The organism is Corynebacterium sp. NPDC060344 (genome assembly GCF_042725215.1).
GTDB lineage: Bacteria > Actinomycetota > Actinomycetes > Mycobacteriales > Mycobacteriaceae > Corynebacterium.
This window is the reverse complement of the sequence record NZ_JBHXCS010000002.1, coordinates 230687-461372: the sequence shown is the minus strand read 5'-3', so window position 1 is coordinate 461372 and position 230686 is coordinate 230687. Positions and strand designations below refer to the sequence as shown.

The window sequence follows — 230686 nt, the reverse complement described above, 5'->3', positions numbered from 1 at the left end:
GGCGGCCGACTTCGGCGACATCGTAGTTGAGGGCGTAGATGACGCAGTACGAATCGAGCGACGGGTCCTCGCGGGTGACGTCGAGGGTGAAGATGAAGACGTCGTCCTCGCGGCCCTCCTCGCGGGCCCAGCCGGCCTGGGAGGCGGTGACGTCGGGCGTGGACACGCGGTTCATCTGCACGAAGATGTAGGCTCCGGCGACGATGATCACGCCGATGATGCCCAGGACGATCAGCTTGCCCGGCAGGCGGCGGTTGGTGTCGCCGTAGCGGGCGCTGCGCTTGGCGGCGCTGGCTCGGTTGTCGCGATCGCGGCGGCGATCGGCGTTGGAGGCCTTCGTGTCCGACATGCCCCCAACTGTATCGGAACGGGGCCCGGCGACCGGCGTCGGGGGCCGGGGCCGCGCCCCGTAGGATGTGGGGAGCCGGATCGTAGGATATGGGGAACCGGATCGGATACCCGGTTGGAAGGAAGCCGCATGAGTTTGCGTTTGATGGCCGTCCACGCCCACCCCGACGACGAGTCGAGCAAGGGCGCGGCGACGATGGCGCGGTACGCGTCGGAGGGCCATGAGGTCATGGTCGTCACCCTCACGGGCGGCGAGCGCGGCAGCATCCTCAATCCCGCGATGGATCGGCCGGAGGTCGTGGCGGACATCGCCGCGGTGCGCGTCGCCGAGATGGCCGAGGCCGCCCGGATCCTCGGCGTGCAGCACCGGTGGTTGGGCTTCGTCGATTCGGGCCTGCCGGCGGGGTCGCCGACGCCGGTGCTTCCCGACGGCTGCTTCGCCCGCGAGAAGGTCGAGGATGCGGTCAAGCCGTTGATCCGCGAGATCCGGGAGTTCCGGCCGCACGTGCTGATCACGTACGACGAGAACGGCGGGTATCCGCATCCGGACCACATCATGACGCACATCATTTCCGTGCGGGCCTGGACCGAGGCGGCCGAGAACGTCTACCCGGAGCTCGGGGAGCCGTGGGAGATCAAGAAGATGTACTACACCCACGGTTTCGTGCGCCGCCGCCTGCTGGCGCTGGACGACTACTACGTGCAGCGTGATCTGGTCAGCCCGCTGGGCGAGCCGCTGAAGCGGTGGGTGTCCACGCGCGGCGACATCATGGAGCGGGTGACCACGCAGATCCCGTGCGCGGATTTCTTCGACGCCCGCGACGACGCCCTGCGCGCCCACGCCACCCAGATCGACCCGAACGGGCCGTTCTTCGCGGTGCCCACGGACGTGCAGCGTAGAGTGTGGCCGACGGAGGAGTTCGAGTTGGCGCGCACGCGGGTGCGCACGTCCCTTCCGGAGGATGACCTGTTCGCGGGCATCGACCCGGCAGAGCAATAAGGAATGAAGGCTGACATGCCCCAGGCAATGGAAATCTGGAATGCCGCCGCGGCCGAGGCCGCGAATGTGACGCTGCTGGCGCAGAACCCGGTCGGCCCGATGGGCGCGGACTTCGGCAAGGCGTCGCCGATCGGCCTGCTGGTCATCGTGCTGCTGCTGGTGACCATCCTCATCATCGGCTTCGATCTGACGCGCCGGATGAAGCGGATGCGCCGCCGCCGCGCCTTCGCGGAGGCCCACGGCATGGATCCGTTCGACATCGAGGCGATCGACCGCGCGATGGCGGATCACTCCCATTCGGGCGGCGTCGACGGCGAGGCGACGGTGGAGGACCGCTTCTCGGGGGAGCCCGAATTGCGGGATCGCCGTTCCAAGGATTAGGATTTGTGACGTGCGCAACTGGCGATTTTATTTTATGAGGGGCTCCGGCAGCTGACCCCGTCAGCCATGCATCCCTGAAATCGCCACGCGCACGCCGGAGCCCCGAAGGCAGCACCCGTTCACCGGGTAGCTGCCTTTCGTCGTATCCGGCCCCTCGCCGGAGGGCGGCGACCGGCGCAGACATCACCCGACACTTTGAAAGGCCCTGGCCATGACGCCCCCGACCTCCCTGGAAAACCCGGCTTCGACTTCGAACCAGCGCGTCGTCGCGTTCCACGATCTGCCGTCCCCCAAGCAGTTGCTTTCCGACGTCCCGCTCGGCGACGAATTGGCCAATGACGTGGAGGTCGCCCGCCGGGCCATCGCCGACGTCATCGCCAACGAGGATGATCGCCTGCTCGTCGTCGTCGGCCCGTGCTCGGTGCACGATCCGGAGGCCGCGGTGGATTACGCCCGCCGCCTCAAGGCCGTCGCCGATGAGCTCAAGGACGACCTGCTCGTGGTCATGCGGGTGTACTTCGAGAAGCCGCGCACCACGGTGGGCTGGAAGGGCCTGATCAACGATCCGCACATGGACGGCTCCTTCGCCATCCTCGACGGCCTGCGCATGGCCCGCGAGCTGCTCATCGAGGTCCTGCAGGTCGGCCTGCCGGTCGGCGCGGAGTTCCTGGAGCCCAACAGCCCGCAGTACATCGCCGATGCGGTGGCGTGGGGCGCGATCGGCGCGCGGACCACGGAGTCGCAGGTCCACCGCCAGCTGGCGTCGGGCCTGTCCATGCCGATCGGGTTCAAGAACGGCACCGACGGCAACGTCCAGGTCGCGGTGGATTCGCTGGTGTCGGCGGCCAACCCGCACTTCTTCTTCGGCATGAACGACGACGGCGGCGCCGCGGTCGTGGAGACCGCCGGCAACGCCAACTGCCACATCATCCTGCGCGGCGGCACGAAGGGCCCGAATTTCGATCCGGAGTCGATCGCCGACGCGAAGGCGCGCCTGGAGAAGTCCGGCCTGCCGCGCAGCCTCATGGTCGACGCCAGCCACGCGAACTCGGGCAAGTCGGAGGTCCGCCAGGCGGAGGTCGTCCGCGAGATCGCCCAACAGATCGCGGACGGCGACGACGGCATCGACGGCATCATGGTCGAGTCCTTCATCGAGGCCGGCAACCAGAAGGTGGTCAACGGCCGCGAGGGCCTGACCTACGGCCAGTCGGTCACCGACGCCTGCATCGACTGGGGCACCACCGACGAGCTGCTGCGCGAGCTGGCCGGCGCCGTGCGCGCCCGCCGCGAGGCCCGCGGCGACGGTCCCCAGCAGGCCTGATCCGGTTTTCCGCGCGGCCCGGTAGACTCAGCCGCGTGAAACCGTTCCACATGCCGCGGGTGCTCGGCCGCCTCGCCTACCCGCTCTACGAGCGCCGGCTCGCCCGGTCGCTGGCGGGTCTGCCGCGCCCGAATCACGTTGCGGTGATGGCGGACGGCAATCGCCGGTGGGCCCGCGAGGCGGGTTTCACCGACGTCAGCCACGGCCACCGGGTCGGCGCCCGCAAGATCGCGGAGTTCGTGTCCTGGTGTTCTGAGCAGGATGTCGGCCTGGTGACCATTTACCTGCTGTCCACCGAGAATCTGCGGCGGTCGGCCGACGAGCTGGAGCTGTTGTTCGACATCATCGGCGACGTCGCCGACGAGCTCGCGGGTGCGGGCGAGGACATCCGGTTGCGGATGGTGGGGCATCTGGAGTTGCTTCCCGACGCCATGGCGCAGCGCCTGCGCCGCGACGAGGAGCTCACCGCCGGCAACACCGGCATCCAGGTCAACATCGCCGTCGGTTACGGCGGCCGGCAGGAGATCGTGGATGCGGTGCGCCGCATCGTCGGCGATGCGGCCGAGGAGGGCGTGGCGCCGGCGGACATGGCCGATCGCATCACGCCGGAGGCCATCGGCGGCCACCTGTACACCTCGGGGCAGCCGGACCCGGATCTGGTCATCCGCACCTCGGGCGAGCAGCGCCTGAGCGGCTTCCTTTTGTGGCAGTCGGCGTACTCGGAGATCTGGTTCACCGACACCTACTGGCCGGAGTTCCGGCGCATCGATTTCCTGCGGGCGCTGCGGGACTTCTCGCAGCGAAGCCGCCGTTTCGGGCGCTGAACAGCGCAAACCACGCGTCGAGTGGACTCGTCGCGGGCGGACTGGGCCGGTTGGGGGCACAATTGGGCTCATGTCCAACACCACACCGGCCCAGCCCATCGTCGTCGTGTCGAACACCCGCTACGGTTCGACGACGGATTATGCGGCGGAGTTCGCCCGCCGCACCGGGGGATTGCTCGTCGGCGGGGAGCACGGGGAGTCGTCCCACTCCACGGATGAACTCGATGCGGTGCTGGCCGAGCGGCCGGATGCGCCGCTGGTCGTGTTCACCCCGAACTACGCCGGCACGTTCGGCGGGGCGAATCTGATGAAGTCCGCCGCCCGCCAGTACCCCGACCGGAAGGTGGCGCTGGCGGTGGTCGGCATGACGCTGCTGGAGGAGGTCCGCGAGAAGGACCCGGCCCGCGCCGCGCTCGACGACGTCGCCGACCGCGTCCACCGCCACTACCTGCCGGGGCGCATGCTGTTTTCGGTCATGTCGCGCAAGCACCGCGCGGTGCTGTGGACCATGACGCGGATGATCAAGGGCAAGAAGAACCCGTCGGCCAACGAGGTGCAGATGGTGGAGGCCTACGGCGTCGACACCGACCGCGTCGATTTCGCCGAACTCGATGCGCTCGTCGCGTGGCTCGGAGGGGCCGACGGGGAGTAGCGTGGGGCGTCGTAAAGCGCCCTAAAGCTTGCGCATGCGCACGCGGTCGATGGTGTGATCGCTGGACTTGCGCAGCACCAGCGAGGCGCGCACGCGGGTGGGCAGGATGTTCTCCATGAGATTGGGCAGGTTGACGGTCTGCCAGATGCGGCGGGCCTCGACGGTCGCGGCGACGTCGTCCAATCCGGCGTACTCGGAGAAGTGCGCGCCCGGCGCCCGGAACGCGGTGTGGCGCAGCTTGAGGAAGCGCTCGATGTACCAGCGCTCGATGTCCTCGCGGCGGGCGTCGACGTAGACGGAGAAGTCGAAGAGGTCGGAGACCATGAGCATCGGGCCGGTCTGCAGGACGTTGAGGCCCTCGACGATGAGGATGTCCGGCTGGTCGACGATCTCGAACTCGCCCGGCACGCGGTCGTAGGCGGTGTGCGAGTAGACGGGGGCCTTGACCTCGCGCACGCCTGCCTTGACCGAGGTGACGAAGCGCATGAGCCCGCGCTGGTCGTACGACTCGGGGAAACCCTTGCGGTTCATGATGCCCCGCCGGTTGAGCTCGGCGGACGGGTGCAGGAAGCCGTCGGTGGTGATCAGGTCCACGCGCGGGTTGGTGTCCCAGCGCTCCAGCAGCACCTGCAGCAGGCGGGCGGTGGTGGACTTGCCCACGGCCACCGACCCGGCGACGCCGATGATGAACGGCACGCCGTGGTACTCCTCGCCGAGGAACGTCGCGGTGGTGCGGTTGAGCTCGCGGTGGGCCTGCACGCGCAGGTGGATCAGGCGCGACAGCGGCAGGTAGACCTCGGCGACCTCGTCGAGGTCGATGTTTTCGCCGATGCCGGAGAGCCGCTCGGCCTCCTCCGCGGTGAGCACCTGGGGCATCGACTTGCGCAGTTCGCGCCACTGCCGCCTGTCGAACTCCAGGTAGGGGCCGGGTGCCTGCGCGCGGGTCATGGCCCCATCATGCCAACCGGGCGTACTGCGCGGGAAGACCGGGTGCCATAACATTTCCCCCATGGTCGAAAGGGAGCGCGAGGACATTGCAGGCGGTACGGCACCCGAACGGGGCTCGGTCGGCGAGGTGTTCTCCGCGTTCGGGCTGCTGGGGCTGACGTCCTTCGGCGGGCCCGTCGCGCACCTGGGCTACTTCCGCGAGGAGTTCGTGGGCAAGCGCAAGTGGCTCACCGATTCCGAGTACGCCGACGTCGTCGCGCTGTGCCAGTTCCTCCCCGGGCCTGCGTCGTCGCAGGTCGGCATGGCCTTGGGCTGGCGCCGCGCCGGGCTGCCGGGCATGCTTACGGCCTTCATCGGCTTTACGACGCCCTCCGCCGTCGTCCTTGCCCTCGCCGCCGTTGGAGTGGCGTACTTCGGCGATCTGGGTGGTCCGATCGCGGGGTTGAAGGCGGCGGCCGTCGCCGTCGTGGCCGTCGCGCTGTGGGGGATGGCCAAGAATCTGGTGACGTCCCGATTGACCGCGGCGGTGGCCGTCGGCGCCATGGCGGCGACGCTGCTCGCCCCGGGCACGTGGGGAGTGTGGGCGCAGGTCGGCGCGATCGTCGTGGCCGGGCTGATCGGGCTGGCGATGATCCGCGGCGGTGATCGGGGTGGTGACCGTGGCGATGGGGCCGACGAAGAGGCCGAAAAGCAGTCGGCACAGCCCGCGCACCTCGCCTATGCGGTGCCGGCGTGGGCGTCGATCGCCGCGGCCGTCGCCTTCGCGGTGATCCTGGCCATCGCCGCGGCGCAGTGGTGGGGCACCTACTACTGGGCCGGTGCGCTGGTCTTCGGCGGCGGCCACGTGGTGCTGCCGCTGCTCGAGGGCGGCCTGGTCCCCGGCGCCGTCGACGCCGACACCTTCCTCGCCGGATACGGCCTGGCCCAGGCGGTGCCCGGCCCGCTGTTCACCTTCGCCTCCTATCTCGGCATGGCCGAGGCCGGGGTGCTCGGTGCGCTGGTCGCGACGCTGGCGATCTTCCTGCCATCGATGCTGCTGCTCATCGCCGTCATGCCGGTGTGGGCCAAGCAGGCGGCGAACCCGAAGGCCCGCGGCGCGGTCGCCGCCATCAACGCCGCCGTCGTCGGCCTGCTGGCCGCCGCGTTCTACGACCCGGTGTGGACTCACGGCATCTCGGGGCCCGGCACCTTCGTCGTCGCCGTCGTCGCGCTGGCCGCACTGACCACCTTCAAGCTCCCCGCCTGGGCCGTGGTGCTGTCGGCCGGCGCCGTCGGCTGGATCGTGTTCTAGGCCGCAGCCGGATCGGGGGACGGGGGGAGCGGGCGGCGGGGCGTCGCAAAGCAGGCGCGTGGGGCCCGGAAACCGGGCACCGGGGGCGGCGCCAGGTACCGAATCGGCCCGGTCGGGGGTGGGGGACTACGATGGCCTTTCGAACCCGTAGCTTCCTTTCGAAAGGTTGTTGGCCACCCATGACCGGTACTCCCAGCGATGACGTCCGCTACCAGTCCCTCAGCGAGCTCGACCCGGCAGTCGCCGAGGCCATGGCCGGCGAACTCGCCCGCCAGCGCGACACGCTGGAGATGATCGCCAGCGAGAACTTCGTCCCCCGCGCCGTCCTGCAGGCGCAGGGATCGGTGCTGACCAACAAGTACGCCGAGGGCTACCCCGGCCGCCGCTACTACGGCGGCTGCGAAAACGTCGACGTCGTCGAGGACCTCGCCCGCGACCGCGCCAAGGAACTCTTCGGCGCCGAGTTCGCCAACGTCCAGCCGCACGCCGGCGCCCAGGCCAACGCCGCCGTGCTGCACGCGCTGATCAACGCCGGCGACCGCATCCTCGGCCTGGATCTGGCCCACGGCGGCCACCTGACCCACGGCATGAAGCTGAACTTCTCCGGCAAGCTCTACGAGGTCGGCGCCTACGGCGTGGACCCCGACACCATGCGCGTGGACATGGACAAGGTGCGCGAGCAGGCGCTGGCGGAGAAGCCGGACGTCATCATCGCCGGCTGGTCGGCCTACCCGCGCCACCTCGACTTCGACGCGTTCCGCTCCATCGCCGACGAGGTCGGCGCGAAGCTGTGGACCGACATGGCGCACTTCGCCGGCCTCGTCGCCGCCGGCCTGCACCCGTCGCCCGTCGCCGCCTCCGACGTCGTGTCCACCACCGTGCACAAGACCCTGGGCGGCCCGCGCTCCGGCATGATCCTGGCCAAGCAGGACTACGCCAAGAAGCTCAACTCCGCCGTCTTCCCGGGCCAGCAGGGCGGGCCGCTGATGCACGCCATCGCCGCCAAGGCCGTGGCCCTGAAGATCGCCGGCACGGAGCAGTTCAAGGAGCGCCAGGAGCGCACCCTCACCGGTGCCCGCCTGCTCGCCGAGCGCCTCACCGCCTCCGACTGCAAGGACGCCGGCGTCGACGTCCTGACCGGCGGCACCGACGTCCACCTGGTGCTGGCCGACCTGCGCAACTCGGAGATGAACGGCCAGGAGGCCGAGGACCTGCTCCACGAGGTCGGCATCACCGTCAACCGCAACGCCGTGCCGTTCGACCCGCGCCCGCCGATGGTCACCTCGGGCCTGCGCATCGGCACCCCGGCGCTGGCCACCCGCGGCTTCGACGAGAAGGCGTTCGGCGAGGTCGCCGACATCATCGGCACCGCCCTGGCCGCCGGCAAGAACGCCGACACTCAGGCCCTGCGCGCCCGCGTGGCCAAGCTCGCCGAGGACTTCCCGCTGTACGACGGCCTCGAGGACTGGACCATCGTCTAAGGCTTTCGAGCCGCCGCCGGGCGTCGCAGCCGGGCGTTGGCGCCTCATGACGTCGCGACCTGGCGCCGTCGAGGAACCCGCACGCAGATAGATGCCGGGTGAACAGATAGAAGTGGTGTGCCGCTTCTAACTGTTCACCCGGCATCTTTTTGTGCGCCCGGGGAGGGGCACGCGCCGCCCGCGGCGCCCGCGCCGCCGGCTCCGGCCGCACCATTCGCGCCCGGCCGCCGCGCGCGCCGGGTAATTTGGGGGCCATGGAATTCGTCTCCGTCACCCGCGACGCCGGCCTGCTGACCATCGCCATCGACCGCCCCGAGGGCCACAACTCCCTGAACAGGGCCCTGCGCCTGGAACTTCGGGCGGCGTTCGAGGAGGCGGCGGACAAATGCGTCGTCAAGCCCGAAAGCGATGACCCGGACGCCGACGGCCCCGTGCGCGCGGTGCTGCTCAAGGGCGGCAAGAAGGTGTTCTGCACGGGCCAGGACCTGAAGGAGCACCTGGGGGAGATGGGCGACGCGTCGGCGATGGACAAGGTCGACGTCGAGTACAACCCGATGGTCGCGGCGCTGGCGGCGATCCCGGTGCCGGTGGTCGCGGCGGTCAATGGCGCGGCGGCGGGAGCGGGCTGGTCGCTGGCGCTGAACTGCGATTTCCGGGTGGCGGCGCGGTCGGCGTCGTTCAAGGCCGCGTTCCCGTCGATCGGACTGGCGACGGATTGCGGCATCAGCTACCTGCTGCCGCAGCTGGTCGGCCCGGCGAAGGCATTGCAGTTGCTTTACGACGACTCGCCCATCAAGGCCGAGCAGGCTTTCGAGTTGGGTTTGGTGACGCAGGTCGTCGACGGGGACGATGCCGACGACGCCGCCGAGGCGTTCGCGCGGAAGCTGGCGTCGGGGCCGACGGGGTCGTACCGCGAGATCAAGGCGCTCGTGCGGGATGCCTCGGCGATGTTGGCCATCGCCGACCGCGAGTCGGGGGCGCAGAAGCGGCTGGTGGTCACCGAGGATCACAAGGAGGCCGTCGACGCCTTCCTGAACAAGCGCGCCCCGGAGTTCACGGGGCGGTAGGGGGAAGCGTGCCGGAAAGGCGGCCGGTGCGTCAGTCGGTGCCTCAGTGAGTGTGGACGTGCCCCTCAGCTGACGGCGCAGGTGTCATCGGCGCAGGGATTGCGCCGCCACGCCCAGATGACCGCCGCGAGCAGCGCCGCCAGCGAGATCGCCGCGAGGAAGGGCTGCAGCGGCTGCCAGAAACCCAGCGCACCGGACGTGCCCAGCGCCAGCAGCACGATCTTGTTGCACACCGGGCATGCGACGGCGAACATGGCGAGGCCCGCGCCCCCGATCGCCGGCGCCGACTTCTCTGAACCGGGCCGCTGCAGGCCGAAGTAGAGGCCCGTCAATACGGAGGTCGTCACGAGGACGGGCAGCTCCCACGGGCGCACCGGCACATCGCGGCCGAAGATCGGGTTGGGCACGATGTCCGTGGGCAGCCCGATGATCAGGAACGTCGCAAGCGCAGCGCCCAGGGCGGCGAGTACGCGGACCGAGCGGCCGCCGACGTTGACCGTGGCGGAACCGCGATCCGTGATGGTGGCCCGGGATTCGGACGCGAGCACGGGCGTCGCACCGGGGGCGTCGTCGCGGGTGTCGTCGGTCGTCGGCGAAGTCGGCATGGCACAGAGGGTACCGGCGACCGCCGTCGCACTCTCCGCTCCACTCCCACTCCGCACCCATGGCGAAGGCCCGCTCCCACGAGGGGAGCGGGCCGTCGTCAAGCGAAAATGCGAAAGGCACTGACACCGTGCCGCGGGAACCGGGCCAGGAGGAGCGCCGGCGCCCGCCGGGGAGCGGAACCTACGCGGCGCCGCCCTTGGCGATGCGGCGGAAGATGATCTCCTTCATGATCTCGTTGGTGCCGCCGTAAATGGTCTGCACCTTCGTGTCCAGGTAATGCGTGGAAATCGGGTACTCGAGCATGAAGCCGTAACCGCCGAACATCTGCAGGCAGCGCGTGACGATGTCCTGCTGCTCCTCGGTGGTCCAGAACTTCGCCATCGACGCCGCGGTCTCGTCGAGCTCGCCGGCGTTGTGCGCCATCACGCACTGGTCGACGAACGCCTGCATCGACGTGATGCGCGTGGCGATGTCCGCCAGGTAGTGGCCGTGGACCTGGTGCTGGATCAGCGGCTTGCCGAACGTCTCGCGCTCCTGCGAGTACTTGTACGTCAGCGTCCACGCGCGGCGCGAGGCGGCGACGGAGCCGACCGCCAGCGTCAGGCGCTCGTGGGCCAGGTTCGTGCGGAGGTAACCGAACGCGGCACCCTCCTCGCCCAGCAGGTTCGCGCCCGGGACGCGGACATTGTCGAAGTTGAGCTCCGCCGTGTCCTGCGCCTTCAGGCCGACCTTCTTCAGCGGGCCCGACTTGGTGTAGCCCTCCAGGCCGGTGTCCACGATGAACATGGACACGCCGGCGCGGCCCTTCGACGGGTCGGTGATCGCCGCGACCAGCGCGAAGTCCGACAGCATGCCGTTGGAGATGAAGATCTTCGTGCCGTTGAGGATCCAGTCGTCGCCGTCGCGCTTGGCGAAGGTGCGCATGCCGGCCAGGTCGGAGCCCGCGCCCGGCTCGGTCATGGCCAGGCAGCCGATGAGGTCGCCGGCGTTCATGCCCGCCAGGTACTTCTGCTTCTGGTCCTCGTTGCCGAACTTGGCCAGGTACGGGGCGCAGAGATCGTTGAGGGTCCCAAAGGACACGACGATCGAGCCGCAGTCGGACTGCGTGAGCTCCTCATTGAGGACCTGGTTGTAGCGGAAGTCCATCTCGCCGCCGCCGCCGTACTCCTCCGGCGTGGACATGCCGATCAGGCCGAGCTCGCCGGCCTTCTTGAAGATCTCGCGGTCGGGCATGCCCGCCTCGTGCCAGCGCTCGACGTTGGGGGTGATCTCCTTCTCGACGAAGCCGCGGACCATGTCGCGGAACATCTCGTGCTCTTCGGAGAAGTGGGTGCGGGGCAGGAAGTCCTTCATGGGTGTCTCCTCGTGGCTCGGCTGTGAATCTCGAGTCCGGGAGGGGGCGCGGGGTGCGCTCCGCTCGCCGGTATGTCTGTCTCAACCATTATGCATAAATATGTGACGGAGGCCACCAGTTGCCGTGACATTGCCCCCATTTTTGCAATCTCGGAGGGGTTCCTCATGTTTTGAGGGGTGGGTGAGTGACGCCTTCCCGGGCCCGGTGTGCTGGGTTCGGCCCTGGCGACTCGGCACTTTTGCGCGGGAACATGCAGGTGGGGGACGTTTCGTTAATGCGTGCGCTACCCCCGCTAGGGAGTGGTTACCCTAACTTAGGGCAGCCTAAAAAAGTCGCGTTCACCTGCGGTGATGGGCGGCCCGTCCGGGCGTTCGCTCGTCGTCCGCGGGGGTGATTAACGCAAGTGTGTCGTTGTTTTAATCGCGTCGCCGCAGGTCGGGGATTATCGTGACGCTCAGTGGTCAACTGCCACGACAGTCACGACAGTCAGTCACACGCAACCTCCAATTGCACACGAAGAGCGAGGCGGCCATCCCTTGGAACAGGATGGCCGCCTCGCTTTTTGCGTTGCACCGGCCGCGCGGCGCCATGCGAGCGGGCTGCACATCTGACGAGTGTGCGCCTGGGGCCCTGTACCGCACACTCGTGGCAGCCGGCGGGGCTGCACATTCGACGAGTGTGCGACTGGGGCCCCGGGCCGCACACTCGTCGACAGGGTCCCGGCGCGGAGCTTCCGGCTAGAGGCCCCAGTGCTGGGCGAGGACGCGGTTGACCTGCTCCGCCTTCTCGATGTTCACCAGGTGCTTCGCCGGCGAAATGGTGGTGAGGTCGGCGTGGGGGATGGCGTCGTAAAGCGACGTGACCACGTCAAGTGGGGTCGAGGTGTCTTCCTCGCCCGCGATGACGTGGGTGGGCACGGCGATGTCGGCCAGCCGTTCGCGGGAATCGAACCCGGCGATGGCGTGGCAGCAGCCGGCGTAGCCGTCGTCGGAGGTGGTGCGGATGCCCTCAGCGAAGCGGCGGGGCAGCGCGGGGTTGGCGTCGAAGCACTCGTCGGTGAACCAATTGCCCACGACCGTGTCGGCGAGGGCGCCGGTGCCCTCCGCACGGACCGTGTCAGCCTTGTCCAGCCACGTCTCCGTCTCGCCGAACTTCGGGGCGGTGGAGATGAGCGTCAGGGTGTGCAGGCGCTCCGGGTGCTCGAGCGCGATCGTCTGCGCCACGGCCCCGCCGAGCGACAGGCCGACCAGATGCGCCCGGTCGATGCCCAGCGAATCCATCAGCGCCAGCACGTCGTCGGCCAGATCGCCCATCGCGTATTCGCCGGTCGGGGCGGGGGACTCGCCGTGGCCGCGCAGGTCGACGGTGACGATCCGCGCCGCGCCCGCCAACGCCTCGACCTGCGGGTCCCACATGTCGCGCGAGGCGCCCAGCGAACCGAGCAGGATCGCCGTCGGCGCCTCGCCGCGCGCTCCGGAACCGGCACCGGCGCCCTCGCCGGTGGCGGTGGCGGTGGCGGGATGAACGTCGTGGGCAAGCGCGACGGGGGTCACTGCGCGCCCCCGTCCTCCCGCTCGGCCGCGCCGGCGCGCTGCTCGGCCATCGACGTCCGCGCCGCGCGCAGCCAGTCGGGCTGGTCGGCGAGCAATGCCTTGATGTCGTCGGTGGTCAGCGGCTTGTCCATATCGTTGGACTTCAGCGCGGTGATGGTGATGCCCAGTCGCCGGGCCACCTCGGGCCGCGGGTGCGGTCCGGTGCGGCGCAGCTCGGCGAGCCACTCGGGCGGGTTCTGCTGCAGCTCGACGAACTGGTCGTGGCTCAAGTCCGACTGCTGGAAGTCTTCGGGGGTCGCGGGCAGGTAGATGCCCAGTTTCTTGGCCGCGGTCAGGGGTTTCATGGGCACCACGGTAGCACTGGCGAACTAGCATGGCGTTCATGCCGAACGACCCCGGAGACCACGGAGACACCGAGCCCGCCGCCGAAACCAGCACGGAAGCCGCCACTGACGCCGCCGGCCGCGCGCTGCGGGTGGCGTTCGTGCCGGGCGCGATGCCGGAGAAGTGGTTCCGCCGCTTTCGCGAGCGCACGGGCCTGGCGCTGACGTCCTTTTCCGCGGACGACCCGGTCCTCGAGGTCGCCGCGGGCCGCGCGGACATGGCACTGGCGCGCGATCCCCGGGACGACGATGCGCTGCACCGGATCAGGCTTTACGACGAAGCACCGGGCATCGCCGTAGAGAAGGAGCACGTGCTGTCGCTGCTCAAGGACGGTGACGTGGTCGATCGCGGGGAGCTCGAGGGTGAGACGGTGCTCCTCGACGCCTCCGGCGGCGCGGCGAACCCGGCGGATCCGGGAGAGGTGCGCGACATGCTGCAGGTCGTGGCCACCGGCGCGGGCGTGCTGCTGGCGCCCCGGCCCCTGCTGCGTGCCCTCAACGCCCGCGGCACCACCCACCGCGAGATCGCCCCGGCCGACGGCACCGCGCCGACGACGCTGTGGCTGACCTGGCCGAAGTCCGGCGACGACGAACTGACGCAGGAGCTCGCCGGCATCGTCCGCGGCCGCCGCGAAGGGTCGCGCCGCTCGGCGCTTTCCGACGACGATGCGCCGAAGAAAAAGCTCACGGCGCGGGAGAAAACGTTGGCGAAGCAGGCGCGTCGTCAAGCGGAAAAGGGAGGCGCGGGCACCGGCGGAAAGCCGGGGGCCAAGCGGGGCGGAAAGCCCGCCGGCCCCGGCGGCCGCGGAAAAGGCGGCCCGCGCAAACCCAAACGGCGACGCTGAACAGCAAATTCAGCGATTCATTCGACGCGGGCCGCCAAATCGGACAGACTGGACACATGGCTGACGGAAACCGCGGATTCAGCATCCGGTTGATGCGCGAAGAGGACTACCCGCAGGTGCAGGTGATCTACGAGATCGGCCTCGACACCGGGCACGCGTCGTGGGAGCACTCGGCGCCGGACTGGGAGGGCTTCAGCGCACTCAAGCGACTGGACCTGTGTTACGTGGCGACGTCCGACGACGACCCCTCCAAGATCCTCGCCTGGTCGTCCGCCTCGCCCGTGTCCAAGCGGCACATCCTGCGCGGCGTCATCGAGGACTCCATCTACGTCCACCCCGACGGGCAGGGCATGGGCATCGCCGGCGCGCTGCTCAAGCACCTCATCGACGAGGCGACCGAGAAGGGCTGCTGGTCCATCCACTCGTGGGTGTTCCCCGAAAACGTCGGGTCGCTGAAGCTGCACCGCAAGGTCGGGTTCCGCGAGGTCGGCGTCTACCACCACATGGCCAAGATGACGTACGGGCCGATGGCGGGGCAGTGGCGCGACATCATCATCCTCGAGCGGCTGCTGGAAAAGCCCGAGGAGCGCGCCGAAAAGCGCGCCATCAAGGAGGCCGAGGAATCCGGCGACCCGGTGCGGCCCGTCCTGGACAAGCTGGACAACGCCGCCGACCAGGTCGGGGCCTGACCGGACCTGAGCGCGGGGCCCGGCTCGGCCCCGCGGCCTGATTCCGGCCTGACCGGACCTACTCCACGGTCTCCTTGAGCTTGTCCTCGCGGACGAACGCCAGGATGATCGCGGCGGTGGCCATCAGCGGCACCAGCATGAGCAGCACGGGCGTAAAGCCGTCGTTGTAGCTGGACACCACGATGTCGTGGATGGGGCCGGGGAGGCTGTCCAGGATCGCCGGCGTCAGCGTCGAAGCGGCCTCGGGGGAGAACCGCGCACCGTCGGGCATCCGCTGGATCAGCAGGTCCCGCATGCGGTGGATGAAGATCGCGCCGACGACGGACGAGCCGACGGCGCCGCCGATCTGGCGGAAGAAGTTGTTCGCGGCGGTGGCGGTGCCCACGACGCGCACGGGGAACGAGTTCTGCACGATGAGCACCAGCACCTGCATGACCAGGCCGAGGCCGAAGCCCATGAGGAACAGGTTGCCGCCGATGACCGCGGTGGGGGTGCCGGGGTCGAGGGTCGACATCAGGCCGAGCGCGGCGGCGACCAGCGCCATGCCGGCGACGGGGTACCACTTGTAGTGGCCGGTGCGGCTGATGATCCAGCCGACGGTGATGGAGGTGCCGAGCATGCCGATCATCATGGGGATCATCATCATGCCGGCCAGGGTGGGCGACATGCCGTGGACCATCTGCAGGTAGGTGGGCAGGTACGCCATCGTGCCGAACATGCCGACGCCCATGGCGAAGCCGGCGAGGGTGGTGAGCACGAAGTTGCGGTTGGCGAACAGGGCCATGGGCACCAGGGGGTTCTTCGCGCGCTTTTCGACGGCCACGAACAGGAACCAGGCCACCGCCGAGATGGCGATGAGGGAGAGGATCATCGGGGACGACCACGCGTACTGCGTGCCGCCCCACGTGGACATGAGGATCAGCGACGAGGTGGCGATGATCATCAGCGCGGTGCCGGTCCAGTCGAAGTCGCCGGTGGTGGGGCGCTTGGGCAGGCTCAGGTAGCGCCAGGCGAAGAACAGGGCGATGAGGCCGAGGGGGACGTTGATCCACAGTCCCCAGCGCCAGCCGGGGCCGTCGGTGAACCAGCCGCCGAGGACGGGGCCGAGCACGGAGCTCAGGCCGAACACGGCGCCGAACAGGCCCATGTACTTGCCGCGTTCCCGGGCGGAGACGACCTCGGCCATGATGGCCTGCGACGACACCATCAGGGTGCCGGCGGCCAGGCCCTGGGCGGCGCGGGCGACGATGAGCAGGGTCATGTCCTGCGCCAGAGCGCCGATGATCGAGCCGACGATGAACGACGAGATGCCGAAGAGGAACAGCCCCTTGCGGCCGATCATGTCGCCGACCTTGCCCACGATGGGCAGGGCGATGGTCTGGGCCAGCAGGAAGCCGGTGATCACCCACGACATGTGCTGGACGCCGCCGAGTTCGCCGACGATGGTCGGCAGGGCGGTGGAGAAGATCATCTGGCCCAGCGAGCTCATGAGCATCGACAGGATCAGCGAGGTGAGGATCAGCCCGAGGGCGCCGCGGTTCTTCTCCACGACCTGGATGTGCTCGGTGACCGCGGTGGCCGTCGCGGTGGCGGTGCCGCCGGCCGCGGGGGCCGTGGCGGTGCCGTCGGCGGTGGTGGTGCCGGCGCCGGCGGCAGTGCCGGTGGCGGTGGCGTTCGCGGATTCGGGTGTCGCGGTCACTTGATCAGCTCCTTCGAGAATCGGGTGAAGAGTTCCGCGGTGTCGCGGATGGGGGTACCGTCGACGCCGATGCGGTCGTTGTAGACGGCGAACCATACGGCCTCGCGGATCAGGCCGGTGATCAGGCCGGCTTCCTCGTCGGCGCTGAGCTCGGGCATGAGGCGCGCGCCTGGGTGATCGTCGAGGTGCGCGGCCACCGCCATTCGCATGCGGCGCAGCGTCGCGGCTTGGCTGGTCATGGACACGGTGAGCATGCTCGGCGTGGCGTTGATGATCTCCCGGCGCAGCGTGCGCAGCCGCCGGTGCCGCTCGCCGCGTTCGGCGGCGGGCAGATCATCGTCCTCCAGCGAGGGACTGGCCACTCCCGCCTCGATGATGTCGAGCAGCGCGGAGTAGGGGGTCGAGCCGGATCCTGTCGCGGCGTCGGTGAAGGCCGCCGCCTCGGCGTCGCCGAAGACCAGCAGGCCGCGGCCGAAGATCGCGTGGTCCTTCGACGAGAAGTAGTTGAAGAACGTCCGCCGGCTTATCTCGGCCGCGGCACAGATGTCCTCCACGGTGACGTCGTCGTAACCGCGGTCGGCGATGAGGGTGATCGCCGCGTCCTCGATGCTGCGCCGGGTGCGGCGGCGCTTGAGTTCGCGCAGCCCGCACTCTGAGTTGATTGTTTCTTCCACGAGGTGCAAATCTACACCCGGTGCAAGTTTGCGCGCAATGCAGCGTTTGGTGGCTTTCGTCGCACGCGGCACCTATGCGTGACGGCGGTCACGCGGCCGCCCTGTCACGTGGCCACCTTGTCACGTGGCCACCTTGTCACGTGGCCGCCGGTCACTTGGCGGCCCGTCACGTGGCCGCCGGTCACGAGGTCGCCCGTCGTAAAGCACTCGCGCCGGGTCAATGGCCGAGTTAGTTGCATGGCGCAGCCACACGATTTTCGGTCCTGGGGTTATACCGTCGTTCACCCGGCGTGTGGCTGCATTATGCGACTAAGGCGGAGTCCCGGCGGGTGCTCGGCCACGCAATTGGGGCTGCGGCTCACTTATGGCGGGGCCCGGAAGCTCGCACGCCCGGATGAGACGGCGGCTCAGTCGCGGACGGATTCGGTCGCGCCGGCCCACTGGTTGATGCCGCGGTCGACGGCCCACTCGTCGATGGCGGCGAGCTCCTCGTCGCTGAACTCGGCGGCGCCGGCGGCATCGAGGTTCGCGTCGAGCTGTTCGACGGAGCTGGCGCCGATGAGCGCCGACGTGACCTCCGGGCGGCGCAGCACCCACGAAATGGCCATTTGCGCCAGCGTCTGGCCCCGCTCGGAGGCGATGCCGTTGAGCGCGCGGATGGCGGCGAGCGTCTCGTCGGTGAGGAAACCGGAATCCATCTTCCCGTCGCCCAGGCGGGAGTGCTCCGGCACGCCGTCGAGGTAGCGGTCGGTGAGCAGGCCCTGGGCGAGCGCGGAAAACGCGATGACGCCGATGCCCTCGTCGGCGGCGACGTTGAGCAAGCTGGGGGAGCTCGCCGCCGCGCCGGCCTCAGTGCCAGCCCCCGCGCCGGCCTTGGCGCCGGCCGCCGATCCTGCACCCGATCCAGCGCCATCCCCTTCGCCCGCGCTGCCGGGGCGCTCGATCCACCGGTTGAACATGGAGTAGCTGGGCTGGTGCAGCACCAGGGGAGTGCCCAGGTCGCGGGCGATGGCCTGCGCGCGCCGCGTCGTCGCGGGCGAGTAGCTGGAAATGCCGGCGTAGAGCGCGCGGCCGGAGCGGACGATGTGGTCCAGCGCCGCCATGGTCTCCTCCAGCGGCGTATCCGGGTCGGGGCGGTGGTGGTAGAACACGTCGACGTAGTCCAGGCCCATGCGCTTCAGCGACGCATCGCAGCTGGCCACGAGGTACTTGCGCGATCCGCCGAAGCCGTGCGGGCCCTCCTGCATCCACCAGCCGGCCTTGCTGGTGACGGTGATCTCGTCGCGGTAGGGCGCCAGGTCCTTGGCCAGCAGTCGGCCGAAGTTCTCCTCGGCGGATCCGGGCGGCGGCCCGTAGTTGTTGGCGAGGTCGAAATGCGTGACGCCCCTGTCGAAGGCCCTGCGCACGATTGCGCGCATGCCGTCGAAGGGGCGGTCGTCGCCGAAGTTGTGCCACAGGCCGAGCGAGACCTCGGGGAGCTTCAGCCCCGAGGTGCCCGCCCGGCGGTGGGGCATGGCGTCGTGGTGGTGCGGGTCTGCGGAATATACGTCCGGGTACATGGCACCCAGGATGCGCTTTTCCGGTGAATGCCGCTACCTTCCGGGCCGGTGCCGCTTTACGACGACACCAGCTCCTGCTTGTCGGCGTCCGCCCGCTCGTTCGGCGGCTTCGACGGCCACCACATGCGGTCGCCGAGGAGGTCGAAGAGGGCGGGCACGACCAGCGTGCGCACCAGGAAGGTGTCCAGCAGGATGCCCAGGCCGACGACGATGCCCACCTGGCCCAGCGTGATCAGCGGCAGGACGCCGAGGACGGCGAAGACGGCCGCCAGGACGATGCCGGCCGCGGTGATCACCCCGCCGGTCAGGCCCACGGCGCGGGACATGCCCTCGCGGGTGCCGTAGCCGGCGGCCTCTTCCTTGGCGCGCAGCACCAGGAAGACGGTGTAGTCGATGCCCAGCGCGATGAGGAAGATCAGCGAGTACAGCGGCACGGAGACGTCGAGCGCCGGGAAGCCGAAGATGTGCTCGGAGACCAGCGCGCCGGCGCCCAGTGCGGCGACCGCCGACAGGGTCGTGGCCATGAGCAGGAAGATCGGGGCGATGACGGCGCGCAGGATGATCATCAGCAGGAAGAGGATGACCACCAGGATGATCGGCACGATCAGCAGCGTGTCGCGCTCGGTGGAGTCGCGGGTGTCCAGCGTCTGGGCGGACTGGCCGCCGACCAGCGCCTCCGGGTCGGCCTCGTGGGTGGCCGCGCGCAGGTCCTCGATCTCGCGGAAGGAATCGGAGGTCGCGGGCTCGGAGTCGGTGACCACGGTGAAGCGGGTGAGCGTGCCGTCGTTGGACTCGGTCGGCGGGCCCTGGATGGTGGCGCCGTCGACGGACTCGATGGCCTCGGTGACCGTGTCGGCCGATCCGGCCGGGGCGATGACCGACAGCGGCGAGGCGGCGCCGGCGGAGGTGTACTCCGCGATGGTGTCCAGGCCGTCGGCGGCCTCGGACTCGGTGCGGAACTGCTCGGTGGTGGACAGGCCGATGTTCGCGCCGAACAGGCCGGTGCCCAGCACCGCGAGCAGCACGATCATGCCGGCCAGGTAGGCGGCGGGGCGCTTGGCCACGGCGTCGGCGACCTTGTACCAGCCGGAGGACTTCGCGGTGCGGTTGTCGTCCTCCACGCGCGGGATCTTCGGCCAGAACAGGCCGCGGCCGCACAGCGACAGGGCGGCGGGCAGCACGAACAGCGCGAAGGCCAGGGCGACGAGCAGGCCGATGGACAGCGAGATGCCCAGGTAGCGGTAGGCCGGAACGACGGCCAGCGCCAGAGCCAGCAGGGCGAAGACGACGGTGAGGTTGGACGACACGATCGCCGAGGTCGAGGCACGGGTGGCCTTCGCCAGGGCCTCGCGGTGATCGGCGTGGCGGCGCAGCTCCTCGCGGTAGCGGCTGATCAGCAGCAGCGCGTAGTTGGTGCCGGCGCCGAAGACGAGCACGGACATGATGCCGGAGGTCGACGAGTCGAACTGCAGCGGCGTGAACGACGCCACGAGCTCGACCAGCAGCGAGGCGGCGCGGTCGGCGATGGCCACGGTGAGCAGCGGGATCAGCCACAGGATGGGGGAGCGGTAGGTCAGGATCAGCAGCACCGCGACGACGAGGGCGGAGATGCCCAGCAGCGCGAAGTTGGCGCCGTCGAATGCGGAGGCGGTGTCGGCGGCGAAGCCGGCCGGGCCGGTGACCTGCAGCTGCAGGCCGTCGGGCAGGTCCTGCTTGCCGGCGTCGCGCATCTCGGCGATGGAGTCGGCGAGACCGGCGCCGTTGATGTCGCCGGGGAGGGTGAGCACGGCCTGGGCGGCTTCGTCGGCAAGCGGCACGGCCGGGGAGACCTGCTCGACGGCCTTGTCGCCCTGCCAGTCGCCGAGCTGCTCGAGGGCCGATTCCGGCAGCTCGATGCCGGCCATGGCCTCGGCGGAGGCCTGGGCCGCGCCGATGTCCTGCGGGCCGAGGGCCTCGCCGTCCTCGCGGGAGAACACGGCGATGGCGGTGAGCTGGTCGCCGCCGGGGAAGTCGGAGGCGAGCTGCTGGACCTTCGCGGACTCGGAGTCCTGCGGCAGCGTCGCCGGGGCGGAATCGCCGGGCTCCAGGTTGGAGGTCAGGCCGGTGAGGCCCCCCACGAACAGCAATCCGATCAGGATGGTGATCGCGGCCATGGCCTTGGAGGTGATGTGTTTGACGGGTAGTCGCTGGGAGAGGCTTCCGGAGCTCATTGCGCTAGTTTTGCATGCATTTTGCGCCCGGGGTGAATGGCGTGAGATTGCCGGGGGTAACTTATCGACGCATTGTCGATATGTTAGCGATCGTTGCGCAGCAATTCGTGGCGCAGCGCGGCCTCCAGATCGGGGAACCGGAAGACGTGGCCCGCGTTTTCCAGGGCCCGCGGGATTGCCCGCTGGTTGGCGAATGCCAGCTCATCGGCGCCGCGGCCGCCCAGCACGAGCTTCGGCGCGGCCTTGGGCACGGGGATCGCCGCGGGCCGCCGCAGCACCTTGGCCAGGGTCTTCGTGTACGTCTCGTTGTCCACGCCGTTGGGCGCCACGGCATTGAACGGGCCCGACCACGCCGGGTCCAGCGCCGCCCGGTGGTAGACGTCCAGCAGGTCGTCGAGCGCGATCCACGGGAACCACTGGCCGCCGTCGCCGAGCTTGCCGCCCAGGCCCGTCGACGTGATGCCCGCCAGGAGAGGCAGCAAGCCTCCGCCGCCGGCCTGCACGAGCCCGGTGCGGACGTTCACCACGCGGACCCCGGCGTCCCGGGCGGGGTCCCACGCAGCCTCCCAGTCCCGGACGATGTCGGCGAGGGGGCCGTCTCCGGCGGGGGCGGCTTCGTCGAGAAGCTCCGTGCCCCGGTCCGACCCGTAGTACCCGACCGCCGACGCCGACACGACGGCCTCCAGGCCCGCCGACGCCGCGACCTCGGCGAGCTTCCGGCTGGGGCCGACGCGCGAGTCGCGGACCCGGGCCAGGTGCTTGTCGGTGAAGCGTCCCGCGATCGGCGCGCCCGCGAGGTGGATGAGCACGTCGATGCCCTCGAGCAGATCCGCCGCCGGCGACTCCGGGTCCCACGTGCGGGTGCCCGGGTCGGTGGAATTGGAGCGGGTCAGCTTGACGACGTCGTGTCCCGACGTCGACAACAGCGCGCACAGCATCGAGCCGACCGTGCCAGAGGCGCCGGACACCGCGATGCGCTTGTGTGGCAGGGCGTTGAGGGGATGGGGTCGGGCGGAATTCTCGCCCGAGACGTCGCCGTCACGTTCCGGATCCAGGATTGCCGCGAGGCGGTCCGCGGCGGCGAAATCGCCCTCTAGAACGGCAGCGCGGTAGGCGAAGACTCCGGCGATGGCGCGGCGGGGAGCGCGCGAGGTGACCTCGTCGACGACGTTGGTCCACCACGCGGGGTGGTCCTCGCCGGGGCCGCGGACGTCCTCGAAACGGTGGACGTGGCGCCAGGCGAGCGTGCGGCGGAACGGCTGGTTGGTCACGCGATCGGCGAAGCGATGGCCGGCGACGTAATCCTCCGGATCATGCTCGGCCACCCACGTCAGTCCTGCGGGCATGTCGAAGGTGGTGGTGCCGTCGCGGAGGTTGCCGGCCTCCTGAGTCGGCGTCATCGGCAACCACCCCGGCGTCAGGCGCCGCACCGCGCCGGGCCGCGCGAACCAGTCGACCACCCGTTCCCGCGGATGAAACAACAGGTGGGTGAAACGTGCGGTGGTCGGGGCGGCGATGCGGGAAATGAACGGGATGTCCATGAGCGCGTCCTCTCGTGCGGCGGCCGGAATGCGCGCCACCGGGCCAGGCCACGCACCGGGGCGGACTCTTGGTGAACGACGATACGTGAGGTGGGCGGCGGACCGTCGAAAAGCAGAGCGCCCCGCCCCCGGAAACCCGGGGACGGGGCGCGGTGCTTCGGTCCGGAGACCGGAAACCGGAAACTAGTCGCGGTCGGTGTTGGCCATGGCCAGCACGTCGAGGCGCTTGTCCAGCTCCTCCTCCGTCAGCTTCTCGCCGTCGACGAAGCCCATGTCGATGACGGTCTGGCGGATGGTCTTGCCCTCCTTGAGGGCGGTCTTGGCCACCTTGGCGGCGTTCTCGTAGCCGATGGCGGAGTTCAGCGGCGTCACGATGGACGGCGAGGACTCGGCGAGGGTCTTCATGTGATCCTCGTTCGGCTCGATGCCGTCGACCAGCTTTTCCGCGAACACGCGGGCCGTATTGGCCAGCAGGCGCGAGGACTCGAGGACGTTGCGCGCCATCACGGGGATGAACACGTTGAGCTCGAACTGGCCCTGGGTGCCGGCGAAGGCGACCGCGGCGTCGTTGCCGATGACCTGCGCGGAGACCTGGGTGGCGGTCTCGCACAGCACCGGGTTGACCTTGCCCGGCATGATCGACGAACCCGGCTGCAGATCCGGCAGGCGGATCTCGCCGAGACCCGTCAGCGGGCCGGAGCCCATCAGGCGGATGTCGTTGGCGATCTTGTACAGCGACACGGCGACGACGCGCATCGCGCCCGAGAACTCGACCAGCGCATCGCGGTTGGCCTGCGCCTCGAAGTGGTTCTTGGCCTCCGACAGCTGCTCGACCTCGGTCAGCTTCTTCAGCTCCTCGGTCACCTTCGCGCCGAAGTCGGCCGGGGTGTTCAGGCCGGTGCCGACCGCGGTGCCGCCGATGGGCAGCTCGCCCAGGCGGGCGACGGTGGCCTCGATGCGCTCGATGCCCAGCTCGATCTGGCGGGCGTAGCCGCCGAACTCCTGGCCCAGGGTCACCGGGACGGCGTCCATGAGGTGGGTGCGGCCGGACTTGACCACGGACTTCCACTCGGCGGACTTCTTCGCCAGCGACTCCTGCAGGACCTTCAGGCCCGGGATCAGGTCGTTGACGGCGGCCTCGGTGGCGGCGACGTGGGTGGCGGTCGGGAACGTGTCGTTCGACGACTGGCCCATGTTCACGTGGTCGTTGGGGTGGACCTCGACGCCGTTGGCCTTCGCGATCGACGCGATGACCTCGTTGGTGTTCATGTTCGACGAGGTGCCCGAGCCGGTCTGGAAGACGTCGATCGGGAACTCGGCGTCGTGCTTGCCCTCGGCGATCTCCTTGGCGGCGGCGACGATGGCGTCGGCCTGCTCGCCCGGAAGAAGGCCACGGTCCTTGTTCACGATCGCGCACGCAGCCTTGAGCAGGCCCATCGCGCGGATCTGCTGGGACTCGAGGCCGCGGCCGGAGATCGGGAAGTTCTCCACGGCACGCTGGGTCTGGGCACGCCACAGGGCGTCGACGGGCACCTTGACCTCGCCCATGGTGTCGTGCTCGATGCGGTACTGCTGCTCGGTCATAAATTCCTCTTTCGTCTCGGGTCCATCTGAGGTGTGAAAGGTGGATGGATTCCACCCCTAAGTATGACGCAACCGCCGGGGAGCGTGGCGACGCCCACCCCCGGCGGAAACGGTCCTTACAGGTCGATGTCCGGGAAGCCGTCCTTGCCGTAATCGACGGAGGAGAACTGGCGCAGCTTCTCCAGCGAGTGCCACGCCTCGATGTTGCGGACGGTGCCGGACTTGGAGCGCATGACCAGCGAACGGGTCCAGGCGCCCTTGCCGCGGTAGGCCACGCCGCGCAGCATGTCGCCGTTGGTGACGCCGGTGGCGACGAAGTAGCAGTTGTCCGAGCGGACCAGGTCATCGGTGGTCAGGACGGTGTCCAGCACCAGGCCGGCGTCGAGGGCCTTCTGGATCTCAGCCTCGTCGCGCGGGTGCAGCTTGCCCTGGATCTCGCCGCCCATGCACTTCATGGCGCACGCGGTGATGACGCCCTCCGGGGTGCCGCCGATGCCCATCATGATGTCGACGGAGTTGGTGGACTGCGCGGCGGCCACGGCGCCGGCCACGTCGCCGTCGCCGATGAGGCGGACCTTCGCGCCCGACTCGCGGATCTGGCGGATCATGTCCTCGTGGCGCGGGCGGTCGAGCACCATCACGGTGACGTCCTCCTTGCGCAGGCCCTTGGCCTTGGCGACGGCCTTGATGTTGTGGTCGACCGGCGCCTCGATGTCGATGGTGCCCGCGGCCTCCGGGCCGACGGCGATCTTGTCCATGTAGAACACGGCCGACGGGTCGTACATAGAACCGCGCTCGGCGGCGGCCAGCACGGCGATGGAGTTCGGGCGGCCCTCGGCCATCAGGGTGGTGCCGTCGATCGGGTCGACGGCGATGTCGACCTCGGGGCCCTCGCCGTTGCCGACCTTCTCGCCGTTGAACAGCATCGGGGCCTCGTCCTTCTCGCCCTCGCCGATCACGACCACGCCGTTCATGGTGACGGTGTTGATGAGCTTGCGCATGGCGTCAACCGCGGCGCCGTCGCCCTTCTCCTTCTGGCCGCGACCCACCCACTGGCCGGCGGCGAGCGCCGCGGACTCGGTGACGCGGACCAGCTCCATGGCCAGGTTGCGGTCGGGAACTTCGGGATTGATGGCAGACATGTTCGGGTGGCCTCCGTCGTTGATGAAGCGTCTACAGATCGGCGCGTGCTGAGGAATCGCCCGCCCGTTTCCGGGCCGGCGGCCATGCGGGACGCGCCCCACATGGGCTCACCCCAAGTGTTCCACTTTTTCGGAAATCACGGCGGGCAGGGCGGTCGTGTTCGGGGGTGGCGGGCCCTGATGGCATACTTGGCCCCGTGAAATCGGAGAAGCCCAGGATCCTGCAGGACGGCCGCGACATGACCATGACCCTCGTGGTCCTTGGCATCGCCATGCTGGTCACGGTCGGCTTCACCGGCCTGTGCACCTTCAATCCCGGCGCCCCCGACAACGGGCCGGTCCGCGACGTCGATTCCGCCGCGTTCCTGCAGATGGAGACGCAGCGCGCCGATTACCCGGTCCGCGAGCCGGCGACCCCCGAGGGCTGGCAGCCCAATTCCGTCCGCGCGGGCATGGCGGAGGGCCACACCACGACGATCCTCGGCTTCGTCACCGCCAACGGCGACTACGTCCACGCCCTGCAGACCAGCGCCCCCGCCGATGCCCTGCCCGCCGACGGCAAGGCCCGCCTGGATGACGGCACCGAAGACGTCGACGGCGTCACGTGGGTGAAGAAGGACGGCGTCGACCCCAACACCCGCCGCACCTGGGTCGCCGATCTCGGCGATTCCCGCATCCTCCTCGAGGGCTCGGCCAACGACGAGGAGTACCGCGAGCTGGCCAAGGCCATGCAGGACGCCAAGGTCCTGGAGAAGCAGACCAACTAGCCCGGCGCCAAGGTCATCGCCTGGCTTGCTGGCTTTACTCGGCCCCGTCCCCGTCAGAGCCCTTCGCCAACGCGGCCTCCACCTTCGCCTTCGCCCCGGCCAGGTGCTCCTCGCACCTGCGGGCCAGCGCCTCGCCGCGCTCCCACAGCGCCAGCGAATCATCCAGGCCCATCTGGCCCAGCTCCAGCAGCTTCACGGTTTCCACCAGCTCGTCGCGGGCTTCCTCGTAACCGAGCTTGTCGACGTCCACCTGCTCAGATCCCCGGCCATCACCCGCGCCGACAACGTCCTGGTTCATGTGCGTGTTCCTCTCGTCTCCCGGTCATGTGCCGGGATCAATTGAAGTGTCGTGTTCGTGGTTTGCCGCTATGCGGCCGGTCCTGCCGTGATCGGTCTGGCTCCAGCCGGGATCACCTGGGGTTTAATCCGCGGGTTTGACGCCCATGGCCGCCGCCGTGATCGAACCGTCGGCGACGCGGATGCGCAACTGCGACCCCGGCGGCGCCTGCTCGATGGCGGTGACCACCTGATCGCCCGATCCATCGCGCGGCTGGACCTGCACCACGGAGTACCCGCGGGCCAGCGTCGCCGCCGGACCCAATGCGGAGACCTTGCCGCGCAGGCCCGCCACCATCGACTCCTCGCGCTCGAGACGCCGGGAGATGGCTCCCCGCAGACGGTCCCGGCCGCGGCCGATGTCCTCCATCCGCGCCCGGATCGGCGTCAGCGGATCGGCCAATACCGGTCGCGAGCGCAGGTCGGAGACGATGCGCGACTCGCGGTCGACCCATCGTCGCAAAGCAGCCGCGGAGCGGGCCCGGAGCTCGTTGATGCGGTGGCGCTCCTCCATGACGTCGGGGACGACGCGCTTGGCGGCGTCGGTCGGCGTGGCCGCGCGCAGATCCGCGACGTGATCGAGCAGGGGATTGTCCGGCTCATGGCCGATGGCCGAGACCACCGGCGTTTTCGTGCGGCTGACGGCGCGGACCAGGGCCTCGTCGGAGAAGGGCAGCAGATCCTCCACCGACCCGCCGCCGCGGGCGATGATGATGACGTCGATCGACGGATCCGCATCCAACCGCTCGAGCGCCGGGATGATCTCGGAGACCGCCTTGCCGCCCTGGACGATGGTGTTGATCACCTCGAAATCGACCTCCGGCCACCGCGCCTGCGACACCGACAGCACATCGCGCTCCGCGGCGGAGCCCCGGCCGGTGATCAAACCGACGCGGCGGGGGAGGAAGGGCAGGGGGCGTTTGAGGCGGGCGTCGAAAAGCCCCTCGGCGGCCAGGGCCACCCGCAACCGCTCGATGCGCGCGAGCAGCTCGCCCACGCCCACCGGCCGCCACTGCGTGGCCCACAGGGAAAAGGAACCGCGGCCCGCGTAGAACGCGGGCTTGCCCAGCATGACCACCCGGTCGCCGGTGCTCAGCGGATTCGCCCGCAGCGCCGACGTCGAGCACGTCACCGACACCGACGCATCGGCCTGGGTGTCGCGCAACGTCAGATACGACAGCTTCCACGACGGTTTGGAACTGATCTGCGCGATCTCGCCCTCGACCCAGATCTGGCCGAGCTGCTCGATCCAGTCCTTGATCATCTGGTTCAGGCGGCGGACCTGGACCGGAGCCTCCGGCGTGGTGGTCAGCTTGTTGGACATCCCTCGGTTCCCCCTTCCCGCCGGCTAGTCGCGCAGCGCGTTGTCGAGGAGCGTGCGAAACGCCGGGCGATCGCCCAGCTCACGCTCGTGGCGGCTCAGCGCGGAGAGCTCGACGGCGTCGAGCATGGGGATCAGGTCCTCCAGATCCTCCGCGTCCATGTCCGCGTAGCCCACGTCCGCGGCGACCTGCTCGGGCGTGCGGGAGTGCCCGCCGTTGGCGGCGGCGGCCGATGCGGCGGCCGCGGCGGAGCGCGAGGCGGTGCCGGCGGAACCCGACGCACGACCTGCTGCAGCACCCGCCGAAACATCCTCGTCGAACGTCGCCCAGGAGGGCTGCTCGACCACCGGCGTCGACAGCTCCTCCAGCACCATGTCGCCGCGCGCCACCAGATCCGTGACGTTCTGCCGGGCCCGCAGTGCGGAGCCCGCGGCCGACGTCAGCGCCGACCCCGCGAGGCGGCCGGGCAGGCGGCGCAGGCGGTAGGGGAGGCGAAAAGCCTCCTCGGCGGTGGTGGCGGCGATGCCCGCCGCAAGGCGGATGGGCAACGGTGCGGGCATGTCAACACTCCTGCGGGATTGGACGGGGCGGCTTGTGTCGATTGTAGGTGCCTTTGGCTAGGGTGGTGCGCATGACGACTACCCACACCGACGCAACCGCCGCCGAGAAGAAGGTGCTGCTGGCCGCCCCGCGCGGGTACTGCGCCGGCGTCGACCGCGCCGTGGAGACCGTGGAAAAGGCCCTGGCCATGCACGGTGCTCCGCTGTACGTGCGCAAGGAGATCGTGCACAACAAGTTCGTGGTCGAGACCTTCGAGGATCAGGGTGTCATCTTCGTCGACGAGACCGATGAGGTCCCGCACGGCGCCAACCTGGTCTTCTCCGCCCACGGCGTCTCGCCGGAGGTGCATTCCCAGGCCAGGACCCTGGATCTGCACACCTTCGACGCGACGTGCCCGCTGGTGACCAAGGTCCACAACGAGGTCAAGCGCTTCGCGCGCGATGGCTACCAGATCCTGCTCATCGGACACGAGGGCCACGAGGAGGTCGAAGGCACCGCGGGCGAGGCCCCGGATCGCGTGCACCTCATCGACGGCGCCGCGAGCGTCGAGGCCCTCGACTTCGCACCGGACGAGAAGCTGGTGTGGCTGTCGCAGACCACCCTGTCGGTCGACGAGACCCTGGAGATGGTCGACCTGCTCAAGGCCAAGTACCCGCACGTGCAGGATCCGCCGAGCGACGACATTTGCTACGCCACCCAGAACCGCCAGGTCGCCGTAAAGGCGCTGGCCCCGGAATGCGATCTGGTCATCGTCGTGGGCTCGCAGAATTCGTCGAACTCGAAGCGCCTGGTCGAGGTCGCGCTGCAGGCCGGCGCGCGCGATTCCCACTTGGTGGACTACGCGCACCAGATCCAGGAGGAGTGGTTCGACGGCGTCACCACCGTCGGCCTGACCTCGGGTGCATCGGTGCCGGAGATCCTGGTCAACGGCGTCCTCGACTACCTCGCCGAGCGCGGCTACGCCGACGTGAAGGAAGTCCGCACCGCCAGCGAGAAGATCGTGTTCTCCCTGCCGCGCGAGCTGCGCGAGGCCCGCGTCCAGCGCTGATCCGGCCCGCTCGGGCGCCGCACGGTGCCGTGCCATGAACGAAGCCCGGGTGATCGTTTCCGATCACCCGGGCTTCGTGCGTCGTACGGTTGGTTTTTAGTCGCGTCCGTCGCGGGAGTGCCGGGGGCGTTCGTGGCGCGGCGGCCATTCCTGCACGGGACGGCGCTGCGGCTGTGCTTGACGACGCCCATCGCGCCTCGGATCCGCCCCACGTCCAATGTCGCGGCGGTCATCGGCCCGGCGGGGATCGACCCTGCGGTCATCCCTTCGGTCATCCCTTCGGTCATCTCGGCGGTCGTCGCGGCGGGCGCCCCGGCCATCGTCGATGCGGCCGCGACGGGGATCCTCACGGCGGCGGTCATCGCGGTGCACATCGCGGTGATCGGGGCCGCGGCGCTCGTCCACGCGACGGTCATCTGCTCGGCGCTCATCCACGCGGCGGGGGACCGGGCGGCCGGCGGCGGCGCGCTGCTCCATCATCCGCTGCTCGGCACGGGGATCACGGCGGCGGGCGGGGCGCTCGGGGCCCTGCACCGGCGGGCGCTCCGGACGGCGCTGATCGGCGGCGGTCGGCCGCGGCGACTGGCGCGGGGAGGGATGCGGCGCGGGCTCCTGCGCACGCCGGGCCTCCTGTGCGGCCCGTGCGCGCTCGGCCGCGCGGCGGCGCCTTTCTTCGGCGGCTTGGATGATTTCGGACGCGGGACGTCGTGAAGCATCCTTGCCCCGCGTATGTCGCACCCGCGCATCCGACTCCGCGACCCGCTTGCGCGCGCGGGTCGCCGACACCGTGGTGGTCTCCTCGGCCTTCTGCAGGCGGGCGTTGTCGCGGCGGGTTTCCTTGTCCGTCTTCGCGTTGACGCGCGTGATGTCCAGGTAGCGCCAGATGGCGATGGCCGCACAGACCAGCGGGATCAGGGCCATCCACGGGAAATACTGGACGATCGGGTAGGCGGCCGTGATCAGCCTCGTCTTGGTCGGCGTCGTGTCCAGGGCGCCGCCCACCGACGGATCCGACCACGAGGCGATGAGCCACGTGGCGATCGGCGTGATGATGGTGAACAACAGCGGCTGCTGCGCCACCGTGACCACCAGGCCGCGGGGATCGACCAGCATCGTGCCGGCGATCGCCGCGGCGGCAAAGGCGAGGAGATACGGAAGGCCGATGCTGCCGGTCGGCAGCGCCGCGACGATGCCGATGAGCGCTGCCACCACGAACAGCAACGGCGGCGCCCAGATGGGCAGCCGCCGTGGCCCGGAACGACGTGCGGCGTTCGGGTGGGCTGAAGTTGCGGTATCGGACACGCTTCCAGACCTTACCGGGTGCCGCCGCCGCCGAGCCTCAGGCTCGGTGTGTCGCGCCGGGGATTGAGCCGTAAATTGCGTGGGGCTCTGAGCCGGGAACTATCAGTGGCGGCGGAAGCGCCCCGTCACGGCATTGCTGATGCGCCCGAAGGCGGTCGTCGTCGCGCCCTGGCCCGAGCCGTCGGACAGCGGGTCGTTGGCCGAGGCCGTCGTCGCCGGTGCGGAAGCGGCGTCGGCCGGGCCGTCGGCGTCGGCGGGGGAGCCGGACCCGGAACCGGTGGCCGTCGCGCCGCCCTTGGCGGAGGAACGGTCGCCGCCGCCCAGGCGCAGCATGGCCAGGCGGTCGCGCATGGCACGGCCGGCGGCCTCGGTCTGCAGGCCCGAAATGGAGCCGGCCTCGGTGGCGAACTTGATGTCGGCGGCGGTCTTGTCGCCGGTGCGCAGGTCGGTGAGGTCGCCGAGGTAGCGCAGCCACACGGCCAGCATCGCGGCGACGGGCACGGCCAGGAAGGCGCCGATGATGCCGAACATGGTGCCGCCCAGCGTCACGGACAGCAGCACGATCGCGGCGTGCAGGTTCATGGCCTTGGACTGCAGCATCGGGGACAGGATGTTGCCCTCGACCTGCTGGACCACGACGATGAGCACGAGCACGAAGATGGCGGTGGTCGGGCCGTTGGCCACCAGCGCGACGACCACGGCGATGAAGCCCGCGGTGAACGCACCGACGATCGGGATGAAGCCGGCGAAGAACGTGATCACGGCCAGCACCAGCGCCAGCGGCACGTCCATGATCCACAGGCCCAGGCCGATGAAGACGGCGTCGATGAAGGACACCAGCGCCTGGGTGCGGATGAAGCCGCCGAGGGTGTCCCACGAGCGGGTGAGCACCTCGGTGAGGTGCCAGCCGAGGCGGCGGCCCGTGATGGAGCGCAGCCACGGCAGGAAGTGGCGGCCGTCCTTGATGAAGAAGAACGTCAGCACCAGCATCACGACCAGCGTGACGGTCACGCTGCCGACGACGCTGATGCCCTGGACCACGGTGTTGGCGATGTCGCCGGAACGCTGCTGCAGCCACGTCGTGCCCTGGTCGAGCAGGTCGAGCAGCTGCTCGTCCTTGACGTTGAACGGCGGGCCCTGGAGCATTTCCTGCAGCTGGACGATGCCCTGCGTGAACTGGTCCTTCAGGTGCGGCAGCTGGGACCGCACGGTCGGCGCGATGAGGGCGATGACGCCGCTGACGATGGCGATCGTGCCCAGCAGGGAGATCATCGCGGCCAGCGCATCGGGCCACTTGCGGCGGATGAGGAACGCCGCCGGGGGACCGAGGACCGTGGCCACGATGAGGGCCAGCAGCACCGGCAGCACGCCGGCCCACACCTTGCCCAGTGCGGTGAATGCCACGAACAGGGCGGCGCACACGATGAGGAAGCGCAGGCACCAGCCGGCGAACCAGCGGGCGCCCTCTCCGATCACGTCGGCGCGGTCGACGACCTCGCCTTCGGATTCGGACATCAGCTCGTCGAGTTCCTCGCCCTCCTCCTTCAGTTCGGGGGTCGGCGCAGCGTCTGCGTGGACGTCGTCGGGGACGGACAGCGCCTGGTCGACGCGCAGGGGCTCGGCGCCCATGACCTCGTCGATCATGTCGCGGTCGTCGCGGATGGGGAATCCGCCGCGGGTTTCGTCGTCTTTGCTCACATCGCCATTATGGGGGAAGACGTTCCATTGCGGTATATCGGCGCCAGCGATTCATTCACCCGTTTACCGGAATTCACCCGGCGGGCGGTCGCGGGAACGGGTGCGGGCCGGCGGACCGTGCAAGGTTGCACGCTCCGCCGGCCCGCTTTGCGACGCCGTGGACTACTGCTGTTCGAGGGCGGCGAGCTCCTCGTTGGTCATGTGGTCGTCGCTGCCGAGCGCCCCGGAGGAATCGTCGGGATTGTTGGACAGGTTGACCAGGGCGGCGACGAAGCCGCCCCAGATGATGACGATGAACAGGGCCATCATGATGATTGCGATGCCGGACATGGCTCTACACCTTTCCGTCACGGTCGATGGGGGAGGCCGGCGATGCGGTGCCCGGGGACTGGGCCGACCCGGAGGTCGAGCGCGCGGCCGCGGGGGCCGGGTCGCCGTCGGCATGGCCGGACGTGCGGGACGCCGGGCCCACCGGGACGCCGAAGTCCGAGCCGGGCGGGCCGGACAGGGAGTGGGTGCCCCGCCACGGGGCGACCGTCAGGACGATCGACATGACGAGGATCAGGGCGATGACGCCCCAACCGAAAACGTTGATCTGGGTGTTGGAGAAGCCGCCGTAATTCTCGGCGAACAGGCCCTTGAGCTCGTTGAAGAGCGTCACGGCCAGGACGATCGGGGTGACCACGAAGGAGCAGAACTTCCACAGCGGGCCCACGCGGAACGAGGACACGGCGTTGATGTGGCGGCCGAGTTCGTCGCCGCGGCGCAGGATCCAGCCCAGCGCGATCAGCGCGATGATGGCCACGCCGACGATGCCGATGTTGTTGGTGAACTTGTCCATGATGTCGAGCGTGGACAGGCCCGAGGTGGTCGGGAACAGGGCGATCGACAGCACCGCCATGACGCCGCCGACGACGAGGACCGCCGGGACGCGCGCCATGTCCAGCTTGTCCTGGACGGCGGAGATGACGACCTCCACCAGCGACACCAGCGAGGTCAGGCCCGCGATGGCCAGCGAGAGGAAGAACAGCACGCCGAAGATCGGGCCAATGACCGGGCTCATCTCGGAGATGACCGCCGGGAAGGCGACGAAGGCCAGGCCGATGCCGCTGGTGACGACCTCGTCGACGCCGACGCCGGCCTGCTGCGCCATGAAGCCCAGGGTGGCGAAGACGCCGACGCCCGCCAGGACCTCGAAGGAGGAGTTGGCGAAACCGGCGACCAGGGCCGAACCGGTGAGGTTCGAGCGCGGCTTCAGGTAGGAGGCGTAGGTGAGCATGATGCCGAAGGCGATGGACAGCGAGAAGAAGATCTGGCCGTAGGCGGCGATCCACACCGACGTATTCGCCAGCGCGCCCCAGTTCGGGGTGAAGAAGGCGTCGAGGCCCATGGTCGCGCCGTCGAGGGTCAGCGCGTAGATGACCACGCCGATGAACAGCACGGCCAGCAGCGGGATGAAGAACAGCGACGTGCGGCCGATGCCCTTGTCCACGCCGAGGGCGAGGATGCCGATGACCACGGCCCACACGGCGATGAGCGTGATGGTGATCGGCAGGACGAAGTCGAAGGACGACAGTGCGGCGCCGTCCATCTTCAGGAAGTCCTCGAAGAAGTGGGTTTCGGGGTCATCGCCCCAGCTCTTGCCGATCGACTTCCACGCGTACATCGCCGCGTAGGCGATGATCACCGCGTAGTAGATGGTGATGAAGAACGCGACGCCGACCTGGATCCAGCCGATGGGCTCGGCCCAGGGCTTGATGCGGCGGAAGACCTTCGGGGCGGAACCGCGGTAGCGGTGGCCGAGCGCGTAGTCGAGGAACAGCAGCGGGATGCCCGCGGTCAGCAGTGCGACGAGGTAGGGGATCAGGAACGCGCCGCCACCGGAGTCGTAGGCGACGTACGGGAATCGCCAGATGTTGCCCAAGCCGACGGCGGAACCGATCGCCGCGAAGATGAACGCGGCCCGGGTGGAGAACACCTCCCGACCCTGTTTCGTGCCGGCGGTGCCGGTCTTCTGGTTGCTCATGGTGTCTCCATTGGCAGGTGGATAAGATGCTGAGATTTTATCAGCCCGTCTTAAGTATCGCGGCATTTAGGCCGAGTGAACTCAGCATATGGTTCCGCTCAGGAAAATGTAACCCCCGTCACACTTTTTGCCCACTCCGTGGGATCGCCCATTGCGTGACGACGGCCCGCGTTTCCCGCCGCCACCGTGCCCGGACCGGACAAGGGGAGACCGGATCGTCGCAAAGCGAAACCGGGGCCGTAGGATGGGGCGCGTGAGCCTTACTCTTGGAATCGTCGGTCTGCCCAACGTGGGCAAGTCAACCCTGTTCAATGCGCTGACCCGCAATGACGTGCTTGCCGCGAACTACCCGTTCGCCACCATCGAGCCCAACGTCGGCGTGGTCGAGCTGCCGGACCCGCGGCTGGACAAGCTCGCCGAGATCTTCGGCTCGGAGCGGATCCTGCCGGCGACGGTGTCGTTCGTGGACATTGCGGGCATCGTCAAGGGCGCGTCGGAGGGTGAGGGCCTGGGCAACAAGTTCCTGGCCAACATCCGCGAAGCCGACGCGATCTGCCAGGTCGTGCGCGTGTTCGCCGATGATGACGTGGTGCACGTCGACGGGCGCGTCGACCCGGCCAGCGACATCGGCGTCATCGAGACCGAGCTGATCCTCGCCGACATCCAGACCATGGAGAAGGCCCTGCCGCGCCTGGAGAAGGAAGCGAAGAAGGACAAGGAGCGCGCGGGCGAGGTCGCCGCCGTCAAGGAGGCGCTCGCCGTGCTCGAGGAGGGCCGTACCCTCTTCGCCGCCCAGGGCGACGTCAACATGGCCGCGCTGCGCGAGCTGCACCTGCTCACGGCCAAGCCGTTCCTCTACGTTTTCAATGCGGATGAGGAAGTGCTCGCCGACGAGGACAAGCGCGCCGAGCTGGCGTCGGCCGTCGAGCCCGCCGACTGCGTCTTCCTGGACGCGAAGGCCGAGTCCGACCTGCTGGAGCTCGACGAGGAGTCGCGCAACGAGCTGCTCGCCGAAATCGGCCAGACCGAGCCGGGCCTGAACTCCCTGGCCCGCGCCGGTTTCCGCACCCTCGGCCTGCAGACCTACCTCACCGCCGGCCCCAAGGAATCCCGCGCCTGGACCATCCCGAAGGGCGCCACCGCCCCGCAGGCCGCCGGCGTGATCCACACGGACTTCGAGCGCGGCTTCATCAAGGCCGAGATCGTGTCCTTCACCGACCTCGTCGACGCCGGCTCGATGGCCGAGGCGAAGTCGAAGGGCAAGGTCCGCCAGGAGGGCAAGGACTACATCATGCACGACGGCGACGTTGTGGAGTTCAAGTTCAACGTGTAGTTGGGTTCAGAATAATGGAGGGCAGTGGTGGCGCGCTACATTGATACCGGAGCTCGTCAATCCCGAGATGCCTTGGGGAGTTGGCTGGGGCAAGAATTGATGGGGTCGGCGTCCCCAATCGCCCTGCGAGTGCAGACCGGGTTCTTTGGATCCGGATCGCTTGGATTTTTCGAAAGCGCACTATCTCAGCTTGAGTTAGCTGATGGACACACGCGGTTCCTCATTGGTTCAAATGATGGCGTTACAACCAAGAAGTCAGTCGCTGACCTCATTAAGCTTGCAGGCAAGCCTCGCAATGGTATGCGACTTGGTGTAGTAAGTTACCAGGGTGGGCTGTTTCATCCGAAGGTATACCACTTTGAACGTGCAGATGGTAGCGCCACGGCATATGTAGGTTCGGCCAACCTGACGGAACCTGGGGTTCGGTCTGCGCACGTCGAAGCTGGGATAATCCTTGATACCGTTCGAGGTGATTCCGAATTTGAATTGCAATCTATCGCGGATGCAATTGATGAATGGTTTAAGGACCAGCGAAATGGTCTTTACGAGGTTGCGTCCGAGTCGGATCTCGAGGATCTAGTTAAGGCACATATCCTCGGAGTGAACCCACCCGCTGCCGTAAACCGGGTCATAGCCTCCGCTCAAAGGGGGCGAAAGGCGAGGGGGAGCAAACTGCGTCCTCTCATCGGCGTGCCGCCAATTCAATCAGTAAACGTGGACGATACCTCGGGGCAGGGCGCTCATTCTCAAGTTGGCATTGACTCCCCGTCGGTGAATGGGGGAGTCGATCGGCCCTCGGGTGAAGTTCCGCCGTCATTGGCGTCGTCAAGGGGGGAGGTGGTGAAACACTGGGGTAAAAAGCTTTCAGCATCGGATGCTCAACGCAAGGCAAAGGGAAATGAGAGAGGCGCAATCACCCTAGTGCAAGGGGATTACCGCGGAAAGATCGATCAGACGACCTATTTTCGAACGGACCTTTTTGGCGGTCAGGAATGGCAGCCAGATTTGTCAAGGACTGGCCAAACGGTGGACAGGGCGATCGTTCCAATGAATGTCATCATCGATGGAATTTCACACGGTGTGATGGATTTTCTTGTGACGAATGGTACAAGCAGGCAAGCTTCGCAGAACAACTATACCGCCGAGCTGCATGTTGAGCCGATACGGCAAATTATTGCACAACTTGATGTCACCGGTCGGCAGCTCGAAATAGTTCTCGATAATGATGGAAAATATTGGTTGACGATTGAGTGACTAGTCGGCCTTTTTCTTTGTTCGACTATTGCGCCGGTCGCGAAGTGTCTTCCAGGTCGTTCTGGCCAGTGTGACTTCGTCAGGAGAGAACCCTAGGTGATCGATGAGGACCATCTTGTCGACAATGTTCAGCGCTCCCTCAATGTCTTTCGCTCGCACTAAACCGTCAACTTTCTCCACCAGGGCATCAGGTATTAGCGATGGATTAGGGGTTGGTATTTCTTCAGCCTCGCTTGGCTCGAGGGTTAGCACGCCGCCACCGTAGCTACGACCGATAATCTCACTCATCGCGAACGTGATTGAATTAAACGCCGCAGTTGCGAGGTGGCGAGCGCTGGTGCCGTTGACCATTCGCATCCTGTGAACGGTGTCGGTACTTGTCGCCGAGGTGAGATTAGCGACTATGCGTGGGTGTGTGTGGATCTGCCGTAGCATAAAGGCATCGGCTTCCCAGATCGATGGGACGACCCACCACTTCTTGCGAATGCGGCATTTGTATCCAGTGTGGACTTGAGCGGCTTCGCCGAGGGTTACGTACTCTCGAAGCCTAGCGTGCTTGTTTAGGTCGATTCCACGTGCGTCGAGAAGTTCTGTTTTCCCGGGGGCGTTATGGTGGTCCGTGTCCGTGTATGTGGTCCCGTTAAGTTGTGCTGATCGGGTAACCATAGGAATCGTCAAGTCGTTGAGGCCGTGTGATTCTGCCTCTTCGGAAGTCATTACGAAAAATGAGTTTCGTCCAGTAACCACCCCGACATCGACTGAAGCAAATTCTTCGATTGGTCGGAGTCGGGGGTCAGCGCGGAGGGCGCGCATTAGTTCGACTTGGTCCGGCGACAGAAAGTACTTCGTCCATTTTTCTTTGGTGTGGAGATGGGCTCGTACGTGCGCAGAGGAAACTTCCAAGCTGTCGAGCGCAGCGGCGTCGTCAACTTCGATAATCTGCATGCGGGCCGGCCCGTTTCCTTTGACTGCTAGGAGGAGTATAACCTCCTGAAGGATGCCAGGGAATACTAGCTGCTTAAACGCGACGACATTGATTTCTGAGCAGCTATTGATGAGGTACTGGCGAAGTTCGGCTGCATATCCGACCTGCATTAATTCGGCTGGGATGACCAGGCCGATCCGTCCTCCCGGCCGGCTGGCTAAAACGGAAGCGACAACGAACGGAACCCATGAGTTGGTAAGTTTGTTCGGATTCATCCCTACAGATTGCATGAGGTGGAGTGCGTCGTTTCGAGTGTCGTCTGTCCAGTTCCCGAATCGGATGTAGGGAGGATTCCCGGCCACGCCGTCGAACGATCCGTACATGCCTGGCTTGAACCAGGTGAAGAAATCTTCGGTCACGACCGTGGAGTTGGTTCGTGCGCGCGCCTTTTCCGCTTCTTCGGGGAAGAGTTCGATACCGACCGATTGGCTTGAGTTCCGGGCTAGGTGTTCCAGGATGTTTCCGTCGCCACAAGAGGGTTCAAGTAGCTTGGGTCCAGCTTCACTCACCCATGCTGCAACGAAGTTGGCAATTTTGGAGGGTGTGTAGTAGCCACCTCGTAGCTTTTCGTCGGTAGGAGCAAGTTTGGTTGCGAACCGATTCATTTAGGCGGAACTCCTATAGGTAGGGGGACGTGTTTTCACCATATACGGTGACTCGGATGGGTCTCGTCTTGAGTCGAAGGCATCCCCGCTGGTCAGTGTACCCTATTCGAAAAAGTGTGCGTTTGTCAACTTCTCCGATCGTCGATCGTGGTCCGCATCGTTAGGTGCACTGAAGGTGGTTGCACCCTTGATGCTATCGTGCGTTAGGGGTTTTAGTTGCGTTGATTGCCTTGGCTGGTTTCCGTTGGGTGTGCACACGGCTACGGTCCGATGTGGGCCGTCGGGGCAAGTGTTACGGACAGGCTCCTTAATGCTGACGTGTCCGGTAAGGGCGCGTGAGGCATCTGCAGGGTTCTCTCCCGGCGATTAGCCTTCAAAGGCTCGTTTTGCTGGCGGTTTTGTTCGGACCGCGATGGTCGGCTTGGGCCTAGAGAGTTACAGCCATCAATGAAGGCGATGGAAAGCTCAGTAGGCACCGCTTCCATGCCAGGAGTATTGACCAGTGCTCGATGCGACGGGCTCGGCCATTGCTGGCCCTGTCCGGGCGGTGGAATGGACTTACCTCGTTCGGTTTGGCGGTTTTCATCGTCAGCGCTTGCTCATCGAGCCGGCGGTGCTGCCGTTGTCATCGTCGCGGACTTCGCGGCTGCGGACGAGGCGCGGCCCGGTGGTGAACACGATCCCGCCGATGATGTTGAGCGGGATGACCCACCAGACCCAGCCCAACCAGTCGAGGTAGCCGATGCCCTCGGCCCCGGAGTGGATGGCGCCGAAGATGATGATCGAATCGAGGACGGAGTGGAACAGTGACGCACCGGTGAGGATAAACGCGCCGGTCACCGATGCGACGAGAACGGGGCCGGTGTCGTCCGTGCCGGCGTGCATCCTGGTCATGAGGGTGATGGCCAGCCCGGCGAGCACCGCCAGGGCGGCGCCCTGCCAACTCAGGCCGATGTCGAGGAAATGGTGCGACAAGTCCACGAGCACGTGCGACAACTCGGGCAGGGCCACGACGACGAGGCCGATGGTCACCCACCCGCCGAGGAGATTCGTCGCCAGCGTGACCAGCCACAGGCGGATCAGCTCGAGCCAGGTCCCGCGACCGTCGAAAATCGCCATGATCGGGTAGTAGAAGCCCTCGGTAAATAGCTCCGAGTGGGCGAGATAGAGGGCGATGAAGCCGACCGAGAATGCGAGCGCGGCGAGCAGCGTGCTGCCGGTTTCGTGCTTGGTCAGGATGTAGGCGAGCAGGCCCACGGAGATTTCGACTCCACCGAGGAAACCCGTCGATCCGGGCGAGGGTCGGCCGGAATTCGCCCCACGACGCCGCTGATGGGCCGCCGCTACCATCGGCTCGGTGAGCACCTACCGCATTGAGCGCCACGAAAAACTCGGCACTCCCACGGACCCCACGCGGGCCGCCATCGATGCCGACCGCCTGTGGGAGGCGGCGGACATGGCGAACCTCGGTCACCCCGACTTTGCCTACACGGCCACCGAACTCGCTGCGTACGCCACCGAGGACTCTCCAGAGCACATGGTGTTCTTCATGGCCTACGACGGTGACCGTTGCGCGGGCTTTCTGCGGGTGGATGCACCGCGCCACGACAACGTGCACCACATCCACGCAGAATTTCGCACCGTGCCCGGCGTCGATCCGCGCAGCGTCCTCGATGCGGCGTGGCCCGAATTGCTCGGCTACTGCGACGAGCAAGGCCGAACCTCGATGACGTGGTGGGAACCGTCGCGAATGGACCGGCCGACCATCGCCGCCGCTTCCGGTGAGGGCGCGGTCGAGGCCACCGCGGTCACGGCATGGCTGCAGGAGAAGGGGTTCGCCCTGGACCAGGTCGAAGTCGCCTCGACCCTCGAGCTGTCGGCAGAACCTGCAGGTGGGGCGTGGGGCGGGGACGTGGGCGTCGCAAAGCAGGGGCGCTACGCCCTGCGCACCTGGACCGGGCCGACCCCGCCGGAGCTTCTCGGCGGGATGGCGCGACTCCGCGCGCGGATGAACATCGAGGCCCCGCACGGAAATCGCCCCATGGAAGAGGAGCGATGGGATGCCGAGCGGATTCGCCGGGACGACGCGATGATTGTCGCCGCCGCTCGGCTCGGAGCGTGGGCGGTCGCGCTTGACGACGAAGGAGAGCCCGTCGCCTACACGTACGTCGAGTGCCCCGACGGGCGTCCCGGGGTGGCATTCCAAATGGACACCTTCGTGCGCGGCAGCGACCGTGGGCACGGCCTGGGGATGGCGGTGAAGGCCGCCAACCTGCGGCAACTGCGGAGCGTGCGCCCCAGTGTCGCCCGGCTGCACACGTGGAACGCGGGGGAGAACGAGTGGATGCTGGCGATCAACCGGCGGCTCGGCTTCGAGCCATCGTCGGCGCTGGGAGCGTGGGAACTCGGGGAGGTGCCCGCGCGGTAAGGCGGGGCATTGGGTACGGTCGGTCGAGGAATTGGGGTCATGACAACGACCCAGTGATGCGGCAATGATGAAGGGGAACCTGCTGTGAGCTTCAACGTCTACCTGTCCGGCGAGATCCACACCGACTGGCGCGAGGAGATCCGGCGCGGTGCCGAGGCCGCCGGCCTCGACGTCGTGTTCACCGCCCCGGTGACCGATCACCCGGCCAGCGACGCCGCCGGCGACCACCTGGGCGAGGCGCCCGCCGGGTTCTGGCGCGACCACCAGTCGTCGAAGGTCAACTCAATTCGCACGCGGACGCTCATCGCGAAGGCGGACCTGGTCGTCGTGCGTTTCGGCGACCAGTACAAGCAGTGGAATGCGGCGTTCGACGCCGGTTACTGCGCCGCGCTGGACAAGCCCTACGTGACGCTTCACGACGAATCGATCGTCCACCCGCTCAAGGAAGTCGACGCCGCCGCGCAGGCGTGGTGCACGACCACCGGGCAGGTCGTGGAGATCCTGCGCTACGTGCTCGAGGCGTAGTCGGGGGTCAGTGGTCGGGGGCTAGTGGGCGCGTTCGGTGGAACGGCGCGCGATGACCACGACGACGAAGCAGATGAGGGCGGCGAAGCCGAGCTGAATGGCCAGGTGGAGCATGCTGGCCGCGACGTCGGACTGGTTGCCCAGGAGATCCTCGCCGCGCAGCACGCCGAAGGCCAGCGAGATGACGTTGTTGGCCACGTGCACGCCGATCGCGGCTTCGATGCCGGCGAAACGCCACGCCAGCCACGCGAACAGCAGGGCGAAGAGGACGTAGGACACGCCCGTGGCGACGTCGGAGGTGGCGTGGGCGGCGGCGAAGCCCGCGGAGAACACGAACGCGACGATCCAGAACTTCTTCGTCGACCACCCGAGCTTGCCCAGCACCGTCTGGATGGCGAAGCCGCGGAACAGCACCTCCTCGGCGGAAGCCTGCAGCGGCACGAGCAGGACGATCGCCACCAGTGCCAGAGCCACGGGGCCGGTGACGGACCCGAAGGACTGGCCCTTGAGCACCGTGATGATCGCCGCCGACGCCGCGAAGCCGATCAGGCCCACGAGCAGCGAGGATCCCAGCAGGCCCCAGCGGATGCGGCGCGTGTGCGAAATGAGGTCGCCGAAGCGCATGCCGAACATGAAACGGGCGACGCCGATCACCGCGAGCCACCACGACGCGACCGGGAGAGTGAGGTGGAGGATCTGCCCGGCGGTCGAGTTCGCGCGGCCCGACTCGTCGATGGGGGCGACGGCGGCGGCGATGAGCCCGCCGATCACCGACAGCAGGGCGATGGCAACCGCCAGCACGACGAATGCGGCGATGATGCGGCCCCACCCGTACCCCTCGCGCGTGCTGCCGGGGCGCGTGAAGAACTGCGCGCGGGAGTCATTACCGATGCCTTTAGTCTTGATCTTTTCCACGAATCCATGGTAAACGCTCGGCGGCGATTCAGCAGCGAAACGGATCTACGGGGGCGGGTGACGGCGTCCGAATCAGGAGTCGCTGGGCCTGCGCCTCTGCGACTTCAGCTCCGACCGCCGCTTCTTCGCGGCCAGCCGGCGCCGGACCGAACCGCGCGTCGGCTTCGTTTTCCGCCGCGGCGGCGGGGGAGGGGCCAGCGCGTCGCGCAGCAGTGCGGCCATCCGCTCGCGCGCCTCGGCCCGATTCCGGATCTGCGACCGCTGCGTGGACACGCTGACCATGAGCACCGTGCCATCCAGGCGGCTGTCGAGGTTGCGGAGGATGCGGCGGCGCTGGGCGTCGTCAAGCACCCCGACCTCGGCGATGTCCACCGACAGCTGGACCTTGCTGTCCGTGGTGTTGACACCCTGGCCGCCGGGGCCCGACGAGCGCGCGAAACGCTCCGTCAGGTCGGCCGCGGCGATGACGAGACCACCGGGGACGCCCGGTCCGGGGGCGATGGTCAGGTCGTTCATGGGAACCAGTCTATTCGGCGGCTCAGTCGGCGGGAGTCTGGCGGCCAACGGACGTCGGCGACGCGGGGTGCCTGCGACGACGGCCCCGTACCGACATGACGGCGGCGATGAGCATGGCGACGGGAATCGCGGCGGCGGCGATGACGATGCCCGGTTCCCACAGCCAGAAGTAACGCAGCGGCACGCCCATCAGCAGGGGCGCGGCGATGAGCGCGGCGGCCGTCACCGCGACCGCGCCAATGACCCACGTCCGGGCCCGCACCGCGCGGCGGCCGAGCCAGCCCAGGACCAGCGCCAGCAGCGCCAGTCCGAGCAGTGCCGCGGGCACGATGACCGCCATGCCCCCGACCCCGGACGCCTCATCCTCGGAACCGGTGCCGGCGGGCGGGGCGGTGTTTCCCCCGAATGCGGAGGCCGTCAACGCGGCGAGCACTTCTTCGTGCAGGTAGCCGGAGGCGTTGAGCAGTACGACGGCACCGTCGCCCGACTCCGGGTCGAGGTAGATCGCAGAGAAATACCCCGGCACGGTTCCGGTGTGCCACACGGTTGTCGGGCCCGTCTCCGGAGCCGAGATGCGCCAGCCCTGCCCGTAAAGCTGGTGCGGGGCCGACGTCGGTTGGGTGCCCTCGAGCCGTGCCGCCGCGGCGACGGACGAATCCAGCTGGGACACCGCGAACTCGGCGAGGTCGCCGATGGAGCCGCAGGCGTATCCGTAGGCTGCGCCGGCGCCGTCGTAACCGCCGTCCATCGGCCACGCGAAGGGTCCGGCGAGCCGGTGCCCCCGCGGCACGCCGGCGCATTCCCCGGATGACGCCCCGACATCCATTGCGCCCGGCGTGGCCGCGACCGCGTCCTGGTAGGTGCCGCCCGTCGCCCCTTCGATGACGGCCTGCAGGACCAGGTACCCGAGGCTCGAGTAGTGGTGCTCTCCTGGCCGTCCGCCGGTGGAGGCGATGGAATCGGCGACGCCGGGGTCCGCGAGAATCTCCGACGCCGTGGCTTCGGGGCGGTCGACGTCGAGAAGCTCGGCCCCGAACCCCAGTCCCGCCGTGTGGTCGAGCAGGGACCCGACCGGCGCATCCGGCGCGCCGTCCGCATACGTGCTGGCCGGAGCGTCGAGATTCAGCGTCCCCTCGTCCGCAAGGCGCTTGACGACGGCCGCCGCAACCGGTTTGGACACCGAGCCCCACAGGAACGGCGTGGCGCCGTTGACGGGGTTTCCATTGCCGTCGTGGCCGAAGATCTCGGTGCGGGTGACGGTGCCATCGTCGATGTGAGCGACGGCACCGCCGGGGATCCCGAGTCGATCGGCCCGTGTCGCAAATGCCGAGTCGGCGGGCGCGGCGGTGGCGGCCGGCACCGGGGCAAATGCGATCGCCAGCAGGGCGATGAGCATGGATGCGAATGGTTTCTGAGGTGAATGGGCCCTCATGCGGCGCAGTGTACGCACGATACGGGTGCCCGACACGGCTACCGCGATCGCGCGCGATGGCTATGTGGGCGCCGCGAATGACGGGCGGTGCGTCTGACGGTGCGACTGGTCGCGGTGGCCCACATGGCGGCGAAGCGGCCGCACGCTAACCCACCTCGAATGTCCTAACCCACCCGTTAAAACAGGCCTTTTTCGCAATTCGAGGTGGGTTAGCAGCGAAGGGGCCGACGGTGAAGAGGGTGATTCCGCCCCCTGACCCGACCGGGAATCCGTTGGTATCCTCGCGCACACCCCGGCCCCGGGGCTTTTCGGAGGAAGGAACCTCATGAGCATCGACAATGGCACCCCTATCTGGGTCGACCTGGGCACCACCGACCTGGACGCGGCGATGAACTTCTACCGTGAAATCTTCGGCTGGAACTTCACCACCACCGGCGAGGAATTCGGCAACTACCAAATGGTCGACGTCGGGGTCCCCGTCGGTGGCGCGGCGCTGAACTTGAACGAGCAGGGCGAGTTGGACCCGTCGATGCCCGCCTGGTTCACCATTTACCTCAAGGTCGAGGACATGGATGCGGCGCTGGCCGGCGTCACGCAGCATGGCGGCACGGTCTTCGTCCCCCCGATGCAAATCGGCGACATGGGGTACATGGCTATCGTCTCGGCTCCGTCCGGGGCGGCCTTCGGCCTGTGGCAGCCGGAGTCCTTCGAGGGATTCGACACCTCGGGCCGACCCGGGACTGCCGTGTGGTTCGACTCGATGAGCACGTCCTTCGACGCCGACGCGGCGTTCTACCGCGAGGTGTTCGGATGGGAGAACGCCACCGAGGAACAGGCTGGGGCGCCGTACGTCACCAACGCCCCCGGCGATGGTGCCCGTGCCGGCTTGATGAACGCTGCGGGCATTTTGCCCGAGGGCGTGCCGTCGCACTGGCAGGTCAGCTTCGCCGTCGAAGACGCCGACGCGACCGTCGCAAAGGTCCTCGAACTCGGCGGCACCACGATGATGGAGGCCCAGGATTCCCCGCACGGCCGCTACGCCGTGGTCGCGGACCCACAGGGAGCGCCCTTCGGAATCGTCGAGCTCGGACAGGGCTGATCCGGCCCGCACGTCACTGCCGTTCGGTGGCCTCTCCGATGGCCGTGACGTCGTCAAGCAAGATCCCGGGCCACCGATCGACCTCCGCCCGCGTCGACGCGACGTGCAACACGGAGTTCGGCAGCAGCTTCGCCAGCGCCTGCGCCGTGGTCAACGGGTGGGCGGGGTCCTCGGTCCACGCCAGCAGCGTCGTCGGGGCATCGATGGTGGTCAGGGCCCTCTGGGCGGGCAGGTCGCTCATCGCGGCGCCGCGGAACACCCACGGCATCAACGCCGGGGCCACGTGCGGCCGGGTCGGCGGATTGCCCGCGATGGCCGGCGGGTCGATGTGGTCGCGCTCGATAGCCAGCAGCGCATCCACGCCGTGCTTCTCGACGAGATCCGCCGTCCGCTCATAATCCGCCGCCTTCGCAATGCGCGATGCCCACGCCGTCGGCGGGGCCATCAGCGTGAAGCCGGCGAAGCGCCCCGGGTCGAGCAACGCGGCGTGGAGCATCGTCGCGCAGCCCATCGACGGGCCGACGCCGTGGACGCGCTCGCCGGGGAACCATTCGTCGAGGAGCAGGAGCAGGTCCTCCGCCAGGTTCGGCCAGCGGTAATCCTCCGCGACGGGTCGGCCCGTCGACTCGCCATGGCCGCGGGCGTCGTAGCGCAGCAACCGCGTGCCGTGCAGGCCACGGCCCAAATCGAGGTTGAGCAGACGGTCACGGGCCCGGCTCGACGTCAGCCCGTGGAGCTGGACGACGGGATGGCCGCCCTCGTCGCTGAACTCGGTGGCCAACTCGGCTCCGGGCACCGAAAACCGGCCGTTCGTCGATGGGTCCACTGATCTGCTCCATTTCCTGCACGTTTCGGAATTGTATCCATTAAATGTCGTAATCGCATTTGTTCCCATGGGTGCGCAATTGCGTCGTAGGGTGAAATGCGTGAGATTAACTAATGTAGCGCACCTCGGGCTTACCTTTGGTCGACTTGCCGGATACGACGTCCGCGTTTCCCGCACCGGCCGCGAATTGCCGATCTCATTCGACCAGCGCCGCCACGTCGCCCACGGCGACCGGCCGGGATCGTGGATGGCCATCGCCTTCACGCTGCCCACCGTGGTCGATCCCGCGCGCCTCGCGGCGGCGTGGCTGGCCGTCGTCGAGCGCCACGGCGCCCTGAAAACCGTGTTCGTGCAGGGGGAATCCGGCGATGAGGATGACTTCGCGCTCGAGGAGATCGAGGTGGCCCCCGGCGGCTGGGTCGACCACGACGTCGCACCCGGGGAAGCGATGAACGAGGCGCTGCGCCGCGTGCTCGATGACCATTGCACGCCATTTTCGGCGCCGTCGCATCGATTGTGCGCAATTCACGCGGTGTCGGAAACGACGGTGATCATCGGCGTGGACCATTCGCATACGGACATGTGGTCGATGTTGGTCATCCTCCGCGATCTGCTCGGCGCATTGGGGGAGGCCACCGGTGACCGGGTCCCAGAATTGGCGGGTGTGCCCGCATTCGCCGAACACACCGAGGGGATGCGCACCCGCCGCCCGGCACCGGAGGAGGTCCGCCGCCGGTGGGCGGAGGTCCTCGGCGCCAGCGGCGGCGGCATGCCCAGGTTCCCGCTGCCGTTGGGCGTCCCCGGTCCGCATGTCGAGCGGGTGGAGGTCCGCGACGTTCTCGACGTCGACGATGCCGCGGCATTTTCCGCCCAGGCCCGCGGGGACGGGGTGTCGTCGCTGTCCACGGTCGTCGCGGCGATGACGGCGGTGACCCGCGAGCTGGCGGGCGCGCCGCTGCGGGCGGTGTTCCCGGTGCACAGCAGGTACGACCGGACGTGGCATGACTCGGTGGGGTGGTTCATCACGAACTCGGTGCTGGAGTCGGGCGATCCCGAGCCGAAGGCCTGCGCGGCGGCGGTCAAGGAGGCGGTGCGCCTGGGATCGTGGCCGCTGGAGGACATCGTCGAGCCGTGGGGCGGGCTGCCGGATTCGCCGGGCATGTTCGCCATTTCATGGCTGGACCTGCGCCGGCTGCCCGTTCGCGTCGATTCGATCGGCCTGGGCGCCCAGTACGTCGGGGCCAGCGTGCGCCCGGACGGGGTGATGCTGTGGTTCATCCTCGATGAGACGGGCCTGCACCTGCGGTGCCGCTACCCGGACACCGCCGAGGCCCGGGCGAGCGTCGGCGGCTGGCTCGACGCGCTGGTCCGCGACATCCGGTGCCGCGCTCATGAATCGGTCGGCGGCCTGCTGCGGGTCGCGGGCCGGTCCTTCCGCGTGCAGCGCGCGGACCGGTCCGACATCGCCGGCATCGTCGCGTTGCTCTCCGACGACGAGCCCGTCGCCGCACGCGAGTCCCGCGCCCGGGACGACGACGGGCAGGCGGCCCACGAGACCGCATTCGATGCGGTGTCGCGCGATTCCGGGCAGTACCTGGCGGTGGTCAAGGATGAGGTCGGGGCGACGGTGGGCACCATGCAGCTGTCGATCCTGCCGGGACTGTCGCGCAATGGCGCGACCAGGCTGCAGGTCCAGGGTGTGCGCGTGGCGCCGGAAACCACGGGCATGGGACTGGGCTCGGCGATGATCGAATGGGCCCACGAGCATGGCCGGGCCAGGGGAGCGACGCTGGCGGAGGTGACCACGGACCGTTCCCGGGTCCGCGATCAGGCGTTTTACGAGCGCCTCGGCTACGGCGCCAGCCACGTCGGATTCAAGAGGACTCTGTAGGTCCGCCGACGGTTGGGGCGGATGAAAGCGCAGGTAGGATCGTCGTCAAGCAACCTGCCCGAACCCGCCCCCACCAGCCCCGGAGCCACCATGACCGACGACGCCGCCCAGATCCCGCCCTGCCCCGAGTGCGGCAGCGAGTACACCTACGAGTCCGGCTCGTCGGTGATCTGCCCCATGTGCGGGCACGAGTGGGTGCCGGGCGAGGCCGAAGCCGCCGAGGCCGCCGCAGCCGCCTCGGCGTCGGTGGTCAAGGACGCCGTGGGCAACGTGCTGTCCGACGGCGACGACGTCTCCGTGGTCAAGTCCCTCAAGGTCAAGGGCGGCGGGGCGATCAAGATCGGCACCAAGGTCACCGGCATCCGCCTGCTGGCCGACCCCGTCGACGGCCACGACATCGACGCCAAGGTCCCCGGGGCGGGGCAGATGTACCTGAAGTCGAGCGTGGTCAAGAAGCTGTAGGTGCTTGCTTGACGACGGGTCGGCGCCGGCAGATCAGGAGCGTTCCGGCTCCACGTTGAACGCCCACATGATGCCGAACTTGTCGAAGACCTGGCCGTAGTGCGCGCCCCACGGGGCCTGCTCGAACGGCATGTTGACCTTCCCGCCGGCGGCGACGAGCGCGTCGATCTTGGCCTTCGCGTCGTCGACGTCGTCGAACTCGTAGAGCAGCGAGTAGATCGAGCCCTGGATCACGTACTCCTCGCCGGGCATGCCGTCGCCGCCGGTGATGGTGCCGCCGGGCAGATCGAGCTTGGCGTGGGCGACCAGGTTGGGGTCGGGTTCGAAGGGCATGCCCTCCATGGGCGGGGTGTCGCCGTACTTCATCAGGTTCAGGTCACCGCCGAAAACCTCGTGGTAGTGGGCGAATGCCTCGGCGGCGTTGCCGGGAAAAGCGATGTAGGTGGACAGATTGGCCATGATCGGCTCCTTGCTTCCGTGCTTCCGTACCGCTGGGATTGTGCTGCCCGGGATGCACGCCGAGTGGCGCGCCCCGAGTGGCGCGCCTCACATTATGCGCCCATCTCCGGCTCAGAGAAAGCCCCGGCGCGCACAATCCATCGCGCCGTCGAGGAACCTCGCGACGTCCCCGCGCCGTGTTCCCTTCATGTTCGGGATCCGTATCGAGGACATCGGGCGTTCGCCGCCGAGTAACGCCCGGCTGCGTCCGGGATCCAGCACATTCTTCGCGTGCGGCGGCAGCAGCGCGGCCCGCCGGCTGCCGTGCTCGGTGAAGGGGAGGACCAGGGTGAGGGAGCGGCCTTCGTCGTAAAGCGACTGTTCCATCCGCGAAGTCGTCGGCGCGACGTCGGTCCACGGGATCGGCCCGACGCCGCCGATGGTGAGGCCACTGCGGTCGATGACCCAGTGCGATTCGCGCGAAACGAGGCTGACGCGGGCCAGCGTGCCCGCGATGAGCAGACCGAAGCCGGTGACCCCGAACGCCGCGAGCCCGATCTCCGCGGCACCGGTGAGCACGAGGATCACGCCGGCCACTGAAATCAGCAGCGCGACGCCCGCGATCCCCGCCGCGATCCAGCGCAGCTCGAGTCTGACCGGCTCGAGGATCACGGTGCCGTTGGCACGCAGCTCCCGCCACAGGTCATCGGGCGTTCGGGAGGCGGTCGCCGGGGACGGGCCGCCCCTTCCCGGGACATGGTCGGCCATGGTGATCCTCGTGGGTCGGGCGGGTGCTCAGGCGCGGGCGGGAATGCGGGTCATGGCCACCACTATGTCATCGGCGAGCAGATGGATCTGACGATCGACGTCGTCGGGTGATCCGGTGAGGTCAAGCGCCCTGACAGTGAGCCGTTTATCCGTGTTGTGGACCGGGACCGTGCGCCGGGAGCCGCCCGCATCGGAGCTGCAGTAGATCAGCATTCCTTCCGGAAGGTCCAAGGAAGTCACGTACGCGAGCAGCTGGTAATAGTCCTGGCTCCGGGCGCGGGCGTCGGAGGCGATCTTGTACTTGACGTCGGCGACGAACCGGGGCGTCCCGTCGGGGGAGGCGAAGACGAGATCCGGTTGCATCGAGATTTGTCGATGGACGCCCAGGTGGTGAGTGGGTTCACTCCTTACCGTCGCCTTTCCGCGCAGCGCGCGACTAAGTCGTTCCGTGATGAACCGCTGGAAGAGATCGTTCATGTCGACCATGAACGACTGGGCCCTGGTGGTGCCGTGAACGTCGGCAAGCGAAAGATTGGCCAGAATGAGCCGGGCGAGTCGAAGCGCGGGCTCGTAATGCCGATTGAGTCGCGTCAACTGGATGGCGTCGATGTCACCGGCACCCACGACCACGTCACGCGATTCCTCCAGAGCCGTCAGTTGATGCATGAGCAGACGTCGGATTTCTGGACGCAGCCGCGGCATCCGCAGCGCGATGCGGATCGCAGCCTTCAATGCCCGGTTCTCCGGAGTGTCCTGCGAGTACTCGTCGAAAGTGCAGGCGAGCGGGGAAAGGACGCCGCCTCGTCGGAACTGCCCCGTCACGTCCATCCGGCCACGTAAAGCGATCAATTCGTCGTCGCGGGCTTCGTAGGCGCGCACGATACCGCGCCCGAGTGCGGTTTCCACTGTTCTCGAGAAAAAGGCGATGACGGATGGAAGCAGGTCAGAAGTTGCGCCATAGTCGAAGAGCTCCCGCCGCCACGCATGCGGGGGAAGTCCCGGTTCCAGCAACAGGAAGAGATTCTCCGGATTGGTCTTCGGGCGGATCAGGAGCTCGATATCGTCCGCGGCCAGTGAACCGACGAAAGACGACGTCGCCACCCGCCACCGGTCGCCGGCAAGCGGGCTGACGGTGACGTACCCGGTCTTCTGCAGGGCTTCCGCTTGGCGACGGGTGAGGTCGAGGTCAACCGCTGAGTGTTCGGGGATAACGACCATGTCGCTCAGCCGTCTTCGAGCGGAGTGGTGGAACCCTCCGCGACTGATTCTCGGGCGATGTCCTCGAAGCGGGCCCACACCTGGTCGAATTGGAAACGGGCGATCAGCTCGGAATCGCCGAAGAACTGGTCTTCGATGAACGGTTCGATGTTGTATTCCCAGATTCTGCGCAAAGAATGCTGGTCGAGGCCCGGCTTCATGAAATGGCTCGCCCCCAACTGCAGGTGGGGACCGCCGAGTTCCCGTTCGAGTTCATCGTTGACGTGGCCGACGAGTTCACCTACCCATGCCGGTTCCCCATGTCGTTCCAACCACTTTTTCAGCAGACCCGCCATCTTGCCGTGATTCGGGAAGAACGGGACGAAGTGGAATCGCCGGCGCAATGCGGCGTCGACGAGCGCGATGGACCGATCCGCAGTGTTCATGGTGCCGATGAACCACACGTTTTTCGGCAGCACGAAGGGATCATCCGGTCGATACAGGGTGCGGACCGGGGTGCCCCGGTACTCCAGAAGGAAGAGCAATTCGCCGAGGACCTTTGGCAGATTCGCCCTGTTGATCTCGTCGATGATCATGACGTGGCGCAGCCGGGACGCATCGGCGGCTCGTGCCGCCAGGTCCGCGAGCGGCCCTTGCTTGAGCCGGTATGACATTGCTCCGTGTACGTCGGTCTCCGGGCGATATCCCTCGAAGAAATCCTCGTACGAAGTCGAAGGATGGAACTGCACGATTGGCCGTCGTTCCGGATCCGGTGCCAGCGCGGCTGCGAGCTTGCGGGCGAAATACGTCTTGCCGGTGCCTGGCGGACCGTAGAAAACGACCTGCCCCTTGTCTTCCAATAGCGCCACTATGTCGTCGATGAACTCGCGGTCGACGAGGAGCTCCTCCGCGACATTGTCGAGCGGATCGGATTCGATATCGGACGGTTCGACCGTGCCGCGTTCGGTCAGCCAATAGAGGAAGGAGCCCATTCCCCAGGGATCGCCGGGGAAGTGGCGATCGAGCCTTTCTCTCAACATGTCGTTGGATTTCACCTGGAGCTCGCCCCGCGAGGAAACCTCGGGGGCGTTGAGCCCAAGTTCGCGAAGCATTTTCAGTTTTCCCTTGGGGCCCGTGTATGGGTAGACGGTAATGAACCGGTCCGGATGGGAGATCGCGAGCAATTTCATGATCACCGATTCGCCGAGGCCCCGAACCCTCAGTTCGTCATCTTCGAGAAGCCGGTCGATTCGGGCTTCGACGGGTCCGTCGCCCCAGCAGAGGTAGGAAATGCTGGACAGGATTCGCGTGTACTCGGACTCGTCGGCATCGCGGATGCTGGTGTTGAGAACGGACATCGGACCAGTTGATCCGTAGCGCTGTGAGTTCCAGATTCGCCGGAGCTCCGCTGCTCCGATGACCGGCAATTCCTCTCGTTCGATGAGTCTGGCGAAGTCACGGAGATCGGCCCGGTGTTGTTCGTCGTCTTCGGTCGGGTACCGCTCCGCGGTGAACTCGGCGACGAGTTCGCCGAGATCGTCATCCTCGTCCCGGTCATCGGCCTCTCCGAGCATCGTGGCCATCAGCGGCGTGACGTCACTCGCAGTTCGTGCCAATTCCTCGGGAAGGTTCAATGTCGAGAAATCATGGCGATCGAACCAACGCCCGTAGAGGACTTCGCCGGTGCCTCCGCCGACGAAGCCACGGTCCTGGCCGACGCCCGTGCGTCCACCCGCGATGACCTCATACCCCTCCACCGGCTGGGAACCGATGATGCTCACGGCTTCCTCCGTTGCTCCCGCATCCCCATGCGCGTAGGGCCGCAGGCCGATGGCGAGCCCATGTTCATTGAGCCATGCGCGGACCGAAAGCCCGTATGTACCGGGAACTTTCCAGTCGACCCACATGTCACCGCGAGGCCGCTCCTTGTGCCACATGACCGGGGGTTTGCTGGCCTTGAGCGTCCGATTCGCGGCCTTGGAGACATCCGCTTCCAGCGCAGAACCGAGGTGGGCGGCGACGTTGACCAACGCCTGAGCGTTGCAACGGAATTGCCGTGGATCCACGTTTTCGGTGAGCTCCTTGATGCGCCACGCCGCGCGGTCGCACAGCGATTCATCGAGAATGGGCGGTTCCGTGTCTGCCCACCACGCGGCGGTCTCCTCGAACCGGACCACATCACCATCGATCTCCGTGGCGAAGCGGTGGAGCTCCAAGTACCGATCACCTTGGTCGTCGTAGCTCGGGATTCCGGTGCAGTAGTCCACGTATTTCGTCGAGTTCGGCCATGCCACCGGCCACGTCTGCGGTTGGTCCAATCCCCAGTAGTACGACGCGACGAAGGGGGCGCGCGCCGGGCTCGGGTGCGATCCGAGCTTGATCGAATCCAGGTAATCCGCGAGCACCCGGACTTTTCGAGCCGCATCCTCGGCATCTGCCGGGGCAGTCAATGCGTCGAGCAGAACCGTGACGGCGGCGTCGGGTTCGGGGCTCAGTTTGACGATCTGATTGATGATCATCTGGCCGGCGGCCCCCGCGAACCCGGACTTGAAACTCCGGATCCAACGATCTGTGTCGGATTGGAATGCCGAAAGGTCTCGGGTCCTGCGCAGCTTCTCCAGGAACTCACGTGCCTCCGCTGCGTGGGGCGTCATATTCTCTGCCCGCCAACCGCGCCGAAAACCCTCGCTCTCATGCGCAGCTCGAATATGGGCCCGATGCCATCGCCGGATCAATTCCAATTCATGCTGGTGCAACTGGATGCGATCGGTCATGGCTCTCCTCTGGATTCTGGTCGTCACGGCACGGCTCTTTCGATGAAGCCATGTTGCCGAACGGTCAGGTCGCTGGATTGTGCATTGGCATCCAGTATGTAGAGGTTCCGCGTCCGATGTATTTTTCTGCGGCTAGGAGGACGCGTCTCCGTTCCGGGGCGTCCCGTCGAGGATCGTCGTCAGGCTCCCAGCACCTCGACGATCTTCTCCGCCGTCTTCTTCGCCGACGTCGGGTTCTGCCCGGTGATCAGCGTGCCGTCGGCGACCACGTGCGGGCCGAAGGGGATCGGGTTCTTCCCGTACTCCGCGCCGCGGGCCTTGATCTCGGCCTCGACGTCGTAGGGCACGAGCTTTGCGACGCCCGCCGCCACCTCTTCCCGCCAGGAAAACCCGGTCACCGCGCGGCCATCGACGAGGTGGGTGCCATCGGACAGCGTCACGTCCAGCAGCCCGCAGTAGCCGTGGCACACCGCGCCGACGACGCCGCCGCGCTCGAAGATCTCCCGTGTCAGCCGCTGGAGGCCGGCGCTGCCCTGGAAGTCGAACATGACGCCGTGGCCGCCGGTGAAGTAAATCGCGTCGAAATCGGCGGCGTCGAGGTCGTCGGCACGCGCCGTGTCGCCGAACAGCGCCATGCGCGACGGATCCCCGTGCCACGCCTTTGCGGACGCGTCGTAGAACGGGAACTTCAGGGATTTCGGCTCCAGCGGCACGAACCCGCCGGCCGGGCTGGCCAGGGTCTGCTCGAATCCGTGCTTTTCGAAGACCTCCCAGGCATGGGTGAGCTCCGACAGCCACAGCCCGGTGGGGACGTCCGGGTCGGTGTCGTAGCGGTCGACGTTGGTGGCGACGTGGAGAATTCGCGTGGTCATCGGGTACTCCCAGGATTGTCGGGGTCGGGTGTCGTGGCCGGAGGGGCGTGGGTCAGGGTGTCGTCCAGTCCGCGGCGGCGAAGCTCGGCGCGGGCACGGTCCAGGCCGCCGTGCTCGAGCGCGGCCAGGGAGGTGGTGCCGGTCCAGGCGTGCTTGCCGAACCGCGACACCGTGACCTTAAGATCGCCCACGAGGTGCTCGAGGTCGCCGGGGGTGTTGCGGTGCTCGCTGGGCAGCGGCACCGGAAGCACGAAGGCCTGGTCCAGGGGAGCCGACGCCTCGACCTCGATGCGCCAGCCGAACCCCCGGCCGGACAACGTCCACTCCTCGTCCGCGGTGGTCGTGGTCACGGGACTGACGACGGGATCGCCGAGGCGGATGACGCGACCGTCGGGAAGCATGACCACCAGGGCCGTCACCTCCACCTTCAGCGGCCCGGACGTGACCAGCCCACCGGCGAACGCCAGCGACGCGCCGGGCTCGTCGAAGCCCTGCGCCTGGCCCCACCACCAGGAATCCGGAAAGCCCTCGCGGCCCCAGTTCTTCTCCGAGTAGACCTGGGCACCGTCGAACTCCCAGGTCTCGCCGCCGATGGTCGCGGTGCCCGACGCGCGGCCGCCCGGCAGCCACGGGTGCCAGTACTGGTTGAGCGCCGGGATGGTCTGGAAGACGCTCGAGCCACCGGCGATCTTGTGCGGCCAGGGGGCGAGATCGTGGAACGTCACGTCGAGACGGGCGTCCTCGCCGAGGTCGACGTGGAGCTCGCGGTCGTTGCCCTCGAAGGCGGGGCGGTCGCCGTTCGAGGCGGAAAATCCGCCCCGGACCCCGAGGCCGTCCGGGTCCGTCCAGGAACCGTCGAGGGCCTCGGTGCGCACGAACCCGTTGGGCCACGATGCCAGGCCGATCGTCGACCACGTGCCGTCCGGCCCCTTGTTCGCGCCGCACAGGGCGATGACCACGCGGCCGGTGTCCGGGTCGGTGATCCGCCAGAAGTAGCCCTCCATCGACACGCCGCGGTGCGCGCGCCTGGGATCGCCGAATAGGGGGTCGGCTCCGGTGGAACGGTATCGGCGCATGAGGGACATGCCGCCAGTGAACCAGATTTATGAGGTGCTGGGGAGTGGCGGTCAGTGACCCGGGTCTTGACGGTAGAACCTGTGGGTTCTAGCCTGCGGGCAAGTGGGACGCTGCTCTCCCCTCGGAGCATCGGATGACCGATATGCGGCTCATCTTCGGACCTTGGAAGGGAATGATTGACATGGCGATGTCCTTGGAGGACTTTCTTGCGCAGCACCCCGTGGACCGCAAGGCCGTGGAGACTGAGAAGAAGCTGGCGCTCGCGCGAGTTCGCGCATACCGACTCCGAGAGATCCGCAATGCCACCGGCCTAACCCAAGCCGCGGTGGCCGAGCGCATCGGCGTCTCGCAGAGGCAAGTGTCGAAGATCGAGTGCGGCGAGCTGGACAACTCGAAGATTTCGACCGTGCGGTCGTACGTCGAAGCGATCGGCGGTGAACTCACTCTCGAGGTGATCTCCGGGGATTCGAGCGTGGCACTCGCATAGGGCCATCGCGGCAATGGTGCCAATCCCCGACGATCAATGATGGGGACCGCGGGGTGAATCCGATCCGAATTCCCGGTGAGCACGTTCCAACAGTTCATGGAGGGCTTTCGGGCCGCCCGCGAAGCGTCGCAAAGCAATCGTGCCCGGAGCCGACAATTTTTCGTTGAGCGACTGCAATCCGCCCATCATCGGGGACAAGCTGGCGCGATAGCGGGCATGGACCTCGGGACGTAGATGCATGAATACCGTGTACTGGCCCTTCGTGTGCCAACGGCCGCCGGTGTACTGGGCGGAAAAGCCTTCGATGTCGCGCCATGAGGTCGCGGAGGTCGTGAGTCGCTCGCCCTTTTTCATGCGGTGTTCGGCCATGCCGTGCCAGGTCAGCGTCAACACCGCGCGCCAGCGCATCTGGATGAGAATTGCGGGGATGCCGAGGACCCCGAAAAACAAGACCGAGACCAGCCCGATCCACGATTCCGGGAGGCTCGCGACCTCGGACCAGGAGTCGGAGTAAACAATGGCGCCGTACACCATCCCTGCGCCGACGATGGTGAACATCAGGGCGAGCACAAGCATGAGCAGGAAATGGCGCATGGACTGCGGGATGTCCACGCGGCCGGTGGTCCGCAGCTGGCGGTAGCGATCCTCGGCGGCTTTCCTCATGGCGACAGGGTACGTGCGGGAAGCGGCGGGTCAGGTGCGGCGTGCCGCGGCGATGGAAGCGCCCGCGTCAGCTGGACACGCCCAGTGCCTTGCCGATCGTCGCGTCGTCGCCGAGGACCCCGAGGATGCAGGCGGCGAGGTCGGCGCGGGGGATCTGGCCCGACAGCGTGCCCTCGTCGGACACTTCGAGCGCGCGCCACGTGCCGGTGGCGGGCTTGTCCTTCAGGCCGGTCGGGCGCACGACGGTCCAGTCCAGGTCCGAGGCGAAGACCGCGGCCTCCTGCTCGTCGTGGTCAGCCAGGGGTTTGGCCAGCACGGCCTTCATCAGCACCCGCAGCGGGGCGGGGAGCTGGGAGGCGGAATCGCCCGCGCCCAGCGACGACTGCACCACCAGGCGGCGCACCCCGGCCTCCTCCATCGCGGAGATGACCGCGCGGGTGACCTTCGCCCGCTGATTGTCCACGCCCTTCGCCCCGCCGACGGTGACCACGACGGCATCGGCGCCGGTCAGCGCCTCGCGCAGCACCTCGGGGTCGGCGGCATCGCCGGTGACGATCCGCGCGCCGGCCGGGGCCGTGCCGCTGCGGGAGACCACCGTGACGTCGTGGTCGGCGTCGGTGGCGACGGTGACCAAGTGGGCCCCGGTGCCCTTCGAGCCGCCGATGATGGTGATGTTCACGCCGTGGTCCTCCATGGTTGTGCTGGTCGTGCTGATCGTGCTGATCGTGCTGATCGTGCAGCTGGTGCTGGCAATGCAGCTGGTGCGGTGCCGCCGGTCGCGCGTGGACCGCGGCAAGGCAAGTACCTTACCCGGCCACGGCCTGCATGAGCACGAACATCCCGGCCAGCAGGAACGCGATGCCGGCGGCGGCCAGCAGGGCGTTGAGCACGAACGTCGGGTCCGCCTGCCGGGGCACGCGGACGCGGCCGGGTTCACCGTCGGGGGAGGGGCGCTCGATCTCCACCTCGACGATCTGTCCGACCCGTCCGGCGGCGAAGTTGCTGTAGAACGTGTCGGTGACCATGCGGGTGGTCCCGTCGCGGTCGGTGACCTCGAGGACCATCGCGCGCAGGTCGTCGCCGGGCCGGCCCGTCGATGCGACGACCACGGCCTCGGTGCGGAACCGGCGCTCGGACCGTTGGTGGCGCAGGGCGAACCAGATGACGGCGGCGGCGATGGCCGCGACGCCGATCGCTATGAACAGGGACGCCACGAGCATCCGGTCACCTCCCCGCGAAAACCCCGCCGCGCAGCTGGGTGAACCGCACGATCGCGGATCCCAGCGCAACGGCGGCGAGCACGAACAGGGGGATGGACGGCCCGGCGATGGGCAGCAGGGCCTCGAGCAGCACGGGCAGGCCGAAGCCGAGGTAGGTGAACACGTAGTAGATGCCGATCGCCGTGCCGCGCCGCTGCGGCGGCGAGAACGTCTCGATGTCCAGCAGCCCCTCCCGCAGGCACAGCCCGTAGGCGGTGCCCAGCAGCATGGACGCGACGATGAACAGCCACACGGGCGGCGTCGCCGCGCCGAGTCCCGCCAGCGTCATGCCGGCGGCGGCGAACAGGGCCCCGGCGATGCCCGAGCGCGGCCCGAACCCGTACTTGCGGCCGAGCGCCTGGGCGGTCAGCCCGGAGCCGAAGGCGAACACGGCGGCCATGCCCGGCAGCAGCACGCCGGAGTCGAAATGCGCGCTGACCCGCCCCGCCAGGACCAGGAATGCGGTGGTCACGCACGCGAAGACCCACAGTGCCATGGGTAGCGACGTCGCCAGCGCGATGCCCATCCCGCGCCGGTGGCCATGGTCCGGGTCGCGGTCCGGGACGGATTGCTTTGCGACGCCACCGTCCCCGTCATCGCCCGCATCCCGCGATGCGGCGCCCAACTCCACCGGCTCGTGGCGCGCGTCGCCGACCACCGCGGAGGCCGCCACGGCGACCAGCGAGAAAATGACGGTCACGATGAACGGCACGGCGACCGTCGCCGAGGCCGGCAAGAAATAGGCCAGCAGACCGGAGGCGATGGGTCCCGTCGCAAAGCCCGAGGTCAACATGATGCCGGCCAGCGTCACGCCGCTGGCGCCGCGCAACCGGCCCGCCCATGCGGTGCCGGCGCTGACGGCCAGGCCGACGCCGAGGCCGACGATGAAGCGGCCGATCATCAGGCCCGCCGCGCCGTGCCACAGCAGGAGACTGAGGTTGCCCAGCGCCGCGATCGTGCCGCCGGTGAGCACCACCGGGCGGGCGCCGATGCGGTCGGCGACGATGCCGCCGAACAACAGGCACGGCACCAGCCCCAGCGCATAGATGCCGAAGGCCCCGTTGACCAGGACGGGCGAGTAATTCTGCTGGTCGCGCAGGACGACGAGCACAGAGGCGAAGTGGTTGGCCGCCCAGCCGGCGCTGAGCAGCAGCGTGGCCACGGTGGCGAACACCAGCCCCGCCGACCTGGGCTTCGTTGCCGCAGCGTTCATCGTCCATGCCTCCTTCGCGGTCCCGCAGATTGCTCAGTGACGTTACGCCACTGTCGTGCAGATCACAGGCAGGAGGCGGGGGAAGTGCGGGTGCGCCCGTCACCGCCCCGCGAAGACCCCGGCGCGCACCTGGCCCGTGCGCACTGCGGCGGCGGCCAGCGCGATTGCGCAGATGACCAGCAGCGGCAGCGTCGGCCCGGCGATGGGCAGCAGCCATTCCAACAGTACGGCCGTGCCGGCACCGAGGTAGGTGAACACGTAATAGACGCCGATCGCCGTGCCGCGGCGGTGCGGCGGCGAGAACGCGTCGATGTCCAGGAGGCCTTCGCGCAGGCACAGCCCGTACGCGGTGCCCAGGACCACCGACGCGACGATGAACAGCCACACGGGCGGGACGGTGCCGCCGAGGCCGGCCATCGTCATGCCCGCCGCGGCGAGCAGTGCGCCGGCGATGCCCGAGCGCGGGCCCCAGTGCAGCGTCCGGCCCAGGCTCTGCGCCACGACTCCGGCGCCGAACGCCAGCGCCGCGGCGATGCCAGGCAGCAGCGCGCCGGAGTCGACGCGCTCGCTGACCCGCGCCGCGAGCACCAGAAACGACGTGGTCACGCACGAAAACACCCACAGTGACATCGGCAGGGCGGTGGCCAGCGCGCGGCCCATGCTGCGGCGATTCGGGTTCGCGGGATTGCTTTGCGACGCTCCGGAGTCCCCGTCCGCCCGCGCCGGAGCAGGAGCCGGAGGCGTGGGGGCGTCGCCGACGATGGCCGACGCCGCCACGGCGAGCACCGACAGGACCACCGACGTGAGGAACGCCGCCGTCACCGCAGAGTGGGTGGGCAGGGCGTGGACGATCCCGCCGGAGGCGATGGCGCCGACGGCGAAACCGGCGGTCAGCACGATCCCGGCCATGGTGACGCCCGCCGTCCCGCGCAGGCGGCCGGCCCAGGCGGTGCCGGCGCTGATCATTAGCCCGACGCCGAGGCCGACGATGAATCGTCCGGTCAGCAGCCCGGCGGTGGTGGACCACAGCAGGATCAGCAGGTTGCCGGCGGCGGCGATGGCGCCGCCGGCGAGGACCGCTGGGCGCGCGCCAATCCGATCTGCGAGAATGCCGCCGGCCAGCAGGCAGGGCACCAGGCCCACGGCGTAAATGGCGAACGCCCCGTTGAGCAGCACCGGCGACAGGCCGAGCCCGTCGCGCAGGGCGGTGATCACCGAGGCGTAGTGGTTGGCCGCCCAGCCGGCGCTGAAGATGAGCGCGGCGACGGTGGCGAATACTGCGCCGGTGCCTCGGCCGCCGGTGATGCGTGACGCCACGTGACCTCCTCGGGGACCGGGCCCGGGAGATGGAACCGGGCGATGGCTGGCGGAGACTCTACCCGGCTGCGGCCGTCGCCGGTCACGGCCACCGGATCGGCCGACGGATCAGCCGACGAGGGTCAGCGCGAGGAGGCGGCCATGGTCGCGCGGCGGGCGATGGCGACGAGCAGCACTGCCGCCGAGGCGATGGCGCCGGCCCAGACCAGGCCCGGGTCCTCGAAGGAGCCCTCGGTGCGGGCGACGGCGATCCACGCCAGGCCCCACGAGGTGGCCAGCGCCGGGGCGATGCGGCCGCCGTCGAGAATCGCGGCCATGATGGCGACGATCGCCGCGACCGTGATGCCGGTGACGCCGGTGCCCACTTCGTCGAAGGCGGTGAAGCCCTGGTCGGACATGGTGGCCCAGAAATTGGCGAACGCCGCCGCCAGGACCCAGCCGAAGTACAGGCCGAAGGTGCCGTCGGTGAGGACGAGCTCGACGATCCCGCCGGTACGGGGGCGGCCCAGGATGTACAGGATGCGGATGAGCACCGCGAGCAGGACGACGATGACCGCGACGGACAGCCACAGCATCTCCAACTGGACGGTCCACAGCCACGCTCCGTTCAGCAGGGCGGACAGGATCGCCCACGGGCGCAGCACCCGCTGGCGCTCGGAGCGGCGGGCGACGGGGAACAGCTGCCAGATGGCGTAGGCGGCCAGCCCCGCGTAGATGACGCTCCAAATGCTGAAGGCGGTGCCGGCCGGTGCCAGCGGCGTCGCGTCGGCGGACAGTGCGCCGCCGGCGGCTTCGGCCACGGGCGTGCCGCCGAGGGCGCCGCTGCCGATGAAGGCCATGACGATCGCGGCGGCGACGCCGAGGACGGTGATGATGGCCATCGGCCAGGCGTTGTGGTCGGTGGTGCGCGAGTCGGGGTGATCCCGGCGCGAATCGTGGTCGGTGGCGGAGTATGCGCGTGCGTCAGTCATGGTGGCGCCCACGGTACGGGAATGCTGACACGTCCGTGACTGGCGTTTACTTGCCGGGCGTGCGGGTGGAGCTCGTGGACGGCGGCAGATCACCGCGCCGCACGAGCTCCGCCCGGTATCGGGCCATGCCCCGGCGGCCCAGTGGTTCCAGCCGCGGCAGGATGTGGGGCAGCAGCCCCGGGGCGAGCATCGCGGCGCGCGCCAGCACTCCGTCGACGCGGTTGGGGAAGACCTCGGCTACGTGGCGGCCGATCACCCCGAGCGCGGCGTCGGCGATGGTCTCCGGCGACTGGGGTGGCCCGAGGAATTGCAGCGCATTGCCGTCTTCGGCGACCTCGCGCCACAGCATCGGGGTGTCCACGGAACTGGGCAGTACCGAGGTCACGGCGATGCCGTCGCCGCGCAGGCTCATCCCCAGCGACAGCATCGCCCCGCGCAGCCCGAACTTCCCGGCCGCGTACACCGCCTGATCCGGCATCGGCATCACGCCGCCGAGCGAACCCAGGACGATGACGTGCGACCGCACCGGCTTCCTCCGCCGCCGACCCGCACCGGGCATCCAGCCTCGGCGCCCGGGTGCCTCAACGACTTCGTGCAGCCGCCCCTTCTTCAGCAGCGGCAGCGCCATCCGCACCAGGTGCATCGGCGACGCCAGATTCACGGCGAGCTCGGCGTCGACGTCCTGCGTGGTCCGCGCGCCGAAATCCTCGTTGGACACCATCCCCGCCGCATGCACGAGGACGTCGATGCGGTGGTGGCGGCGGGCGACGTCGTCAAGCAGAGCCGCAAGCGACGCCGGGTCCGAGGCGTCGACGTCCGGCAGGTCCGCGGCCACGACCGTCGCGCCCGCGGCCCGCAGCTTTGCGACGACCCGCGTGCCGATCCCTCCCCGCGCACCCACCACCACGGCGATCGCCCCGGTCAGGCGCGTGCGGTCGGTGCTGGTCGTGTTCGGCGCGGTCATGGGGGCGACGCTACAACCAGCCGCGGGCCTGCGCGGTGCGATTGGCCTCCATCCGGTTCGACGCCCCCGTCTTCGCGATCGCCGAGGAGAGGTGATTGCGCACGGTGCCCGGGGCGAGGTGCAGGCGGGAGGCGATCGCCCGGACCGAGGAACCGTCGCCGGCGGCCGAGAGGACCTCCATCTCGCGGGCCGTCAACGGGGACGGACCGGCGGCCAGGGCCTCCGCCGCCAACGCGGGATCGACCGCCCGGCCCCCGGCGTTGACGGTGCGCACCGCCTGGGCCAGGGCTTCCGCCGGAGCGTCCTTGACCATGAACCCCGACGCGCCGGCGGCCATCGCCCGCTGCAGGTAACCGGTGCGCCCGAAGGTGGTGACGATGAGCACCCGGCACGCGCCGTCGCCGCTGCCCTGGTGCGCGTCGTCCCTGCCGCGCCCGTCGTGCCCCTCGTCCCTGCCGTTCCGATTGAGCGCGGCGATGTCGGCGGTGGCGCGGAGGCCGTCGTAGGGCATCTCGATGTCGAGGATGGCGACGTCGATGCCGTGCTCGGCGACGGCGTCGGCGACGTCGGCGCCATCGGAGAGCTGCACGACGACGTCGAGGTCGGGCTCCATGCCCAGCAGCAGGGACAATCCGGCACGGACGAGTTCCTGGTCGTCGGCGACGAGCAGCCGGATCGGACGGGTGCGGTGTTCGGCGGTCATGCGCGCACCTCAAGGATGGTGCCGGGGCGATGGTGGTCGTCCCCGGAATCGGACGCGGCGTCGGTGATGGTCAGCCGCGCGGAGGCGCGCTCGGCGCGGCGGGCGAGCCCGCGCAGGCCCGTTCCCGCGGCGACGGCCGCGCCGCCCATGCCACCGGGGATGCCCGCGCCGTCGTCGATGACGCGCAGCACCGCGCCGCCGGCCGAAGTGGCCGGATCGGTGGCGCCGAGGATCTCGATGCGGCACCGGCTCGCCCCCGAATGCCGGACGACGTTGGTGACGGCCTCGCGCAGGCACCACGAAAACAGGCGCCGATGGCCGGGTTCGAGGGCGGGCAGGTCGGCGGCGGCCGGGACGTCGGCCTCGATGCCGGCGGCGGCCAGCGTGGCGCGGGCGAGGTCGAGCTGGTCGGCAAGGCCCGGGGCGTCGAGGAATTCGACCGTGGAGCGGACGTCGCGCAATGAATCGCGCGCCGTGGCCAGGATGCCGTCGAGCTGGCGCTCCGCGGCGGCGGGGTCGTCGCCGACGAGCCGTCTGGCCAGCTGCGCCTGCACGGTGATCGACGTCAGCGAATGGCCCAGGGCGTCGTGGACTGTGCGGGCCAGTTCCTCGCGCTGCTCGGACAGCGCCACGCGCTCGGACAGTTGGCGCTCGACTTCGGAGTGCTCGTCGGCCAGCCGGAACAGGGTGATGATCCCGGCGGTGAAGATGATCGGGGTGATCAGCGCGAACCGGAACTCGGCACCGGCGATGACGACGACGCCGAGGGAGCCCGCGATCGCCATGACCAATGCCATGGGCACGCCGACGACCAGTCGGTGGGTGAACATCCACAGGGCCATCAGGTACGGAACCATGCCCGCCACCGTGGCGCCGGCGGCGGGGATGGCCGCGGCGATCAGCGCCGTGAGCACGGCCGTCTGGACCGCCGTGTTCGCCGCCAGGGACAGGCCCTGGATCGGCCGGGAGCGCACGAACGATGCCAGGTAGATGACGCCGAAGGCGATGATGGCGGCCAGCGCGAGCACGCGGGCGGCCGTGGAGGGGCCCGGGGCGGTGACCGTCTCGAAGATCGGCCAGGCCAGGAACACCAGCCAGACGCCGGCGAACATGAGCACGAAGCGGCGCTCGCCGGGCGTGAGATTCTCCGGCGGCTGCCATCCGGATGGGGGCACGGGGACCTCCGGTGTCGTGGAGGAGGGGTTCATGTCCGAGGATATGCGCGCCCGGGTCAGCGCCGGTTGCGGTTGCGCCCGGCGATGACGCACACGACCAGGAAGATCAGGGTCCACGCGGCGATGTTGGCGAGCGCCAGCCCCAGCGATTCCTGCCCGGGCATCGCGCCCGCGGTGGCCGGGGCGATGAGGCCCTCCAGCTGGGGCCAGCGGGCCAGAGTCGCGGGGCCGTACATCGGGGTGAATTTGGCGATGTCCAGCATGATCCCGTCGAGCGGCATGAACAGCGTGCCGAAGAAAGAGAAGACGACCAGCATGCCCGACGCCGCGGACACGGCGGCCTCGGAGCGGAAGAGCATGGCCACCGCGAGCCCGTAGAGGGCGAAGGGAAGGGCGACCACCAGGCTCAGCGCCATCGACGCCGCCCACATCCACGCTTCGTCGAGGCTCGCGCCGACGATGGCGCCGATGACGTGGATGACGGCGATCGGCAGCAGCGCGATGATCAGCGACACCAGCACCTTCGCCGCGTAGTAGCCGGTGGTGCTCAGCGAGGTCAGCGCCAGCTGGCGGCCCCAGCCGGCGTCGCGCTCCACGGCGGTGAGCCCCGCCAGCGTCGTCGTGGCCATGGCGGCGCCGTAGACGGACATGGACGTCATGACGAAGGCCGAGACGTTGCCCGCCCCGGCGGCCTGCTCGACCGCGTCGCCGCGGGCGCCGAACATCAGGAACAGTGCGGCGGGCAGCACGGCGATGAAGAACGTCGCGTCCCACATCCGCAGCGTGCGCCACAGCTCCTTGCCGGCGTATCCGGTGAGGATGTTCCAGTTCATGTCAGGACCCCGCTTCCGCGTCGGTGCCGGTCAGTTCGAAGAAGAGGTTTTCCACGGTCCGGGCGCGGACCTCGATGTCGCGGACGAGGCCGTTGGACAGCAGGTGCAGCGCCACCGCGTCACCGTCGGGGGCGCTGAAGGTCGCCTTCCCGTCGCCGGTGATTTCGACGGCGTCGGGTGCGAGGCCGAGGGCGCCCGCCACCTCGTTCGGCGACTGCTCCGACGTCCACGTGCCGGTGATCGTCTTGTCGCCGTCGCGGACCAGGTCGTCGAGCGAGCCGTCGACGATGATCGAGCCGTCGCGGATGAGGATCAGCCGGTCGGCGAAGTCGTCGGCCTCCGCGAGATAGTGGGTGGCGAAGACGATGGTGCGGCCCCGATCGGCCTCGGCGTGCATGGTGCGCCAGAACTCGCGGCGCGCGGTGGCGTCCATGCCGGCGGTCGGCTCGTCGAGGATGAGCAGCTCCGGATCCGGCAGTAGCGCGAGGGCGAAGCGCAGCCTCTGCACCTGTCCGCCGGAGCAGGCGGAGACCTTGCGGTCGGCGAAATCCACGATGCCCGCCCGGGCGAGCACCTCGTCGACGTCGAGCGCACTGGCGTGGCAGGCGGCGACCATCTTCAGGGTGCCCTCCACGGTCAGGTCCTTGAGCAGGCCGCCGGTCTGGAGCATCGCGCCGACGCCGCCGCGCCAGGCGGTCACCGCGGGGGACTCGCCAAGGACGTCGATGGTGCCCGCGTCGGGCGTCGTAAAGCCGAGGACCATGTCCAGCAACGTGGTCTTGCCCGCTCCGTTGGGCCCGAGCAGGGCCACGACTTCGCCGACCGACACCGTGATGGACACGTCGTCGACGGCGGTGACCTGGCCGAAGCGTTTGGTCGCGCCCTCGATGGTCAGTGCCGTTGGTGTGTTCATGGCTTCATCGTGCGTCGCCCGGGCGCTCGCGGGAAGTGCCATGCGGCCGGTTCCCCGCATGACAAATGTCATGCACCTGCTTGGCGACGGCCACCCGGCAACCCGAAGGCGCCGCACCGCGGCTTCGGCCACCGTGGCGAGGAGCCCGATCCGCGTCGGCGTCTAGGGTGGCGGCCATGCGATTCCTCGATGACGTCAAGCCCCCGTACGAGCTGACCTACGACGACGTGTTCATGGTCCCGTCGCGGTCGGCGGTCGGCTCCCGCATGTCCGTGGACCTGTCCACCGCCGATGGCACCGGGACCACGATTCCGCTGGTCGTGGCCAACATGACGGCCGTGTCCGGCCGGCGCATGGCCGAGACCATCGCCCGCCGCGGCGGCATGGCCATCCTGCCGCAGGACGTGCCGGCCGAGATCGCGGCGGAGACGATCCGGAAGGTGAAGGCGGCGCACCTGATCTTCGAGACGCCCATCACCGTCAAGCCGCATCACACGGTCGGCTACGCCCGCAACCTGCTGCCCAAGCGCGCCCACGGTGCGGCCGTGGTCGTCGACGGGGACGTGCCGGTGGGCATGATCACCGAGAAGGACCTGCGCGGCGCCGACAACTTCGCGCAGGTGGGCACCCTGATGAGCGGCAACCTGCTCACCCTGCCCGACGGCATCGAGCCGGAGGAGGCCTTCGAGCGCCTCGTCGACGCCAGCCGCAGGCTCGCCCCGGTCGTCGATGGGGAGGGGAAGTTGGCGGGCATCCTCACCCGGCGCGGGGCGCTGCGGGCGACGGTGTACCGGCCCGCCGTCGACGGGGACGGCAAGCTGCGCGTCGGCGCGGCCGTGGGCATCAACGGCGACGTCGAGGGGCGGGTGCGCGCGCTGGTCGACGCGGGTGCGGACACCCTGGTCATCGACACCGCCCACGGTCACCAGGAGACCATGATCGACGTGCTGCGCCGCGTCCGTGCGCTGGCGCCCGGCGTACCCATCGTCGCCGGCAACGTGGTCACCGCCGCCGGCGTGCGCGATCTGGTGGAGGCGGGAGCGGACATCATCAAGGTCGGCGTCGGCCCGGGCGCGATGTGCACCACCCGCATGCAGACCGGCGTCGGCCGGCCTCAGTTTTCCGCCGTGCTCGAGTGTGCGGCGGCGGCCAAGGAGCTTGGCGCCCACGTGTGGGCCGACGGCGGCGTGCGCCATCCCCGCGACGTCGCCCTGGCGCTGGCCGCCGGCGCGTCCAACGTGATGGTCGGCTCGTGGTTCGCGGGCACCCACGAATCGCCCGGCGACCTCAAGGTCGGCGCGGACGGCGAGCTGTACAAGGAATCCTTCGGCATGGCCTCGCACCGGGCGGTGGAAAGCCGCAATGCCCGCGTCGGCGCCTTCGAGCGTGCGCGCCGGGCGATGTTCGAGGAGGGCATTTCCTCGGCCCGCATCCGGTTGGAGCCCGGCCGCGGTGGAGTGGAGGATCTGGTCGACGGCATCGTCTCCGGCGTGCGGTCGTCCTTCACCTACGCGGGAGCGGCGGACATCCCCGCCTTCGCCGACCGTGCCGTCGTCGGCGTGCAGTCGGCGGCCGGGTTCGCGGAAGGCGAGCCCCGCCCCGGCGTGCGCTGACGTGGTTAGGGTCGGGGCATGACCAACGACGAGGGAACCGGCGGAACGGACGGTGGCGCGAAGGACGGCGGCGCGCAGGACGGCGGCGTCGCCCGCCTGGACTGCCGCGGCTGGGAGCGGGTGCTGTGCGTCGTCGCGCACCCGGACGACACCGAGTACGGCATATCGGCGGCGGTCAACGCCTGGTCGCGGGCGGGCGCGGAGGTCTCGTACCTGCTGCTGACCTCCGGCGAGGCGGGCATGCAGCGAGACCCCGCCGAGGTCGGGCCGTTGCGCGCGAAAGAGCAGCGAGCGGCGTGCGAATGCGTCGGGGTCGATGATCTGGTGATCCTCGACCACCCCGACGGCCATCTGGTGGAGGGCCTCGACCTGCGCCGCGACATCGCCCGTCGCATCCGCCAGGTCCGCCCCGATGCCGTGGTCACGCTGACGTTCGAGTTCGAGGCGCCGCACGGCCTCAACCAGGCCGACCACCGCGCTGCGGGCCGAGCCGCCATCGACGCCGCCCGCGACGCCGGCAACCGCTGGGTCTTCCGCGAGCTCGCCGAAGAGGAGGGGCTGGAGCCGTGGGAGCCGGACGTGTTCCTGGTCGGCCAGGTCGGCGATCCCACGCACGTGGTGGAGGTCGAACCCGGCGACGTCGACGCCGCCGTGAAGTCGCTGGAATGCCACGAGCAGTACCTCGCCGATCTTCCGGGCCATCCGGCACCCGACGAGTTCATCCCGCCGATGCTCGAGTCCGCGGGCGCCCTCGTCGGCGCCGACCATGGCGTGGCGTTTCGCGTGTACGAACTCGGCGGCGTGGCCAAGGAACGCGAATAGGCCACGGTGCCGGTCCGCGGTATTTCCCTATCTCCATTTCGCGGCCTTTCTTCCCGCCTTCGCCCCGTGGCACCGTACGGTCCACCGCCGGCCGGTGCAGGGGTACACGCTTTGTTCACGCGGGGTTATTCGCGTTAAATCGATGGGGGAACGACCTGGGCCAGAAGGGCCGATGAATGACCGCATCGACGTGAGGGGGAACGCCGGATGGTGGAGATCGCGGCGATTGCGGCGGTCGTCATCCTCATCCTCAACGTGGTCGTCGCCTCCGCCGTAACGCGCCGGAGGCATCCGCGTGATGGCTGGTTGCCGGTGATCCTGCTGGGCGGCACGACGATGATCGCGGTCGTGGTGGTGGGCACCATCGTCCTTCCGGAATCGGCGCTCAACCGCGACCGCGGCATCGACGTTGCGCTGGTCGTCGCAGTGATGGCCGCCGTCGTCGCCGCGGTGCCCGCCGTGCTGGCCAGGGCCGTCGCCCGTCCGGACTCCCCTGACGGAGCCGACGACGGCGGTGCCCCATGAACTTCGTGCTGGATCTGGTGTCCGTCGCGTTCATCGTGATCGGAACCGCGTTTTTCACCGCGGGGACCATTGGTCTGATCCGTTTCCCCGATCTCCGCAGCCGCCTGCACGCCCTGACGAAGGCCGACGGGTTGGGACTCGGATTCATCGTGTTCGGGGCGGTGCTGCAAGCTCCCTCGGTGGCGGTCGCGGGACTGGCGGTCTTCGCGTGGGTGGCCACGCTCGCCGCCGCATCGGCGTCTGCGCGGATGATCGCCGCCCGCGCCGCCGAACGCGAGGACGGCGCCGACCGGCCCACCGACCAGCCCACCGGCCACACCACCGACCGGGCGGAGGTCGCCGATGCAGATCGCTGACGCCGCATTCCGCGAAGCCGACCGTGCGCTCGGGGTGGTCGACGTCGCCATCGGCCTGGGCCTGATCGCCCTCGCCCTCGGAGCGTTGTTCGCCCGCACACGGTCGACGGCGGTCATGCTTTTCCTGTGCGCGGGCGCCCTGATGATCCCCGCCTGGCTGCGCTTGGGAACCGTCGACATGGCGCTGGCCGAAGGTGCGCTGGGCACGGGCATTCTCACCGCGCTTTTGCTCACGGTCGCCGCGGAACGAAAGCCGCTTGACGACGCCGACGCCCGACCCCACCGCCCAGGGCAAACCGGCACCGCGCAATCCGGCTCCGCGCAATCCGGCTCCGCGAAATCGGGCCGGCGCTGGCTGCCCGCGGTGTCGAGGGTGGCCGTCGTCGCCGCCATGGTTGCCGTGATCGGGGTGCCCACGGCGTCGCTGTTGCGCACCCTCGGCCCCGATCGCGAGTTCGCGTGGTCCGACCCGATGGCCGCGGCGCTCCCGGAGTCGGGCGTCGAATACGGCGTCACCGCCGTCCTGTTGAACTTCCGCGCCGTGGACACCCTCCTGGAATCCGCCGTGCTGCTCTTCGCGGCCATTGCCGCGACGTCCATCGCGACCGCCGCCGTCGGCGGTGAGCGCGGCCCCATCGCCTCTCGACCGGTGCCCGGGATCTCCTGGTTCGGCAACGTGCTCGGGCCCGTGGCCCTGCTGCTGGCCGGCTGGCTGCTCTACGCCGGCACGAGTTCGGCCGGTGGCGCATTTCAGGCCGGCTCGGTGCTGGCGGGCGGCCTGCTGCTGCTCCACGCGGCCGGCGCGGGATGGGTGCTGAAGTCCCATCGCGCATTGACCGTCGTCGCCGTCGCGGGCGTCGCGGTCTTCCTCCTCGCCGCGATGGTCGGCCCGGCCACCGGCGACGTGTGGCTGGCCTTCGACCCGGCGTGGGCCGGGGCACTGATCCTGGCGGTGGAAACGGCCCTGGCACTGGGCATCGCCGCCGCCCTGGTGCAGATGTACCTGGTGCTCATCGGTCGGGAGGTGCGCGCATGATCGGGGACGTCCAATCCATCGCCGGGTTCGGCCCGGTCACGGTCGTCGCGTGGTTCACCGCGCTGGGCGCCGTGCTCTTCGCCGCGGGTTTGGGCCGGGCCGTGACCGCGCGTGATCGATTGGCGCAGATCATCGGCTTCAACGTCGTGGGGCTGGGGTCGCTGCTGATCCTCGTCGCCGTCGGCGCCCGCGGCGGTGCCCCCGATCCTTCACTGACCGCTTTGGCCATCACGGGCCTGGTGATCACCGTCGCCTTCACCGGAGTCGGCGTCGCCCTCGTGCGCGCCATCGAATCCGACGCGAATGACGACACGGCCGACGAGGGGGAGCAGCGATGAACGCGGGCGAGCTCCTCCTCGGCCTGGTGGTCTTCATGCCGCTCCTCGGCGCGCTGCTGACCGCTGCGGCGGGCACCGGTCACCGCAATGCCCGCGGCCCCATCGGCATCGTGGCCGCCGGGGCCACCGCCGCCGCATCTCTTGCCCTGGCCATTCACGTCGGCGTCTCCGGCGAGGCCGTCCAGCTGTCGCCGGGCGGGTGGGGCGAGCCCCTGGGCCTGCGCTGGGTCGCCGACGGCCTCGGCGTCACCTTCGTCGCGCTGACGGGCATCGTCGGCGCCGCCGCCTCGGCGGTGGCCGTGGCCATGCCCGGCGCCACCGGAACGGGCGGCAAACCGAACCCGGCGTTCTGGCCGTTGTGGATGGGGTGTTGGGCCGGGCTGAACACGGTGCACGTTTCCGGGGACTTCTTCAACATCTACGTGGGCCTGGAGCTGGCCGGGCTGACCGCCGTGGGCCTCGTCGCACTCGGCGGGCGCGACGCATGGCCCGCAGCCTTCCGCTACCTGGTGGTCACCGTCGTCGGCTCGATGCTCTTCCTGCTCTCCGTCGCACTCATCGCCGCCGAGACGGGCACCCTCGATTTCCACCGGGCCGCCGACGTCATCGGCGCCCAGGAGGCGATGCCCGCCGCGATCACCATCGCCGTCCTGCTGGGCACCGCGGGAATGGCGCTGAAGTTCGCGTTGGCGCCTTTGCACGGCTGGCTCATCCCCGCCCACTCCTCGGCGCCGTCGGTCGTTTCGCCGCTGCTGTCGGCGCTGGTGATCAAGGCACCTGTCGTGGTGCTGCTGCGCTTGTGGACCGGAATCGTCGATGACTCCGCGGCCCACGCCGTGGCATCGTGCCTCCTCGGCGCGATGGGCGTCACGGCCCTGCTGTGGGGATCCGTGATGGCGATCCGCCAGACCAGGCTGAAAAAACTCATCGCCTATTCCACCGTCGCGCAGGCCGGGTACTGGGTGCTCGCCATGCCGATCATCGGTGACCCGGACGTCGTCGAGCAGGGCCTGACCGGTCCCGAGGCCGACCACACCGTCCTGTTCTGGGTGCTCACCGGCACCGTGGCGCTCATCGTCGCCCACGGATTGGCCAAAGCCGCGCTGTTCCTCGTCGCCGGGCTGCTCAAGGAGCATTACGGCACCGACGACATGGGCGACCTCGCCGGCGCCGGCCGTGCGCACCCCATGCTCGCCATGACCGCCGGGCTGTCGGCCGTCACCCTGGCCGGCATGCCGCCGTCGCTGGCGTTCGGCGGCAAATGGCAGGTGGCCACCGGCGCGGTGATGGAACGGCAGTGGTGGATTCTCGCGGCGATCGTGGCGGCGACGTTGCTCAGCGTCGCCTATCTGCTGCGCATTCTCGCGCCCATGCTTCGGGACACCGGGGAAAACCGCAGTGCCGCCGCCCGCCCCACCGGACCGGCCATCCCCGCCGCGGCAACCGGTGCCGCACTCGTGCTGGCCGTTGCCGCCGTGGCATCGGGCTTCGTCGTCGTGCACTTCGACGCACTGCTCCAGATCGGGGGCCCCGCATGATCGACGGCGGTTACGTGGCGCCGATCATGGTGCTGTTGTCCTTTGCGGTGGCGCTGCTCATCTTCCCGCTGGCGAACCACCGCGTCGTGGCGCGATCGGTGATCAATCTGACGGCGGCCGTCGTCAAGCTCGGTTTCGTCGTCTACCTGATCCCCGCCGTGTTCGTCGACGACGCCCGGCCCGAATGGTCGATGGGCTTCCTGCCCGGCATCGACCTGGTGCTGCGCGTGGACAAATTCGCGCTGTTCTTCGCCGGGCTTTCGGCGTTCCTGTGGTTGCTGACCACGCTGTACGCCATCGGCTACCTCAGGGGCACGGAGCACCGGAGCAGGTTCTTCGGGTTCTTCAGCCTGTGTGTCACGGCGACCGTCGGCATCTCGTTTTCGGGCAATCTGATCACCTTCCTGGTCTTCTACGAGCTGTTGACCCTGGTCACGTACCCGCTGGTGGCGCACAAGGGCGATGAGAAATCGCTGGCGGCCGGCCGCGTCTACCTGCGCTATGCGCTCTCGGGCGGCCTGGCGGTGCTGTGCGGCGTCGTGTGGCTGACGGTCCTGGCCGGGCCGGTGGACTTCGCCGGGGGCGGCGCCGACGGCCTGGCGGCCCTGGTGCCCGAGCACCCCGTCGCCCTGACCGTCATATTCGCCCTGCTCGTCGGCGGCATGGGCGTCAAGGCCGCACTCGTGCCGCTGCACGGTTGGCTGCCCCGCGCCATGGTCGCCCCGGCGCCGGTCAGCGCCCTCCTGCATGCGGTTGCCGTGGTCAAGGCCGGCGTCTTCGGCATCTGCCGCGTCGTCGACGACGTCTACGGCATCGAGGTCGCCGAAGAACTCGGCGTCCTGGGCCCGCTTCTCGTGATCGCCTCGATCACCATCGTCTACGGCTCCTACGTCGCGCTGCGCCAGACCGACCTGAAGGCGCGGCTGGCGTACTCGACGGTGTCGCAGGTGTCCTACGTGGCGCTGGGCCTGGCCATGGCCGATGTCGTGGCCACCAGCGGCGGAATCCTGCACTTGGTCCACCAGGGGATCATGAAGATCACCCTGTTCTTCTGCGCGGGCCTGTTCGCCGAGGTCATGGGGCGCAAGGCCATCGCCGAACTCAACGGCATGGGCCGCCGCATGCCGTTGACCTCCGTGGCCTTCACCATCGCCGCCTTCGGCATGATCGGTCTGCCGCCGACGGCCGGGTTCATCTCCAAGTGGCAGCTGGGGCAGGGCGCGCTGCTGTCGGACAACACGTGGGTGCTCGGCGTGCTCGTCGCGTCCACGCTGCTCAACGCCGCGTACTTCCTGCCGATCGTCTACGGGCTGTGGTTCCGCGAGGACCAGGCGGGCTCCGGCGGCGGCACCGGCTCCGGCTCCGGCTCCGACTCTGACGCCACCTCCGATTCCGAGTCCGATTCCGAGCCCACTCGTTCCATCGTCGCCCGGCGGATGATGCTCGTGCCGGCGCTGGTGACCACGGTCGCCGTCCTCGTCCTGGGCCTCGCGGCGTCGGCGACGTATTCGCCCCTGTGGGTCGCGGAGATCATTTCCGAGGGGGTGTTCCGATGACCTGGTGGGCCGCCATGTACGCGGCGCCCTTGGCCGTGCTGTTCGGGCTGATGTTCTCCGGCTTTGCGACGGCCACCGCACGCCCCCGCCTCCGTGCCACTTTGGGTGCGCTCGCGCCGTTGTCGACGCTGCCCGCGCTCGTCCCCGCTCTGGCGCCGGATCCGGGAGAGGTGCGGGTCGATTGGCTGCTGTTGGGCACGCGCCTGGAGATGGACGGGCTCGCGGGGCCGCTGATCGTCGTCGCGGTGATCCTCTACTTCACGGCGCTTGCCGCGATCGGGTGGCGTCGAAAAGCAGGCGGCGGGAACGTCACAGGGCGGGGCGGAAAAGCCGGAGCGGCCGGAGCCGACCGCATGCCCGCGCTGTCGGGATTCCTGGTGGCCGCCTACCTGGGCAATGTCACGGTGTACGCCGCGGCGGACACCGCCACCTTCTACCTGTCGTTCGCCGTCATGAGCTTCGCCGCATTCGGCGCGATCATCCACGACCTGACCGATAAGGCTCGGTTCGCGTCGAAGGTCTACCTGGTCATGTCCGTGATCAGCGAGGTATCGGTGCTGAGCGCGCTGATGATCATCACCGCCGCGGCGGGCCCGGCGGTCGCCGACGCCCCGGCCGCGGTGTCCGGCCACCCGCTGTCCTGGCTGATCATCGCCCTGCTCATCGTCGGCTTCGGCGTCAAGGCGGGCACGGTGCCGCTGCACATCTGGCTGCCGCTGGCGCACCCCGCCGCACCGCCGGCCGCATCGGCCGTGCTGTCCGGGGCGATGGTCAAGGCCGGAATGCTGGGATGGCTGCGCTTCCTGCCGCTGGGCGAGGACCCCGAACGGGCATGGGGGCTGGTGCTGCTCGCATTGGCGCTGGTCGGCGCATTCGCCGCCGTCGTCGTGGGCGCGGTGCAAAAAGACCCGAAGGTCGTGCTCGCGTATTCGACGATCTCCCAATTGGGATTCATGGGCGCCGTGGTCTCCGTCGGCCTGCTCGAACCCACCCTCGCCGCAGCCTGCGCGTGGGCGACGGTCGTGTACGCCGTCCACCATGGCATCGCCAAGGGCGCATTGTTCCTCGGCGTGCAGATGTGGCGTGAACTGCGCCGCAGCCCATGGCGGTGGCCGATCATTGCGGGCATGGCCGTGTCCGCGGCGGCGGTGGCGGGCGCCCCCTTCACTTCCGGTGCCCTGGGCAAGTACGTGTCCAAGAAGGCCGTCGAAGACCTGGGCATCGGCTGGCTGCCCCTGGACTCGTTGCTGCCGCTGGTGGCCACGGGGTCGACGATCCTGCTCATCCGGGTCGCGGTGCTGCTTCATCGCGAAGAAAAGTCGGAAGAACCCGCAGGCCCCGCCGTTGCCGCAGCGTGGCTGGCGCTGGTCCCATTGGGCGTCGCGGTGCCGTGGCTCATCGGCGAGTACCGCGTGCCGCTGGACCCGCCGTCCCCCGATCCCGCCGTCCTGTGGGACGCGACGTGGCCCATCGCCCTCGGCGCGGTCATCGCCGCCGGCCTGTGGTGGATGGCCACTCGGTCGCGGGCGTTCGGCGATGTCGCTTCCGCGGACTCCGACCCCATCTTCCCGCCCGGCGACCTCCTCGGCCCCGAACTCGTGGTGGCGCGGTCGGCCCTGCGGGGCGCGGCCGACGCCGACGAGCGCGTCCGCGACGCCGCCGGGAGGGTGGGCGAGTCCATTGCCGAGGGTGCCGCCTCGGCCAACCGGGTGGTGGACGACGCCGTCGCCCGATCGGATGAACGGCTGGCACGTGCCTCCGTTTCCGGGCTGGTGCTGTTGGGCGTGGTCGCCGCGCTGATGGCGATCGTCGTGATCACGGGAGGGGCATGAGATGAAGACACCGGGATTCGGATCCACCGTTGCCGCGGCGCTGCTGCGCGGGCTCGCGTTCGCCACGGTGTGGGCGCTGCTCACCCGCGCCGATTCGTCCTACGTCGTCTATGGGCTCGTGCTGGTTCCGCTGGCCACGGCGCTGAGCCTCGCGGTGTCGCCACCGCGGATGGTTCCTGCGCCGCGCACGTGGGTGCCCAGGGCCGGGCGCGGCATCGTGCTCATCGGCTGGTTTCTCGGCCAGACCTTCCTCGGCGGCGTCGACGTCGCAAAGCGTGCCCTGGCACCGGAGCCGGACATCGAACCGCACGTCGAGAGGCTGCCCGTCCGGCTGCCGGCCGGCCCCGCCCGGGAACTCGCCGAAGCCATGATCAACCTCATGCCGGGCACCGTCATCCAGGGCACGGGCGACGATCACGTCGACCTTCACGTGCTCAGCCCCGATCTGGATGCGGCGGGCCAATGGGCGGCGCTGGAGGACCGCGTCGCCGCCGCGGCGGGCGTCGCGCTATCTTTTGAATAGACGCCGCTTGAACGCGCGTCGCGCACGAGTTATCGAGGCAAGGAGCACCCGCCGACCGTGGATAATCTGTGGTTCGCCTTCGGCCTGACCATGGCCGCGGGTTTGTCGACCGGCATCGGCGGTCTCATTTCCGTCGGCAGGCGCGATCCCGGACCCCGGTTCATGGCCGGGGCTCTGGGCTTTTCCGCCGGCGTCATGCTCTACGTCTCCATGATGGAGATCCTGCCCAAGGGCATCGAGGAGCTGTCGGAGGCGTGGGGCACGGTCACGGGAAATTGGGCGGCGATCGCGGCGTTTTTCGGCGGCATCGCCCTCATCGCGATCATCGACCGTCTCGTGCCGGAGCCGATCAACCCGCATGAGCCGGGGTCCCTCGACGATCCGCACGTCTCCGCGCAGCGCCGGCGGATGATGAAGATGGGCACGATGACGGCCCTGGCCATCGGCATCCACAATTTTCCGGAGGGCTTCGCCACCTTCATCTCGGCGTTGGAGGACCCGCAGCTGGCCATCCCGGTCGCCGTGGCCATCGCGATCCACAACGTGCCCGAGGGCATCGCCGTGGCCGTTCCCATCCACCAGGCCACGGGGAGCCGTCGCAAAGCACTGAAGTGGTCGTTCGTGTCGGGCCTGGCGGAGCCCGCGGGCGCGCTGATCGGTTTCCTGGTGCTCATGCCGTTCCTGGGGCCGGTGACCATGGGCATCGCGTTCGCCATGGTCGCGGGCGTGATGGTGTTCATCTCGCTCGATGAGCTCCTGCCCGCCGCGGAGTCCACGGGCCGCCACCACACGGCGATCTACGGGCTCATCGCGGGCATGGCGGTCATGGCCGTGAGCCTGCTGCTGTTCCTGTGATGGGCTACCGTTGCCGGGAGGAACTGGGGCGGCGACGCCGGGGGATCGGAGATAGGGGAGTGCGACGATGAGCGGCGGACCGCTTTTCACTCGGATTCGGCTTGACGACGCCGCACCGTGCCCATGCGGCGGCGCGGCCCGTGGCCAGGGGCGTGGGCCGGGAGCCGGGCGGCAACAGGGGCGCGGGGACGGGGAGACGGCGCCGCGGTATGGCGACTGCTGCGCCCCGCTGCACCGGCGCGAGCGGCTGGCGGAGACCGCCGTCGAGCTGATGGCCTCGCGCTACAGCGCGTACGCGGCGCATGAGGCCGACTACATCTGGATGACGTGGCACCCGCGACGCCGCCCGGAGGCCGTCACCTTTGACGCCGACGTCGAGTGGCTGGGCCTGGAGATCGTCGACGTCGTCGATGGCGGCGCGGACGACCGCGAGGGCGTCGTGGAGTTCCGCGCCCACTACCGCGACGCCGAGGGCCGCGGGCAACTGTGGGAGCGCTCGACGTTCATTCTGCGGTCGAAGCGCTGGATGTACGTCGACGGCGAGTTCAAGTAGGGGCCCATACGGGAACACGCTCCCTGGCCAAATGGCCGGGGAGCGTGCGGTGAAGCGATGACGGGGGTCGGGTTCTACCGGCCCTTCTTCTTTGCGTCGCGGTCGGCCAGCAGGCCGCCCGGGGTGGCGGATCCGGCCGAGGCGCGGACGCGCGACGTGTGCGTCCCGTCGGTGCGGGAGGCCGGCGTGCGGGCTGCGCGATCGCCGTGGGCAGAACCTGCCGCAGCGGCATCGGCATCGGTGGTCCGGTTCACCTTCGTGGCGCCGGCCAGGGCGGTGTCCTGATCCTCGGCGTCGCCGGCGCCGTGGCCCTTGTCGGCATCATGGCCCTTGTCGTGCCCCTTGCCGTGGTCGTCACCGTGGCCCTTGCCGTGGCCGAAGGGCAGGAAGTGGAGGATGGCCACGAGGATCGCGCCCCAGATCGCGCCGATGATCAGCGAGCAGATCGTGTTGACCACCCAGGCCAGGAAACCGGCGGGGACCAGGGTCTCCAGGTGGTGGACGAACTGGTACGGGGCGTGCCAGCCCAGCTCGTCGACGCCGACGAGGATGATGTGGCCGCCGACCCACAGCATGGCGAAGGTGCCGATGATCCCGATGATGGTCAGCACCACCGGCATCGCCTTGACCAGGCCCGTGCCGAACTTCCCGGCGAAACCGTCGCTGCGCTTGGCCATGGCCAGGCCGATGTCGTCCATCTTCACCAGCAAGCCGACCACGCCATAGACGAGGACGGTGATGGCCAGGGCGACGACGATGAGGATGACGGCGCGGCGCACGAACGCCTCGTTGGCGACCTCGTTGAGCGAGATGACCATGATCTCCGCAGACAGGATGAGGTCGGTGAAGATCGCCGACTTCACCAGCGAGTCCTCGTCGGCCGGTTCGCGGTCGAGGGCGGCGGCTTCCCGTGCCGCCTTTTCCTCCGCGGTCTCGCCGGAGAGCTTGTGCGAGACCTTCTCCCACACCTTCTCCATGCCCTCGAAACACAGGTAGGAGCCGCCGAGCATGAGGATCGGCGTCAGCGCCCACGGCAGGAACTGCGACAGCAGCAGCGCGATGGGCAGGATGATGACGAGCTTGTTGACCAGCGATCCCTTGGCGATGCGCCAGATCATGGGCAGCTCGCGCTTGGGTTCGATGCCGGTGACGTACTGCGGGGTCACGGCGGCGTCGTCGATGACGACGCCGGCTGCCTTCGCGCCGGCCCTGCCCGTGGCGGCGGCGATGTCGTCGGCCGAGGCCGCGGCGGCACGGGCCAGCGCGGCGACGTCATCGAGGAGCGCCGCGAGACCGCCGCTCATCGGACTGCCCCCGAGGTGCGAAAGTCAACGTTGTTCATGCTGTCGGTCATGAACGGAATTGTATGCCGCGAATCGGATCCGCGGCGCGGTCCGCGCCGGTAACCTCTCCCACATGCGATGGACCCCCAGGCAGCTCAAGCGTTTCATGTGGATGTGGCCCCCGTACCTCGGCGCGGGCGTGCGCATCGAGGAGGCCGCAGAGGATGGCACGCGGATCGTCATCAAGCACCGCCTGCGACCGTGGTTCACCAACGCCGTGGGCACCGTGTTCGGCGGGACGATGCAGTCGATGACCGACCCGTTCTTCATGATCCTGGCCATGCACCAGCTCGGCCCCGGCTACCGCGTGTGGGACACCGAGGCGCAGATCGAGTTCCTCAAGCCCGGCCGCGGCACGATCCGGGCGATCATCGAGATGCCCGCCGAGACCATCGAGGAGATCCGCGCCGAAATCGCCGGCGGCGACAAGCACCTGCGCTGGTTCGAGTGCGACATCGTCGACGAGGGCGGCGACGTGGTGGCGAAGGTGCGCAAGCGGCTGTACTTCCGCAAGTCCAAGCCGAAGACCTGAGCTCACGGCCCGAGCCGAAGACCTGAGCCCGGCCCCGCACGGGGTGCCCGATCCGGCGGTCATGGCATGATCGGGAACCATGAACGAGCAGGAGAACCAGCCCGGACGCCGCCCCGAGCGGCTCGATCTGCAGCCCGGACCCCAGCCGGATCCCCAGTCGGATCCGATGTCGGTGCCGGCCGGCGAGCCCGGGGCGTCCCCGCAGGCCGATCCGCTGCAGATCCCCAGTGATCCGTCGCAGATGACGTCGCGCCGCCCGTCTTTCGCGGACACCTACCGGTCGGTGCAGACGGCCAACGAGGACGAGGCCGTCGAGGATCCGGAGGATCGCCCGACCACGGCGTTCGTCGTCGTCGACGCCCAGAATGACTTCTCCGAGGGCGGGTCCCTGGCCGTCGACGGCGCCATCGCCGCCTACCGCGCCACGCACATGCACCTGGCGGGCCGCGCCGGCAAGTACTCGGTGCTGGCGACCACGCGCGACAACCACATCGACCCGGGTTCGCACTGGTCGGAGACCCCCGACTTCGTCGATTCCTGGCCGCGCCACTGCGCCGCGGGCGAGCCCGGCGCCGAGTTCCACCCGGAGATGGTCCGAGCCCTGGACTACTTCGCCATGACGAACCCGCAGGCGGTGCGCATCGACGTGACCAAGGGCGAGTTCGAGGCCGCGTACTCGGGCTTCGAGGGAAAGACCGAGGCGGGCGTTCTGCTTGCCGACGCCCTGCGGGCCGCCGAGGTGACGCACCTCGAGATCGTCGGCGTGGCCACCGATCACTGCGTGCGGGCGACGGTGCTCGATGCGCTGCGGGAGGGCTTTGAGGTGGTCGTCTACGCCAACCAGATCGCCGCGGTCGATGCGGAGCGCGGTGCCGCCGCGCTGCGCGAGATGGCCGATGCCGGAGCCGAGATCGTCGCGGCGAAGTGAGCCGGTCGGGGAGCTTCGCAGGCAATGGGGCAGCGGTGTCCGGGGTCGGCCGCCGCTCGCGCGTCGCCGTCCGCTCGGCGGCCATTGCCCTCGCCGTGGGGCTCGGCGCCGGGCTCGTGGGGTGCGGTGATGGTGGCGACGGTGGGGCGTCGCAAAGCACGGGCGCTGCGGAAGCGAGCCCGGTGGCCCGCCCGGACCTGCCGGGAACGGGCCAGCCTGTGGTGGACATGTGCTCGGAGGACGTGATGGGGCGGATGACCGGTGCGGGATATCAGCTGCGCACCCGGGACGACGCCGCCGGCTGGTGCGACTTCGAGGACCCGGAGACCGGCCGCCTGGCGCTGCTGATGAATGACCCGGCGCTGCAGTACGACGTCATCGCTGCCGAATCCGATCCGAAACCCGCTCGCGAGACGGTTGCGCCGGACGCGCCGGAATCGGTGTGGGTGGTCAGGGACGTGCTGGTGACGACGTTCTCCCAGTGCCTGGCCGGCGAGACGGCGCAGGACGGGATGCAGTACGTACTGGTGACCGAACATGGGGCCGCCGCGGATTCCTGCGCGAGCGCCGTCGAGGCGTACCGCACCGCGATCGGGTGAATCGCGAAGTGGTGTTTCGAGGGTAAAATCATCCGTGCCGCGGTCCGGAAGAACTGCGGCACCGCCAATCGAGCGCCCCGCGCGCAAGGAAAGGTAGTTCCATGACGAACCCGAACGACAACAACCCGAACAGCAACAATCCGAACGATCACTTCGGCACCGGCGACGGCAACCAGGGTGGCTACGGGTCCGGCGGTTACGGCGAGGACTACCGCAGCAGCGGCCAGGAGGGCTACGGCCAGTCCGGTTCGCAGGGCTATGGCCAGAATGACTTTGGCCAGGGCGGCTACGGCGGCGGCTACGACCAGGGCAGTTATGGCCAGGGAGGCTACGGCGCGTACGGCGGGCAGCAGGGACCGGCGGGCCAGAAGCCGCAGAATTTCCTGGTGCCCTCGATCTTCGCGACCATCGGCGGCTTCCTCTTCTGCTGTCTGCTCGGCCTGCCTTCCGGCATCGCCGCGATCATCTACGGCAACAAGGTCGACTCGCTGTGGAACATGGGCGACTACCAGGGTGCGCAGGATGCCTCGAACAAGGCGAAGACCTGGATGATCGTCACCGCCGTGCTCGCGGGCATTGGCCTGATCGCCAACATCATCGTGTTCGCCAGCGGCGGTGCCGACGTCTACCTGAACATGAATTGATCGCATGAACGGGCACGGGGCACACCAGCACGGAGCACACCAGCACGGAGCGCACGGGCACGCGCCCGAGCACGCGCCCGACCACCCTCACCGGGGTTCGGTCGGCGTGATGGAGCGGGCCGGGGATTGGTTCGCCACGTCTCCGGCCGGGCCGCTCCTCGTCGCCGCCGGAGCGGTGTGCGGTTGCGCGGCGTTGGCCGCCGCCGATCCGACCACTCCCGGTGGCCCGACGCCGGTGTGCCCCACCAAGGCGTTGCTCGGCGTCACGTGCCCGGGCTGCGGCACCGCCCGGATGCTCTACTCGCTCACGCATTTCGACCTGACCGGCGCGATCCGCTACAACGCCGTCGCCCTCGTCGCGGTGGTCCTGCTCGCCTGGGCGTGGGTCGTGTGGATGGGCCGCACGCTGGGAAAACGTCTGCCCACGTGGACGACATGGAAGTGGCTGCCGCACGCGACCATCGCCGTGCTGGTGATTTGGGCCGTCGTCCGGCTGCTGCCGTTCGAGCCTTTCACCGCCCTGCACGTGTAGGGCCGACCGCGCGAAAAAGCACCGGAGCCCCGACGACCTCGGGGAACTCCGGTGCGCTACTTCGCCGATCTCCGGGTCAGTCGAACAGCACGTCCGCCAACGGGACGGGGGAGATGTCGCCGTGCAGGCGGGAGGTCTCCACGTACTTCGCGGCGTGGGTGATGAAGCCCTCCACCGTCGCGTCGTCGAGCTCGCGCCGCACCTTCGCGGGCACGCCGGCGGCCAGCGAGCGCGCCGGGATCTCCTGGCCTTCCAGCACCACGGCGCCGGCGGCGATGAGCGCCCCCTCGCCGACCACGGAGTGCGACAGCAGCGCCGACTTCATGCCGACCAGCGTGCCGTTGCCCACGCGGGTGCCGTGGATCAGCGCCATGTGGCCGACGGTGACGTCGTCGCCGAGCACCGTCTCCGCGTCGGAGTCGACGTGCACGGTGGAGTTGTCCTGGATGTTCGTCCGCGCGCCGACGGTGATGGAGTTGATGTCGCCGCGCAGCACCGACCCGTAGAACACCGACGCATCGGGGCCGATGGTCACGTCGCCGATGATCACCGCGCCGGGGGCGATCCACGCCGTCCGGTGGATCCGCGGCGTCTTGCCGTTGCAGGGGAGGATCAGTGGGGCCTGGGGGTTGGGGTTCGCGTCCATGCCGACCATTTTGCCCAAGAACGCGTCGCGCCGCGCCCGGCCCCTACACCGGCAACCCCGCCGCGCGGCGCCTGCTGCGATTGGCCAGGGCCACTGCGGTTCCCGCGATGATCATGGCGGTGACCACCCACACGGCTTTCAGACCGATCGTCGTAAAGCACCAGCCCCCGAAGATCGCGCCGATGGCCAGCGACGCCCACAGCAGGAAATAGCCGATCCAATCGGCGTGCGACCCGCCGAAGAACGCCCCGACGAAACGCTGGGACATCTTCACCAGCGTGCCGGTCATGTAGGTCAGGGAGATGGAGACCTCGCCGCCGCGCTCGAAGATCGAGTTCATCGCGCCGACGGTGAAGGACAGGCTGAGCACCGCCGGCAGCTCCTCGCCCGTGACCACCCACACCGATGCGATCGTCGCCGTAAGGCAGATGAACAGCAGCACCGCCTCGCGCGGGCGGGTCGGCGGCAGGTGGCGGTGGCCCAGGCGGCTGATCAGCGCGCCGATCATGACGCCGACCAGGAACAGCGCCATGACGCCGGCGGCCTTGCCCACGACCTCCCACGCGCCCTCCGCGAACGCCGCCGTCAGCCGCGTGGTGTTGCCCGACATGAAGGAGAGGAAGAAGCCGCCCAGATACAGGAAGCCGAGGGCGTCGATGAAACCGGTGATGGACGACAGATACACCGCGAGCGCGCGCTCGCCCAGGCGGTAACCCTCCACGCGAATCTCCTTCGAACCCCGAGTGGCCAGCTCACTTGCAAAAACGGGGCACATGTATGGGCGCCGGGCCCCGCGACGCTACGATAATTATGTCAGTGTCAACGAGCCACGGAAGGCCTTACGGATGAATCCCCAGGATTCCATTCCCGCGAAGCAATCAACGGACACCACCGACCATGCGCCACCCGCCGACGACGGCAGCGGCGACGCGAAGCCGCAGTCGATCGAGGAAGTCGGCGTCGACGGCACGAAGCGGACCCGCTTCCGCTGGCTCAAGACCGACCCCCTGATCTTTTTCGCCGCGGTCGGCTTCATCCTCGCCTTCGTCGTGTTCACCGTCGTCATGGGCGACACTGCGCGCGAGGCGTACTCGACGGCCTCAGGGTGGGTGACCACCAACCTAGGCTGGCTGTTCATCGGCGGCGTCTCCGCGGCGCTGATCTTCCTCATCGGCGTCTTCGTCTCCCGCTACGGCAACCTCAAACTCGGCGACGACGACGAGGACCCGGAGTACACGGTCGCCGAATGGTTCGGCATGCTCTTCGCCGGCGGCACCGGCTCCATGCTCATGTTCTGGGGCGTGGCCGAGCCGATGAACCACGCCATCAACTCGCCGCGGAACCTCGAGTCCATGAGCATCGAGGCCCGCCAGGAGGCGATGGGCTTCACCATCTACCACCTGGGCATCCACATGTGGGTGATCATGGCGCTGCCGGGACTGGCGCTGGGCTACTTCATCTACAAGCGCAAGCTGCCGCCGCGCGTGTCGTCGATCTTCGCGCCGCTGCTCGGCGAGAAGATCTACGCCTGGCCCGGCAAGCTCATCGACGCCGTCGCCATCATCGGCACCGTCTTCGGCATCGCCGTGTCCGTGGGCATGGGCGCCATGCAGATCAACTCCGGCGCCTCCCGCGTCCTCGGCCTTGCCGAAAACTCCATGGTCCAGCTGCTGCTCATCGCGGCGATCATCATCGTCGCCTCGATCTCCGTGGCCCGCGGCCTGGACAAGGGCATCAAGCTGCTGTCCAACGTCAACATCTGGATGGCCGTCGCCCTCATGCTCTTCGTGCTGTTCATGGGCCCGACGCTGACGCTGCTCAAGCAGATCGTCGACACGCTGGGCATCTACGCCGCCGAGCTGCCGCGCATCATGTTCTGGACCGACTCCTACAACCTCAACCCCGAGTGGTCGCAGGGCACGTGGACGGTCTTCTACTGGGCGTGGACCATCTGCTGGTCGCCGTTCGTCGGCATGTTCGTCGCCCGCATCTCGCGCGGCCGCACCGTGCGCCAGTTCATCGCCGGCGTCATCGCGCTGCCGACGATCTTCGTCACCATCTGGTTCTCGATCTTCGGCCGCGCCGGCTTCGAGCTCGAGGCCGCCAACCCGGGCGTGCTGTCCGAGCCGGTCGTCGAGGGCGGCGACCCGTCCCCGGCACTGTTCATCCTGCTGCAGCAGTACCCCCTGGCCACGATCATGAGCGTCTTCGCGCTGTTCATCATCATGATCTTCTTCGTCACCTCCATCGACTCCGCCGCCATGGTCACCGACATGATGTCGACCGGCGAGGAGAACAAGGCGCCGACGTCGTACCGCATCCTGTGGGGCGTCATGATCGGAGCGGTGGCCGGCGCGATGCTGGTCATCTCCGGAGAGTCGGGCATCCTGGCGCTGCAGGAGGTCGTGATCCTCATCGGCGTGCCGTTCTTCTTCATGCACTTCATCATGATGTGGTCGCTGATCAAGGGGATGAGCGACGACCACATGGCCGTCCACCGCCCCAAGACCCGCAAGTGGAAGAAGACGGACACCCCGGAGAAGCTCGCGGCCCACGAGGCCGCCCCGGCGCCGGGCTACGACGAGGACGGCAATGAGCTGCCGCCCATCGAGTACACCTACGACGAGGACGGCACGCTGGTCATCTCCGGCGACGTCCGCATCGACGGCGAGTTCATCGACGACGACCCGGCCGTCGACCCGGCCGTGGAGCCCGAGAACGACACCATCGACGACCCCGCCGACGCCGACGCTGGGCAGTCGACCGCCAAGACCGGGAAGTAGGCCATCACCGCCTTCTCCACCGTTTCGCCCCGACCGCGCCCCCGCCACCGCCCAGCCCGTGCCCGCGGGCGGGCCGGTGGCGGGGGCGCGGTGCGCACGTATGCTGGCGGCATGATCTTCATCGTCGTCAAGTTCTCCGTGAAGCCCGAGTACGCCAACGAGTGGATGCGCCACGTCGGCGATTTCACCGCCGCCACCCGCGCCGAAGCCGGCAACAAGTGGTTCGAGTGGTCCCGCTCCGTCGAGGACGCCAACGAGTACGTGCTGGTGGAGGCATTCGAGGACGACGCCGCCGAGGCCCACGTCAATTCCGACCATTTCAAGGCCGCCATGGAGACCATGCAGCCGCTGCTGTCGGAGACCCCGCGCATCGTGTCGCAGACCCTCGAGGGCAAGGACGACTGGGACCGCATGGGGGAGCTCCAGGTCGATTAACCGCCCACGGCGATGCGCCGATTCCGGCGCGGGGAGCGTGAATCGCCGGTAACGTGGTTCGGAGATAAGTGAGCGCGATCACGGCATGGGCCGGTCGCCCCGCAACCGAATCCACGGGAGTGAAACGAACATGGCGAATGAAATCACCCGCGTCGGCGTCGTCGGCGCCGGCCAGATGGGCTCCGGCATCATCGAGGTCTGCGCGAAGGCCGGCAGCGATGTCCTGGTCTGGGAGGCCAAGCAGGAATTCCTCGACGGCGGCAAGAAGCGCATCGAGAAGTCCCTGGACAAGGCCGTCTCCCGCGGCAAGCTGGAGCAGGACGCCCGCGACGAGATCCTCGGCCGCATTTCCTGGACCACCTCCTTCGCCGATTTCGCCGACCGCCAGCTGGTCATCGAGGCCATCGTGGAGAACCCCGAGGTCAAGGCCAGCGTCTTCTCGCAGCTCGACGAGGTCATCGAGGACCCCGACGCCATCCTCGCGTCCAACACCTCCTCGCTGCCCATTCAGTCCATCGCCGCGGCCACCAAGCGCCCCGAGCGCGTGATGGGCCTGCACTTCTTCAACCCGGTGCCGGTGCTGCCGCTGGTCGAGCACGTGGTCACCCTGTCCACCGGCGACGTCCAGGCCGAGCGCGCCCACGCCTACGCCTCCGAGGCCCTGGGCAAGACCGTGATCAAGGCGACGGACCGCTCGGGCTTCATCGTCAACGCCCTGCTGGTGCCCTACATCCTCGGTGCGATCCGCATGCTGCAGGACGGCGTGGCCACCAAGGAAGACATCGACGCCGGCATGGTCAACGGCTGCGCCCACCCGATGGGCCCGCTGACCCTGGCCGACATGGTCGGCCTGGACACCGTCAAGTTCATCGCCGACGCGATGTACGACGAGTACGCCGAGCCGACCTACGCGGCGCCGCCGCTGCTCAAGCGCATGGTCGAGGCCGGCCGGTTCGGCCGCAAGTCGGGCATCGGCTTCTACGACTACTCGTCGAAGTAGTTTTCGCGGGGGACGTCGCAAAGCACGCCCCGCCCAAGCGCCCCCGGGGGCCGGAAGCACCCTTCCGGCCCCCGACGCATTGCCCGGGGTTCATCTTTAGTTAACCCTGACGTTGACGTATTGCCGCCAATTGGCAACTAATCCGGGATAAGGTTCATCCGATCTCGGAATGACGCCATGCGCCCTGTGGGCGCTTTTCGCGCGTCGCCGCCCCGCCGAGACGCACGAACACCGCCTCAGGAGTACCCGCACCGTGAAGATCGGTTCCCGTCGTTTCATCCGCGCCGGCCTGCGTTCCGCCGCCGCCGTCACCGCCCTGGCCGTCGCGCTGCCGCTGGCCCCCGCCGCCGGCGCCCAGGAGATTCCCGGCCTGCCGTCCCCGGATTCCATCCCGGGCATCGGCGACGTCCTGCCCGACCTGCCCGGCGGTGCCGTGGCACCCGAGGGCCAGGGCGATGCGGTGCCCGGCGAGGTCGGTGACGCCGTGCCGGGCGCCACCGGCGACGCGCTGCCGGGCGTGACCGGCATCCCGCCGATGGCCGCGCCCAGCTTCATCCCCGGCCAGGAGGCCCCGGCCACCGGCGCCGACGGTGCCCCGGTGCCGCAGCCGTTCCCGGCCGACTACATCGCGCGGCCGTTCCAGTCCGACGCCTCCGGCGAGGGCTGGTTCTACCACTCCGTGGTCGACCCGTTCCGGGACCTGCGCCAGAACCACCCCGAGGTGATGGACGAGAACCTCGAGATCGTCGTGCGCATCAACAACGCCGCCAAGGACGATCGCGCCGCCCAGCTGCTGGCGCTGCAGGACGACCACGATGATCCGCTGGTGAACCTGTCCGCCGGCTTCGGCCAGAACCTCGGCGCGCACTTCCGTGCCGCGGTGGAGGAGGGGCGCCTGCCGAAGATGACCGCCCTGATGTCCGGCAATCTGGCCCGCGCCGGCGGCATCGCGTCGTCGTCCTTCGCCGAGAAGTACACCTACAACTACGATCGCCCGTTCGTCGTCGCCCCGGAGCGCATCGAGCGCTACTACCGCGACAACCCGGGCGACGACGACCCGTATTCGACCACCCCCGCCTACCCGTCGGGCCATACGAACAAGGCCGCGTGGACCGCGACGCTGATGTCGATGATGCTGCCGGAGGTGGCGCCGCAGATCCAGGCCCGCTCGTCCGAGGCCGGCCAGTCGCGCCTGGTCATGGGCGTGCACTACCCGCTCGACGTCATGGGCGGGCGCATGATGGGCAATCAGGCCGCCGCCGACCGCTGGGCCGACCCGCAGTTCCGCCCGCTCATCGAGGCCGCCGCCGCCGAGCTGCGCGCCGAACTGGAGTGGCGCTGCGGCGCCACGCTGGCCGAGTGCATCGCCGCCGACACCCCGTACCTGTCGGATGACGCCGCGATCGCGCAGTACACCGAGCGCATGACCTACGGCTTCAAGCGCGTCGGCGCCCCCGGCGTCGCCGTGACCGTGCCGAAGGGCTACGCCGGCCTGCTGGCCACCACGCACCCGCAGCTCACCGACGAGCAGCGCGTCAAGGTCCTCGAGGCCACCGCCATCGACTCCGGTTTCCCCCTGGACCGCACCGACGGCCGCGCCTCGCACGTGCGCATGAACATGGCCGCCGCCATGGCCGCCGACGTCACCGTCAACGCCGACGGCTCGCTGACCGTCAACGGCGTCCGCGCGTAGCCTCGCCGATCCGGTCGAGCGCCTCGCCGAGGATCTCGGGCGAGGTGGCGAAGTTCAGCCGGACGTGGCCCTCACCGCCCTCGCCGAACGCGGGGCCCGGGTTGAGGGCCACTTTCGCGTTGGCCAGCAGCCACTTCTGCGGCTCCATCGGCCCGCCATCGCGGTCGACGATGCCCTCGACGCCGCGGAAATCGATCCACGCCAGGTAGGACGCCTGCGGGCGGTTGAGCACCGCGCCGGGGGCGACCTCCGGCAGCCGCCGCTCGATGGTGTCCAGGTTGGCGCGCAGGACGTCCTTGAACTCGTCGAGCCACGCGCCGCCGTCGCGGTAGGCCGCGGTCGCCGAGACCATGCCCAGGGTGGACACGCCCTCCTTGATCACGTGTGCCAGGTCGCGCCAGGTCGCGTCGTCGGCCTCGTTGAGGATGATCTGCGCGCACTTCAGGCCGGCGGTGTTCCAGCCCTTCGACGTCGCGGTGACGGTGATGGTCACGGCCTCGGCGGCCTCGGAGACCGACGCCGCAGGAACGTGCTGGCCCTCGAGGACCACCGGCGCGTGGATCTCGTCGGAGATGATCCGCGCGTCGTACTTCGCGGCGATGTCGGCGAGCTCGCGGATGCGCTCGGCGGTGAACGTGAAGCCCAGGGGGTTGTTGGGGTTGCACAGGATCAGGCTGCCGGCGCCGTCGGCGAAGGCCCGCTCCACGGCGGCGGGGTCGGGGCCGTCGGCGAGCGTGGGCACGTGGACGATGTCGCGGTCGGCGGCGGGGCCGACCTCGAAGAACGGCATGTAGGCGGGCACGGGCAGCACGATCGCGGAGTCCGGCCGGGTCAGGTACCGCACGGCCAGCGTCACGCCGCGCACGACGTCGGCGACGGGGTGGATGCGGCCGGCGTCGGGGCGCCAGCCGTAGCGGTCGGCGTACCAGTCGGAGGTGGCCTCGGCGAGGTCGGCGACGCTGCGGCGCGGGTAGCCGAAGTACTCGCGGTCGACGGCGGCGCGCACGGCGTCGAGGACGGCGGGGCAGGTGGCGGCGTCGGATTCGGCGACCCACAGGGGCAGCACGTCGTCCGGGAAGGCGGTCCACTTCAGGGTGCCGCGGGCGCGCAGGGTGTCGATGGAGGGGAAGGTCACGTCAGACATGCGGCTCACCCTACACCCGATGACGCACCAAAGTAGACAGAGGGGTCTATATCGTTTTCGGGCCCGTCGGCGCAGGCGCAACCGGCCCATCCCTAGACTTGGTCGCATGACCGACTCCGCCCCGCCGCGCCCCATCCCCGTCCCGCCGATGCACCCGTTCCTGTGGGGCACCCCGGACGAGGCGCGCCCGCTGGGGCAGGGCACCCGCGGACTGCTGTCGGGGTTCCTCGGCCTCGACCCGGACGCGGGGTCGCGCCCGGAGCTCGCGGACGTGCGGTTGTCCGAACCGTTGCTTTGCGACGACGACCCCGCGGCGCTGGAAGCCATCACCGGCGCGGACGCGGTGTCGTCGGACCGGGACCAGCGCCTGGGCCGGGCCCGCGGCAAGTCCTACCTGGACCTGCTCGAATGGCGGTCGGGCGATGTCGTCGACGCCCCCGACGCCTGCGTCGCCCCGGGCACGGTCGACGAGATCCTGGCTGTGCTGGAATTGTGCTCGCGCCGCGGCATCGCGGTCGTGCCCTTCGGCGGCGGGTCCTCCGTCGTCGGCGGCGTCAATCCCTCCCGCGGCGATCACCGGGCGGTGATCTCGCTGGACCTGGCCCGATTCCGCGACGTCGAGGACCTCGACGAGGTCTCCGGCGAGGTCACCCTCGGCGCCGGCCTCACCGGCCCGGAGGCCGAGAGGCTGCTGGGGGAGCGGGGCTGGTCCCTGGGCCATTTCCCGCAGTCCTTCCCCTATGCGACCATCGGGGGCTATGCGGCGACGCGGTCGTCGGGCCAGGACTCCGCCGGCTACGGGCGATTCGATGAAATGGTGCGGGCGCTGACCGTCGTCACGCCCACCGGGATCATCGACGCGGGCCGGGCCCCCGCGTCCGCCGCGGGCCCGGACCTGCGCGAGGTGTTCCTGGGGTCGGAGGGCGCGTTCGGGGTGATCGCGAAGGTGCGCGTGCGCATCCACCGCGCGCCGGCGGCCGTGCGCCACGAGGCGTTCCGGTTCCCCGACTTCGCTTCCGGTACTGCGGGCCTGCGCGAGGTCGCGAGGATGGGCGACGGCCCGACGGTGGTCAGGCTTTCCGACGAGCCAGAAACCCTGGTCAACCTCGCCGGATCCACCGACGGCATCGGCGAGGTCAACCTCGATCCGGGGTGCCTGTGCATCACGATGGTCGAGGGTGGCGCGGAGGCCGAGGTGGAGTCGCGGATGGCGCGGACGCGGGAGATCCTCGAGGCCCACGGCGGCAGTTCCGCCGGTGCCGGCCCCGCGCGGGCGTGGGAGCACGGCCGTTTCGGCGCCCCGGTCCTGCGCGACGCGCTCATCGACGCCGGAGCGCTGTGCGAGACGCTGGAAACCGCCACCACCTGGTCGAACATCGCCGCATTGCACGAGTCCGTGGCCGGCGCGGTCACCGCGGCGCTCGCCCCGGCGCCGGCGTTCGTCCTGTGCCACATCAGCCACGTCTACGACACCGGCGCCTCGCTGTACTTCACGGTCGTCGCCGCGCAGTCCGGGGACCCGCGGGCCCAGTGGTGCACCGCCAAGGCCGCGGCGTCGAGGGCGATCGTCGACGGCGGCGGCACCATCACGCACCACCACGCGGTCGGCTCCGATCACCTGCCGTACCTGGCCGAAGAGATCGGGGAGGTCGGCGTCGCGGTGCTGCGCGGCATCAAATCCGCGATCGATCCCGCGGGCATCATGAACCCTGGCACACTGGTGCCGTGACGTTCGATCCCGAGAAGTACCCCATGGGCGTGGTCGACATCGACGCGGTTGCGCTGGTCACCAATCCGCGCGCCGGTCACGGCCGCGCGGCGCATGCCGCCGAGCGCGCGATGGCGCGGCTCACCGAGCGCGGGGTGTCGGTCGTGGCGGTGCAGGGCCGCGACGAGGCCGCGTCGCGGGATCTGCTGGCGGAGGTCGCCGCCGATGAGCGCGTCGACGCCCTCGTCGTCGTCGGAGGCGACGGCATGATCAACCTGGCGCTGCAGGTCCAGGCGGGCACGGGCCTGCCGCTGGGCATCATCCCGGCGGGCACCGGCAACGATCACGCCCGGGAGTATCACCTGCCCACTTCTCCCGAGGCCGCCGCCGACGTCGTGGCCGATGGGTTCGCCATCACCACCGATCTCGGGCGGATCACCGCCGACGACGGGACGTCGCGGTGGTTCGGCACCGTCATGTGCTCGGGTTTCGATTCGCTGGTGTCCGACCGCGTGAACACCATGGCCTGGCCGCACGGGCGGATGCGGTACAACCTGGCCATCGTCGCGGAGTTCCTCAACTTCCGCGCCCTGCCCTTCCGCATCACCCTCGACGACGGCACGGTGCTCGACGACCCGGTGACGCTGGCGGCTTTCGGCAACACCCGCAGCTACGGCGGGGGCATGAAGATCTGCCCGACCGCCGACCATTCGGATGGGCTTCTCGACGTCACGGTGATCGGCCGCGCCTCCCGGACAAAGGCGGCGATGACCTTTTCCAAGGTGTTCACCGGCGACCACGTCGAAGTCGACGAGGTCACGGTCCACCGCAGCCGCAGCGCCCGCGTCGAGTTTCTGGGCACCGGGGGACACAGGGCGTATGCCGACGGCGACGTCATGGCGACGCTGCCCCTGACCGTCGAGGCCGTTCCCGCGGCCGGGCGTTACCTGGTGCCGCGGCCGTAGTTTTCCGGGGGCGCGGGGTCTGGGGGAGTGGCCGTAGGTTCCCGGGAGCGCCGGGTCTGGGGCAGGGTTCGATCCCGAGCGTGATTTGATTCACGCTGAATCGTTCGGGGGAAAGGGTTGGTGCGGGGACCGAACTAGACTAAGTTGTTCATTAGCCGCCAGGGAGAACCTGGCACCCACCCGGGCACTCCGGCCCGGATGCGCCACATCGACGAAAGGAGCACCCGATGGTCCACGCGAACACTCATCGTGCGGTTCCGTCGTCGTCGATGTGTTGCTGTCACCCGTCCGCGCCGCGACCCTAGCGCGCGCCCCTGGAAGGGGCCCCGGGGTTGCCGTGCGGACGTACTCGTCGACAAGCGAAAGACAGCCACGCACCACGAAGACCCGGAGATCCACGCCATGACCACCGCACTGGCCGCCCCCGCCACCCAGCACCACACCGCCGACGCCGCCGACGCGTTCACCTTCGCCGACTACGTCACGCTCTTCGCCTACGACGGCCCGCGCCGCCCCGAGATCCTGGGCAACGAGCTGGTGTCCTGGGCCGGCGCCGCGGCCGCGTAAGTATCGCGAAAACCCTGATCTCGAACATAAGTGCAAGGCCGATCGTTCGCCTCCGAAAGTTGGGCTAATCTTGGGGAGGACCGACTTGCGGCTTAGGAGATCGAAAAGGCATGGCACGACGTAGGGGTTTCTTCGCGGAAATCCAGCACCAAAACAAGCTTGCTGAGCAGAAGAGGCAGCGCGAACGTGCTGCTGCCGTCCGTGCACAGAACCAGGCTATTCGGAAAGCTGAGTTAGCTCGCAAACAGGCGGTAAGAGCTAAAGCGGCAGCATTGCGCGCCCAGGAGCAGGACCGAAAAAGGGCCGAAAAGGAGGCCCGTGATCTGCATAAGCAGCAAATGATTGCTGAGGCCGAGGCTGTCATGGCGGGGTACGAAGCCCAGTATGAACAGATTGATTCTCTCCTGGTGGCGACGCTGGATGTCGATGACTACGTAGACTTGGAATCATTAAAGCGCGTAGTAGAACATCCCCATTTTGATCCAGGGGTTAATGGCCGAGCGCTGCCCGAGCCTCAATGGTTGCCAATTCCTCCGGAGCCGCTTCTAAATGAGCCTCAAGTTCCAACGGGTCTTAAGGCGATGTTTGGCGGTCGAGCCAAGTTTGAACAACGACTGCAGCAGGTGCGCCAACAATGGGAGGTAGACCATAGAAATTGGGACCACTATGTGCGAGTCGAACTTCCGCGGGAGAATCAGCGTCTCGCTGATGAGTACGCCGCCCGGGAGCGGAAGCGCCTAACGGATCTTGAGGAAATGCAGCGTGACTACCAGAATCGGTGTCAAGAGCGGCAGCAAATGGTAGATGACCACAATGGCCAGGTTGACGATCTGATCCGACGCATCAGTGAGGGCCAGCCGGAGGCTGTCGATGAGTATATAGGAATTGTTCTGGCCAACTCGATTTATCCAGAGTGCTATCCCGTTGGCTATGAGTTCGCCTATGATCCTGACCTTCGAGAACTCTCAATTTCGGTTAATGTTCCGCGGCCTGATGAGCTGGCGGCCGTCAAGAACGTTCGTTATGTAGCATCTGCTGATGAAATCCGAGAAACTGCTCTTTCGAAGTCTGATCAGAAGAAGCGGTACAATAATGCTGTTCATGAAACCGCGCTTCGGACTTTGCACGAGATCTTTGAGGCTGATCGGCATCCGTGGGTGGACTCAATTTCTTTGAGTGTTCGGACAATTGCAATTGATCCCGCTACGGGTCATGATGCGGAGTATGTGTTTGTTCTAGTCGCTGCTGACCGCTCTGCTTTCATGGAATTGAATCTTTCTGCAGTGGATCCCCAGGCGGCCCTGGAGGGAATGCGTGCTACATTGTCGAAGAATCCGTTCAATCTCGATTCAGTCGGGGAATCTGGATTTGAGGTACGGCTGTGAGTTCGATTGAAGATGCGGTAGTTGAGAAGCTGGAAGCCGAAAATCGCGCTTTGATTGCTGAAATAGATAGACTTCGCTCTGTGAATGATCCCGGTATTATTGAGGTGGGGTACTACTCCTATTCTCATCGTCTCGATTCGGCAGCCTCTTACAAGGAAAGGTTAACGGGCATTCAGGACGAGATTAAGGCGCAGATCAAAAGTGGCATTGCTATTGAAGCTGCAGAAGGGTTCATTTACAATAATTCATTAGCCAAAGGTCGTCGAATGGTTCAAGACCTTTCAAAGCTGATGCTCAGGGCCTATAATGCCGAGGCCGAAAACTGCGTTCGAGTGGTTCGTGCATCCTCTCTATCTGCATCAATAAAGCGCCTTGATCGATGCGTAGCGGCAATTGAGAAGCAGGGTGTCATGATGGGTATGAAGATTGCTCATTCGTATCATCAGCTTCGCATTGTGGAATTGGAGCTTACGGTGGATTACTTGATGAAAAAGGAGGAGGAGAAGGAGGCGGCTCGCGAGGAACGTGCGCGCTTGAGGGAGCAGCGACGCGTGGAGGCGGAACTTGCTGCGCAGCGTGAGAAACTCCAGAAGGAGCGGGAGCACTATAGCAACGTACTTGCATCGCTGGACGAGGGTCATCCCGACCGTGCCCAGTATGAAGTGAAGCTCTCGCGGGTGGATAAGGCTATCGAGGAGAATGACTACCGCATAAACAACGCGCGAGCTGGCTATGTATACGTGATTAGCAATATTGGAGCATTTGGTCCCGGCGTCATCAAAATTGGCATGACTCGCCGACTTGACCCGATGGACAGGGTTCATGAGCTGGGGGATGCGTCGGTTCCGTTCAAGTTTGACGTGCACGCACTGTTCTTTTCTGAGAACGCTTCAGGTGTGGAATCTGAGTTGCATCGCCGCTTCGCTGAACGACGTGTCAATCGGGTTAATCTTCGTCGAGAGTTTTTCTATGCCACGCCCATTGAGGTTCAGGAGGAGCTCTTGAAGATCGACGGAAGTTTGCTCTCCTTCGTGGTCGAACCTGAAGCGGAACAATTTGTGCTGAGTAACCAGATCCGTAAGCGAATGGAAGAGCGCAGTGGATCCGGACTATCTGATGTGCAGTTACCGATTTCGGACTAGCAAACGCCGGTGATTCGTTTCAGTAGCAGGGGTGTTTGGGAGAATCCCCCGTTGTCTCCGGGCGGCCGGCGCTACACCTCCAGGCCGTACTTCTTCAGGCGCTTGCGGTCGGCCGCCGACGCCGACGCGGTGAGCTTGAGCAGCTCGGCGTAGATGCCACCGGAGACCGCCAGCTCGGCGGGGGAGCCGACTTCGTCGACGCGGCCATTGTCGAGGGTGACGATGGTGTCCACGTTCGAGATCGTGGACAGTCGGTGGGCGATGATGATGGTCGTGCGGCCCTCCATCAGCTTCTCCAGGCCGTGCTGGACCTCGCGCTCGGCCTTGGTGTCCAGGGCGGAGGTCGCCTCGTCGAGCAGCAGTACCGGGGCGTCCTTGAGGATCGCCCGCGCAATGGCCACGCGCTGCTTCTGCCCGCCGGACAGCTTCAGGCCGCGCTCGCCGATGGTGGTGCCGTAGCCCTCGGGGAAGCGGCGGATGAAGCCGTCGGCGTTGGCGCGGCGGGCGGCGTCCTCGATCTCCGCGTCGGTGGCGTCGGGGCGGCCGTAGGCGATGTTCTCGCGGATGGTGCCGGAGAACAGTGCGGCGTCCTGGAACACCACGCCGACCGAGTCGCGCAGGGCGTCCATGTCGACGTCGCGCACGTCGGCGCCGCAGACCTCCAGCGTGCCGCCGGTGGGCTGGTAGAACCCAAGGATGAGGTTGACCAGCGTCGACTTGCCGCCGCCGGACTCGCCGACCAGCGCGACGCGCTCGCCGCGCCCGGCCCGGAAGGTCACGCCCTCGAGGACGGGATTGCCTTCCTCGTAGGCGAAGGACACGTCGTCGAGCTCGATGACGGGCCCGCCGTCGGCGGGCGGGGCCAGGCGGTTCGGTGCCGTCGCGGGGATCGGGCCGGTGGCCGTGGCCCCGGCTTCGGAACGGTTGCGTGACGACGTCCCGGCGTCGTCCGGAACACCGCCGTCGGTGGCCGCGGCCGCGATGAGCTCCTTGGGGGCGGAGGCCTCCGATTCCAGGGCCATGACGTCGAAGTAGTCGCGGGAGCCGGCGACGGCGCGCTGGGCTGCATCGACGAGGAAGCTCATCATCATCGCGGGCTGGCGGGCCATGTTCACCAGCTGGATGAGCATGACCATCGTGCCGATGGAGAAGTCGCCGTTCAACGTGCGCAGGAACAGCAGCAGGTAGATGCCGAAGAAGATGACGTTGAGGATCGATCCGCGCAGCGCGTCCATGCGGTGCCACCACGTGGACTGTTCGCGGGTCAGGCCCACGGTGGCGTCGTAATGCCCGGCGAAGTCGCGGACCTCGCGGGTCTCGGCGGTGAAGGAGCGCACGACCTTGACCTGGCCGACGACCTCGGCGAAACGGCCGCCGGCGAGGTCGACGCGGGCGTTCTTCTTGCCCTCGATCTTCTGCCAGCGCTTCGACGTCAGCGCCGTCAGCCACATGTAGGTGGGGAACACCGCCGCCAGCAGCAGCGCCAGCGGCCAGTAGTGCCAGCCCGTGATGCCCAGCACCGCGAAGACGGTGAGCAGCATGGGGAAGAAGTTGTTGGAAAACGACTGCAGGAACTGCGTGACGTTGGTGATCGACCGTTCCAGCCGGGCGATGATGGTGCCCGTGACCTGGTCGTCGAAGTAGCGCTGCGGCAGCGACAGGAGTTTGGCGAAGTAGCGGGTCGACAGGATCTCGCGCATCCGGGCCGTCATCACGTCGCCGAGGTAGCCGCCGATGTTCTGCACGATCGTCTGCACCAGGTCGGCGATGAGCAGGCCGATGGCCAGCCAGATGATCGCCGTGACCGCGCGCGAGACGGTGTCGGGGTCGCCGGCGCCGACGGCCTCGACGATGGTGTCGGTGGCGTCGCGGATGAGGAACGGGCTGACCAGCGCCGCGACGGCGGTGGCGACCGAGCTGATGACGATGCCGACGTAGAAGGGCCACAGCACCTTCGTCGTGCCGAGGATTCGGGCGAGGTATTGCACGGGATCTCTCCTGTCGGGGTGGGGCAGGCGGCGGCTCGCGCGATTCCGGCGTCCGGGCTGGTGGCCACCGGCGCATCGAGTACCAACTTTGTACAACCCCGCGGGAGCGGCCGCTATTCCCCGCAGTCCACCGCGTGGCACACCGCGGTGTCGGTCCACCACGTGCCGTTGCCGGGGTGGCGCACCCACAGGCGCCGCGGGGTCGGCCCCGGTGCGGCGCCGGCGTCGACGAGGACGTCGGTCGCCGTGCGCGTCGACCATCGGAACAGGCCGTCGCGGTAGAAGTGCAGGCGGCGCCCATCCGCGTCGCGCAAGATGAGCGTCTCGCCTTCGCCGGCCGGGGTCAGCGACTCGACGGTCGCGTGCAGCGCGCCGGCCGGCGGGGCTTCCGGGGCCGCGACGGGCGCGGGGTAGGCGGGGCGCAGGGCCGGGTCGCTTGACGACGAGCCGGCGCCCCCGTCACCGCCGCCCGATCGCCGGTGCCACGTCGCCGCGAAGCGGAGGCGGCGGGCCTCTGCGGAACTGTCGGCGGAGTTGTCGGCGACTGCGTTTGTGTCGGCAGCGTTCGTGCTGCCGGTGTTCGTGGTGGCGGCGTTCGTGCTGATGGTGGTGCGCATGGCGGGGTGTCCTCCCGGTCGAGTTCTTCCGACCGCCGGAGTCGCCGGCGGTGGCCGGTCTTCCCGGGAGGGCACCGTGGCTCGAACCGCGGTTGCCGTGCGGCGATGAAGTCCCGGGGCCATGTCTCGCCCGCCGCAACTCTGGACCTGCCGCCACTATAGACCAAGCGGTCTATTCGGTGTCAAGCAACCTCGCCACCGCCGCCAGCGGCAGCTCGAGCCAACCGGGGCGATTCTGTGCCTCGTACAGGCACTCGTAAATCGCCTTGTCCAGGATGAACGCGTCGAGCAGCGCAGCATCATCGCGGGGGTCGCGGCCCGACGTCGACGCATAGCCCTCGAGGAACGCGCCGACGTTGTGGTTGGCCCATTCGCCGACTCGGAAGCGCTGCTGGCGGGAATCCTCGCGGCCGGTCAGCAACGGGTAGTGCGCCGCGTAATCGAAGGAGCGCACCATGCCGGCGACATCGCGCAGCGGATGGTCCGGCAGCCGGCGCTCGTCCCACGGACGCGACGGCTCGCCCTCGAAATCGATGAGCAGCCAATGCCGCGGCGTGCGCAGCACCTGACCCAGGTGCAGGTCGCCATGGATGCGCTGGACGGGCACGCCCTCGTCGCCGACGGAGGCGGCTGCCTTGGCGAAGACCGCCTCGGCGTCGTCGTAAAGCTCCTTGACCTGCGGAACCACCGCAGCCACGTGCTGCAGGCGCGCCCGCATCGGCGCGACGAGCTCCTCGCCCGACACGCGGCGGCGCACCGGCACCGTCGCGGCGAGGTTGTCGTGGACCTCGGCCACCGCGGCACCCAGCGCCGCGGACTCGACGCCGAAATCGGTGCCCAGATCCTCCGGCTGCAGATCGCCCTCGCGGATGATGTCGCGCACCGACGTCAGCGCCATCGACCAGCCATCGGCCGAATTGGGCACGAACTCCTGGAGCATCGCCGTGGTGTACGTCTCGCCGTCGACCTCCAGCTCGGCCCAGCCGAACAGGCGCGGCACCGACGCGCAGTCGGCGGCCGACAGCGCGGCCAGCAGCTCGACGTCGGCATTGGTGCCCGGGTGCAGGCGACGGAAGAACTTCACCATCACCTCGTCGTCGAAGATCACCGAGGTGTTGGACTGCTCCACGCCCATCGGCCGGCCCTTCTCCGGCACGGCCAGCTCCGCGCCCGGCACGCGCTTGAGCTCCATCGGGCCCAGCTTGCCGTCGGCGGCCAGCGCACGGCCCAGGGCCGTCACCGCCGCAGGATCGACCAGCGCGTCATAGCCGATGACGCCCTCGCCGGCGACGAGCAGCGCATCCTCCTGGGCCTCCGGCAGGGAGTCGCCCCACGCGATGGGCACCAGGTAGGCGGGGGAGGCGTCGCCGGCGTGGACGCGCACGAACAGCACGTCGACGTCGGGGCTCTCCGCATCACCGCGCACGACCGGCGCCTGGACCAGGATCTCCAACCGGTCGATGCCGGCGGCCTTGTCCGCGAAGAAACGCTGCACCGGCAGGGTGCGGGTCAGCTCCGACGCGATCAAACCGGCGTCGGTGGGGGTGTCAGTGACATGGTCGTTGACGTTGTCGTTCATCGATTCGCCTCTCGCTCATCGGAATCATCGGCGTGGTCGGCCGTCGCCGCCACCGGGGCGTCGGAAATGGCCTGCGCCACCGGCACCGTCGGCGCCGCGGAGCTCGCGCCGACCGCCGGGGCCTCCGGCGGCGCCTGCAGCTCGAACCAGTAGAAGCCGTGGCCCGGCAGGGTGATCTGGTAGGAATCCGCGCCGACCTCGGGGAACGGCACCGAGCCGGTCAGCTCCACCGGGGTGGCGCCGGCGAACTCCGACAGGTCCAGCTCCACGGCCTGCGGGTACTTGGACAGGTTGTTGACGCACAGCAGGCGCTCGTCGTCATGCTCGCGCAGGTAGGTGAGCACCGACGGGTTGTCGCTGTCGAGCTCGCGGAAGTCGCCCAGGCCGAAGGCGCGGTACTTCTTGCGCACGTGCACCATCCGGCGCACCCAGTTGAGCAGGGAGTTCGTCGAGCCCATCTGGCTTTCGACGTTGATGCCCTGGTAGCCGTAGGTCGCGTCCTGGATGGTCGGCAGGTACAGGCGGCCCGGATCGCAGCGGGAGAACCCGGCGTTGCGGTCGGGCGACCACTGCATCGGGGTGCGCACCGCGTCGCGGTCGCCGAGCCAGATGTTGTCGCCCATGCCGATCTCGTCGCCGTAGTACAGCACCGGCGAGCCTGGCAGCGACAGCAGCATGGCGTTGAACAGCTCCAGCTGGTTGCGGTCGTTGTCCAGCAGCGGCGCCAGGCGGCGGCGGATGCCGATGTTCGCCTTCATCCGCGGGTCCTTCGCGTACTCGGCGTACATGAAGTCGCGCTCGGCGTCGGTGACCATCTCCAGCGTCAGCTCGTCGTGGTTGCGCAGGAAGATGCCCCACTGCGCCGACGACGGGATGTCCGGCGTCGATTCGAGGATCTCGGAGATGGGGAAGCGCGACTCGCGGCGCACGGCCATGAAGATGCGCGGCATCAGCGGGAAGTGGAACGCCATGTGGCACTCGTCGCCGCCGACCTCCGGGTCGCCGAAGTACTCGACGACGTCCTCCGGCCACTGGTTGGCCTCGGCCAGCAGCACGCAGCCGGGGTACTCCTCGTCCATGACCGCGCGGCACTTCTTCAGGAAGTCATGCGTCTCGGGCAGGTTCTCGCAGTTGGTGCCCTCGCGCTCGAACAGGTACGGCACGGCGTCGAGGCGGAAGCCGTCGAGCCCCAGGTCGGACCAGAAGCGCAGGACGTCGATCATGGCCTCCTGCACGGCCGGGTTGTCGTAGTTGAGGTCCGGCTGGTGCGAGAAGAAGCGGTGCCAGTAGTACTGGCCGCGCACCGGGTCGTACGTCCAGTTGGAGTCCTCGGTGTCCACGAAGATGATGCGCGCGCCCGAATAAGTGTCGGGGTCGTCGGTCCACACGTAAAAGTCGCCGTAGGGCCCGTCGGGGTCCATGCGCGACTGCTGGAACCATTCGTGGCTGTCGGAGGTGTGGTTCATCACCAGGTCGGTGATCACGCGGATGCCGCGGGCGTGGGCTTCGTCGAGAAGCAGCTTGAAGTCCTCGACGGTGCCGAACTCCGGCAGCACTGCGCGGAAGTCGCGGATGTCGTACCCGCCGTCGCGCAGGGGCGAGTCGTAGAACGGCGGGAGCCACAGACAGTCCACGCCGAGCCACTGCAGGTAGTCGAGTTTCTCCCGCAGGCCGTTCAAGTCGCCGGAACCGTTGTTGTCCGAGTCGTTGAACGCGCGCACGAGAACCTCGTAGAACACCGCGCTTCGATACCAATCATGCATGCGGACCAGCGTAGGGAAACGCCGGTCATCGCGCAGATGAACGCGTTCGGGCGCCTCCGAAATCCGGCAGGTGGGCACGTCCGCGTGCCCGGTTCGCGCCCGCGGACCCCCGCATCGGCAGGGGTTCACGAGGGGATGGGTGAGGGGAGGGCGCCGATTGCTTGACGACGCCTACGCGCCCCGCCGTTCGTCCAGCACCCGCATCAGCCGTGCCGCGTCGTCCGGCGCGAGTTGGGCGGCGGCGACGGTGATGGGGCCGCCGACGAGGTCGATGCGCACGGTGTACAGCGACAATGCGCGCGACAGCGGGCCCTGCTGCAGCGTGTGGCCCTGGATGCGCGTCCACGGGATGATCGTCCGGTACCGGCGCAGGCGGCCCGAAGTGATGACCAGCGCCCGGGGCGTGACGCGGACCGTCTGGTTGCGCCAGTCGATGGGGGAGAGCCAGACGGCGCGCTGCGGCGACGACCACATCGCCTCGGAGGGCTGGCGGCGCAGGTCGGTCATGCGGCCGATGAGGCCGTCGACCACAGCGTCCGAATCCGGCACGTGGGCGACGGGCAGCAGGACGGTGGAGATCTCCGATCCCTCACCGGCGTATCCGGCGACGTTGATGCGCACGGTCGACCAGTGCATGGGCCGCCACCAGGCCGGTTCGACGATCTGCACCGCGTGGATGCGGCGGACGGGAATGGTCTGGCGGCGCGTCGCCGTCAGTCCCGCGCTGATGTGCAGGCGCCCGGCGCGGTCGTCGGCCGACAGCGTGAAACCGTGGAACTTGTTCCACTTCTGCCAGACCGAGGCGACGATGCCGAAGAGGAACACGGCCACGCCGATGAACGACGTGCCGGCGATGGCTCCGAAGGTCATGACGATCGCCTCGGTCACCGACACTCCCTCCACCGCGCCGAGGGCGGTCAGCGCGGCGAAGGACGCGAAGAAAGCGATCGGGATGAAGAGCAGGACCAGCAGCCCGGGGCCGAGCGCCGCCGACGCGAACAGGCGGCCCGGAGGCACGGGGCCGTGGATCGCCGTGGCGTGGTCGGCGTTCTGGTCTGGGCCCTGGTCACCGCTTTGGCCGGGGAGCTGGCGGGGATCGTGGCCGGGCGGCGGTCCGTAACCGTGGCCTTCGGTTTCCCGCTTGGCCTCGAGGACCGCGGCCCGTACGGCGCGGCAATCGTCCATGGTGAGGAAACGGATGGTCAGGTCGGAGTCATCGCCGCCGGCGGTCTCCACCTTCACCTCGCCCAATCCCGCCAAACGCGCGAGCAACGGCTGATTGACGTCCACGGCCTGGACGCGGTCGAACCGGGCAGTGCGCCGCGATCGGATGAGCCAGCCCGAACCGATGCGCACTTCGTCGTCGGCAAGCTCGAAGAATCGGTACCGCCACGACACCCACGACAGCGCGGCCGTGACGGCGACGGCGAGGAGCGCGACGCCGGTGGACACCAGCCACACGATCGGGCCGGAGTCGGTGAGCAACTCGATGATCTTGCCCAGGGAGGTCGACTGTTGGACCACGTTGAACGCGATGATCGCGATGACCGCCGCCAACGCCCGCCCGCCGGCAAGCAGCGGAGTGACCGGATGCACGCGGCGTCGGCCCGGGCCGATCGGGCCGGGGCGAGAGGGGATGCCGCTGCCGCCGGCGTCGTGGCCTCCTCGGCCCACGGGGCCGCGGTCGTCGGGGCCGCCGGGGCCGTGGTGGGAAGGGTTGGGGTGGGAAGGGGCGGTCACAGCCCGGCCATCCTCTCCCGCGCCCGGCCGGAGAGTCGCTCGCGCAGTTCATGGGCCTCTGCCCGGGGCAGCCCCGACAACTGCGCATCGGAGGAGGCCGAAGCCGTGTTGAGCTTGACCGTGGCCAGGCCGAACGCGCGGAGGATCGGGCCTTCGTCGATGTCGATGAACTGGATGCGGCCATAGGGGACCACCGTGACCGAGCGCCACCAGCGGCCGCGGGCGACGATCATGTCCTCCGCATCCTCCCGGTACCTGTGCGCCGACACCTGGCGGCCGATGACCCAGAAGATCCACGCGAACAGGACGGCGACCGCTCCGGCGGCGATCCACCACAGGGGGTGGACGAGCACCGCGAGGACGGCCCCGGCGACCACGAATGGCAGCAGCCAGATGGCCGCCGAAATCCGGCGTACCGTCGCCAGCTTCGGAGACACGGGGGTCAGGTGGGGAGTGTCGGGATCCAGTAGGTCCAGCGCCATGGCCCCGAAGCTATCAGCCGCCGCGGATTCGCGATGGGCGAGCACCGGCACCGCCATGGGGATGTCCGGCGTCCGGCATAGTGGGGGACATGGAACCGCAGCGACGAGACGACCACCACGACCCCCGCCGCCCCGGCGACGCGGACCCGCGGCCGCAGTGGGACGGCAGCCCCGATCCGCGGCCGATGCACGAGCGCGGCGGCGCCGACGGTGACCCGCACGGCGACAACCTGTTCATGAAGTACCGCGCAGTCTGGGCGGTGCTGATCACCCTCATCACGCTGCTGGTGTGCTGGCAGATCCTGCAGATCGTCCTCGACGTCGGCATCTGAGCCTCCGGCGGATCCAGCGGCCCAGTGCGGATGGGGTGGATGGGCCGCTGGGGCGAATGTGGCGAATCTGGCGGATCTAGCGGATCTAATGGACCGGTTGAGGTATAAGAGATCTAACTGCCCGAGTCTCGTATAACAGATCTAACAAGCGGGGCCGGAATCCCGCAGACCCTGCACGATCGAAAGGAGCTCCGGCCATGACCGCAGCCAGACGACCGCGCAATCCGTTTCGCCCGACCTTCGGAGTGTCTCCGCAGGTGCTGGCCGGTCGTGATCGGCTCCTGGAGGATTTCGAGCTCGCGCTGGCGGAGGGCCCCGGCAGTCCCTATCGGGCGATCCTGGTCAGCGGCGCGAGGGGCATAGGCAAGACGGTGCTGCTCAACGAGCTCGAAGACGTCGCCCGCGGCCAGGGCTGGGTCATCGCGCGCGCTCACGTGGGGGAGTCGCTCATCGGCGACCTCGTCCACACCACGCTGCCGGGCCTCATCGCCGACGTCGCGGACGAGGTGCCCCGCAGGACGGTGACGGGAGCGTCCATCACGGGCATCGGCTCCATTTCCGTCTCCGCGCCAGCCGACGAACGCCCCGCACCGACGCTCATCGGCCGTCTGCGCGAGGCCTCGGAGCTGCTGCGCTCCCGTGGAACGGGGCTGCTCATCACCATCGACGAGGTCCAGAGCGCCGACCCGGCCGCGATGAAGCAGCTGGCGATCGCCTACCAGGATCTCGTCCGCGACGATTTCGACGTCGCCTTCGCCGCCGCCGGCCTGCCCCACGGCATCGACCAGTTGCTGCAGCTGGAGGGGACGACGTTCCTCCGTCGCGCGGAGCGCCTCGAGCTGGGCCCCGTCGACCGCGACGCGGCGATCGACGCGCTGCTGAGGACCTCGGCCGATGGCGGCCGTCCGATGGATGCGGCTGCCGCCGCGGTCGCGGCCGACATTTCCCGCGGGTACCCGTACCTCATCCAGCTGGTGGGGTCGCTGGCGTGGGCCCGGGCCTCGCTTGGCGACGGCCCCTCGATCACCCGTTCCGACGTCACCGCCATTCGCGATCGCGCCATCGACCGGATGGGCGCCCAAGTGCACAGGCCGTCCCTGAGCGGAGTGCCCGACGGCGAAAGGGCCGTGCTGGAGGTCATGGCGGAGATCATGGCGGAGACCGGCGAAGAATCTGCGCCGACCGGTGAGATCGCCGCCCGTCTCGGATGGACGCCGCAGGGGTTGTCCCCGCGTCGGGCCCGGCTGATCGAAAGGGAATTGGTCCGGTCCCCGCAATTCGGCCGCCTCGCGTTCGCACTGCCGTACTTCGGGGAGTACATCACCTCGCTGAAGTAAGGGAGCGAAGTAAGGGAGCAGAGCCGGGACAGAGTCAGGCCCGGCCGAACATCGCCCGCACCCCGCCCCACGGGTCCGGCTCGTCGGCCTCGACCGCCTGCGCCCCGCCGCCGAACCAAATGCGCCCGGTGCGCTGCGGCGGCGAGTAGCGCGGCCAGCCGGGGTCGCCGGTGCGGATGAACGACACCACCTGATCGTGGAACGGGTGCCCGGCCTCGCGGCCGAAGAACCGGGCCAGATCCACGCAATGCGGGGCGCCGTCGGTGACGCGCCCGTCGGGGCCGATGCCCGTGCCCTCGCCGGGCCGGAACTCGCCGACCCACGTCGGCATTCCCGCCGCAGCCGAGGAATCGGCGACGGCCACGGCGCTGGCCCGGATCGCCGCATCGGAGATCACCCCGCCTACGGGCCGGTCGCCGGCCTCCGGCGGCAGCGGGCCGGTCGCACCGTGCGCCGCCCCGATCGCCCTGGCCAACATCCGCGCGCCGGGCAGCCCATCGGCCCTGATCAGCGGCGGCACGAAATGGAACTCTTCGCTGGTGGCCGTGACCATCAGCGGCACCCGCGGCCTGATCTCCCGGATGCGCGGGCCCACCGCCGTATCGGTCGGCGCGACCGCGGCCAGCAGGCGGTATGCCTTGTCGGCGATCTCCGGGGAGGGCGCACCCGACGGGCCGATGCCTCCGAGGCGGGCGAGCAGGCGTCGCAAAGCACTGCCGGAGCCCCGCGACAGCCCGGGCGACAGGGCGATGACCCGGTGCACCAGCCCCGTCGACCTCGCGTCGGAGGCCAGCGCCAGCGCCAGCCCCGCGCCCGCCGACTGCCCGGACAATGTGACGTTGCCGGGGTCGGCGCCGAAGGCCGCGGCATTGTCGCGGACCCAGCGCAGCGCGTGGAGCAGGTCATCGACCGCCCGGTACGGCGCCGCGCCCGGCTCACCGACGCGGCCCTCGCCGGCGGTGCGCCAGAACCCGTCGAGCGTCTTGCGGTAGCCCAGCGACACCGCGACGATGCCCTCCTGCGCGAACCGGCGCATGGTGCACCACGGCTCGGAGGGGTGGCCCTCCTCGAAACGGCCGCCGTGGATCCACAACAGGATGGGCCGGCCGGGACCGGCATTTCGCTTGACGACGGATGCAGGGGCCGTCACCGTCAACTGCATGTGCCCGACGCCCTGGCGAAGGGGAGTGCCGGACCCGTCGCCCATCGGATCGCCGATCGGCTCGCGCCCATCGTGCGCGCCGGGCGGCACCGGCGATGACGGCCCGAACGGCTCGGCCGTGGCATACGGGATGGTGTGGATGCGCAGGATGCCGTCCGAGACGTGGCCGGTCAGGGCACCGGCCGGGGCATCGACGGTAATTTCCGCCGAGCCCGGGCGGGCGCCGGGAATCGGCGTGGCATCGGAATGGCTCATGGCGACAAGCGTAAACGCCCGATCCGCGGCCGGGGCTACAGTTGGGCGACATGAGCAACGAAGACGCCAAGGACCGGACCCTCGCCGACAATCCTCTGCTGACGCCGTCGGCGCTGCCGTACGGGCTGCCCGATTTCGCGGCGATCGGCGACGAGCACGTCATCCCGGCGTTCCGCACCGCCTTCGTCGACCATGACGCGGAGATCGCGGCGATCGTCGACAATCCGGAGGCCCCGAGCTTCGCCAACACCCTCGAGGCGCTGGAGGCGTCGGGCCGGTTGCTTGAGCGCGTCGCCGCGTACTTCTTCAACGTCGCCGGCACCGATGCGACCGAGGAGCGCCTGGCCATCGAGGCGGCCATCGCGCCCGAGCTCGCCGCCCACCTGGACGGGGTGCGGCTGAACGCGGGCCTGTGGGACCGCATCAAGCAGGTCGCGGAGCGTGACGACGATACGGCGCTCGACGACGAGGCGCGCCGCCTCCTGGACAAGGTCGTCCGTGATTTCCGGCGCGCCGGCGCGGATCTGGATGATGCGGGGAAGAAGCGGCTCAAGGAGATCAATTCGCGGCTGTCGGAGCTGTCGACCGCCTTCGGCGAGAACCTGCTCGCCGACACCAACGATCGCGCCGTGGCCATCGCCGACGAGGTCGATCTGGCGGGGCTGTCGCAGTCGGCGAAGGACAACTTCGCGCGCTACGCCCGCAAGGCCGGCCGGGAGGACGGGTGGCTGATCCCGCTGGATCTGCCCAGCGTGCAGGCGATCCTCACCGACCTGGAGTCGCCCGACACCCGCGCCCGCGTCTATGCCGCCTCCATCGCGCGCGGCACAGGCGAGGGCCACGACAACCGTCCGGTCCTGCTCGAGGAGGTCCGCCTCCGCGCCGAGCGCGCCCGGCTGCTCGGCTACGACACGCACGCCGATTACGTCATCGCCGACGAGACCGCCGGCGACGCCGCGGCCGCGAAGAAGCTGATCACGGACCTGGCCCCGGCGGCCGTCGCCAATGCCGAAGGCGAGTACAAGCGCGTCGCCGACCTCGCCGCCGAGGAGGCCGCGAAGGTGGGCGGCGAAGGATCCGGCGGGGACGGGGACGAGGTCGAGGGGAGCGCCGAGGTCGGCGCCCCGGATTGGCCGTATTGGGCCGAGCGCCGCCGTGCCGAGGAGTTCGCCGTCGACGGCGAGAAGCTCAAGGCGTACTTCCCGCTCGACCGCGTGCTTCGCGACGGCGTCTTCCACGCCGCGAAGAAGCTCTACGGCATCGACGTCGTGCCGCGCGAGGACCTCACCGGCTACGCCCCGGGCGTGACCGTGTGGGAGGTGCGCGACGAGAACTCCACCGACACCGGCATCGGTCTGCTGCTCACCGACTTCTTCTCCCGGCCGACCAAGCGGGGTGGTGCGTGGATGAGCTCCTTCGTCGACCAGTCGCACCTGCTGGGCACCAAGCCGGTGGTGGTAAACGTGCTCAACATCGCCGAGCCGGGCGAGGGGGAGCAGGCGCTGCTGACGCTCGATGAGGTCACCACCCTCTTCCACGAGTTCGGCCACGCCCTCCATGGCCTGCTGTCCGACGTGCGCTACCCGCGCTTCTCGGGCACCAACGTCCCCCGCGACTTCGTCGAGTTTCCCTCGCAGATCAATGAGAACTGGGCGCTCGAGCCGTCGATCCTGTCCAACTACGCCTTCCACGCCGAGACCGGGGAGCCCATCCCCGCCGAGCTGGTGGCGGCCGTCAAGCGCGCCCGCACCGCGGGCGAGGGCTTTGCGACGACCGAGTACCTCGCCGCATCCGCCCTGGACCTGGCGTGGCACTCGCTGACGCCGGAGCAGGCCGCCGCGGTCACCGACGTCGGGCAGTTCGAGCAGGAGGCGCTGGAGGAATACGGCCTCGACGTGGCCAACCTGGCCCCGCGCTACCGGTCGACGTACTTCAACCACATCTTCGCCGGCGGTTACTCGGCGGGCTACTACTCCTACCTGTGGGCGGAGGCGCTCGACGCCGACGGGTACGGGTGGTTCACCGACAACGGCGGCGCCACCCGCGAAGGCGGCGACCGGTTCCGCGGCACCATCCTGTCGCGCGGCGGAGCCATCGACTTCGCGGAGGCCTACCGCGACTTCCGCGGCCGCGACAAGGACATCCGCCCGCTGCTGGAGCGCCGCGGACTGGCGGGCTCCGAAGTCACCGGGGTCACCGAGGTCGCGGAGGTCACGTCCGGGTAGGCCCGGGCAGCCAGGGGAAAAACGGCCGCGTCCGGCCGATCGGTCGGGCGAAGGGCCGGGTTCGGCCGGTCGGGTAAGGTGAACCGCCGTGTACGAAGCATTCGAGGGAACCGTCGACGCGATCGGCCAGTGGCTGACGCAGTTGCCGGTCTTCGGGCAGACCATCGTGCTGCTGGCGTTCCTCGTGCCCGTCGGCGGCGCGGTGGCGTTCGCGTTCATCGGCCTCATCGACATCGTCGTCGGCCGCATCTCCGGCAAGTGGGCGAAAAAGCGCCCCGCCCGAGGGGGCAGGGCGCGAATCGAATTGGTCGAGCAGGACCCCAGCTAGCAGCCGGGGCGGAGCAGAAAGAGAACCATCATGCGGAAGTCACCGGTCAAGATCGCGCTCGTCGTGCTCATCATCCTGGTGCTCGTCGCCGGCATCATGACGCAGTTCTAGGTCCGGGCCCAGACCCAGATCCAGACGCCGGGCGGCGCTGACCTCAGGCGTCGACGCGGACGGCCTGCGCGCCCTCGGCGCCGATCGACGCCGAGGATTCTCCGGGCTTCGGGGCCGGCAGGCCCGCGCGCCGGTCCACCACCAGGCAGATCGCCAGCGCGATCGCGGTGGGGATGACCCACGACAGCGATTCCTCGTACAGCGGCAGATTCGCCAGCGCCGGGATGGCCGACGCCGGGTCGAACTCCAGCGCCCGGGCCAGATCCAGCAGCGCGAACACGCCCGCCACGGCCACCGGCACCCGGTAGGACCACACCAGCTTGAACGGCAGCGCCGCCTGCAGCAGCGTCAGGAACACCAGCGCCACCGCCATCGGGTACAGGAACACGTTGAGCGGGATGGCGATGCCGATGATCGTCTCCAGCCCCAGATTCGACATCAGCAGCCCCGCCAGCGTGAAACCGACGGCCCACGTGCGGAACCCGATGGACGGGGTCAGCGAAGAAAAGAAGGCGGCGGTCGAGGTGATCAGGCCGACGGCCGTCGTCAAGCAAGCCAGCAGCACGATCAGCGCGAAAACCCAGGCGCCGGCGGAACCGAAGGCCATGGTCGCGGCGTCCGACAGCAGCAGCGCGCCGTTGGTGTACTCGCCCTCGATGCCGCGGCCCAGGTGGCCCAGCCCCAGGTAGACGACGCCGAGCAGGATGACGGCGACGATGCCGGCGAGGATGGAGGACTTGACCACCTGGCTCTGCTTCGTCATCCCCCGCGACCGCAGCGAATCGATGACCACGATGCCGAAGACCAGCGCGGCCAGGGAGTCCATGGTGAGGTAGCCCTCGAGGAAGCCGGCCGTGTACGGCGACCCCGCCCACTTCTCCGTCGGGGCGCCCGGCTCGGCCGTGAGCACCGTCGCGCCGACGGCGACCAGGGCGACGATGAGGATCAGCAGCGCCGGCGTCAGCCACCGGCCCAGCGAATCGACGATGCCGCCCGGGCGCAGCGACAGCCACAGCGACACCGCGAAGAATGCGGCGGTGAAGGCGAACAGCGCCCACGGCGACGACGTCCCCGCCACGCCCGCGACGCCGGTTTCGAACGCGACGTTGGCCGTGCGGGGGATGGCGTAGAGCGCGCCGATGGACAGGTACACCGCGATGGAGAAGACCAGGCCGAAGATCCGGCCCGCCCTCGACGCGATGTCGGAGATGCCGTTGCCCGACACCGACACCGCTATGACGGCCAATGCCGGCAGCAGCACGGCCGTGGACAGGAAGCCCGCCATCGCCGGGCCATAGGCGGTGCCCGCCTCGGTGCCCAGCTGCGGCGGGAAGATGAGGTTGCCGGCGCCGAAGAACATGGCGAACAACATGAGCCCGACCACGATGATGGTCGGACCCGCGGAGCGGGAAGATTTATCGGTCACCCCCCGATTGTCCCAGTGCGCGCCCGATCATCCTTCCGGGGGTCGGGTGCCGGGTATCGGGGGTGGGGCAATCGGGCGCGGACGGCCGCGCCCGTGCCCGTCACTTCCGTGTCGAGGCCTCCGCGACCGCCCCGAACAGGGGCAGCTCGGGCAGGTCGGAGACGAGCACCGCGCGGCCGTCGCCGTCGGTGAGCGGGACGCACCAATTCGGGTACTGGTCGTGGGTGGTGCCCGGCTGGTTCTGCGTGCGGCGATCGCCGACCATGTCCACCAGCGCCATGCACGTCAGCGCCGACGGGGTGCGGGCGAGGTAGCGGTGCAGGCCGACGATGAGCGGGCCGGCGTCCGGCAGCTCCCCGCGGGAGATGTTCGCCCAGTCGCGGCCGGAGATGGCCTCGCCGTCGTCGCCGGAAAGCCCCTCGAAACAGCCCGCCGCGTCGACCGCGGCGAGGTTGCGCGTGACCCAGTCCAGGTCGCGGGCCTCCTCCTCGGCCACGTCGGTGTCGAACAGGCCCAGGCGGTCGCGTAGCGTGATGTGCTCGCCGTCGAGGTACCCGGCGGTCGGCGGCAGGTCGTGGGTGGTCACCGACGACAGGCACAGGCGGCGGTAGTTCGACGGGTGCTTGGGCACGCCGTCGCCATCGGACTCGAACCACAGGATCGACGTGCCCATGATGCCGCGCTGGGCCAGGTACTCCTGCACCCACGGCTCGAAGGTGCCCAGGTCTTCGCCGATGACCACGGCGCCGGCGAGCTCCGCCTCCAGCGCCAGGATGCCCACCATCGCCTCATGGTCGAAGTGGACGTAGGTGCCGTTGGCCGGCGACTCCATCCGCGGCATGAGCCACAGGCGGAACAGTCCCAGGATGTGGTCGACGCGGATGCCGCCGGAGTGGCGCAGCACCGTGCGCAGCATGTCGCGCCACGGCATGTAGGAGGCCTCGGCCAGCTTGTGCGGGTTCCACGGCGGCTGCGACCAGTCCTGGCCGCGCTGGTTGAACCCGTCCGGCGGGGCGCCCACCGAGGCATCCGGCGCCATCCATTCGGCCAGGTTGCGGGCATCGGAGCCGCCCGGGTGCACGCCGACGGCGAGGTCGGCCATGATGCCGATGCGCATCCCGGCCTCCGTCGCGGCGCGCTGGGCGTCGCGCAGCTGCTCGTCGAGGATCCACTGCAGCCAGCAGTGGAAGTCGACCAGTTCCTCGCGCAGCTCGTCGACGTCCTCGTGGGCGCCCAGCGGCGTGACCAGGCCCGCGAACTCGCCGTTGTCGCGGGCGGCGGTGCGCATGTCGATGTCGCGGTCGGCGCACCAGCGGGCGTAGTCGATGATGCCGCGCCCCTGCTCGGCGAGGAACCGCCGGTAGTCGGCGAGGCGGACCTCCGACAGCGGGATGTGGTGGATGGCGTGGAGGGCGCGCAGCTTCGCGGCGTAGATCGGGTTGCGGTCGATCTCGTCGGCGGAGCGATTGAGCTCGCGGAAGCCGGCGGCCAGCTCGCGCAGTTCCGCGGCGTCGGCCTCGTCGAGGTAGGAGAACTCGGGGATCATCTCCACCCGGATGTACAGCGGGTTGGAGTACCGGCGGGTGGTGGGCAGGTACGGCGAATCCTCCACGGGCGGGCAGGGCTCGGCGGCGTGCAGCGGGTTGATCAGCACGAAGTCGGCGCCCGCGTCGCGCGCGGACACGCTGGCCAGGTCACCGAGCGTGGTCAGGTCGCCGATGCCCCACGACCGCTCGGAGCGCACCGAGTACAGCTGGGCCATGACCCCGGTTGCGGGCTTGTCGACGAACCGATCGGCCGTCGACAAGCGACCCGGGGTCACGGCCAACTCGCACTCGGCGGAGACGTCGCCGTTGACCGCGCGCAGCCGGTGCCAGCCCAGGGGCAGATCCTCCGGCACGGCGAAGGCGGCCTCGCCCATGAGCACGCCGTCGACCTCGCGCGGGGCGACGTTGTGCTCGATCTGGGCCAGCGGCCATTCCTTCTCTTCGGCGTCGGAGTCGGAGTCGGAGCCGGAGCCGGCACCCGCCCCGGCACCGGCCGGCGTGCCCGAGCCGTCGCCGATGATCGCGGTTACGGACACGTCCGTGCCGTCGGGGACGTGGACGAGGACCTCCTTGCGGGAACCGCTGGTGCTCACCACCACCGGCGGCAGCAGCCTGCGCCACCGGCGATCGGCCCACGCCTCGCGCGCGGCGCGGATGTCATCGTCCGAGGGATCCTCGGGGGTGGGGCCGAGGTCGACGTCGAGCGCGGCGAGGATCTTCAGGATCGTCTCCCGGGACACCGTCGTCTCCTCGCCGTTGTGCGCCGTAAAGCGCGAGGCGACGCCGAGATCGGCTGCGAGATCGGACAAGGGGGCGGTCACGGGGGGCTGCGCGTCGTCGTTGGTCACGAAAACCATCATGCCAGCAGCCCCGAAAGTGCACCTGTTCGGAGGGGTCCGGCGTTCACCCGCGAAACGTTTCCGTTTTTATGGGCGGTTCCCGCACCGCCGAGGTGGGACTGCCGTAAGTTGGTTGCCGAAGTAATCGATGTCACACCGGTTGACTGCGGCCACGGGGCCGCCGGCCCGGAGGGGCAGGCGGCGCGCCGGCGTAGCGTCGGCGGCACGTGGACCAGGAACAGATGGACGACCTGAAGGAGACGATCAAGACCATGCGGGAGTACAGCAGCGAGGCCCAGTTCGCGGTGGGCGACAAGGAGACCATCGTCACCGCGATGCAGGAACTGGTGGCCAAGCGCCCGAAGCTGGTCATGTTCACCCGCCCGAAGAACTTCGAGTGGGTCAACGTCACCGCCCAGGAGTTCCACGACGAGGCCGTCGCCGTGGCCAAGGGCCTCATCGCCAACGGCGTGGAGAAGGGCGACCGCGTCGCGCTGCTGTCGGAGACCCGTTACGAGTGGAACCTGATCAACATCGCCATCTGGATGGCCGGCGCGACGATCGTGCCCATCTACGGTTCCTCCTCCGCCGGCCAGATCCGCTGGATCATCGAGGATTCCGGCGCCGTCTTCGCCATCACCGAGGGCCGCCAGCATACCGAGCGGATGAAGAACCTCATCGTCGACGACTCCGGCCACGCGCCGCTGTCGGAGTCCCCGACGCAGCTGCGGCGCGTGCTGGAGATCAACGCCTCCGCCGTGGACACCCTCATGTACGAGGGCCGCGACATCGAGGACTCCGAGGTCCAGGACCGCATCGACGCCTCCCGCGCCGACGATCTCGCCTCGGTGATCTACACCTCCGGCACCACCGGCCGCCCGAAGGGCTGCATGCTGGCCCACAGCAACTGGCTGGCGGAGGTCCGCGGCATCCTCACCAACGACATCGGCGTCATCGCCCGCCCGGGCAACCGCATCCTCACCTTCCTTCCGCTGGCCCACGTCCTGGCCAACGCGGTGTCCCTGGCCTCCATCGTCGGCGGCGCGACCCAGTCCCACTGGGCCGACACCACCACGGTGACGCTGGAGTTCCAGCGCTCCCGCCCGCACCTGATCCTCGGCGTGCCCCGCGTGTTCGAGAAGGTCCGCGACTCGGCCCTGGCCGGCGCGAAGGAGAAGGGCGCCTTCGGCCTCGCGCTGTTCGAGCGCGCCGAGGCTGCGGCCATCGACTACTCCAAGGCCCTGGACACCCCGTCCGGCCCGTCGACGGCGCAGAAGCTGCGCCTGAAGCTGTACGACAAGCTGCTGTTCGCCAAGATCAAGGCGGCCATGGGCGAGGCCGTGCAGTACACCATTTCCGGCGGCTCGGCGCTGTCGTCCGACCTGGGCCACTTCTTCCGCGGCCTGGGCGTGACGGTCTACGAGGGCTACGGCCTGACCGAGTCGACGGCGGCCATCACGGTGAACACGCCGACCGACCAGGTCATCGGCACGGTCGGCCGCCCGGTCGGCGGGTGCTCGGTGAAGATCGCCGAGGACGGCGAGATCCTGCTCAAGGGCCCGGTGGTGTTCAAGGGCTACTGGCAGAACGAGGAGGCCACGAAGGAGACCTTCGACGGCGAGTGGTTCAAGACCGGCGACCTCGGCGAGCTCGACGAGACCGGCCACCTGCGCGTCACGGGCCGCAAGAAGGACCTCATCGTCACCGCCGGCGGCAAGAACGTCTCGCCCGGCCCGATGGAGGACCGCATGCGCTCGCACCCGCTGGTGTCGCAGGCCGTGGTCATCGGCGACGGCCGCCCGTTCATCTCCGTCCTGGTCACCCTCGACGAGGATGCGATCGCGAAGTGGAAGGCCGAGCACAACATCCCGGAGCAGACCACGATCCGCGATCTCGCCGCCAACGCGGTGCTGCGCGCGGAGATCCAGGACGCGGTGAACTCCGCCAACGAGCTGGTCTCGCATGCGGAGGCGATCAAGAAGTTCCACATCCTCCCGCGCGACCTGTCCGAGGACGAGGGCGAGCTGACCCCGACCATGAAGGTCAAGCGCAACGTCGTCGTGGACAAGTTCTCCCGCGAGGTCGAGGACATGTACCACCGCTGATCCGCACGTCACGGCGCCAGGATGCGCCCGCCGGCCCGGCACCCCGTTGGGGGTGCCGGGCTTCGTGCTTTGCGACGGCCACCCGGATCCCGCGTCGGCGTCGCCAAGCAAGTGGCGAAACACCCCGACGAGCCGGTGTCGCTCCACCGGCACCGCCCCCCGCCCCCTTAGAGTGAGGGGCGTTCGAGGTCATCGGGGGAACGCGCAGGCGGCCCCGGCGACCCAGATGACGACGATGCGCCCGGCAGGGCCCGACCGGCGAGGAGGACCGCGGTGGAGCATTACGACGCGCGCCTCCGGCTCCGGGAAATCACCCAGGAGCTCTACGACATCGGCGACGAGGTCGCCGAGCACATCGAGCACCTGGCGCAGGCCATCGCCGACGTCGACCGCGAGCTCGTCGACGAATGCGTGCTGGAGCTGGCCGACATCGTCGACGAGGCCGTGGAGGACGCGCGCCCGCTCATCGGCGAGCTGGCCGGGCTGCGGCAGGCGTTCACGTCCGGCATCCGCCGCGGCGAGCTCGGGCCGATGCCGGACCGCGAGCCGGGGCCGGAGCCGAAGCCCGTCGACGTCGCCGAGCTGTCCGCGATCCCGGCGCCGCTGCGCCACCCCGTCGCGGTGCCGACGGTGGCACACGCGCTGCTGGCGCGATCGGAGAGCACGGCGGCGTACCTGGAGGAGCTGGCGGACTGGGTGTCCGCGGAGAACATCCGCGGCGTCGAGGTGCTGGGGTCGGTGCAGATCCCGGCGCTGTACGCCCGCTGCGGCCGGCGCGCGCTCAATGCCGCCGCCGCGTGGTGCGTGACCGTGCCCGAGACCCATCCGGCCGTGGCCAAGACCCTGCGCGGGCGCAGGCCCCCGGCGTTCCTCATGGAGCGCATCCGCATCGACGAGGTCGTGCGCAAGGTCGCCCGCCGCCGCGCCGCGGAGCGCGTGTGACCGCCCCCGCATTCGGCGTCTACCTGCACGTCCCGTTTTGCGCGACGAGGTGCGGGTACTGCGACTTCAACACCTACACCGCCGGCGAGCTCGGGTCGGCGGCGTCGACGGGCACCTACCTGGACGCCATCGCGCGCGAGCTGGAGCTCGGGGCGGAGTCGATGGCGGCGGGCAGCGCGGGCGGCGCGGGAGCCACGGGCGAAGCGGCCGGAGTGGCCGGCGTGCGCCCCGCCGAGACCGTGTTCATCGGCGGCGGCACCCCGTCGCTGCTCGGCGCATCCGGGCTGGCGCGCCTGCTCGACGCCGTGCGCGACACGTTCGGCCTGGCGCCGGGCGCGGAGGTGACCACCGAGTCCAACCCCGAGTCGACGTCGCCGGAGTTCTTCGAGGGCATCCGCGAGGCCGGTTTCAACCGCGTCAGCCTGGGCATGCAGTCCGTCGTCCCGCACGTGCTGGCGACGCTCGACCGCGTGCACACGCCGGGCCGGCCGGTGGAGGCCGCCCGCGAGGCGCGCGCCGCCGGATTCGACCACGTCAACCTCGACCTCATCTACGGCACGCCGGGGGAGTCGATGTCCGACCTCGACGCGTCGCTGGAGGCGGTGCTGTCGGCGGGCGTCGACCACGTCTCGGCGTACTCGCTCATCGTGGAGGAGGGCACGGCCATGGCGCGGAAGGTCCGCCGCGGCGAGCTGCCCATGCCCGACGACGACGATCTCGCCGACCGCTACGAGCGCATCGACGCCGCGCTCCGTGGCCACGGCTACGACTGGTACGAGGTCTCCAACTGGGCCAAGCCGGGCGGGGAGTGCCGCCACAACATGATCTACTGGCGCGACGGCGACTGGTGGGGCGCGGGCCCCGGCGCGCATTCGCACATCGGGGGCCGGCGCTTCCACAACGTCAAGCACCCCGCGCGCTACGCCTCGGTGGTCTCCGGTGGCGAGCTGCCCATCCGCGATTCGGAATCGCTTTCCGACGACGACCGCCACATTGAAAGGGTCATGCTCCGCCTCCGGCTGTCCGAGGGCATGCCGGCGTCGGAATTGCGGCCCGACGAGCTCAAGCGGGCGCGTGCGCAGGAGGCCGCCGGGATGCTGGCGCTCGACGGCGGCCGGGTGCGGCTGACCGACGCGGGACGGCTGCTGGCCGACGCGATCATCGTCGACATCCTCAGCTGAATCGGGGCGATCCGGCCGGCGGGCTAGAGTCCACGGCATGAACCAGAACCGGAACGCCACCGCGGCGGCGGGCACCCCGCACGGAACGCCCGAATCGGCGGCCGTCGCGCAGTCGACCCGCACCCGCTTGATCGTCGTTCTCGTGCTCGGCCAGATCCTCGGCGGGCTGGGCGTCGGTGCGGCGGTGAGCGTCGGCGCACTCCTCGTCGCCGACGTCTCGGGCTCCCCGGAACTGTCCGGTCTCGCGGCGACGCTGAGCACGTTGGGCGCGGCGATCGCCTCAGTGCCGCTGGCGCGGCTGGCCATCGCGAAGGGCCGCGGCATCGCCTTGGCCGTGGGCTCGGGCCTGGCGGCCGTCGGCGCGGTGGCCGCGACCATCGCCGCCGTCGCCGACAACACCCCGCTCGTCCTCGTCGGCCTGCTGGTGCTCGGCGTCGGGTCGGCGGTGGGATTGCAGGCGAGGTTCGCCGCCGCCGACGCCGCTCTGCCGCAGCGGCGCGGCCTCATGCTGTCGACGGTGATGTGGTCGACGACCGTCGGCGCCGTCACCGGCCCGCTGCTCATGGCGCCGTCGGGCATCGTCGCCCGCGCAGTCGGCCTGCCGGAGCTGACGGGCCCGTTCCTCATCACCGTCGTCGCGCAGGCCGCGGCGACGCTGCTCTACGCCGTGATGCTGCGCCCGGATCCGCTCGAGGTCGCGCGGCTCACCGATGAGCCTGCCCCCGCCGCACGAGCAGCGGCCGATGAGCCCTTCGCCGTGGTGCCCGCCGACCGCCGCATCGTCCTCGCGGGGCAGGGCGCGGTTGCCGTCGCCCACTTCGTCATGGTCACGCTCATGTCCATGGCGCCTCTGCACATGACGGGATTCGGGGCGTCGCTGACCATCATCGGCATGGTCATGAGCCTGCACATCGCCGGCATGTGGGCCCTGTCGCCCGTCTTCGGGTGGGCCGCCGACCGATTCGGCACGACCACCATGATCCTCGTCGGCCAGGCGATTTTCCTGGCCACCGCCGCCGTCGTGTGGTCGGCGCCGCGCAGCCTGCCGATGCTCGCCGTCGCCCTGACGCTGCTGGGATTGGGCTGGTCGGCGTCGGTGGTGGCGGGCTCTGCGGCGGTCACGAAGGCCACGCCTCAGCACACCCGCGCCGCCGTCCAGGGCCGCACCGACCTGGGCATGAACCTGGCGGGCGTGCTCGGCGGGCTGATCGGTGGGCCCGTGCTCGTCCAGATCGGCTACACGGGGCTCGCGATGGTGGCGATGGTCCCGGTGGCGGTGGTCGTCGTCACGCATGTGCTGCTGGGCAACCGCCCGGCCGCCAGCCGGTAGACTCGGGCGGCGATGCACGGGGCCCCGGAAGGGGCCATGTCGACGACCCGCGAAGGAGCGCCCGATGTCCAGCCAGACCGAACTGCGCCGCCGCGAGGTGCTGCGCGCCATCGTCGCCGACTACGTGTCCTCGCAGGAACCGGTGGGCTCGAAGGCGCTGGTCGATCGGCACAACCTGGGGGTGTCGTCGGCGACCATCCGCAATGACATGGCGGTGCTGGAGGCGGAGGGCTTCATCACCCAAGAGCATGCTTCGTCGGGGCGCATCCCCACGGAAAAGGGCTACCGCCTGTTCGTCGACTCGATCTCGCAGGTCAAGCCGCTGTCGAAGGCGGAGCACCGGGCGATCCTCGAGTTCCTCGAAGGCGGCGTCGACCTCGAGGACGTGTTGCGCCGGTCGGTGCAGCTGCTCAGCCAGCTCACCCGCCAGGTCGCGGTGGTCCAGCTGCCCACGCTGCAGTCGTCGCGGGTGCGGCACTGCGAGGTCGTGCAGCTCGCCGACGTGCGGCTGCTGCTGGTGATCATCACCGACACCGGCCGCGTCGAGCAGCGCAACGTCGAGCTGTCCGCGCCGATCGACCCGAACCAGGTGCCGGCGCTGCGCGACATGCTCAACCGCACCATGGCCGGCAAGACGCTGTCCGATGCTTCGGCGTCGATCGCGGACCTGGCCGCCAATGCGCCCGCCGACGTGCGCGACATCGTGATCCGGTGCTCGACGGTGATCATCGAATCGCTCATCGACCGGCCCAACGACCGCCTCATCCTTGCCGGCGCCTCGAACCTGACGCGCTCGGGCCTGCACGGCCGCCTGCCGTCGACGCTGCCGACGGTGCTCGACGCGTTGGAGGAGCAGGTCGTGGTGCTCAAGCTGCTGTCCGCCGTGCAGGACCTGCACCAGGTGCGGGTGTCCATCGGCGAGGAGAACGAGGACGAGGAACTGCGCGGCACGTCGGTGGTGTCCACCGGGTACGGGACGTCGGGCGCGATCCTCGGCGGGCTCGGCGTCGTCGGCCCGACCTACATGGACTATCCGGGAACAATCGCGTCGGTGGCCGCCGTTGCACAGTACGTCGGCCGGGTCCTCGGTGACGGCTGAGCGCCGTCGCGCTGGTACATTCGTCCGACGGTTCACACATTTGGTTTTCGACAGATGCATAAGGAAGTAACTGACGTTGGCTCGTGACTACTACGGCATCCTCGGCGTGTCCAAGGACTCCTCGGACGCGGAGATCAAGAAGGCGTACCGCAAGCTCGCGCTGAAGTACCACCCGGACCGCAATCCGGATGACGACGAAGCCGCGGAGAAGTTCCGCGAGGCCTCCGTCGCCCACGAGGTGCTGTCCGATCCCGAGAAGCGGCGCATCGTCGACCTCGGCGGCGACCCGATGGATCAGGGCGGCGCGGCCGGCGGGTACGGCGGCGGTTTCGGCGGCTTCGGCGGCGGTGGCCTGGGCGACGTGTTCGAGGCGTTCTTCGGCGGCGCCGGCGGTGGCGGCCAGCGCCAGCGCCGCTCGCGCGTCCAGCCCGGCTCGGACGCGCTGCTGCGCATTTCGCTCGGCCTCGACGAGTGCTTCACCGGCGTGCGCAAGCCGATCACCGTGGACACGGCCGTGCTGTGCGACGTCTGCGAGGGCACCGGCTCGAAGACCAAGGAAAAGCCGAAGGTCTGCGGCGACTGCAACGGCACCGGCGAGATCCAGCAGATCCAGCGTTCCTTCCTGGGCAACGTCATGACGTCGCGCCCCTGCGGCCGCTGCCAGGGCACCGGCGAGATCATCGTCGACCCCTGCGGCAACTGCGGCGGCGACGGCCGCGTGAAGTCGCGCCGCGACCTGACCGTCAACGTCCCGGCGGGCATCGCCGACGGCATGCGCATCCGCATGGCCGGCCAGGGCGAGGTCGGCCCGGGCGGCGGCCCGGCCGGCGACCTGTACGTCGAGGTCCACGCCGACCCGCACCCGGTGTTCACCCGCGAGGGCGATGACCTCCACGTGACCATCCACGTGCCCATGGTCGACGCCGCTCTGGGCACGTCGCTGGACATCGACGACCTGGTCGGCGAGAAGATCGCCGTCGGCGTCGAGGCCGGCACGCAGCCCGCCCAGACCCTGCGCGTCGAGGGCCGCGGCATGCCGCGCCTGCGCGGCGAGGGCGCCGGCGACCTCATCGCCCACGTCGACGTCACGGTGCCCACCAAGCTCGACGGCAAGTCTCGGGAAATGCTGGAGAAGCTGCGCGACCATCGCGGCGAGGACACCCGCCTGGTGGAGGGGCAGGCCGCGCAGCGCGGCTTCTTCTCCCGCTTCCGCACCCGCCGCTGACGGGCGCCGACCGCCGCGCGCCGCACGAATAGGAGAGTCATGGGATTGCCCGTTTTCCTCGCCGACTTCGGCCGCGCGCTCCCCGAGCCCGGCGCCACCATCGCGCTCGACGGCCCGGAGGCCAAGCACGTCAAGGTGCAGCGCCTCGCCCCTGGAGACGAGGTGTTCCTGGTCGATGGCGCGGACGGGCGGGCGCGGGCCCGCATTTCGCTTGCCGACGGTTCCCGCACGACCTGCGAGGTCATCTCCGCCGCCATCGACGAGCGGCCGACCCCGCACGTGACGGTGGTGCAGGCGCTGCCGAAGTCCGATCGCGCGGAACTTGCGGTGGACCTCATGACCGAGTCCGGCGTCGACGCGATCGTCCCGTGGGCGGCGCGGCGCTGCGTGGCCAAGTGGACCGGTGCGAAGGCCGGCAAGGCGCGCGACAAGTGGGCGGCCACCGCCCGCGAGGCCGCCAAGCAGGCCCGACGCGCGTGGATCCCGCCGGTGGCGGAACTGCATTCGACGAAGGACGTCGCCGCCCTCGTCGCCGACGTCGTCGGGCGCGGGGGAGTCGCCGCCGTCCTCCACGAGGCCGAGCACCGGCCCTTCGCCGAGGTCGCCGCGGCGGCGGTGGACGCCGGGGAGATGGTGTTCATCGTCGGCCCCGAAGGCGGCGTCGACGACGACGAGCTCGAGATGTTCCGCTCCGCCGGCGCGGACCCGGTGGTGCTGGGGCCGACGGTGCTGCGCACCGCACTGGCCGGCGCCGCCGCCACCTCGGCGCTCGGGCCGCTGACCCGGCGCTGGGGCTGAGCCCGAACCCCTTGATCCGAACCATGACCCTGGTGCGCTTCCTCGTCCCGTGGCTGCTCTGCGCGGCTGGCGGGGCGGTGGCGTCGTGGGCGGGCGTGCCGGCCGGATGGCTGGTCGGGCCGATGGTCGTCGCGGTGGTGCTGTCCCTGGCCGACGCCGGCCGTGCCGCGCCCGACGTCGGCTGGACCAGGCCGTGGCCCAACCGATTCGGCCAGACGGTCATCGCGCTCCTCGCCGTCGGCCCCGTCGCGCAATCCACGCCGGCGGAGCTGCTCGCCGGACTGCCGCTGGCGCTGCTGGTCACCGTCGCGTCGATGCTCGTCGCCTTCGCCGCATCGCTCCTGCTGCACCGCCGCGTCGGCATCGACCGCGCCACGTCCCTGGTGGCCACGCTGCCCGGCGGCGCCTCGCTGATGCTGGCGCTGGCCCGCGACGCCGGCGCCGACGAGAAGTTCGTCGTCTTCGCCCAGTACCTGCGCCTGCTCGTCGTCGCGCTGAGCCTGCCGGTCGTCGTCCTGCTTCTCGACGGCCCGCGCCCCGCACCGTCCGCCGCCGAATCGGGAGCGGCCGCGGAAGCAGCTGCGGAAGCGTCCTCGGGAACTGCCACTGCATCGGGCGCCCCTGCCGTTTCCTGGGCGGTCGAGTGGTTGGGGGACTGGTCCAGCTGGGCGATGATCGCGGCGGCGATGGGGTTGGGGGTGGCCGTCGCAAAGCTTCTGCCGCGGTTCCCCGCGCCCTTCCTCATCCCCGCGATCCTCGCCGGAGCCGGAGGCGCCCTGCTCTGGCCCGAGCTGGCCCCCGACGTGCCGCGCCTGGCCATCGCCGTGGCGTTCGTCGTACTGGGAACGGCGGCGGGCTCCGGCATGACCACCGAAAACATCGCGCAATTCCGCAGGTCGCTGCCGTACGTGCTCGGCGGGGTCGGCATGCTGCTGGCCACGACCGCCCTGTGCGCGTGGGCGATGTGGCGGCTCGGGGTCACCGGCGGCGTCGACTCGTACCTGGCCACCGCACCCGGCGCCAGCGAGCTGGTCTTCGGCTTCGTCGCCGAACGCGGAGGGGCGGGCATCGTCGTGGTCATGCACGTGGTGCGCGTCATCGCCGTCGCCGTCGCCGCACCGTCCGTGCCGCATCTGCTGCGCCGGTGCACGCGCGATCCGCGATAAGACCTAAGATCGGGGAATACCCGGTGACGCCGACGCGCGGCGCACCACCCCAGCAGCCACGCGAAGGAAACGAGGCCCACCCGGCGTGACGGACCCGACCCGACAGCCCGAACGACACAGCGTCGACCACCGCACCCAGGCGATCGTCGAGCTCGACCCCGCGCATGCGCCGATCATCTACGGCCAGGCCGACCGGAACCTGCGGTTGCTGGAAAACCTCCTCGGCGCCGACATCCACGCCCGCGGCGCCACCGTCACCGTGACCGGCCGGCCGTCGCAGGTGGCCACCGCCGCGCGGGCCTTCAAGGAACTCGAATCGATGGCGCGCCGCGGCCACGACCTGTCCACGGACTCCGTGACGCGGGCCGTCGGCATCGTCGGCGCGGACGTCCGCGGCGGCGGCACCGGCGAGCCGGGCGGCCCCGGCAGCGCCTCCGACGTGCTGGGCGGGGAGATCATCGCCCGCCGCGGCAAGGTCGTGCGCCCCAAGACGCAGGGGCAGAAGGACTACGTCGACGCCATCGACCGCAACACCATCGTCTTCGGCATCGGCCCCGCCGGCACCGGCAAGACGTACCTGGCCATGGCCAAGGCCGTCCAGGCGCTGCAGCGCAAGGAAGTCGAGCGGATCATCCTGACCCGCCCGGCCGTCGAAGCCGGCGAGAACCTCGGCTTCCTGCCCGGCACCCTGCACGAGAAGATCGACCCCTACCTGCGCCCGCTCCACGATGCGCTGCGGGACATGATGGACCCGGAGCTGATCCCGAAGTTCATGGAATCCGGGGTCATCGAGGTCGCGCCGCTGGCGTACATGCGCGGCCGGACGCTGAACAACGCGTTCATCATCCTCGACGAGGCGCAGAACACCACGCCCGCGCAGATGAAGATGTTCCTGACGCGCCTGGGCTTCGGCGCGAAGATGGTGGTCACCGGCGACGCGACCCAGGTCGACCTGCCCCGCGAGCAGCGCTCCGGGCTCGACGTGGTCCGCCGCATCCTGGGCTCCATCGACGGCATCGCCTTCCCGCACCTGGGTGCGGCCGACGTCGTGCGGCACTCGCTGGTGTCCGCCATCGTCGAGGCGTACGACGACCACGACGCGGCCGAAAAGGACCGCGCGGAGCGGAAGAAGGGCGACCGTGGCGACCGTGGTAACCGCGGCACCAGCAGCGCGCGCGGTACCCGCGACGCCGGCGGGGACTGGAAGTGGGACTCGGGGGAGGGCAAGTGATCACGGATACCGGCACGGATACGGATGCGGGCACGGCAATCGGCATGGGCACGGCAACCGGTGCGGGCCCGGCAACCGGCATGGGCACCACAATCGGCACGGACGACAGGAGCATGAAGCGATGAGCATCGAGGTCTTCAACGAATCCGGTCACGGCGTCAGCGAGGAATCTCTCGTCGACGTCGCCCGCTACGCGCTGTCGCGCATGGACGTCCACCCCGCCGCGGAACTGTCCATCCACCTCGTCGACGAACCGACGATCGAGGACCTGCACGTCCGCTGGCTCGACCTGCCCGGCCCCACCGACGTGATGAGCTTCCCCATGGACGAGCTCACCCCCGGCTCCGGCCACCCCGAGGCGCCCCAGCCGGGCCCGTCGATGCTCGGCGACATCGTGCTGTGCCCCGACTTCGCGGCCCGCCAGGCGGACAAGGCCGGCCACCCGCTCAGCCACGAGCTCGTGCTGCTGACCGTCCACGGGCTGCTACACCTGCTCGGCTACGACCACATCGAGGCCGACGAGGAACGCCGCATGTTCTCGCTGCAGAACGGCCTGCTCGCCGACTGGTACGACGACGTCGAGCGCCGCGGCGCCGACTTCCCGGCCAAGCCCATCAACCCGGGCGCCTTCCCGTCGGCCGCCGACCGCGAAAAGCTCGACGACAAGCTCGGCGGCGGCCCGGGCAGCACCGACAATTCCGGCAGCACCGGCACCTCCGGCCCTGAGGGCACCGACGACACCGACGGTGGGGCGGGCGCCCGACGATGACCGCTTCGGTGTGGATGATCCTCGCGGTCATCCTGCTCATGGCGATCGCCGGCGTGCTCAGCACCGTCGAGACCGCCGTGTCCGCCATCTCCCGCGCGCGGGTCACCGAGATGGTCCGCGAGGAGGTCGCCGGCGCGAAAGCGCTGGTGCGCGTCCTGGATTTCCGGGCCCGCAACGTCAACGTGCTGGTTCTGCTGCGCACGGTGTGCGAAGTCGCCGGCGCGGTGCTCGTCGCCGTCATCGCCATGGACCACATCGACTCCGACGCCTGGGCGATCACCGCGGCGGTCGTCGTGATGACGCTGTTCAGCTACCTCGTCCTCGGCGTCACCACCCGCACCCTCGGCCGCCGCAACCCGTACGCGGTGTCGCTGGCGTCGGCCGTGATCCTCGGCGGGGTTTCCCGGCTGCTGGGGCCCGTCGAAAAGCTCCTGATCTGGGTCGGCAACGTGCTGACCCCCGGCGGCGGCTTCCGCGACGGCCCGTTTTCCACCGAAGTCGAGCTGCGCGAAATGGTCGACATCGCCCGCGAGCGCGGCATCGTCGAGCACGACGAGCGCCGCATGATCCAGTCCGTCTTCGACCTCGCGTCGACGTCCGCGCGGTCGGTGATGGTGCCGCGACCGGAGATGGTGTGGATCGAATCGGAGAAGCACGCCGGCCAGGCCGTGGCGCTGTGCGTCCGGTCGGGCCATTCGCGCATCCCGGTCATCGGCGACGGGGCGGACGACATCGTCGGCATCGTCTACCTCAAGGACCTGGTCCACCAGACGTACGCGCTCACCGACGGCGGCCGCAGCGTGCCCGTCACCGACGTCATGCGCCCGGCGACGTTCGTCCCCGACTCCAAGCCCCTCGACGACCTGCTCGACGAGATGCAGCGCGACCGCAACCACATCGCGGTCCTCGTCGACGAGTACGGGGGCGTGGCGGGGCTGATCTCCATCGAGGACATCCTGGAGGAAATCGTCGGTGAGATCGCCGACGAATACGATGAGGACGAACGCGCGCCCATCGAACCCCTCGGCGACGGCAGGTACAGGGTCGTGGCCAGGTTGTCGCTGGGCGAGATCGTCGAGCTTTACGACGAAGCCGAGGGGCGCGACATCCGCTTCGACGACGACGTCGTGGAGGAAGTCGACACGGTGTCGGGGCTGATCGCCTACGGCCTGGGGCGCGTCCCCCTGCCCGGCGCCGAGGTCGAGGCCGCCGGGCTGCGATTCACCGCCGAAGGCGCCCGCGACCGCCGCGGCCGCATGCGGGTCCACGCCGTGGTCGTGGAACCCGCCCACCCGGTGCCGGCCGACGCCGGTGCCGGACACGAACAAGAGGAGAACTGACATGGGAAACCTGGACGACATGCTGGCGGGCGCCGGAATCGGCGGCGATTCCGACGACTACGCCACCCCGCCGGGCCACCGCTCCGGCTTCGTGTCCATCGTGGGCCGGCCCAACACCGGCAAGTCCACGCTGACCAACGCGCTCGTCGGCGAAAAGATCGCCATCACCGCCGACCAGCCCGAAACCACCCGCCACCCCGTCCGCGGCGTGGTGCACCGCGAGAACTGCCAGCTCATCGTGGTGGACACCCCGGGCCTGCACAAGCCCCGCAAGCTGCTGGGCCACCGGCTCAACGACATGGTCGCAGAGGCCTACGCCGACGTCGACCTCATCGCCGTGTCGGTGCCCGCCGACGAGAAGATCGGCCCCGGTGACCGCTGGATCCTCGAATCTGTCCGCGAGGCGTGCCCGAACACGACGCTGATGGGCGTGGTGACCAAGACCGACAAGGTCGCCCGCGACGTCGTCGCCGAGCGCCTGATGGAACTGCACGACCTGCTCGGCCCCGAGGCGGAGCTGGTGCCGGTGTCGTCGAACTCCGGCGAAAACCTGGAGACCCTCGTCGAGGTCATGGCGTCGCTGCTGCCCGAGGGGCCCAAGTACTACCCGTCGGGCCACGTCACCGACGAAGACCGCGACACCCGCATGGCGGAGCTCATCCGCGAAGCCGCCCTCGGCGGGCTGCGCGAGGAACTGCCGCACTCGGTGGCCGTCCAGATTGACGAGGTCCTGCCCAACCCCGACCGCGAGGGCGTCACCGACATCCACGCCGTCATCTACGTGGAGCGCCCCGGCCAGAAGCACATCCTCATGGGCAAGGACGGCGGCCGCATGCGCGTCACCGTGCAGAAGGCCCGCAAGTCGCTCATCGAGCTGCTCGGCGAGAACGTGTTCCTCGACCTGCGCATCAAGGTCCTCAAGGACTGGCAGTCCGACCCGAAGCAGCTGGGTCGCCTGGGTTTCTAAGCGACGGGTAATCTCGTCCTTCGATAAACCTCAGGAAAGGGATCCACCATGACCGGCACCGACAACCCCTACGGCGACATCGGCCACGACGGCAGCCTCAACGGCGGCCGCAATGACGGCCACGACGGCGGCCACAATGCTGGCGCAGCACAGAATGGCCAGGCACAGAATGGCCAGCCGCAGGACCAGTCGCCGTACTCGGCGAACGCGCAGAACCAGGAGTACGCGGAGTACGCGGAGTACGCGGCGCAGCCGCACTACGCGCAGAACCAGCAGTACGCGCAGTACCCGCAGTACGCCGCCGGCTGGGACGCCCCGCAGGCCGGCGTGGCGCGCGACGCGGGATTCTTCTCCGCGCTGTTCGACTTCTCCTTCCGCAAGTACGCGACGCCGTCGATCGTGAAAATCGTCTACGTCCTCATCACCGTCGTCATGTCCGTCGGCGTCGTCGTGTGGGCCCTCGCGGCTCTGATCTCCGCATTCGCCACCGACGCGGGCTTTGGCATCATGGCGCTCATCGTCGGCATCCCCGTGGTCCTGGTCCTCTTCGTCCTCCAACTGGCCCTATTCCGCATGCTCCTCGAAGCCGGCCTCGCGCTCGTGCGCGCCGCCCAGTCCCTGCAGAACCTGGAGCAGCGCCGCTGAGCGGCGGCGGCCGATAATCGATGGCGGAGAGCTACCGGGATAGGGCGATCGTCGTCAAGCGGCACGACCTGGGGGAAGCCGACCGCATCATCGTCCTGTTCACCCGCGACCACGGGATCGTCCGCGCCGTGGCCAAGGGCGTGCGGCGCGCGAAATCACGGTTCGGATCGCGGCTGGCGCCGTTCGTCGACGTCGACGTCCAAATCCACCCCGGCCGCAACCTGGGCACCATCACCGGCGCCGAAGCCGTACGGACCTGGGCCGCACCCATCGTCGACGACTACGCCCGCTACACCTGCGCCTGCGGGGTGCTGGAAACCGCCGAACGCCTAGCCGGCGAAGAAGGCACGCCCTCGCCAGGGCTGTGGGACCTCACCGTCGGCGCCCTCGAATCGCTGGCGAATTCCGAAACCGGCGGCAATCGCGTCGTCGGCCGCACTCCCGGTGTCCTGCTGACCGCCTACCTGCTGCAGGCCATGGCCGAAGCCGGCTGGGCGCCCAGCCTCTTCGACTGCGCCCAATGCGGAAAACCCGGCCCCCACAAGGCATTCGCCCCCGCCGCCGGCGGCGCCGTCTGCGTCGAATGCCGCCCACCCGGCGCCGCCACGCCACCCACCGACGTCCTGCGCCTGATGTGGTGGCTCGCCCACGACCGCTGGGACTACGTCGCCGCCGTCGCCGGGGCCCGCGGCTTCCGCGCCATGGCTGCACAGGCACGCGGCTTGGCGACGGCCCACCTTCAATTCCACCTCGGCCGGCGCGTCGCGGCACTGTCGTACGTCGATGCCAGATGGGGAGAAGACGGGCCGTCGTAAAGCGACCCCCACCGGAAGTGAAGCCCGCAGGGCGCCGTGGGGCATGATGGGGATGTGACCCCGCCGAAGCCGAACCCCATCCCGCACGATTCGCCCGTCCCCGAGGAATTCCTCCCCGGGCACATCGCCCTGGTCATGGACGGCAACGGGCGATGGGCCCAAGAACGCGGCATGAAGCGCACCGAAGGCCACAAACGCGGCGAGGCCGTGCTCATGGACTGCGTCGACGCCTGCCTGGAAATGGGCGTGCCGCACCTGTCCGCCTACGCGTTCTCCACGGAAAACTGGCGGCGATCGACGGACGAGGTGCGGTTCCTCATGGGCTTCAACCGCGACGTCCTGCGCCGGCGCCGCGACGAACTCGACGCCAAGGGCGTGCGCGTGCGATGGGCCGGGCGGCGGCCGCGGCTGTGGCGGTCGGTGATCAAGGAACTCGAGATCGCCGAGGAGCAGACCGCCGGCAACACCAACCTGACGCTGTACATGTGCGTCAACTACGGCGGCCGCGCCGAAATCGTCGACGCGGCGCGGGAAATCGCACGGCTGGCGGCGGCGGGGGAGATCAAGCCCGGCGACATCGACGAGAAGAACTTCGGGCGCTACCTCGACGAACCCGGCATGCCCGACGTCGACCTGTTTCTGCGGCCCTCCGGCGAACAGCGCACGTCCAACTTCCTGCCGTGGCAGTCGGCGTACGCAGAGCTCGTGTTCCAGGACCGACTGTTCCCGGACTTCACCCGCGAGGACCTGCGCGCCGCCGTCATCGAATACGCCAAGCGGGACCGGCGGTTCGGCGGCGTGAAGTAAGCGCGGCGGGAGGGGAAGTAGGCCTGGCGGGGGCGTGACTTTCGAACAGTTACGCTGATCGGGGCGGCGGGGGCCGGGTCGCTCGGGGTGCAGCACAACGGCGGGTGAGGCGATCGGGGGCTCTGGACTGGAAAATTCGCGGAATTTTCCAGTTCCGTTGCGGGGCAGGGGATGTCGCCGGGCGAAGGTTCGATTCTGTGCCATTCGAACGAAAGTTCCCCGGCGAGAATCCGGGACCGCGTGTAGGTTCTGGGGTGCGAACAAACGGGCGATCACGAATCTCGGGTGGGGACCATGACTGGGACGCAGGGGAACGACGGAACCGGTGGCATCGGTGGAATCGGCGGCGGTGAGAATGACGGTGGCGGTGGTGGTGGCGGCACCGAAGGAATTGGCGGCGGTGCGAATGACGGTGGCGGTGGTGGTGCCGGCCGCTGGGACGGTGAGGGCGGAGTGGGTCGAATCGTCGACAAGCTGGCCCGCACCATCGACGCTGCCGTCCGCGAACTGAACTCGCTGCCCATCGGCGGCGTCGGCGCGGATGGCCACCACGGCGAGGAGGTGAACGCCGTCGAGGCGGGGATCGTGCGCTTGCGCAACGCCGTGCGCATGGCGGATCCCGTTTTCGCCGAGTACGCCGATGCCGTCGTCGTCAACGAATTGAACAAGCGGGGCGGTGGGCGCGCGACGGCGAGGTCATACCTGAAGCGCCTGTTCGACCTGACCGACACGGAAGCCCGGCACCTGCTTGCGTTCCGCGACACGCTGCACCCGGAACCCGACCCGGACCCGCCGCCCGACGTCACCGCCGACGAGCTGAAAGCCGCGGAAGAGCAGCTGGAGCGCCGCCGCCAGGTGGGCGACCGGCTCGCGGCGGCCGCGAAGGAGGGAAACTTCCCGGTGGGCAAGGCGACGAGCATGAACGACATCCTCGGCAGCTTCACCGGCCAGTCCGATGGCCTGATGGAGGAGGTGGCCGAGGCGATCACAGACAACGTCGGTTCGACCCCCGCCGACCTGTTTCGTTCGATGTGCACCGCCGAAGCCCGGAAACGCCTGGAAAAGCGGAAGTCGGCGATGAAGGCGGGAGCGTCGCAGGTCCGCATGACGGTGAGGGCTCCAAACGTCGACGGGCTGTGCAAGATCGACGCCATGGTGCCGGCCCCGACCGCCGCGGCGCTCAATGCGCTGATGCACCTCAATGCTGGGCCGGGCGCGTTCATGGATCTTCCCGAGGGAGTGGAGGATCCCCGGACGCTCACCCAGCGCCGCGTGCACGCGCTGCACCATGTACTGCTCTTCGCGCTACAGCGAAGCGGTGGCGTAGCGGCTGCGGGAGCTGCGAAAGCCTCGGTAGCTGCGGAGGTTGGGGCGACTGCGGGGGCTGCAGAGACTGCTGGAGCAGCTGGAGTTCGGGACGGCACTGGAACTGCGGGGGCTGCCGGAGAGGCGGGGGCTGCCGGGGTTGCCGGCGGGATGCGGAGCGGGACGCGCCCGGGAGTGCCTGACGGCGGGTTGCTGCGATGGCTCCGGACCGAGTCAGCGTTCTGGGATCCCGAGCGGTGTCCCTTCGTCGCGGATCTCTATTCGGGAGTCGCGCGGCCATTGGCTCGTCCGAACCCCGGCGTGGCGTCGATCGTCGTGGCGATCAGGGCGTCCGACCTGGATGGTGAATTGACCATCCGCGAACCGGCGCGGCCACCGGGGGAACGATCAGGACCAGGGGAAACAGGTGCTACAGGAGACACAGGCGCACCAGGGGGAACGGGTGCCACAGGGGAGCACAGCGAACAGGGGACTCCGGGTGCCCGACCATTCAAACGCTTTCCGACGAACACCGGCATCGACCTCACGCTGCCCGAGCTCGGGGCGCACAAGTTCTCGTGGCTGGCGTTGCTCGACGACATCACGGGCAGGCCTTTGGACCTGGGCCGCTCGCGACGCACTGCGGATTTGTGGCAGCGAATCCTGCTGATGGCCTCGGAGACGGTGTGCACCTTCCCCGGATGCGAGCAACCGGCGGATGCGTGCGAAACGCACCACATTGATGCGTGGCTGTTCGGAGGAGGAACGGACATCGGCAATTGCACGCTGCGCTGCCCCGAACATCACCGCGAAAATGACGATGCCGACTCGGGCGATGTCAGCGGAAGGGCGACCCATCCCAGGGAGACGGGGAAAGTCGGCCACGTGAAGCCCGGCGAAACTCCGGAATTCAACGACTCCCCGGCGGCGCGGCGATCTCCCGGCTGGTCCGACTCATGGTGGGGCACCTACCAATCTCAACGTCGCGAAGCTGAATCGTCGGCGACGGGATGGTGGGGCTGGTCGGGATAGTATTCGGCCCGTTTCCCGGGCCGGGTTTCAGTCTTCCTGGCACTCGCCGCACACGCCGAAGATCTCGGCAGTGTGCCCGGTCAAGCGGAAGCCGTGCTCTGACGCCAGCGTGCCGGCCCAATCTTCGACGGGGCCACCGCCGATCTCCACCGTCTCACCGCAATCGGTGCACACGAGGTGATGGTGATGATGGTCGCCGCACAAGCGGTACAGGGCCTCACCCGCATCGGTGTGCAGCACGTCGACGGCCTTGACCTCCGACAATGACTGCAGCGTGCGATACACCGTGGTCAGTCCGACCTTGTCGCCGCGCTCGACGAGCACCTGGTGGATGTCCTTGGCGGAGCTGAACTTGGTGATCTCGTTCATTGCCGCGATCACCGCCTTGCGCTGGCGAGTGCTCCGAACGCCGATCTTCGGGGGACGGGCGGCGTCTTCTCCCGCAGCCGCAGCGGGATCGCCGTAGGTTCCGGCCGCCGTTGAACTCGCCGCAGAGTTGTCCGCCGAGTTCTCCGGCGAATTCTGGGCCGAATCCGCCGCTGAATCCTTCGCCGAATTCTCCGTCGATGACCTGGATGACGTGGATGACATCGCCGACCTCTCCAATCCCGGCACGGTTCGCGCCCCTTTCCGGCTTCGCGGTGAAAGGCGGGAGCGGTGCCGTCGCAAAGCTTGTTTCGCATCCCGACATTACCCTCGCCGATTTGCCGGGGCCGATGGGCATGAAACCCGCACCGGCGGTTAGAGTGGGGAGCACTTGTTGGCGGCCCATCCGGGCCGTCAATTGCACGGGGCGGCCCATCGCGCCGCCCACCGTCATCCCGCACCCGGCGGATCCACCGCGGGGCGGGACACCGTGAACCAAGGAGCGTTAGAGGCAGTGGCCCCGAAGTCTGTCGTCGATACCGTCGCGAACCTGTGCAAGCGCAGGGGTTTCGTCTACCCCTGTGGTGAGATCTACGGCGGTACGCGCTCCGCGTGGGACTACGGTCCGCTGGGCGTGGAGCTGAAGGAGAACATCAAGCGCCAGTGGTGGAAGACGTTCGTCACCGGCCGCAAGGACGTCGTCGGCCTCGACTCGTCGATCATCCTGCCGCGCCAGGTGTGGGAGGCGTCCGGGCACGTCGCCACGTTCACCGACCCGCTGGTCGAGTCGCTGCACACCCACAAGCGCTACCGCGCCGACCACCTCCTCGAGGCCTACGAGGCCAAGCACGGCCACCCGCCGGCCAACGGCCTTGCCGACGTGCCCGACCCGGAGACCGGCCAGCCGGGCAACTGGACCGAGCCGCAGAACTTCTCGGGCCTGCTCAAGACCTTCCTCGGCCCCGTGGACAACGAGGTCGGACTGCACTACATGCGCCCGGAGACGGCGCAGGGCATCTTCGTGAACTTCAAGAACGTCATGACCACCGCGCGCATGAAGCCCCCGTTCGGCATCGGCCAGACCGGCAAGGCGTTCCGCAACGAGATCACCCCGGGCAACTTCATCTTCCGCACCCGCGAGTTCGAGCAGATGGAGATCGAGTACTTCACGGCCCCGGACGACGCCCCGGCGAAGTTCGACGAGTGGGTCGACGCCTGCTGGAACTGGTTCCTGGACCTGGGCATCAACCCGGAGAACATGCGCCAGTTCGACGTTCCGAAGGATGAGCGCGCCCACTACTCGGCGCGCACCATCGACTTCGAGTACCGCTTCCACTTCCAGGGCAACGAGTGGGGCGAGCTGATGGGCGTGGCCAACCGCACCGACTACGACCTGGGCTGCCACATCGACAGCTCCGGCGAGGATCTGCGGTACCACGACCAGGTCTCCGGCGAAAAGTACGTGCCGTACGTCATCGAGCCGTCCTTCGGCCTGACCCGCGCCATGATGGCGTTCCTGTGCGACGCGTACGTCGAGGAGGAGGTGCCCAACGCAAAGGGCGGCACCGACACCCGCACGGTGCTCAAGCTGGACCCGCGCCTGTCGCCGGTGAAGGTCGCGGTGCTGCCGCTGTCGAAGAAGGACACGCTGACGCCGACGGCCGAGGCCGTCGCGGACAAGCTGCGCGGCCTGTGGGCCGTCGATTACGACACCTCGGGTGCGATCGGCCGCCGCTACCGCCGCCAGGATGAGATCGGCACGCCGTTCTGCGTCACCGTCGACTTCGACACCCTCGAGGACGATGCGGTGACCGTGCGCGAGCGCGACACGATGGAGCAGGAGCGCGTCAAGATCGACGAGCTCGAGGGCTACCTCGCGCAGCGCCTGATCGGCTGCTAGTTCGGTTTCGGGCAATCCTTTTACGCGAGCGAGGAGACAACGCATGAGCGACATGAACGATCGTGACCGGCTCGAGGCACGGGGGCTTTCCGACGAGCCGACGGTGGCGCCCGCCGAGGACGTCGAGGCTCCCGCCGTCCCCGAGGCCGATCCGGTCGATGTCGTGGAACCCGCCGAGCCGGCTCCGGGAGAGGAGGCGCCGGCGGACCCGCTGGCCGAGGCTGCACCCGCCGACCCCGCCGCCCCCCAGCTCCGCGAGATCGACGAGTCCCATGCCGCGACCCTGGACGACGGCACCGTCGTGCACTGGGAAAGCTGGCGTCTGGGCGACGAGTCCAAGAGCGGCAACGAGGTCCGCATCCCGGTGACCGCCGAGGGCGCGGAGGTCGCGGAGTACGTGCGCGTCGGTCCGGAGGAGGCCATTGCCACGGCGCAGGGCGCGTGGGATTTGGATGTCGTGGGCGATGGTCGTCTCGTCGCCACGCTCCCGGATGGCCGCGTGTTCACCGCGGGCGCGAAGGACCGCCCGAAGTTGTCGCGCGCGAAGACCATCGACGTGGATCTGGGCCAGGATCGCCACCTGTTCGTGGTGTGCGAGGGCGCGCAGAATTACGTCATCGAGGATGATCGCGGCGGCAAGCTCGGACAGTTCACGGGCGCCAATCGCGGCGTGCGCGCGGCGGAGATCCAGTACGACACGGATGCCGGCCGTGCGCTGCCGGACGAGGAGAAGATTTTCCTCACGTGGGTGGCTCGCCGGGTGCTGGAGTACCGGATGATCAGCTCGACGTGGATTCTCACGGTGTGCCTGCTGCTGCTGATCGCCTACCTCGTGTGGGTGTGGGTGTCGTAGGCGGCGATGGTTGGCGTTGATCGGCCCGGGCGTTCACCGGGGGATGGGCAAGGTCCCGTCCCCGGTGATGCGCCCGGGCCGTGGCGCATGTCGGGGGCCGGGGGCAGGGTGCTTTGCGACGCCGCCGGTGCACCCATTGCGGCCGATTGGCGGGTGACGCCGTCGGGGTTGACGGGGCGTTCGTTCACGGTGTCGTCGCCGGATGAGTGGTGGCGTGCGCGTGCCGTGGGGCTGACGGTGGCGCATGTGGTGCTGTCGGGGCCGGGTGGCGAGCTGAGCTTGAACCGGCGCGACGGGGAGCGCGGCCGGGACATCGTCGATGTCGCGGAGCGGCGTTTGGTGGCGCGGACGAAGGTGGAGCGGGGCCGGGTGGCGGTGGAGATCGTCGGGGGCGATCCGGATGGTGCGGGCGTCGATGCGGGGCTGTTGGCCGCGGCGGCGTTCGCGTGCGCGCACCTGGACGGCACCGCGCGATTGATGGGCTAGACCGGCCGGACGGCCAGACGGTCAGACGGGCCGGGCGGCCGAGGCTAGAAGCTGCCGGAGCCTCCGGAGAATCCACCTCCGCCGCCGAATCCACCGCCGCCTCCGCCGAACCCTCCGCCGAAGCCGCCTCCTCCGCTCATCATGCCGCCGATGACCATGCCGGCGATCATGGCGCCGGAGTTGCCGCCGCCGCGGTGGTTCATGCGCTGGCGGTGGCGGTTGATGTCGTCGCGGGCGGCCTTGGCGGATTGGCGGCCGAGTTGGGCGGCCGTGCGGGCTTCCTGGATGCCGCGGCGCGGGTGGCGTGCGGGGTCCTTGCCGGGGTCGCCGGCGATCTGTTCGGCGATGGCCAGGTGCCGTTCGGCTTCGGCCAGGCGGGTGCGGGCGGTGGAGCCGACAATGCTGCGGCGGGTGCCGATGATGTCGCGGGCCCCGGTGACCTGGGCGCGCGCATCGGTGAGGGCGTTGTGCAGCGTCTGCATCTTGCGGGTGAAGGCGTTGGCGGCGTCGCGGGCTTCCTCGAGTTCGTCGTCGAGGTCGGCGTCGGCGTCGGTGAGGGTGGTCCAGGCGCCGAGGGGGTCGGTCGAGCCATTTGTTTCGGCGAATCCGAGTGCGCTTCGCCCGGCTTCCACTGCCTTCGATAGTGCCGGGCGGTCGATGTTGGCGGCGTCGGGTGCCGCGAGGAGATTGGTGGCTTCGTCGATTTCGCCGCGCACTTCGGCGACGAGCGCGCCGAGGCCGGAGAGGGCCTGCGCGATGTTGCCGTCGGCGTGCTCGATGCCCTCGACCAGCTTTTCGGCCTGGTCCAGGGCGAGGTCGGTGGCGCGGAGGGCGTCGATGAGGCCGGCCTGTTCGCCGGCGGGCCTGGTCAGCAGATTGCGGGCCTCGTCCCGGGAGGTTTCGGCCATGTTGACGTGCTCGGTGGCCATGTCGATGTTGTCGGAGATCGATTCGAGCATCGATTCGTCGTAACGCGCCCGGAGGGCGTCGAGGGTGGTGGCGGCCTGGGGGATGCGCGTGCGCAGGTCGATGGCGCGCTGGGTCAGGTGGTCGAGGGTGTCCGGTGCGTTGAGCAGCTGCTCGCGCATCTCGGCGTAGCGAGCGACTTCGGCGTCGAGGCGGTCGTCGGCGGTGCCGCAGGTGGAGATGATCTCCAGCAGCATGCCGCGCCGTTCGCCGTCGCCCAGCGAGGGGCCGTCGTCGATGCGCTGGCGCAGTTCGAAGGCGCGGTTGAGGGTGCGCTGCGAGTGGTCGCGGGCCTGGGCGAGGTCGCGGACGCGGGCGTCGCCGAATTCGGCGCGGGCGAGGTCGAGTTCGGTGGTGGCCAGGCGGATGGACTCGTCGGTGGAGACGAGTTCCTCGCGGGCCAGTTCGTCGAGGGCGTCGGTGGACAGCCGGTCGTGGGATTCGATGTCGTCGGGCCGGAGGGTCTTGCCTTCTTCGATTTCGGTGGCGGTGCGCTTCTTCTTGTTGCGCCGCGACCAGGCGACGGCGCCGCCGCCGAGCACGGCGGCACCCGCGGCGCCGGCACCGAGGACGCCGAGGCCTTCGGCGGCGGTGGGGGCGGTGGCTTCCTCGATGGCGGCGATGGCGGCGCCGGTCCAGTCGTCCCGGCCGAGTGCCGGAGCTGCTGCATCGAACAGGTCCTGCCCGTTGGTCGAAACGTCACTTCCCGCGCCGCCGCCGGCGTTTCGGTCGTTGACGGCCACCGCGAAGACGACGAGGTTCGGCGTGCCACCGAGAGACTGCCAGGTCTGCTGGGCCCACTGTTCGGCCTGCATGCCGTCGAAGGTGTCGACGAAGACGATGCGCACGACAGTGCCCTGTTCCTGCTGGAGCTGGGCGGCGCGTTCGTTGATCCTGGCTTCGTCGGCGCCGGAGAGAACCCCGGCGTTGTCCCAGATCCGGCCGTCGAATCGTTGGGGAGCCTCGGCCTGTGCGGTCGGTAGGGCGGAGGGCACGGGCCCGGAGGAGAGCACGACGCCGGCGAGCGGCCCGGACAGCGCGACGAGTGCGCCGGCCCCGATGGTCGCGGCGATGCGGTGGCCGCGATGGCCCCGATCGCCGACGTGGCCGCGATGGCTTCGGCGCCCGCGGCTGGTGCCGTCCGTGGAGCTGGTGCCGTTCGTGGGGCTGGTGCGGTGTGTGCGGCGGGTGCGGTCGTGCTCGGTCATGCCCCGAGGATACGTGTGCGGGTGTGCCGCCACAGTGGACCGGCCGGACGCGCCCGCCGCATGGCGGCGAAGACACCGCATCCGCCGGACCCGGCCGCGGCGCGGTGGCCCCTACAGCGCGCCTACCGGCGGTGACGCGGGATCGGCGGCATGATGGGCGCGTGGCAGCCCGATACCGTTATTCCGCTTCCGATCTCGACCGCATCCTCCACGAGGGTGCGAAGCAGTCCCTGCTGCCCGGTTCGGAGGTCGTGGAGGCCCACCGCACGGCGTTTTCCCGCGACCGAGCGAGGGTGCTGCATTCGGCTGCTTTGCGACGGTTGGCCGACAAGACCCAGGTCGTCGGTCCCCATGATGGCGATACCCCGCGCACCCGGTTGACCCATTCGCTGGAGGTGGCGCAGATTGCCCGCGGCATCGCCGCCGACCTGGGCGCCGACGAGGATTTGGCGGAGCTGGCCGGTCTGACGCACGACATCGGGCATCCGCCGTACGGGCACAACGGCGAGCGGGCGCTCGACGAGATCGCCGCCGAGTGCGGGGGGTTCGAGGGCAATGCCCAGACGCTGCGCATCCTCGCCCGCCTGGAGCCGAAGACCCTCGATGATTCGGGGCACCCGTGCGGGCTCAATCTCACGCGGGCGGCGTTGGATGCGGCGTGCAAGTACCCGTGGACGCCGATCGCGCCGGATGGCACGAAGCGCACGAAGTATGGCGCGTACCAGGAGGATGCGCCGATCCTGGAGTGGATCCGCGCCGGTGCGCCGTTTGGCCGCCAGTGCCTGGAGGCGCAGATCATGGACTGGTCCGATGACGTCGCCTATTCGGTCCACGACGTCGAGGACGGCATCGTTTCCGGCCGCATCGACCTCGGGGTCCTCTGGGACACCGTGGAGTTGGCGGCGCTGGCGGACAAGGGCGCCCGCGCGTTCGGCGGTGATCCGGCGGAGCTGGTGGAGGCCGCCGGCCGCCTGGCCAGCCTGCCGGTCGTCTCCGCCGCGGCGTCCTACGACGGGTCGCTGCAGTCGATGGTGGCGCTGAAGAGAATGACGTCGGAGTTGGTCGGCCGCTTCGTCACCGCGTCGGTGGCGGGGACGAGGAGCGCGGCGAGGGCGCGGTGGGCGTCGTCAAGCGATGCGGAGGGAATGTTCGGCCCGAAGCAGCCCATCGACCGTGCCCTGGGGCGGTATGCGGCCGATTTGGCGGTGCCGGCGGGGATCCTCGCGGAGGTGACCATGCTCAAGACGATCGCGGTGCTGTACGTGATGGATCTGCCGCGGCACATCCGCAGGCAGGATCGGGAGCGCGACCGGCTGTTCCGCGTCGCGGAGTACCTGAAGGAGGGCGCGCCGGGCGCCCTGGATCCGGTGTATCGCCGCATGTACGACCAGGCGGAGTCGGATGCGGGGCGGCTGCGGGTGATCGTCGATCAGATCGCATCGATGACGGAGTCGCGGGTGGAGAAGCTCGACCGCGGCATCGCGGGCGTTTCGGCGGCCTGGGGTTGACGGATCCGGGCTGAGGCGCTCGGGATGACGGATTCGAGCTGACGGATCCGGGCTGACGCGCTCGGGCCGGCGCTCTCCGGCGGATGAGCTATGGCGGGTGGGGGCCCGGTGTGGCTCAGAAGAAGAACCCGAACTCGATGATGATCAGCGCGGCGATGAGGACGATGACCGCGATGAGGATGGGGAACCGCAGCATGTCCAGCGTGGCGTGGACGCGGGCGAGGCCGGAGTCGGGGGAGCGGTCGGCGGCGTCGCCCATGAAGCGCAGGAACGCGAACCAGAACATGGTCAGGGTCACGGCCCACACGGCCATGCAGTAGATGCACAGGGCGTGGATGTTGTAGACCGCGTGGTAGGCCAGCCAGAGGCAGAAGATGGCGGCGAGGCCGAGGCCGATGACGAAGGCGGTGCGGAACCAGCGGGGCAGGGCCGCGCCGGTGAGCATGATGACGCCGATCGCCATGACCACCGCGAATCCCGCGATGCCCAGCAGCGGGTTGGGGATGCCGAAGGCGGCGGCCTGCTCGCTGATCATGACGGAGCCGCAGGTGAAGGATTCGCCGAAGCTGCAGGTGGGGACGTAGGAGGCGTCTTCGGCGAGTTCGAACTTTTCCACGGTCAGCGTCATCGACGCGACGAGCCCGATGAAGGCGCCGATGACGTAGAGCCAGGCCAGCGGTGCGGGCGTGGCGAGGGCGGGGCTGTGCCCGCGGTCGGTGCCGGCCGCGGTGCGCTCGGCCGGGCCGGAGTGGTCGGCGCCGGTGGTGACGGCGTGGGCGGTGCGGTCGGTGCCGGGGGCGTCGGCGGTCATCTGCGGTTCCTGTCGGGGTCGGTGGTGCGGGTCCGGCATTGCTTGGCGACGGCCCGCGCGGAACTTGGTTGATCAGTCACCAAATATGTTCGGGAGGAAGATTAGCCGCTTCCCGGGCTCGCATCGCCGCAAAGTGATGCACGCCACTGGGCGTATTTTCGGCGTCAGTCTTCGGCGTCGGGGATCTCGCAGAAGGACTCGTAGTGGTCGTCGGTGTAGTACCAGACGTCCGGGTCGTCTTCGGTGCCGCCGCCGACGACGATGCGCCGGGCCCCGCGGTGGTCGAGTCCCGGGGTGTCCACGGTGTACTCGCGGTAGAAGCTGCCGCGCTCCTGGGGAAGGATGCCCTCGTAGTTGCCGAAGTGCTTGCCGTCGTGCGCGGAGTGGATGTGGTCCTGATTGGTCAGGATGCGGTCGACGACATCGTCGGCCTGCGGCGGCAGGGAATCGATGGAGCAGACCCCGTCGCCTCCGGTGTCATCGGAGTTTCCGCCACCGTTGCTGTCTCGGCCGTTATCGCCGCTGTTGCCGCCGTTGCCGACGCCATCGCTGTTGTTGCTGCCGGTATCGCCCGAGCCGCCGGTGCCGTCAGTGCCGTTCGAGCCGTCGATGCCCAGCCACGCCGCCGCGAGCGCCAGCACCAGCGCCCCGGCGCCGGCGAGGATGCCCTTGCCGGTCTTCCCGCCACCGTTCCCGTTGTTTCCTGCCATGGGGCCAATTTTGCATGACGGTGGGCGTCGCAAAGCAATCGGTGCCATCCCGGCGCGCGCACCGTGCCCGGGGCAATGCCGCGACTGCGGGCGAGGTGATCCGGGGGCGCGGCTACCATGGTGGCCATGGCCAGAGGACGAATTCCCGACAGCGACATCGCGGCGATCCGCGAGCGTACGCCGATCGAGGAGATCGTCGCGGAATACGTGCAGCTCAAGCCGGGTGGTGCGGATTCGATGAAGGGGCTGTCGCCGTTCAAGGACGAGCGGACGCCCAGCTTCCACGTGCGCCCCAATCACGGGTACTACCACTGCTTTTCCACGGGCAAGGGCGGGGACGTCTTCAGTTTCCTCATGGAGATGGAGCACCTGACGTTCCCGGAGGCCGTGGAGGCGTGCGCCGAGAAGATCGGCTACCGCATCAATTACGAGGGCGGCGGCACCGGCCGGCGCGAGGAGCCCGGTACGCGGCAGCGGCTCATCGCGGCGAATCGGGAGGCGCAGAAGTTCTACGCGATGCAGCTGGGCAAGCCGGATGCGGAGACCGCGCGGACGTTCCTCACCGACCGCGGGTTCACCATCGAGCAGGCCAAGCACTTCGGCTGCGGGTATGCGCCGGCGGGGTGGGACACGCTGACCAAGCATCTGCAGCGTCTGGGCTTCACGTTCGAGGAGCTGGAGAAGGCGGGGCTGGCACGGATGGGCCGCAAGGGGCCGATCGACCGGTTCCACCGGCGGTTGCTGTGGCCGATCCGCAACATCAGCGGCGACGTCATCGGTTTCGGTGCGCGCAAGCTTTTCGACGACGACAACCTGGGCAAGTACATGAACACGCCCGAGACGATGCTGTACAAGAAGTCGAAGGTGCTCTTCGGCCTGGATCACGCGAAGAAGTCGATCGCGGAGGGCCACCGCGCGGTGATCGTCGAGGGCTACACCGACGTCATGGCCATGCACGCGGCGGGCGTGACCACGGCGGTCGCGGCGTGCGGTACGGCGTTCGGCGACGAGCACCTGCAGATGCTGCGGCGGTTGATGCTCGACGACAGTTTCTTCCGCGGGGAGTTGATCTACACCTTCGACGGCGACGAGGCCGGGCAGAAGGCCGCGATGCGCGCGTTCGCCGGCGAGCAGCAGTTCACCGGGCAGAGCTACGTGGCCGTGGCGCCGGAGGGCATGGACCCGTGCGATCTGCGGATGGCCAAGGGCGATGCGGCGGTGCGGGATCTGGTGGCGCAGCGGTCGCCGCTGGTGGAGTTCGTGCTGCGGACGCTGCTGGCCGACTATGACATGACCACTCCCAATGGCCGCGTCGATGGCCTGCGCCGCGTGGTGCCGGTGCTGGGCAAGATCCGCGATGCGTCGTTGCGCGACGAGTACGCCCGCGAGGTCGCGGGTTGGGTCGGCTGGAATGACGAGGCGGAGTTCGTGCTCCGCGTCCGCGAGGAGGCCCGCAATCCGTCGCAGGACGATGGCCCGCGGCGCCGGCCGATTCGCAAGCGCGACGAGGACGGGGATTCCGGTCCTGGTTCGCCGGGCTTCGGTGGCGCTGCCGGGGCCGCCGGTGGTTCGGGTGCGGGTGGCGGTGCGGGTGGCGGTGCCGGTGGCCGGGGCCCCGGGGCGGCGCCTGTGCGGCCGATGCTGCCGTACCCGGATGCGCGCGACCCCGAGCTGCACGTGCAGCGCGAGGCGATGAAGCTGGCCATCCAGGAGCCCGTGATCACCGGCCCGATGTTCGACGCGTTGTCGCCGGAGACGTTCTCGCACCCGACCTACAGGGCGCTTTTCGACGCCACCCAGCAGGCGGGTGGAGTGTCGAAAGCGGCCGGCGGCGCGCAGTGGGTGACCACCCTGCTGGGGCAGCTCGATGATGCCGTGGGCCGGGCGCTGGTCACCGAGCTCGGCGTGGAGGAGATCCGCGTCGACGCCGAGATGCTGCGCGCGTATTCGTCGTCGGTGCTCGCCCGCCTGCAGGAAGTGTGGGTCGGCGGGCAGGTGGCGCAAGTGAAGTCGATGCTCGCCCGGATGCGCCCGTCCGACGACGAGGCCGGGTACCGCCAGCTCTTCGCCGACCTGCTGGCCCTGGAGGACTACCGCCGGGAGCTGTTGGCGGAGGCCCTCAAGGTGCAGGTGGATTAGGGGCGACGCGGGCCGCCGTCAAGCAAAGTGCTCGGGCAGCCGCCCCAGGTCCCCGGCTCAGTGGCCCCTGCGGATCCATTCCTCCAGGTGCGGCGCCTCGCGGCCCCGTGGAGGTCCGCCTATCAGGGGCCGAGCCGGTTGGCCGTGAACCAGAGAACGATCACAGCCGCCGCGACGGCGGGCAGTCCGAACACGAATGCTCCCGGGTACGGGGCTTCGATGCGGTATCCGGCCTCGAAGATCGAGAAGACGACGGCAAGAGAGGTCCCGAAGGCCACGGCGGCCGTTCCGATAGCCACCACCGCTCCCCAGGTGGTGGCGATGGCCCCCAGTGCCGCGCCGATTGCACAGGCGGCGAGGAAGCACGTCACGAGCACCAGGACGGTCAAGCTCCAGGAAATGGCGCCTACGCCACCTCCCAACTGCCCTTGACCCCGCAGGACGATGAGTGGAGTGCCCGGGTCTGCGGTGACGAAAAAGGCATCGGAACGCGCGTAATGCGGTTTCGTTTGCCAATTCAGCCACGTGGCGGCCACGGCGAGCAATCCGAGGACGACGCTCCAGACCACCGCGACGACGGCGAAACCGGTGAACCACGTCTTTGCCGGTACATCGAGGGCCTTGACCGCACTGGCTTTGTGGCCGGACATCGCGAAAAGCACTGCCGTCGCCAGCAGGCCGAACAGGTTCCAGGTGGAGCCTTCAAGGAAGACGAACCGGCCGACGATGATCAGAATGGCGATGGCGATGAATCCGACGGCCAGTTCGTGCCGCAGGGGAGCGGCGAATGCCGCGATGAAGTGCCTCATGGTGTGTCCTTCTATGGTCATCGTGTGCACGTCGATTGGAGCGGATTCGGCAGTGGCCGAGGCGGGGTCGTGGCCGGTTAGGGTTCGACTCGATTCGACGCGAACCACGTGAACCCGACGGCTGCGATGGTGATGGGGATGGCCCAGACGATCGCGCTGAGGGCGGGTTCCTCGAACCGCATCCCGGCGGCGTTTGCGGCGAGCCCCGACACGTACACGATGGCCAGGCCAGCGAGAGGGACGGCGATTGCCGCCACGGGGCTCCACGCGGCCACGGCGACCCCGAACGTCGTGCCGGCGACGCCGGCCGCGAGGAAAAGAGCGAGTAGGACGAGGTATGTCAATGCCCATGTCGACGGGTCGGTGCCCGCGCCCTCTACGAGGTAGGGCTCGCCGTTGGTGTCGAGGAAGGGGGCGCCGCCACCGTTGGTGACCACGAACAGGTCGAAGTGCGAGTACCAGGGATTGCGGGCGTAGGAGACCCACATCGACAACGTCGCTATGCCGGACAACGCGGCAGCACCGGTGGCCAGCACCGCCATCGCGCCGGGGAACCACGTGCGCACCGGGATGTCGAGGGCCCGCACGCCGTCGATTTTGCGTCCGACCGCGGCGGCGAGGCCGACCACGGCGATGAGGGCCATGATGTTCCACACGGTTCCGTCGAGCATGATGAACCTGCCCGCCGCCAGGAAGACGGCGATGACGGTCATGCCGATGATCAATTCGCGTCGTGCGGGGGAGACGAAGGAAATGATGGAGTTCTTCATCGTCCGTTCCTTCCGGTTGCGTCGTTTCCGATGGGTGTCCCGTGGATGGCGAGCAGGTCGATGAGCTCGTCGTCTGCGGGATGGGTGACCGTGACCTCTTCGGCGGCGGCTCGACGGGCCGCCGAGCAAGACAATGGCCGGGCCAGGGTGACTTCGGCGACGCTGCCAAGAGTCCGGGTGCTGATGCGGGGTAGGTCACCGGCGATGGTGTCGACCTTCTCGCTGGTGCCGCGCAACGTGGGGAAGTAGTGGCGGGCGGCGTCGAGGGCGATCGGTCCCGCGACGATGCCACTGTCGGAAATGGTGGTGACATCGTCGACGAGCCCCGCCAGATCCTCCGACCGGTGGGAGGTCAGCACCAGGCACATGCCCGGCCGATTCGCGGCGACGCCGATGATGCGGTCGCGCAAATCGTGTCGGAGGCCGACGTCGAGGCCGGTGAACGGTTCGTCGAGAAGGACCGAACCGGCTCCCGACGACAGCGCCACGCCCACCGACAGCAACTGCCGTTGACCCGCGCTGAGCGTCTTCGTCCGCGAATCCGGCCCGACTCCCGCGTCGTCGAGGATCGACAGCGCGAGTACGCGATCAAGGGTGGGGTGCCCAATGGCGGCGACGTCGAGGTGCGTGCCGACGGTGGGGCCGGCGTAGCGGACGTCCGGGGCGACTCGGCCCAGCGCCGTTTGACCGGCGTTGTTCGCTTCGTTGGAGTTCGTCCCCGCGCCTGGACCCGTTACGGTGCCGGAGTCAACGCTCATGTGCCCGGCGAGCACTCGCAGCAGCGTCGTTTTGCCCACTCCGTTGCGCCCGATGACGCCGTGGATGCCTGGGCCGAGTTCCAGGCTCGCTCGATCGAGGATGGTGCGGCCTCGCCGCGTGACGGCGACGTCGGCCAGTCCGATGGTCATGGCTGCTTCCTTTCGGCGGCAATCAGCTTGTCGAGAGCCGCGTCGTCGATTCCGAGTGCCCGTGCCTCCGCGAGGAGAGGGCGGATGAAGTCCGACGCCAGCGCCGATCGGCGGCGGGCGAGGACGATGTCACGAGCTCCGGGAACGACGAACATCCCCAGGCCGCGCCGTTTTTCCAGAAGGCCGTCGGCAACGAGTTCCGCAAGGGCCTTGCCGGAGGTCGTGGGGTTGACGGAGTGGAAGGCGGATAGTTCGTTGGTCGATGGCGCGCGATCGCCTTCGGCCAGTGCGCCGCTGCCGATGTGGTCGCGCAGTTCGGCGGCGATGCGGGCGTATATCGGTCGGGGATCAGCCACCGACGGCACCTCCTCTGGTTTATGGGTTAACCACCTATGTGGTGAACTCCTTAACCGTGACCTTAGGCGCACGAAAGCCCCGCCACAAGGGGATCACGAAAACTTCCGTGAACGTCCCTCGTGACGGGGCGAGATTCGAACCAGAAAAGATTGCCGGGGAGAGTCGGCTACCCCGGTGGATCAAGGGAGACGCGGGCCGTCGTAAAGCATCGGACTCGGCTTCCGGGTCAGCACCCGGGACTTGCATCAGGATCAAGCTCGGCTCAGTGGCCCCGGCGGATCCATTCCTCCAGGTGCGGGGCCTCGCGGCCGATGGTCGTGTGGTCGCCGTGGCCGGTGCGGACGATGGTGTCCTCGGGCAGCGTCAGCAGGTTGTCCCGGATGGAGTCGATGATGGTGTCGAAGTCCGAGTAGGACCGGCCCGTCGCGCCGGGCCCGCCGGAAAACAGGGTGTCGCCGGAGAACAGCTCGCCGGCCTCGGGCACGTACAGGCAGCAGGAGCCGGGGGAGTGCCCCGGGGTGTTGACCACCACGACTTCGGTGCCGGCGACCTCCAGCTTCTGGCCGTGCTTGAGGGTGTCGTGGCCAAGGTCGCCCCACGTCTGCTCCCACAGCATCTGGTCGCCGGGGTGGACGAGGATCGGGGCGTCGAGCTTCTCCGACAGCTCCGGGGCGACGGTGATGTGGTCGTTGTGCGCGTGGGTGCACACGATGGCCTTCACGCGGCGGCCGCCGACGGCGTCGATGATCGGCTCGGCGGAGTGCGCGGCGTCGACGACGATGACCTCTTCGTCGTTGCCGAACACCCAGATGTTGTTGTCCACGTCCCACTCGCCCCCGTCGAGGGCGAAGGTGCCGGACGTGACCACGTGGTCGATGAGCAGGTCGCCCTGCTTGCGGATGCGGTCGGCGGCGTCGTGCGAATCGGTGCTCATTGTTCTCTCTCCGTGTGGTGGAAGTGGGGTCCGGGGCCTACAGCTGGACCACGGACCGCAGGACCTTGCCGGCCCGCATGGTGTCGAAGGCTTCCTCGACGTCGCCGAGGCCGATGCGCTCGGTGACGAAGCCGTCGAGGGGCAGGCGGTCGTTGAGCGACAGGTCGACGAGCATGGGGAAGTCGCGCTCCGGCAGGCAGTCGCCGTACCAGCTGGACTTCAGCGAGCCGCCGCGGCCGAAGACGTCGAGCAGCGGCACCTCGAGCTTCATGGACGGCGATGGCACGCCCACGAGCACGACGCGGCCGGCGAGGTCGCGCGCGTAGAACGCCTGGACGTAGGTCTCGGGGCGGCCGACCGCGTCGATGACGACGTCGGCTCCGAAGCCCCCGGTCAGCTCCTGGATTCGCTTGACGACGGGATCGTCCTCGCCCGTGGCGTCCGGGGCCGTGGCGCCGAGGTCCTTGGCGTTGATGGTCTCGGTGGCGCCGAAGTCGCGGGCGGTGGCGAGCTTGTCGTCGGAGACGTCGACGGCGATGATCGTCGTCGCGCCCGCCAGCTTCGCTCCGGCGATGGCGGCCGTGCCGACGCCGCCGCAGCCGATGACGGCGACGGATTCGCCGCGGGTGACTTCGCCGGTGTTGATCGCGGCGCCGATGCCGGCCATGACGCCACAGCCCAGCAGGCCCGCGACGGCGGGGTCGGCGGACGGGTCGACCTTGGTGCACTGGCCCTCGTGGACCAGCGTCGCGTCGGAGAAGGCGCCGATGCCCAGGGCGGGGGTCAGCTCGGTGCCGTCGGCAAGCGTCATGGGCTTGGAGGCGTTGTGCGTGGCGAAGCAGTACTTCGGCTCGCCCTTCTTGCAGGCGCGGCACTGGCCGCACACCGCGCGCCAGTTGAGCACGACGAAATCGCCGACCTCGACGTGCGTGACCGCCTCGCCGACCTCGGAGACGACGCCTGCGGCCTCGTGGCCGAGGAGGAAGGGGTAGTCGTCGTTGATGTCGCCGTCGCGGTAGGCCAGGTCGGTGTGGCAGACGCCGCAGGCCTGGACGTCGACGATGACGTCATTGGGGCCCGGGGCGGGGATGACGACGTCGACCATCTCCACCGGGGCGCCCTTCGAGCGGGCGATGATGCCGCGGACGGTGCGGTGGGCGCCGGAGGTGGCGTCGGCTGCGGAGTCGGCGGCGGAATCAGAGGCGGGCCGGGTCTGGTTCGGGTTCTGGTTCGCGGAGTAGTCGGTCATGCCTCCCAGGGTAGGGAGACTCGCCCGTCGCCGCCGCGAGCCCGCTCAGCGGCGCAGGGGATCGGCGAAGAATTCGACTTCGTGCCACGACGACAGGCGGAACGCCCGGTCCATCGCAGCCCGCTCGGTCGTCGTGGCGGTGGTGGCGTAGCGCGAGCAGATGTCGATGGCCTTGTTGGTGTCGGCGTCGAAGGCGTCGTCGGCGTACGTGTCCAGCCAGCGGGAGTACGGGTGGGCGTCGTGGTTCCGGGCGATCAACCGGTGCCCGATGTCGCGGTAGAGCCAGAAGCAGGGCAGCACCGCCGCGATGAGTTCGCCGTAGGAGCCGCGCGCGGCGGTGGCGACGAGATGATCGACGTAGGCGCGGGTCACCGGCGAGGCCTCGATGGTGCCCGCGTTCCCCGCGTTACCGGAGTTCCCTGGGTTCCCTGCATTCCCCGCGTAGCCCGCGCCGGCGTCGTCGCCGAGATAGCTGCGGTGCAGTTCCATCTCCCCGGCGATGGCGCCGTGGGCGGCGTAGGCCCAGAACATCTGCTCGTCTTGGTTGGGGGCCAGTGCCGATGCCGCGGCCAGCGCGCGGGAGTAGCCGTTGAGGTACATCGCGTCCTGGGCGAGGTAGAAGCGGAAGGCCTCTTCCGGCAGTGACCCGGAGGCCAGTCCCTTGATGAAGTCCAGCCCGTCGATCGCCTCGCGCAGGTCGGCGATGGATTCCCACCACTGGTCGGCGATCATCGCCGCATCGGGGGACAGGCCGCGCTCCCACAGCTGGGCGAAGTGGTGGATGGGGCCGTGGCCCTGTCCCACCTCGAGCTCGTCGGCGTGGCGCAGCGAGGCGGTCATCCACGACTTGGCCACCGCGACGGCGCGCACGGGGTCGCCGGTCCGCGGCCACAGTGCGGCGATGGCCGCGGAGATGGAGCAGCCGGTGCCGTGGGTGTTGGTGGTGTCGACGCGCGGCCCGGTGAATCGTTCGGCGGTCCCGTCGGGGCGGACGAGGGCGTCGATGACGACGTCGTCGCTGAGGTGGCCGCCCTTGGCCAGCACCAGGACGTCGTGTTCGGCGGCGACCTTGTGGGCCTGGTCGAGGGCTTCGCCGGGTGTGGTCGCCGGTTCGGTGCCGGCCAGGACGGCCAGCTCCGGGATGTTCGGGGTGACCAGGTCGACGTGGTGGAGCAGGTCGCTCATCGCCGCCTCGGCGTCGGGCTGCAGCAGGCGGTCGCCGGAGGTGGCGACCATCACGGGATCGAGGACGACGATCGGCGTCTCCTCGCCCCGCCGAAGGGCGTCGAGCCAGTCGATGACTTCGGCGATGATCGCGGCGTCGAAAAGCATGCCGATCTTCACCGCATCGATGGCGACGTCATCCGACACCGCGTCGAGCTGCGACCGGAGGAACTCGACCGGGGGCACGTGGATGTCGCGCACCCCGGTGGTGTTCTGGCTGACCAGCGCCGTGACCGCGCCCATGCCGTAGGCGCCGTGGGCGGAAAACGCCTTGAGGTCGGCCTGCAGGCCCGCGCCGCCGCTCGGGTCGGTGCCGGCGATGGACAGCACCCGCGGGATGCGGCCTTCGCGCGACGCGCCGCAGCTGACGCAGCCGGCGCTCCATTCGTCGGGGAACTGCGAGTACGCGGCCCCGGTGGAAAGCGGGCTGTGGTCGTGCGCAGTCGCATGGGCGTCGGCCATGGCAACATCCTTCCGCCGGCGTTAACCGGATCAAGTTCGGCGGGTGTGTTCTCAGCCCGGTCCGCCCGGGCACCCCGTGTTGCGCGTCACGTTAGCAAAGGTTCCGGATCTGCTTTGCGACGTCCCACCGCACTCGTGCAGAAGCCCCCGGCATGGTCCGGCCGCAGTCCCGCCGCGGTCGCCGGGCAGCCGTGAAAATGTCCGGCCGCGGTCCGGCCGCAGTCCCGCCGCAGTCGCGGGACAGCCTCGCCCCGGTGTGCCCGATTTCGGTGCTGGCCTGCGGATTTGGCGTCCATATGCGATCTGGGTAGAGTAATGATCCGTCGCACGGAGACGTGCCGCAGACTTTCCTCCATAGCTCAATGGCAGAGCATTCGACTGTTAATCGAAGGGTTGCTGGTTCGAGTCCAGCTGGAGGAGCCATTAAGGCGGGCCAGGGAATTTTTTCCCTGGCCCGCTTCGTCGTGCGCGGTCCGGGATGCGGGAATAATGCGGGAATAATGCGGGCATCGGCGTTGGCCGGTGCCCGTTTCTTTCTTGATTCAGCGAAAGTGAATACCGGTAATTTCCGCATAAAGCCCATTTCAGCCCCGTGGGGTAAGGCGGGTTCGACCTGGCTAGACCGTTCGGTATGTTTGACTTTGTTATTGCGCCATGGGTGCAAGTTCTATTTGGATTGGTGATTAACCGCCGTCCAATCGGATCGAAGGGTGTATCGGTTGTCCGGTCGAATGTCCGTTGACCAGCGGCGCGCGAGCCTCGTGGAGGCCGCGTTGGAGATCGCGATCGAAGACGGCGTGGGTGCGGTCACGACGAGGAACGTCTGCAGTCGGGCCAACGCCCACCTGAGCGTCTTCCACTACTGCTTCTCCGGGAAGGGGGAGCTGGTCGGCCTGATGATCCGCCGGACGCTGTCGAACCTCACCGGCGGCTTCGTCCACGACGGCGTCGACGACGTCGCCAGCCTCATCCGCCATGCCCACCGCCTGCTGGCGACGCACTGGGACGAGGCCTTCACCCTCTATGAGCTCGTGGTCGCGTCGGCGCGGGTGGAGCACGGCAGCGAGAACCCGCCGAAGTACTTCGCCGGCTTCGCCGACGGCATGGAGATGCTCCTGGCCCTGTACGCCGAACGCGATGGGTACGCGTGGGCGCCGGGCACTCGCGCCGTGTCGGAATTGATCGTCACCTTCCTCGGCGGCGCCGGCGTCGGGTGGGTTTCCGATCACGTCAGCACCCCGAGCGAGAGCAGCTCCGAGGACCTCCTCGACGTGTTCATCACCATGATCGAGGGGCTCAAGGTCCCCGCCTGATCTCCGGCCCGGCGGCGCTCCAATCCCGGCCCTCCTTGCCCCGCCTCCCTCTTTCCCCGCCTCCCTCTTTCCCCGGCTCCCTTTTTTCCGGCTGCCCCTTTCCCCGGGGCTCAGCGATCGCGGATGGTCAGGTCGCTCATCAGGAGAATGCCGTCGATGACGACGGTGAGGCCGTTGGCCGGTGCCGATTCCGATGCCTTGATCTTGACTTCGCCGAGAATCACGGTCGTGTCATCGATGATGGTCGTCCCCGGCGGCACGATGATGGTCGTTTCCGACATCGCGGACTGGAAGTCCAGCACGATCCGATCGGACGGCCAATCCGCCTCGCGCAGGTCCAGCTTCACGTCGCCGAACACTCCCCACCAGGTGGTGGTGGCCTTCGGAGCCCATCGGCCGCGCATCTTCCTGTCGGAGAACAGCGCGGCGCGGCCATCCTGGCGCTCCGATTCCGGGGTGTTGCCCACCAGCTCGGCACCGGTTGAGCCCGCGCCCGCGCCCGAGGCCGAGCCCGAACCTCTGCGCGCAACGTCGCCGCCGGGCCCACCCGTGTGCGCGATGTCGCCACCGTGCGCTCCACGCGGTCGGTACGGGTCGGGCTGGCGGTACGGATTGCCGGAATGCGCCGTGCCCAGGGGATCCGGGCCGGGCGCCGCGCCGGACGGGCGGGCCGCCTCGATCCGCTCGAGCCGCCCGGCGATGGCGTCGAGCTCGGGCGATTCGTCGTCGCACCCCGCATCCCACACGCGGGCGCACAGGTCGTCGTAGTCCCCGATGCTCAGCTCGCCGCGGCCGACGGCGACCTCCAGCCGCGACTGCAAACGGTCTCGCCGCGAGTTCGGCGATTCCCCGGGATCATGGGCGGAACGTGTCATGGGCCCAAAGTACCCACATTCGCATGCCCCCGACAGTGGTTGCCGTGGCGGTGGACGGGGCGTCGTAAAGCAACCGACCTGCGGTGACGGAGTCGTGGCCGGGATTTAACGGAAACTTCATCTTCCAACCATGTGATTTCCATTCCCGTTACCTACTCTGGCGCTTGTCCGGCAGGGGGAAGCTGCCGGACGGAACAGGAGCCACGTTGCGTACCACGACCGCGACCACTGACCGAACCCCTCTGATCCGGGACGGGGAGGTGGTGGACGCGGGCGCGACGACGCGCGGCGGCACCATCGCCCACCCGCGAACCACAGGCGGGGCCGACGACGCCGGGCACGAGGGCACGGCCCTGCGCACCTACGTGCTGGACACGTCCGTGCTGTTGTCCGACCCGCACGCGCTGCGGAAATTCGCCGAGCACTCCGTCGTGCTGCCTCTGGTGGTGATCAACGAGCTGGAGGCCAAGCGCAACCACCCGGAGCTGGGCTGGTTCGCCCGGACGGCGCTGCGGCAGCTGGAGGAGCTGCGGCACCGCCACGAACGCCTCGACCTGCCGGTGCCCGCCAACGATGACGGCGGAACCCTGCAGGTCGAGCTCAATCACACGGACCCGTCGGTATTGCCGGCGGGTTTTCGCAATGATGCCAACGACCACCGCATCCTCGCCTGCGCCCTGAATTTCCGGGCGGAGGGCCACGAGACGGTGCTGGTGACCAAGGACATCCCGCTGCGCGTCAAGGCCGGTGCGGTGGGGCTTCCCGCCGACGAGTACCACGCGCAGGATGTGGTGGTCACCGGGTACACGGGGCTGGCGGAGGTCGGCGTCGCGTCGGAGGACATCGACGCGCTGTTCCGCAATGGCTTCGTGCAGCTTCGCGACGATGCCGTCACCGGGAAGGGCGAGCCGGCCCGGGAGCTGCCGGTGCATTGCGGCGTGCAGTTGACGGCGGGCACGCAGTCGGCGCTGGGGCGCATCCTGCCGGGCGGGGGAGTCCGCCTGGTCCGCGGCGATGCGGAGGCCTTCGGTCTGCGGGGCCGGTCGGCGGAGCAGCGCATCGCGCTGGATCTGCTTCTCGACGACGAGGTGGGAATCGTCTCGCTCGGTGGCCGCGCCGGCACCGGCAAGTCCGCGCTGGCGTTGTGCGCCGGCCTGGAGGCGGTGATGGAGCACGGCAAGCACCGCAAGATCGTGGTGTTCCGCCCGCTCTACGCCGTGGGCGGCCAGAATCTGGGGTACCTGCCGGGGTCGGAGAGCGAGAAGATGAACCCGTGGGCCCAGGCGGTGTTCGACACGCTGGAGGGGCTGGTCAGCCCGAACGTCATGGAGGAAATCCAGGCCCGCGACATGCTCGAGGTGCTGCCGTTGACGCACATCCGCGGCCGCAGCCTGCACGACTGCTACGTCATCGTCGATGAGGCGCAGTCGCTGGAGCGAAACGTCCTGCTCACCGTGCTGTCGCGGCTGGGCGCCAATTCGAGGGTGGTGCTCACCCACGATGTCGCCCAGCGCGACAATCTGCGGGTGGGCAGGCATGACGGTGTGGCGGCGATCATCGAGAAGCTCAAGGGCAATGACCTGTTCGGGCACGTGACGCTGCAGCGGTCCGAGCGTTCGCGCATCGCCGAGCTGGTGACCACCCTGCTCGAGGAGGGCTGACGGCAAAACCCTCCCGGCGCGGCGGCGCGGGCGCTATCGTTCGGGCCATGAACGATATGGCGAAAGAAACTGCGGCCGGTTCGGTCCGCGAGACCGGGGTCCTCATCATCGGTGCGGGCTTTTCCGGCCTCGCCGCCGGTACCCGCCTGCTGCGCGAGGGCGTCGAGGATTTCCAGATCATCGACCGCGGCAACGAGGTCGGCGGCACGTGGCGCGACAACACCTACCCGGGTGCGGCGTGCGACGTGCCCAGCCACCTGTACTCCCTGTCGTTCGCGCAGGACTTCGACTGGTCGCGCAGTTTCGGCACCCAGCCAGAGATCGCGGATTACCAGCGCAGCGTCGCCGTCGAGCAGGGCCTGTATCCGTACATCCGGTTCCGCACGGAGATGGTCGACGCGCGGTGGGACGACGCGGCGGGCCGGTGGCTGGTGACCACGCGCGAGCTCGCGCATCCGCTTGACGACGCCGACGCCCGCACCATCGTCGCCTCCTCCGGGGAGACGGCGGACAAGGTGTTCGGCGGTGGCTCGGGCGGAGGCTCCGGGGAGGATTCCGGCGAGCCGGGCACGGTGACGTGGTCGGCGCGCGAGCTGGTCCTCGGCGTCGGCGCCCTGTGCGAGCCGCGCCTGCCGGCCATCGAGGGCATCGAGGATTTCGCCGGGACGATCTTCCATTCGGCCCGGTGGGACCATGACGCGGATCTGCGCGGCAAGCGCGTCGCGGTGATCGGCACGGGCGCGTCGGCGATCCAGATCATCCCGAAGATCGCGCCGACCGTCGGCCATCTGGACGTGTACCAGCGCACGGCGCCCTACGTGATCCCGCGGCTGGACCGTTCCTACTTCGGGTGGGAGCGCGCGGCGCTGCGCTCGGTGCCGGGGCTGCGCAAGGTCGTGCGCGCCCAGGACTGGTTCTTCCGCGAACTGCAGGTCCCGGGCCTGACCAAGAACGAGAACTTCATGGCCCCCATCAAGGCCGCGGCGCTGGGCCTGCTGCGCGTGCAGGTGCGCGACAAGGAGCTGCGCGAGAAGCTCACGCCGAAGTTTACCATCGGCTGCAAGCGGATGCTCATCTCCAACACGTACTTCCCGGCCATCGCGCGCGACAACGTCGACCTGGTCACCGATCCGATCCAGCGCGTCAACGCGCATTCGATCACCACCGCCGACGGCACCGAGCGCCCGATCGACGTGCTGATCGTGTGCACGGGCTTCCATGTCACCGATTCCCCGACGTTCGAGCTGGTCCACGGCCGCGACGGCGAGTCGCTGGCGCAGATGTGGGGCCGCGAGGGGATGTCCGCCCACAAGGGCACGACGGTCCACGGCTTCCCGAACCTCTCGGTGCTGATGGGGCCGGCCACGGGCCTGGGCCATTCGTCGATGATCTACATGATCGAGTCGCAGGTGAACTACTTCATGGAGATGCTCAAGACCAAGCGCCGCCACGGCGCCGACGTCGCCGAGGTCTCCTCGCGCGCGCAGGGCGAATGGAACGACTGGATCCGGGAGCGTCTGCCGGAGACTGTGTGGGTGACCGGCTGCGGTTCCTGGTACCTCGACGATCACGGCAACGCGCCTGCGGTGTGGCCCAGCTGGACGTGGAAGTACCGAGCGAAGACGAAGAAGTTCGACGCCTCGTCCTACGACCTGCGCGTCGCCCGGCCCGAACTGGAGCCGAGCCGCTAGATTCCTGTGCCGCGGCGGATGCAGGCGGCGATGGTCGCGCCGTCGTCGACCATCGGCACGTGGCCCAGGCCCGGCAGCAGGTGCAGCGGGACGTCGGGCAGCACGTCGAAGTGGCGCTTCCAGCCGCGCATCAGCGTCAGGTCCGTCGTCCCCCAGTAGATCGACTGCGGCGCGCCGGAGACGTCGGGGGAGTAGGTGAAGTCGGCGCGCAGGCCGTGGTCGATGACCGTGTTGCCGAGCATGTTCTTCGCATCGCGGGCGACGGCCTCGGGCTTGAGGCGCCACGGCTTCGACGAGAACATGCCGAACATCGCGGTGCGCCCGATGCCGGTCTTCGCCAGCACCGGCAGTGCCGGGCCCAGCGCCCGGCCGATGGCGCGCAGCGCCAGGAACTGCGCGACCGTGCGGCGCTGGTCCCACGGGCCGTGGAAGAACCCGGCCGGATTGAACGCCGTGGCCGACGCCGCCAGCCCGCGCCGTGCCAGCTCCAGCGCGAAATACCCGCCCAGCGAATTGCCCGCCACGTGGGGCAGTTCCCCGTCCCGCGACACCTCGCGCAGGAATGCGGAGAGGTCGTCGATCATGCGCTCGCCGACTTCGTCGTCAAGCGAATCGGGATCCGGGGTCTCGCCGTGGCCCGGCAAATCGATGGCCACCACGCGGAAGTGATCCACGAGGCCGGGCAAAACGTCGTCCCAGGCGTGGCGCGAATGGCAGATGCCGTGGATGAGCACCAGCGTCGGGCCCTCGCCGTGGATCGAGTGGGCGATGGTCGACGGAGGGGTGTCGCGGGCGGCGTCGCCCGCGGAGCCGAGATCGGGGTTCTGCGTCATGCGCAACAGGCTATTGCAGACGAAACGACGCTGCCGGGGAATGCAGTGGAATTCAGGGCAGCACGGCGGAATGCGGTGGAAACTCCGCCGCAGGTCGACCGCCTACTCGCCCTTGGTGGTCTCGGCGAGCGGGCGGCGCGCGGGGAAGTCGGGGGCGGCGATGGTGGCCAGCAGGGTGTCGTGGTCGGCGTAGGACGACGTCGCGCCCAGCGACCGGACGGCCAGCGACCCGGCGGCCGTGCCCAGGGCGATGGCGCGTTCGGCGCTGCCGCCGCGGGCCAGCTCGGCGGCGATGGTGCCGGCGAAGGCGTCGCCGGCGCCGGTGGTGTCCACGATCTCCTCGGCGGGCACGGTCAGCGACGGCTGGTGCCAGACGATGCCGTCGCCGCCGTCGACCTCGGCGCGGGCGTAGACGCAGCCGTCGTCGCCCATGGAAATGACCACCGACGGGCAGTACTGCAGCAGCGAATCGATCTGGGAGACCAGGTCGCCGCGGCGGATGCCGTCGGCGGCGTCGAGCTTGCGCAGCACCTCCCACGCCTCGGTTTGGTTGACGATGAGCGGGTCGGCACTGTCGATCAGAGTCGGCGTCACCACGGTCACCGGCGCGAGGTTGAGAATGAACCGCGTGCCGTGCAGGTTGGCGATCATGCCCAGCTGTTCGGTGGCCTCCGGGCGCAGCTCTCCCTGGGCGAGGACGACGTCCGCGCCGGCGATTTCCTCCGTGAACTCCATCGGGTCGGTGACGGTGTTGGCGCCGCGGGTGACGAACACCATGTGGTGCCCGTCGGGCGTCGCCGCGATGAACGCGGCACCGGTGGGCTCGTCCCACGTGGTCTGCACCGAGTGGGTGTCCACGCCGTTGGCGCCGAGCTCGGACAGGACCAGGTCGGCGGCGGGGTCTTCGCCGACGGTGCCGGCCATGACGGCGCGCACGCCCGCGTGGGCGACGGCGGAGGCCTGGTTGGCGCCCTTGCCGCCGAGGGCGAACGCGCTGTCGTCGACGATGGCGGCTTCCCCGGGCACCGGGAACTCGGCGACCTGCGCGAGGGTGTCCTGGTGCAGAGATCCGCAGATGACCACGGTCGGTTCCCCGGGTGCCGAGTCCGGCATGAGCCGCTCGACGGCGGCGTCGATGGGCCGGATGGTGCTGGGGGTTGCCGGGGCGGGTCCATCGTGGGGCTGCATGCCCATAACTCTGCCATGAGCGGCGGATACGCGCCCGTCCGTCCACCCGATATCCGGGCGCCGGGAGGGCCCGACGGTGGGTTTTCGGGGTGCCTGGCGCGGGTGCCGGTCGTGCTTTGCGACGGCCATGCCCGACCCCTCCGCCGACCTTGCTAAATTGATCCGGTGCACGCCCGACGGCGCGCATGACTTCCGGCCCCTATAGCTCAGTCGGTTAGAGCCGCGGACTCATAATCCGCTGGTCGCAGGTTCGAGCCCTGCTGGGGGCACTGAAAACGGGGCCGCCCCACCGTGTTCCACGGTGGGGCGGTTTTCGCGTCGATGGTCGGGCGGCTGTCAGTTTGTGCCCCCGTCGTCGGGGGAGCCCGGGGCGGTACCCGTGTCGGGGCCGTCGCCGTCGGAGACGGAGTTCTTGCCTCCCCAGCGGAAGAAGTTCCACAGGCGGTGGCTGGGATCGCGGTCGTATTCGCGTTCCTGGTAGTCGAAGACCGGCAGGCTCCAGCCGCGCCAGATGGACAGCAGACGGGTGATGAAGGCGACGGCGACCGAGGCGATGATGGTCACGGTTTCCGAGGCGCCCATCCAGTCCAGGGTGAAGTAGGCGACCGTGGCCAGCAGGGCGATGGAGGCGTAGAGCTCCTTCTGGAACACCAGCGGCACGCGGTCGCACAGCAGGTCGCGCAGCACGCCGCCGAAGACGCCGGTGAGCACGGCGGCGACGACGGCGATGATAAACCCGTAGCCCATCTCCAGCGCCACGCGGATGCCGATGACGGCGAAGGCCGACAAACCCACCGCGTCGAGGACGAGGAAGAGCACCCGGAAGTGCTCCATGAGGAAGGAGATGGACACCGTGAGAATCGCGGCGCCGATGATCACCAGCAGATACTGGGGATCCTCGACCCACACCAGCGGATAGTGGCCGAGCACCAGGTCACGGATGGTGCCGCCGCCGATGGCGGTGACGCAGGCGATGGTGGACACGCCGAAGAGGTCCATCTTCTGGCGGCCGGCGGCGAGGGCGCCGGTCATTCCTTCGGCGGTGATGCCGATGACCCACAACACATGGAGCAGCATGGCTCAACGGTAGACCATGGCCCGGACGGGTCAGTCGCCGAGGAGCCCCTTCATCTCCTCGATCTCCGCCTTCTGCGAGTCGACGATGCCCTCGGCCAACGTGCGGGTGGCCTCGTTCTCGCCGTCGCGGATGACGTCCTCGGCCATCCCGACCGCACCTTCGTGGTGCTCGATCATGCCCTCGAGGAAGAGCCGGTCGAACTCGGGGCCCTGGGCGTCGGCGAGTGCCTGCATCTGGTCGTCGGAAAGCATGCCCTCCATGTGCTGCGCGGACTCGCCGTGGCCCTCGTGGACCGACGGCGCGGTGGGGTCCTCGCCCCAGGCGGCGAGGCGGGCGCTCATCTGCTCGATCTCGCGGCTCTGGGCCTCGGCGATCTTCGTGCCCAGGTCGATGATGTCGGCGTTGTCCGTGCGGCCGTCGATGAGGCCGGCCATGGCGACGGCCTGCTGGTGGTGGGACAGCATCATGCGGGTGAAGGAGACGTCGGCGTCGTTGTGCGGGCCGGCGTCCTCGGCCTCGGGCATCTCGGTTTCCGGCTGCGACGTCGCGGCGGCCGAGCCCGGGGTGGAGGAGTCGTCGGCATCCGTGCCGGCCTCGGAGCCGGAGCCCCCGGACGAATCCGCGGCGGCCGATTCCGTCTGGCCCGCGTCGCCGGCGCCATCGGCGCCGTCCGCGCCGCAGGCGGCGATGGTCAGGGACACGGCGACCGTGGCGGCCAGGGCGGTGGCGCGGGCAATGCTCTTCACGTTCATGCGTCCACCTTGCCACCATTTTCCATGGTGGGGAAGAGGATCCGCGTCGGCCCGGGCGCGGCGCGGCGTGATCCGCGTCATTCCCGCGGCGGCCGGGTCTGTCCGCTCACGGTTTGTTGACAGACCAATCTGTCTGCTCCTACGGTGTCGGGTATGTCGATGATGCTCACGCGCAGGCTCTGGCTGGACCAGGGTCACGTCCACGGGGACATGTGTAACCGCCCCGCGGCCTCCGCCTGACCGGATCCGCCGAGGCCCCACCAACCGGCCCGCGGGTCCCATTCCCCATCCACATGAGCGCGACATCCCGCGCACCACCGCGCCATCATGCGCCCTTCCCCGAAAGGCTCGACCGTGAGCACCCCTTCTTCGGCGACCGATCGTCGCCGCGATAAATCTTCGCGTTTCCTCTCCTTCGCACCCGCCTGGGCCACCGGTTTCGGCGCCCAGGTCGTCCTCGGCCTGTTCATCGGCCTCATCCTCGGCTTCGTCGCCCGCGGCACCGCGGAGGGCTCCGGCCTGCGCGCCGTGCTCGACTCCGTCGGCGGCGCGTACGTCCAGCTGCTCAAGCTGATGGTGCCGCCGCTGGTGGTCACCGCCGTGATCACCTCGGTGGCCAACCTGCGCAAGGTCACCAATGCCGCCCGCCTGGCGCTGTCGACGCTGCTGTGGTTCGCCGCCACCGCCTTCGCGTCGGTCGTCGCGGGCATCCTCATCGGCCTGTGGCTCAAGCCGGGCATCGGCGCCGGCGTCGACGCCGCCTCCGCCGAGGCCCCGTCGTCCACCGGTTCGTGGTGGGCGTTCCTGGCCGGCGTCGTGCCGGACAACATCCTCGGCCTGGGCGTGAAGGTCTCGGAGGACGCCGCCAACCCGACGTTCAACGTCCTTCAGCTGCTGGTCATCTCCATTGCGCTGGGCATCGCCGCGGTGAAGGTCGGCGCACCCGCCGAGCCGTTCCTGCGCGGCACGGAGTCGCTGCTGCAGATCATCCAGAAGGTCCTGTGGTGGATCATCCGCCTGGCGCCGATCGGCACCGCGGCGCTCATCGGCCGCGCCGTCGCCGAGTACGGCTGGGAGGCCCTGGGCTCGCTGGGCAAGTTCGTCATCGCCATCTACATCGGCCTCATCGTGGTCATCGGCGTCATCTACCCGGTGGTCCTGCGGATGAACGGCATCCCCGTCGCCGCGTTCTTCAAGCGGGTGTGGCCGGTGACGTCGCTGGGCTTCGTCACCCGTTCGTCGATGGGCGTCATGCCCGTCACGCAGCGGGTCACCGAGCGCCGCCTGGGCGTGCCGCGCGAGTACTCCTCCTTCGCGGTGCCGCTGGGCGCGACGACGAAGATGGACGGTTGCGCCGCGATCTACCCGGCCATCGCCGCCCTGTTCGTGGCGCAGTTCTACGGGCTGCAGCTGGGCATGACCGACTACGTGCTCATCGCCATCGTGTCGGTGCTGGGTTCGGCGGCGACGGCGGGCACCACGGGTGCCACCGTCATGCTGACGCTGACCCTGTCGACTCTGGGTCTGCCCCTGGAGGGCGTTGGCCTGCTGCTGGCCGTCGAGCCGATCGTCGACATGGGCCGCACCGCGGTCAACGTGACGGGCCAGGCGCTTGTCCCGGCGATCGTCGCAAAGCGGGCCGGCATCATCGATGCCGGTGCGTTCGAGGGCGAGCCCCGCTCGCTTGACGACGAATCGGTCCCCGAGTCCGCCGAGTCCGTCGAGTCCGCCGACTCGACTGCACCCGCCGCGGACCGCGGCACCGCCGAGGCGCCCGCCCCGCGTTAGCCTGGGGACATGACCGAGCTCTCCGCCGCCCTGTCCAGCCAGCTCGCCACCGTCGACGAGTGGCCCGTGAAGTCCGTGTGCGCCGCGGCCCGCGGCGCCGACGGCGAGTGGGTCGTCCATGGCGACGAGTCGCGCGCGTACGGCCTGGCCAGCGTGACCAAGTTGCTGTCGGCCCACGCGATGCTGGTGGCGGTGGAGGAGGGCGTGTTCGGGCTCGATGATGAGCTCGAGCCGCCCGGGGCGACGGTGCGGCACCTGCTGTCGCATGCCGGCGGCGTGGGGTTCGCCTCGCCGAAGCCCGAGAAGGAACCGGGGGAGCGGCGGCTGTATTCGTCCGCCGGCTTCGACATCATCGCCGACCGCATCGCCGACGAGACCGGCATGAGCTTTTCGCAGTACCTGCGCGCGGCGACGTTCGAGCCGCTGGGGATGGGGGCGTCGGCGCTGAACGGCTCGGCCGGGCATGGTGGCGAGGGGTCGGTGGCGGATCTGATGAAGTTCGCCGACGAGATCCTCGACCCCGCCATGCTCCACCCCGACACCGTCGCCGAGGCCCTGACCGTGCAGTTCCCGGGGCTGTCGGGCGTGGTGCCGGGCTACGGGTCGCAGAAGCCTGCCGATTGGGGGCTGGGTTTCGAGATCTTTTCCCGCCCCGAGTCCCGCCAGGGCCTGTGGTTCGGCGAGTCGATGCCGGGCGACGTCGCCGGGCATTTCGGCCAGGCCGGCACGTTCCTGTGGGTGCATGCGCCGACGGGCCGCGCGTGCGTCGTGCTCACCGACCGGCCCTTCGGCGATTGGGCGAAGCCGCTGTGGACCGACTTCAACGATGAGCTGTGGTCGGTGTTCGAGGACGCCGAATAGGGCTCTTTCTGCCCGGGCCCGTCAGCCGCGCACGTTGGCGCCGATGACGGCGGGCACCGTCGTCGGCTCCTCGCCGAACAGTTCCCGCTGGTACTCGTCCTGCTCGAAGTCCCGGCCCGTGCCGTGGATCGACCCGACGTTGGCGCCGTGACCGGGCTGGTTGCGGTGCGCGGCCGCGTACGTGCCTCCGGTTTTGCTTGACGACGCCGCACGCGCACCCCCTCCACCCGCAGCACCCTGACGCCCGACCATCGCCGCAGTCGGCTGCGACCCCCGCGCCGACCCGGCGCCGGAGTTGGCGCCGGAGTTCGCGCCCGAGCCAGTTCCGGGTGCGTGAAGGCCCGCGCCACCGAACCCACCACGGCCGTTACCCCGACCACCCGGCGACCCGGTGCCGGGGCCCGCGCTGGTGCCGAACCCGCCGGAGCGCCCACCGGCACCGGGATTGAACCCGCCGAGGGCACCCAGCGACGAACCACCGCGCCCGGCACCCGTTCCCGCGCCACCTGCGCCGTACCCGCCGGCGCCGGTGCCTGCGGCCGGGGCCATTCCCGCGGGCCCGGTGCCCAGCGTGGTCGCCGGTGTTGATGCCGGGGTGGTTGCCGCCGCCGGAGTCATCGGCGCCGGTGCGGCCCCGCCGGGGACGGTGGGCACTGGCCCGGACGTCGACGGCGCCACCGGTGCGGCGGCTGGTGTGCCGGTGGTGGGGGACATGCCGGTGGGGCCGGTGATCGGCCCGGACGCCGCCTGCGCCAGGGAGGACGCCGCACTGGCCGGTGCCGCCGCGGCGGTGGTCATCCCCGCCGGTGCCAGTCCCGCCTGGGAGGCGCCGGCGATGCCGTGTCCGCCGCTGACCCCGGAGGCCACCAGATCCGGTGCCGAGGTGCGGAAGTCGGGTTGGGTGAGGTTGGGCAGCGTGGGCACGGCGGTGTGGAGTTGGCCGATGTAGGGGCCGGTGAGGAATGCTGTGATTTCGGTGCGTTCGAAGGTTTGCTTGGCCGCGGGGTCGGTGATGGCCTGGGAGTGGGCGGCGATGGTGCCCAGGGTGTTGATGGCCATGGCTTTGACCGCTGGCAGGGCTGCGAGGTGGCCGGTGAGGATGCCGGCGGAGGCGGCGATGTTGGTGGCGCGGGCGGCCAGGCCGGTGAGCGACGTGGCGGCGGCGTCGAAGGCGGCGCCGTTGTTGTCGGACAGGAGTTTGCCGGCGGCGTCGGCCAGGGTGGTGGCCAGTTCGGTCATGCGGGTGGCGTAGCCGGTCCAGTAGGTGATGGCGTCGCCGATGGCGGCGTCGTTGGTGGCGGTGAATTTGGCCAGGAGTTGGTCGGCGGTGTCGGCGAGTTCGGGGCCGAGGACCGGCGGAGGGAAAACGAGGGCTCCCGTTTGGAACGGCGGGCGCGCACCGAAGTCGTGGAGCACGAACTTGCCTATTTCCTGGACGACCTTCGGGGCATTATTCGGGTCGATGGCCCGGAACGTCTGGCCGGAGTCGAGTTCCTGGTGCTCGACGGCGGAAATCAATGCCCCGAGCTGCGTGCAGGACCATTCGACTTCGCGCGAGATGGCTGCATCGACCAGTACCGAACACCCCGAGGCTCCGGCGATGGCGCTCGCGTGGCCAGTTGCCACGATCTGCATGGACGGGACGGATGAATAGCCTGCGAGTGATGGCGTGGAGGGCTGGGCCGCCGCGCCGGTCGTCACATTCAGCTGCAGAGTTGATCGGACACTGGTCATCGTGCCCAGGTTGGCCTCGAAGTACATTATTCCCCCCGAATAAGTTCTGTGTACCGTGCAGAGACGTACTCGCACGTTTCTTCACTGGTCTTCATCTCGGAAAATCCCCCGATGGCAAGGCTGACCCCGAGCGATCCCTCCGAAGTGTCGGCCGTAGCAGTGCATTCGTCGAATAGGTCGCCCTTGGATACAAAGGTGTACCAGCTGGTTTGTTCAACACCGTGATCCGTTATCGGGTATCCAAGCTCTTCGATTTTTCGCCGATTCAACGTGTTGTTGATGATCAAGGCGGCCCCGCCGTCGTTGATCAATCCACACGTTGCAAGTGATTCTTCATCTCGTCGTTTCGTGCCGAAGTCTGGCGCCTTCCAGCCCTTTTCGAGCGCTCGCTGATAGATGTCCATGTCGCACGGGTTCTTCAGCACGAAGTCAGGCGCCGAATAGTCGTAGTGGCCGTCGGGCCCCAGCTTCGCGTCCCCCGGCTGCGGCGGATCATTCGGCGGCAGGACACCCGGCGGCAGTTTCGGGGCGGCGGCTTCATCGATCGACGGCCCGGCGCCCTGATCATTGGCGCCTACGGTGCCGCATCCCGAGAGCAGCAGGCACGCCGCCAACGCACCGATGACGGGGGAGACGGTGGTCGTGCGATCGGGGAGGCCATGGAACGTCATGATCCGAATGTCCCCTCGTCAACCCGCCGGTGTTTGCGATCGGACTGCGTCCGACCCCGCGTCCCCATCAGCGCGGCAGGTGCCGACAGTTGACATCGCCGTGTGCCCATCGAAGATCCCCCCGAATCTCGGTGCGGGGCTCGTCCCCGCGACCATGTCTCTACCCGAAAAGTTGTAGCACCGAGCGTGGAGGTCCGCAGGGTGAGCGCCGATTATTCGGCCGAGCGCCCCTCCCTCGGCCACGGGCGCTCACGGGCCGCCTCCACTCCTTCGTTGAATCGGCGCAGAAGTCCGACGAAGGTCGCGAGGTCCTCATCGGTCCAATCACCGGTGACGCGGGCGGCGGAAGCGGCGCGGGCGGCCATTTCGGCGTCGAGAAGCCGTGTCCCCTCCGAGGTCGGGCGATGCTTGCGGGAACGGCTCCCCGCGCTGGGCACCTGCTCGATCAGGCCGTGCTTCATTGCCGCGGCGAGCTGCCGGTGGATGGTGGAGACATCGAGGGTGAACGCGTCGGCGAGCTCGGCGACCGACATTGGGCCCTGCGCCGTCAACCGCGCCAGCAGCACTGCCGCGCTTCGATCGATGAGGGCCTCGCGGCCATGTGGCTTGGCGCCCTGGAGGAAGAGCCGGGACAGCAGCATGTTCTCGTAGACGAGCTCTCCGTGCAGGTCAGCGGTCATGATTGGCTCCCTCGAGGGCGGTGGCGGTGATGAGCGCGGTGGCGGCCGGGCGCGGGGGCTTTCGACGCCCTCCGAGATTTGCATGATACATTTTTGCATTATGCAAATTCATGGACGCGCCAAGGATGACGTAAGCGGGGGCAATGGGGCACATGACGGCCGGGCGCGCGGGGACGCCCATGATCGGCCGTCGCTGATCACCGCGGAGTTCGCCCTGGCATGGGTGGTCAACTTCCTTCAGTACCTGGTCTTCTACCTCTTGGTCACGACGATGGCCCTGTATGCCGTGCGACAGTTCGCCGTATCCGATGCCGCCGGCGGCTTCGCTTCCAGTGCCTTCGTCGTCGGCGCGACATTGGCCAGGCTGGTGTCGGGCTATCTCGTCGACACGCTCGGCCACCGCCGAATCATGCTCGTCGCACTGGCCGTCACCGTGGCGGCCTGCGCCCTGTACCTGCCGGATGGGTCCTTCGTGATGCTCATCGCCGTGCGCATCATCCACGGCGTCGCCTACGCCTTCGCCAGCACCGCGACGATGACCATCGTCCAATCGGTCATCCCCGCCGCCCGGCGCGCCGAAGGCACCGGCTACTTCGCGCTGGGTTCGACCCTGGCCACCGCCGTAGGACCGGCGCTGGGGCTGTTCGTCGTCCGCCACTTCGACTACTCGACGCTGTTTCTCGGGGCGCTGGCCGTGACCGTCGCCGGCCTCGTGCTCGCGCTGTTCCTGCGGCCCTCCGGGGAGGCGTTGGCGGACGAGACCATGGCGGAAGAGACGGCGGGGGAGGATCGACCTGATTCCGGTGCCGCCGCCCGGCCCCGCCTGACCTTGTCGGACATCGCGCATCCCGCGGTGGTGCCCATCGGATGCTTCATGCTGCTGGTCGGCCTGGGGTACGCGGGCATCATCACGTACCTCAACGGCTACGCCGAGCAGCGCGGCGTCGCCGCCGGTGCCGGCCTCTTCTTCGTGGCCTACGCCGCCGCCATGTTGATCACCCGGTTCACGCTCGGCCGCGTGCAGGATCGTCGCGGCGACAACGTCGTCGTCTACTTCGGCTTGGTCACCTTCGTTGCGGCACTCGCCCTGCTCGCCGTGGCGGACGCCGATTGGCAGGTCGTCGCCGCCGGAGCGCTGACGGGCCTGGGTTACGGCACCCTCATGCCGGCGGCGCAGACCATTGCAGTGCGGGTGGTGCCCCGCGACAAGCTGGGCACGGGCATCTCCACGTTGTTGCTCCTGCTCGACGTCGGAGTCGGCATCGGGCCCGTCGTCCTGGGCGTCGTGGCCACCTCGGTCGGATTCGGGGCCATGTATGCGGTCCTCGCCGTCATCGTGGCGCTGGCCGCCGTTTTCTACCACGTCGTCCACGGCCGACGGGACATCGCCAAGCCCGCACACGTCAGCCTCTAAACCTCGCCGGTGCCATCGACCGCATCCGGACGTCCGGCCCCATCCCTCAAGCAACGCTTGACTGTTCGGGGGTGTCAACCTCCACTTGACCCTTGATGCACCCCGCTGACCAGACCACACTGGCCCCAACGGTTGACTTGGGCACCGCCGCCCGGGACGTCGTAAAGCAGGACGCCGCACCGCGGCCGACCGCACCGCGACGACCCACCCACGGGTGGCGGAGTCCCGGCGACGAGGGCGTTGGGGAAGACGAGCCTCGTCTTGAGGCGGAGCGCCACCGGCACCACCGGTGGCGCCCCGTCTCTTCCGCCGACACCGCAGGTGACCATGTCCCGACACGACTCCACCGGAGTGCTGTGGATCCACGCAGCGCGCCCGGCCCTCACGCCCCACGTCGCGTGGGCGCTCGCCCGCGCCGGCATCACGCTGCCCGACGGCACCCGCCCCGCCGCGTCGATCTGGCATGCCCGCCCCGACGACGCCACCCGCGTCTGCGCCGAGATCGACTGGCGCGGGCCCGCGGGTGCCGCTGCGCGCCTGGTCGGCGACCTCGCCCGCTGGCCCGACCTCACCTTCGAGATCACCGAGGACCCCGACCCCGCCATCCCCGGCGCCCAGGGCGAGCGCCACTGCCACGTCCCCGCGCTGGGCACGTGGTCGGGCGTCACCGACGCCGCCGGCGACATTCAGGTGGGTGAGCAGCGCCTGCGCGCCATCATGGCCGCCCACCGCGGCGACGCGACCGGGTTGGCGCGGGCCCTCGACGCCGAGCTCGGCACCGCCTGGGACACGGCCCTGGAGCCCCTGCGCCCCGGCACCGCGGGATACGAACCGTGGCAGGACGCCATGCTTGACGACGACCCCGCGCACCCCACCGCCCCACACCCCGACGAGGCGGAGCGCCATGAGCCGGTGGCCTGCGACGTCTGCGACGTTGTCGAACTGCTGCCGCGGCGTGCGGTGATGTAAGTCCTAGCTGTCGCGGCCGGCGTCGACGTGGGAGACCACGTCGCCGAGGGTTTCCATGCCGGTGACGTCGCCGTCGGCGAAACGCACGCCGGTCTCTTCCTCGCAGCGCACGAGCAGCTCGACCACGCCAAGGCGATCCAGTCCGATGTCGCCGCGCAACGTGGACTCGAGCCCGGGGGCATCCTCTGGGGCCTCGTCGCCCAGGACGCGGAACAGGACGTCGGTGACCTCCGCGCGAGCACCCGACAGTCCATCGAGGGCGCCTCCCTTGGAACCCCGGCCTGCGCCCCCGCCGCCCAACTTTCCGCCGGATCCGCCGGTGGCCGAATCACCGGCGGCGCCGGCACCGTCGCCAAGCAACGCGCTGAGGGCATCGCCCAAACTGCTGGTCATGTCCGCTCCCATCCATCGGCCTGCCACGAGGTCGCATCGGATAACTCACGCCCAGGCTACAGAGCGGGCTCGCGCAACGGCCGCGACGCCTCCCACCAGCGATCGTGTGCGGCAACGTCGACGACCTCCAGCTCCGGATACCGCAGCGCCGTCAGCGCATTGCCGAACACGCATCCCGTGTCCACGCACATGGTGTTGTTCACCCACGTCGCCTCCCTGATCGGCCAATGCCCGTAGACGACCCGCGCCCGCCCGGCATAGTTGCGCTCCCACTCGCGGCGGATGGGCAGGCCGTCGGCCGAGTAGCCGCCGACGTCGCCGTAGAGCGCGAATGAGCGCACCGCCCCCGACTCGCGGCCGTGGAACTCCTCCTTCAGGCCCGCATGGGCGACGACGAGGGCGCCGCCGTCGAGAACCAGGTGGATGGGCAGGCCCGCGAGAAAGCCGCGGACACGCTCCCGGAAGCCCGGATCGCCTGCAGTGGCGTCGGCGGCAGCGGCGGCAGCGGCTGCGTCGGCGTCAGCAGCAGCGTCGATCTGCTCGAGGGACTCGGCCAGCCCATGGCGCACCGCGACATCGGCGCCGCCGAGGGCCCGGGCCAGCTTCCAATCGTGGTTGCCCATCACGGACAGCGCCGTGCCCGCGGCGACCATGCCCATGGCCAACCGCAGCACACCCGGCGTATCCGGGCCGCGGTCGACGAGATCGCCGACGAACACCGCCAGCCTGCCGTCGGGGTGCTCGGCGCCATTGGGGCGCCCGCGGCCGTCGGCGGACACTCGCCAGCCGAGCCGCTCCAGCAGTTCCACCAGCTCCGCAAGGCACCCGTGGACATCGCCGATGATGTCGAAGGGGCCGGTCAGATGCCGCACGTCATGGGGTGGACGAACGCGCGCGGCCGCGCCGGGGGCATCCTCGCCTCCCGCCGCGGCCGCACCGGTCCACCGGTCGTCGTCGCCCGTGATCGGCTACACCACCGTCGGATCGGTGATCTGGTACTTCTCCGCCGCCTTCTGCGCCACCGACACCGGCAGCTTGCCCTCGCGGGCCAGGCCGGCCAGCGCGGCGACGACGATCGATTCGGCGTCGATGTTGAAGAAGCGGCGGGCGGCCTCGCGGGTGTCGGAGAAACCGAAGCCGTCGCAGCCCAGCACGGTGTAGTCGCCCGGCACCCACTGGCGGATCTGCTCGGGGATGGCGCGCTGGAAGTCGGACACGGCGATGAACGGGCCATCGGCGTCCTCCAGGGCGCGCTGCACGAACGGGCGCTCGTGGAACTCGCCCGGGTTCTGCAGCACCTCGGTCTCGCGGGCCAGGCCGTCGCGGGCCAGCTCGTTCCACGAGGTCACGGAGTAGATCGACGACGGGATGTCGTAGTCCTCCTTGAGCAGGTCCGCGGCCTTGAGCGCCGCCTGCATGCCGATGCCCGACGCCAGGAGATTGACGTGGTTCTCGCCCTTCTCCTCCTTGAACGCGTAGATGCCCTTGAGCAGGCCCTTGACGTCCAGGTCCTCGGCGGCGGCCGGCTGCGCGGTCGGCTCGTTGTAGATGGTCAGGTAGTACATGACGTCTTCGCCGCGGCCCTCGCCGTACATGCGGTCGATGCCCTCGCGGATGATGTACGCGGCCTCGTAGGCGAACGCCGGGTCGTAGGACACCACGGCCGGGTTGGTCGCCGCCAGCAGCGGGGAGTGGCCGTCCATGTGCTGCAGGCCCTCGCCGGTCAGGGTGGTGCGGCCGGCGGTGGCGCCGAGCAGGAAGCCGCGGCACTTCTGGTCGCCGGCGAGCCACATCTGGTCGCCGGTGCGCTGGAAGCCGAACATCGAGTAGAAGATGTACAGCGGGATCATCGCCTCGCCGTGGGTGGCGTAGGCCGACGCGGCGGCGATGAACGACGCCATCGAACCGGCCTCGGAAATGCCCTCGTGGAGGATCTGGCCCTGCTCGGACTCCTTGTAGGACAGCATCAGGTCATGGTCGACCGGGGTGTACTGCTGGCCGTGCGGGTTGTAGATCTTCAGCGTCGGGAACCAGGAGTCCATGCCGAAGGTGCGGGCCTCGTCCGGGATGATCGGAACGAAACGCTTGCCCAGCTCCTTGTCGCGCATGAGCTCCTTGAAGATGCGCACCACGGCCATCGTCGTGGCCACCTGCTGCTTGCCGGAGCCCTTGAGCACCGACTTCAGCGCATCCATTTCCGGCACGACCAGCGGCTCGTAGGTCTCGCGGCGCTCCGGCACGTACCCGCCGAGCTCCTTGCGGCGCTCCTTGAGGTACTGCAGCTCCTCCGAATCCTCGCCCGGGTGGTAGTAGGGCGGCAGGTACGGGTCCTTCTCCAGGACCTCGTCGGAGATCGGGATCTCCTGCTTGTCGCGGAAGCTCTTCAGGTCCTCCAGCGTCAGCTTCTTCATCTGGTGGGTGGCGTTGCGGCCCTCGAAGTTGTGGCCCAGGCCGTAGCCCTTGATGGTGTGCGCCAGGATGACGGTCGGCTGGTCCTTGGTCTCCATCGCCTTGGCGTAGGCGGCGTAGATCTTGCGGTAGTCGTGGCCGCCGCGCGACAGGCTCCAGATCTCCTCGTCGGTCATGTCCTCGACGAGCTTGGCGGTGCGCGGGTCGCGGCCGAAGAAGTGCTCGCGGACGAACGCGCCGTCGTTGGCCTTCAGGGTCTGGTAGTCGCCGTCGCGGAAGCCGTTCATCAGCTCCACCAGCGCACCCTCGTGGTCCTTCTCGAACAGGGCGTCCCAGTCGCGGCCCCACACGACCTTGATCACGTTCCAGCCGGCGCCGCGGAAGAAGCTCTCCAGCTCCTGGATGATCTTGGTGTTGCCGCGGACGGGGCCGTCGAGGCGCTGCAGGTTGCAGTTGACCACGAAGGTGAGGTTGTCCAGGTTGTTGATCGCGGCGGTCTGGATCAGGCCGCGCGACTCCGGCTCGTCCATTTCGCCGTCGCCGAGGAACGCCCACACGTGCTGCTGCGACGTGTCGGCCAGGCCGCGGTCGTGGAGGTAGCGGTTGAATCGGGCCTGGTAGATGGCGCCCATCGGGCCGAGGCCCATGGACACGGTCGGGAACTCCCAGAAGCCCGGCATGCCGTGCGGGTGCGGGTAGGAGGGGATGCCGCCCTGGGGGCGGGATACTTCCTGGCGGAAGCCGTCGAGGTCGTCTTCGTCGAGGCGGCCCTCGAGGAACGCGCGGGCGTAGACGCCGGGGGAGGCGTGGCCCTGGAAGAAGACGTGGTCGCCGCCGCCGGGGTGGTCCTTGCCGCGGAAGAAGTGGTTGAAGCCGACCTCGTAGAGCGGGGCGGAGGAGGCGTAGGTGGAGATGTGCCCGCCGACGCCGATGCCCGGGCGCTGCGCGCGGTGGACCATGATCGCGGCGTTCCAGCGGATCCACTTGCGGTAGCGGCGCTCGACGGCCTCGTCGCCGGGGAATTCCGGCTCCATGGTGGTGGGGATGGTGTTGACGTAGTCGGTCGACGTCAGCGGGGGCAGCGCCACGCGGCGTGCGGTGGCGCGTTCGAGCAGGCGGAGCATGAGGAAGCGCGCGCGGTCGGGGCCGGCCTCTTCCAGCAGTGCGTCGAGGGACTCGAGCCACTCGCGGGTCTCCTCGGGGTCGATGTCCTTGAGGTAGGACTCGACGCCGTCGCGGATCAGCGCGAAGTTGGTGTCGTCGACATGTCGTTCCGCCGTGTCGGCCATGTGGTACCTCCAGAGTCACGGGGCGGTCGGCCCCTGGATAGCGGGGCGGGTTGGCGCCCGGGTTGTTTTCCATCACACTCTACTTCCGTTTCGGCTTGCGCGGCAGGGGGCCTCGGGCTCCCGATTGCTTGACGACGTTCACCTCCCCGCCATCCGGCCGGCACCCCGGCTAACGGCGTTCCACGTCTTTGTCATGGTGCCCGGCGGTCGGATTGGGGAGGGGTCGTCGTCACGCTCATGGGCCCCGATCCCTGTACAACGCCCCCCGGGCCGGTAAACTCCCCGGAGAAAGGATCGCGGGTCGATGACGGCACCCGCGGCGATCTCGAGATTTGGAGGACCGGAGAAGTGGTCGACGCCACTGGCGCTGTGCAGGATTACGCGGATTCGCTGGGCATTGAAAAGGGCCGGCGAGTTCAGGAAATCGGTTGGGACGAAGACTGCGACACCGCCATCAGCGAGTCCGTCGAGGAGTTCCTCGGCGAGGATCTTCTGGACGAGGAAACCGACGAAGTCGTCGACGTCGTGCTGCTGTGGTGGCGCGAGGATGATGGCGACCTGGTCGACGGCCTCGTCGACGCCACCCGCGCCATGGACGACAGCGGCCGCATCTGGTTGATCACCCCGGGTGCGGGACGCCCCGGTTTCGTGGACCCGGGCGTGATCGACGAGTCCGCGCAGTTGGCGGGCCTGACCGGCACGTCGGCGATTCGCCTGGGCTCGTGGCAGGGCAACTGCCTGGTCCAGCGCGGCGTCAAGCGCCAGTAGATTCGCGCCGGTACCTTCGGGCAGACAGTTTCGCGCCGGGCTCGGTCCCGGATCCGGCCCCGAACTGGATCCCACCACGGTCCCGGATCCGGCCACATCATGGTCGCGTCGTGGCCGCCGATGGGTGAGCCGGGGCGAAGAATTCCGCGCTCACCGGGTGTGTTACCGTTTTCCGCGACGTCGCCCACGCGACATCCGCGGCGATAGCTCAGTGGTAGAGCTCTGGTCTTACACACCAGCGGTCGGGGGTTCGAAACCCTCTCGCCGCACGCGATAATTGCGCCGATCACGGCAGCTCAGCCCCGTCCCGGGCCGTCACCGGGACGGGGCTTCACCATTGTCGGAGATCGTTGCCGGGAAGACGGGGCCGGAAGAAGAGGTCGGGAGAAAAGATGAACAACGCACGCAGGCGCCGACTTCTCGGCCGCGCCGCCGCCGTCGCCGCCGGGTTCGCCGCCGACCGGGTTTTCGGCGATCCGGCCCGGCACCATCCGGTGGCGTGGTTCGGCACCGCCGCCGACCGATTGGAGAAGCGGATCTGGGCCGACTCGAAGCCGCGCGGGGCGGTCTATGCGGGCGTGCTCGTCGGCGTGCCGACCATCGCCGCGGCCCTCATCGCCCGCCGTGCACCGATCCTCGAGCCGGTGGCCCTGGCCGCGGCGACGTGGGCGTCGCTGGGCGGCACCACGCTGGCGCGCACCGGCGAGCGCATGGCCGATCGCCTGGAGGCCGGCGACCTGGCCGCCTCCCGCGAGCTGGTGCCGTGGCTGTGCTCGCGCGACCCCGCGAAGCTCGACCTGGACGGCGTGGCCCGGGCGACGGTGGAGTCGCTGTCGGAGAACACCTCCGACGCCGTGTCGGGGACGCTGCTGTGGGGCGCCGTCTTCGGCGCGCCCGGCGTGGTGGCGCACCGTTGCGGCAACACCCTCGACGCGATGGTCGGCTACCGCACGCCGAAGTGGGCGAACTTCGGGTGGGCGTCGGCGAAGTTCGATGACGTGATCAACTGGGCGCCCGCCCGGCTCACCGGTCTGGCCACGGTCATCGCCGGCCCCGACCGCGCCGGTGCGTGGCGGGCGTGGCGCGAGGACGCCCCCGGCCATCCCAGCCCCAACGCCGGCGTCCCGGAGGCCACCGCCGCCGGCGCCCTCGGCGTGCGCTTGGGCGGCGCCACGGAGTACGCGGGAGGCGTCGAAGAGCGCGCGGTGCTCGGCCGCGGCGAGTCCCCCTCGGTCGCCGATGTCCGCCGCGCCGTTCGATTGTCCCTGCGCGTGCAGGACATCACCGCCGGCCTTTGCATCGGCGGACTGCTGGTCGCCGCAGCCGCCGCCCGCTGACTGCGAGTCGCTCAGAACCGTTCGTCGTCGAGGCCGTGGCTCTTGCGCCGCCGGCCCTTGTGCCCGGAATCGCCGTAGCGCGCGGCCAGCCGGCGCGCCCGCTCCTCGGCAGGCTCGGCGGCTCGCTCCGCGGACTGCTTTGCGACGCCCACGCCATCGCCCTCCGCCGCACTGCCCGCGGTGGTGGAGTCGGTGGCGGACGTGCCGGCAGTCGCAGCGTCAGTAGTCGCAGTGCCAGTAGTGGCCGTGGGCGTGGACGCGGTGGTGGAGGTGGCCGTACCGGACTCGGCTGTGCTGGATGCGGCCGTGGCGGTGGAGGAGGGGGACTGGGGTGCGCGCGAGGCGTCGTCAAGCGAGGCCCGCAGGACCGCCTCCTGTTCCTCCCGGTCCCGGCGGCGCTCCCGGGCCTCCGCGAAAATGAACCAGCCCAGCGCGGCCGGGGCCATGATGCCGAAGAAGATCCACTGGATGCCGTAGGCGAGGTACGGGCCGGACTCCAACGTCGGCAGCGGAATGGCGCGCAAGCTGCCGGGCTGGTCGTCGGCGAGCTGGATGTAATCGGCGTGCAGGTCCTGGCCCATGATGTCGCCGACCTGATCGGTGTTGAGGCCGTAGACCTGCGTCGGCTCGCCCGGCCCGCCCTCCAGCGGCGGGCGCTCCGGCATCATCTCGCCGCGGCGGGCGTAGCCGAGGATGGTCACCTCGCCCGAGGGCGCGGCGTCCATCGCGGGGATGCCGCCGTCGGAAGGGGTCTCGAAACCGCGGTTGACCAGGTACAGGGTGCCGTCATCGGCGCGGAAGGCGGTCAGCGCGTGCGTTGCCGGCGTGCCGTCGACCGGGCGATTGCGCAGCAGGACATCCGAATCCGGCAGGAACTCGCCCTGCGCGGTGACGCGGCGCCACTCCGTGCCATCCGCCAGCTCGCCGTCGGCCGGGAACAGCTCGGCGGCGTCCACCGGGTCGACCTCGAAGGCGTGGCGCAGCTGATCGTTGCGCTCCTTCGTGGCCTCGTTCTTCCCCAACTGCCACGGCGCGAGCACCGTGAACGCGAGGTAGGCGAACGCGACGCAGACCACGGCCGTGAGCACCCAGCCGGGCGTGAGGAACTGGCGGATTCGGGATTTCACGCCGCCAAGCTTACTCACCCGTCCGGACGGTCCCGTGTCCGCCCGGAGGCCGTCCGGGAGGCCGGCGCCCGAGCGCGCCACGGCTGCGCGGGCCATCGGCGGACACGTTCGGGCGTCGCGGTGGAGTAGAATCGCCCGATATCCCCGCCCCGCCCCACAAGCAGGCCCACCAGCCCAGCCACCGGAAGGTGCCCGTGTCCGAAACCGCCGCTAAGCCGTCATCGCGTTCGCGCTATGGCACGGTGTTCCGTCAGTTCATCAAGTTCGGGATCGTCGGCGGCACCGGCGTGCTGGTCAACACGGCGGTGGCCATCATCGCCCGCAAGGCCGGCCTGGAGTGGGGCGTCAACGAGCACGAGGTCTTCGCCAACCTGCTGGGCACCCGCTGGAACATCCGGTGGTCCCACGTCTACGCGACGCTGGCGTTCCTCGTGGCCAACGTATGGAACTTCCAGCTCAACCGGTCGTGGACGTTCCGCGTGACCAACCGGCCGAATTGGTTCCGCCAGTTCGGCCCGTTCCTGCTCGCCGGCCTGTCGGGCCTGGCCGTCAGCCTGATCACCATCACGGTGCTGACCAACCCGACGTCGCCGCTGGCGCTGCCGGAGCACATTTTCGACGACTCCAGTGGCCTGCGCACCCGGTTCTACTGGGCCAACCTCATCGGCGTGCTGCTGGGCACGCCGGCGAACTTCCTGATCAACAAGATCTGGACCTTCCGCGTGCGCACCCTGGCCGGCAAGGACCCGCGGAAGAAGGATCGCGAGCGCGTCGAGCTCAAGGAGCTGTAGAAGCTCGACTGCGTGGGGCGGCGCTCAGCGGGGCAGCGGTTCAGGGGCCGAGCGAGGCACCGACCCCGCAACTCAGCGATTCTGCGCTCAGCGAGTCGACGCGTCGGCGAGGAAGTCGCGCACCGTCGCGATGAGCCCCGGGGTCGAGGCCTCGATCTCGTGGCGCGTGCGGGTGAAGCCGGAATCATCGCCGTAGTACGGATCCGCGACGTCGGCGTCGGAGGGGGAATCCGGGTCGAAGGAGCGCATGAGCCGGATCTTCTCCGCCGGAATGCCGCGGGCGATCAGCTGCGAGACGTGGCCGGAGTCCATGGCGATGTACAGCGTCGCGTCGGCGTGCTCGGTGCCCAGCTGCGCGGCGACGTGCGCCGAATCCCGGCCGGAGTTCTCCAGCTCCGCACGCGCCCGGGAATCTGCGGGCTCGCCGACGTGCCAGGCGCCGATGCCGCAGGACGCCAGCAGGACGTCGTCGGTCAGGCCGGCTTCCTCCACCGCCTCGCGGACGATGATCTCCGCCATCGGGGAGCGGCAGATGTTGCCGCTGCACACGAAGACGAGATACACGGATTCGGTGCGGCCAGGGGCGGACATGCGGTTCTCCTCGATCACGGGACCGCCCCGCATGCCCGTCGGCCGGATCCGGCCGTCGTGCGCGGGGCGTGATTTTCCGTATGACAAGGTATAACGCCCGCGCCGCAGGAGCCAATTTCAGGCGCGCATGTCAAGAATGTGCGTCAAAATAGCGCGGGCCCGTCAGAGCCCCAGCATCTGCCGGACCAGGCGGTCGAGTTCCTCCGGGGAGCCGGCGACGGCGTCGGCGCGCTCGCGTTCGTCGTCGGGCCCGTAGCCCCAGCCGACGAGGATGCACGGCACCCCGAACGCACGGGCGCCGTGGAGGTCGTGGATGCGGTCGCCGATCATCACGACGCCGGGCAGGGTGCCGGGCAGGGTGCCGCCCTCGCCGCCGGCCACTGCACCTGCACCGCCGTTGGCTACTGCACCCGCCCCATCTCCCGTGCCATCCACCACGTCCCGCTTGTCCGCCGGCAGCCCCAGCACGCGCAGGGTGTGCTCGATGACGTCGTCCTTCTGGCTGCGCTCCCCGCCGTCGTCGGCGGCGCCGATGAAGTCGAACCGGTCGAGGATCCCGAATTCGGCCAGCACTTTGCGGGCGAAGTGCCCGCCCTTCGAGGTGGCCGTCGCCAAGCGGATGCCGTCGGCGCGCCAGCCGTCGAGGAGCTCGGGCCAGCCCGGGAACATCCTGGTGTCCGCCCACCCGCCGTCGGTCTGCCGGGCGCGGTAGGCGCGCATGGCGTCGTCGAGGCGCTCGCCGGTCAGCCCGATCTTCGCCATCGAATCGCGCATCGGCGGGCCGGCGAGGGTGCCCAGGAAGGCGTCGTCGGGCACCGGGTGGTCGACCGCCTCCATCGCGGTGCGGAAACTCGCCTGGATCCCGGCGAGGGAATCGCTGATGGTGCCGTCGACGTCGATGAGCAGAGTGGGTGCCATGCCATCCAGTATGGGGTGCGCGGGGCGTCGTCGGCGATCCGGGCGGTGTGGCAGGCTGAAGGCATGGAGATGGGGGTTGACGCACGCGACGGGTTCACCGGCGACCTGGGCTACCACGGTGACGTGGCGGCGCGCGGGGCGCTGGTGGATTTCGCGGTCAACGTGCGCGGGACGACCCCGCGGTGGCTTCTCGACGCCTTGGGCGGCCACCTCAACGAACTGTCCGCCTACCCCGATCCGATGCTGGATCGGCGGGTGCGCAAGCTCATCGCGCAGCGCCACGGGCGGCGGGCCGAGGAGGTGCTGCTGCTGGCCGGCGTGGCCGAGGGGTTCGCGCTGCTGCCGAACCTGTGCGAGCGCCCGGTGGTCGTCCACCCGCAGTTCACGGAGCCGGAGGCCGCCCTGCGCGCCGCGGGGATCGACGTCGGGCGCGTGGTCCTGCGGCGCCCGTGGGATCTCACGCAGGTGCTGGGCGCGGGGGAGGGCGCAGCTAAGGCAGACGCCGCGCGCATCCCCGACGACGCCGATCTCGTCGTCGTGGGCAATCCCACCAACCCGACGTCGGTGCTGCATCCGCGCGAGGACATCCTCGCGTTGCGCGCGCCGGGCCGGCTCGTCGTGGTCGACGAGGCCTTCATGGACGTCGTCGCCGCCGGCGACTGCGCGGCCAACGAGGTCGCCTCGGTGCGCGATCCCGGGCTGCTGGTTTTCCGCAGCCTGACCAAGACGTGGGCGCTGGCAGGTCTGCGCTGCGGGTATGCGCTCGGTGCGCCGGAGGTGCTGGCGCGGCTGGCCCGCCGCCGTCCCGCGTGGCCGGTGGGCACGCTGCAGCTGCACGCCATGCGGTTGGTCGCCGAGCACGGCATGGATCGTCCCCTCGACGTCGAGCGGGCGGACATCGCGCGCGAGCGCGAGCTGATGGTGGGGTTGCTTGACGACGCCGCGTGGTCCGTCGAGCCGGCCTCCGGACCTTTCGTGTTGGCGCGCCCGCCGGTGGAGGATCCGGAATCGGCGCGGCTGACGCTGGCCAACCGGGGCGTCGCGGTGCGGCGGTGCGATACGTTCCCGGGATTGGGGCCGGGGTGGTGGCGGCTGGCGGTGCGCGGCGCGGCGGACGTCGGCACACTGGTGGGGGAGGTCGAGCGCATCGCCACGCTCCAGCGCGAACGGTGATGATCTTCGACGACCGCCCACCGCCCACCTTCACCCGAGAGGAACCGCAGATGAACGTGACCGTCGCCGACGTGCGCCGTGTTCTCGACGCCGCCTACCCGCCAGAGTTGGCGGAGGAGTGGGACAAGGTCGGGTTGATCTGCGGCGATCCCGATGACGCCGTCTCCCGCGTCGCCGTGGCGCTGGACTGCACCGATGCGGTGGCCGATGCGGCGGTGGCGGCGGGCGCCCAAATGCTCGTCGTCCACCATCCGCTGCTGCTGCGCGGGGTGTCGTCGGTGGCGGCGGATACGCCGAAGGGCCGGATCCTGCACAAGCTGATCCGCAATGGCGTCGCACTGTTCGCCGCCCACACCAACGCCGATTCCGCCCGCCCCGGCGTCAACGACCGGCTCGCCGAGATCCTCGGCGTCACGCCGGGAGCGCCGCTGGCGCCGAAGCCGGGCCAGCACCTCGACGCGTGGGTGGTCCGCGTGCCGGAGACCCACGCCGACGACGTCAAGGACGCCGTCTTCGCCGCCGGCGCCGGGTCCATCGGCGATTACGACTCCTGCGCCTTCGAGTTGTCCGGCCGCGGCCAGTTCCGCCCGGGCGACGACGCCGATCCCTTCATCGGCGAGAGCGGCGACGTCGAGCACGTCGACGAACAGCACATCGAGTTCGTCGCCGAGCCGTCCCTGCGCGCGGCGATCCACGCCGCGCTGCTGGGGGCGCACCCGTACGAGGAGCCGAGCTTCGACATCCTCGAGTCCCTCGTCGGCGATCTCGACCCGGAGTCCGCCCTCGGCATCGGTAGGGTCGGCGATCTCGACGAGCCGATGCCGTTCCGCGATTTCGTCGGCCGCGTCGCCACACGCCTGCCCGCCACCGAGTGGGGCGTGCGCGGCGCCGGCGACCCCGACCGCATGATCCGCCGCGTGGCGGTCGCCTCGGGCTCGGGCGATTCCTTCCTGAACACCGCGCGCAAGCTCGGCGTCGACGCGTTCGTCACCTCCGACCTGCGGCATCACCCCGTCGATGAGGCGCTGCGCGACGGCGGCCCCTGCATCGTCGACACCGCGCACTGGGCCAGCGAATTCCCCTGGTGCGGCCAGGCCGCGGATCTGCTGGGCGACGCGCTCGGCGTGGAGACGCAGGTCCTGGACATCCGCACCGACCCCTGGACCGTCGCCGCACAACATCCCGACAACACCACCGAGGAGAACCGATGAAGCTCGATCCCGTCACCCAGGTGACCATCCTGGAACTGTCCGAGGCGCAGGCGCGCATGGACGGGCTCGAGGCGCGGCGGCAGGCGTCGCCCGAACGTGCAGAGCTGACCTCGCTGCTGTCCGAGCGCGCCGCACTGCGGACGAGTTCGGCGCGCTCGAGGCTGTCGGCGCGTGATCTGGGCGTGGACGTCGACAAGCTCGAGTCGGACCTGGACAAGCTCCGCCGCCGCGAGGACGAGGACCGCCGCAGCCTCGACGCCGCCGACGACGCCGACGTGCGCCGCGACCTCGAGCACGACCTGGCGTCGACGCGCCGGCGCCGCGAGGAGCTGGAGCACCATATCGCCGACGTCCGCGACATCCGCGACGCCCACCAGATGAACACTGGCGCCGACGCCGGCGAGCTCGAGGAGCGCATCCGCGCCGCCGAGCAGCGCGTCGCCGACTCCGACCTGGACATGCAGGCGCAGGTCGACGGGCTGGAGCGGCGCATGGAGGAGCTGCGCGGCGCCGTCGAGCCGAAGCTGCTCGCGCGCTACGACGAGATCACCGCCGAAACCGGGATCGGCGTCGCCCGCCTCGACGGGCGCACGTGCCGCAGCTGCTACATGGAGCTCGATGCGTCGACGATGCGGGACTTCGAGCGGCTGGCGCCCGAAGAGGTGGTCAACTGCCCAGACTGCCGCGCGTGGCTGGTGCGGCCGGTGACTCTCAAGGCGGCGGGCAAGGGCGACGGGCGATGAGCGGCGCGGGCTCAGCCGGCGGTGCCGGCTCGGCTGCCTCGGGCGCGGGCGCGGATGCAGGTGGCTCGAGCGCGGGCGCGGCCGGCGGCGACAAGGGTCTGGTGGCCACGACCTCCGGATCCGGCTCGGCGCGGGAGGCGACGTCGGCGAGCCCCGGCTGGACCGGTGCCGTCGGCGAACCCACCCGGCTGCTGCTGTTGCGCCACGGCCAGACGCCGATGAGCATCGACCGCCGTTACAGCGGGTCGACGTCCAACCCGTCGCTGACGGACTTCGGCCGCCGCCAGGCCCGCGCCGCCGCCGAGCGCCTCGCGCTGGGCGACTGGGACATCAGCGGCATCATCGCCTCCCCGCAGGCCCGGGCGCTGGAAACCGCCGAGTTCGCCGCCGCCGAGCTCGGCCTGGACATCTGCGTCGACGACGATCTGCGGGAGACCGACTTCGGCACATGGGAGGGCCTGACCTTCGGCGAGGCCGCCGCCCGCGACGCCGACGTCCACGCCCGCTGGCTGGCCGACCCCGAGCTGCCGCCGCCGGGTGGTGAGGCGTTCCGCGCCGTCGACGACCGCGTCGCCTCCGCCCGCCGCCGCATCGCCGAGGACTTCGGCACCGGCACGTTCCTCGTGGTCAGCCACGTCACCCCGGTCAAGGCCATCCTCCGCCAGGGCCTCGGCGCCGGCTTCGAGCTGTTCACCCGCCTGCACCTTGACCTCGCGTCACTGTCCGTCGCGGAGTTCTACGCCGACGGCCCGACGTCGGTCACCCTCGTCAACGACACCGCCCACCTGCGGTAGACCACGCGCCCCGCCGACGTGCACCGATGTCGAACCCATGCTCCCGCCCTGACATGCCCGGCGGTGGCATGACCAGCGGTGGCAAGACCCGCCGCACCCGAAGTTGAGGGGCGGGCGGCGGGGACGTGGGCGTCGCAAAGCAGGTGCTGTAAAGTCCCCCAAGTGAGCGAGCCGGCCGGATGGCCGCGGCACGGGGACCAGCCCACCGACAGGTGAGCCCGGCCCGGCGCCGAGGAAAGTCCGGACTCCACAGGGCACGGTGGTTGCTAACGGCAACCCGGGGCGACCCGCGGGACAGTGCCACAGAAAACAAACCGCCCGGACGCGAGGATCCGTCCACGCGAACCGGGTAAGGGTGAAACGGTGCGGTAAGAGCGCACCAGCGCCACAGGTGACTGCGGCGGCTAGGTAAACCCCACCGGGAGCAAGGCAAGAGGGCGCACCACCGGTGTGCCTGCTCGGACGATCGAGGGCGCCCGCCCAAGTCCGAGGGTCAGCTGCTTCAGGCGCCCAGCAATGGTGCGTCGAGATGGATGGTCATCGCCCGCCGGCGCCGAAAGGCACGGCGGGAACAGAATCCGGCTCACAGGCCGGCTCGTTCACGTTTACTTTTTTCGGCTGCGGCGGCTGCGGCTGGGGCTGGGGTGCGGATGGAGCAATGGCCGCGGCTGCGGGTACCGCGGGTGCCAGGGTTTTCCACGCCCTCGACAGAGATCTGGCGGCGGCCGTCGGCTGGAGCAATGGCCGCGGCTGCGGGTGCCGCGGGTGTCGAGGTTTTCCACGAACTCTCCATCGATTTGGCGGCGGCGGACCGCGGGTGCTCGTGTTTCTTCGTCGCTGGGCCGGTTTTCGGCGCGCACCATGGCGTCGGACGCCCACATCGACGCCGATGTCGTGGGGTCCAGTCACACCAGCCCCAAATTTCGCTGGCGCGTTCTTTTCGTAGGCTTGACGAGGGAAAACACCAGGACTTTTGCGGCGCTCAGCCTACGAAATGAACGCAAAGTCCGATGCTTGTTACGTGTGTGACTTGACCGCGGATTGTGGCGACCGCGCCTGAAGCGTTGGGCGGGTGCGCGGGGTCCGCCGGCCGGTGCAAACGCCTTAGAGGCGATTCGCGCCGCTGACCGCCTTCGTCACCGGCGGACTTCAGTACCACCGACCTTCAGCATCGACGGCATCCAGGTCCGGCGAGCCGCAGCTCCGCCGGCCTTCAGCGCTGGCAAGTTGCGGGTCCGGCAAGTTGCAGCGCCGCCGAGCAAGCCTCGACGAGTCGATCATTGACCCCGTCGCCGGGCCTCGTAGTCCTGCTTCCGCGTCCGGTACCCGTCGGGCCACCGATCGCCGACGCGCACGAACGATCCGGTGAACGTCTCGCCCCGGGCCAGGGCTTTCTCGCCGCGCGCGAGCGATTCCCCGACTTTGCCGGAGGCCGTCTTGGTCATCAGGTCGATCCAGTCGATGCGCACCGGGTCCAGGCCGACGTCCCGGAGTTCCTTTTCGCGCCGCCATTCCCGCCGCACCCGATCGTGTGGGTCGCCGTAGGCGCCGGTGAATTTGTCTTCGCCGTGGACCTCGACGACGACGGGCCAGTCGCGGTAGGCCATGTCAACGCGGCCGATGAGGACTTTCCGTTCGTCGAAAACCCAGGTTTGCAGCTCGGGCGCGGGCAGGCGGGCTTCGATGAACTGGGCCCGCGCAAGGGATTCGGCCAGGCTCTCGGCGACCGCCGAGGCCATCGCGATGGTTTCAAAGGCCTCCCGGGGATCGCGGCTGCGGCCGGCCGCCCGGGCCAGGTCGATGTTCGAATGACCGAGCCGGAGCGCGGAGTCCGCGGCGATGAGCCCCTGCGGAAACCCGTGCCGGTGGCGAATGTCGGCGACGGTGGCTCCGACGCTGGTCACCAGGCGGCCGTCGATGCGCACGAGATCGCCGGGTCCCCAGCTCAGAGGGCTTTCGCGGACGTCCCCGATGGTGGTCGAACGCCGTCGCGTGGGGTGCGCGAGTTCGATGATGTCGGTGGTGGGGTCGCGGTCGGGGTCGTCGCGCCAGCGCCCGTTGGCGTCGAGGATGTCCATGCCGTGCATCAGCGCGGCGCTGCGCGCGACGAGCACCATGCCGGTGCGGGCGTCGGCGGCGGCCATGTGGCGGAGCCGTCGTTTGGCGTCGTCGCCGAGGCCGTTCCAGTGGTCGGTGGGGCAGTAGCAGTTGGGGCGGATGCGGTGAAGTTCGCCGGTGAGGTGTCGGTGCGCGAGCGCCGCGCGTTCGGCGGCGGTGTGTCCGTGAATGGGGTCCATGCCACTGTGGACGCGGCCCGGCGCCGCGCGGTTCCATTAATTTTCCCGCTACCCGAGGACAGGGGAGGGCACGCGCGGGGCCGGGCCGTCGCGCTTCTTGCTTTACGACGGCCCGGCCCCCACCCCACCACCGGGTATCCGGGGAGCAACCAGGAATTGGCAGCCAGGACTGAACGCCGGGGACTAGATGAACTTGGAGTACGACGGCAGATCGAGGAAACCATTGCCCGACAGGCCGATGAGGATCACCGGCCCCGTGCCCGGCTCGCCGTCGTACTTCGCCGCCTCGGCGCACGCCGCCGCGATGGCGTGGTTGGACTCGGGGGCGGGGACGGTGCCCTCGCACCGGGCGAAACGGACGCCCGCGGCGAACGCGTCCTCCTGCTCGACGGTGGTGGTCTCCATCAGCCCCAGCTCCACGGCGTGCGACACCATCGGCGCCATCGCGTGATAGCGCAGGCCACCGGCGTGGATCGGGTCCGGGACGAAATCCTGGCCCAGGGTGTGCATCTTCAACAGTGGCGTCAGCCCCGCGACGTCGCCGTGGTCGTAGCGGTACTCGCCCTCCGTCAGCGACGGGCACTTCGCCGGCTCCGCCGCGATGATGCGGGGAGCGCCCTCGCCCACGAACTCCTTCGGGTCGCGCCTGGTCCCCGAGGAGGGGGTCGGGGTGGAGGAGGATGCGCCGTCGTCAAGCACGGAACCGGTCAGCGAATGCCCGATGAACGGGAACGTCAGGCCCGCCAGATTGGAGCCGCCGCCCGCGCAACCGACGACGACGTCGGGCCCGGACTCGCCGAACATGGCCAACTGCGCCGCGGCCTCCTGTCCGATGATCGTCTGGTGCAGCATCACGTGATTGAGCACGCTGCCCAGGGCGTAACGGGAATTGTCGCCCTTGACGGCGACCTCGATCGCCTCCGACACGGCCATGCCCAGCGAACCCGGGGTGTCCGGATCCTTGGCCAGCATCGCGCGGCCGGCCTCGGTCAGATCCGACGGCGACGGATGCACGCTGCCGCCGTAGACCTCCATGAGCATGCGGCGGTACGGCTTCGAGTCGTAGGACGCGCGGACCTGCCAGACCTCCACGCCCAGCCCGAAGAACTGCGCCGCGAACGACAGCGACGCGCCCCACTGGCCGGCGCCGGTCTCCGTGGTCAGGTTCGCGATGCCGTCGAGCTTGTTGTAGTACGCCTGCGCCACCGACGTGTTCGGCTTGTGCGAACCGATCGGGGAGACCGACTCGTTCTTGTAGTAGATGCGCGCCGAGGTGCCCAGCTCCTTCTCCAGGCGGCGGGCGCGGGCCAGCGGGGCCGGGCGCCACAAGCGGTAGATCTCGCGGATCGGCTCGGGGATCTCGATCCACCGCTCCGTGGAAAACTCCTGCTCCACCAGGCCGGACGCGAAGATCGGCTCCATCTCCTCCGGCTTCAGCGGCTCGCGCGTGCCCGGGTGCAGGTGCGGCGGCAGCGGCTCCGGGAAGTCGGCGGCGAGGTTGTACCAGTGGGTCGGCAGCGCGGAATCCGGGAGGATCGCCTTGGTCATCTCGCCGGCTGCGTCTGCTGCGTCTGCGCCGGTCCTGGCCTGCGTGGTCATGGGTGCTCCTTTGTCGGGCGGAGGGTTCCCCTTCAGGCTATCCGGCGACGCCGCCGCCGATGGCCATTACTCTGGGTGGGCATGAAGCTCTTTGCAGCCGCCCTTGATTTCCGCGCCATCGCCCGCGAGTTCGGGGTGCCGGAGACGTTCGCCCCGGAGGTCAATGCCGACGCCGGCGCGGCCGCCGATCGCCGCGCGGCGCGGACGGATCTGCGCGACGTCCCCTTCGTCACCATCGACCCGCCCGGCTCGATGGACCTCGACCAGGCGATGCACCTCAGCGCGCTGGGTGGGGAGGGCGGCTGGCGCGTCCTCTACGCCATCGCCGACGTCGGCGGCCTGGTCGATCCGGCATCCCCGGTCGCGGCGGAGGCGATGCGCCGCGGGCAGACGATCTACCTGCCGGACGAGCCGTCGCGCCTGCATCCGGCGCCGCTGTCGGAGGGCTCGGGCAGCCTGCTGCCGGACGTCGATCGCCCGGCCGTCGTCTGGGACATCGTCGTCGGCGGCGATGGCGAGCCGGTGTCGTGGGACGTGTACCCGGCGATGGTGCGGTCGGTGGCCCGGCTGGAGTACGTCGAGGTCCAGGCGACGTTCGACGCCGGCGATCCGCACCCCTCCATCGCGGCGCTGCCGGAGTTGGGCAGGGCGCGGCAGGGGTCGGCGCTTCGTCGTGAAGCAATCAACCTGCGCCTGCCCTCGCAGACCGTCGCGCCCACCGACGACGGCCGGTGGGAGCTGCACCTGGACGCGCGGCCGCCGGTGATGGACTTCAATTCGGAGATTTCGCTGCTCGCGGGCATGGTCGCGGGGCGGATGATGGCCGAGGCCGGCGTCGGGGTGCTGCGGACGCTGCGGCCGGCGGGGGAGGAGGCGCTGGCGGAGTTCCGCGTCGCCGCCCGCGCCCTGGGCTACGAGCTCGCGGGCGATGCGGGGATCGCCGAGGTCAGCGCCTTCCTCGCGGGCGTCGACGCCGATTCCGCGCGCGGCATGGCGGTGATGAAGGACGCGTCGCGCCTGTTGCGCGGGTCCGGTTACGAACGGTTGGAGACGCTTGACGACGGCTCGGCGCCCGCTCCCTCCGACGTCCCCGTGCATTCCGGCGTCGGCGGCCCGTATGCGCACGTGACGGCGCCGCTGCGCAGGCTCATCGACCGGTTCGCGCTGGAGTATTGCCTGGCCATCGCCGCCCATCGGCGCGGGGAGACCGCGGCCGTGGAGGTGCCGGAGTGGGTGACCGGCGGCGTCGACGAGGCGATTTCGGTGATGGCGTCGTCGGGCCAGCTGGCGTCGCGCGTGGACCGTGCGTGCCTGGACCTGACCGAGGCCGTGGTGCTGGAGCCATGGGTGGGGCACGCGTTCGACGCGGCGGTGCTCCACGACCGGGGCGAGGAGGTGGAGGTGTTCGTCTTCGAGCCGCCGGTGTTCGCGAAGTGCCGCGCGGCGACGGATGCCGGCGTGCCCGAGGAGGGCACTGGCCAGCGCGTCAGCCTGGTCACCGCCGATCCGTCGAACCCGGTGGAGCCGCAGGTGCTGTTCGCCTGGCCGGCGGATTAGGTCGGGGCCGGCCCCAGGTGGACCGGGCCCGTCAGAGCCCGATCAGAACGGCGAATCGACGGCGTCGCCGGCGTCGGTGCCGGTGACGCGCAGGACGCTGCCGCCGTCGCGGCGGATGGCGGCCTCGACGTCGTCGGCGTCGTCCGCGTGGGCCCACACCACCACGGCCGCGCCGCGCGCCGGGCAGCAGCGGGCGACGGCGTCGCGGTCCTCGAGGCCGGCGACGAGGCGGCCCAGCGGCGAGTCGGCCGCGGGTGCGGTATCGCGGACGGAGACGTCGTGGGCGACGCCGGCCATCGCGGCCGCCGCGTCGCCGTGGCGCAGATGGGCGGAGACGGCGCGGGCGCGGTCGGAGGAGCCGGAGGCGTCGTCGAGCCACTGGGTGGCGCGGCCGACGGTGGGGGCGTCGCCGTCGGGCTGGACCTCCCGGCGGGCGCGGACCCAGTCGAGCACGCGCGGCTCGGCCTCGGGCAGGCCGTGGAGGGTGGGCACGCCGAAGGCGGAGCAGGCCTCGGCAAAGAATTCGTGGCGCTCGACCTGCGGCGAGGCGCCGGTGATGTCGGGTGAGTAGGCGACCATCAGCGCGAGGTTGTCCGGCCGCGGGGTCTGGGTGACGGCCTCGTCGGCGTGGTTGCAGGTCAGCACCGAATCGGGGCGGCTGCGCAGCGCGGCGGTGTAGTGGTGCAGAGGCCAGTGGTCGCCCCAGTGGGCGGCGGAGGCCTCGTGGAGGGCGGCGGCCAGGCGGGCGCGGGTGGGCACGTCGTCGCGGTCGCCCCAGCGGGCGTTGGCGGCCAGGGCCACGGCGGACTGCAGCGCGGCGAGCTCGCCGAGGCCGCGCCCGCCGGGGATGTTCGCCGCCCAGCGCACGGTGACGCCGGCGCCGCTGCGGGGGATCAGGTGCATGGTCTGCTGCAGGGCGACGACGGCGGCGGCGACGGCGGTGACCTCGGGCGGGTACCCGGCGGGCACGGCGTCGGGCATGGGCAGCGTGGTCTCGTCGCCGGCGCGCGTCGACGCCACGATGAGTTCCCCGGTGTCATTGGGTTCCAGCGACACGGCCACGGACACCGGCAGTGCGGTGGTCAGCATCATTCCGCCGGTGGCGGCGCAGGTTTCGCCGAGCAGTTCCACCGATCCCGGCGCGTGCGCGATCGTCGCATCCGGTCCGGCATGGTCGCGGACTCGTTCGACGGCGGCGGGGACGGGCATCGGGGACCTTTCGACGGGGGCGTGGACGGGCGCGGCGGCGCCGCGGTCACCGGGGTGTCCGGTGCCGCGTCGCCGCAAGCCATGTCCTGAGATAGTACCCGCGGGTAATCTGGGCACAACCGGCCCGTCGGCCGCGGCGACCCCGTTCACGGGCGCGCGGCCATCGCGTCGGCGTGAAGATCCCAGGACTTTTCCAGGACTATCCCAGGAGGATGACATGGCCGACGACGCCAAGGATTGGTACTACACGCCCTCGACGGGCGAGGTGACCCGCGGCAAGCAGAGCGGGTGGGACGACCGCATGGGCCCCTATGCCACGGAGGCGGAGGCCCGCGCCGCGATGGAGCGCGTCGCCGCCCGCAACGAGGCCGCCGATGATTGGGACGAGGAAGACGACGAGTGGGGCAAGCCCCCGGCCGACGCCTAGCGTTCCCGGTTCCGGCGGGTGGGCCGTCACCCGCATGGTGCCCGGGCCTTGCTTGACGACGCCCACCCACGACGAAACCGGCGCCCCTCGTGGGGGCGCCGGTTTTCATCTGCCGCGGCCGAAACCGATCTTGATGAGGCCCCATGGCCGCAGCCCCTCCGGACCCTTGGCTGTGCTTTCGGCTAGCATGTCACCATGAGTAAAAAGATTTCCCCATCGACCATAGCCCCTAAAGCTCTTAATGCTGCCCGGCAGCTTCGGGAAATCTCCGCATTTCTCGAAGAGGTCGACGCGCTTGAGACTCAAGACATCCCGGGTTGGGAGTATATGCAGAATAGGTTCTTCACCGAAGAGCGCGGCCTTCTCCTGGATGTGGCTGATGTGCTGGAGGGTGAACTTGCCCCCGAGGCTGAAACCTACGCGTAGAAACTAGTTTCTGCGCGCAGCCTCAGTATGCTCCGAAACTACTGGGTCGACCAGTAGACGTTGCACGTACCTCCTCCAACTCCGCCCCGCACCAATGCGCGAGCCCAGTTTCCGCTGCGGGCAGTTGCTGAATTGTGCTGACCTCCCATGCTGGCCGTTGCCGTGTGGGACTTAGAGCGGTGCATGTAGTTCGAGAAGCACTCCTTCGTGGTGACGTTGACTAATCGCCATCCGTAGCTCCAATCTCCACCGCCGACTGATTCGTTGTTGGTTCCGGGCAGGCCGGGGATTTTTTGAATTTGGGCTCCGCTGGGCGTGGAGTCGATGGGGAAGCTGACCATTCCGGATGTCGGGCTTCCGGACTCGTCGACCGTCAGGACTGTGTACTCTACTTCGCTCACGGTGTCTGCACTTGCCAGTGGGGTGGCAATCGCGAGCGATGCGACCGTGAGTGAAGCTGCAAGTAGATGGGTGGTTTTCACGAAATGCTCCAAACGTGTTGAGTGGCCCATCGGAGTCGCGGCATTAGATGGAGTGTTGGTTGCTGCGATCCGCCGGGTGGAAAAAGTTTTCCCAGTCAATACGATAGATCCTTGGTGATGTGATGTCTATAGAAAACCTGTAAGTCGAGAAAAGGTAGTGGCGAACATGGGTCCCGGGGGTCTGTGTCGCGAGTTGACTGGCGAGTCCTGGGCAAGGCCAGTGGACTTTTCGTGCTGGTCGGGACGGCGGGTCGGATTGTGCGATTTGAGGCGAATTGGCGGGTTGGATGATCGCCGGTTGGGGGTGAGTTCAGGGTGGGGATGGGGAGGTGTCACAAGGGGTTGTGTGGAATTTGCTCCGAATTCCTTGACGACGCCCACCGACGACGAAACCGGCGCCCCTCATGGGGGCGCCGGTTTTCTTGTGCGGTAACTGCGGCGGTCTGCGCGTTGCCTGTGCCGATTGTGCCGGACGGCGGCGTCGGTTCCCGCAGTGGCGGGATTACGCAGTGGCTCCGTTACGCGGTGGCGCGGGCGTGATCGGCGCGCGAGGCGTCCGCGGTGGTGGCGCGGGAGCGTCGCGAAGCCAAAACCGCGTCGACGGAGAAGCGGCCGGAGCCGAAGGCGGCGAGGAACAGTGCGGCGGCGCCGATGACGATGACCAGCTCCGGGCCGCCGTCGCCGACGAACATGCCGGCACCGGTGTGGGCGATGGCCCATGCAGCGAGCATCTGCAGGGCGACGATGATGCCGACGATCGGCTGGAACGCGCCGGCGAGGATGAGGATGCCGCCGACGAACTCGACGATCGCGGCGATCCACGCGGTGATGGTCGGGGCCGGGGCGCCCATGCCCTCGAAGCCGGCCTGCGTGCCGGCGATGGTCCAGTCGAACAGCTTCTGCCAGCCGTGGGCCAGCACGACGGCGCCGAGGCCGATGCGGGCGATGAGGCCGAGGATGTCGCGGGCGACGGTGGGCAGGTGGGGGAAGGTCATGATGCTCCTGGTGATCGTCGGCGGGATCCGCCGGTGGATTCGTCCGACACGACCTTTGATGACGTGTCAACGAGACAGGTTACAAAAAAGCTGACACGTGCACAAGCTGAGTGCTTGTCGGTCGCGGGCCTCCAGTTTGCTGCAGTGCGGGTGCATATATATTGATTTTGGGAATAGGCTATTGATCGCGCACCTTTCAATTGCTATTCTCGGCCTATGCTGTCGATAACCTTGAATCCTCAGCGCGTCGAGGGGGTATCTCTCGAAGTCGATCATTATGGGAGCAGCAATGCCGAGCCTGTCACATGTCAGATTTGCCAATTTTGCAACGGTCGCCTCGTTGGTCGTTTTCATCTTTATGTCTCTATTGTTCTATCTCCCCCAAGCTCATGCCGCGGCACCGACCGGGACGAACCTCGACTCGGCTAGCCAGGTTGAGTCGCTGTTTGAGGAATATCTGGAACCAACCCGCTACGGAAATGAGTTCAACGTCGCCCGAGCTGAAGCAGACGGAGCCTCACCGGTCGAACTTGAGGCTGGACGTACATTCAATGCCATGTCCCCTCTCGATCAATCCGGCGTCGCCGATCGTGCGGCACTCGATCGTTACGGTAACTGGTGTGGTGGTGGCCATTCGGGACCTGGGGCTCCCATCGACGCACTTGACGCAGCCTGTATGCGTCATGACAAATGCTGGGCTTCCCGTGGAATGTACGCATGCAGCTGCAACCGTGAGTTTACGGCGGAGTTGTCCCGTATCATGGGATCCCTTGGATTCAGGGCTAAGGCCTACGCGGCGGCCGCATTCGTCGCATTCAATGCCGCATCCTGCAACAACGCAATCTGACCATCCGCAACGAGGTCGAGATTGTATATCGAGCCCCTGCAGGCGGCGCCTGTCAAAGGAGAAAGTCCATGAATCTCTCTCGCCGTGCGATCGCAGATTGGCGCTGGCTGCCTCATGTCGCCACTGCCGCAGTTGTGGTGGTGTTCGTGCTGTTTTTCGCGATGATTCGGCGATCCGGTGACTTGGCGGCCACACCAGAGTGGCCCTTTTACGCAGCGGCAGCCATCGGGTTTATCGCGGCGATCTGGGGTGTAATTCTGCGATCGTGGCCGGTCTTCAACGCCGGCGTCGCCATCGCGGTGGCTCCTTTCGCCGCCTCGTTCGTCGTGGTCATCGCCGGATTGGCCTAAAATGCCATGTCCAGTGAGGTTGTGAACGCCTTTCGCGGAAGTTGAGCCGCCCGACCTTGCCATTGGTCGGCAGCCGATACGGAATCCGGAGCCGATGAAGAACTCCCGGGCCCGGCCCCTGAAAGCGGTGACGGTGTCCTTCGTCTCATCGGCGACGACTTCCGGGTACGCCAATCGTGAGCAGACGTCGACGACATGGTGCAGGCAGGTGCAGCCAACCCCGGAGTGGTCGAGGCAGGCAAGCGCCGGAGTGCGGTAGCGGCGTAGTACCCGGTGGGGGCAGTGGTGCATCGGCGTGTGTCATGGAAGGTCGCTTCTGGTGTCTTTGAGTCTGGTAACCCAAGACAATCACAGGGACGGCCTTCCCTTGATGTATCCGGCCGGGGTTATCGCCTGACGTGGTGATGCCCCGATAGGCAGCGTTCGCAATCTACCGGGGCATAACAACTAGCGCTTTTTGCGCTTGGCCGTCTTCACGGAGTTCTTCGCCGTCTCCTCGCGGGCCTTGTCCATCTTCGACTCGAGCTTGGCGTAGGCCTTGACCACGCCGGCGACGTCGTCGTCATAAGCCTCCAGCGCCGTCAGGCCATCCGTGCGCTCGATTTGGTAGAGCACGCCGTAGCCGAACGTGTCCTGGCCGTGCGAGTGGGCGCGCCGGGCCTTCTGCTGCAGGACGTGGCGGGCGGTGCAGGTGTCCTGGAAATCCCCCAGCGACGACTGCAGCGCCTTGCACGCCGCGTACAGCTTCTTCGTGGGCAGTCCCGTCGACTGCGCCGCCTCCGCCGAGTAGCGCAGCTTCTTCGCGGCCTTGCGCACGTCGTGGAACCGCTCCTCCCGATCGGCGACGGGGATCGACGTGTCGCCGCGGCCCTCGACGGCCAGGCGGTGGCGCTTCTCGAACTTCCGGAACGCCTTCGCCACGTGAATCGCCAGCACCGCATTGGTCTCCGCGCGGATCTGCTCCGGGGACTTTTCCGGCGCGGGCTCGAGCTCCACGTCGGCCTCTGCTTCGGCCTCGCCATCGCTTTCCGACGCCTCGTCCACGGCCTCATTGCCGTCACCATCGGAATCGGCCGGGGCATCGGCGGCGGGTGCGTCGGAGGACTCGATCTTCGCATCCCCGGTGAATCCGGCGTCGCCGGCATCCGACTCATCGACGATGCGGCCCGCCGTCTCCTCTGGCGAGATCTCGTCGTCCTCGGGCTCCTCGGCGGGAGCGTTGGCGTCGTCAAGCGAAGCCGCGGCCTTCTCGGCCTTCTGCTCCGCCTTTTCTGCGGCCTTTTCTTCGGCCTCGCGCTCGGCGTCCTCGGCGGCATTCGGGTTGACCGGGGGATCGGCCAGCAGCTCGTCGAGCTGGTCGAGGATGGACAGGTAGCGGCTCGAATCCAGGGCGGCGACGACGCGGCGGTGCGCGCGGTCGTAATCGCGGCGGATGTCGGCGATGAGCTCCTCGCGCATCTCGCCGTCGATGACGTCGGCCTCGTCGCGCTTGAGCTGATTCTCGAAGCGCTCCGCGACGACCTCGGCATCGCGGGCGACGCCCAACACGCCGGCCAACAGCTTGAGCTCCGACTCCATGTGCGCGATCTGATCGCCGACCAGGATGCCGTGGAAGGTCTGCATGTGGCTGCGCAGCTCGCGGGTGGCCACGCGCATCTGGTGGACCGAATCCCACTCGTCGGCGCGGACCTTCGGATCCCACTCGACCATCTTGGCCACGTTCGCCGCCAGCGCATCGACGACCGCCCGGCCGGGCGTGCCCTCCGGCAGATCCGCCGGCGCCGGCGGCACGGGAGCGGAATCCTTCGACGCGCCCAGCGCCGTGGCCAGCTTCGACGGGCTATCCGACGGCGTCGCCCCCGCGATGCGCAGCACCGCGCCCAGGCGCTCGAGCAGCTGCGCGCCCTCCGGCTTCGTGGAAATGTCGCCGATCAGCTCGACCTCCCACTCGCGCCACGAGGTCTCCTCGCCGCCCGGCAACAGCGACACCGCGGTGACGTGGTCATCGCAGAACTCCGCGATCGGCTCGCCGTCGGCGTTGCTCAGCGTGGTCACGTGGCGGACGTTGTCCACCCGGGCGATCGGGCGCAGCCGGTGCTCGCGGACGATCGAGCGCACCGGGGCCAGCAGCGTCTCCGGCACCGTGTACGTCGCGTCGGCGCCTTCGCCGTCGACGGAGCCCTCGTCCAGATCGGCGCCGTACTCCATGCGGCCGGCCTCGGCCGGGGTCTTCAGGTGCCAGCCCTCGTCGGGGCCGCCGAGGCGTCGGCGCAGGGTGCGCTTGGCGCGGGTCAGCCGGAGATCCTCGGTGTCGACGTACGTCGCCGACATCTCGCGTATCTCCTCCTCGGCCGACGCGACGCCCGGGACGAAATCGAACCCGGGCACGACGGCATGATCGGGCGCTGCGAACTTCACCTCGACCTCGAGGGTCGCGGACGGCTCGGTCCGCTCCTTCTTGCTCTCGGAAACGGTCGTGTCGGGGGTGGGGCCGGATTCGCTCATGCCCACGATCCTACCCCCGGATGGGAGGGCCGGACAGGGCCCGAGGTGCCCGTTTCGCGGGCGCGTGCGGGTAGCTCCCGTCAGCCCTTGAAATCCTTGTCCACGGGCGGGAAGTCACGGGATTCGACCTGCGCGACGTACTCGCGGGCACCGGATTCCATGAGCTCGCCGACCTCGCCGAAAACGGCGGCGAAGGACGGGCGGCGGCCGTCGGACGGCAGGGCGAAGGCGTCGTGCCACACCAGCACCTGGCCGTCGCAGTCCTTGCCCGCGCCGATGCCGCAGGTGGGGATCGGCGACTCGGCGGTGATCTCCTTGGCCAGCTCGGCGGGGACCATCTCCAGCACGACGGCATGCGCCCCGGCCTCGGCGACGGCGCGGGCATCGCGGCGCAGCTGCTCGGCGCCCTCGCCGCGGCCCTGCACCTTGAAGCCGGACAGCGCGTTGACCGACTGCGGGGTGAAGCCGATGTGGGCCATGACCGGGATGCCGGCGTTGACCAGCGCGCGGATGCGGGGCGCGATGCGCTCGCCGCCCTCGATCTTGACCATGTGCGCGCCGGTCTCGCGCATCATCCGCGCCGCGCTGAGCACGGCCTGCTCGTCGGAGGCCTCGTAGACGCCGAAGGGCAGGTCGGCGACGACCAGCGCGTTCGGGGCGCCGCGCACCACGGCGCGGGCCAGGGGGATCAGCTCGTCGATGGACACCTCGGTGGTGGTGTCGTACCCGTAGACGACGTTGGCGGCGGAATCGCCGACCAGCAGCACCTCCACGCCGGCGTTGGCGAACGCGCGGGCGGTGGAGTGGTCGTAGCAGGTCAGCATCGCCCAGGGCCGGCCCTCGGCCTTGCGGGCTGCGAGATCGTTCAGGCGCATTTTCCGGGTGCTCATGGCTGCCAAGCATGCCACACCGATCCGCCACACGAATCGGGGTCGCCCGCGTAACTTGGAGGCATGAATCGCCAACAGGAATTCGTCCTCCGCGCCATCGAGGAGCGCGACATCCGCTTCATCCGGCTCTGGTTCACCGACATTTCCGGGTACCTGAAGTCGGTCGCCGTCGCCCCCGCAGAGCTCGAAGGCGCCTTCGAGGAGGGCATCGGCTTCGACGGTTCGGCCATCGAGGGCTTCTCGCGCGTGTCGGAGGCCGACACCATCGCCCGCCCCGACCCGTCGACGTTCCAGATCCTGCCGTGGCGCCACGATGACCAGGAGCTGCACACCGCCCGCATGTTCTGCGACATCTCCATGCCGGACGGGCAGGCCAGCTGGGCGGATCCGCGCCACGTCCTGCGCCGCCAGGTCCAGGCCGCCGCGGACCAGGGCTTCACCTCCTACATTCACCCGGAGATCGAGTTCTTCCTGGTCGATTCCCTCGACACCGACGGCCAGCCTCCCGTGCCCACGGACAACGGCGGTTATTTCGATCAGGCGGTCCACGACAAGGCCCCTGATTTCCGTCGTCACGCGATCAACGCCCTCGAGGCGATGGGCATCCCGGTGGAGTTCTCGCACCACGAGAACGCGCCGGGGCAGCAGGAGATCGACCTGCGGTACGCGGATGCGCTGAGCATGGCGGACAACATCATGACGTTCCGCTACCTGATCAAGGAGGTGGCCATGCGCAACGGCGTGCGCGCCACCTTCATGCCCAAGCCGTTCGCGGACCAGCCCGGCAGCGCCATGCACACGCACATCTCGCTGTTCGAGGGCGACGACAACGCCTTCCACGACCCCGACGACGAGCACCAGCTGTCGTCGACGGCGCGCAGTTTCATCGCGGGCATTCTCACCCATGCGCCGGAGATCTCCGCCGTGACCAACCAGTGGGTCAACTCCTACAAGCGCACCGTCTTCGGCGAGGAGGCCCCGACCTCGGCGACGTGGGGCCTGGCCAACCGGTCGGCGCTGGTCCGGGTGCCCATGTACTCGCCGGGCAAGGCCGCTTCACGACGAGTCGAGATCCGCTCCGTCGATTCCGCGTGCAACCCGTACCTGGCGTACTCGGTGCTGCTCGCCGCCGGCATGCGCGGAATCCAGGACGGCTACGAACTGCCGCCGCAGGCCGAGGACAACATCTCGGAACTGACCCGCCGCGAGCGCCGGGCGCTGGGGTACCGCGATCTGCCGACGTCCCTGGAAGAGGCCCTGCGCGAGATGGAGCGCTCGGACCTGGTGGCCGACACCCTCGGCGACCACGTCCACGAGTTCTTCCTGCGCAACAAGTGGCGCGAGTGGCGCGAGTACCAGAGCCAGGTCACCGCCTGGGAGCTGCGCACCAACCTGGACTACTGAGCCCGCCGGATCACCGAGCCCACCGAGCGCACCGAGCACCCGAGGAACCGCCATGGTCATGAGGAACCGCCCCCGCACGTCCCGCCAAACCGTGCCGACCCCGGCCACGCTCGGGTTGCCCGACGGCGACCGTTCGGTGGGGGATCTGAAGGATCTGGGCTGGTACGACGAGGACGGCCTCGAACTGCTGTGGGGGCTGGCCGGGGCGGCGGACCCCGAGCTGGCGCTGACGTCGCTGGTGCGGTTGAAGGAGAAGCTCGACGCGGGCATCGCCTCCGGCGAGCTGCCGCAGTGGGCGGCGTGGTCGGCGCTGGATGCGGCGATGCGCCAGCAGGTGCTCATGCGCACCCGCGTATTCGCGCTGCTGGGCGGCTCGTCGATGCTCGGCGATCACATGGTGGCCAATCCGACGACGTGGTCGCTGCTGCTGGCGGACCTGCCCACGCGCGCCGACATGTTCCGCGACATGCTCACCGCCGTCGAGGCCGTGCCGGAGACCCCGGTGCTCACCGACGAGGAGTCGGTGAAGGAGGCCTCCGACCTCGACTACCGCGAGCCGACGGCGCCGTCGCCGGACCTGGAGCAGGCCGGCCTGTACCGCGCGGGGCTGACCGGCCGCGACGCCGACGTGGCCATGAAGCGGACGTACCGCAACCTGATCATGCGCGTCGCCGCGGCGGATCTGGCGGGGACGTACCCGCGCGGCCCGCGCCGGCCGGGACAGCCGCCGATCCCGTTCACGCGCGTGGCCGAGGCCCTGTCGGATCTCGCCGACGCCGCCCTGACCGCCGCGCTGTCGGTGGCGGTGGCCACGACGTACCCGGATGCGCCGGTGTCCACGCGCCTGGCCGTGCTGGCCATGGGCAAGTGCGGCGCCCGGGAGCTCAATTACATCTCCGACGTCGACGTCATCTTCGTCGCCGAGCCCGCCGATACTCGCGCGACGCGCCTGGCCTCGGAGTTCATCCGGGTGGCGTGCCGCTGCTTTTTCGAGGTCGACGCCGCACTGCGCCCGGAGGGCAAATCGGGCGCGCTGGTGCGCACGCTGGAATCGCACCAGGCCTATTACAAGCGGTGGGCGCAGACGTGGGAGTTCCAGGCGCAGCTCAAGGCCCGCCCCATGACGGGTGACCTGGACCTGGGACAGGACTACGTCGATGCGCTGGCGCCGCTGGTGTGGACGGCGTCGCAGCGCGATTCCTTCGTCGAGGACGTCCAGGCGATGCGCGACCGCGTCATCGAAAACGTCCCCGACGACCTGAAGCGGCGCGAGCTCAAGCTCGGTCGCGGTGGCCTGCGCGACGTCGAGTTCGCGGTGCAGCTGCTGCAGCTGGTCCACGGGCGTTACGACGAATCGCTGCGCGTCCTGCCCACCGTCCAAGCCCTGGATGCGCTGGTGGAGGCCGGGTACGTCGGGCGCGAGGACGGGCGCATCCTCATCGAGTGCTACGAGTTCATGCGGCTTCTCGAGCACCGCCTGCAGCTGCAGAAGATGCGCCGCACGCACACGCTGCCGCCGGATGAGGACGTCACCGCCCGCCGCTGGCTCGGCCGGGCCTCCGGCGTCACCCCGGCGGGGTCGGAGAACTCCGCCGAGGCGCTGGCCAAGCGGGTCCGCGCCACGGGGCGGCAGATCCAGACGCTGCACAACAAGCTGTTCTTCCGGCCGCTGCTCAACTCCGTGGTGGAGCAGGACATCGGCACGATGCAGCTGTCCGCCGACGGGGCGAAGCGCCAGCTGGCCGCGCTGGGCTATCTCTATCCGGACAGGGCCTACGACCATCTCTCGGCGTTGGCGTCGGGAAGCTCCCGGAAGGCCCGCATCCAGGCGATGCTGCTGCCGACCCTGATGGAGTGGCTGTCGGACACCGCCGAGCCGGACGCGGGCCTGCTCAACTACCGCAAACTCTCCGACGTGCTGATGGAGAAGACGTGGTTCTTGCGCATGCTTCGCGACGAGGGCGTGGTCGGCGAGCGCCTCATGCACGTTCTGGGCACCTCGCCATACGTGTCGGGGCTGCTGCTGTCGGCGCCGGACACCATCAAGCTCTACGGCGACGGCGCGGCCGGCCCGAAGCTGCTGGACACCGACCCCGGCACCGTGGGCAGGTCACTGGTGGCCTCCGCCAACCGGCACACCGACCCCGACAAGGCCATCGGCGTGGCCCGCGCGCTGCGGCGCTCCGAGCTGGCGCGCGTGGCGTCGGCGGATCTGCTGGGGCTCATGGACGTCGAGTCGGTGTGCACCTCTCTGTCGCTGGTGTGGGACAACGTGCTCGAGGCGGCGCTGGCCGCGGAAATCCGCGGTTGGGCGGCGAAGCACCCCGATGAGCAGGTGCCGGCGGTGATCACCGTGATCGGCATGGGCCGCCTCGGCGGCGGCGAGCTGGGCTACGGCTCCGATGCGGACGTGATGTTCGTGTGCGAGCCGGCCGTGGGCGACGACGGCGAGCCGGTGGCCGACGACAACGATGCCGTGCGCTGGTCGATCGGCATCTGCGACGCCCTGCGCCGCCGCCTGGCCAAGCCGAGCCAGGACCCGCCGCTGGAAGTCGACCTGGACCTGCGGCCCGAGGGCCGGTCGGGCCCGCCGGTGCGCACGCTCGACTCCTACCTGGCCTACTACGAGCGGTGGGGCGAGACCTGGGAAATCCAGGCGCTGCTGCGCGCGACGTGGATCGCCGGCGACAAGGATCTGGGGGAGCGGTTCCTGAGGGGCATCGACAAGTTCCGCTACCCGGAGGGCGGGGCCTCCGAGCAGGTCGTGCGCGACGTGCGCCGCATGAAGGCCCGCGTGGACAACGAGCGCCTGCCCCGCGGCGCCAACCGCCGCACGCACACCAAGCTCGGGTCGGGCGCGCTGACCGACATCGAGTGGACCGTGCAGCTGCTCACCTTCATGCACGCCCATGAAGTGCCGGCGCTGCACAACACGTCGACCCTGCAGTGCCTGACGGCGCTCGTCGACGACGAGATCCTGTCCAAGGAGGACTCCGACGTGCTGCGGACCGCGTGGCTGACGGCGACGAAGGCCCGCAACGCGCTGGTGCTCACCCGCGGCAAGCGCACCGATGAACTGCCCCAGCCTGGGCCGCAGTTGGCGCAGGTCGCCGGCGCCGCCGGATGGGACCCCGACGACAACACCGGGTTCATGGAGAATTACCTCCGCGTCACCCGCCATTCCCGCCGCGTCGTCGACCGCGTCTTCTGGGGCGAGGAGAACCCCGCGCACGACTAGGAGCCCGATTACGACGACGGCCGGGGCGTCGACAAGCCCGAAGGTGGGGATGGCTCCCCATCGCCGGTGCAGATGCGCCATAATGACCCGAATGGAGAGCAGGGTCGACTACGCAGCCCGCCCCGACTTCGGCGAACACGTCGGGCGTCTGGGCGAGGTCGAGCTGCGCCGGCTCCTGCGCGTCGCCTGCCCGGGCCGCGCCGCCCCGCTGACCAGGGTCGAAACCGCCGAAATGCTGATGACGCGCGAGGCCGCGCAGACCGCCGTGTCCGCCGCCACGCCCGATGTGCTGGCGATGGTCAAGCTCGTCCATGTCCTGGAGCGCTCGGCGGCGGTCGAGGACATCATCGCCGTGGCGGTGTGGGGCTCCGAAGCCGACGCCATGCCCCACGACGGCGACCAGGCGCCGTCGAACGTCCGCGCGCCGCTGACCCCCGCCGACGTCGACGACCTCATGGGCCGGGCCGCGGGCCTGGGCCTGGCGTGGCAGCAGCCCGCGGGCGTGTGGAACGTCCCGCCGCACGTCTCCGACGTGCTCGTGCCCGATCCCACGATGGCCACCCCGGTCGACTGCCTGACCGAGTTCAACTCCCGCGCCGAGCTGCTGAGGAAGATGGAGAACCTCGGGCTCGTCGACGCCTCCGAGTTCGCCGGCCAGTTGGTCGCCGACGAGGTGGCCGCGCAGCTGGGCGGCACCGTGGTCAACGCGAAGGGCTCCGGCGTGCTCACCGACGCCGATCTGCTGTCCCGGCTGCGTGCCTTCCTGTGCTCGCCGCAGCGGGTGCGGGCGCTGGTGTCGACGGCGCCGCATGCGATCCAGAAGTCGCTGCTGCTCTTCGCCCGCGAAGGCATCTTCCTCGACGCCCGCGAGTGGGGCGAGCGGCGTGCCGACGCCGTCGAGTGGGCGGTCGAGCACCTGCTGGCGGTGACCTTCGAGATGCCCGCGTCGCTCGATGGTGCGCCCGATGCGGATTCCGACTCCGACTCCAACGACTCCAAAGCACCCCAGCCGCCGGAAGTCGATCTCAATGCGGCGATCCTGTCCCCGGTCGCGCTGGCGCTGAAGCTCGGCCGCCTCTACGTGCCCACGCCGCACCCGGAGGAGCCCCGCCCGGCGTGGACGGCGCCGGAGGCCCAGGTCGATGCGGCCACGGCCGCCGTCGCCGTGGCCACCGCCATCATGCAGCTGTGGGAGGACGGCGGCTTCCTCGCCTCGGGCGGCCTCCACGAGTTCGCCGGCTCCGTCGCCGTCCACGATTTCGCCGCCTCGGTCGGGGCGGACGACATGGTGGTCCACGAAGTCGTCGGCATGCTCGCCGGCGCCGGCTTCATGCACCCCGTCACCGGCCAGCCGACGGCGCGGTCGGCGCAGAAGTGGTTCAACGCCGACGCCTCGCGCCGCTGGGCGTGGCTCGTCGCCGGCTGGCTGCGCGGCCCCGACCTGTGGGCGTCGGAGGACGACGCCGAAAGCTGGATGCCCTCTCCGGAGCTGATGGCGGACGTGGCCAGGCGTGGGCGTCGTGAAGCAGTCCTGTTCGCCGCCCGCCTCGACGACGGCATGATGTGGTACCCCTGCTGCATCGAATCCCACCTGGCCTGGTCGTGCGCCGCCGTCTTCGACGGGCTCGACGACTGGTGGGGCATGGTGGTCAACCGCATCATGTACGGCATGCGCGCGCTGGGCCTGCTCGTCGACGGCGCCGCCGGCACGCCCGTGCGGGCCGTCGCGTCGGCCATGGGGCACGCGTGGCTGTCGGGCCAGGAACCGCTTGTCGACGAAGCCGTCGACATGATCGCCGCCGAAGCCGGGGACTTCGTGCCCGTGGTGCGCCGGGCGCAGCTGCTGACCCCGAAGAACCAGCTCGTGCCCGACCGCGTCGAACTGGTGGCGATGGTCCGCGGCGTGCCCGGCCACGACCTCGCCGTGACGCTGGACTCCGTCGCGCACCGCGAGAAGTGCGGCGCGACGTCGCTGTGGGTGTTCACCGAAGAGTCGCTGGCCATGGCGCTGGACGATTACGACGGCGACGTCCCCGCCATCCTCGAGGCCGTCGGCCACGTCACCGCCGCGGGGCCGTGGCTGCGGGTGCTGCGCCACCGGCTGCGCGCGCTCGAGGACAGCCAGGACCTGGAGCTGCTGCTCCCGGAGGAGGCGGGGGAGTCGGGGGAGTCGGGGGAGCCGGTTGAGCCGGGTTCGGGCGAGCCCCATGAGCCGGGTTCCGACGTTCACCGGAGCACCGTCGATGCCGAGCGTGCATCGGTCGTGGATCCCGCCTCGGTGGCGTCCCCTGCGGAAGATGCGTTGTTCGACGTCATCGGCGTCGGCGATGGTGTGGTCGGGGAGAACGGCGTCGTCGAGCCGCCCTTGTTCGACGTGCCGGGCCTGCGCCCGTCGGCGTCCCTGACCGGCGATGAACTCGATGCCGATCTCGGTGATGAGCCCGGTCGTCGGTCCACCGCTGTTCCCGGTGATGGGCCGAATGCCGAATCCGATGGCGAGCCCGCCGGCAACTCCAATGGCAACTCCAGTGGCGATGGCGCCGGGGATGGTGCTGGCGGGCATGGTTCCCCCGACGCCACGTACATCGAGGATCCCCTGCGGCGTCCCGATTCCGGCAGCGGCCCCGGCGTGCCCACGCAGCCGCCGCTGTTCTAGCCCCCGGTTTCACGCCCCGGTTTCACGCCCCGGTTTCACGCCCCGGTTTCACGCCCCGGTTTCACGTCACGGTATTCGCGTCACTGTTTTTCCGCCGCGATAGTCGCCGCAACCGCCCCGCCGGCCCCTCCGTCTCGCGCTGCCGACCTCTCCCGCCAGCCTCTCTCGCCCCTCCTGTTTCTTCCGTCACGCGGGCACCTCTCGCCGGCCTCTCCCGCCGGCGTCTCCCGCCCCGGGTCTCGCAGATACCTACGTTTCGGCCAGATACTCACGTTTGAACGTAGGTACCTGGCGCAAACGTAGGTTTCTGTGCGGCCGGGGCGGCCAAATGGGTGCTGCGGCGCTCCAAAGGTGGGTGGGGGAAGGAATCCCGACGCAGAAAGACGCCGCGTGAACGGAAAGAAGTGGTCAACCGCTTCTATCTGTTCACTCGGCGTCTAACTGTGCGCGGGCGCCGGTTCGAAAGCCGGATTGTGCGTCGCGGCCGGGCCGGCGGTGGGCGCTGGGGCCGGATTAGGCGCCGAGCGGACGCTGGGGCCGGACCGGAAACCGGATTGGGCGATGGATCGAGGCGCGGGCGCCGGATCGGAAACCGAATTGGGCGCTGGATCGAGGCGCCGGGGCCTACGCCTGGCTGTTGAGGGCGACGATCTCGTCGACGAGCTTCTGCACGTCGTCGGCCTTGCCCTCGGCCGGGGTGAACTGGCCGTCGGCGAACTCGTCGCCGAGGAAGATGTTCGCGGTGGCCTCGACGTCCTTCATCTTCAGGTTGCCGACGATGTCGCGCCAGTGCTTGATCGCGCGCTGGCCGCCGCCGAACCCGTAGCCGACGAAGCCGACGGGCTTGCCGCTCCACTCGACGAAGAGCAGGTCGGCGGCGTTCTTGAACGCGGCCGGGGGAGCGGCGTTGTACTCGCCGGTGACGAACACGTACGCGTCGCACTCGGCGATGGCCTCGGCCCACTTGGTGGTCTTCGGGTTCTCGTAGACGCCGCCGGCCTGGCCGGGCATGGTGGGCTCGTTGAGCAGGTCGAGGTCGAAGTCGGCGACCTTCAGGTCCTTGATCTCGATGTCGTCGCGGCCGGAGAGGTTGTCGATGACCCATTCGCCGATGGTGGTGCCGACGTTGCCGGGGCGGGTGGTGCCGGTAATGATGCCGAGCTTCATGTGTGACGTGCTCCTTCGAGGGGTACGCGAAATGGTGTCACGTCAACCATAACGGCGGTTCGGAGACGTTGCAACGGCACCTCGAATGTAATGGCGCTCTCAGCGTCACCGTGGCCTATGCACGGCCACCCAGGCTCACCCAGAGTCACCCAGGCTCACTCGTGTAACTCGGGCTTACGCACGGTCGCCCCGGCTCACTCGCGGGCGGGGATGGAGGGGAGGGGGTCGTCGACAAGCAAGAATGCTTGACGACGGCCCGCGCATCAGCCCTTCCGCCGAGAATCCGACCGCTTCGCCGCCGACTTCGCCGTGGTCTTGGCGGAAGCCTTCCTGCTGCCCGCGGGCTTGCGGGCATCGCGGCGGCGCAGCAAGCGGCGGGGCTTGCGGCGCTCGGGGTGATCGGAGCGGTACTCGCGGATCTCGGCCTGCTCGACCCACTGCGGGGCGGAACACGCGTCGTGGTCGAGGAGCCCCGCGGGATCGTGGACGTAGGTGGTGATCTTCTCGGCGGCGGCGCCGAGAAGCTCCTCAAGCAGCTCCTTGGCCTTCGGCGCCAGCGACCGGACCTCGACGAGATCGACGAACAGATCCGTCCCCGAGGCCGAACCGCGGGTGACCTCGCGGTCGATGGCCTCGTACGAGCAGAAGTCGATGTCGCCGTAGAGGCGCAGCAGCGTGGTGTCCTGAACGCCGTCGGAATCGAAGTCGACGACCGCGCGATGGCGCAGCGCACCATGCGGGCGGCCCGTCACGCGCATCATGTGCAGGCCCAGCTCGGACGAGGCGCGGTGAAAAAAGGTGTTGCCGCGCTCGGAGTGGCCGTGATCGTCGAGACGCGGGGAGAACGACGCCAGCGACAACTCGCCCGGGATGACCCCGAACAACCCGCCGGAGACGCCGGACTTCGCCGGGACGCCGACGTAGTTCATCCAGTTGCCCGCCGAGTTGTACATGCCCGACGTCGACATCACCGACAGGATCCACTGCACGGTCTCCTCGCGGAAGACGCGATCGCCGGTGACCGGGTGGACGCCGCCGGTGGCCAGCGTCGCGCCGATGGTGGCCAGGTCGCACACGTTGAGGTTGATCGAGCACTGCCAGCTGTAGCCGTCGAACACCTGCAGCGGATCGCACGTGATGGTCTCCATCGACCGCAGCAGATTGGCGATGGCCCGATTGCGGAAGCCGGTGTCGCGCTCGCCCTGGCCGACCTCGTCATCGGCGCTGAGCTGCCGGCCCGCCAACTTGGACAGGCCCTCGAGGATCAGGTCGTCCGCGCGGCCGCCGACGTGCTCCTGCAGCAGGCCGTGCACGGTCAGCGCGCCGGCGTTGATCATCGGGTTGACCGGGCGGCCGTTCTTGTCCAGGGAAATCTCGTTGAAGGCATCGCCCGACGGCTCGACGCCGACGCGCTCGAGGACCGTGTCCAGCCCCAGCTCCTCGATGGCCAGGCCGTAGACCAGCGGCTTGGAGATCGACTGGATGGTGAACTCGTGATCGATGTCGCCGAAGGCGTAGAGGTCGCCTTCCGGGCTCATGACGGCGGTCGCCCACAGGTCCGGGTCGACGTCGGCCAGCGACGGGATGTAGGTGGCGTTTTCGCCTTCGGTGACCTCGCGGCACTCCTCGGTGAGGCGGTGGAGCGTCTCGCGGAAAGGTGAACGGATGTCAATCGAATTCATTCTTCCCAGACTACGGGCAACCTCCGGCACCGGCGCGGGGCCCCGGGGAACACCAGCCGGGACGCAGGAGAACATGGGCCGGGTGGTCGGGGGCGCGTCTCGGGTAACGACGAATGGGTCATGACAGTAATGTCATCGGGGACGTTTTCCGCCGAAAGGAATGCCATGAACGATCGTCCCCGGAACTTCGACGGCGGTTACGAACCCGGCGAGCCGCAGGGTGGCTGGTACGGCCAGCAAACCCCGAACGGCCAGCAAGGTGTGTACGGCCAGCAGTCCCCGAATGGCCAGGCGGGCGGGTACAGCCAGCAGGCGCCGAATGGCCAGGCTGGCGGATATGGCCAGCAGTCCCCGACCGGCCAGGCTGGTGGGTATGGCCAGCAGACGCCAAACGGACAGCACGGCGGGTATGGCCAGCAGTCGCCGTACGGTCAGTCTCCCGACAGCGGAACGCAGGGGTGGCAGGCGGACTCGTCGTCGACGCTGTTCGGCACCGCATCCCCGTATGGAGCTGTGCCGCAGAGCTCGGCGTCGAACCAGGGCTCGCCGTCGAAGCAGGGCCCGGGATCGAAGGGGTTGCTCCTCGGCGGCGTGGGGCTCGTCGCGGGTCTCCTGCTTGGCGGCGCACTCGGCTTCGCGGGTGGCTCGGCAATGTCGACGGACGCCGCCCCGTCCGCGGCTCCCTCGACGGTGACGGAGACCGCCATCGAGACGACCACCATCGAAGCGCCCGTCGCGGACGACCCGGCCAATGATCCGGCGGCGGCCCCCGATCCGGACAATCCCGCCGACGGCGCGGACGCCGACGCATCCGGCGGGGCACCGACGTCCATCTCCTCCGACGGCACGTTCCTGATCGGCTCGGACATGGAACCGGGCACGTACAAGACGGCCGGATCGGACACCTGCTACTGGGCGCGCCTGTCCGGGACATCCGGGGCGTTCGAGGAGATCATCGCGAACAACTTCGGGCCGGGCCAGCAGATCATCACCATCGCCGCCTCCGACGTCGCGTTCGAGACGTCGCGCTGCGGCACGTGGGAGAAGACCTCCTAAAGCGCACCCCGCCGCTCACCCAGTCGTGCGCCTCCGCTCACCCCTCCACGCACTCCGCCGCCGCATCGCCATTGAGGTGAGCAGCCCGGCCATGCCCAGCGCCCACACGGCGACGATCGCGGCCCAGGCCACGCGGAAGTCGGACCACTGGTAGGCGCCGCCGCCGGAGGAGGCGTCGAGAAGCAGCCCGATGCCCTGCGCCGCCATCATCGCGGCGATGAACCCGCCCATGTTCGACAGCCCGGTGCCGGTGGCCAGCGCGCGGCGGTCGACGGCTTCGCGCACGGAGTCGAAGCCGAGGCCGGACGCCGACGACAGCATGGCCATGGCGATGTTCAGCGCGACGATCGCGCCGAGCCCGCGCGGGGCCTCCGGCAGCAGGAACACCACCCACATGCCCATCAGTGCCACGGAAATGACCACGGTCAGGGTGCCGCGCCGGGCGGCGAACCGCGCCGAGGCCATGCCCATCAGCGGGCCGGCCGCCACCGCGGCGACGGTGTTGGCCACCAGCACGCCGCCGGCGGTCGCGGGGCCGAGCCCCATCGCCAGGGTCATCAGCGGCATGCCCCACAGCAGCGTGAACGTCGCCTGGTGCATCAGCCCGACCCAGTGCGTGAAAAATCCCTGCCAGCACACCGGGTGCCGCAGCACGATCCCGAGCATCTCGCGCACGGTCGCGCGCGGCGTCTCGCTTGACGACGTCCCGGCGCCCCGCCCCGTCCGCCCGTCCGGTTCGGCGGGGGCGGGCGGCACGTCCGCGATGGCGACGGCCGCGGCGATGCCGACCAGGGCGATGGCCGAGCCCAGCGCCAGGAACGCCGCGGTCCAGCCTTCGGCGTGGAGGAGCATGAGGAAGGGCACCGCCGACAGGAACTGCCCGATCTGCCCGAGACCTGCGGTGAGCTGGGTGAACAGGGGAGTGGCCTTCAGCGGGAACCACGCCGGCAGCAGGCGCATCGCCGACAGGAAGGCGCTGGCGTCGCCGGCGCCGATGAGCACGCGGGCGACGATGGCCACCGGATACGACGCGGTCAGCGCCAGCGTGATCTGGCCGGCGGCCATGACCAGCGCGCCGACGACCATCGTGCGCCGCGCGCCGAACCGGTCGATGGCCAGCCCCACCGGGATCTGCGCCAGCGCGTAGACGCCGACCTGCACGGCCGTGAACACGGCCAGGCGCGAGGCATCGACGCCGAACCGGTCGAGCGCCTCGACGCCGGCGACGCCGAAGGACGTGCGCCCGGTGATCGCCGCCAGATACACCAGCACCGCCGCGGCCCACACGGTGAGGGCCCGGGCGGTGATGCGGCTGCGCGGGTCGACGGTCATTCCCGGCAGTGTAGGCCCCGCCGCGGCGCGTATGGTCGCGGGCATGAGCCATCCGGACCGCGCCCCGTACGTCAAGGCGCTGCGCATGGCCGACGTCGACGGGGTCTTCGGAGAGGGCGGGCCCGGCAGCGGGGAGGACTGGGTGCTGCGGCTGCCCGTCGTCAAGCATCTGCGTGACCTGCGCGAACTGCCCCTGCCGACGCCCGTGACGCTCATCGCCGGCGACAACGGGATGGGCAAGTCGACGCTGCTGGAGGCGATCGCGCAGCTGGCCGGCTGCAACGCCGACGGCGGGTCGCGGCACATGCGGTTCTCGGGGCTTGACGACGCCTCGCCGCTGCATCATGCGATGGGGCTGGTGCGGCGGCGCAATCCTCCCGACGCCTTTTTCCTGCGTGCGGAAAGCCACCTGCGGTTGCTCAAGGAGATCGACGATCACCCGCCGGTGCGGCCGATCTACGGCCCGGACACGCTGCATCACCTGTCGCACGGCGAATCCGTGTGGGCGATGGTGACGTACCGGTTCGCCGACGGCCTGTACCTGCTCGACGAGCCGGAGTCGGGGCTGTCGCCGATGCGGCAGATGGCGCTGCTGGCGCAGATCGATCGGCTGGCGAAGGAGGGGGCGCAATTCATCATCGCCACGCACTCGCCGATTCTGCTGGCCATCCCCGGCGCGACCATCTTCGAGATGACCGGAGACGGCATCCGCGTGTCACGGTGGCGCGAGTGCGGTGCCGTGGCGGACATGCGCGATTTCCTGAACGATATGGAGGCACACGTCGAGTACCTCACGGCACAGGACGAGGAAGGGACCGGGCAATGATGAGGACCTTTATCGGGCGAAAGGCCGGGCACGGCATCCGGCCCAGGGCCGGGCGCGGCGCCATCGCGAAGGTGGCGGCCTCCGCCGGGGTCGCCGCGCTGGCGGGGCTGCCGGTGGCGATCGGGTTGGTTGGAGCGCCGGCGACGGGAGCGGTCGCGGCGGCCGCACCTGCTGCTGCCGCACCGGCTGCCGCACCTGCCGCGAGCACGGTGACCGTCGAGATCGACGACGCCGATGACCTCATCCCCGCCGACCAGGAGGCCCGGCTGATCGAGGCCACCGACGGCGCGGATCTGCCCGGCGAGGTCACCCACGTCGAATACCTGGTGTTCGGCGACAACGACGACAACATCAATGACACCGTCGAGGAGCGCCTGCGCGAGGCGTCACCGGAGCTCATCGGCGATGACGTCTACGCCGACGGGGTGCTCATCCTGGCCTACGGGGATGACCCGCGCTCCAACGGCATCTACGCCGGCGAGGACGTCGCCGACCGGCTGCAGCTGCGCGAGGGCAACCACCTCGATGACACGGTCGAGGCCATGCGCCCGGCCATGGAGGACGGTCGCATCGCCGACGGCTTCGTCGATGGACTGCACCACGCCACCGACGAGGACGCCATGGTGGCGGCCCGCGAGGCCGACGAAAAGGACAGCCGCAACACCACCATCGGCGTGGTGGCCGCGGTGGGCGGCGGCCTGGCCATCGCGGGCGGCGGGACCGCGTGGGCGGTGGCGCACGAACGCCGCAAGAAGACGGATGCGGCGAGGGAGGACCACGATTACGTCGTCAAGCATTACGCGGACGCCGGCACCCGCCTCGACGAGATCGACGTGCGGGCCCACAATCTGACCAGCCCCCTGGCTGACGATGAGCTGCGGCGCCAGTGGGCGGAGGTCCGCGACGGGTTCGTCGAGGTCCACCGGCTCAACGACACCATCGGCGAGCCGTCGACCGATGCCGAGTTTCGGGCCGCGGCGACCGACCTGGCCACCGCGCGCGAGGCCGTCGAGCGCATGCGCGTGGCCGAGGACAACATCGACCTCATGTGGGACATGGAGCACGGCGATGCGGCGGCGCGGCGGGACCAGCTGAGGCAGCTTCGCGACGACCTCGTGCGCGCCCAATCCGACGTGGAAAACGAGGACCTGCGCACCCGCCTGGCCGGGCTGGAAGACCGCGTGCGCGAGATGGAGCGGGATCCGGGCGGCGACGCGTTCATGGGCGAGTACGCCGACGTGCTCCACGATTACCGGCTCGTCCTCGACCTCGTGCGCGAGCGCGAATTCGACGGCATGGAACTCGGCGGCGACCGGGAGGCGCCGGCCGTGTGGGATCCGCGATGGCGCCCCGGATCCGGCTATGCGGGGTGGATGCCGTTCATGCTCATGCACTCGTGGCACCAGGACGATGTGTCGGCGGCGCAGGCTGCGTCGACGACGAACTCCTCGTACAGCTCGGGATTCTCCGGCGCCGGCGGTGGTGGGCAGTTCTAGGCGGTTCGGCCTGCGGCCCCGACGGGCGCCGCGGATGGGTGCTGCGGGCGGGTTTTGCACTCGGCGCGGCACCGGGGGCGCACTGTCGGCAGCGGTTCCCGTTTTCAAGTGTGCATTTCTGCCATAGGGTGACCTAACCTGTGGGCATGGGCAATGATGAGGCGGGCCGGGCGTGTACCGGCAGCCACGGGCGCGGGCACGGTGACGGCCACGGCTGCGACCACGCGCATGGGCACGGCCACGGCCACTCTCACAGCCACGACCATGACCATGACCACTCGCATGGTCTGTTCGGCGCGCACGAGCATGATCATTCGGGCACTGCGGTGCCCCGGTTGGCGCTGGCATTTGGCCTGACGGCGACGATCCTCATCGCCGAAGTCGTCGGCGGCATCGTCGCCAACTCGCTGGCGCTGCTCGCCGACGCTGCGCACATGGCCTCCGACGCGCTCGGCCTGCTGGTGGCGCTGGGGGCGGCGTGGATCGGGTCGCGCCCGGCCACGCGCATCGCCTCCTACGGTTTCCGCCGCGCGGAGGTCCTCGGCGCACTTTTCAACGCGGTGCTCGTCGGCGCGGCGGGCGTGTGGATCCTCGTCGAGGCCATCCGCCGCTGGTCGGAGCCGGTCGAGGTCGCTTCGGGCACGGTGCTGATCATCGCGGTCATCGGCTTGGCCGCCAACCTCATCGCCGCGGTCATCCTCGCCGGCGGCGACAAGTCCAACATGAATCTGCGGGCCGCGCTGCTCCACGTCATGGTCGACGCATTGGGGTCGGTGGGCGTGCTCGTCTCCGCGCTGGTGGTGCGCTGGACCGGCTTCGCCCGCGCCGACATCGTGGCGGCGGTGCTCATCGCGGTGCTCGTGGTCCCGCAGGCCATCGCCCTCATCCGCCGCGCGGGCACGGTGCTGCTGGAGCTCGCGCCCTCCGGCGTCGACGCCCGGGCCGTCGAGCAGTGGATGATCGCCCGACCGGGTGTGCGCGACGTCCATGACCTGCACGTCTGGTCGATCCACGGCACGGATGCGGTGCTCACCGCCCACGTCACCGTCGACGACGGCATCGGCTTCGACTCGGCGTGCTCGATCCTGTGTGACATGGAGTCGGGCCTGGCCGCCGAGTTCGGCGTCGGGCACGCGACCCTGCAGCTGGAGACCGAGGCCCACCACGCCCACGAGCGCCCGCGCGAGGTGTGAGCCGGCCGCCCCTTCGGCACATGAAATAGCCCGAGGGGGCTTCCGTGATCGGTGAAATACGTGTACACCCGAAGGTAACGCCCGAGGCAACCGAGGGAGCGCACCATGAAGATCACCATCATCACAGGCGACATCACCGACGTGAAGGCCGATGCGGTGGTCAACGCCGCGAATTCGACGCTGTTGGGCGGTGGCGGCGTCGACGGCGCCATCCATGCCGCGGCGGGCCCCGAGCTGCTGGCCGAGTGCCGGAAGCTTCGCGAGGAATCGCTTGCCGACGGCCTGCCCGCAGGTCAAGCGGCCATCACCTCCGCCTACGGCCTGCCCGCCCAGTGGGTGGTCCATGCGGTGGGGCCGAACAAGCATGCCGGGCAGACCGATCCGGCGGTGCTGGAGTCGGCGTTTCGCAGTGCCCTCGACGCCGCCGACCGCGTCGGCGCGGATTCGCTGGCCGTCCCCGCGATCGGCGCCGGCGCCTACGGGTGGAGCGGGGCGGAGTCCGCGGCGGCGGCGCGGCGGGCCATCGAGTCGAGGCCGGAGGACACCCGCGACCACCTCGACGAGGTGATCTTCGTGCTTTTCGACGACGGACTCGAATCGACGTTCCGCGAGGAATTCCGCGACTGGACCAACGACGAGACGACGGGAGACACCAATGCGTAACCGAATCGGACTTGCCGCAGCGTGCTCGATCGCGCTGGCGCTGACCGCGTGCGGAGATGGCGGGGTATTCGGGGGATCGGGTGGCGATGACGCCGTGGCCACCGAGACGGACACCACGACCATCACCGCCGATGACGGGACGAATGGCGGAGACGGCGGCGACGGTACCGGCAACGGGGGAGACGGCCGCCCGAACCCGACCGGCGGAACGCCCGCCCCCGGCGGCAGCAATGGCGGCAACAATGGAGGTGGCAACGGCGGCGACGGCGGCGGCAACGGAGGAGATTCGGACGGAGCCAACTGCGGCGTCGATGAAGACGCGGCGATCATTTCCGAGTCGATCGCAACGGTCGAGCCGCCGTTCGCCGACGGCCACTGGGAGCTGACCCAGACCAACTTCGACCCCTGCGGTGAACTGACCTACGCACTGTTCGAGCAGATGCCGCAGGGCAATGCGCAGTTCGGCACAAAGATCCTCATGTTCCACGACGGCGACTACCTCGGCGTCGACTCGACGCACCCGCAGCAGGGGCAGATCGTCGGCGAGGGCGACGGCTGGTTCGAGGTGAAGTACAAGGATTGGGAGGCCCTTCGCGATTCCGGCGAGGCCAACGTCGCCGCCCCGAAGTACACCTCCAACGTCACCTTCACGTGGAGCGAATCGGAGGGCAAGGTCGCCACCGAGGGCCGGTTCCCCAACACCGGCCTCTGACGGCCGCTACTGCTTCTTCAGCACCTCGGCGATGAAGTCGGCGATGACCTCGCGGGAGATCTTCACGTCGATGACGATGACGCCGGAGGGGTCGTCGTCAAGCATCTCCTCGACCCGCGCGAAGTCGGCCATGTCCGCGACGGTGACCCCGCGCGCGCCGAGGGAGCGGCCGACGGCGGCGAAATCGATGTCGTCGATGACCATCGACGCGGTGTCCAGGCCCTCGGCGCGGTACTGGTGCAGCTCGGCGCCATAGGCGGCGTCGTTCATGACGATCACCGCGCCCTGCCGCACCGTCCGGAACACCGTCTCGGCGTCGGACAGGGCCATCAGGCCGCCGCCATCGCCGGTGACCAGCACGTTGTAGTCGCCGGGGCGGGCGGCGGTGACGCCGATGGCCGTGGGGAAGCCCAGCCCGATCGTCTGGATCGCCGTGCCCACCAGCACCTGCGCCCGCGGATCCGGGCTGTCCAGGTACATGGGCACCCAGCCGAGGAAATGCCCGCCATCGGTGCACACCGTGCGCTGCTCCGGCAGGATGCGGTTGAGCGCGCGCAGGGCGGCGCGGGGGTCGAGGCGGCCGTCGGCGCCGCGCTCGTGGAACAGCTCCGGCTGGGTGGCGGGGTCCTCGGCCGGCGGCAGGGCGCCGAGCTCGTCGCGCCAGGTCGGGGCGGCGGCGCGGCGCTCGGCGACCATCTCGTCGAGCACCGGCAGGACCGGGGCGAGGTCGCACAAGATCCGCTTGTCGACGTCCCGGTTCGACGGATGCTCCTCCAGCGTCAGGTGCATGACCGTCGCCTCCGGTGCGAACAGCGATCCGCCGCGCGCCTGGAAGGCGTTGAAGCTCGCGCCGAGGATGAGGACGACGTCTGCCTCCTGGGCGAAGGGGACCATCGCGCGGTGCGTGAAGCCGCCCGCCGTGCCCAGGCACCACTCGCCGCCGATGACGTTGCGGGCCATCGCCGAATGCATGTGCAGCGCACCGATGCGGTCGCCGAGGGCCGCCACCTGGTCGGCCACGCCGGCGCGGACGACGCCGCGGCCCGACAGGATCAGCGGGCGGCGCGCCGAGGCGAGGGCGTCGGCGACGTCGGAGAGCTCCGCGCGGAGGTCGTCGGACATCGGGCGCGACGGCGTGGCGTGGGCCGGGCGCATGAGCTCCGGGCGCGACAGGACGTCGCCGCCGTCGACCAGCGGCGCGGTCTGCAGGTCGAAGGGCAGCAGCAGCACGACCGGCTCCTGGTGCGTCTGCGCCAGCGCGAAGGCCGCGTGGGCGTCGGCGGCGGCGGTGGCCGGGGTGGGCGTGAAGTGGTCGATGCCCAGCGCGTCGAGCAGGCCGGCCTGGTTGAGGTCGAAGTGGCGCGCGCCGGCGGCCGGGGCCGAGCCGGTGACGTAGACCATGGGCACGCGGGCGGCCTTGGCCTCGGCGAGGGCCGTGATGGTGTTGGTGAAACCGGCGCCGCAGGTCGTCGTGGCGACGGCGATGCCTCCGCCGGCGCGGAAGAAGGCGTCGGCCGCGGCGACGGCGCCGGCCTCGTGGCGGGTGGCCGTGTACGGGAAGCCGCGGGAGGTCAGATGGCTGACCACGTGGGAGTTCGCGTTGCCCACCAGACCGAAGACGTGGTCGGCGCGGGCGAGGATGACGTCGGCGATGGCCGTGGACACCGTGGCGTCGAGCGTCGTCTCGGTGGGGCGCGGCGCGGTGGTGCGGTCTTCGGTGGTGCGACCTTCGGTGGCGCCCGCGTGGGTGGCGAGCTGCTCGGTGGTGCGCGCCTCCGTTGTGGGTGCGTCGGCGGTGCCCGCGTGGGTGGCGGACTGGTCGACGGCGACCGTGGCCCCGTGCCCGTTTGTGTTGGTTTCGGGGCGGGCGGTCTCGGCGGAATATCGCTGCACGGGTGGTCTCCTTCGACGGCGGACGGATGCTGCGTGCAAGTGCAGGGGCCGATTGTTGCCGACTCTGCTGGTAAACGAAAGAGGAACAACCCGCATAACGGATTGATCACGGGTTATGGGGATATGTTGGGGGTGAAACGCGGGGGGATTACGCCGTTCGGGGAAAATCGGCGCGTGCGTTTCACGGGTGTGGCTGACGGGGGTGTCTACCGGGCTCGGTGGTGATCGACGGCGCCCATGCGACGACCGGGCGGCCCGACGAGTGTGCGATACGGGACCCACACCGCACACTCGTCAGATGTGCAGCCCCCACCGGCCCGACGAGTGTGCGCTCCGAGTCCCCCACCGCACATTCGTCAGATGTGCAGCCCACGGGCGCGGGAGAGTGGGTGGGGGTGGGCGTCGTCAAGCAGGCGCGCAAGCCAAAAAGGGGACGCCGCAGGCCCGAAGACCCGCGGCGCCCCGCACGAGCTGCCAAGCCGGCAGCGCCAACGCCTACTTGGTGGCGATGTTGTCCAGGATGAAGTCCTTGACGGCGTCGGCGTCGTTCGGCATGTCCACGACCCGGCGCGGCGCGTCCATGATCCCGGCGAAACGCTCGGGCATGTCCGGCTCGGTGCCGGTGGCCTCCATGATGGTGTCGGCGAACTTCACGGGCAAGGCGGTCTCCAAGCACACGATCGGCGTGGACACCTGGTCGCGCAGGCCGCGGGCGACATGAATGCCGTCGGCGGTGTGCGGGTCGACCATGACGCCGAGGCGCTCCCAGCAATCGCGGATGGTCTCGACGCGGTCGGCGTGCGTCGACCGGCCCGACAGGAAGCCGTGGACGGCGGAGGCCTTCGGGAACGCCGGGTCGCCGGTCAGCGTGAACCCGCCCTGCTTGACCTTGACGCCGAACTTTTCGCCGACGCGCCCGGCATCCCGGTCGAGCAGGTCGAAGATGAACCGCTCGAAGTTCGACGCGCGCGAAATGTCCATCGACGGGCTCGACGTCGCCTGGGTCTCTTCGGACGTGCGCACGCGGTAGGCGCCGGTGCGGAAGAACTCGTCGAGGACGTCGTTTTCGTTGGTGGCCACGATCAGCCGGTCGATGGGCACGCCCATGGACTTGGCGATGTGCCCCGCGCACACGTCGCCGAAGTTGCCCGTGGGCACGGAGAAGCTGACCTGCTGGTCGTTGGTCTCGGTCATGCGGATCCACGACGACACGTAGTAGACGACCTGCGCCATCAGCCGTGCCCAGTTGATCGAGTTGACCGCGCCGATGCGGTTGGCGGCCTTGTACTTGAGGTCGCCGGAGACGGCCTTGACCACGTCCTGGCAGTCGTCGAAGACGCCGTCGAGGGCGATGTTGTGGATGTTCGGGTCGTCGAGGCCGAACATCTGCGCCTGCTGGAATGGGGTCATGCGGCCGGCGGGGGTGAGCATGAACACGGAAATGCCGGTGCGGCCGCGCATAGCGTACTCGGCGGAGGATCCGGTGTCGCCGGAGGTCGCGCCGAGGATGTTGAGGGTCTCGCCGCGGCGGCCGAGCTCGTACTCGAACAGCTCGCCGAGCAGCTGCATGGCCATGTCCTTGAACGCGGCGGTCGGGCCCATGGACAGGTGGCCGATGTGCAGGCCGTCCTCGAGCTCGGTGACGGGCACGATGTCGGGGTCGGAGAACTTCGGCGTCGTGTACGCGCGGGCGCAGATGCCCTTGAGGTCGTCGGCGGGGATGTCGTCGACGAACAGCTGCAGGACGTCGGCGGCCAGTGCGGAGTAGCCGTCGTCGGCGAGGATGCCGCGCCAGCGGGTCAGGGTGGCGTCGTCGATCTGCGGGTATTCGGCGGGCAGGTACAGGCCGCCGTCGGGCGCCAGCCCGCCGAGCAGGATGTCCGAGAACTTGGCGGGGGTTCGCTTCGGGTCGCGCGTCGAAATGTAGTCCACGGGCCCAACCTTACTGAAGGGATTGCTTGACGACGCCCACCGCCCGCGCATCCGCCCTTCCTCCCCACAGAAGCGGAAAACCCGCAGGCGCGAAATGCGCGGACGCGGAAAACCCGCACCGGCCGTGGCGGCCATGGTGCGGGTTTCGCGTGGGGTGCGCCCCCGGCCGAGTGGGCCGGGGGCGCTGGATCGCCGTGGCGATCGGGGGAGTGGCTTAGCGGGGCTCGCGGCCCTCGAGGCCGTCGGCCTCGATCTGCTCCTTGCGCAGCTCCTCGGTGTGGGTCTCGGTGTCGCGGACGGTCTCCTTGCCCAGGTTGACCTTCTCCACCGGGACGGACTCCTTGGTCACGTTGACGCGCTCCCCGTGGAGGGTGACGGAGGCCTCGTCCTCGCCGATGGTGGCGTCGCGGCCGGCGAGGTTGCGGGCGTCGGCGTCGGTGATGGGCTCGCGCTCGACGCGGACCTCTTCGCGGGTGACGGGGACCTCGACGGTCTCGGTGTCGGTGACGACGTGCTTGCGCAGTCGGACCTCACCGGTCTCCACGTTCTGCTTGTCGACGTTGAGGCGCTCCTCCGAGCGGATCATCGCGTCGCCGTCGGCGTGATCGCGGTGGCCGTGGTCGGCGGTGCGGTTGGTCTCGGGGACGTCCGTGCCGCGCTCGCGTCGCTCGAGCTCCTCGGGGGTCAGGTCGGAGTCCACGTGGTCGGGACGGTCCTGGACCTGGCCCGGGCGGGTCTCGTTGCGGTTGGCGGCGGCGCCGACGCCCGCACCGGCACCCGCACCGAGGCCGGCACCGGCGGCGGCGTCGCGGTGGCCGTCGTGGTCGCGATGGCCGTGGTCGCGGCGGTCGTCGCCGATGTAGCGCTCTTCGTCGCGGGCATCGGTGAGCTGGTAGTGCTCGTAGATGTTGCGCTGGTCGTCCGGGGTGAGGTGGTTGTCGGCGTCGAGGCTGGGCGCGTCCTTGATGCGCTCCTTGTCGAAGGCGAGCTTGAGCTCCTCGCCGGACAGGCGGTGGCCGCGCATGGGGACGAGGCTGCTGCTCATGCCGAACAGGCCGTGGCCGACCTCGACGAACGTGGGCTGGCCGGAGTTGTCGTCGACGTAAACCTCCTTGACGGCACCCAGCTTGTCGCCGTTGCGGTCGTAGGCGGTGGCGTTGAAGAGATCCTTGATGTTCTTCTCGGTGGTCATGTCGAGCATCCTTCCGTTGACTGCTTTCATGTGGCGGCCGCCGGGTTCGGCGGCCGACTTCTTTCTGCGGTCTCACTCGGGCTCGGGCCCGTCCGGCCATCGGGGCGGGGGCCGGATTCCGGCGCCGCCGATCCTCGTTGACCGACATTGGCCACGGTAGGGAGAACGACATTCACGCGCATCCGGAAACGGCGCGGATCGGGCTGCGGCGGGGCCTCGTGGGGCTGATGTGGCGATCCGTGGCCGATCTGTGACCCCGGTTACTAACGTCATTCACCCAGGTTGCGCGCGGCGAACGGTGGACGCTCGCTGTCAACGTGGGCATGGTTGTTTCAATTAGGTCACAATGCTCCGCCGAAGCATCGTCAGACCCGATTTGGCGGACTCCCGTGTCGCCGGGCGTCGCCGGGTGTCGTCCGAGTGTCCGGCGCATGCCGCCGAAGCCCCCGCCGAATGGCGGGGGCTTCGCAAATGACGGGGTGTGTGCGGTGGTGCGTGATGCGGCGCGCGGTGCGGCGTGGTGGCTAGCCGCGGGCCTGGAACGACAGGCACTCGGCGGTGTCGCCGGACGGGCCCATCTTCACGGACTCTGCGACGCACTCCAGATCCTGGTTGTGGATGCAGTTCGCGCGCTGGCACGCGCCGACCTGGGAGTTGACGCGCGGCAGGCCGCCCTTGACCCCGAGCGGGATGAAGGTGCCGCAGGCGGAATGGTCGTCGATGGTCACCGCGAAGGCGCGGCAGGCGTCATCGGCGTTGTAGGAGCAGCCCTCGACGGTGCACTCGGACACGCGGGGCATTTCGAGCGTGGACATTGTGGCGTCCTTTCTTTGATGGGGCGATTCTCTCTGTCAATTCCCACAATAGGCCTCCATCACGCCCATATTCCAGCGATTGTCCGTGAATGTGATCGAGTCAATTTTGCAACTCTGCCGTGCCCAAAATTCTGGAAAGTTCGACGCGGGCTACCTCACTGTAAATGCACTCCTGCCTGCACCTTCGCGCCCCCGCTCTAATGTGGATGGCGAGCATCAATTCGGCAAGTATTGCCTAATATGCCGCCGGAATATTTACGCGCGCGGAAATGTGCGAAATTGCCCTCTATTGTCTCGGTGGCGCTCAAAGCTGGCTTGCAATCGTCGAACACCACCTCGAAGCCGCCCGTTGGGCGCGAAAAACCCCGGGGCATCCGATGATGCTCCCGGGGTTGGATTCGTCGCTCCCCGCGGTGGCTGCCTGCGGGGCGCGTCACATGAGCTGCGCCGGCCGGCCCGGATGGGCGACGGCGTCAGCCGATGCGGGTGGCTTAGACGTACTTGGCGGAGAAATCGCCGCCCTCGTCCTGGGTCCACTGGATGGTGCCGTTGGTGAACGACTGCTCCCAGCCGCCCTCGATCTCGGCCTCGCCGGCGGTCGGCAGGCCGACCTCGTTGCCCAGCGCGCCGTCGTTCTTCCAGGTCTCGGCGATCTTGCCGACGATCGGGTGCGTGCCACCATCGGGCGAGGAGGCGACCCAGCCGTTCTCGTACTCGGCGAGCATGTTGTCGCCGGCCTTCTGCGCGGACTTGAACGCGCCCAGGTTGGCGGCGCCGGCGGCGTCGGTGATCTCGGCGGGCACGTCGCCCTCGGCGACATCCTCGGTCTCTGCGGCGGCGCCGTCCTCACCCTCGGCGGCGGTCTGCGAGGCGGCGGTCTCCTCGGCGGAGGTCTCGCCTTCACCCTCGTTGCCGGCCGTGGCGTCGTTTACGGCGGACTCGACGGCGTCGGTGGCCTGGGTCGCGTTGTCCTGGACCTCGTCGGACGAGCAGGCAGCGGCGCCGAGCAGAAGCGTCGCGCCGAAGATGGCGGCGGTGGTGCGGGTGATGGTGGTCTTGCGCATGTCGTACTCCTCGATTGTCGTGGGTGACGTCACGGGCCGCTCTGCTTTTCGACGACCACCGTCATTCCGATTCGCCGTCGAGGGCTGCAAAGTTGCTCCGCTGATTCATGGTGTACGAGGTGCACGGAGTATGCAAGGGATCGTATTCACATGGAAGCGGGATCGTTACCAATACGTGAGGATTGAATCGCGCCTGCTCGGACGTGTCGAACTCGCCCCGGCCACATCTTGACCTCATTTCGGCGTCATGCGGACATCATGCTGACCTCATGCCGACTTCATCCTCGGCTCATGCGGAACGCCGTAGCGCTGGCGCTTGCCTTCCATCGCGCGGCGGTAGCATCCGAGCACCTCGTCGACGAACTGCCCGCGGCCGCACCGCACGGCACTGGCGCGGGCGGAGGCGGACATGGTGCGGCGGAGGGGGCCGTCGGAAAGCAATCGTGTGGCGATGGCGGTGAAATCATCCTGCGAGGCATACCGGTGGCCGTTGATGCCGTCGGCGATGAGGCCGCGGAAGGCGTCGTCGTCGGGCGTGATCGTGGGCAGCCCGGAGGCGAGCGCTTCGAGGCAGGTCAGGCCCTGGGTTTCGCTTCGCGACGACGTGACGAAGGCGTCCGCGAGCCGATAGAGGCGCGCGACCTCGCCGGCGGGGACGGCCCCCGTCATGTGCACGCGCTCGGCGACGCCGAGGTGCGCGGCGAGATCGCGGAGCTCCCCTGCGACCGGGCCATCGCCGACGACCAGCCACTGCCACGGGGCGTCGGTGATGCCGGCGAGGAGGCGGAGGGTCTCCGTCAGGTTCTTCTCCGCGGCCAGGCGGCCGACGGTGAGAACGACGGGGATGTGCGGGGCGAGCCCGATGCTTGCGGCGAGATCGGCGAGGTCGGCGAGTGCCGTGGTGTCTGCGGTTGTTGACCGGGGATCGGTGGCCGCCGGGCGGAATTGGTCGAGGTCCACGCCCGTGCCGATGACCTCGATGGGATTGGCGACCCCGTAGCCGTGCAGCAGTTCGGCGACCTTGCGCGTCGGGGCGATGACGCGGTCGGTGCGGCCCAGCAGATCGCGGGTGAAGGCCCTGGTCATGGCGCGGCCGACGCGTCGGCTGGGGCAAAAGTAGTGTGTGTAGTCCTCGTAGGACGTGTGATACGTGTGCACGTGGGCGACCCCGACGCGGCGCGCGATGCACCGGGCCCACGCGAAGGTGGGGAACTCGGTGTGGCTGTGGACGACGTCCGGCGCCCACTCCGTTATATGGCGCATGACGGGGGCGCTGACCGGGCGGCCGATGCGCGCGTGCGGGTACACCGCGCCGGCCGGAATGGATGCGACGCCGTAGACGCGGCCGTCGAAGGTCGTGGACAAATGGTCGGCGACCGTGAGCACGCGGACGTCATGGCCGGCGGCGGCGAGACCGTCGCGGAGATCCGTGACGGACCGGACGACGCCGTTGACCGTGGGCGACCAGCAATCGCTGAGCAGCAGGACCCGGAGTGGCCGTGCGCCGCCGGTGGCGCGAACGAGATGCATGCGCCGATTGTCGGTCAATTGGCTCCGCTTGTCCTGGCGAGTGGTCCGGGTGAGCGCGGCGGCGGGATCATTCGGGGGGAGGCCAGGTACGCGGCCGGTGGAGCGGACCGTGGCGTGGCCGGTTCAACGGGACGAGGGATCCCCGCCGTCGGGGGAGTCCACGTTCGCGCCGAATCGTCGCCACTCGGAACTGTCGCCGATCCGCGCTGCGTCGACGACGAGCTGGCTGCGGGGTTCTCCCTGGTAGCGGAGCTCGAAGAAAAGGCACATGCGGTGGCGGAGGTCGAATATCGCCGTTCCATCCGCGTCGGGATGGTCCGGACTCGTTAACTCGATGCGTGCGAAATCGCCGGGAGATGGAATGGGGCGCCAGTCCATTGCAGCCAGGTTTGATTGCGAGCCGTCAGTATTCTCCGGCGTGGTCGGGCGGCCGGAGCGGTGCGCGGTCTCCGTCCACACGACGGAGGAAGAAGAAGGAAGGTACTCCGGTGGGTGGTGCCCGTGACCGCCCCACATTGGAAGCTGCTCGAAGTACACCAGCGTCGATGGATGCTGAATGTGGGCGCGCGGCATCGGGGTCGGGGACTTCTCTGAGCCCATCAGCCGCCCGTCTGCACCGAGATTCGCGTCCGCGACGCTGTGCTCGAAGGTGACGGCCCAGGTATTGAACGCCGGCGAGATTTCCATGCGGAACCACTCCGGGCAGCTGCCGTCCAACAACATGCGGCCATGGAGGTCCGCGTGGGTGAGCGATGACGAGCCGACCAGTGATTCCAGGACACCCGCGCCGGACAAACCGTCGAAGGTTCGCACGACGGTGCGTTGCATGGCATTGCCCATGAAGGTGACGCTGGTGCGGTTCACCCCGGCTTCGTCGACAAGCGAAGCCCAGTACGCGTCGGCGTCCGCAATCTTCGTCATGGTGGACACGGTACGTGCGTCCGGACGCAGTTACCCCGAGCAGTTCGGGGGCATCGCCGCCCCGGCGTAGCCAGAGACCTACGTTCCGTGCAAACACGCACGTTTAAACGTAGGTACCTGCATCGAACGTAGGTATCTACGGGAAGCGGACCGGGCTGTGGGGCGGATGGTGGGGCGGCCGGATCGTTCGGGGGCGGCGGGATCGTTCCGGAGAGGTGGACCCGGGGCGGGGCCGCCGACGACACGACCGGCGCAACCCGATTCCCATCCGCGTGCGACAAGCCCCAATTCAAGGGCCATGGTCGCGGGCGGGATCGCGTTGCGCCGGTCGTGTGGAAGATAACCCCGTTCGCCGCGGCGCGCGACTGGAGCGGGGAGCCGGCCGCCCGCCCCACCCCGGGAGAGGGGAGGGCCGGACTGCCGAAGCCGGAACTAGCAGTCGTAGTACATCTCGAACTCCTGCGGGGTGGGGCGCAGGCGAACGGGCTCGATCTCGTTCTCGTACTTGTAGTCGATGTAGGTCTGGATGAGGTCCTCGGTGAAGACGTCGCCCTCGAGGAGGAACTCGTGGTCCTCGCGCAGGGCCTCCAGCGCGGCCTCCAGGGAGGTCGGGGCCTGGGGGATGTCGGCGGCCTCCTCCGGCGGGAGCTCGTAGAGGTCCTTGTCCACCGGGGCGTGGGGCTCGATGCGGTTCTTGATGCCGTCGAGGCCGGCCATCATCATGGCGGCGAAGCCGAGGTAGGGGTTGCCCGACGGGTCCGGGGCGCGGAACTCGATGCGCTTGGCCTTCGGGTTGGAGCCGGTGATCGGGATGCGGACCGCGGCGGAGCGATTGCGCTGCGAGTACACCAGGTTGATCGGGGCCTCGAAGCCCTTGACCAGGCGGTGGTAGGAGTTCAGGGTCGGGTTGGTGAATGCGAGCACCGCGCCGGCGTGGGCCAGGATGCCGCCGATGTAGTAGCGGGCGATGTCCGACAGGCCGCCGTAGCCGGCCTCGTCGTGGAACAGCGGCTTGCCGTCCTTCCACAGCGACTGGTGGCAGTGCATGCCGGAGCCGTTGTCGCCGGACAGCGGCTTGGGCATGAAGGTGACGGACTTGTTGTTCTTCCAGGCCGTCGACTTGATGATGTACTTGAAGCTCTGCACGTCATCGGCCGCGTGGAGCAGCGTGTTGAACTTGTAGTTGATCTCCTGCTGGCCGCCGGTGCCGACCTCGTGGTGGGCGCGCTCCAGGTCGAAGCCGGCCTCGGCGAGGTTCAGGCACATCTCGTCGCGAAGATCCTGGTAGTGGTCGTACGGCGCGACGGGGAAGTAGCCGCCCTTCATGCGGGTCTTGTAGCCCAGGTTCGGCGAGCCGTCCGGGTTCTCCTCCTTGCCGCGGTTCCACCAGCCCTCGACGGAGTCGACCTCGTAGAAGCCGGTGTTCATCTCGGTGGAGTAGCGGACCTTGTCGAAGATGTAGAACTCCGCCTCGGCGCCGAAGAAGCAGGTGTCGGCGATGCCGGTGGACTGGAGGTACTCCTCGGCCTTGCGCGCGATGTTGCGCGGGTCGCGGGAGAACGGCTCGAGCGTGAACGGGTCGTTGACGAAGAACTTGATGTTCAGCGTCTTGGCCTTGCGGAAGGGGTCGATCTTCGCGGTGGCCAGGTCCGGCAGCAGCGCCATGTCCGATTCGTCGATCGTCGTGAAGCCGCGGACGGACGAGCCGTCGAAGGCCAGGCCCTCGGAGGCGGCATCCTCGTCGAAGGCCGAAGCCGGGATGGTGAAGTGCTGCTCGATGCCGGGGACATCGGTGAAGCGGACGTCGACGAACTCGATGCCCTCGTCCTCGATGTACTTGATGACCTGTTCGGGGGAGGTGAAGCCCACGGTGACTCCTCGGTTGGACTGATGGGGGATGGGGGATGGTGGGGTTGTTCGGGCGGGCACCGGTGATCCCGGTCCTCGCCATCTGACGAAAACGAAATTATGGGATCGAGATTTCGCGGCCCGTTCCTGCATGTTTCGCCCGTGTAACACATCGTGTGACCTGCACCACTGTCATAACCGCGAGGTTAACGCCGCGGCATGTGCGCAGGTGGGGGCCGTGCGCACCCGTCCGGGGGCATCCCCGGCCTACCATCGGCCCATGCCCACGCTTTTCGACGACCACCCCGATCCCCGCCCCGCCGCCGTCATCGCCCCGGGCGCGGTGTGGCTGCCGGGGTTCCTGGATCTGCGCCAGCAGTCGTGGTTGGCCGATCGGTTCCGCGAGTGGGCGGCCGGCCCCGTTCCCGCCCGCGCGGCGGAGATCCACGGCAAGCCGATGAGCGTGCGCACGGTCTGCCTGGGCTGGCATTGGCGCCCGTACGAGTACACGCGCACCGCGATCGACGTCAACGGCAACCCCGTCCTGCCGTTTCCCGAATGGATGGTCCGGCTGGGCAGGTCGGCCGTCGCCGCCGCGGAGGCGGTGGAAGGCGGGGACGTGGGGCCGTCGCAAAGCAAGGCGGCGAGCAGCTACGCCCCCGATGCGGCGCTGGCGAACTGGTACGACGCCGACGCGCGGATGGGCATGCACCAGGACCGCGACGAGGTCAGCCGCGCGCCCGTGGTCAGCCTGTCCATCGGCGATGCGTGCACGTTCCGCTTCGGCAATCCCGACAGCCGCAACCGCCCGTACCGCGACCTGGTGCTCGAGTCCGGCGACGCGTTCGTCTTCGGTGGGGCCTCGCGCCTGGCCTACCACGGGGTCACGGCGGTCCATCCCGGCACCGCGCCCGCCGGCTGCGGCTTGGGGGCCGGGCGCATCAACATCACGCTGCGCGAGACCGGGCTGGGGTAGTTGGCTTGACGACGGTCACGTGGGCGCGACCGCCAGGATCTTCCGTGCGCCGGATGGGGGAGTGGCGGGAGCTTCAGCGGCGGACGTACTTGGCGCGGGCGATGGAGTAAAGGCCGTAGAGCGCGACGCCCGCGCCGACGACGATGAGCATGATCGAACCCGCCGGCTGCTGGCCCAGCGTGCGCAGCGCCGAATCGAGGCCGCCGGCCTTCTCCGGGTCATTCGTCCACGCGGCCATGATGATGAGCACGCCCAAGATGCCGAAGGCGATGCCGCGCGCGATGTAGCCGACCACGCCGGCGACGACGATCGCCGTGCCCACGTGGCCGGATTCCGCGCCTGCCTCGAGGTCGTCCTTGAAGCCCTTCGTCGCGCCATTCCAGATGGAATAGAAGCCGACGGCGAGGACCACGACGCCGGCCGCGATGACCAGCGCCACGCCCAACGGCTGCTCCATCACCTTCGCCGTGACGTCGGTGGCCGTGTCGCCGTCCGACGTCGACGCGCCGCGGGCGAACGTCGAGGTGGTGAACGCCAGCGAGGTGTAGACCACCGCCAGGACCAGGCTCTTGGCCTTGTCCTTGGCCTCGTCCTCGACGAAGATGCCGATCAGCCGCCAGATCGCCAGGCCGGCCAGGCCCGCCACGGCGACCCACAACAGGATCCGGCCGCCCGGTGCCTGGGCGATCTCCGCCAGCGCCCCCGAATTCGAGGCTTCCTCGCCGCCCGAGTCACCGGTGGCGATGCGGATGGCGAACCAGCCGATGATCAAATGCAGCACGCCGAGCACGACGTAGCCGACGCGCGCCAGCAAGGTCAGCGCGGCACTGTTGTCCGCCTTGTTCGCGCCCCGATCGGCGCCGTCCTTGGCCTTGCGTCCGACCTTCTTGCCGTGGTTCTTGGCCTGCGCACCCATCGCGCCGGCGGAGTTCTTCGCGCTCATGAACGCCATTATCCTCCATGGGGAAACGAAGTTCCATGAATACGGCGGGTCGTCGCCAAGCCGTGACATAACCGGGCAGCAGCCGCCCGCACCGGCGACCGGACGTCGAGGCGACGCGGCGCGAAGCGGGGGACAGTCCCCGGTTGTCGGCCCGTGAGGCTCAGCCCCGGATGTCGAAGCTCTCGATCGGCTCCGGCCCGGAGATCACGCGGCGGGTGACCTGCAGGATCCCGTCCTCGTTGGGGTCGACGCGCCAGCGCACCAGCGCCACGGTGCCGCCAACGATTTCCAGCGCGGTGATGTGCGAGGGGTAGACGCAGCTGCCGGCGTTGAAATAGGGCATGTCGCCGGGACCGGGGAACTTCTCCCAATGCGTGTGACCGCAGATCAGCGCCGCCCGGTTCTTGCGGATCCACTTGACGTAATTGCGCTCGACCTTGTGGCGCTTGTACGAGTTGGCCACGGGGCTCGTCGGGCTGTTGAAGCCCAGCCGGTGCATGTACTTCCAGAACAGCCGCACCATCAGGCGGTTGAACCGCCACGCCTGATCATTGGGCAGGTCGCCCTGGTGGCCGTGGACCAGCAGGATCTCCTGGCCGGAGTCGCGCCGGCGGAACACGACGGCCTCCACCGGCTCGATCCCGTGGAAGAACGGTTTGGCCTCGCCCGTGCCGGGGTCCTCGGTGCTCCAGAGGTACTCGCGCACGAAGCCGGGATCCTGGAGGATCACGTCGTGGTTGCCCCACATCCGGATGAGCCTGCCGGCGCGGTGGAAATCCTGGTGCCGCTCCCACACCGCACGGTTGGCGCGGATGATGTGCTTGTAGTCGTACTCCCACAGCTCGTCGCCGTCGCCGGCCTCGACGTAGGTGAAGCCCTCGTTCCAGTAGTGGTCGAGCGCGGCGGTGTAGGAGTTCTTGTTCTTCAAGAACTCGTCCGCCTTCGACCCGTCGCCGCGGTGGCAGTCGCTCATGATCACGTACCGCGACTCGTCGTCGATCATCTCGACCCGGGCACCGCGGTACGCCTCGGTCAGGCGTTGCATGGTCTTCAACGGACATCACCCCAGCGGAATTCGGCTCTCGCCATCGAGCATAGAGACGTACGGGGCTTGCTTCACGACGAAAAGCGCCCCACCCGGCCAACAGACCGAAGTGGGGCGGATCGGGCGCGATCTAGCAGTCGTAGTACATCTCGAACTCCTGCGGCGTCGGGCGCAGGCGGACGGGCTCGATCTCGGTGGTGTACTTGTAATCGATGTAGGTCTCGATCAAGTCCTCGGTGAACACGTCGCCCTCGAGCAGGAACTCATGGTCGTCGCGAAGCGCCTGCAGCGAGGCCTCCAGCGAGGTGGGGGCCTGCGGGATGTCGGCGGCCTCCTCCGGCGGGAGCTCGTAGAGGTCCTTGTCCACCGGCGCATGCGGCTCGATGCGGTTCTTGATGCCGTCCAGGCCGGCCATCATCATCGCCGCGAAGCCCAGGTACGGGTTGCCCGACGGGTCCGGCGCGCGGAACTCCACGCGCTTGGCCTTCGGGTTCGAGCCGGTGATCGGGATGCGCACGGCCGCCGAGCGGTTGCGCTGCGAGTACACCAGGTTGATCGGCGCCTCGAAGCCCTTCACCAGACGGTGGTAGGAGTTCAGGGTCGGGTTGGTGAACGCCAGCACCGCGCCGGCGTGCTCCAGGATGCCGCCGATGAAGTAGCGCGCCGTATCCGACAGCCCGCCGTAGCCGGACTCGTCGAAGAACAGCGGCTCGCCGTCCTTCCACAGCGACATGTGGGCGTGCATGCCCGAGCCGTTGTCGTCGGCCAGCGGCTTCGGCATGAAGGTCACCGACTTGCCGTTGCGCCACGCGACGTTCTTGATGATGTACTTGAAGCTCTGCAGGTCATCCGCCGCATGCAGCATGGAGTTGAAGCGGTAGTTGATCTCCTGCTGGCCGCCGGTGCCCACCTCGTGGTGCTGGCGCTCCAGGTCGAAGCCGGCCTCCGCCAGGTGCTTGCACATTTCGTCGCGCAGGTCCTGGTAGTGGTCGTACGGCGCGACGGGGAAGTAGCCGCCCTTCATGCGGGTCTTGTAGCCGAGGTTCGGGGACCCGTCGGGGTTCTCGTCCTTGCCGCGGTTCCACCAGCCCTCGACGGAGTCGACCTCGTAGTAGCCGGCATGGGCGTCGGTGCGGAACTTCACGGAGTCGAAGATGTAGAACTCCGCCTCGGCGCCGAAGTAGCAGGTGTCGGCGATGCCGGTCGACTCGAGGTACTCCTCGGCCTTGCGGGCGATGTTGCGGGGGTCGCGGGAGAACGGCTCCAGGGTGAAGGGGTCGTGGACGAAGAACTTGATGTTCAGCGTCTTGGCCTTGCGGAAGGGGTCGACCTTCGCGGTCTTCAGGTCCGGCAGCAGCGTCATGTCGGACTCGTCGATGGTGGTGAAGCCGCGGATCGACGAACCGTCGAACGCCAGGCCCTCCGCAGCGGCATCCTCGTCGAAGGCCGAGGCCGGGATGGTGAAGTGCTGTTCGGTACCGGGAACGTCGGTGAAGCGGACGTCGACGAACTCGATGCCCTCCTCCTCGATGTACTTGACGACCTCGGCGGGGGAGGTGAAGTTCATGTGCGACTCCTAACGTGGCGAATGTCGTAATCCACCTTAACGAAAACGCCCCGCCCCTCGCCGCCCCGCCCGCGTAACCCCCGCCACACGCGGGCCGCGGGGCCGGTCCGGCATACGGGCGGGGGTGTCCCGGTGGCCCGGGTTCTTCCCGCTTGACGACGAATCGGCCGAGGTTCGTCGTCAAGCCCCCGACCGCTACACTGTGACCCCATGGCCGACAAGAGCAATTGGCTCGAAGGACCCCAGGTCCCCGGGCAATTCGACGACCCCGACAACCTTTCCGCGTACCCCGGGCACAACCTGGGCCTGGCACAGGCGGGCGCCGGGTCGCAGGCGTCGCTGCTGCGGCGCGTCGGCGGGATCATGATCGACTGGATCGTCAGCATGTTCCTCACCGCCGCGGTGTACCCCTTCGCCGGGCCCAGCCAGGAGCAGGCCGAGCAGTTCGGCGACCCGTTCATCGCGTGGCAGTCGTTCACCGCCACCTGGACTTTCCTCATCTTCCTGCTCGTGGGCACCGTGTCGGTGTGGCTGTTCGGCCGCACCCCGGGCCAGGCGATGCTGCGCATGGGCGTCGCCCGCGTCGACCAGCCCGGCACCCGCGTCGGCCTGTGGCGCGCGTTCCTCCGGTCCTTCCTGACGCTGCTGCTCCTGCCGCCGGCGATCCAGGACTCCGACCTGCGCGGCATGCACGACCGCGCCACCGGCACCGCGGTCATCCGCGGGTAGTCGCTGGGAGCCGCGGAACCGCGCGCGAGCGCCGGGTGCCGCGTAACCGCGCGCGAGCGCCCGGAACCGGGAACCGCCGCCGCCCCTCATCGGGGGCGGCGGCGGTTTCACATTTCGCGAGTGTGTAAATACCTGCGTGGTCTTGGTCACTTCGGGCCCGTACCGGCACTTTTGGGGGAGCCGGAGGGGTCTGGAGGGGTCAAGCCGGGCCAAGCCGGGGCCGGCCGGTGGCAACGCGTCCGGGGCCGAGCCTTCCCGGCCCCGATTGCGAGTGGGAGCCGGCTACACCAGCGCGACGACGAGGATCTGCGCAAGGATGATCTTCACGATCATCGCCATCGGGTACACCGTCGTATAGCCCATCGACGGCAGCTCGTTCTTCGTCTGGTCGTTGACGTACGTCAGCACGGCCGGGTGCGTCTGCAGGCCCGCCAGGATGCCGGCGGTCTGGCCGAAGGGGATCTTCAGCACCTTGTGGCCGACGATGAGGGTCAGCATCGCCGAGCTCATCGCGATGGCCGCGGCCAGACCCAGCACGGTCAGCGACGACGGGTCGCCCAGGGCGTCCTTGAAGCCGGCGCCGGCGGTCGTGCCGATGCCCGCCAGAAAAAGCGCCAGACCGACCTGGCGGAAGGCCAGATTCGCGGAGTAGGGGATCGGCCACACCAGCGGGCCCGTGCGGCCCAGCGCGCCGAGCACCAGCGCCACGACCAGCGGGCCGCCGGCCGAACCCAGCTTGAGGGTCACGCCGCCGGGGATCGGGATCGGGATCATGCCCACCGCGACGCCCAGCAGCAGGCCCAGGATCATGGGCAGCAGGTTGACGTCGGACAGCTTCTTGTACGAGTCGCCGAAGAACTTCGTCGCATTGCCGATGCGATCGGGCGTTGCGACGACGCGCACGCGGTCGCCCAGTTCCAGCTTCATCGACGGAGAAGCCACCATGTCCAGGTCACCGCGTCGCACGCGGGTGATCATCATGCCGTTCATCTTGGTGTGCAGCTGTTCCAGCGGAACGCCGCAGACGTCCCCGGAGGACACGAAGATGCGGCGGTACTCCAGGCGGCCGTCGTGCGTCGGATCGCCCGGCAGCAGCTCGCCGATGCGCTCGGAGGCCTTGGCGATGATCTCCTCGGTGCCAACGATGGACACGACGTCGCCGACGTCGATGGTGTCGCCTTCGGCGGGGACGTATAGGTGGCCCTTGTGCTCGATGCGCGACACGATGAGGTCCAGACCGAACACCACCGGCATGTCCGTCACCGACGGCAGGTCCGCCTTGGTGACCTCCACGCGGCGGGTGTGCAGCGGCAGCGCGGCCACGCCGGCCTCGAGGGCCTCGCGGTCGTGGTCGACGCGGAAGACCTTCGCCATGATGCCGATCGACGCGATGACGCCCAGCACGCCGATGGGGTAGGCCAGCGAGTAGCCGATGACCGGCATCTCCAGCTTGCTCTGCAGCTCCGCGTCATCGGAGATGACGTTGGGCAGGGCGTCGACCACCGCGGCCAGCGCCGGGGTGTTGGTCAGCGCGCCGGTGAACGTGCCCGCGCCCTCGACGTTGTCGATGGGGAACAGGGTGATCAGCAGGAACGCCTCGATGGCGACGACCGCCAAGATGCCGATGCCGAACAGGTTGTGCCGGATGCCCGTCGACTTCAGCGACGCGAAAAACTCCGGGCCCGACTCCAGGCCGATCGTGTACACGAACAGCGCCAGGCCGACGATGTAGATCAACGGCGGGATCTGGATGCCCGGCTCGAAGGTGGCCAGGCCCAGGCCGACGAACAGGACGGCGGCGATGCCGAGCTTGAACCCGAAAATGCGGATCTGCCCGAGCGCCAGACCGATGCCCATGATGACGAGCAGAGCCAGCAGTTGATTTTCCACGAGTATTTGCACGAGGCCCATCGTGGCACACCTCGCGCCCGGCCACCCGTTGAGTGATCCACGTCGCCCAAGCCCCTCACCTGCGAAAACACGGAAAGGTCCGAAACGGCGAAACCGCCGACACCCCGTTCGGGGGCGCGGCGGTCGCGGAAGCGGACAGCGGGGAAAAAGCTACCCGCGCTTCTCCTGGCGCTGTTGCATGCGGCGCGCGCGGCGGTTCATCGACTGCTGGCGGGCGCCCTTGGGCAGCGGGCCCTTCGGCAGCGCGGCGCGGGCGTCGCGGATCTTCTCCATCGACTCCACACGGGAGGCTAGCTTGTTGGCCTCGTCCTTGTTGTAGTTGCGCGGGAACCGCAGCATCTCGCGCTGCAGCTTCTTCACCGGCACCTGACCCTCGCCGGAGCCCGACATCATCTCGTAGATCGGCGTATC

Annotated in this window: 203 protein-coding genes, 3 tRNA genes, 1 other RNA gene, 1 pseudogene and 2 riboswitches (2 of these 210 cut by a window edge); of the genes and pseudogenes, 104 read left to right on the top strand and 104 right to left on the bottom strand. The window is 69.2% G+C overall.

Going from position 1 to position 230686, the window contains the following annotated elements; all coding sequences use genetic code 11:
* Positions 1–349 carry the 5' portion of a DUF4307 domain-containing protein gene (locus ACFWGD_RS04825; RefSeq protein WP_377777439.1) on the bottom strand. It extends 140 nt beyond the left edge of the window, so 349 of the gene's 489 nt are visible here — the first part of the coding sequence; its start codon is at positions 347–349; its stop codon lies beyond the left edge, outside the window.
* 129 nt (positions 350–478) lie between these two features.
* Here ACFWGD_RS04825 and mca point away from each other — a divergent pair, with 129 nt between their 5' ends.
* From mca to ACFWGD_RS04800, 5 genes are all read left to right on the top strand, one after another.
* The gene (mca, locus tag ACFWGD_RS04820) at positions 479–1348 is read left to right on the top strand and encodes a mycothiol conjugate amidase Mca (protein ID WP_377777437.1); all 870 of its coding nucleotides are present in this window, start codon (positions 479–481) and stop codon (positions 1346–1348) included.
* 15 nt (positions 1349–1363) lie between these two features.
* Positions 1364–1729 carry a hypothetical protein gene (locus ACFWGD_RS04815; protein ID WP_377777435.1) on the top strand — a complete coding sequence of 122 codons (366 nt, stop codon included), beginning with the start codon at positions 1364–1366 and terminating at the stop codon, positions 1727–1729.
* 211 nt (positions 1730–1940) lie between these two features.
* On the top strand, positions 1941–3050 hold the full coding sequence (locus ACFWGD_RS04810; RefSeq protein ID WP_377777434.1) for a 3-deoxy-7-phosphoheptulonate synthase: 1110 nt from the start codon (positions 1941–1943) through the stop codon (positions 3048–3050).
* A gap of 50 nt (positions 3051–3100) precedes the next feature.
* The gene (locus ACFWGD_RS04805) at positions 3101–3874 is read left to right on the top strand and encodes an isoprenyl transferase (RefSeq protein ID WP_377777488.1); all 774 of its coding nucleotides are present in this window, start codon (positions 3101–3103) and stop codon (positions 3872–3874) included.
* A 70-nt stretch (positions 3875–3944) separates the two neighbouring features.
* The gene (locus ACFWGD_RS04800) at positions 3945–4526 is read left to right on the top strand and encodes a hypothetical protein (RefSeq protein ID WP_377777432.1); all 582 of its coding nucleotides are present in this window, start codon (positions 3945–3947) and stop codon (positions 4524–4526) included.
* 21 nt (positions 4527–4547) lie between these two features.
* Here ACFWGD_RS04800 and coaA read toward each other — a convergent pair whose 3' ends face one another.
* Positions 4548–5474 (bottom strand): type I pantothenate kinase, encoded by a 927-nt coding sequence (coaA, locus tag ACFWGD_RS04795; RefSeq protein ID WP_377777431.1) that lies wholly within the window; start codon positions 5472–5474, stop codon positions 4548–4550.
* A 61-nt stretch (positions 5475–5535) separates the two neighbouring features.
* Between coaA and chrA the strand changes: the two genes are divergently transcribed.
* The 3 genes from chrA (at position 5536) to ACFWGD_RS04780 (ending at position 9313) form a co-directional block, all read left to right on the top strand.
* On the top strand, positions 5536–6765 hold the full coding sequence (gene chrA / locus ACFWGD_RS04790) for a chromate efflux transporter (protein ID WP_377777429.1): 1230 nt from the start codon (positions 5536–5538) through the stop codon (positions 6763–6765).
* Positions 6766–6944: 179 nt separating this feature from the next.
* Entirely contained in the window at positions 6945–8246 is a 1302-nt protein-coding gene (gene glyA, locus ACFWGD_RS04785; protein ID WP_377777427.1) for a serine hydroxymethyltransferase, read from the top strand.
* Between the two features lie 254 nt (positions 8247–8500).
* Entirely contained in the window at positions 8501–9313 is an 813-nt protein-coding gene (locus ACFWGD_RS04780; protein ID WP_377777426.1) for an enoyl-CoA hydratase-related protein, read from the top strand.
* 65 nt (positions 9314–9378) lie between these two features.
* On the opposite strand, the gene ACFWGD_RS04775 is transcribed toward ACFWGD_RS04780, so the two are convergent.
* The 4 genes from ACFWGD_RS04775 to ACFWGD_RS04760 form a co-directional block, all read right to left on the bottom strand.
* Positions 9379–9918, bottom strand: coding sequence for a hypothetical protein (locus tag ACFWGD_RS04775; RefSeq protein ID WP_377777425.1), 540 nt, complete (start codon positions 9916–9918; stop codon positions 9379–9381).
* A 181-nt stretch (positions 9919–10099) separates the two neighbouring features.
* Entirely contained in the window at positions 10100–11272 is a 1173-nt protein-coding gene (locus ACFWGD_RS04770; protein ID WP_377777424.1) for an acyl-CoA dehydrogenase family protein, read from the bottom strand.
* Between the two features lie 738 nt (positions 11273–12010).
* Positions 12011–12826, bottom strand: coding sequence for a 3-oxoadipate enol-lactonase (pcaD, locus tag ACFWGD_RS04765; RefSeq protein ID WP_377777423.1), 816 nt, complete (start codon positions 12824–12826; stop codon positions 12011–12013).
* On the bottom strand, positions 12823–13170 hold the full coding sequence (locus ACFWGD_RS04760; protein WP_377777422.1) for a DUF5997 family protein: 348 nt from the start codon (positions 13168–13170) through the stop codon (positions 12823–12825). The genes pcaD and ACFWGD_RS04760 overlap by 4 nt, the downstream gene beginning before the upstream one ends.
* A gap of 38 nt (positions 13171–13208) precedes the next feature.
* On the opposite strand from ACFWGD_RS04760, the gene ACFWGD_RS04755 reads away from it, so the two are divergent.
* Together ACFWGD_RS04755 and ACFWGD_RS04750 are read left to right on the top strand one after the other, a co-directional pair.
* Positions 13209–14054 carry a LysR substrate-binding domain-containing protein gene (locus tag ACFWGD_RS04755; protein WP_377777421.1) on the top strand — a complete coding sequence of 282 codons (846 nt, stop codon included), beginning with the start codon at positions 13209–13211 and terminating at the stop codon, positions 14052–14054.
* Positions 14055–14110: 56 nt separating this feature from the next.
* Positions 14111–14743 carry a GNAT family N-acetyltransferase gene (locus tag ACFWGD_RS04750; protein WP_377777420.1) on the top strand — a complete coding sequence of 211 codons (633 nt, stop codon included), beginning with the start codon at positions 14111–14113 and terminating at the stop codon, positions 14741–14743.
* A 58-nt stretch (positions 14744–14801) separates the two neighbouring features.
* Here the strand turns inward: ACFWGD_RS04750 and ACFWGD_RS04745 are convergent, their stop codons facing one another.
* From ACFWGD_RS04745 to glpX, 7 genes are all read right to left on the bottom strand, one after another.
* Entirely contained in the window at positions 14802–16442 is a 1641-nt protein-coding gene (locus ACFWGD_RS04745) for an MDR family MFS transporter (RefSeq protein WP_377777419.1), read from the bottom strand.
* Positions 16439–17116 carry a helix-turn-helix domain-containing protein gene (locus ACFWGD_RS04740; RefSeq protein WP_377777418.1) on the bottom strand — a complete coding sequence of 226 codons (678 nt, stop codon included), beginning with the start codon at positions 17114–17116 and terminating at the stop codon, positions 16439–16441. Before ACFWGD_RS04740 ends, ACFWGD_RS04745 begins: the two co-directional genes overlap by 4 nt.
* A 407-nt stretch (positions 17117–17523) precedes the next feature.
* Entirely contained in the window at positions 17524–18675 is a 1152-nt protein-coding gene (locus tag ACFWGD_RS04735; RefSeq protein WP_377777417.1) for an aldo/keto reductase, read from the bottom strand.
* Positions 18676–18731: 56 nt separating this feature from the next.
* Positions 18732–20828 (bottom strand): MMPL family transporter, encoded by a 2097-nt coding sequence (locus ACFWGD_RS04730; RefSeq protein ID WP_377777416.1) that lies wholly within the window; start codon positions 20826–20828, stop codon positions 18732–18734.
* Between the two features lie 140 nt (positions 20829–20968).
* Positions 20969–22426 (bottom strand): TIGR01777 family oxidoreductase, encoded by a 1458-nt coding sequence (locus tag ACFWGD_RS04725; protein ID WP_377777415.1) that lies wholly within the window; start codon positions 22424–22426, stop codon positions 20969–20971.
* Between the two features lie 183 nt (positions 22427–22609).
* Positions 22610–24010, bottom strand: coding sequence for a class II fumarate hydratase (locus tag ACFWGD_RS04720; RefSeq protein WP_377777414.1), 1401 nt, complete (start codon positions 24008–24010; stop codon positions 22610–22612).
* A gap of 116 nt (positions 24011–24126) precedes the next feature.
* The gene (gene glpX, locus ACFWGD_RS04715; protein WP_377777413.1) at positions 24127–25152 is read right to left on the bottom strand and encodes a class II fructose-bisphosphatase; all 1026 of its coding nucleotides are present in this window, start codon (positions 25150–25152) and stop codon (positions 24127–24129) included.
* A 197-nt stretch (positions 25153–25349) separates the two neighbouring features.
* On the opposite strand from glpX, the gene ACFWGD_RS04710 reads away from it, so the two are divergent.
* Positions 25350–25919 (top strand): DUF4245 domain-containing protein, encoded by a 570-nt coding sequence (locus ACFWGD_RS04710; protein ID WP_377777412.1) that lies wholly within the window; start codon positions 25350–25352, stop codon positions 25917–25919.
* A gap of 34 nt (positions 25920–25953) precedes the next feature.
* Here ACFWGD_RS04710 and ACFWGD_RS04705 read toward each other — a convergent pair whose 3' ends face one another.
* The 3 genes from ACFWGD_RS04705 to ACFWGD_RS04695 all read right to left on the bottom strand — a co-directional run bounded on the left by ACFWGD_RS04705 (position 25954) and on the right by ACFWGD_RS04695 (position 28137).
* Positions 25954–26217: an exodeoxyribonuclease VII small subunit gene (locus ACFWGD_RS04705; RefSeq protein WP_377777411.1), complete on the bottom strand. Its 264-nt coding sequence runs from the start codon at positions 26215–26217 to the stop codon at positions 25954–25956.
* A gap of 123 nt (positions 26218–26340) precedes the next feature.
* Positions 26341–27579: an exodeoxyribonuclease VII large subunit gene (xseA, locus tag ACFWGD_RS04700; RefSeq protein WP_377777410.1), complete on the bottom strand. Its 1239-nt coding sequence runs from the start codon at positions 27577–27579 to the stop codon at positions 26341–26343.
* 24 nt (positions 27580–27603) lie between these two features.
* A complete protein-coding gene (locus ACFWGD_RS04695; RefSeq protein ID WP_377777409.1) occupies positions 27604–28137 on the bottom strand; it encodes a hypothetical protein in 534 nt (177 codons plus the stop codon).
* Positions 28138–28208: 71 nt separating this feature from the next.
* Here ACFWGD_RS04695 and ACFWGD_RS04690 point away from each other — a divergent pair, with 71 nt between their 5' ends.
* A complete protein-coding gene (locus tag ACFWGD_RS04690; RefSeq protein WP_377777408.1) occupies positions 28209–29186 on the top strand; it encodes a 4-hydroxy-3-methylbut-2-enyl diphosphate reductase in 978 nt (325 codons plus the stop codon).
* A 96-nt stretch (positions 29187–29282) separates the two neighbouring features.
* On the opposite strand, the gene ACFWGD_RS04685 is transcribed toward ACFWGD_RS04690, so the two are convergent.
* The 4 genes from ACFWGD_RS04685 to ACFWGD_RS04670 all read right to left on the bottom strand — a co-directional run bounded on the left by ACFWGD_RS04685 (position 29283) and on the right by ACFWGD_RS04670 (position 34212).
* Complete coding sequence (locus tag ACFWGD_RS04685) at positions 29283–30488, bottom strand: DUF6542 domain-containing protein (RefSeq protein ID WP_377777407.1); 1206 nt, start codon at positions 30486–30488, stop codon at positions 29283–29285.
* A gap of 102 nt (positions 30489–30590) precedes the next feature.
* The gene (locus ACFWGD_RS04680; RefSeq protein ID WP_377777406.1) at positions 30591–32186 is read right to left on the bottom strand and encodes an AI-2E family transporter; all 1596 of its coding nucleotides are present in this window, start codon (positions 32184–32186) and stop codon (positions 30591–30593) included.
* Positions 32187–32348: 162 nt separating this feature from the next.
* Complete coding sequence (gene metS, locus ACFWGD_RS04675; RefSeq protein WP_377777405.1) at positions 32349–32516, bottom strand: methionine/alanine import NSS transporter subunit MetS; 168 nt, start codon at positions 32514–32516, stop codon at positions 32349–32351.
* Positions 32517–32520: 4 nt separating this feature from the next.
* Positions 32521–34212 carry a sodium-dependent transporter gene (locus ACFWGD_RS04670; RefSeq protein ID WP_377777404.1) on the bottom strand — a complete coding sequence of 564 codons (1692 nt, stop codon included), beginning with the start codon at positions 34210–34212 and terminating at the stop codon, positions 32521–32523.
* 253 nt (positions 34213–34465) lie between these two features.
* Between ACFWGD_RS04670 and ychF the strand changes: the two genes are divergently transcribed.
* A complete protein-coding gene (ychF, locus tag ACFWGD_RS04665; protein ID WP_377777403.1) occupies positions 34466–35545 on the top strand; it encodes a redox-regulated ATPase YchF in 1080 nt (359 codons plus the stop codon).
* Positions 35546–35572: 27 nt separating this feature from the next.
* Entirely contained in the window at positions 35573–36799 is a 1227-nt protein-coding gene (locus ACFWGD_RS04660) for a phospholipase D family protein (protein WP_377777402.1), read from the top strand.
* Here the strand turns inward: ACFWGD_RS04660 and ACFWGD_RS04655 are convergent, their stop codons facing one another.
* On the bottom strand, positions 36800–38389 hold the full coding sequence (locus ACFWGD_RS04655) for an Eco57I restriction-modification methylase domain-containing protein (RefSeq protein WP_377777401.1): 1590 nt from the start codon (positions 38387–38389) through the stop codon (positions 36800–36802).
* Between the two features lie 588 nt (positions 38390–38977).
* Positions 38978–39739 (bottom strand): formate/nitrite transporter family protein, encoded by a 762-nt coding sequence (locus tag ACFWGD_RS04650; protein ID WP_377777400.1) that lies wholly within the window; start codon positions 39737–39739, stop codon positions 38978–38980.
* A gap of 7 nt (positions 39740–39746) precedes the next feature.
* Here ACFWGD_RS04650 and ACFWGD_RS04645 point away from each other — a divergent pair, with 7 nt between their 5' ends.
* Positions 39747–40817: a hypothetical protein gene (locus ACFWGD_RS04645; RefSeq protein ID WP_377777399.1), complete on the top strand. Its 1071-nt coding sequence runs from the start codon at positions 39747–39749 to the stop codon at positions 40815–40817.
* Between the two features lie 84 nt (positions 40818–40901).
* Positions 40902–41342 (top strand): YtoQ family protein, encoded by a 441-nt coding sequence (locus tag ACFWGD_RS04640; RefSeq protein ID WP_377777398.1) that lies wholly within the window; start codon positions 40902–40904, stop codon positions 41340–41342.
* Positions 41343–41363: 21 nt separating this feature from the next.
* On the opposite strand, the gene ACFWGD_RS04635 is transcribed toward ACFWGD_RS04640, so the two are convergent.
* The 3 genes from ACFWGD_RS04635 to ACFWGD_RS04625 form a co-directional block, all read right to left on the bottom strand.
* Positions 41364–42257: a CPBP family intramembrane glutamic endopeptidase gene (locus ACFWGD_RS04635; RefSeq protein WP_377777397.1), complete on the bottom strand. Its 894-nt coding sequence runs from the start codon at positions 42255–42257 to the stop codon at positions 41364–41366.
* Positions 42258–42329: 72 nt separating this feature from the next.
* On the bottom strand, positions 42330–42773 hold the full coding sequence (gene arfB / locus ACFWGD_RS04630) for an alternative ribosome rescue aminoacyl-tRNA hydrolase ArfB (protein WP_377777395.1): 444 nt from the start codon (positions 42771–42773) through the stop codon (positions 42330–42332).
* A 22-nt stretch (positions 42774–42795) separates the two neighbouring features.
* Complete coding sequence (locus tag ACFWGD_RS04625; RefSeq protein WP_377777394.1) at positions 42796–44169, bottom strand: serine hydrolase domain-containing protein; 1374 nt, start codon at positions 44167–44169, stop codon at positions 42796–42798.
* A 361-nt stretch (positions 44170–44530) separates the two neighbouring features.
* On the opposite strand from ACFWGD_RS04625, the gene ACFWGD_RS04620 reads away from it, so the two are divergent.
* Positions 44531–45304 carry a VOC family protein gene (locus tag ACFWGD_RS04620; protein WP_377777393.1) on the top strand — a complete coding sequence of 258 codons (774 nt, stop codon included), beginning with the start codon at positions 44531–44533 and terminating at the stop codon, positions 45302–45304.
* Positions 45305–45317: 13 nt separating this feature from the next.
* On the opposite strand, the gene ACFWGD_RS04615 is transcribed toward ACFWGD_RS04620, so the two are convergent.
* A complete protein-coding gene (locus tag ACFWGD_RS04615; RefSeq protein WP_377777391.1) occupies positions 45318–46130 on the bottom strand; it encodes an alpha/beta fold hydrolase in 813 nt (270 codons plus the stop codon).
* 100 nt (positions 46131–46230) lie between these two features.
* On the opposite strand from ACFWGD_RS04615, the gene ACFWGD_RS04610 reads away from it, so the two are divergent.
* Entirely contained in the window at positions 46231–48021 is a 1791-nt protein-coding gene (locus tag ACFWGD_RS04610) for a GNAT family N-acetyltransferase (RefSeq protein ID WP_377777389.1), read from the top strand.
* Positions 48022–48111: 90 nt separating this feature from the next.
* Positions 48112–48483, top strand: a complete 372-nt coding sequence (locus ACFWGD_RS04605; RefSeq protein ID WP_377777487.1) for a zinc ribbon domain-containing protein YjdM — start codon at positions 48112–48114, stop codon at positions 48481–48483.
* 33 nt (positions 48484–48516) lie between these two features.
* On the opposite strand, the gene ACFWGD_RS04600 is transcribed toward ACFWGD_RS04605, so the two are convergent.
* The 6 genes from ACFWGD_RS04600 to ACFWGD_RS04575 form a co-directional block, all read right to left on the bottom strand.
* Positions 48517–48942 (bottom strand): VOC family protein, encoded by a 426-nt coding sequence (locus ACFWGD_RS04600; RefSeq protein WP_377777388.1) that lies wholly within the window; start codon positions 48940–48942, stop codon positions 48517–48519.
* Positions 48943–49053: 111 nt separating this feature from the next.
* The gene (locus tag ACFWGD_RS04595) at positions 49054–49689 is read right to left on the bottom strand and encodes a hypothetical protein (protein ID WP_377777386.1); all 636 of its coding nucleotides are present in this window, start codon (positions 49687–49689) and stop codon (positions 49054–49056) included.
* Between the two features lie 27 nt (positions 49690–49716).
* Positions 49717–50907 (bottom strand): McrC family protein, encoded by a 1191-nt coding sequence (locus tag ACFWGD_RS04590; RefSeq protein WP_377777385.1) that lies wholly within the window; start codon positions 50905–50907, stop codon positions 49717–49719.
* Between the two features lie 5 nt (positions 50908–50912).
* Entirely contained in the window at positions 50913–53660 is a 2748-nt protein-coding gene (locus tag ACFWGD_RS04585; protein WP_377777384.1) for an AAA family ATPase, read from the bottom strand.
* Between the two features lie 179 nt (positions 53661–53839).
* Complete coding sequence (locus ACFWGD_RS04580) at positions 53840–54532, bottom strand: type 1 glutamine amidotransferase domain-containing protein (RefSeq protein ID WP_377777383.1); 693 nt, start codon at positions 54530–54532, stop codon at positions 53840–53842.
* A complete protein-coding gene (locus ACFWGD_RS04575; RefSeq protein WP_377777382.1) occupies positions 54529–55617 on the bottom strand; it encodes a tocopherol cyclase family protein in 1089 nt (362 codons plus the stop codon). Before ACFWGD_RS04575 ends, ACFWGD_RS04580 begins: the two co-directional genes overlap by 4 nt.
* A 125-nt stretch (positions 55618–55742) precedes the next feature.
* Here ACFWGD_RS04575 and ACFWGD_RS04570 point away from each other — a divergent pair, with 125 nt between their 5' ends.
* Entirely contained in the window at positions 55743–56096 is a 354-nt protein-coding gene (locus ACFWGD_RS04570; RefSeq protein WP_377777381.1) for a helix-turn-helix domain-containing protein, read from the top strand.
* Positions 56097–56129: 33 nt separating this feature from the next.
* Here ACFWGD_RS04570 and ACFWGD_RS04565 read toward each other — a convergent pair whose 3' ends face one another.
* The 11 genes from ACFWGD_RS04565 to ACFWGD_RS04515 all read right to left on the bottom strand — a co-directional run bounded on the left by ACFWGD_RS04565 (position 56130) and on the right by ACFWGD_RS04515 (position 66107).
* A complete protein-coding gene (locus ACFWGD_RS04565; RefSeq protein ID WP_377777380.1) occupies positions 56130–56759 on the bottom strand; it encodes a hypothetical protein in 630 nt (209 codons plus the stop codon).
* Positions 56760–56826: 67 nt separating this feature from the next.
* A complete protein-coding gene (locus ACFWGD_RS04560; protein WP_377777379.1) occupies positions 56827–57438 on the bottom strand; it encodes an NAD(P)-dependent oxidoreductase in 612 nt (203 codons plus the stop codon).
* Between the two features lie 127 nt (positions 57439–57565).
* Entirely contained in the window at positions 57566–57979 is a 414-nt protein-coding gene (locus ACFWGD_RS04555; RefSeq protein ID WP_377777378.1) for a DUF3592 domain-containing protein, read from the bottom strand.
* Between the two features lie 4 nt (positions 57980–57983).
* Positions 57984–59231, bottom strand: a complete 1248-nt coding sequence (locus tag ACFWGD_RS04550) for an MFS transporter (protein ID WP_377777377.1) — start codon at positions 59229–59231, stop codon at positions 57984–57986.
* A gap of 99 nt (positions 59232–59330) precedes the next feature.
* On the bottom strand, positions 59331–60548 hold the full coding sequence (locus tag ACFWGD_RS04545; RefSeq protein WP_377777376.1) for an MFS transporter: 1218 nt from the start codon (positions 60546–60548) through the stop codon (positions 59331–59333).
* 122 nt (positions 60549–60670) lie between these two features.
* Positions 60671–61519, bottom strand: a complete 849-nt coding sequence (locus tag ACFWGD_RS04540; protein WP_377777375.1) for a tryptophan-rich sensory protein — start codon at positions 61517–61519, stop codon at positions 60671–60673.
* A gap of 46 nt (positions 61520–61565) precedes the next feature.
* Entirely contained in the window at positions 61566–62483 is a 918-nt protein-coding gene (locus tag ACFWGD_RS04535) for an SDR family NAD(P)-dependent oxidoreductase (RefSeq protein WP_377777374.1), read from the bottom strand.
* 10 nt (positions 62484–62493) lie between these two features.
* Entirely contained in the window at positions 62494–63186 is a 693-nt protein-coding gene (locus ACFWGD_RS04530) for a response regulator (protein ID WP_377777373.1), read from the bottom strand.
* Complete coding sequence (locus tag ACFWGD_RS04525; protein WP_377777371.1) at positions 63183–64394, bottom strand: sensor histidine kinase; 1212 nt, start codon at positions 64392–64394, stop codon at positions 63183–63185. Before ACFWGD_RS04525 ends, ACFWGD_RS04530 begins: the two co-directional genes overlap by 4 nt.
* A 23-nt stretch (positions 64395–64417) precedes the next feature.
* On the bottom strand, positions 64418–65194 hold the full coding sequence (locus ACFWGD_RS04520; protein WP_377777369.1) for an ABC transporter permease: 777 nt from the start codon (positions 65192–65194) through the stop codon (positions 64418–64420).
* A 1-nt stretch (position 65195) separates the two neighbouring features.
* Complete coding sequence (locus ACFWGD_RS04515) at positions 65196–66107, bottom strand: ABC transporter ATP-binding protein (protein WP_377777368.1); 912 nt, start codon at positions 66105–66107, stop codon at positions 65196–65198.
* A 176-nt stretch (positions 66108–66283) separates the two neighbouring features.
* On the opposite strand from ACFWGD_RS04515, the gene ACFWGD_RS04510 reads away from it, so the two are divergent.
* The 12 genes from ACFWGD_RS04510 (at position 66284) to ACFWGD_RS04455 (ending at position 77654) form a co-directional block, all read left to right on the top strand.
* Positions 66284–67720 carry a GuaB1 family IMP dehydrogenase-related protein gene (locus ACFWGD_RS04510; RefSeq protein ID WP_377777367.1) on the top strand — a complete coding sequence of 479 codons (1437 nt, stop codon included), beginning with the start codon at positions 66284–66286 and terminating at the stop codon, positions 67718–67720.
* An 18-nt stretch (positions 67721–67738) separates the two neighbouring features.
* Positions 67739–68542 carry a PIG-L deacetylase family protein gene (locus ACFWGD_RS04505; RefSeq protein WP_377777366.1) on the top strand — a complete coding sequence of 268 codons (804 nt, stop codon included), beginning with the start codon at positions 67739–67741 and terminating at the stop codon, positions 68540–68542.
* Positions 68543–68749: 207 nt separating this feature from the next.
* On the top strand, positions 68750–69067 hold the full coding sequence (locus ACFWGD_RS04500) for a hypothetical protein (RefSeq protein WP_377777365.1): 318 nt from the start codon (positions 68750–68752) through the stop codon (positions 69065–69067).
* Entirely contained in the window at positions 69064–69423 is a 360-nt protein-coding gene (locus ACFWGD_RS04495) for a cation:proton antiporter (RefSeq protein WP_377777364.1), read from the top strand. The genes ACFWGD_RS04500 and ACFWGD_RS04495 overlap by 4 nt, the downstream gene beginning before the upstream one ends.
* On the top strand, positions 69410–70459 hold the full coding sequence (locus tag ACFWGD_RS04490) for a hydrogenase subunit MbhD domain-containing protein (RefSeq protein WP_377777363.1): 1050 nt from the start codon (positions 69410–69412) through the stop codon (positions 70457–70459). The genes ACFWGD_RS04495 and ACFWGD_RS04490 overlap by 14 nt, the downstream gene beginning before the upstream one ends.
* Positions 70456–70797 carry an NADH-quinone oxidoreductase subunit K gene (locus tag ACFWGD_RS04485; protein ID WP_377777362.1) on the top strand — a complete coding sequence of 114 codons (342 nt, stop codon included), beginning with the start codon at positions 70456–70458 and terminating at the stop codon, positions 70795–70797. Before ACFWGD_RS04490 ends, ACFWGD_RS04485 begins: the two co-directional genes overlap by 4 nt.
* On the top strand, positions 70794–72335 hold the full coding sequence (locus ACFWGD_RS04480; RefSeq protein WP_377777361.1) for a complex I subunit 5 family protein: 1542 nt from the start codon (positions 70794–70796) through the stop codon (positions 72333–72335). Before ACFWGD_RS04485 ends, ACFWGD_RS04480 begins: the two co-directional genes overlap by 4 nt.
* Positions 72332–73891, top strand: coding sequence for a complex I subunit 5 family protein (locus ACFWGD_RS04475; RefSeq protein WP_377777360.1), 1560 nt, complete (start codon positions 72332–72334; stop codon positions 73889–73891). The genes ACFWGD_RS04480 and ACFWGD_RS04475 overlap by 4 nt, the downstream gene beginning before the upstream one ends.
* A complete protein-coding gene (locus ACFWGD_RS04470; protein WP_377777359.1) occupies positions 73888–75723 on the top strand; it encodes a proton-conducting transporter membrane subunit in 1836 nt (611 codons plus the stop codon). The genes ACFWGD_RS04475 and ACFWGD_RS04470 overlap by 4 nt, the downstream gene beginning before the upstream one ends.
* A gap of 1 nt (position 75724) precedes the next feature.
* Positions 75725–76246 carry a Na+/H+ antiporter subunit E gene (locus ACFWGD_RS04465; protein ID WP_377777358.1) on the top strand — a complete coding sequence of 174 codons (522 nt, stop codon included), beginning with the start codon at positions 75725–75727 and terminating at the stop codon, positions 76244–76246.
* A gap of 57 nt (positions 76247–76303) precedes the next feature.
* Complete coding sequence (gene zupT / locus ACFWGD_RS04460; protein WP_377777357.1) at positions 76304–77101, top strand: zinc transporter ZupT; 798 nt, start codon at positions 76304–76306, stop codon at positions 77099–77101.
* Between the two features lie 67 nt (positions 77102–77168).
* Positions 77169–77654, top strand: a complete 486-nt coding sequence (locus tag ACFWGD_RS04455; protein WP_377777356.1) for a YchJ family protein — start codon at positions 77169–77171, stop codon at positions 77652–77654.
* Between the two features lie 392 nt (positions 77655–78046).
* Here ACFWGD_RS04455 and ACFWGD_RS04450 read toward each other — a convergent pair.
* Positions 78047–78958: pseudogene (locus ACFWGD_RS04450) on the bottom strand (DUF808 domain-containing protein); the annotation flags it as partial.
* 112 nt (positions 78959–79070) lie between these two features.
* On the opposite strand from ACFWGD_RS04450, the gene ACFWGD_RS04445 reads away from it, so the two are divergent.
* The 5 genes from ACFWGD_RS04445 (at position 79071) to ACFWGD_RS04425 (ending at position 82232) form a co-directional block, all read left to right on the top strand.
* The gene (locus tag ACFWGD_RS04445) at positions 79071–79529 is read left to right on the top strand and encodes a DUF4442 domain-containing protein (protein ID WP_377777355.1); all 459 of its coding nucleotides are present in this window, start codon (positions 79071–79073) and stop codon (positions 79527–79529) included.
* A gap of 79 nt (positions 79530–79608) precedes the next feature.
* On the top strand, positions 79609–80457 hold the full coding sequence (locus tag ACFWGD_RS04440; RefSeq protein WP_377777354.1) for an isochorismatase family protein: 849 nt from the start codon (positions 79609–79611) through the stop codon (positions 80455–80457).
* A gap of 35 nt (positions 80458–80492) precedes the next feature.
* Complete coding sequence (locus tag ACFWGD_RS04435) at positions 80493–81056, top strand: hypothetical protein (RefSeq protein ID WP_377777353.1); 564 nt, start codon at positions 80493–80495, stop codon at positions 81054–81056.
* A gap of 101 nt (positions 81057–81157) precedes the next feature.
* Complete coding sequence (locus ACFWGD_RS04430) at positions 81158–81700, top strand: CD225/dispanin family protein (protein ID WP_377777352.1); 543 nt, start codon at positions 81158–81160, stop codon at positions 81698–81700.
* A gap of 109 nt (positions 81701–81809) precedes the next feature.
* Positions 81810–82232 (top strand): DUF2752 domain-containing protein, encoded by a 423-nt coding sequence (locus tag ACFWGD_RS04425; RefSeq protein WP_377777350.1) that lies wholly within the window; start codon positions 81810–81812, stop codon positions 82230–82232.
* A gap of 76 nt (positions 82233–82308) precedes the next feature.
* On the opposite strand, the gene ACFWGD_RS04420 is transcribed toward ACFWGD_RS04425, so the two are convergent.
* On the bottom strand, positions 82309–82878 hold the full coding sequence (locus ACFWGD_RS04420) for a gamma carbonic anhydrase family protein (protein ID WP_377777349.1): 570 nt from the start codon (positions 82876–82878) through the stop codon (positions 82309–82311).
* A 43-nt stretch (positions 82879–82921) separates the two neighbouring features.
* Positions 82922–83599: a YoaK family protein gene (locus tag ACFWGD_RS04415; RefSeq protein ID WP_377777348.1), complete on the bottom strand. Its 678-nt coding sequence runs from the start codon at positions 83597–83599 to the stop codon at positions 82922–82924.
* 124 nt (positions 83600–83723) lie between these two features.
* On the opposite strand from ACFWGD_RS04415, the gene ACFWGD_RS04410 reads away from it, so the two are divergent.
* From ACFWGD_RS04410 to ACFWGD_RS04395, 4 genes are all read left to right on the top strand, one after another.
* Entirely contained in the window at positions 83724–85661 is a 1938-nt protein-coding gene (locus ACFWGD_RS04410) for a BCCT family transporter (protein WP_377777347.1), read from the top strand.
* Between the two features lie 111 nt (positions 85662–85772).
* The gene (locus tag ACFWGD_RS04405; RefSeq protein ID WP_377777346.1) at positions 85773–86096 is read left to right on the top strand and encodes a putative quinol monooxygenase; all 324 of its coding nucleotides are present in this window, start codon (positions 85773–85775) and stop codon (positions 86094–86096) included.
* Positions 86097–86226: 130 nt separating this feature from the next.
* Positions 86227–87096: a 3-hydroxybutyryl-CoA dehydrogenase gene (locus tag ACFWGD_RS04400; RefSeq protein WP_377777344.1), complete on the top strand. Its 870-nt coding sequence runs from the start codon at positions 86227–86229 to the stop codon at positions 87094–87096.
* A gap of 253 nt (positions 87097–87349) precedes the next feature.
* Complete coding sequence (locus ACFWGD_RS04395; protein WP_377777343.1) at positions 87350–88789, top strand: phosphatase PAP2 family protein; 1440 nt, start codon at positions 87350–87352, stop codon at positions 88787–88789.
* Here ACFWGD_RS04395 and ACFWGD_RS04390 read toward each other — a convergent pair.
* On the bottom strand, positions 88770–89933 hold the full coding sequence (locus ACFWGD_RS04390) for a MalY/PatB family protein (protein ID WP_377777341.1): 1164 nt from the start codon (positions 89931–89933) through the stop codon (positions 88770–88772). The two genes, ACFWGD_RS04395 and ACFWGD_RS04390, sit on opposite strands and share 20 nt — an antisense overlap.
* Positions 89934–90039: 106 nt before the next feature.
* Between ACFWGD_RS04390 and ACFWGD_RS04385 the strand changes: the two genes are divergently transcribed.
* The 5 genes from ACFWGD_RS04385 (at position 90040) to ACFWGD_RS04365 (ending at position 95700) form a co-directional block, all read left to right on the top strand.
* Positions 90040–91662 (top strand): FAD-binding oxidoreductase, encoded by a 1623-nt coding sequence (locus tag ACFWGD_RS04385; RefSeq protein ID WP_377777339.1) that lies wholly within the window; start codon positions 90040–90042, stop codon positions 91660–91662.
* 23 nt (positions 91663–91685) lie between these two features.
* Positions 91686–92606: a diacylglycerol kinase gene (locus tag ACFWGD_RS04380; protein ID WP_377777486.1), complete on the top strand. Its 921-nt coding sequence runs from the start codon at positions 91686–91688 to the stop codon at positions 92604–92606.
* A 402-nt stretch (positions 92607–93008) separates the two neighbouring features.
* Positions 93009–93173: a hypothetical protein gene (locus tag ACFWGD_RS04375; RefSeq protein WP_377777338.1), complete on the top strand. Its 165-nt coding sequence runs from the start codon at positions 93009–93011 to the stop codon at positions 93171–93173.
* 110 nt (positions 93174–93283) lie between these two features.
* Positions 93284–94558, top strand: a complete 1275-nt coding sequence (locus tag ACFWGD_RS04370) for a hypothetical protein (protein ID WP_377777336.1) — start codon at positions 93284–93286, stop codon at positions 94556–94558.
* Positions 94555–95700, top strand: a complete 1146-nt coding sequence (locus ACFWGD_RS04365) for a DUF4041 domain-containing protein (RefSeq protein ID WP_377777335.1) — start codon at positions 94555–94557, stop codon at positions 95698–95700. Before ACFWGD_RS04370 ends, ACFWGD_RS04365 begins: the two co-directional genes overlap by 4 nt.
* Before the next feature lie 71 nt (positions 95701–95771).
* Here the strand turns inward: ACFWGD_RS04365 and ACFWGD_RS04360 are convergent, their stop codons facing one another.
* The 6 genes from ACFWGD_RS04360 to ACFWGD_RS04335 all read right to left on the bottom strand — a co-directional run bounded on the left by ACFWGD_RS04360 (position 95772) and on the right by ACFWGD_RS04335 (position 103869).
* Positions 95772–97688, bottom strand: a complete 1917-nt coding sequence (locus ACFWGD_RS04360) for an ABC transporter ATP-binding protein (protein ID WP_377777334.1) — start codon at positions 97686–97688, stop codon at positions 95772–95774.
* 113 nt (positions 97689–97801) lie between these two features.
* Positions 97802–98305 (bottom strand): hypothetical protein, encoded by a 504-nt coding sequence (locus tag ACFWGD_RS04355; RefSeq protein ID WP_377777332.1) that lies wholly within the window; start codon positions 98303–98305, stop codon positions 97802–97804.
* A 17-nt stretch (positions 98306–98322) separates the two neighbouring features.
* A riboswitch (SAM riboswitch) is annotated at positions 98323–98453 on the bottom strand.
* A gap of 24 nt (positions 98454–98477) precedes the next feature.
* Positions 98478–99884, bottom strand: coding sequence for a phosphotransferase (locus ACFWGD_RS04350; protein ID WP_377777331.1), 1407 nt, complete (start codon positions 99882–99884; stop codon positions 98478–98480).
* Positions 99881–101647, bottom strand: a complete 1767-nt coding sequence (treS, locus tag ACFWGD_RS04345) for a maltose alpha-D-glucosyltransferase (RefSeq protein ID WP_377777330.1) — start codon at positions 101645–101647, stop codon at positions 99881–99883. The genes ACFWGD_RS04350 and treS overlap by 4 nt, the downstream gene beginning before the upstream one ends.
* A 171-nt stretch (positions 101648–101818) precedes the next feature.
* On the bottom strand, positions 101819–103387 hold the full coding sequence (locus ACFWGD_RS04340) for a PH domain-containing protein (RefSeq protein WP_377777329.1): 1569 nt from the start codon (positions 103385–103387) through the stop codon (positions 101819–101821).
* Positions 103384–103869, bottom strand: a complete 486-nt coding sequence (locus ACFWGD_RS04335; RefSeq protein WP_377777328.1) for a PH domain-containing protein — start codon at positions 103867–103869, stop codon at positions 103384–103386. The genes ACFWGD_RS04340 and ACFWGD_RS04335 overlap by 4 nt, the downstream gene beginning before the upstream one ends.
* An 89-nt stretch (positions 103870–103958) precedes the next feature.
* On the opposite strand from ACFWGD_RS04335, the gene ACFWGD_RS04330 reads away from it, so the two are divergent.
* Together ACFWGD_RS04330 and ACFWGD_RS04325 are read left to right on the top strand one after the other, a co-directional pair.
* Complete coding sequence (locus ACFWGD_RS04330) at positions 103959–104201, top strand: hypothetical protein (RefSeq protein WP_377777327.1); 243 nt, start codon at positions 103959–103961, stop codon at positions 104199–104201.
* Between the two features lie 197 nt (positions 104202–104398).
* A complete protein-coding gene (locus ACFWGD_RS04325; RefSeq protein ID WP_377777325.1) occupies positions 104399–105538 on the top strand; it encodes an AAA family ATPase in 1140 nt (379 codons plus the stop codon).
* A gap of 34 nt (positions 105539–105572) precedes the next feature.
* Here the strand turns inward: ACFWGD_RS04325 and ACFWGD_RS04320 are convergent, their stop codons facing one another.
* The gene (locus ACFWGD_RS04320) at positions 105573–106955 is read right to left on the bottom strand and encodes a carboxylesterase family protein (RefSeq protein ID WP_377777324.1); all 1383 of its coding nucleotides are present in this window, start codon (positions 106953–106955) and stop codon (positions 105573–105575) included.
* A 50-nt stretch (positions 106956–107005) separates the two neighbouring features.
* On the opposite strand from ACFWGD_RS04320, the gene ACFWGD_RS04315 reads away from it, so the two are divergent.
* Positions 107006–109180, top strand: a complete 2175-nt coding sequence (locus ACFWGD_RS04315; protein ID WP_377777323.1) for a M3 family metallopeptidase — start codon at positions 107006–107008, stop codon at positions 109178–109180.
* Positions 109181–109268: 88 nt separating this feature from the next.
* Positions 109269–109508: a hypothetical protein gene (locus tag ACFWGD_RS04310; protein WP_377777322.1), complete on the top strand. Its 240-nt coding sequence runs from the start codon at positions 109269–109271 to the stop codon at positions 109506–109508.
* A 154-nt stretch (positions 109509–109662) separates the two neighbouring features.
* On the opposite strand, the gene brnQ is transcribed toward ACFWGD_RS04310, so the two are convergent.
* Both brnQ and malQ read right to left on the bottom strand, forming a co-directional pair.
* A complete protein-coding gene (gene brnQ / locus ACFWGD_RS04305) occupies positions 109663–111045 on the bottom strand; it encodes a branched-chain amino acid transport system II carrier protein (RefSeq protein WP_377777321.1) in 1383 nt (460 codons plus the stop codon).
* Between the two features lie 100 nt (positions 111046–111145).
* Positions 111146–113452, bottom strand: a complete 2307-nt coding sequence (malQ, locus tag ACFWGD_RS04300; protein ID WP_377777320.1) for a 4-alpha-glucanotransferase — start codon at positions 113450–113452, stop codon at positions 111146–111148.
* 251 nt (positions 113453–113703) lie between these two features.
* On the opposite strand from malQ, the gene ACFWGD_RS04295 reads away from it, so the two are divergent.
* The 16 genes from ACFWGD_RS04295 to ACFWGD_RS04220 all read left to right on the top strand — a co-directional run bounded on the left by ACFWGD_RS04295 (position 113704) and on the right by ACFWGD_RS04220 (position 132188).
* Complete coding sequence (locus ACFWGD_RS04295) at positions 113704–115536, top strand: AMP-dependent synthetase/ligase (protein WP_377777485.1); 1833 nt, start codon at positions 113704–113706, stop codon at positions 115534–115536.
* A 273-nt stretch (positions 115537–115809) separates the two neighbouring features.
* Entirely contained in the window at positions 115810–116478 is a 669-nt protein-coding gene (locus ACFWGD_RS04290) for a hypothetical protein (RefSeq protein WP_377777319.1), read from the top strand.
* A complete protein-coding gene (hemW, locus tag ACFWGD_RS04285) occupies positions 116475–117659 on the top strand; it encodes a radical SAM family heme chaperone HemW (protein ID WP_377777318.1) in 1185 nt (394 codons plus the stop codon). Before ACFWGD_RS04290 ends, hemW begins: the two co-directional genes overlap by 4 nt.
* Positions 117660–117696: 37 nt before the next feature.
* Entirely contained in the window at positions 117697–118989 is a 1293-nt protein-coding gene (locus tag ACFWGD_RS04280) for an MFS transporter (RefSeq protein WP_377777317.1), read from the top strand.
* 64 nt (positions 118990–119053) lie between these two features.
* Positions 119054–120088, top strand: coding sequence for a heat-inducible transcriptional repressor HrcA (hrcA, locus tag ACFWGD_RS04275; RefSeq protein WP_377777316.1), 1035 nt, complete (start codon positions 119054–119056; stop codon positions 120086–120088).
* A gap of 76 nt (positions 120089–120164) precedes the next feature.
* Positions 120165–121313: a molecular chaperone DnaJ gene (gene dnaJ, locus ACFWGD_RS04270; protein ID WP_377777315.1), complete on the top strand. Its 1149-nt coding sequence runs from the start codon at positions 120165–120167 to the stop codon at positions 121311–121313.
* 39 nt (positions 121314–121352) lie between these two features.
* Positions 121353–122111 carry a 16S rRNA (uracil(1498)-N(3))-methyltransferase gene (locus tag ACFWGD_RS04265; protein WP_377777314.1) on the top strand — a complete coding sequence of 253 codons (759 nt, stop codon included), beginning with the start codon at positions 121353–121355 and terminating at the stop codon, positions 122109–122111.
* A gap of 23 nt (positions 122112–122134) precedes the next feature.
* Complete coding sequence (locus tag ACFWGD_RS04260) at positions 122135–123277, top strand: AbrB family transcriptional regulator (protein ID WP_377777313.1); 1143 nt, start codon at positions 122135–122137, stop codon at positions 123275–123277.
* A gap of 85 nt (positions 123278–123362) precedes the next feature.
* Positions 123363–124508, top strand: a complete 1146-nt coding sequence (locus ACFWGD_RS04255) for a PhoH family protein (protein ID WP_377777312.1) — start codon at positions 123363–123365, stop codon at positions 124506–124508.
* A 121-nt stretch (positions 124509–124629) separates the two neighbouring features.
* The gene (gene ybeY, locus ACFWGD_RS04250) at positions 124630–125277 is read left to right on the top strand and encodes an rRNA maturation RNase YbeY (RefSeq protein ID WP_377777311.1); all 648 of its coding nucleotides are present in this window, start codon (positions 124630–124632) and stop codon (positions 125275–125277) included.
* Complete coding sequence (locus ACFWGD_RS04245; RefSeq protein ID WP_377777310.1) at positions 125274–126617, top strand: hemolysin family protein; 1344 nt, start codon at positions 125274–125276, stop codon at positions 126615–126617. The genes ybeY and ACFWGD_RS04245 overlap by 4 nt, the downstream gene beginning before the upstream one ends.
* A gap of 19 nt (positions 126618–126636) precedes the next feature.
* Complete coding sequence (era, locus tag ACFWGD_RS04240) at positions 126637–127584, top strand: GTPase Era (protein ID WP_377777484.1); 948 nt, start codon at positions 126637–126639, stop codon at positions 127582–127584.
* Positions 127585–127632: 48 nt separating this feature from the next.
* Positions 127633–128229, top strand: a complete 597-nt coding sequence (locus ACFWGD_RS04235) for a DUF4282 domain-containing protein (protein WP_377777308.1) — start codon at positions 127633–127635, stop codon at positions 128227–128229.
* A gap of 20 nt (positions 128230–128249) precedes the next feature.
* The gene (gene recO / locus ACFWGD_RS04230; protein WP_377777307.1) at positions 128250–129044 is read left to right on the top strand and encodes a DNA repair protein RecO; all 795 of its coding nucleotides are present in this window, start codon (positions 128250–128252) and stop codon (positions 129042–129044) included.
* Between the two features lie 78 nt (positions 129045–129122).
* Positions 129123–129851 carry an isoprenyl transferase gene (locus ACFWGD_RS04225; RefSeq protein ID WP_377777483.1) on the top strand — a complete coding sequence of 243 codons (729 nt, stop codon included), beginning with the start codon at positions 129123–129125 and terminating at the stop codon, positions 129849–129851.
* Positions 129852–130145: 294 nt separating this feature from the next.
* Positions 130146–132188 carry an HNH endonuclease signature motif containing protein gene (locus tag ACFWGD_RS04220; RefSeq protein WP_377777306.1) on the top strand — a complete coding sequence of 681 codons (2043 nt, stop codon included), beginning with the start codon at positions 130146–130148 and terminating at the stop codon, positions 132186–132188.
* A 27-nt stretch (positions 132189–132215) separates the two neighbouring features.
* On the opposite strand, the gene ACFWGD_RS04215 is transcribed toward ACFWGD_RS04220, so the two are convergent.
* Positions 132216–132602 carry a Fur family transcriptional regulator gene (locus ACFWGD_RS04215; RefSeq protein WP_377777482.1) on the bottom strand — a complete coding sequence of 129 codons (387 nt, stop codon included), beginning with the start codon at positions 132600–132602 and terminating at the stop codon, positions 132216–132218.
* A 466-nt stretch (positions 132603–133068) separates the two neighbouring features.
* Here ACFWGD_RS04215 and ACFWGD_RS04210 point away from each other — a divergent pair, with 466 nt between their 5' ends.
* The 3 genes from ACFWGD_RS04210 to ACFWGD_RS04200 all read left to right on the top strand — a co-directional run bounded on the left by ACFWGD_RS04210 (position 133069) and on the right by ACFWGD_RS04200 (position 135793).
* Positions 133069–134454 (top strand): glycine--tRNA ligase, encoded by a 1386-nt coding sequence (locus tag ACFWGD_RS04210; RefSeq protein ID WP_377777305.1) that lies wholly within the window; start codon positions 133069–133071, stop codon positions 134452–134454.
* A gap of 43 nt (positions 134455–134497) precedes the next feature.
* Positions 134498–135307, top strand: coding sequence for a hypothetical protein (locus tag ACFWGD_RS04205; RefSeq protein ID WP_377777304.1), 810 nt, complete (start codon positions 134498–134500; stop codon positions 135305–135307).
* 87 nt (positions 135308–135394) lie between these two features.
* Positions 135395–135793, top strand: coding sequence for a hypothetical protein (locus tag ACFWGD_RS04200; protein WP_377777303.1), 399 nt, complete (start codon positions 135395–135397; stop codon positions 135791–135793).
* 44 nt (positions 135794–135837) lie between these two features.
* Here ACFWGD_RS04200 and ACFWGD_RS04195 read toward each other — a convergent pair whose 3' ends face one another.
* Complete coding sequence (locus tag ACFWGD_RS04195; RefSeq protein WP_377777302.1) at positions 135838–137967, bottom strand: TPM domain-containing protein; 2130 nt, start codon at positions 137965–137967, stop codon at positions 135838–135840.
* Positions 137968–138128: 161 nt separating this feature from the next.
* Here ACFWGD_RS04195 and ACFWGD_RS04190 point away from each other — a divergent pair, with 161 nt between their 5' ends.
* Complete coding sequence (locus ACFWGD_RS04190; protein WP_377777301.1) at positions 138129–139475, top strand: deoxyguanosinetriphosphate triphosphohydrolase; 1347 nt, start codon at positions 138129–138131, stop codon at positions 139473–139475.
* 115 nt (positions 139476–139590) lie between these two features.
* Here ACFWGD_RS04190 and ACFWGD_RS04185 read toward each other — a convergent pair whose 3' ends face one another.
* Complete coding sequence (locus tag ACFWGD_RS04185; protein ID WP_377777299.1) at positions 139591–140286, bottom strand: vitamin K epoxide reductase family protein; 696 nt, start codon at positions 140284–140286, stop codon at positions 139591–139593.
* Between the two features lie 164 nt (positions 140287–140450).
* Positions 140451–140996 carry a ribonuclease domain-containing protein gene (locus tag ACFWGD_RS04180; RefSeq protein WP_377777298.1) on the bottom strand — a complete coding sequence of 182 codons (546 nt, stop codon included), beginning with the start codon at positions 140994–140996 and terminating at the stop codon, positions 140451–140453.
* A gap of 126 nt (positions 140997–141122) precedes the next feature.
* Between ACFWGD_RS04180 and dnaG the strand changes: the two genes are divergently transcribed.
* A complete protein-coding gene (dnaG, locus tag ACFWGD_RS04175; RefSeq protein ID WP_377777297.1) occupies positions 141123–143135 on the top strand; it encodes a DNA primase in 2013 nt (670 codons plus the stop codon).
* A 122-nt stretch (positions 143136–143257) separates the two neighbouring features.
* Here the strand turns inward: dnaG and ACFWGD_RS04170 are convergent, their stop codons facing one another.
* The 7 genes from ACFWGD_RS04170 to thiD all read right to left on the bottom strand — a co-directional run bounded on the left by ACFWGD_RS04170 (position 143258) and on the right by thiD (position 149848).
* Entirely contained in the window at positions 143258–143944 is a 687-nt protein-coding gene (locus ACFWGD_RS04170) for a hypothetical protein (protein ID WP_377777296.1), read from the bottom strand.
* Positions 143945–144021: 77 nt separating this feature from the next.
* Positions 144022–144714, bottom strand: a complete 693-nt coding sequence (locus ACFWGD_RS04165; RefSeq protein ID WP_377777295.1) for a hypothetical protein — start codon at positions 144712–144714, stop codon at positions 144022–144024.
* On the bottom strand, positions 144711–145622 hold the full coding sequence (locus ACFWGD_RS04160; RefSeq protein WP_377777294.1) for an ATP-binding cassette domain-containing protein: 912 nt from the start codon (positions 145620–145622) through the stop codon (positions 144711–144713). Before ACFWGD_RS04160 ends, ACFWGD_RS04165 begins: the two co-directional genes overlap by 4 nt.
* Positions 145619–145978 (bottom strand): GntR family transcriptional regulator, encoded by a 360-nt coding sequence (locus ACFWGD_RS04155; RefSeq protein ID WP_377777293.1) that lies wholly within the window; start codon positions 145976–145978, stop codon positions 145619–145621. Before ACFWGD_RS04155 ends, ACFWGD_RS04160 begins: the two co-directional genes overlap by 4 nt.
* A gap of 263 nt (positions 145979–146241) precedes the next feature.
* Positions 146242–146913, bottom strand: a complete 672-nt coding sequence (locus ACFWGD_RS04150; protein WP_377777292.1) for an MBL fold metallo-hydrolase — start codon at positions 146911–146913, stop codon at positions 146242–146244.
* A gap of 37 nt (positions 146914–146950) precedes the next feature.
* The gene (locus ACFWGD_RS04145) at positions 146951–148162 is read right to left on the bottom strand and encodes an S-(hydroxymethyl)mycothiol dehydrogenase (RefSeq protein WP_377777291.1); all 1212 of its coding nucleotides are present in this window, start codon (positions 148160–148162) and stop codon (positions 146951–146953) included.
* A gap of 45 nt (positions 148163–148207) precedes the next feature.
* Complete coding sequence (gene thiD, locus ACFWGD_RS04140) at positions 148208–149848, bottom strand: bifunctional hydroxymethylpyrimidine kinase/phosphomethylpyrimidine kinase (protein ID WP_377777290.1); 1641 nt, start codon at positions 149846–149848, stop codon at positions 148208–148210.
* A riboswitch (TPP riboswitch) is annotated at positions 149839–149935 on the bottom strand. (Overlaps the previous gene by 10 nt.)
* A 261-nt stretch (positions 149936–150196) precedes the next feature.
* Between thiD and ACFWGD_RS04135 the strand changes: the two genes are divergently transcribed.
* Positions 150197–150271: transfer RNA gene (locus ACFWGD_RS04135), tRNA-Asn, on the top strand.
* A gap of 308 nt (positions 150272–150579) precedes the next feature.
* Entirely contained in the window at positions 150580–151161 is a 582-nt protein-coding gene (locus tag ACFWGD_RS04130) for a TetR/AcrR family transcriptional regulator (RefSeq protein WP_377777288.1), read from the top strand.
* Positions 151162–151271: 110 nt separating this feature from the next.
* Here the strand turns inward: ACFWGD_RS04130 and ACFWGD_RS04125 are convergent, their stop codons facing one another.
* A complete protein-coding gene (locus tag ACFWGD_RS04125) occupies positions 151272–152036 on the bottom strand; it encodes a LiaF domain-containing protein (protein ID WP_377777287.1) in 765 nt (254 codons plus the stop codon).
* A gap of 296 nt (positions 152037–152332) precedes the next feature.
* Here ACFWGD_RS04125 and ACFWGD_RS04120 point away from each other — a divergent pair, with 296 nt between their 5' ends.
* Complete coding sequence (locus ACFWGD_RS04120; protein ID WP_377777481.1) at positions 152333–153697, top strand: PhoH family protein; 1365 nt, start codon at positions 152333–152335, stop codon at positions 153695–153697.
* 47 nt (positions 153698–153744) lie between these two features.
* Positions 153745–155388 carry a flavin-containing monooxygenase gene (locus tag ACFWGD_RS04115; protein ID WP_377777286.1) on the top strand — a complete coding sequence of 548 codons (1644 nt, stop codon included), beginning with the start codon at positions 153745–153747 and terminating at the stop codon, positions 155386–155388.
* Here the strand turns inward: ACFWGD_RS04115 and ACFWGD_RS04110 are convergent.
* Both ACFWGD_RS04110 and ACFWGD_RS04105 read right to left on the bottom strand, forming a co-directional pair.
* Positions 155385–156221, bottom strand: coding sequence for an alpha/beta fold hydrolase (locus ACFWGD_RS04110; protein WP_377777285.1), 837 nt, complete (start codon positions 156219–156221; stop codon positions 155385–155387). The two genes, ACFWGD_RS04115 and ACFWGD_RS04110, sit on opposite strands and share 4 nt — an antisense overlap.
* A 102-nt stretch (positions 156222–156323) precedes the next feature.
* On the bottom strand, positions 156324–157409 hold the full coding sequence (locus tag ACFWGD_RS04105; RefSeq protein WP_377777284.1) for a ribokinase: 1086 nt from the start codon (positions 157407–157409) through the stop codon (positions 156324–156326).
* A 195-nt stretch (positions 157410–157604) separates the two neighbouring features.
* Between ACFWGD_RS04105 and ACFWGD_RS04100 the strand changes: the two genes are divergently transcribed.
* A tRNA-Ile gene (locus ACFWGD_RS04100) sits at positions 157605–157678 on the top strand.
* A gap of 67 nt (positions 157679–157745) precedes the next feature.
* Here ACFWGD_RS04100 and ACFWGD_RS04095 read toward each other — a convergent pair.
* Both ACFWGD_RS04095 and ACFWGD_RS04090 read right to left on the bottom strand, forming a co-directional pair.
* Entirely contained in the window at positions 157746–158486 is a 741-nt protein-coding gene (locus ACFWGD_RS04095) for a trimeric intracellular cation channel family protein (RefSeq protein WP_377777283.1), read from the bottom strand.
* Positions 158487–158516: 30 nt separating this feature from the next.
* The gene (locus tag ACFWGD_RS04090; RefSeq protein WP_377777282.1) at positions 158517–159239 is read right to left on the bottom strand and encodes a DUF305 domain-containing protein; all 723 of its coding nucleotides are present in this window, start codon (positions 159237–159239) and stop codon (positions 158517–158519) included.
* A 327-nt stretch (positions 159240–159566) separates the two neighbouring features.
* Here ACFWGD_RS04090 and ACFWGD_RS04085 point away from each other — a divergent pair, with 327 nt between their 5' ends.
* Both ACFWGD_RS04085 and ACFWGD_RS04080 read left to right on the top strand, forming a co-directional pair.
* Entirely contained in the window at positions 159567–161027 is a 1461-nt protein-coding gene (locus tag ACFWGD_RS04085; RefSeq protein WP_377777281.1) for a dicarboxylate/amino acid:cation symporter, read from the top strand.
* A gap of 9 nt (positions 161028–161036) precedes the next feature.
* Complete coding sequence (locus ACFWGD_RS04080) at positions 161037–161888, top strand: serine hydrolase domain-containing protein (protein WP_377777280.1); 852 nt, start codon at positions 161037–161039, stop codon at positions 161886–161888.
* 21 nt (positions 161889–161909) lie between these two features.
* Here the strand turns inward: ACFWGD_RS04080 and ACFWGD_RS04075 are convergent, their stop codons facing one another.
* The 3 genes from ACFWGD_RS04075 to ACFWGD_RS04065 all read right to left on the bottom strand — a co-directional run bounded on the left by ACFWGD_RS04075 (position 161910) and on the right by ACFWGD_RS04065 (position 164973).
* Positions 161910–163523, bottom strand: coding sequence for a hypothetical protein (locus ACFWGD_RS04075; RefSeq protein WP_377777279.1), 1614 nt, complete (start codon positions 163521–163523; stop codon positions 161910–161912).
* A gap of 125 nt (positions 163524–163648) precedes the next feature.
* A complete protein-coding gene (locus ACFWGD_RS04070) occupies positions 163649–164293 on the bottom strand; it encodes a hypothetical protein (RefSeq protein ID WP_377777278.1) in 645 nt (214 codons plus the stop codon).
* A 212-nt stretch (positions 164294–164505) separates the two neighbouring features.
* Positions 164506–164973, bottom strand: a complete 468-nt coding sequence (locus ACFWGD_RS04065; protein ID WP_377777276.1) for a MarR family winged helix-turn-helix transcriptional regulator — start codon at positions 164971–164973, stop codon at positions 164506–164508.
* Positions 164974–165073: 100 nt separating this feature from the next.
* Here ACFWGD_RS04065 and ACFWGD_RS04060 point away from each other — a divergent pair, with 100 nt between their 5' ends.
* Both ACFWGD_RS04060 and ACFWGD_RS04055 read left to right on the top strand, forming a co-directional pair.
* Positions 165074–166387 carry an MFS transporter gene (locus ACFWGD_RS04060; protein WP_377777274.1) on the top strand — a complete coding sequence of 438 codons (1314 nt, stop codon included), beginning with the start codon at positions 165074–165076 and terminating at the stop codon, positions 166385–166387.
* Positions 166388–166714: 327 nt separating this feature from the next.
* A complete protein-coding gene (locus ACFWGD_RS04055; RefSeq protein ID WP_377777273.1) occupies positions 166715–167356 on the top strand; it encodes a DUF3145 family protein in 642 nt (213 codons plus the stop codon).
* Positions 167357–167359: 3 nt separating this feature from the next.
* On the opposite strand, the gene ACFWGD_RS04050 is transcribed toward ACFWGD_RS04055, so the two are convergent.
* The 3 genes from ACFWGD_RS04050 to aceE form a co-directional block, all read right to left on the bottom strand.
* Positions 167360–167749 (bottom strand): acyl carrier protein, encoded by a 390-nt coding sequence (locus ACFWGD_RS04050; protein WP_377777271.1) that lies wholly within the window; start codon positions 167747–167749, stop codon positions 167360–167362.
* Between the two features lie 56 nt (positions 167750–167805).
* Positions 167806–168621 carry a metallophosphoesterase gene (locus tag ACFWGD_RS04045; RefSeq protein WP_377777270.1) on the bottom strand — a complete coding sequence of 272 codons (816 nt, stop codon included), beginning with the start codon at positions 168619–168621 and terminating at the stop codon, positions 167806–167808.
* A gap of 96 nt (positions 168622–168717) precedes the next feature.
* The gene (gene aceE, locus ACFWGD_RS04040; RefSeq protein ID WP_377777269.1) at positions 168718–171447 is read right to left on the bottom strand and encodes a pyruvate dehydrogenase (acetyl-transferring), homodimeric type; all 2730 of its coding nucleotides are present in this window, start codon (positions 171445–171447) and stop codon (positions 168718–168720) included.
* A 348-nt stretch (positions 171448–171795) separates the two neighbouring features.
* On the opposite strand from aceE, the gene ACFWGD_RS04035 reads away from it, so the two are divergent.
* From ACFWGD_RS04035 to ACFWGD_RS04025, 3 genes are all read left to right on the top strand, one after another.
* The gene (locus ACFWGD_RS04035) at positions 171796–172215 is read left to right on the top strand and encodes a DUF3052 domain-containing protein (protein ID WP_377777268.1); all 420 of its coding nucleotides are present in this window, start codon (positions 171796–171798) and stop codon (positions 172213–172215) included.
* 197 nt (positions 172216–172412) lie between these two features.
* Positions 172413–172484 (top strand) — tRNA-Val (locus tag ACFWGD_RS04030).
* Positions 172485–172607: 123 nt separating this feature from the next.
* Positions 172608–173552: a cobalamin biosynthesis protein gene (locus ACFWGD_RS04025; RefSeq protein ID WP_377777267.1), complete on the top strand. Its 945-nt coding sequence runs from the start codon at positions 172608–172610 to the stop codon at positions 173550–173552.
* 11 nt (positions 173553–173563) lie between these two features.
* On the opposite strand, the gene ACFWGD_RS04020 is transcribed toward ACFWGD_RS04025, so the two are convergent.
* Positions 173564–174679 (bottom strand): SURF1 family protein, encoded by a 1116-nt coding sequence (locus tag ACFWGD_RS04020; RefSeq protein WP_377777266.1) that lies wholly within the window; start codon positions 174677–174679, stop codon positions 173564–173566.
* Between the two features lie 194 nt (positions 174680–174873).
* On the opposite strand from ACFWGD_RS04020, the gene ACFWGD_RS04015 reads away from it, so the two are divergent.
* The gene (locus ACFWGD_RS04015; protein WP_377777265.1) at positions 174874–175470 is read left to right on the top strand and encodes a GtrA family protein; all 597 of its coding nucleotides are present in this window, start codon (positions 174874–174876) and stop codon (positions 175468–175470) included.
* 87 nt (positions 175471–175557) lie between these two features.
* On the opposite strand, the gene ACFWGD_RS04010 is transcribed toward ACFWGD_RS04015, so the two are convergent.
* Together ACFWGD_RS04010 and ACFWGD_RS04005 are read right to left on the bottom strand one after the other, a co-directional pair.
* On the bottom strand, positions 175558–176061 hold the full coding sequence (locus ACFWGD_RS04010) for a low molecular weight protein-tyrosine-phosphatase (protein WP_377777263.1): 504 nt from the start codon (positions 176059–176061) through the stop codon (positions 175558–175560).
* Between the two features lie 162 nt (positions 176062–176223).
* The gene (locus ACFWGD_RS04005; RefSeq protein WP_377777262.1) at positions 176224–176979 is read right to left on the bottom strand and encodes an HAD hydrolase-like protein; all 756 of its coding nucleotides are present in this window, start codon (positions 176977–176979) and stop codon (positions 176224–176226) included.
* A 63-nt stretch (positions 176980–177042) separates the two neighbouring features.
* Here ACFWGD_RS04005 and cobC point away from each other — a divergent pair, with 63 nt between their 5' ends.
* From cobC to rnpB, 5 genes are all read left to right on the top strand, one after another.
* The gene (gene cobC / locus ACFWGD_RS04000) at positions 177043–178152 is read left to right on the top strand and encodes an Rv2231c family pyridoxal phosphate-dependent protein CobC (RefSeq protein WP_377777260.1); all 1110 of its coding nucleotides are present in this window, start codon (positions 177043–177045) and stop codon (positions 178150–178152) included.
* A gap of 50 nt (positions 178153–178202) precedes the next feature.
* Entirely contained in the window at positions 178203–179363 is a 1161-nt protein-coding gene (locus tag ACFWGD_RS03995; protein WP_377777259.1) for a Nif3-like dinuclear metal center hexameric protein, read from the top strand.
* Positions 179360–180106, top strand: coding sequence for a zinc ribbon domain-containing protein (locus ACFWGD_RS03990; RefSeq protein ID WP_377777257.1), 747 nt, complete (start codon positions 179360–179362; stop codon positions 180104–180106). Before ACFWGD_RS03995 ends, ACFWGD_RS03990 begins: the two co-directional genes overlap by 4 nt.
* Positions 180103–180900, top strand: coding sequence for a histidine phosphatase family protein (locus tag ACFWGD_RS03985; protein WP_377777256.1), 798 nt, complete (start codon positions 180103–180105; stop codon positions 180898–180900). The genes ACFWGD_RS03990 and ACFWGD_RS03985 overlap by 4 nt, the downstream gene beginning before the upstream one ends.
* Before the next feature lie 167 nt (positions 180901–181067).
* Positions 181068–181502: RNase P RNA component class A (gene rnpB, locus ACFWGD_RS03980), an RNA gene on the top strand.
* A 675-nt stretch (positions 181503–182177) separates the two neighbouring features.
* On the opposite strand, the gene ACFWGD_RS03975 is transcribed toward rnpB, so the two are convergent.
* A complete protein-coding gene (locus ACFWGD_RS03975) occupies positions 182178–183044 on the bottom strand; it encodes a hypothetical protein (protein ID WP_377777255.1) in 867 nt (288 codons plus the stop codon).
* A gap of 336 nt (positions 183045–183380) precedes the next feature.
* On the bottom strand, positions 183381–184796 hold the full coding sequence (locus ACFWGD_RS03970; protein WP_377777254.1) for a TrpB-like pyridoxal phosphate-dependent enzyme: 1416 nt from the start codon (positions 184794–184796) through the stop codon (positions 183381–183383).
* Between the two features lie 81 nt (positions 184797–184877).
* Between ACFWGD_RS03970 and ACFWGD_RS03965 the strand changes: the two genes are divergently transcribed.
* Positions 184878–186353 carry an RNB domain-containing ribonuclease gene (locus ACFWGD_RS03965; RefSeq protein ID WP_377777253.1) on the top strand — a complete coding sequence of 492 codons (1476 nt, stop codon included), beginning with the start codon at positions 184878–184880 and terminating at the stop codon, positions 186351–186353.
* Positions 186354–186395: 42 nt separating this feature from the next.
* Here the strand turns inward: ACFWGD_RS03965 and ACFWGD_RS03960 are convergent, their stop codons facing one another.
* Positions 186396–187562, bottom strand: a complete 1167-nt coding sequence (locus ACFWGD_RS03960) for a hypothetical protein (protein WP_377777252.1) — start codon at positions 187560–187562, stop codon at positions 186396–186398.
* A gap of 217 nt (positions 187563–187779) precedes the next feature.
* Between ACFWGD_RS03960 and ACFWGD_RS03955 the strand changes: the two genes are divergently transcribed.
* Positions 187780–187989 (top strand): SPOR domain-containing protein, encoded by a 210-nt coding sequence (locus ACFWGD_RS03955; protein WP_377777251.1) that lies wholly within the window; start codon positions 187780–187782, stop codon positions 187987–187989.
* A 195-nt stretch (positions 187990–188184) separates the two neighbouring features.
* Positions 188185–188415, top strand: a complete 231-nt coding sequence (locus ACFWGD_RS03950) for a hypothetical protein (RefSeq protein ID WP_377777250.1) — start codon at positions 188185–188187, stop codon at positions 188413–188415.
* A 38-nt stretch (positions 188416–188453) separates the two neighbouring features.
* Here ACFWGD_RS03950 and ACFWGD_RS03945 read toward each other — a convergent pair whose 3' ends face one another.
* Positions 188454–188897 (bottom strand): lactococcin 972 family bacteriocin, encoded by a 444-nt coding sequence (locus ACFWGD_RS03945; RefSeq protein ID WP_377777249.1) that lies wholly within the window; start codon positions 188895–188897, stop codon positions 188454–188456.
* A 518-nt stretch (positions 188898–189415) separates the two neighbouring features.
* Positions 189416–189892 carry a DoxX family protein gene (locus ACFWGD_RS03940; protein WP_377777248.1) on the bottom strand — a complete coding sequence of 159 codons (477 nt, stop codon included), beginning with the start codon at positions 189890–189892 and terminating at the stop codon, positions 189416–189418.
* Between the two features lie 915 nt (positions 189893–190807).
* Here ACFWGD_RS03940 and ACFWGD_RS03935 point away from each other — a divergent pair.
* A complete protein-coding gene (locus ACFWGD_RS03935) occupies positions 190808–191089 on the top strand; it encodes a hypothetical protein (RefSeq protein ID WP_377777247.1) in 282 nt (93 codons plus the stop codon).
* A gap of 447 nt (positions 191090–191536) precedes the next feature.
* Here the strand turns inward: ACFWGD_RS03935 and ACFWGD_RS03930 are convergent, their stop codons facing one another.
* Both ACFWGD_RS03930 and panB read right to left on the bottom strand, forming a co-directional pair.
* Entirely contained in the window at positions 191537–193594 is a 2058-nt protein-coding gene (locus ACFWGD_RS03930; RefSeq protein WP_377777246.1) for a CHAD domain-containing protein, read from the bottom strand.
* Positions 193595–193674: 80 nt separating this feature from the next.
* Complete coding sequence (gene panB / locus ACFWGD_RS03925) at positions 193675–194484, bottom strand: 3-methyl-2-oxobutanoate hydroxymethyltransferase (RefSeq protein WP_377777245.1); 810 nt, start codon at positions 194482–194484, stop codon at positions 193675–193677.
* A 63-nt stretch (positions 194485–194547) separates the two neighbouring features.
* Between panB and glnA (ACFWGD_RS03920) the strand changes: the two genes are divergently transcribed.
* From glnA (ACFWGD_RS03920) to ACFWGD_RS03910, 3 genes are all read left to right on the top strand, one after another.
* The gene (glnA, locus tag ACFWGD_RS03920) at positions 194548–195888 is read left to right on the top strand and encodes a type I glutamate--ammonia ligase (RefSeq protein WP_377777244.1); all 1341 of its coding nucleotides are present in this window, start codon (positions 194548–194550) and stop codon (positions 195886–195888) included.
* A 52-nt stretch (positions 195889–195940) separates the two neighbouring features.
* A complete protein-coding gene (locus ACFWGD_RS03915; protein ID WP_377777243.1) occupies positions 195941–199126 on the top strand; it encodes a bifunctional [glutamine synthetase] adenylyltransferase/[glutamine synthetase]-adenylyl-L-tyrosine phosphorylase in 3186 nt (1061 codons plus the stop codon).
* Positions 199127–199217: 91 nt separating this feature from the next.
* On the top strand, positions 199218–201782 hold the full coding sequence (locus tag ACFWGD_RS03910; protein ID WP_377777242.1) for a hypothetical protein: 2565 nt from the start codon (positions 199218–199220) through the stop codon (positions 201780–201782).
* Positions 201783–202406: 624 nt separating this feature from the next.
* Here ACFWGD_RS03910 and ACFWGD_RS03905 read toward each other — a convergent pair.
* Both ACFWGD_RS03905 and glsA read right to left on the bottom strand, forming a co-directional pair.
* The gene (locus ACFWGD_RS03905; RefSeq protein WP_377777241.1) at positions 202407–202949 is read right to left on the bottom strand and encodes an NADPH-dependent FMN reductase; all 543 of its coding nucleotides are present in this window, start codon (positions 202947–202949) and stop codon (positions 202407–202409) included.
* 263 nt (positions 202950–203212) lie between these two features.
* Positions 203213–204631: a glutaminase A gene (gene glsA, locus ACFWGD_RS03900; protein ID WP_377777240.1), complete on the bottom strand. Its 1419-nt coding sequence runs from the start codon at positions 204629–204631 to the stop codon at positions 203213–203215.
* Positions 204632–204796: 165 nt separating this feature from the next.
* Between glsA and ACFWGD_RS03895 the strand changes: the two genes are divergently transcribed.
* Positions 204797–205687 (top strand): hypothetical protein, encoded by an 891-nt coding sequence (locus tag ACFWGD_RS03895; protein WP_377777239.1) that lies wholly within the window; start codon positions 204797–204799, stop codon positions 205685–205687.
* Positions 205688–205702: 15 nt separating this feature from the next.
* Here the strand turns inward: ACFWGD_RS03895 and ACFWGD_RS03890 are convergent, their stop codons facing one another.
* On the bottom strand, positions 205703–207019 hold the full coding sequence (locus ACFWGD_RS03890) for a nitrate/nitrite transporter (RefSeq protein ID WP_377777238.1): 1317 nt from the start codon (positions 207017–207019) through the stop codon (positions 205703–205705).
* Between the two features lie 43 nt (positions 207020–207062).
* Here ACFWGD_RS03890 and ACFWGD_RS03885 point away from each other — a divergent pair, with 43 nt between their 5' ends.
* From ACFWGD_RS03885 to ACFWGD_RS03865, 5 genes are all read left to right on the top strand, one after another.
* The gene (locus ACFWGD_RS03885; RefSeq protein WP_377777237.1) at positions 207063–207845 is read left to right on the top strand and encodes an AAA family ATPase; all 783 of its coding nucleotides are present in this window, start codon (positions 207063–207065) and stop codon (positions 207843–207845) included.
* Positions 207842–209341 (top strand): DUF5129 domain-containing protein, encoded by a 1500-nt coding sequence (locus tag ACFWGD_RS03880; protein ID WP_377777236.1) that lies wholly within the window; start codon positions 207842–207844, stop codon positions 209339–209341. Before ACFWGD_RS03885 ends, ACFWGD_RS03880 begins: the two co-directional genes overlap by 4 nt.
* Positions 209342–209487: 146 nt before the next feature.
* A complete protein-coding gene (locus tag ACFWGD_RS03875) occupies positions 209488–210534 on the top strand; it encodes a cation diffusion facilitator family transporter (RefSeq protein WP_377777235.1) in 1047 nt (348 codons plus the stop codon).
* Positions 210535–210639: 105 nt separating this feature from the next.
* A complete protein-coding gene (locus ACFWGD_RS03870) occupies positions 210640–211197 on the top strand; it encodes an O-acetyl-ADP-ribose deacetylase (protein WP_377777234.1) in 558 nt (185 codons plus the stop codon).
* Positions 211190–211909 (top strand): LppP/LprE family lipoprotein, encoded by a 720-nt coding sequence (locus tag ACFWGD_RS03865; RefSeq protein ID WP_377777233.1) that lies wholly within the window; start codon positions 211190–211192, stop codon positions 211907–211909. The genes ACFWGD_RS03870 and ACFWGD_RS03865 overlap by 8 nt, the downstream gene beginning before the upstream one ends.
* 6 nt (positions 211910–211915) lie before the next feature.
* Here the strand turns inward: ACFWGD_RS03865 and ACFWGD_RS03860 are convergent, their stop codons facing one another.
* From ACFWGD_RS03860 to glnA (ACFWGD_RS03825), 8 genes are all read right to left on the bottom strand, one after another.
* A complete protein-coding gene (locus tag ACFWGD_RS03860) occupies positions 211916–213802 on the bottom strand; it encodes a thiamine pyrophosphate-binding protein (protein WP_377777232.1) in 1887 nt (628 codons plus the stop codon).
* A gap of 495 nt (positions 213803–214297) precedes the next feature.
* Positions 214298–215734, bottom strand: a complete 1437-nt coding sequence (thrC, locus tag ACFWGD_RS03855) for a threonine synthase (protein ID WP_377777231.1) — start codon at positions 215732–215734, stop codon at positions 214298–214300.
* 214 nt (positions 215735–215948) lie between these two features.
* Positions 215949–216926: a PRC and DUF2382 domain-containing protein gene (locus tag ACFWGD_RS03850; RefSeq protein ID WP_377777230.1), complete on the bottom strand. Its 978-nt coding sequence runs from the start codon at positions 216924–216926 to the stop codon at positions 215949–215951.
* Between the two features lie 524 nt (positions 216927–217450).
* Positions 217451–217741: a DUF1540 domain-containing protein gene (locus ACFWGD_RS03845; RefSeq protein ID WP_377777229.1), complete on the bottom strand. Its 291-nt coding sequence runs from the start codon at positions 217739–217741 to the stop codon at positions 217451–217453.
* Between the two features lie 491 nt (positions 217742–218232).
* Complete coding sequence (locus tag ACFWGD_RS03840) at positions 218233–218805, bottom strand: LGFP repeat-containing protein (RefSeq protein WP_377777228.1); 573 nt, start codon at positions 218803–218805, stop codon at positions 218233–218235.
* A gap of 267 nt (positions 218806–219072) precedes the next feature.
* Positions 219073–220335 (bottom strand): glycosyltransferase, encoded by a 1263-nt coding sequence (locus ACFWGD_RS03835; protein ID WP_377777227.1) that lies wholly within the window; start codon positions 220333–220335, stop codon positions 219073–219075.
* 123 nt (positions 220336–220458) lie between these two features.
* The gene (locus ACFWGD_RS03830; protein WP_377777226.1) at positions 220459–221256 is read right to left on the bottom strand and encodes a hypothetical protein; all 798 of its coding nucleotides are present in this window, start codon (positions 221254–221256) and stop codon (positions 220459–220461) included.
* 432 nt (positions 221257–221688) lie between these two features.
* Positions 221689–223125 (bottom strand): type I glutamate--ammonia ligase, encoded by a 1437-nt coding sequence (gene glnA, locus ACFWGD_RS03825; RefSeq protein WP_377777225.1) that lies wholly within the window; start codon positions 223123–223125, stop codon positions 221689–221691.
* Between the two features lie 259 nt (positions 223126–223384).
* Between glnA (ACFWGD_RS03825) and ACFWGD_RS03820 the strand changes: the two genes are divergently transcribed.
* Positions 223385–224080 carry an alpha-ketoglutarate-dependent dioxygenase AlkB family protein gene (locus tag ACFWGD_RS03820; RefSeq protein ID WP_377777224.1) on the top strand — a complete coding sequence of 232 codons (696 nt, stop codon included), beginning with the start codon at positions 223385–223387 and terminating at the stop codon, positions 224078–224080.
* Between the two features lie 73 nt (positions 224081–224153).
* On the opposite strand, the gene ACFWGD_RS03815 is transcribed toward ACFWGD_RS03820, so the two are convergent.
* From ACFWGD_RS03815 to glnA (ACFWGD_RS03805), 3 genes are all read right to left on the bottom strand, one after another.
* Positions 224154–225023 carry a DUF1206 domain-containing protein gene (locus ACFWGD_RS03815; protein WP_377777223.1) on the bottom strand — a complete coding sequence of 290 codons (870 nt, stop codon included), beginning with the start codon at positions 225021–225023 and terminating at the stop codon, positions 224154–224156.
* 160 nt (positions 225024–225183) lie between these two features.
* Complete coding sequence (locus ACFWGD_RS03810) at positions 225184–226068, bottom strand: hypothetical protein (RefSeq protein ID WP_377777221.1); 885 nt, start codon at positions 226066–226068, stop codon at positions 225184–225186.
* A 130-nt stretch (positions 226069–226198) separates the two neighbouring features.
* Positions 226199–227635, bottom strand: a complete 1437-nt coding sequence (glnA, locus tag ACFWGD_RS03805) for a type I glutamate--ammonia ligase (protein WP_377777219.1) — start codon at positions 227633–227635, stop codon at positions 226199–226201.
* A gap of 210 nt (positions 227636–227845) precedes the next feature.
* On the opposite strand from glnA (ACFWGD_RS03805), the gene ACFWGD_RS03800 reads away from it, so the two are divergent.
* Complete coding sequence (locus ACFWGD_RS03800; protein WP_377777218.1) at positions 227846–228364, top strand: RDD family protein; 519 nt, start codon at positions 227846–227848, stop codon at positions 228362–228364.
* 282 nt (positions 228365–228646) lie between these two features.
* On the opposite strand, the gene ACFWGD_RS03795 is transcribed toward ACFWGD_RS03800, so the two are convergent.
* Positions 228647–230266: an aspartate:alanine exchanger family transporter gene (locus ACFWGD_RS03795; RefSeq protein ID WP_377777480.1), complete on the bottom strand. Its 1620-nt coding sequence runs from the start codon at positions 230264–230266 to the stop codon at positions 228647–228649.
* 159 nt (positions 230267–230425) lie between these two features.
* Positions 230426–230686: the 3' end of a DUF4191 domain-containing protein gene (locus tag ACFWGD_RS03790; protein WP_291344320.1), read on the bottom strand. The gene runs 522 nt beyond the window's last position; only the last 261 of its 783 coding nucleotides appear in the window; its start codon lies off the right edge, out of view; its stop codon occupies positions 230426–230428.

Coding starts and splice junctions, on each gene's coding strand:
- ACFWGD_RS04090 (WP_377777282.1), bottom strand. CDS start 159,239: ATGAACGTGAAGAGCATTGCCCGCGCCACCGCCCTGGCCGCCACGGTC.
- era (WP_377777484.1), top strand. CDS start 126,637: ATGCTGGCGGGCGCCGGAATCGGCGGCGATTCCGACGACTACGCCACC.
- ACFWGD_RS03800 (WP_377777218.1), top strand. CDS start 227,846: ATGGCCGACAAGAGCAATTGGCTCGAAGGACCCCAGGTCCCCGGGCAA.
- ACFWGD_RS03990 (WP_377777257.1), top strand. CDS start 179,360: ATGAAGCTCGATCCCGTCACCCAGGTGACCATCCTGGAACTGTCCGAG.
- ACFWGD_RS04445 (WP_377777355.1), top strand. CDS start 79,071: ATGCGATGGACCCCCAGGCAGCTCAAGCGTTTCATGTGGATGTGGCCC.
- ACFWGD_RS04160 (WP_377777294.1), bottom strand. CDS start 145,622: ATGACCATCGGACTGGCCGACGTCGCCGTCACGCGGCGAGGCCGCACC.
- hrcA (WP_377777316.1), top strand. CDS start 119,054: ATGTCCAGCCAGACCGAACTGCGCCGCCGCGAGGTGCTGCGCGCCATC.
- ACFWGD_RS04425 (WP_377777350.1), top strand. CDS start 81,810: ATGGAGCGGGCCGGGGATTGGTTCGCCACGTCTCCGGCCGGGCCGCTC.
- ACFWGD_RS04655 (WP_377777401.1), bottom strand. CDS start 38,389: ATGAATCGGTTCGCAACCAAACTTGCTCCTACCGACGAAAAGCTACGA.
- ACFWGD_RS04485 (WP_377777362.1), top strand. CDS start 70,456: ATGATCGGGGACGTCCAATCCATCGCCGGGTTCGGCCCGGTCACGGTC.
- ACFWGD_RS04355 (WP_377777332.1), bottom strand. CDS start 98,305: ATGCGCACCACCATCAGCACGAACGCCGCCACCACGAACACCGGCAGC.
- arfB (WP_377777395.1), bottom strand. CDS start 42,773: ATGAACGACCTGACCATCGCCCCCGGACCGGGCGTCCCCGGTGGTCTC.
- ACFWGD_RS04440 (WP_377777354.1), top strand. CDS start 79,609: ATGAACGAGCAGGAGAACCAGCCCGGACGCCGCCCCGAGCGGCTCGAT.
- ACFWGD_RS04750 (WP_377777420.1), top strand. CDS start 14,111: ATGGCTGACGGAAACCGCGGATTCAGCATCCGGTTGATGCGCGAAGAG.
- ACFWGD_RS04335 (WP_377777328.1), bottom strand. CDS start 103,869: ATGGCGCTGGACCTACTGGATCCCGACACTCCCCACCTGACCCCCGTG.
- ACFWGD_RS04705 (WP_377777411.1), bottom strand. CDS start 26,217: ATGAACCAGGACGTTGTCGGCGCGGGTGATGGCCGGGGATCTGAGCAG.
- ACFWGD_RS04385 (WP_377777339.1), top strand. CDS start 90,040: ATGACCGACTCCGCCCCGCCGCGCCCCATCCCCGTCCCGCCGATGCAC.
- ACFWGD_RS03810 (WP_377777221.1), bottom strand. CDS start 226,068: ATGCAACGCCTGACCGAGGCGTACCGCGGTGCCCGGGTCGAGATGATC.
- coaA (WP_377777431.1), bottom strand. CDS start 5,474: ATGACCCGCGCGCAGGCACCCGGCCCCTACCTGGAGTTCGACAGGCGG.
- ACFWGD_RS04330 (WP_377777327.1), top strand. CDS start 103,959: ATGGAACCGCAGCGACGAGACGACCACCACGACCCCCGCCGCCCCGGC.
- ACFWGD_RS04245 (WP_377777310.1), top strand. CDS start 125,274: ATGACCGCTTCGGTGTGGATGATCCTCGCGGTCATCCTGCTCATGGCG.
- ACFWGD_RS04410 (WP_377777347.1), top strand. CDS start 83,724: ATGAATCCCCAGGATTCCATTCCCGCGAAGCAATCAACGGACACCACC.
- ACFWGD_RS04800 (WP_377777432.1), top strand. CDS start 3,945: ATGTCCAACACCACACCGGCCCAGCCCATCGTCGTCGTGTCGAACACC.
- ACFWGD_RS04150 (WP_377777292.1), bottom strand. CDS start 146,913: ATGAGCACCGATTCGCACGACGCCGCCGACCGCATCCGCAAGCAGGGC.
- ACFWGD_RS04295 (WP_377777485.1), top strand. CDS start 113,704: ATGCGGGAGTACAGCAGCGAGGCCCAGTTCGCGGTGGGCGACAAGGAG.
- ACFWGD_RS04535 (WP_377777374.1), bottom strand. CDS start 62,483: ATGACCGCGCCGAACACGACCAGCACCGACCGCACGCGCCTGACCGGG.
- ACFWGD_RS04265 (WP_377777314.1), top strand. CDS start 121,353: ATGGGATTGCCCGTTTTCCTCGCCGACTTCGGCCGCGCGCTCCCCGAG.
- ACFWGD_RS04010 (WP_377777263.1), bottom strand. CDS start 176,061: ATGTCCGCCCCTGGCCGCACCGAATCCGTGTATCTCGTCTTCGTGTGC.
- ACFWGD_RS03845 (WP_377777229.1), bottom strand. CDS start 217,741: ATGTCCACGCTCGAAATGCCCCGCGTGTCCGAGTGCACCGTCGAGGGC.
- ACFWGD_RS04550 (WP_377777377.1), bottom strand. CDS start 59,231: ATGAACGCTGCGGCAACGAAGCCCAGGTCGGCGGGGCTGGTGTTCGCC.
- ACFWGD_RS04200 (WP_377777303.1), top strand. CDS start 135,395: ATGTCGGGGGCCGGGGGCAGGGTGCTTTGCGACGCCGCCGGTGCACCC.
- ACFWGD_RS04125 (WP_377777287.1), bottom strand. CDS start 152,036: ATGACACGTTCCGCCCATGATCCCGGGGAATCGCCGAACTCGCGGCGA.
- ACFWGD_RS03915 (WP_377777243.1), top strand. CDS start 195,941: ATGGTCATGAGGAACCGCCCCCGCACGTCCCGCCAAACCGTGCCGACC.
- ACFWGD_RS03820 (WP_377777224.1), top strand. CDS start 223,385: ATGCCCACGCTTTTCGACGACCACCCCGATCCCCGCCCCGCCGCCGTC.
- ACFWGD_RS04490 (WP_377777363.1), top strand. CDS start 69,410: ATGCAGATCGCTGACGCCGCATTCCGCGAAGCCGACCGTGCGCTCGGG.
- ACFWGD_RS04115 (WP_377777286.1), top strand. CDS start 153,745: ATGAACGATATGGCGAAAGAAACTGCGGCCGGTTCGGTCCGCGAGACC.
- ACFWGD_RS03930 (WP_377777246.1), bottom strand. CDS start 193,594: ATGAGCGAATCCGGCCCCACCCCCGACACGACCGTTTCCGAGAGCAAG.
- ACFWGD_RS04375 (WP_377777338.1), top strand. CDS start 93,009: ATGACCACCGCACTGGCCGCCCCCGCCACCCAGCACCACACCGCCGAC.
- cobC (WP_377777260.1), top strand. CDS start 177,043: ATGGAGATGGGGGTTGACGCACGCGACGGGTTCACCGGCGACCTGGGC.
- ACFWGD_RS03910 (WP_377777242.1), top strand. CDS start 199,218: ATGGAGAGCAGGGTCGACTACGCAGCCCGCCCCGACTTCGGCGAACAC.
- malQ (WP_377777320.1), bottom strand. CDS start 113,452: ATGATGGTTTTCGTGACCAACGACGACGCGCAGCCCCCCGTGACCGCC.
- ACFWGD_RS04720 (WP_377777414.1), bottom strand. CDS start 24,010: ATGACCGAGCAGCAGTACCGCATCGAGCACGACACCATGGGCGAGGTC.
- ACFWGD_RS04650 (WP_377777400.1), bottom strand. CDS start 39,739: ATGGTAGCGGCGGCCCATCAGCGGCGTCGTGGGGCGAATTCCGGCCGA.
- ACFWGD_RS04465 (WP_377777358.1), top strand. CDS start 75,725: ATGAAGACACCGGGATTCGGATCCACCGTTGCCGCGGCGCTGCTGCGC.
- ACFWGD_RS03865 (WP_377777233.1), top strand. CDS start 211,190: ATGCGTAACCGAATCGGACTTGCCGCAGCGTGCTCGATCGCGCTGGCG.
- ACFWGD_RS04505 (WP_377777366.1), top strand. CDS start 67,739: ATGACCAACGACGAGGGAACCGGCGGAACGGACGGTGGCGCGAAGGAC.
- ACFWGD_RS04540 (WP_377777375.1), bottom strand. CDS start 61,519: ATGACTGACGCACGCGCATACTCCGCCACCGACCACGATTCGCGCCGG.
- aceE (WP_377777269.1), bottom strand. CDS start 171,447: ATGGCCGACACGGCGGAACGACATGTCGACGACACCAACTTCGCGCTG.
- ACFWGD_RS04815 (WP_377777435.1), top strand. CDS start 1,364: ATGCCCCAGGCAATGGAAATCTGGAATGCCGCCGCGGCCGAGGCCGCG.
- ACFWGD_RS04325 (WP_377777325.1), top strand. CDS start 104,399: ATGACCGCAGCCAGACGACCGCGCAATCCGTTTCGCCCGACCTTCGGA.
- ybeY (WP_377777311.1), top strand. CDS start 124,630: ATGAGCATCGAGGTCTTCAACGAATCCGGTCACGGCGTCAGCGAGGAA.
- ACFWGD_RS04065 (WP_377777276.1), bottom strand. CDS start 164,973: ATGACCGCTGACCTGCACGGAGAGCTCGTCTACGAGAACATGCTGCTG.
- ACFWGD_RS04280 (WP_377777317.1), top strand. CDS start 117,697: ATGAACCAGAACCGGAACGCCACCGCGGCGGCGGGCACCCCGCACGGA.
- glnA (WP_377777219.1), bottom strand. CDS start 227,635: ATGAACTTCACCTCCCCCGCCGAGGTCGTCAAGTACATCGAGGAGGAG.
- ACFWGD_RS04085 (WP_377777281.1), top strand. CDS start 159,567: ATGCGCCCTTCCCCGAAAGGCTCGACCGTGAGCACCCCTTCTTCGGCG.
- ACFWGD_RS04625 (WP_377777394.1), bottom strand. CDS start 44,169: ATGCTCATCGCCCTGCTGGCGATCGCATTTGCCCCGGTGCCGGCCGCC.
- ACFWGD_RS04760 (WP_377777422.1), bottom strand. CDS start 13,170: ATGAAACCCCTGACCGCGGCCAAGAAACTGGGCATCTACCTGCCCGCG.
- ACFWGD_RS04500 (WP_377777365.1), top strand. CDS start 68,750: ATGGTGGAGATCGCGGCGATTGCGGCGGTCGTCATCCTCATCCTCAAC.
- ACFWGD_RS03905 (WP_377777241.1), bottom strand. CDS start 202,949: ATGAAGCTCGGCATCATTACCGGCACCACCCGCCCCGGCAACGTCGGC.
- ACFWGD_RS04430 (WP_377777352.1), top strand. CDS start 81,158: ATGACGAACCCGAACGACAACAACCCGAACAGCAACAATCCGAACGAT.
- xseA (WP_377777410.1), bottom strand. CDS start 27,579: ATGTCCAACAAGCTGACCACCACGCCGGAGGCTCCGGTCCAGGTCCGC.
- ACFWGD_RS04400 (WP_377777344.1), top strand. CDS start 86,227: ATGGCGAATGAAATCACCCGCGTCGGCGTCGTCGGCGCCGGCCAGATG.
- thiD (WP_377777290.1), bottom strand. CDS start 149,848: ATGGCCGACGCCCATGCGACTGCGCACGACCACAGCCCGCTTTCCACC.
- glyA (WP_377777427.1), top strand. CDS start 6,945: ATGACCGGTACTCCCAGCGATGACGTCCGCTACCAGTCCCTCAGCGAG.
- ACFWGD_RS04570 (WP_377777381.1), top strand. CDS start 55,743: ATGACCGATATGCGGCTCATCTTCGGACCTTGGAAGGGAATGATTGAC.
- ACFWGD_RS04585 (WP_377777384.1), bottom strand. CDS start 53,660: ATGACCGATCGCATCCAGTTGCACCAGCATGAATTGGAATTGATCCGG.
- metS (WP_377777405.1), bottom strand. CDS start 32,516: ATGTCCGGCATCGCAATCATCATGATGGCCCTGTTCATCGTCATCATC.
- ACFWGD_RS04060 (WP_377777274.1), top strand. CDS start 165,074: ATGCAAATTCATGGACGCGCCAAGGATGACGTAAGCGGGGGCAATGGG.
- dnaG (WP_377777297.1), top strand. CDS start 141,123: ATGGCCAGAGGACGAATTCCCGACAGCGACATCGCGGCGATCCGCGAG.
- ACFWGD_RS04595 (WP_377777386.1), bottom strand. CDS start 49,689: ATGGCCGACCATGTCCCGGGAAGGGGCGGCCCGTCCCCGGCGACCGCC.
- ACFWGD_RS04530 (WP_377777373.1), bottom strand. CDS start 63,186: ATGACCGCCGAACACCGCACCCGTCCGATCCGGCTGCTCGTCGCCGAC.
- ACFWGD_RS04580 (WP_377777383.1), bottom strand. CDS start 54,532: ATGACCACGCGAATTCTCCACGTCGCCACCAACGTCGACCGCTACGAC.
- ACFWGD_RS04185 (WP_377777299.1), bottom strand. CDS start 140,286: ATGACCGCCGACGCCCCCGGCACCGACCGCACCGCCCACGCCGTCACC.
- ACFWGD_RS04525 (WP_377777371.1), bottom strand. CDS start 64,394: ATGAACCCCTCCTCCACGACACCGGAGGTCCCCGTGCCCCCATCCGGA.
- ACFWGD_RS04380 (WP_377777486.1), top strand. CDS start 91,686: ATGGGCGTGGTCGACATCGACGCGGTTGCGCTGGTCACCAATCCGCGC.
- ACFWGD_RS04770 (WP_377777424.1), bottom strand. CDS start 11,272: ATGAAGGACTTCCTGCCCCGCACCCACTTCTCCGAAGAGCACGAGATG.
- ACFWGD_RS04025 (WP_377777267.1), top strand. CDS start 172,608: ATGAACAACGCACGCAGGCGCCGACTTCTCGGCCGCGCCGCCGCCGTC.
- ACFWGD_RS04170 (WP_377777296.1), bottom strand. CDS start 143,944: ATGAGGCACTTCATCGCGGCATTCGCCGCTCCCCTGCGGCACGAACTG.
- ACFWGD_RS04350 (WP_377777331.1), bottom strand. CDS start 99,884: ATGAACGACAACGTCAACGACCATGTCACTGACACCCCCACCGACGCC.
- ACFWGD_RS03870 (WP_377777234.1), top strand. CDS start 210,640: ATGAAGATCACCATCATCACAGGCGACATCACCGACGTGAAGGCCGAT.
- ACFWGD_RS04165 (WP_377777295.1), bottom strand. CDS start 144,714: ATGAAGAACTCCATCATTTCCTTCGTCTCCCCCGCACGACGCGAATTG.
- ACFWGD_RS03830 (WP_377777226.1), bottom strand. CDS start 221,256: ATGACGAAGATTGCGGACGCCGACGCGTACTGGGCTTCGCTTGTCGAC.
- ACFWGD_RS04320 (WP_377777324.1), bottom strand. CDS start 106,955: ATGAGCCATTCCGATGCCACGCCGATTCCCGGCGCCCGCCCGGGCTCG.
- ACFWGD_RS04690 (WP_377777408.1), top strand. CDS start 28,209: ATGACGACTACCCACACCGACGCAACCGCCGCCGAGAAGAAGGTGCTG.
- ACFWGD_RS04590 (WP_377777385.1), bottom strand. CDS start 50,907: ATGGTCGTTATCCCCGAACACTCAGCGGTTGACCTCGACCTCACCCGT.
- ACFWGD_RS03875 (WP_377777235.1), top strand. CDS start 209,488: ATGGGCAATGATGAGGCGGGCCGGGCGTGTACCGGCAGCCACGGGCGC.
- ACFWGD_RS04605 (WP_377777487.1), top strand. CDS start 48,112: ATGACCGACGACGCCGCCCAGATCCCGCCCTGCCCCGAGTGCGGCAGC.
- ACFWGD_RS04130 (WP_377777288.1), top strand. CDS start 150,580: ATGTCCGTTGACCAGCGGCGCGCGAGCCTCGTGGAGGCCGCGTTGGAG.
- ACFWGD_RS04735 (WP_377777417.1), bottom strand. CDS start 18,675: ATGTACCCGGACGTATATTCCGCAGACCCGCACCACCACGACGCCATG.
- ACFWGD_RS04725 (WP_377777415.1), bottom strand. CDS start 22,426: ATGGACATCCCGTTCATTTCCCGCATCGCCGCCCCGACCACCGCACGT.
- ACFWGD_RS04005 (WP_377777262.1), bottom strand. CDS start 176,979: ATGGCACCCACTCTGCTCATCGACGTCGACGGCACCATCAGCGATTCC.
- ACFWGD_RS03940 (WP_377777248.1), bottom strand. CDS start 189,892: ATGACCTTCCCCCACCTGCCCACCGTCGCCCGCGACATCCTCGGCCTC.
- ACFWGD_RS04455 (WP_377777356.1), top strand. CDS start 77,169: ATGAGCGGCGGACCGCTTTTCACTCGGATTCGGCTTGACGACGCCGCA.
- ACFWGD_RS04780 (WP_377777426.1), top strand. CDS start 8,501: ATGGAATTCGTCTCCGTCACCCGCGACGCCGGCCTGCTGACCATCGCC.
- ACFWGD_RS04420 (WP_377777349.1), bottom strand. CDS start 82,878: ATGGACGCGAACCCCAACCCCCAGGCCCCACTGATCCTCCCCTGCAAC.
- ACFWGD_RS03835 (WP_377777227.1), bottom strand. CDS start 220,335: ATGCATCTCGTTCGCGCCACCGGCGGCGCACGGCCACTCCGGGTCCTG.
- ACFWGD_RS03960 (WP_377777252.1), bottom strand. CDS start 187,562: ATGCCCGTCCCCGCCGCCGTCGAACGAGTCCGCGACCATGCCGGACCG.
- ACFWGD_RS03995 (WP_377777259.1), top strand. CDS start 178,203: ATGAACGTGACCGTCGCCGACGTGCGCCGTGTTCTCGACGCCGCCTAC.
- glpX (WP_377777413.1), bottom strand. CDS start 25,152: ATGTCTGCCATCAATCCCGAAGTTCCCGACCGCAACCTGGCCATGGAG.
- ACFWGD_RS04520 (WP_377777369.1), bottom strand. CDS start 65,194: ATGAACTGGAACATCCTCACCGGATACGCCGGCAAGGAGCTGTGGCGC.
- ACFWGD_RS04070 (WP_377777278.1), bottom strand. CDS start 164,293: ATGACGTTCCATGGCCTCCCCGATCGCACGACCACCGTCTCCCCCGTC.
- ACFWGD_RS03950 (WP_377777250.1), top strand. CDS start 188,185: ATGAGTAAAAAGATTTCCCCATCGACCATAGCCCCTAAAGCTCTTAAT.
- panB (WP_377777245.1), bottom strand. CDS start 194,484: ATGAGCACCCGGAAAATGCGCCTGAACGATCTCGCAGCCCGCAAGGCC.
- chrA (WP_377777429.1), top strand. CDS start 5,536: ATGGTCGAAAGGGAGCGCGAGGACATTGCAGGCGGTACGGCACCCGAA.
- ACFWGD_RS03815 (WP_377777223.1), bottom strand. CDS start 225,023: ATGAGCGCGAAGAACTCCGCCGGCGCGATGGGTGCGCAGGCCAAGAAC.
- ACFWGD_RS03840 (WP_377777228.1), bottom strand. CDS start 218,805: ATGCGCAAGACCACCATCACCCGCACCACCGCCGCCATCTTCGGCGCG.
- ACFWGD_RS04180 (WP_377777298.1), bottom strand. CDS start 140,996: ATGGCAGGAAACAACGGGAACGGTGGCGGGAAGACCGGCAAGGGCATC.
- ACFWGD_RS03890 (WP_377777238.1), bottom strand. CDS start 207,019: ATGACCGTCGACCCGCGCAGCCGCATCACCGCCCGGGCCCTCACCGTG.
- ACFWGD_RS03975 (WP_377777255.1), bottom strand. CDS start 183,044: ATGGCCGCCGCCGACGCCCGCACCGGCATGGTGCTCGTCGCGCGCAGC.
- ACFWGD_RS04095 (WP_377777283.1), bottom strand. CDS start 158,486: ATGCTGCTCCATGTGTTGTGGGTCATCGGCATCACCGCCGAAGGAATG.
- ACFWGD_RS03850 (WP_377777230.1), bottom strand. CDS start 216,926: ATGACCACCGAGAAGAACATCAAGGATCTCTTCAACGCCACCGCCTAC.
- ACFWGD_RS04775 (WP_377777425.1), bottom strand. CDS start 9,918: ATGCCGACTTCGCCGACGACCGACGACACCCGCGACGACGCCCCCGGT.
- mca (WP_377777437.1), top strand. CDS start 479: ATGAGTTTGCGTTTGATGGCCGTCCACGCCCACCCCGACGACGAGTCG.
- ACFWGD_RS04405 (WP_377777346.1), top strand. CDS start 85,773: ATGATCTTCATCGTCGTCAAGTTCTCCGTGAAGCCCGAGTACGCCAAC.
- recO (WP_377777307.1), top strand. CDS start 128,250: ATGGCGGAGAGCTACCGGGATAGGGCGATCGTCGTCAAGCGGCACGAC.
- ACFWGD_RS04755 (WP_377777421.1), top strand. CDS start 13,209: ATGCCGAACGACCCCGGAGACCACGGAGACACCGAGCCCGCCGCCGAA.
- ACFWGD_RS04730 (WP_377777416.1), bottom strand. CDS start 20,828: ATGGCCGCGATCACCATCCTGATCGGATTGCTGTTCGTGGGGGGCCTC.
- ACFWGD_RS04110 (WP_377777285.1), bottom strand. CDS start 156,221: ATGACGCAGAACCCCGATCTCGGCTCCGCGGGCGACGCCGCCCGCGAC.
- ACFWGD_RS04145 (WP_377777291.1), bottom strand. CDS start 148,162: ATGACCGACTACTCCGCGAACCAGAACCCGAACCAGACCCGGCCCGCC.
- ACFWGD_RS04805 (WP_377777488.1), top strand. CDS start 3,101: ATGCCGCGGGTGCTCGGCCGCCTCGCCTACCCGCTCTACGAGCGCCGG.
- ACFWGD_RS04495 (WP_377777364.1), top strand. CDS start 69,064: ATGAACTTCGTGCTGGATCTGGTGTCCGTCGCGTTCATCGTGATCGGA.
- ACFWGD_RS04205 (WP_377777304.1), top strand. CDS start 134,498: ATGAGCGACATGAACGATCGTGACCGGCTCGAGGCACGGGGGCTTTCC.
- ACFWGD_RS04810 (WP_377777434.1), top strand. CDS start 1,941: ATGACGCCCCCGACCTCCCTGGAAAACCCGGCTTCGACTTCGAACCAG.
- ACFWGD_RS04515 (WP_377777368.1), bottom strand. CDS start 66,107: ATGAACACACCAACGGCACTGACCATCGAGGGCGCGACCAAACGCTTC.
- ACFWGD_RS04555 (WP_377777378.1), bottom strand. CDS start 57,979: ATGCTCGTGGCGTCCCTGTTCATAGCGATCGGCGTCGCGGCCATCGCC.
- glnA (WP_377777244.1), top strand. CDS start 194,548: ATGAATCGCCAACAGGAATTCGTCCTCCGCGCCATCGAGGAGCGCGAC.
- glsA (WP_377777240.1), bottom strand. CDS start 204,631: ATGAATTCGATTGACATCCGTTCACCTTTCCGCGAGACGCTCCACCGC.
- ACFWGD_RS04390 (WP_377777341.1), bottom strand. CDS start 89,933: ATGTCTGACGTGACCTTCCCCTCCATCGACACCCTGCGCGCCCGCGGC.
- ACFWGD_RS04565 (WP_377777380.1), bottom strand. CDS start 56,759: ATGAGGAAAGCCGCCGAGGATCGCTACCGCCAGCTGCGGACCACCGGC.
- treS (WP_377777330.1), bottom strand. CDS start 101,647: ATGCATGATTGGTATCGAAGCGCGGTGTTCTACGAGGTTCTCGTGCGC.
- ACFWGD_RS04235 (WP_377777308.1), top strand. CDS start 127,633: ATGACCGGCACCGACAACCCCTACGGCGACATCGGCCACGACGGCAGC.
- ACFWGD_RS04075 (WP_377777279.1), bottom strand. CDS start 163,523: ATGCAGATCGTGGCAACTGGCCACGCGAGCGCCATCGCCGGAGCCTCG.
- ACFWGD_RS03985 (WP_377777256.1), top strand. CDS start 180,103: ATGAGCGGCGCGGGCTCAGCCGGCGGTGCCGGCTCGGCTGCCTCGGGC.
- ACFWGD_RS03895 (WP_377777239.1), top strand. CDS start 204,797: ATGAACGATCGTCCCCGGAACTTCGACGGCGGTTACGAACCCGGCGAG.
- ACFWGD_RS04195 (WP_377777302.1), bottom strand. CDS start 137,967: ATGACCGAGCACGACCGCACCCGCCGCACACACCGCACCAGCCCCACG.
- ACFWGD_RS04670 (WP_377777404.1), bottom strand. CDS start 34,212: ATGAGCAACCAGAAGACCGGCACCGCCGGCACGAAACAGGGTCGGGAG.
- ACFWGD_RS03880 (WP_377777236.1), top strand. CDS start 207,842: ATGATGAGGACCTTTATCGGGCGAAAGGCCGGGCACGGCATCCGGCCC.
- ACFWGD_RS04470 (WP_377777359.1), top strand. CDS start 73,888: ATGACCTGGTGGGCCGCCATGTACGCGGCGCCCTTGGCCGTGCTGTTC.
- ACFWGD_RS03970 (WP_377777254.1), bottom strand. CDS start 184,796: ATGACCACGCAGGCCAGGACCGGCGCAGACGCAGCAGACGCAGCCGGC.
- ACFWGD_RS03935 (WP_377777247.1), top strand. CDS start 190,808: ATGAATCTCTCTCGCCGTGCGATCGCAGATTGGCGCTGGCTGCCTCAT.
- ACFWGD_RS03965 (WP_377777253.1), top strand. CDS start 184,878: ATGAAGCTCTTTGCAGCCGCCCTTGATTTCCGCGCCATCGCCCGCGAG.
- ACFWGD_RS04510 (WP_377777367.1), top strand. CDS start 66,284: ATGCGATTCCTCGATGACGTCAAGCCCCCGTACGAGCTGACCTACGAC.
- ACFWGD_RS04370 (WP_377777336.1), top strand. CDS start 93,284: ATGGCACGACGTAGGGGTTTCTTCGCGGAAATCCAGCACCAAAACAAG.
- ACFWGD_RS04080 (WP_377777280.1), top strand. CDS start 161,037: ATGACCGAGCTCTCCGCCGCCCTGTCCAGCCAGCTCGCCACCGTCGAC.
- ACFWGD_RS04220 (WP_377777306.1), top strand. CDS start 130,146: ATGACTGGGACGCAGGGGAACGACGGAACCGGTGGCATCGGTGGAATC.
- ACFWGD_RS04475 (WP_377777360.1), top strand. CDS start 72,332: ATGATCGACGGCGGTTACGTGGCGCCGATCATGGTGCTGTTGTCCTTT.
- ACFWGD_RS04050 (WP_377777271.1), bottom strand. CDS start 167,749: ATGACCAGCAGTTTGGGCGATGCCCTCAGCGCGTTGCTTGGCGACGGT.
- ACFWGD_RS04620 (WP_377777393.1), top strand. CDS start 44,531: ATGAGCATCGACAATGGCACCCCTATCTGGGTCGACCTGGGCACCACC.
- ACFWGD_RS03885 (WP_377777237.1), top strand. CDS start 207,063: ATGAGCCATCCGGACCGCGCCCCGTACGTCAAGGCGCTGCGCATGGCC.
- ACFWGD_RS04105 (WP_377777284.1), bottom strand. CDS start 157,409: ATGCAGCCCCACGATGGACCCGCCCCGGCAACCCCCAGCACCATCCGG.
- ACFWGD_RS04260 (WP_377777313.1), top strand. CDS start 122,135: ATGACCCTGGTGCGCTTCCTCGTCCCGTGGCTGCTCTGCGCGGCTGGC.
- ACFWGD_RS04055 (WP_377777273.1), top strand. CDS start 166,715: ATGTCCCGACACGACTCCACCGGAGTGCTGTGGATCCACGCAGCGCGC.
- ACFWGD_RS04315 (WP_377777323.1), top strand. CDS start 107,006: ATGAGCAACGAAGACGCCAAGGACCGGACCCTCGCCGACAATCCTCTG.
- ACFWGD_RS04575 (WP_377777382.1), bottom strand. CDS start 55,617: ATGTCCCTCATGCGCCGATACCGTTCCACCGGAGCCGACCCCCTATTC.
- ACFWGD_RS03955 (WP_377777251.1), top strand. CDS start 187,780: ATGGCCGACGACGCCAAGGATTGGTACTACACGCCCTCGACGGGCGAG.
- ACFWGD_RS04695 (WP_377777409.1), bottom strand. CDS start 28,137: ATGCCCGCACCGTTGCCCATCCGCCTTGCGGCGGGCATCGCCGCCACC.
- ACFWGD_RS04600 (WP_377777388.1), bottom strand. CDS start 48,942: ATGGCCAATCTGTCCACCTACATCGCTTTTCCCGGCAACGCCGCCGAG.
- ACFWGD_RS04480 (WP_377777361.1), top strand. CDS start 70,794: ATGAACGCGGGCGAGCTCCTCCTCGGCCTGGTGGTCTTCATGCCGCTC.